Origin of the sequence: Streptomyces sp. NPDC015127 (assembly GCF_043080095.1) — a bacterium.
GTDB lineage: Bacteria > Actinomycetota > Actinomycetes > Streptomycetales > Streptomycetaceae > Streptomyces.
In genome coordinates, this window is the sequence record NZ_JBIBVE010000008.1 from 115,344 (window position 1) to 339,710 (window position 224,367).

Genomic DNA, 224,367 nt, shown 5'->3' on the forward strand with positions numbered 1-224,367 from the left:
GGGGACGGGCGGCGGGGGCGCGCCGCGCCCGCGGACCGGCGGCGTGCGGGTCGCCAAGCCCCTCGGGGACGACGACCGCGGACGGCTCCTGTCCGGCTGTCACCACGACCCGCACGGGCTCCTCGGCGCGCACGCGGTCCGCGGCGGCATCCAGATCCGTGTCCTGCGTCCGCACGCGCTCTCCGTGACCGTGCTCGCCAAGGGCCTGCGCGCCGAGCTGAACGACGACGGCGACGGCCTCTTCTCCGGCGTGCTCCCCCAGCGGACCGTCCCCGACTACCGGCTCCTCGTCACCTACGAGGGCCACGAGGACGGCTTCGAGATCGAGGACCCGTACCGCCTCCTGCCCGCCCTGGGCGACCTCGACCTGCATCTCATCGGCGAGGGCCGGCACGAGGAGCTGTGGAAGGCTCTCGGCGCGCACCCCATGACGCACCAGGGCGTGACCGGCACCCGGTTCACGGTCTGGGCGCCCGACGCCCGGGGTGTCCGCGTCGTCGGTGACTTCAACTTCTGGGACGGCACCGGCCATCCCATGCGGTCGCTCGGTGCGACGGGCGTGTGGGAGCTGTTCCTGCCGGGCGTCGCCGACGGCACGCTGTACAAGTTCGAGATCACCCGCCCGGACGGCTCCCGCACTCAGCGGGCCGATCCGATGGCCCGGCGTACCGAGGTGCCGCCCGCGAACGCCTCGATCGTGACCGAGTCCCACCATGTGTGGCAGGACGGCGCGTGGATGGCGCACCGGGCGGACCGCCCGGTCCACGAGGCGCCGTTCTCGGTGTACGAGGTGCATCTGCCCTCGTGGCGCCCGGGCCTGACGTACCGCCAGCTCGCCGAGCAGCTGCCCCGGTACGTGAAGGATCTCGGTTTCACGCATGTGGAGTTCATGCCGGTCGCCGAGCACCCCTTCGGCGGCTCCTGGGGCTACCAGGTCACCGGCTTCTACGCGCCGACGTCCCGGATGGGCACCCCCGACGACTTCCGCTTCCTGGTCGACAGCCTGCACCGGGCCGGTATCGGCGTCCTGGCGGACTGGGTGCCCGCGCACTTCCCGCGCGACGACTGGGCGCTGGCGGAGTTCGACGGGCGCCCGCTGTACGAGCACAGCGATCCGGCGCGGGCGGCGCACCCGGACTGGGGCACGCTGGAGTTCGACTACGGCCGCAAGGAGGTCCGCAACTTCCTGGTCGCGAACGCCACGTACTGGTGCGAGGAGTTCCACATCGACGGGCTGCGCGTGGACGCCGTCGCGTCGATGCTCTATCTCGACTACTCGCGCGAGGACGGCCAGTGGTCGCCGAACGAGCACGGCGGGCGGGAGAACCTGGACGCGGTCTCCTTCCTGCAGGAGATGAACGCCACCGTCTACCGGCGCAATCCGGGCGTCGTCACGATCGCCGAGGAGTCCACGGCCTGGAACGGCGTGACCCGGCCCACCCACCACGGCGGCCTCGGCTTCGGCCTGAAGTGGAACATGGGCTGGATGCACGACTCGCTCCAGTACGTGTCGAAGGAGCCGGTGCACCGCAAGTTCCACCACAACGAGATGACGTTCTCGATGGTGTACGCGTACAGCGAGAACTACGTGCTGCCCATCTCGCACGACGAGGTGGTGCACGGCAAGCGTGCGCTGGTGAGCAAGATGCCGGGCGACTGGTGGCAGCAGCGGGCCAACCACCGCGCGTACCTGGGCTTCATGTGGGCCCATCCGGGCAAGCAACTGCTCTTCATGGGGCAGGAGTTCGCCCAGGGTGCGGAGTGGTCCGAGGGCCACGGCCCCGACTGGTGGCTGCTGGACCCGTCGTACTCGGCGGAGCCCGACCACCGGGGAGTCCGGGACCTGGTGCGCGAGCTGAACGCGGTCTACGGCGACGCGCCCGAGCTGTGGCAGCTGGACACCGTGCCGGAGGGCTTCGCGTGGGTGGACGGCGGCGCCTGGGAGGACAACGTCTTCGCCTTCCTGCGCTTCGACAAGCAGGGCACGCCGCTGCTGGCGGTGTGCAACTTCTCGCCCGTGGTGCGGTACGACTACCGGCTGGGCGTCCCGGAGTCGGTCCCCGCCTGGACCGAGGTCCTCAACACCGACGAGGAGCGCTTCGGCGGCTCCGGCGTACGCAACGCGGATCCGATGAAGCCCGAGCCGGTGGAGTCGCACGGCCGGCGGACGTCGATCGCGCCGACGCTGCCGCCGCTGGCGACGATCTGGCTGCGTCCGGCCTGACGGGCGTGCCCGTGCCCCGCCGCCCGTGCGGCGGCGGGGCACCGGCCCGGTCTACGCCTCGGTGCGCACGAGGCCGAGCCGCTGGGTGGCGCGGGTGCAGGCGACATAGAGGTCGTTCACGCCGCGCGCGGAACCGGAACGGATGAGTTCGGGCTCGACCACGATCACCGTGTCGAACTCCAGCCCCTTCGCCGCCTTCGGGTCGAGGAGCACGACGGGCCGGGTCAGGTCCGGCTCCGCGCCCGGGGTCACGTCCGGCAGTGCGGCGGCGAGCGCCGTGTGCAGCGCGGCGGGTGCGATGACCGCGAGCCGCCCCTCGTGCGGCGCAGCGGCGGCCTTCGCAGCCACGGTGGCGGCCAGTTCGTCCGGGGCGACGACGGCCTCCCACGGTTCGACGCCGGTCGAGCGCACCGAGCGCGGCGGCTCGAACGCGGGGTCCTCGCTGCGCCGCACCTCGGCCGCGAGCGCCATGATCTCGGCGGGCGTGCGGTAGTTGACGCCGAGCCGGGTGTGCTCGTAACGGTCTCCGACGTAGGGTGCGAGGATCTCCTGCCACGATCCGCAGCCCGCCGCGTCCCCGGTCTGCGCCGGGTCGCCGACGAGGGTCATCGACCGGGTCGGGCAGCGGCGCATCAGCAGCCGCCACGCCATCGCGGACAGCTCCTGCGCCTCGTCGACGATGATGTGCCCGAACGCCCAGGTGCGGTCGGCGGCGGCTCGGGCCGCCGCGCTGCGGTGGTCGGCCTCCTCGTGGCGTTCGGCCATGCGCTCGGCGTCGATGATGTCGTGCGCCGCGAGCACCTCGGACTCCTCGTCCTCGAACTCGTACGTCTGCGAGCCGTGCGACAGCTCCAGCACGCCCTGCGCGTACGCGATCCGGTCCTGGCGCTCGGCCTCGGCCGCGGCCCGCTCCGCGCTGTCGTCGACACCGAGGAGTTCGGCGGCCTCGTCGAGCAGCGGCACGTCGGCGGGCGTCCAGGGGCCGCCGTCCCGCCGGACGGCGGCCGCGTCCGCGGGCTCCAGGTACGGCTCGGGCTCGGCGAGGAATCCGGCGACGAGCTGCTGGGGCGTGAGGTGGGGCCACAGCGCGTCGATGGCGGCGTGGACCTCGGCGCTGGTGGCGATCTCCTTGCCGAGCTGGGCGGTGTCGTCGGGCCCCAGCAGGTTCTCGCCGCCGTACGGGTCCGCGCCGAGCCGGTCGGCGAGCTGCTCGGTCAGGGCGTCGATGACGCGGAAGGCGAAGTGCGGGCGGGCCAGGTTGTGCGGGAGTCCGGTGTCCCGTGCCCGGTCGCGGGCCTCGTACGCCATCTCCCGGTGCAGCAGCAGCGTCCCGTACTCGGCGTGGTCGATCTCCAGGGCGGGTTCGGGCAGGGCGCCGCAGTCCTCGCCCGTGGCCCTCGGCAGGGTCTCGGGCAGTGTCTGCCGGTCGGCGACGACGCGGGCGAGGACGTCCGCCATCGTGGCCGCGCCCTTGACGGCCGCTGCCTCGGGGGTGTCGGTCCCGGTGGCGTGCACGCCGGGGAACAGCTCGCCCATCGTGGACAGCAGCACGCCGGTCTCGCCGAGGGAGGGCAGCACCTCGCCGATGTAGCCGAGGAAGGCGGGGTTGGGGCCGACGATCAGGACGGCGCGGCGGGCGAGCTGCTCGCGGTGGGCGTAGAGGAGGTACGCGGCGCGGTGCAGCGCGACCGCGGTCTTCCCCGTGCCGGGTCCGCCCTCGACGACGAGCACGCCGTGCCGCGGGGCGCGGATGATGCGGTCCTGCTCGGCCTGGATGGTCTGCACGATGTCGGCCATGCGCCCCGTGCGGGCGGCACCGAGGGCGGCGAGCAGCACCTCGTCGGCGTCGTGCGCCTCGTACCCGGTGCGGGTGGTGTCCGCGAGGTCGAGGATCTCGTCGTGGAGCGCGGTGACGGTGCGGCCGCGGGTGCTGATGTGCCGCCGTCTGCGGAGACCCATCGGTTCGTGGCCGGTGGCGAGGTAGAAGGGCCGGGCGACGGGTGCGCGCCAGTCGATGAGCAGCGGGGTGCGCCGGGGGTCGTCCTCGCGCATGCCGATGCGGCCGATGTGATGGTGGGTGCCGTCCTTGAGGTCGATGCGGCCGAAACACAGACCGTTGTCGACCGCGTTGAGCGCGGAGAGGTGCGCACCGTGTTCGGCGACGCCCACGTCGCGTTCCACGCGCGACTGGGCGAGGCCGGTGCTGGCCTGCCTCAACGTGGTCGCGATGGCTCCTTCGGCCTCCTCGCGGAGCGCGTCGAGACGCTCGTAGAGCCCGGTGACGAATTGCTGCTCGTTCTGCAATTCCTCGGTTGACAATTCAGCTCCTGACGCGATAAGGTGTCACCAATGAACTTCTCCGCGTTTATCGCTATGCCCTGAAGCAGGCGAACTCGGAAACATTCAATATACGCAGAGAAAGCCCCCGGCCGTCAATTCGGTTCGGGGTATTTTTCTGCCCATGGACACACCGGCTGACATATCGGCGGGCATCACCGCGGCGACGGCGCTGCTGCGACAACACGGCGCGGCGGACCTCGGCCACCCCGGGGGCACTCTCCTCGCCCACCTGGAGCGGGTCGAGAAGCGCCTCGCCGGCTGGGGTGCGCGCCCCGCACTGCGACTGGCGGGACTGTGCCACGCCTTCTACGGCACGGACGGCTTCGCCGAGTCGCTGCTGCCGCTGGAGCGGCGCGGGGAACTGGCCTCGGTGATCGGTACCGAGGCGGAGGAGCTCGTGCACTTCTACGCGAGCTGCGACCGCGAGGCGTCCTACGGGGCCCTGGCGCAGCCCGGCGCGCGCTTCCGCGACCGGTTCACGGGCCGCACGTCCTCACCCGCGCCCGAGCGGCTGCGGGACTTCGCCGAGCTGACGGCGGCGAACGAACTGGACCTCGCGGAGGTGAACGAGGCGATACGGGCCGAGCACGGAGGTGCGCTGCTGCGGCTGTTCACCACGTGGCTGCCGCTGCTGACCGACGCCGCCCACCGGAACGCCCGCGAGGTGCTCACGCTGCGCGGCGAGGAGCGGCAGGCGTTCCTGCACGGCCTCGAACGGGGCGACGTGGTGACCGGAGTGGTCTCGGTCATCGCGGACTTCGGCGTCACGTTCGTCGAACTCGGCGGTGTGCAGGCGATGATGAACATCCCCGAGGTGTCGTGGCGCCGCATCGACTTCCCCTCCGACGTCATCCGCGTGGGCGAGGAGCTGGCCTTCACGGTCCTGGACGTGGAGACGGAGGAGGTCGACGGCCGGGAGCGTGTCTCCCTGTCGCTGAAGGACCTGCGTCCGGACCCGCTGCGGGAGCTGGCGCGGACGCGGCTCGGGCAGGCCGTGCGGGGCACGGTGACCACGGGGGTGGCGTTCGGGGTGTTCGTGCGCGTCGCGGACGGGGTCGAGGGGCTGCTGCACGACGACGACCTCGCGGGCCGCGCACTGCGCGTGGGCGACGAGGTCGACGTCGTGATCGCGGGGGTCAACGTGGTGCAGCGCCGGGTGCGCCTCACACTCGCGCCGTAGGGGCTGTCCGGCGGATCAGGGCCGGGGCCACGGCCAAGATCCGCCGGACAGCCCCTAAGGGAGTTCGTCAGCGCGGGAGCACGTCCTGAAGTTCGTCCAGGAGCCGGCGCTTGGGGCGGGATCCGACCATCGACCGGACCGGCTCACCGCCCTGGAACACCAGCAGCGTCGGCAGCGACAGCACCCCGTAGCGGGTCACCGTCTCCGGGTTGGCGTCCGCGTCGATCTGCACGACCTTCAGCCGGTCGGCCTCCTCCCGGGACACCGCGCTCAGCACGGGCGCGAGCTGCCGGCAGGGGCCGCACCAGTCCGCGCCGAACTCCACCAGGACCGGGCGGTCGGCGCCCAGCACCTCGGCGTCGAAGTCCGCGTCCGTCACCACGGCCACGTCCTTGGCAGGAATCATCTCTCAGCCTCCGAATTCGCATCTGGGTTCCGGGCCCGCCTGCTGCTGCGCCTCGGCGCGCAGCAGCTGCGCTCCGACCTGCGCGCGCACCGACTTCAACTGGTCGATGAGCGCGTCCAGTTCGGAGAGTTTGGCCCGGTAGACGGCGAGCGACGCGGGGCAGGAGTCCCCTGCCGGATGCCCGGCGCGCAGGCATTCGACGAACGGCCGGGTCTCCTCCAGGTCGAATCCGAAGTCCTGAAGGGTCCGGATCTGCTGGAGCAGCCGCAGGTCGTCCTCGTCGTAGGTGCGGTAGCCGTTCACCGCGCGCCGCGCGGGCAGGAGCCCGCGGGACTCGTAGTAGCGCAGAGTGCGGGTGGTGGTGCCGGCCCGCTCCGCAAGCTCGCCGATTCGCATGTCCCCGACCGTAATCCTTGACGCCGACGTCAAGGCAACGGCCGGCGGCCGCGGCCGGTCAGCCGTCGCGCGGCAGCAGTGGTTTGCGCTCCAGTGGGGAGGTCAGCACGATCGACGTCGTGGTGCGGCCGAGCGCCGACACGTGTTCCAGCACGTCCTCCAGGTGGACCGTGTCGGTGACGGCGACCTTGAGGATCCAGCAGTCCTCGCCCACGACGTGGTGCGCCTCGATCACCTCGGGGCGCTCCAGCAGCGCGAGTGTCCTCGGGTGCTTGAAGGTGTGTCCGCCGTGGGGGTTCACGCGGATGAATGCCTGGATGCCGTGTCCGAGCCGGGCCGGTGAGACGTGTGCCCCGTAGCCGGTGATGACCCCGGACGCCTCCAGCCGGCGCACGCGCTCGGTGACCGCCGCCGGGCTGAGCCGGACCCGGCGCCCGAGCTCGCTGAGCTTGACGCGACCGTCCCGCTGGAGGATGTCCAGGATGTGCCGGTCGACGGCGTCCAGAGCGGCCGCCGACGTTTCCCCGGCGGCGGCCCCTTGATGCCGTGGTTCTTTCGGCGCGGCGGCCGGAACTCCCATGTCTCCCCCTTCATGACGCGGCCCGCAAAGATAACACTGGTGACCCGTAAGGAATTCGGCGGCAGGAAAAGGGGATCCGGGCGGATGAGGGACGTACTGGTCATCGGGGGAAATCGGTATTTCGGAAAGCGGCTGATATCCCGGCTGCTGAATTCTGGCGACCGGGTCACCGTGCTCAATCGCGGTTCGTCGGCCCCGCCGGACGGCGTGACCGCGCTGAGGGCCGACCGCGACGACGAGCACGCCCTGCGGGCGGCGCTGGGCTCGCGCGGCTTCGACGTGGTGGTCGACCAGGTCTGCTACACGCCGCGCCAGGCGGACATCGCCCGCCGGGTGTTCGCGGGCCGCACCGGGCGCTATGTCATGACGTCCACCGTGGAGGTGTACGAGAACGAGGACTCGGCCGCGCCGGTCGGCGAGGACGCGGTCGACCCGCTGACCGTGCCGGTCGACCTCGCCGCCCCGTGGGACGAGGCGGCCTGGCGCGAGAGGCACTACGGCGAGGGGAAGCGGCAGGCGGAGGCGGTCCTCGCCGCCGGTGCCACGTTCGACTGGGTGTCCGTGCGGACCGCCCATGTACTGGGCGGCGCCGACGACTTCACGGGGCGTCTGGAGCACTACGCGTGCCGGATGCGTGCGGGCCGTCCTGTCGCGGTGCCCGCGAGGAACCACCCGGCGACGTACATCCACGTCGAGGAGATCGCCGACTTCCTCTTCTGGACGGCCGGTCAGCAGTTCACGGGACCGGTGAACGCGAATTCCCACGGACCGCTCACCACCGCCGACATCTGCGCGGCGATCGGGCACCGGACGGGCGCCGGGGCACAGTTCGTGACGGTGGACGGGGGAGAGACGTCGCCGTTCTCGTTCGCCCGCTCCTACGGCATGGACAACGCCCGGGCCACCGCCCTCGGCTTCGCGTTCGGCCACAAGGTACCACCGTGCGTCGTGCCGGTCCCGGGAAGCGCGCCGCCGGGACTGCGCGGCCGGGCCCGGACAGCGGTGTGCGCCGGGCCCGGAGGGGTGGGGCCCGGCGCACACCGCTGGAGTCGTGAGGGTCAGACCTTCACGGGCTCGCGCTCGTCGTCCCGGGGCTGCGGAATCTCGCTCTCCTCCGCGGGGAGGTGGTCGTCCAGCAGCGTCTTCTCGTCGAACGGCAGGCGTCCCGCGAGGACCTCCCGCACCTGGCCCTTGTCGATCTCCTTGGTCCAGGTGCCGATCAGCACCGTGGCGACGGCGTTGCCCGCGAAGTTCGTCAGGGCGCGCGCCTCGCTCATGAAGCGGTCGATGCCGACGATCAGGCCCACTCCGTCGACCAGCTCCGGCCGGTGCGACTGCAGGCCGCCGGCCAGGGTCGCGAGGCCGGCGCCCGTGACACCCGCCGCACCCTTCGACGCGACGAAGAGGAACAGCAGGAGCGCGATCTGCTCACCGATCGACATCGGGCTGCCCATGGCGTCGGCGATGAAGAGCGAGGCCATGGTCATGTAGATCATGGTGCCGTCGAGGTTGAAGGAGTATCCGGTCGGGACGGTGATGCCGACGACCGGCTTGCTCACGCCCAGGTGCTCCATCTTCGCGATGAGCCGCGGCAGGGCGGACTCGGAGGAGGAGGTGGAGAGGATCAGCAGGAACTCACGGCCCAGGTACTTGAAGAGCGAGAGGATGTTGAGGCCCGCGACGATCCGCAGCAGCGCGCCGAGCACGATGACGACGAAGAGGAAGCAGGTCACGTAGAAGCCGAGCATCAGCACGGCGAGGCTCTTGAGCGCGTCGAGACCCGCCGAACCGGTCACCGCGGCGATCGCACCGAAGGCGCCGATGGGCGCGGCCCACATGACCATCGCCAGGATGCGGAAGACGAGCCGCTGGATGTGCTCGATGCCGCGCAGCACCGGCCGGCCGGCCGGGCCCATGGCCTGGAGCGCGAAGCCGGCGAGCAGGGCGACGACCAGGGTCTGGAGGACCTCACCACTGGTGAAGGCGGAGACGATCGTGGTCGGGATGATCCCGAGCAGGAACTCGGTCGTGTCCTTGGCCTCGGCAGTGACCTGCCCCTGGCCCGCTTCCTTGACCGCGTCGGTCACCGCGAGGCTCGAACCCGGCTCCAGGATGTTGCCGACGACCAGGCCGATCCCCAGGGCGACCAGCGACATCACCACGAAGTAGCCGAGAGCGATGCCGCCGACCGCGCCGACCTTGGCGGCCTTGCGCACCGAGCCGATGCCCAGCACGATCGTGCAGAAGATGATGGGCGAGATCATCATCTTGATCAGGTTCACGAACCCGGTGCCGATCGGCTTGAGCTCGACAGCGAAGTCGGGAGCGACCAGGCCGACGGCGATGCCGAGCGCGACCGCAATGATCACGGCGATGTACAGATAGTGGGTACGGTCCCGCCTGACGGCTCCTGTGGCCACGGGGTCCTCCTCGATTTCCGGTGTCTCCATGTCCCGATGGATGTCGTGAATATCCACCAGCCCTGTGACCCCGGTCACCCTTGCGTTCGTTTCGTTCACACAAAACCGGCCAGGCAGACTTAACCCATGCGCATTCCCCGTCCCCGCAGCCTCGCGGGCCAGCTCTTCGCGATGCAGGTCGTCCTGGTCGCGGCCATCGTGGCGGGCTGCGCGCTCTTCGCGTACGTCACCGACCGCTCCCAGGCCGAGGAATCGGCCCGCCTGCAGACCAGCGCCACGGCGTCGGCCGCGGCCCGCTCCCCGTCGGTCGTGGAGGCGGTCCGCTCGGACGACCCGTCGGCGCGGCTCCAGCCGTACGCGGAGGCCCTGCGCAAGGACGCGGGCATGGACTTCGTCGTGATCATGAATCCGCAGGGGCGGCGCTGGACCCATCCGGAGCCCGGCCAGATAGGGCGGACGTATCTCGGCCACATCGAGCCCGCGCTGCGCGGCAGGATCTACAGCGAGCAATACACGGGCACGCTGGGCCTGTCCGTGCGCACCGTGGCGCCGGTGCGCGACGGCGGGAAGGTCGTCGCGCTCGTCAGCGCCGGCATCACGGTCGAGGAGATCAGCGAGCAGGTGGCCAAGCAGGTCACGGCGCTGCTGGCGATGGCGGGCGGGGCCCTCGCGCTCGGCGGCCTCGGCACGTACGTGATCAACGCCAGGCTCCGCAGGCACACGCACGGAATGAACGCGGAGGAGCTGGGCCGGGTGCACGACTACCACCAGGCCGCGCTGCACGCGGTGCGCGAGGGCCTGATCATGCTCGACGGCTCCCGGCGCATCGCGCTCGTCAACGACGGGGCGCAGGAGCTGCTGGGCCTCGGTGACGACGCCGTGGGCCGCCCGGTGACGGAGCTGGGCCTGCCCGCGCCGCTCACGGGTGCGCTGCTGGCGTCCGAGCCGCGGGTCGACGAGGTCCACCTGACGGCGGACCGCGTGGTCGTGGTGAACACACAGCCGGTCGTCGGGGGCGAGAAGCGCGGCACGGTGGTGACCCTGCGCGACCACACGGAGCTCCAGGCGCTCTCCGGCGAGCTCGACTCGGAGCGCGGGTTCTCGCAGGCCCTGCGCTCGCAGGCGCACGAGGCGGCGAACCGGCTGCACACGGTGGTGTCGCTGATCGAGCTGGGCCGCGCGGACGAGGCGGTCGACTTCGCCACGGCGGAACTGGAGCTGGCGCAGGCCCTGACCGACCGCGTGGTGGGCGCGGTCGGCGAGCCGGTCCTCGCGGCGCTGCTCCTCGGCAAGGCGGCGCAGGCGAACGAGCGCGGTGTGGAGCTGGTCCTCGCGGAGGACAGCCGCATCGACGACGGCGTCCTGCCGGCGTCGCTGCCGTCGAGGGACCTGGTCACGATCCTGGGGAACCTGATCGACAACGCGGTCGACGCGGCGGCCGGCGTCACGGCCCTGGTACCGGCCGGCCCCTTGCCGCCCCTGCCGGGCGGCACCCGCCCACGGGTCACCGTGACCGCGCGGGTCGAGCGGGACGAACTGCTGCTGCGCGTCACCGACACGGGCCCCGGCGTCGACCCCGGGTCCGCCGAGGACGTCTTCCGCCGCGGCTGGTCCACGCACGGCCCGGGCCGCGGCATCGGACTGGCGCTGGTCCGGCAGGCGGTCCACCGCAGCCGTGGCACGATCACGCTCACACGCGCCGCGGAAGGCGGAGCCGAGTTCACGGTCCGGCTCCCGCTGCCCCCGGAGGTCCCCGCATGACGCCCCCCGCCGCCCGCGCCTCACAGGCGCGACCGTCCGCGCCGGGGCCCACCCGGGAGGTGAGACCGTGACCATCCGTGTCCTCGTCGTCGAGGACGACCCGGTCGCCGCCGACGCCCACGCCCTGTACGTCGGCCGCGTGCCCGGGTTCGCCGTGGTCGGGGTCGCGCATTCGCGGGCCGAGGCCGTGCGCGTGCTGGAGCGGGCCGAGGTCGACCTGCTGCTCCTCGACCTGTACCTGCCCGACGGGCACGGCCTGCATCTCGTGCGCTCCCTGCGCGCCGCCGGGCACTCCACCGACGTCATCGCCGTCACCTCGGCCCGCGACCTCGCCATCGTCCGCGAGGGCGTGTCGCTCGGGGTCGTGCAGTACGTGCTGAAGCCGTTCACGTTCGCCACGCTCCGCGACCGGCTCAGCCGCTACGCCGAGTTCCGCGCCGCCGCGGGAGAGGCCAGCGGCCAGGAGGAGGTCGACCGCGCGCTCTCCGCACTGCGCGCACCGCGTGAGGCGACGACGCTCCCCAAGGGGCTGAGCGGGCCCACCCTGGAGGCGGTCACCCGCACCCTGCGCGAGTCCGCCGAGGGACTCACCGCCGCCGAGGCCGCCGCCGCCGTCGGCATCTCGCGGATCACGGCGCGCCGTTACCTGGAGCATCTGGTCACGGGCGGACGGGCCGTCCGCAGCCCTCAGTACGGCCAGATCGGCCGCCCCGAGCTCCAGTACCGCTGGGTCAGCGCCCGGCGCTGAACACAGGCCCGGCGTCAACTCCTGTGCTGTGCACGGGGATTGCCTTTGTCAACTGACCGGCCATACCGTCACGGGCAGCAGCCCCGCAGCCCCGCGCCGCCCGCACCACCTGCCCGGCGACGCCCGGCTCCCCCGGCTCAGAGGAGGTCGTGCCCGTGCGCCCCACCGCCCCACTGATCCTCGTCACCGCCGTCACCGCCCTCGCGGCGAGCCTCACCGCGTGCGGAAGCGGCTCCGGCGGCGACCCCGACACCGTCGAGGTCGCCTACAACCGGTCCACCGACAACAAGATCCGTTTCAAGGACGCCTATCTGGAGGCGGCCAAGAAGCAGTTCGAGAAGGACCATCCGGGCAAGAAGGTCAAGCTGATCCCGATCCAGGCCCCGGACAACGACTACGCCACCAAGGCGCAGCAGATGATGCGCTCCCCCAAGACCGCGCCCGACCTGGTCTACGAGGACACCTTCCGCATCAACTCCGACATCAAGGCCGGGTACTTGAAGCCACTGGACGACTATCTGGCCGAGTGGGACCAGTGGGACCGGTTCGTGGACACCGCGAAGGCCGCGGCGAAGGCCGAGGACGGCAGGACGTACGGGGTCCCGGACGGCACCGACACCCGCGGCCTGTGGTTCAACAAGGAGATCTTCGCCAAGGCCGGACTGCCCGCCGACTGGGCCCCGAAGAACTGGGCGGAGGTCCTGGACGCGGCCCGTACGGTCAAGGAGAAGGTCCCCGGCGTCATACCGATCAACGTCTACACCGGCAAGGGCCCCGGCGAGGCGGCGGTCATGCAGGGCTTCGAGATGCTGCTCTACGGCACGGGCGAGGACCCGCTCTACGACACCTCGGCCAAGAAGTGGGTGGCCGGCGGCAAGGGGTTCCAGGACGCCCTCGGTTTCGTGGGCACCGTGTACAAGGAGAAGCTCGGCCCGGACGTGTCCGATGCCCTCGACCCGAACATCGGCACGCGCGTCGCCACCGAGTTCTTCCCCGAGGGCAGGCTGGCGATCTCCCTCGACGGTTCGTGGATGGGTCAGAACTGGGTGAACGAGGGCCCCAAGGAGTGGCCCGAGTGGAGCGGGAAACTCGCGCAGGCGCCGATGCCGACCCAGCACGGCCAGGCGCCCGGCAAGGTCTCGATGTCCGGCGGCTGGGCGTGGTCGATCCCGTCGAAGGCCCAGAACCCCGATCTGGCCTTCGAGTTCATCAGGACGCTCCAGTCGAAGGAGAACGCGACGCAGTGGTGCGTGGTCGGCGCGCAGATCGCGGTGCGCGAGGACGTCGCCGCCGATCCCCGGTATCTGCGGTCCATGCCGGGCATCGACTTCTTCACCGGCCTGGTGCGCTACACCCACTACCGGCCGGCGCTGCCCGTCTATCCGCAGGTGTCGACGGCGATCGGCGAGGCGATGGAGAGGTGACCACGGGTGACGCCTCGCCGGCCGACGCGGCGAAGGCGTACGACGAGCAGCTGAGGACCATCACCGACGGCGCGGTCGTCTCCCGGTGACCGGCCGGTGAGCGCCTCCCGGACGGGACGGTGGCGGTGGGTCCCGCTCGCCCCCGCCACCGTCCTCCTGCTGCTGTTCCTGGCCGGCCCGATCGGCTACTGCGTGTGGATCGCCTTCACGAACACGCAGCTCACCGGGCAGTCGGGCGCGGACTTCGTGGGTCTTGCGAACTTCCGGCGGGCCTTCGCCGACGACGGCTTCCGCAACGCGGTGTGGCTGACCCTCGTCTTCACGTTCGTCTCCGCGATCGCCGGCCAGAACACGCTGGGCCTGGCGCTGGCCGGTCTGATGCGTGTCGCGTCGCGCCCGGTGCGCACCCTCACCGGTGTTCTCGTGATCACGGCGTGGGTGCTGCCGGAGATCGTCGCGGCGTTCCTGCTCTACACCTTCTTCCGGCGCGAGGGCACGCTCAACGCGATCCTGGACTGGCTCCATCTGCCGTCCCAGAACTGGCTGTTCACGCTGCCGATCCTGGCCGTGTCGTTCGCCAACGTCTGGCGGGGCACCGCGTTCTCGATGCTGATCTACTCGGCGGCGCTGGCGGAGATCCCGCGCGACATCACGGAGGCGGCGGAGGTCGACGGGGCGAGCGGCCCGCGCCGCGTCTGGCACATCACCCTGCCCATGATCCGCCGCTCCATCGGCACCAACCTGATGCTCAACACCCTCTCCACGCTGTCCGTCTTCGGCCTGATCTGGGCGATGACCCGCGGCGGTCCGGGCAACCGCAGCCAGACACTGCCGGTGTTCATGTACGACCAGGCGTTCCTGAAGTCCCTGATCGGCTACGGCACGGCGGTGGCGCTGCTGCTCCTGCTCGTCGGGTCGCTGTTCTCGGTGGTGTACCTGCGTCTGATGAGGGTGGAGGTGTGATGCGGACCGTGCTGCGCCGTGCCACCCGCGCCCGGCTCGCGGCGAACGGCGCGCTGTTGGTGACCGCCGCGGCCTTCGCCGTGCCGCTGGTGTGGCTGCTGCTGGCGTCGGTGGACGCGGACGCCGACCTGCGCGTACGGGTGCCGTCGGCACCGACGGCGGAGAACTTCGACGCGGTGCTCACGGACGAGATCACGTTCACGCCGATGCTCAACAGTCTGCTGCTGTGCGGCGGGGCGACGGTGGTGTCGGTGGTGTGCGCGGCGCTCGCCGCGTATCCGCTCTCGCGCCACCGTTCGCGCCTCACCCGCCCGTATCTGCTCACGATCCTGTTCACGACGTGCCTGCCGATCACCGCGATCATGGTCCCGGTGTACGGGCTGTTCGTGCAGGTGAACCTGATCGACACGATGTACGGCACGGCACTGTTCCTCGCCGCCTCCCAACTGCCCTTCGCCATCTGGCTGATGAAGAACTTCATGGACGGCGTGCCGGTGGTGCTGGAGGAGGCGGCCTGGACGGACGGCGCATCGAGCCTGCAGACGCTGACCCGGGTGGTGCTGCCGCTGATGGGCCCCGGCCTGACGGTGGTGACGATCTACACGTTCATCATGCTGTGGGGGAACTTCTTCGTCCCCTTCATGCTGCTCCTGTCCCCCGAGCAACTGCCCGCGTCCGTCTCGATCTTCACCTTCTTCGGCAACTACGGCTCCGTCGTCTACGGTCAGCTCGCGGCGTTCTCGCTGCTGTACTCGGCGCCGGTGCTGGTGCTGTACGTGCTGATCGCGCGCAGGCTCGGCGGCGGGTTCGCTCTCGGCGGCGCGGTCAAGGGGTGACGCCCGCACGAGCGCCTATACCCTCCGGTAGCTGCGGCGTACGTGCACGGCTGTGGATCAGCTAGGAGATTCCTACGACATGTAGCTTGGGGGGAACGCACCGTAGTCGCCGGGGTGTACGAACCCGTACGTTGTGCCCGTGCAGCACACCCCCTCCCCACCCTTCAACGCCCCCGCCGCGCGCCGTCTCCGCGAGGCCCTGGGGATGGCGCCCGGTCATGTCGCCTACGGACTGCGGGCCCAGTACGGACTCCCGGTCACACCGGACACGGTCATGGCCTGGGAACGCGGACTCGCCACGCCCGGCACCCGGGAGCTGACCGCACTCGCGGGCGTCCTGTGGTGCTCCCCCGGCGAACTGCTGGCCGCCGCGACCACCCTGCGCGAGCACCGCATCGCGCGCGGCATGGCGCCCGACGACCTCGCCAGCCGGGTCGGTCTCGACGTGGCCGCGTACCGGCGGATGGAGGACTCGGGCCGCTGGCGCGGCAACGAGCGCCAGACCGCCGCGCTCGCCGACACACTGCGCCTGACCCCGCGGCAGCTGCTGACGGCGACGGGCCGCGACGAGGACCTCGCCGAGCTGCTGCGCAGCGCGGTGACCGCGCGCTGGCAGGCGTACGTCCGCCCGGTCGGCAAGATGCTCCCGCTGGACCGCGGCCACCTGGAGGCCGTGCTCCAGCAGCTGCACACCGAGTACCAGTCCCGGATGGTGGCGACCCTGAGCTGGGGTACGGCGTCGAGGGACACGGGCGAGGCCGGCCGTGACTTCCTGGACGACATCGTGGGCCGCTTCTGGGACCTGTCCGGCGGCTGACGCCCTCGCGCGCCGGCCGGTCACAGCCAGCCGCGGCGGGCGGCCAGGGCGCCGGCCTGGAACCTGCTCGTGGCACCCAGCCGTTCGAGCACCGTCTTGATCCGGCGTTCGACCGTGCGGGGGGAGACCCCGAAGTGGCGGGCGATGCGCAGATCGGTCGAGCCCGCGGCCATCAGGCACAGCAACTCGCGGTCGTTGTCGCCCAGATCGGTGTCGACCGTGCCTTCGACACCGAGCGGCATCGCCATCTCCCAGACGGTCTCGAAGAGGCTCAGGAACCCGTCGAGCAGGTCGGAACGGCCGATCACCAGCGACTCGGAGGTCCGGGTCCGCGACACCACCGGGACCAGGGCGAGGTCCTCGTCGAAGATGACCAGTTTCATCGGGGTCTTGGCGATGAAACGCCCCTCCTCGCCGTGGGCGAGGGTGTGGAGCATGCTCGTGCGGGCGGCCGGGTGGTTCAGGGCCTCGGCCGCGTAGATCGTCCGGTACGAGATGCCCTGGCTCATCCGCCGGAGCTGACGCCGGTCGTTGGTGCCGATCACCGCCGCGAAGGGCGGCGCGGCTATGCCACGCACACTGCTGCGGCAGTTCTCCTGGCCGGTCTCGAAGAGGTGCAGCATCTCCTCGTTGGACACGGCCCGGATCCGCGAGGCGCTGCCCGCGCCGCGGGCGGCGAGGTACTCCTGGGTGAGCGATTCGACGGCCCGGTGCGACTGGATCACCTGGTCCTCCAGCCGGCGCACCCACTCGGCGGCGACCGCGCTCGGCGGCAGGACGACCACCTTCAGCGGCACACCGGCGGCCGCTTCCGCGGCGCCCATGTCGACCAGCCGCTCCAGCGCCGCGCGGGTCTCGTGCTCGGTGAGGGAGGTCAGCGCGGCGAGCTCCGCGAGCTCCAGCCAGGGCGAGCGGGCGAGCTCGGCGTAGACCTTCTCCAGGACGGGGTCGTCGACCGGGAGGACACGGCCCTTGCCTCTTACCCGCTCCGCCATGACTGTCAGCTCCCCTCGGCCTGTTGCATACGGCGCAAGGGATGATCTCAGAGGCCCGGCGGGAGTGCGGTGAGGGGAAGCACAGTTTTTGCAGGAACCTTGCACCGTCGCGGGGCCGTGCCGTCCCGCCCGGTGGAGGGGCGGTACGGCACGGCCGGGGACGACGGCGTCGTCCCGCCGGATCAGCGGGGCGTCACTTGACGTTGACCGCGGCCCAGGCGGCGTTCACCGCCTGGTACTCGGCGCTGCTCGCGCCGTACAGGTCGGTCGCGGCCGACAGCGTCGCGGTGCGGGCGCCCGCGTAGTCGGTGGTGGAGGTCATGTACGCGGTCAGGGCCTTGTACCAGATGCGCTCGGCCGCGGCCCGGCCGATGCCGCTGACGGCCTTGCCGTCGTAGGTCGGGCTGTCGTAGCTCACGCCGTTGATCGTCTTGGCGCCGCTGCCCTCGGACAGCAGGTAGAAGAAGTGGTTGGCGGGACCGGACGAGTAGTGGACGTCGATCCGGTTGATGCCCTTGTACCAGTAGTCCTTGGAGTTGCCGTCCTTGCTGGGCTTGTCCATGTAGCGCAGCGGGGTACCGTTCCCGCGGATGTCGATCTTCTCGCCGATGAGGTAGTCGCCGGGGTCGGCGGAGTTCGACGCGGCGAACTCGGCGGCGGCGCCGAAGATGTCGGAGGTGGCCTCGTTGAGACCGCCCGACTCGCCGCGGTAGACGAGCTTCGCGGTGTTGGAGGTGACGCCGTGGGTCATCTCGTGGGCGGCGACGTCCAGCGAGGTGAGCGGCTTGGCGTTGTTGGCGCCGTCGCCGTAGGTCATGCAGAAGCAGGAGTCGGACCAGAAGGCGTTGACGTACGCGTTGCCGTAGTGGACGCGGGAGTACGCGGCGACCCCGTCGTTCCTGATGCCGCTGCGGCCGTGGACGGACTTGTAGTAGTCCCAGGTGACCGCTGCGCCGTAGTGCGCGTCGACCGCGGCGCTCTGCCGGCCGCCGCCCCAGACGTCGTCGGCGTCGTTGAACAGCGTGCCGGTGCCCGAGGTGCCGCCGTTCAGGTCGAAGGTGCGGTGGCCGCCGCGCAGCCCGTCCTTCAGGTCGAAGCTGCTGCCGTTGGGTGTGGTGGTCAGCGGGACCGTGCCGTTGTAGTCGCCGGTGCCGGTGCCGGTGTGGACCGTCTCGTAGGAGTACAGCTCCGCTCCGGTGGCCGCGTCCGTCACGACGTGCAGCTCGCTCGGCGTGCCGTCGTGCTGCACTCCGGTGACGACGGTCTCCCAGGCCAGTACGGGCTTGCCGGACGCCGCCCAGACGACCTTGCGGGGCGCGCCCTCGGCGGCGGCCTTGTCGGTCTCTCCGGCGGCGGCCGCCGTCAGGGCGGACTTCTGCGCGGCCGACGCGGACACCTTCGCGTCCGTGCCCGGCACGGATATGCGGGCCGCAGTCGCCTTGGTGACCGAGCGCTTGCCGTTCTTCCGCTCGTGGACGACGAGGTCGCCGCCGAGGACGGGCAGTCCGGCGTACGTGCGCTCGTAGCGCGTGTGCACCGTGCCGTCGGCGTCCTTGATGACATCGCGGACGACAAGCCTCTCCTGGTCCCCGAGTCCGAGCGTCTGCGCCTCGGCGGCGGCCCCGGCCTGGGCCGCCCGGAGAGCGGAGGCGCGGTCGGCGGGCGCCTGCGCGCTCGCCGCGGCGCCGTCCGCCCGGTCCGCCTGGGCGGTTGCCGAACCGGTCTGCATACCGACGACGACCATCGCGGCCGACGCCGCGAGAACTGCGGCTCGGGTGGTCGCCCTGCGGGTGGTGCTGCGTGTCACTCAAGTCTCCTCGGCAGGGGGGCCGCGCGGTGTCCGCGGCCCGGCGGGGGGGTGAGCGGCGGGGGTAACGCCGCCCTGATGCGGTGTCAGGAGCTCGTCGGCAGGCCGACGCCTGCACCGGCGGACAGCGTGGGGAGGAAGTGCCGGGTGGGGCGGGGGTGTTCGGCCTGCCTGGTTGAACCCGGCCGAGACTGCCAGCAATCAGTGGCTGAATGACAGAGGACAGACAAATGAAGCGCTGTCGTATACCCGACATGCCGAATCGCGTCAGCGGCAACGTCCGCTTTGCCCGCCCGAGGTGCCCGCCGAAGAGCCGTTGGAGCCCGTTCCGGGCGAATTGACGGCGACAGCGCGAAGGCGCGGTTCATCCGGAACGTGCGCGCGCCCGTTCATCCGGGACGCGCGACCCGCTCGCGCGGAACATGCGCGTGTTCCTCACGGGTGCGCGCCGAACGGCGCGCGCGCCCGCTCAACCCGTCGCGGCGGGCGCCTTGCGGTCGAAGGCGAAGAGCTGCCCCTTCGCGTCGGCGGCGCAGGCGAGTTGCCGCAGCGGCGCCCCCGCCCGCGCGGTCCCCTCCTCCACGCCGACGCACAGGTCGCTGTGGAGCGGCCGCAGCCGGTAGCCGCGTACGGGCGTGCCGACCGGCTCCAGGCGGAACGCCTCGGCCGGTCCGCGCTTGCCGCACTCCTGGTCCTCCACGGGGGCGCCGGCCTCCGGCGACTTGTCCCGCACGCCCGTGCAGCCCTCGCCGAACCTCTGATGGAACGTCACGAGCCGCCAGCCGCCCTCGACGCGCTTGAGTGAGAAGCTCGGGATCGAGTCCGGTGCGCAAGGGCGCTGGAACAGCTGGCCGTTCTGGCCGCCGTCCTCGGCGAGGCACAGACCGGAGTGCACGGCCCTGATCGTCACGGCTCCGGGCGCGGGCGCGGGGCCCGGCCCGGACGCAGCAGGGGCGGGCCGGACGTCCCCCTGCCCCTCCTCGCGCCCCTTCCCCTTTCCGTCCCCGTCGCCGGGCAGGGCGACGGCGGCGGCCACGGCAGCGGCGGCGCACAGGACTCCGGCGACGGGCAGCAGGACCCTGGCCCGGCGGCGCGGCCGGGGCGCGGAGGGGCCGCCCGCGGAAGACCCCGGCCCCGCGGGTGCGGCTCCGCCCGTGGCCAGGCGGACCGTGTCGGCCGTGTCGGCCGTGTCGGCCGTGTCGGCCGTGTCGGCCGTGGGCGGGACGTCGTCCGGTGCCTCTCCGGCCTGCCGTTCACCGCGCGCCAGCTCCTTGCGCACCCGCAGCCAGGTGTCCAGGTCACCCGGGTCGCACCCGCAGGCCCGTACGAAGGCGGCGACCAGTTCCTCGCGCGGCACCGAGCCGCGGCCGAGCATGTTGGCGACGGTGGAGCGCGGGAGCACGTCGCCGACGGCCTCGGCGCGGGAGGTCAGTTCGCGGTAGGTCAGACCCGACCAGTCCTTGAGCGCCTGCAGAGCGGCGACGAACTGCGCCGCGTCCGCTGCCCGTTCCGGATCCGGAGCACCGCTCCTGGCCCCCGTCATCCGCGCTCCTCCCGCCGGTTCACCTGCTGGGACAGGATGGGACATGTCCCGGACAAGCCACAGCCTTGCGCGGGGCGCCGCGGAACTCAAGAGTGATCTGCGCCAACCGGATTCCCGCGCTCAGGACGCGGGGCCGGCCGGGCGGCGGGGGAAAAGACGGGGGAACCACGGGGACACGGGGGAAGCACGAGCGGCCCCGGCCGTCCGGGGAAGGACGACCGGGGCCGCTCGGCAGGGCAGCGGGAGCGGAGGGTCAGAAGACGGACTCCGCCTCGAACACCCGGTCCTCCGGCACGGTCTTCAGCCGCGTGACCGCCTCGGCCAGCGGCACCATCACCACGTCCGTGCCGCGCAGGGCCGTCATCTTGCCGAAGTCGCCGCGGTGCGCCGCCTCCACCGCGTGCCAGCCGAAGCGGGTGGCGAGGACGCGGTCGTACGCGGTCGGTGTGCCGCCGCGCTGCACGTGGCCCAGGATGACCGGCTTGGCCTCCTTGCCGAGGCGCCGCTCCAGCTCCGCGGCCAGCCGGTTGCCGATGCCCTGGAAGCGCTCGTGCCCGAACTGGTCGATCTCGCCCTTGGCGTACTCCATCGATCCCTCGGCGGGGTGGGCGCCCTCGGCGACGCAGACGACCGCGAACTTCTTGCCGCGCGCGAAACGCTCCTCGACCATCTTCACCAGGTCGTCGACCTCGAAGGGCCGCTCGGGCAGGCAGATGCCGTGCGCGCCGCCCGCCATGCCCGACTCCAGGGCGATCCAGCCCGCGTGCCGGCCCATGACCTCGACGACCATCACGCGCTGGTGCGACTCGGCGGTCGTCTTGAGGCGGTCGATGGCCTCGGTGGCGACCATGACGGCGGTGTCGAAGCCGAAGGTCCGGTCGGTGGACGAGATGTCGTTGTCGATCGTCTTGGGCACGCCGACGACGGGCATCCCGGCCTCGGACAGCATGCGGGAGGCGGTCAGCGTGCCCTCGCCGCCGATGGGGATGAGCGCGTCGATGCCGTACTGCTTGGCCAACTCGGCCGCGTTCTCCGCGGCTTCGCGCAGCCGGTCGCGCTCCAGGCGGGTGGAGCCGAGGATGGTGCCGCCGCGAGCGAGGATGCCGGCCACCGCATTGAGGTCGAGGGGGCGGTAGTGGCCGTCGAGCAGACCGCGGAAGCCGTCCTCGAAACCGATGACCTCGTCGCCGTGGCCGGTCAGGGCGCGGTGGACGACCGACCGGATCACTGCGTTCAGGCCCGGACAGTCGCCGCCTGCGGTGAGAACTCCGATACGCATCGTGCCGTGTCTCCTGCCCGTCGTGGAACGTGTGAGCCCGGTCCGATTGTCCCACGGTGCCCGAACCGCCCGCGCTCCCAGTCGCCCCCCCAGCCGTTCCCCCGGACGGACCGGGCCGTCCCCCGCCGGAGGCCGGGCCGCGCAGCGGCCGACGGGCGCATTATCGACCCTCAGGGGTATTGTCAAGAGGGCAATGCCGCCCCGGGCGGCCCTTCTGCACGCCCACATCCGTTCGGCCGCCCGCCCGCGGTCCGCCCGGAACGACGTACCGGAACGACGCAATGGACGGGAGAGCACGCGTGACGCGCAGCGTGTACGTGACCGGGATCGACCGCGGAGACGGACGGCAGGTGGTCGAGCTGGGGGTCATGGAGCTCCTGACCCGCCAGGTGGACCGGGTGGGCGTCTTCCGCCCGCTCGTCCACGACGGTCCCGACCGGCTCTTCGAGCTGCTGCGGGCGCGCTACCGGCTGTCCCAGGACCCGGCGTCGGTGTACGGCATCGACTACCACGAGGCGGCGGCGCTGCAGGCCGAGAAGGGCACCGACGAGCTCGTGGCCGCCCTGGTCGAGCGCTTCCTGCGAGTGGCCAGGGACTACGAGGTGGTCCTGGTCCTCGGCACGGACTACGCGGGCACGCAGCTCCCGGACGAGCTGGCGCTCAACGCCCGGCTGGCGAACGAGTTCGGCGCCTCGGTGATCGCCGTGGTCGGCGGCAAGGGCCAGACCCAGGAGTCCGTACGGGCGGAGACCCGCAACGCCTACCGCGCGTACGAGGGCCTGGGCTGCAACGTCCTCGCGATGGTCGCCAACCGGGTGGCGCCCGGCGACCGCGCCGCGATAGCCGAGCGGCTCGCGGCCCGCCTCCCCGTCCCCTGCTACGTGCTGCCCGACGAGCCCGCGCTCGCCGCGCCCACGGTCGCCCAGATCACGCACGCCCTCGGGGGCACCGTGCTGCTCGGCGACGACTCCGGGCTCGCGCGCGACGCGCTGGACTTCGTCTTCGGCGGCGCGATGCTGCCGAACTTCCTCGGCGCCCTGACGCCGGGCTGCATGGTGGTCACGCCGGGCGACCGCGCCGACCTGGTCGTGGGCGCGCTCGCCGCGCACTCCGCGGGCACCCCGCCCATCGCCGGCGTGCTGCTGACGCTGAACGAGCGCCCCAGCGAGGAGATCCTCACCCTCGCCTCCCGCCTCGCCCCCGGCACGCCGGTGGTCTCGGTCGCGGGCAACAGCTTCCCGACGGCCGGTGAACTGTTCGCGCTGGAGGGCAAGTTGAACGCCTCCACCCCCCGCAAGGCGGAGACCGCGCTGGGTCTGTTCGAGCGCCACGTGGACGCCGCGGACCTGCTGGCCCGGCTCGCGGTCGCCCGCAGCGGGCGGGTGACGCCGATGATGTTCGAGCACGAGCTGCTGGAGCAGGCCCGCGCCGACCGCCGCCGTGTCGTGCTGCCGGAGGGCACGGAGGAGCGGGTGCTGCGCGCCGCCGACGTGCTGATCCGCCGCGACGTATGCGACCTGACGCTGCTCGGCGACACCGAGCAGATCCGCAAGAAGGCCGCCGACCTGGGCATCGACCTCTCGGCGGCCCAGCTGATCGACCCGCAGACCTCCGAGCTGCGCCAGACCTTCGCCGAGCGGTACGCGGGGCTGCGCGCGCACAAGGGCGTGACGGTGGAGCTGGCGTACGACGTGGTCGCGGACGTGAACTACTTCGGCACGCTGATGGTCGACGGGGGCCTGGCCGACGGCATGGTGTCGGGCTCGGTGCACTCCACCGCGGCGACGATCCGCCCGGGGTTCGAGATCATCAAGACAAAGCCCGAGGCGTCGATCGTGTCGTCCGTCTTCTTCATGTGCCTGGCCGACCGGGTGCTCGTGTACGGCGACTGCGCGGTCAACCCGGACCCGAACGCCGAGCAGCTCGCGGACATCGCGATCCAGTCGGCGGCGACGGCCGCCCGCTTCGGCGTGGAGCCGCGGATCGCGATGCTGTCGTACTCCACGGGCACGTCGGGCACGGGCGCGGACGTGGACAAGGTGCGCGAGGCGACCAAGCTGGTCCGGGACTCCCGGCCCGACCTGCGGATCGAGGGTCCGATCCAGTACGACGCGGCGGTCGAGCCGTCCGTCGCGGCGACGAAGCTGCCCGATTCCGAGGTGGCGGGCCGGGCGACGGTCCTGATCTTCCCGGACCTGAACACCGGCAACAACACGTACAAGGCCGTGCAGCGCTCGGCGGGCGCCGTGGCGGTCGGCCCGGTGCTGCAGGGTCTGCGCAAGCCGGTCAACGACCTCTCGCGCGGCGCACTCGTCAGCGACATCGTCAACACGGTCGCGATCACCGCGATCCAGTCCCAGGCTCAGGAGCTCCCGGCATGACGGCCACCCGTGTACTCGTCCTCAACTCCGGCTCGTCGTCGGTGAAGTACCAGTTGCTGGACATGCGCGACAGCACGCGGCTGGCCGTCGGCCTGGTCGAGCGGATCGGCGAGTCCACCTCGCGCCTGGTGCACACCCCGCTGGCCGGTGACGGCGAGAAGCGGGAGCGTACGGGCGCGATCGCGGACCACTCGGCCGCGCTGAAGGCGGTCGCCGACGAGCTGGCGCGCGACGGTCTCGGCCTGGACTCCCCCGAGCTGGCGGCGATCGGCCACCGGGTGGTGCACGGGGGCCTGAAGTTCACCGAGCCGACGGTGATCACGGACGAGGTGATGGCGGAGATCGAGCGCCTGGTCCCGGTCGCCCCGCTGCACAACCCGGCGAACATCACGGGCATCCGGACCGCCCAGGCGCTGCGGCCCGACCTGCCGCAGGTCGCGGTGTTCGACACGGCGTTCCACACGACGATGCCGGAGTCGGCCGCCCGGTACGCCATCGACGTCGAGACGGCCGACGCCCACCGCATCCGCCGCTACGGCTTCCACGGCACCTCGCACGCGTACGTGTCGCGGGCGACGGCGGCGCTGCTGGGCAAGGATCCGTCCGAGGTGAACGTCATCGTGCTGCACCTCGGCAACGGCGCGTCCGCCTCGGCGGTGGCGGGCGGCCGCTGCGTGGACACCTCGATGGGGCTGACCCCCTTGGAGGGGCTCGTGATGGGTACGCGGTCCGGGGACGTCGACCCGGCGGTGACGTTCCACCTCATGCGGGTGGCGGGAATGTCGGCGGACGAGATCGACGTCCTGCTCAACAAGAAGAGCGGTCTGGTCGGCCTGTGCGGCGACAACGACATGCGGGAGATCCGCCGCCGTGTCGACGCGGGCGACGAGCGGGCGACGCTGGCGTTCGACATTTACGTCCACCGGCTGAAGAAGTACATCGGGGCGTATTGCGCGGTGCTCGGCCGGGTGGACGCGGTCGCTTTCACGGCCGGGGTCGGTGAGAACGCGGCGCCGGTGCGGGAGGCTGCGATCGCCGGCCTGGAGCAGCTGGGCCTCGCGGTGGACGCCGGGCTGAACGCCGTGCGCTCGGACGAGGCGCGGCTGATCTCGCCGCGGGACGCACGGGTCGCGGTGGCCGTGGTCCCGACCGACGAGGAGCTGGAGATCGCCAGGCAGAGCTACGACCTTGTAGGGAAAAAGGTGAACGCCTGAGCGGACCGGCGCCCATTTGTACATTCCACCAGACGGAATATTCCGCAGAGAAACAAACCGATAGGATCCGCCTTATGCGCCGTTCCAAAATCGTCTGCACACTGGGCCCCGCCGTCGACTCCTACGAGCAGCTGAAAGCGCTCATCGAGGCCGGCATGAACGTGGCCCGTTTCAACATGAGCCACGGGTCCCACGCTGAGCACGAGGAGCGGTATCACCGCCTGCGTCAGGCGTGCGAGGACACGGGCCACGCCGTCGGCGTGCTGGCCGACCTCCAGGGCCCCAAGATCCGCCTGGAGACCTTCGCCGAGGGGCCGGTCGAACTGGTCCGCGGCGACGAGTTCACCATCACCACCGAGGACGTCCCCGGCGACAAGTCGATCTGCGGGACCACGTACAAGGGCCTCCCCGGTGACGTGTCCAAGGGCGACCAGGTCCTGATCAACGACGGCAACGTCGAGCTGCGCGTCGTCGAGGTGGACGGCCGGCGGGTCAAGACGATCGTCGTCGAGGGCGGCGTCATCTCCGACCACAAGGGCATCAACCTTCCCGGCGCGGCGGTCAACGTCCCGGCGCTGTCCGAGAAGGACGTCGAGGACCTGCGCTTCGCGCTCCGCATGGGCTGCGACCTGGTGGCGCTCTCGTTCGTCCGCGACGCGAGCGACGTCAAGGACGTCCACAAGGTGATGGACGAGGAGGGCCGCCGGGTCCCGGTCATCGCCAAGGTAGAGAAGCCGCAGGCCGTCGCCAACATGCAGGACGTCGTGATGGCGTTCGACGGCGTGATGGTCGCGCGCGGCGACCTGGCCGTCGAGTACCCCCTCGAGCGGGTCCCGATGGTGCAGAAGCGGCTCATCGAGATGTGCCGCCGCAACGCCAAGCCGGTCATCGTCGCCACCCAGATGATGGAGTCGATGATCACCAACTCCCGCCCCACGCGAGCCGAGGCGTCCGACGTCGCCAACGCGATCCTGGACGGCGCGGACGCGGTCATGCTGTCCGCGGAGTCCTCGGTCGGCGCGTACCCGATCGAGACGGTCAGGACGATGTCGAAGATCGTCGTGGCCGCGGAGGAGGAGCTGCTCTCCAAGGGTCTGCAGCCGCTGGTCCCGGGCAAGAAGCCGCGCACCCAGGGCGGTTCGGTGGCCCGTGCGGCCTGCGAGATCGCGGACTTCCTGGACGGCAAGGCGCTGGTGGCCTTCACCAAGTCCGGCGACACGGCCCGCCGCCTGTGCCGCTACCGCGCGTCCCAGCCGATCCTGGCCTTCACCACGGACGAGTCCACCCGCAACCAGCTGTCGCTGAGCTGGGGCGTGGAGTCCTTCCTGGCGCCGTTCGTGGAGACGACGGACGCGATGGTGGAACTGGTCGATGCGGCCCTGCTGAAGCTCCAGCGCTACAACGAGGGCGACACCATGATCATCACCGCGGGCTCCCCTCCGGGCGTCCCGGGCACGACGAACATGGTCCGCGTGCATCACCTGGGTGGTCAGTCGAAGTCCTGACGTCTCGCCGACACTCGGCTCGAAGGGCGGCTTCCGGTAGGGACACCGGGGGCCGCCTTTCGCATGGGCGGATCCTGTAGCACCTGGTAGCACACCATGCCGCGACCCCGTATCGTGACACCATGAGCGCGCAACCCGAGATCACCCAACGCGACCTCCGCCAGCGGTCGAAAGAGATCATGGACGCCGTCCAGCACGGTCAGTCGTTCACGGTCACCCGGGACGGCCACCGGATCGGAGAGCTTGTCCCGCTGCGCCGGCGCAGGCGGTTCGTGCCACGCGCGGAGTTCGCGGCGCTGTCGCGGTCCGCGCCCGACATCTCGCTCGACGCCTTCCGGGCCGACCAGGAGATGACCGCCGAGCAGGGAGCGGACGACCCGTATGCCCGCTGACCCCGCTGCGGGGGGACCTCGCATGCACCAACAGGGACTGCTCGACACGAACATCATGATTCTGCGGAAGTGGGTGAACCCCGAGGAGCTGCCGGCGGAGGTGGCGATCAGCGCCGTCACACTGGCCGAACTCTCCGCGGGCCCTCACGAGGTCCGCAGGAACGAAGACCAGAGCGACTACGACGAGCACGCCGAGCGCGCGAGGAGACTCGACGTACTGCAACGCGCCGAGAGCGAGTTCGATCCCATTCCCTTCGGGGTCGAGGCGGCTCGCATGTACGGCAGGGTCTGCGCGGCGGTGGTCGCAGCGGGCCGCAAACCCAGGCGCCGCGTCGCGGACCTGATGATCGCGGCGATCGCCATCGCCGAGGACCTCCCGCTGTTCACCACCGACCCGGACGACTTCAAGGGGCTGGACGGCCTCCTCACGGTGGTGCCGGTCACCCGCCCGCAGGTGCTGCACGACCGGTGATGCGCCGAGGCAAAAGAAGGCCGAGGCCATTCCCAGACGTTCTCCTCAGTCCGGCACCGGACGAACTGTGGGCCGCACCCCGAGGGGTGCGGCCCACAGTTCCTTTCGCGGCTCCCGGTGGATCGGGAAATCTCAGGACGTCCCGCCCGTGAAGTAGTTGTGCAGACCGGGAACGGTCAGCGTCCCGCCGAACTGGCCGGCCTGGGTCACCTTCACGCCGGTGAAGAAGGCGAACGGAACATTCAGCGGCGGCGGAGTCTCCGGGCTGAACGTCACCGGGATCAGCCCGAAGAGGCTGCCCTTCAACTCCTCGGTGTACATGGTGACTTCGCCGTTGCGGATCGTCGACGTCGAGCCCTCCTCGGCCTTGACGTGCGCGATCGTGCCGTTCGGGCCGACCACCAGCTGGTGCAGGTCCTTGATGTCCACGCTCGTCGCGGTGAACTTCAGCACCTTCTTGATCTTGCCGCCGTACGTCTTCACCTCGACGATGCCGTGGTAGTCCAGGCCGTTCAGGGTGAGCCGGGAGCTCTCCAGGATCCACGGGTCGTCCGGGAGGAGCGGGCGGCCCTGCTCCAGGTCCGCGGCGGCGAGGGCCTCCGGGTCCGGAGTCGGGCACGGGAAGGGCGGCTTGGCGCCGTCCGGGATGTTCTCGTCCTTCTGCGGGTCGAGCCCCTTGGCGTCCTCGTCCAGCTCCTCGACCGTCGCGCCCGCCTTGTCGGCCGCGTCCTTGATCGCTTCCTTGGACGAGTCGACCGTGTCGTCCACCACGTCGTCCACGGCGTCGGTGGGCTTCTCGGACGGCTTTGCGGACGGCTTTGCGGTGGCGTCCTCGGCCGGCTCGGTGCTCTCGCTGGGCGTCGGCGTCGGGCTGGTCTCCGGCTCCTTGTCGGAGCCGTCGAACAGGTCCTTGAGCGCATCCCCCACACCCAGCGGGTCCAGCGGGTTCCTGGTCTCGCTCGGCGTCGCTTCCGGCGACGCGGCATCCCCTGCCTCGTCGGCCGTGTCCGCGGACGGACTCTCGGACGGCTTCGGCTCCAGGACGTCCGTGACCGACGTGCCGCTCGGCGTCGGCTCCGGCTTGGCGCTGTCGGAGGGCGACGGCGTCTCGGACGGCTTCGCCGATGCGGACGGCGACGGGGACTCGGACTCCGCCGGCTCGTCCGAGCGCGTCACGCAGGGACCGGGGGCGAACGGGATGTCCTTGTCGTCGGCGAGCGCCAGCTTGGGGGTGAGGCCCATGCCCACGAAGACGGCGGTGGGCATCGCGGCCAGCGCCACGGCCTTGCTCGCGGGCAGGTGGAGCTTGGTCAGCAGCGACTTCTTCGGAGCGGCGTGCCGCGGTCCTTGCCTCTCCCGGAACTCACCGCCCTCAGCCGAGCTGAGCTGCGTGTCGTCACCCCGCACTGTTCCTCCCGCCGTCGGCGTGGGCAGTCGTTTCGGTCACGTTCGGGTCGTATCCCTCGTCGGCGCGCGGCCCCGGCACGGTCACCCCGTCCAGGCCCTTCGCGGGCTCGGGGGACGTCTGCGGCTCGGGCGCCTCGGCCACCGGCCTGCCCGGCGCCCAGGAGATCGACAGAGCACCGCCCAGCAGGGAGCACAGGAAGCCGATGAGGAAACCGCCGATGTTGGCCACGGGGATCGAGATCAGCGCGAGCACGATCGCCGCGATGCCCGCGAAGACGCGCACCGCTGCCTGGAACCACATCGTCAGGCCGAGCGTGACCAGCAGGACGCCGATAATGAGCGAACCGGCGCCGGCCGTGGTGGCCATCGCGAGGGTGATGTTGCCGAGCCGGAGGTCGGCGTACGGCAGATAGGCGATCGGTACACCGCCGAACATGGTGAACAGACCGGCCCAGAAGGGCCGCTGCCCCCGCCAGGTGCGAAAGGCCCGCCGAAAGACGCGGAGGAAGTGCTCGTCCCGCCCCTGTGCTGCTGAAGTCTCGGCGCTCATGGAAAAAGCTCCCTGATACTGGCGTTGCTGTGTGAACGGAGACGGGCGGGCGAAGCCGGAGTCGCACCCGCCCGTCCCGGAGGGCGTCAGCCCTGAGGCCCTGTCCGGCCGATCTTGCCGGGCTCGCGTGGCCTGGCACGCACATCTGCTGCGTTGTCGTCGGTCGCCAATGCTCCGCAGTGGCTCCCTCCTCCGCCTTGCATCTGCACGCACCAGACCCCGCTCACTGATCCGGCCTGATCGACCGGACAGGACCTAAAAGCACTCCTTGACGCCCTTGTGCAGCTTCAGCGACAGACCGCTGAGCTTGAAGGTGCCGGCGGTGGTCGCCCACGCCTTCTGCTCCACACCCGTCAGCTTCGCCACTTCGGCGCGCTGGGCGAAGCCGTGCGGGTTGGCCCTGGTTCCGGGCTGGATGCCCGGGTCCTTCAGCTCGCCCGCCGCGACACCGATGTCGATGTTGGTGAACTCGGCGTCCGCCTTGAGGTCCGAGACATCCAGGTAGATGTTCGTGGCCTCGACCGGGTGGTTCGGGTCCTGACCGGCGCGCAGTTCGAGGCTGACGTTGCCGACGAACGGGACGTTCGGCGTGACGACCGACTGACACATGTTGGTGATCTTGGCGGTCTTGAAGCCCGACACCGCCACCGGAGCGGCAAAGTCCTTGCCGTCCAGCGTCTTACCGGTCGCAACGCTGCCGTACTGAACGAAGTTGGTGCCGGTCAGGCTCTCCGCCTTGACCTTGAACTCCTGGCCGGAAATGCTGAAGGACGCGGCGAGCGCGCCCTGTGCCAGGCCGATGCCTATCGCGGCCGTCGCGGCCACACTCGGCACCATGACAAGGGCGAACCGCTTCCATCTGGTTCCGCCACGAGCCACAGACTCCATGACTTTCCTCCTTCTCGGACGTACATCTCCGGTCCGGGCCCGCGGGCCCGTCCTGGGATGGGAGAAGTGCTACGTCCTCGGGAAGGAGAGCGCCTGTACTTTCAGGCGCTGACTGCGTCCGAAACACCGGCGATCACCCCCGAGCGACAACCACTGGCCGCACTCTCGCGCAACCGGTCGGACAGGCCCTGCCGGTCAGCAGGAACCCCCCTGTCCGCGGCCGGCGCCACTGCCGCCGGCCGGCCCGGTGGGGACCCAACGGACCGCGGCTCGGCGGGAAGCCGGGCTGGTGCGGTATTGGACCGAGCGTCGCCGATCGTGGTCCATTCCAGGCGCGGATACAAGGGGGTTCGTTACTCACTAGTAACGGCCTGATAACCCCGCCACGACCGCGCGACACCGCCCGAGCACGCAGGGTGCCACCGGGGGTGAGAGCAGAGCGGGCGATTGCTGTCAATAAACGGACAGAACCAGCCCGTTGCTGTACTCCGAGTAACAGCCGTTCACATTACCAAGTTTTGGTAAAGCAAGGCTGCGTTTTGTCGCTGTGTCGCCAAAACGGCGGTGGTGCCGCGCCCGGCACCACCGCCGCAAAACCGCCAGACCGGCGCACTCCGGGCGCCGTTGTCAGAAAGGCTGTCAACGCGACATCAGAACAGCACCCGCGCCAGCGCCTGACGTGACGCCGTCACCCGCGGGTCGTCCGGGCCGACCACCTCGAAGAGTTCGAGCAGTCGCACCCGCGCCGTGTCGCGGTCCGCGCCGGCGGTGCGCCGCACGGCCTCCACGAGCCGGCCGAACGCGTCCTCCACGTGACCGCCCACCAGGTCGAGATCGGCCGCTGCGATCTGGGCCTGCACGTCGCCCGGATTGTCGGCTGCGTCCCGGCGGACCTGCTGCGGGTCCATGTCCCGTACACGGCCGAGCAGTTCGGCCTGGGCGAGGCCCAGCTTGGCCTCGCTGTTGGCCGGGTCGTCCGCCAGCACGTTCTTGTACGCCTGGATCGCGCCGGCGAAGTCACCGGCATCGAGCGCGTCCATGGCCGCGCTCAGCAGGGCGTCGTACGGGCCGGCCGGAACGGGGGCCTCGGCCGCCTCGCCCGTCGCGCCCGTCGCGTCCGGGTCCACGGTGATGCCGGTCAGCCCGAAGCGCTCCTCGGCCACCTGGATCAGCTGGTCCAGCGTCTGGCGGATCTGCGCCTCGGGGGCCGCGCCCTGGAAGAGGGGCAGCGCCTGGCCCGCCACCACGGCGAAGACCGCCGGGATGCCCTGGACACCGAACTGCTGCATCAGCATCTGATTGGCGTCCACGTCGATCTTGGCGAGGACGAACCGGCCGTTGTACTCCTTGGCGAGACGCTCCAGAAGCGGGCTGAGCTGCTTGCACGGCTCACACCACTCGGCCCAGAAGTCGATGACGACCGGGACCTCGGTGGAGCGCTGCAGTACGTCGCGCTCGAAGCGCGCCTCGTCGGTGTCGATCACCAGGGCGGCGGGTGACACGGCACCGCCGCCACCCTGCCGGGCGGACTCCGCGCGGGCCTGCTCCGCCTTCGCCTTGGCCTCTCCGGCCGCCTTCACCGCGGCGAGGTCGACGACGCCGCTCATGGACATGTTCCTAGGCTGCATACGTACATCCTCCCCCTTCCCCGCGCGCATGTGAAAAATCGGCCGTACGATCAGCCGGGACGGCGCCGGGTCCCCACCTCGACGCCTGTGGTTGTCGCTCCGGCCCGGCCGCTCGGGCGGGCCTTTCGCTACGGGTCGTAGCGTATCTGCATCGCACGTCACGCGTGTGAGATTTCCCCGGTGAACTGCCTCACAGGGATCTGTTTACCGGCCGGTATGGTCTCGGACATGTCCAGCACCGCCCACCCCGAATCCGCGCGTCAGGGCCGTACGGGACGGCCCCGCAGCGCCGAGACCGATGCCGCGATCCTGGCCGCCACCCGTGCCTCGCTCGTCCAGGTCGGCTGGTCGAAGCTGACGATGGGCGACGTGGCGGCCCGTGCCGGGGTCGCCAAGACCACGCTCTACCGCCGCTGGACGAACAAGAACGAGCTCGTCGTCGACGCCGTCGCCGTGCTCTTCGACGAGCTCGAACTCCCGGACCGCGGCAGCCTCGAAGCCGATGTGGAGGGCGTGGTCCTGCAGTTCGCGGACCTGCTCGCGCAGCCGGAGACCAAGACCGCGCTCATGGGCGTCGTCGCGGAGTCCACGTGCGACGACGCGCTGCGCCGCCGGATCCGCGAGGCGATCGTCGAACGGCAGAAGCGGCTGGTGGTGGAGGGCCGGGAGCGCGCCCAGGCCCGCGGCGAGCTCCCGTACGAGGCCGACCCCGAGACGGAGGCCCGCAACACGGACCTGATCTTCGACGTGGTGGCGGGCGCGGTGGTCCACCGCGCGCTGGTGAGCGCGGAGCCGGTGGACGCGGAGTGGGCGCGCCGATTCACCACACTGCTGGTATCGGGCCTCGGCGCGCTGCCGTCCTGACGGCCGGGTGAGGCGGTCCGCACGCCTGACGCCGCTCGCGGGGCGAGCGCCTTCCGCCGGGGCTCCGGCCGGGTCGGCCTGCGGCCGGGCGAGGCCTTCCGCCGCTGCCCCGGCCGGCGAGGCCGCCGGCCGCGGCCGGGCGCGTCAGAAGCCCGGCGGCTCCGTGTAGACGCCCCACTCGTCGCGCAGCACCCCACAGATCTCGCCCAGGGTCGCCTCCGCGCGGACCGCGTCCAGCATTGGGGCGATCATGTTGGAGCCGTCGCGCGCGGCGGCGAGCATCGCGTCCAGGGCCGCTCGCACCGCGGCGTCGTCCCGCCGGCCCTTGCGCTCGCCGAGCACGCGGACCTGCTCCCACTCGACCTCGTGGCTGACCCGCAGGATCTCTAGGTCGCCCGTGACCGAGCCGGTGGCCGTGTTGACGCCGACGACCTTCTTCTCGCCCTTCTCCAGCGCCTGCTGGTAGCGGAAGGCCGACTCGGCGATCTCGCCCGTGAACCAGCCGTCCTCGATACCGCGCAGGATGCCGGACGTCATCGGCCCGATGGGGTGCCGACCGTCGGGGTGGGCGCGCAGGCCGCGCTCCCTGATCTGCTCGAAGATCTTCTCGGCGTCGGCCTCGATCCGGTCGGTGAGCTGCTCGACGTACCAGGAACCGCCCAGCGGGTCCGCGACGTTGGCGACGCCGGTCTCCTCCATGAGTACCTGCTGCGTGCGCAGCGCGATCTCGGCGGCCTGCTCGGAGGGCAGCGCGAGGGTCTCGTCGAGGGCGTTGGTGTGCAGCGAGTTCGTGCCGCCGAGGACCGCCGACAGGGCCTCGACCGCGGTGCGCACCACGTTGTTGTACGGCTGCTGGGCGGTGAGCGAGACGCCCGCGGTCTGGGTGTGGAACCGCAGCCACTGCGCCTTGTCCGTCTTCGCCCCGTAGACCTCCTTCATCCAGCGGGCCCAGATCCGGCGCGCCGCGCGGAACTTGGCGATCTCCTCGAAGAAGTCGAGGTGCGCGTCGAAGAAGAAGGACAGGCCGGGCGCGAAGGTGTCGACGTCCAGGCCCCGGGACAGCCCCAGTTCGACGTAGCCGAAGCCGTCGGCGAGGGTGTACGCGAGCTCCTGCGCGGCCGTCGCACCGGCCTCGCGGATGTGGTAGCCGGAGACGGAGAGCGGCTTGTAGGCGGGGATGCCCTGCGCGCAGTGCTCCATCAGGTCGCCGATCAGACGCAGATGGGGCTCGGGCTGGAACAGCCACTCCTTCTGCGCGATGTACTCCTTGAAGATGTCCGTTTGCAGCGTGCCGTTCAGCACGGCCGGGTCCACGCCCTGGCGCTCGGCGGCGACCAGGTACATGCAGAAGACCGGGACGGCCGGGCCGGAGATCGTCATCGACGTCGTCACGTCACCGAGGGGGATGTCCTTGAACAGGACCTCCATGTCGGCGGCCGAGTCGATGGCCACACCGCAGTGGCCGACCTCGCCGAGGGAGCGCGGGTCGTCGGAGTCGCGGCCCATCAGCGTCGGCATGTCGAAGGCGACGGAGAGCCCGCCGCCGCCGGCGGCCAGGATCATCTTGTAGCGCTCGTTGGTCTGCTCGGCGTTGCCGAAGCCGGCGAACTGGCGGATGGTCCAGGTGCGGCCCCGGTAGCCGGTAGAATGCAGTCCGCGGGTGAAGGGGTACTCACCGGGCCAGCCGATGCGCTCGAATCCCTCATAGGCGTCCCCGGGCCGCGGGCCGTATACCGGCTCGACCGGGTCCCCGGAGAGCGTGGTGAAGTCGGCGTCCCGCTTGCGGGCCTTGTCGTAACGGGCCTGCCAGCGTCGGCGGCCTTCCTCGATCGCGTCAGCGTCCATACTTCGAATTTACTAGGACGTCCTAGTAAATGTCGATGGCTGACCGGCGCGAGCCTCGCTCGCGCCGGTCACACAGTGCTACGCCTCGGCCTCGACCGGGGTCACGCCGTCCGTGATCAGGGCACGCGCCTCGCGTGTGACCTTCGGCTCGACGAAGAAGGAGGCGAAGGGGATGCAGCCCGCGGCCAGCACCCACAGCAGCTTGCCGAACGGCCACTTCGCCTTGGAGCCGAGGTCGAAGGCGAAGATCACGTAGACGATGAACAGCACACCGTGGATCTGCGAGATCAGCATGGTGTCGCCGGTGTCGAACCCGTACTTCAGGACGATGGCGCCGGTGAACACGAGCAGCCACACGGCGGTGATGTAGGCCATCACCCGGTAGCGGGTCAGCACATTCGCTTTCATGGCATCGAGCGTAACGGGGCGCAAGGGGCGATCTTCGCCCGGGTTGCCCGGGGCTACTTCTCCTCGAAATCGTGCGCCGCGACCCGCAGCGGGCGCAGCATCGCGAAGATCTCGGCACACTCCTCGTCGTCGTACACACCGAGCCCGAAGTCCATCGCCATCAGCTCCCGGGTGGCGGCCTCGACGACCTCGCGGCCCTTGTCGGTGATGGAGGCGAGTGTGCCGCGGCCGTCGTTGGGGTTGGGCCGCTTGTCGACCAGACCGGACCTCACCAGGCGGTCGACGGTGTTGGTCACGGACGTCGGGTGCACCATCAGACGCTCGCCGATCTTGGACATGGGCAGCTCACCGGCCTTGGAGAAGGTCAGCAGCACCAGGGCCTCGTACCGGGCGAAGGTCAGCCCGTACGGCTTGACGACGGCGTCGACCTCGGCGAGCAGGATCTGGTGCGCGCGCATGATGGAGGTGATCGCTGCCATCGAGGGCACGGGGCCCCAGCGCTGCTGCCACAGTTCGTCGGCGCGGGCGATGGGATCGAAGGGAAGGCTGAGCGGCTTCGGCACGGCACCGACCTTACCGACAGGTCACATCGTGGTCAGCCCCGTCTCGCTCTTCGGTCCCGGCCGGCCCTGCGGCAGCCGCTCCCGCGCCCGCCACGACCTGATGGACGGGCCGGAACTCGGCGGCGAGACCGGCCAGGGCCATACCGGCGCCCCGGACCGTCATCAGCCCCGCCGTCATCAGCGTCATCGCCTGCCCGCGCAGCGCCTCGGCCCCCGTGGCAGCCCGCCGTGATCTACCCGGCGCGGGGCATCGGCGGCCTCTGGACGCGGCCGGCGGACCGTACCCCCGAGGCGCCGGCCCGCCTGCTCGGGCCGGTGCGCGCGGACGTGCTGTGCGCACTGGACGAGCCTGCCGGGACGACGACGCCGGCGCGGCTGCCCGGTCTGGCACCGTCGTCGGTGTCGGCGCACCTGTCGGTGCTGCGGGCCGCGGGCCTGCTGGCCTCCCGCCGGTACGGGCACCAGGTGCTGTACGAGCGCACGCCGCTGGGCATCGCCCTGGCGGTGTCGGCCCCCGCACCTGACTGACCGTCATGGCCGCACCGTGCTTCGGGACTCAGGTGCGGGCGGAGCGCTTCAGGCGGTGCCGGACGGCGCGCTGGGCCACGGGTCCGAGATCGTCGAGGGCCGCGACGAGGGCGGCCAGTTGACCGAGGGCGCCCAGGGCGCGTTCCGCGCCCTGGGGGTCGACCCCCTCGTAGAGCTCCAGGCCGACGAACGACGCGGCGACGGCCCGGGCCAGTCCCGTGGCATCGGTGAACTCGGCGATCGGGGTCCCGGCGAGCACTCGGGCGAGCACCTTCTCGATCTCCGTGATCCACAGCTCGAGCCCGGCCGCCGTGGCCGGCGCGAGACGGGGCTGTGTCTGGGCGCCGGCCAGCAGCTGGCCGAGAACCGCGACATGGCCGCCGGCGCGCTCCTCCTCGTGCATCCGGCGGCCGAACTCCAGCAGTCCGGCGAGCGTGGTGATGCCGGCAAGACGGTCGCGGTAGCGGGCGACGCGCTGCTCGGCGCCGTACCGGCAGGCAGCGGCGAGCAGTTCGTCGACCGAGCCGAAGTGGTAGAAGACCAGCGCCTGGTTGACCCCGGCCGCGGCGGCGACGGAGCGCGCGGAGGTCTTGGCGATGCCCTGCTCCGTGAGGGTGCGCAAGGCACCTTCCAGCAGCTTCTGCCTGGTCTCCTGGCTCACGCCCGTATCTCCTCCCGCACCGGGCGCAGCCCGGCGCGCACCCCGTGCGAGCGTACGTCCGTGTACGCGGCCGTGAACGAGCCCTCGTAGCCGAAGAGCGGCCCGAAGCGGCGGTTGGTGACCCGTACGCGGATACGGAAGCGGCCGCAGCTCTCGTCGTACGACTCGCGCACCTCCGCGTCGCCGCCGATCAGTTGCGGGACGGGGAGGTCGAAGGGGCCCTCGCGGAAGCGGTGTTCGCCGGAGCGGATGAGCAGCGACCCGTCCGGCTCGGCGGACAGGTGCAGGTCGCTGGCGAGATGCTGATGGGTGCCGAGGTAGTCGAGCACGCGGTCGCCCTCGGGGGCGAGGACCATTGTGGCGTCGAACCGGCGGGGGCCGCCTGGCAGGGCGAAGGTGCGCACGAAGGTGACGGTCTCGCGGCCGTAGGAGTCGGTGTACGGCACGTTCTCGATGGTGAAGGGGACAGCGCGGCCGGTGCGGGGAACCAGGATGTTGCGGCTGCCGCCGAGCGCGAGGAACGGCTTGACGAAGGCCCCGCCATGCCAGATCCGGTCCATGACGCCGCGCCCGGTGCAGGCCTCCCCGCTGTCGAGCCCGACGGAGAAGCGCCGCTGGAGCTGCGGGTGGAGGCGGTCGAAGGCGTCGCCCATGGCGGCGCGGAAGATCGAGGTCATGCGGGCTCCAGGGTGCCGAGCAGGGCGGGCGGGGCCGTGCGCGCCGGCGGGGTGCGCAGGCAGCGCCTGGCCGCGGGCGTCAGCGGCGAGGGCGGCAGCAGTACGGCGGCCAGGGCGACGGCCGCGGCGGCGGCGGGCGGGGCGGACACCGCGGCGGCGGCCACGGCGGCGAGCCGCGCGCCCGACTCGGCCAGCGCGTGGGCGAGCGAGCGGGCCGGGGTGACGTCCCGTTCGCACCACAGGCGGAGCCGGTCGAAGGACCAGGCCGTCGCCCATCCCATGAGGGGCCGGAACAACAGGCGGTCCGCGGTGCGGCCGAACCGCCCCCAGCGCGGGCGGTAGTCGTAGCCGGTCAGGAAACGGACGCCGTCGGCCGCCGGTACGTAGCGCCAGTAGCCGCTGCCCTCCTCCAGCAGCGACAGCGGGTGCGGCGAGGCGAACCGCAGTGCGGAGACCCGCTCCCCGGCCCGGTGCCGCTCCCCCGCGCTGATGCCCGTGCCGGCGACGGTCAGGAAGGGCAGCACGCGGGTCGCGTACCGGAAGCGCCGGGGGGCGCCGGGTTCGCCCGGCAGCTGGTGGATCTCGGTGAAGCGCAGGTCCCACCGCTGGTGCTGCGCGGGCTCCTGGGTGCGCTCCCAGAGCGTGTCCATGTCGGCGCGGACACGGGTCTCGATGTACAGGCCCACGGCTCTCCCCCGCTGGTCGTAACGGTTTGAGCGACTGCTCAACTCTTCGTTCCGACGGACCGTAGCGGCTTTTGAGCAATCGCTCAAGTGCGGGCATGCGAAACCCCCGGCCGCGGGGCGGCCGGGGGTTCGGGGAGATCGGGCTCAGGCGCTCGGGGTATTCAGGCGCTCAGGTGCCGTTCGACGGTGTCGACCTTGGAAGTGAGGCCGTCGATGACGCCCGGTCGGATGTCGGCCTTCAGGACGACCGAGACGCGCGGGGCGCGGGCCTCGACCGCGGCGACGGCGCGCTTGACCACGTCCATCACCTCGTCCCAGTCGCCCTCGATCGAGGTGAACATCGCGTCCGTACGGTTGGGCAGGCCGGACTCGCGCACGACGCGGACGGCGTCGGCGACGTACTCGCCGACGTCCTCACCGACGCCGAGGGGCGTGACGGAGAAGGCGACGATCATGCGCTGACCGTGCCTTCGCGGCGGGCGCGGGAGGCGATCACGGCAGCCTCGGCCTCCGCCTTGAGCTTGCGCTCCGCGAAGAACCCGCCGAACGGCAGGACGGAGAGCACGAAGTAGAGCGCCGCCGTCTTCAGGTCCCACTTGGTGCGGTTCCAGGCGTCGAGCCAGAACAGGACGTAGAGGATGAAGAGCACACCGTGGATCGCACCCATGACCGGGACCGCGTTGAACTCCGTCGTCCGCTTGAGTACCGAGCAGACGAGCAGCAGCAGGAACGACACGGCCTCCGGCGCGGAGACCAGGCGGAGGCGGTGGAGGGAGGAAGCGGTCTTGATGTCCACGGAAGGCACCTTCGACGTCGGAGCGGGCATGGCCGGACGGGCGATCTTGTGAATGAATGCACAAGCGCCGCCCCCATTGTGGCAGCTCTCTTTGCCAAGCCTTTGTCAGGGTCCGAATCCTCCCTGAGGACGCTGTTCGGGGCCGGAATCACCGGTTAACGTCAGCGCGTGGCAACGTTCCGACTCCAAGGCAGCAAGGTGCTCGCCGTCGACCTGACCGGTGACGCCGTCAAAGCGAAGAACGGCTCGATGGTCGCGTACGACGGCCAGATGGCGTTCAAGAAGATGTCCGGCGGCGGTGAGGGCCTCCGCGGGATGGTGACCCGCCGGCTCACCGGCGAACAGATGGAGATGATGGAGGTGAAGGGGCAGGGCACCTGCTACTTCGCCGACCGCGCGAGCGAGATCAACCTGGTGCAGCTCCACGGGGACAAGCTCTACGTCGAGTCGAGCAACCTCCTGTGCACCGACGGCGGGCTGCGCACCGGCACCACCTTCACCGGTCTGCGCGGCGCCTCCCAGGGCAACGGCCTGTTCACCACGACCGTCGAGGGCAGCGGCCAGGCGGCCGTCATGTCGGACGGTCCGGCCGTCGTCCTGCGGGTGACGCCGGCCTACCCGCTCTCCGTCGATCCGGGCGCCTACATCGCCCACCAGGGCAATCTGCGCCAGGACTTCCAGTCCGGTGTGACCTTCCGCACCCTCATGGGCGAGGGCGGCGGCGAGGCGTTCCAGATCCGCTTCGAGGGCGAGGGGCTGGTCTACGTCCAGCCCAGCGAGCGCAACACCGTGGGAGGGGACGTCTGACATGCCGTTCCGTGAGATCAACTCGAAGATGGTCGAGGCGACGATCGCCCCCGGCCAGAAGATGTTCAGCCAGCGCGGCGCGATGCTCGCCTACAAGGGTGACGTGTCGTTCACCCCGAACATCCAGGGCGGCCAGGGCGGGCTGGCGTCGATGATCGGCCGTCGCGTGGCGAACGAGGCGACGCCGCTGATGACCGTCGAAGGAAGCGGCACGGTGATGTTCGGCCACGGCGGCCATCACATCCAGGTGATCCAGCTGACCGGCGACACGCTGTACGTCGAGGCCGACCGGCTGCTCGCCTTCGACGGGACGCTCCAGCAGGGCACGATGTTCATGGGATCCCAGGGCGGGGTCATGGGCATGGTGCGCGGGCAGGTCACCGGGCAGGGCCTGTTCACCACCACTCTGAAGGGCCACGGAGCGGTCGCGGTGATGGCACACGGCGGAGTGATCGAGCTGCCGATCACCCCGGGCCGGGCCGTCCATGTCGACCCCCAGGCGTATGTCGCGCACCACGGCGACGTGCGCAACAAGCTCTCCACGGCGCTCGGCTGGCGCGACATGGTGGGGCGCGGCTCGGGCGAGGCGTTCCAGCTGGAGCTCAGCGGCAATGGTGCGGTGTACGTCCAGGCGTCGGAGGAGAAGCTGTGAGCACGCCCGTCATTCTCGACCCGACGACCCTGCCGAGCGACGACAATGTCAACGCGTACACCTTTTGCGTGGAACTCAAGGGCAGTCAGTGGTTCCTGCAGAAGGGCAAGATGATCGCCTACTACGGACGCATCGACTTCAACGGAATCGGCCACGGCCGGCTCGACCGGCTGATGCGTACGTCGTTCCACTCGCCGCTGCACGCGAGCGACTGGGTGGTGGCCGAGGGCAGCGGCAAGATGCTGCTCGCGGACCGCGCCTTCGACGTGAACTCCTACGACCTGGAGGACGGCAACCTCACCATCCGGTCGGGGAATCTGCTCGCCTTCCAGCCGACGCTGGCGCTCAAGCAGTCGATCGTGCCGGGCTTCCTGACCCTGATCGGGACGGGCAAGTTCGTGGCCGCGTCGAACGGTCCCGTGGCCTTCATGGAGCCGCCGATCCGGGTGGATCCGCAGGCCCTGGTGGGGTGGGCGGACTGCCCCTCCCCCTGCCACCACTACGACCACGCCTACATGACGGGCGTGATGGGCGGGCTGCGGGCGCTGACCGGGATCGGCGGGGCGTCCGGTGAGGAGCACCAGTTCGAGTTCGTGGGGGCGGGCACGGTGCTGCTCCAGTCCAGCGAAACGCTGATGCCGGAGCAGGCGACGGGTGTCGTGGGACCGGAACCGGGCGTTCCAGGGGGCGGCGGACCGATGGGCGGCGCCGGTCAGCACGGTTCGTCACCGCGCCTTCCCGGCCAGCTCGGGGACCTCCAGCGTCGCTTCGGCCTGTGAGCGGTAGTCTGCGGAGTGTGACGTCGAACGTCTGCGCACCCTGTGCGACCTTCGGGTCGCACGGGTGCCGGACGTCACACCCCCAACTTCGTCCGCTTTTCAACTTCTTAGGTAGAATCCATATATGGAGACCGAGACGGCCACTCGCTGGCTGACCGATGACGAGCAGTGCACCTGGCGCACCCATCTGGAGGTCAACAAACTCCTGATGCACCAGCTCGAGAAGGACCTCCAGCCGTTCGGACTGACCAACAACGACTACGAGATCCTGGTCAACCTATCCGAGTCGGCGGACCAGCGCATGCGCATGAGCGACCTCGCCGCGGCCACGCTGCAGTCCAAGAGCCGCCTCTCGCACCAGATCACCCGTATGGAGAACGCCGGACTCGTCCGGCGGGAGAACTGCGAGTCGGACCGGCGGGGCCTGTACGCGGTGCTGACCGACGAAGGCCTCGCGACGATGCAGAAGGTCGCGCCGCACCATGTCGCCTCCGTGCGCAAGCACTTCATCGATCTGCTGACGCCCGAGGCACTCGCCGACCTGCGGGAGTCCCTCACCCCGGTCGCCGAGCACCTGCGCGGACGGCGCGGCTAGGGGCTGTCCGGTGGATCAGGGCCGGACAGGACGCGGCGTCTGGTGCGGTGCATCGCAAGGCGCCGGAGTGCCCTGATAGCGGAGCTATCAGGGCACTCCGGCAACGCAGCGAGGTGCCGTGCCAGGCGTCGTGGACCCGGCCAAGATCCGCCGGACAGCCCCTGGCTCTGAGCGAGGGGACCGAGGGCCCGGGGCCGCCACCCCGGCCCGCCACCCCGGACCGCCACGCACGCCCTACGAGGACAGCCCCGGACCGCCACGCACGCCCTACGAGGACAGCCCCGGACCGCCACGCACGCCCTACGAGGGCTCCGGGGCGAGCGGCAGGCTCAGTTCGAACAGTGCTCCGCCCGCCGGGGACCGGCCCACCGTGAGCGTCCCGCCATGGCGCCGCGCCACATCACGCGCGATGGCCAGGCCAAGTCCCGCACCGCCCTCGTCCCGGCTGCGGGCGTCGTCCAGGCGTACGAACCGCTCGAAGATCCGCTCCCGCTGCTCCTCGGGCACGCCCGATCCGTCGTCGCCGACCGCGAACACGACCCGGCCGCGCTCCTGCCGTACCGACGCGGTGACCGAGGTGGCCGCGTGGCGCTGCGCGTTGTCCAGCAGATTGCCCAGCACCCGGGCCAACTGCCCGCGCGATCCGGCCACTTCCAGCCCCTCCTCGGCACGCACCTCGACCGGGACCCGGTCGGCCGGCCTCCCCCTGGGCCCTGCGGGCCCGGGAGGTGCCCCCAGCGCCACCTCCTCGCGCAGCAGCCGCGCCGCGTCCAGGCGCGTCTGCCCCGGCCGCTCCCCCGCGTCCAGGCGCGCCAGCAGCAACAGGTCCGCGGCCAGCTGCTGAAGCCGTACGGTGTCCTCCACCGCCCCTGGCACGTCCAGCAACTCCGGGTGCGCCGCGCCCACTTCGAGCTGGGTGCGCAGGGAGGCGATGGGGCTGCGCAGTTCGTGCGAGGCGTCCGCGACGAACCGGCGCTGCCGCTCGACCGACACCTCGAGCGCGGCCAGCGTCTCGTTGGTCGTACGGGCGAGCCGGGCCACCTCGTCCCCCGAGCCGGGCTCGGGGACGCGGCGGGACAGGTCCTCGGACGCGGTGATGGCCGCCATCTCGCTCCTGATGCCCTCCACGGGCCGCAGTGCGCGGCGGGTGACCAGCCAGGTCACCGAGCCGACCACCGCGAGCAGCAGCGGCAGGCCGACCAGCATCGCGTCGCGGACCGTGCCGACGGCCTCCTGCTCGGTCGCGAGCGGGGCTCCGGCGTACACGGTGTAGGTCCGCTGCTCCCGGCCGGACGTCACCTCGACGGCGGCGAACCGGTAGTCCGCGCGTTCACCGTCGACGGTGGCGGTGCCGGAGGTGAAGCGCGGTGCGTCGTTCGCGACCTCGCCGCGCGCCGGGTCGTCGTCATCGTCATCGTCGTCGTCACCGCCGGGCGACGCCGGCGCCGACGGCTGGGGTGCGACGGCCGTGCTCGACGTCCCGGCGATCGCCTCCAGGCCCTCGCTGACAGCCGCCACCCGCCCGCCCTCCTCGACGACCTGGACGGGCCGCCCGTCGTCGTCCGGCAGCTCCAGACGGTCGAGCGGCGTGTCGAGGGCGATCTCGGAGGCCACCTCCCTGGCCACGACCTCGGCCTGAAGGTCCGTCCGGTCGATGAGGTTGGACCGCAGCGCCAGCAGGACGGCCGCGCCGGCGGCGATCAGCGCGACCGCGACGACGAGGGTGGCGCCGAGCGCGGCCCGTGCCCGTACGGACCTCATGACGCCGCCACCAGGCGGTAGCCCGCTCCGCGCACGGTCTGGATACGGGTGGCGCCGAGCTTGCGGCGCAGGGAGCTGATGTACACCTCGACGATGTTGGGGTCGCCCTCGTAGGCGAAGTCCCAGACGTGTTCGAGGATGTCGGGCTTGCCGACCACCTCTCCGGCGCGGGTCGCCAGTTGCTCCAGCACTGCGAACTCCTTGGCCGTCAGGGCCACTTCGTTCTCCCCGCAGAACACGCGACGGGCGGCCGTGTCCACGCGCAGGTCGCCGACGGCCAGCACGGGCGACCCCCCGGCCCGGCCACGGCGGCGCAGCAGGGCCTTCACGCGGGCGACGAGGACGACGTACGAGAAGGGCTTGGTGAGGTAGTCGTCGGCACCGGTGTCCAGCCCCTCGGCCTCGTCGTACTCGCCGTCCTTGGCGGTGAGCATCAGGATGGGCATGTCGTGACCGGCGGCGCGGAGGGCGGCGCAGACGCGGTAGCCGTTCATGCCGGGGAGCATGATGTCGAGCACGACGAGGTCGTGCACCCCCTCGCCGGCGCGGTGCAGTCCCTCCAGACCGTCGTGGACGACGTCCACGGCGTAGCCCTCGGCCGTCAGCCCCGCGGCGAGGGACAGGGCGAGCCGCTTCTCGTCCTCCACGATCAACAACCTCATGCGCTCAGGGTCGCAAACCGTGGCTGAAGATCTCTTCAGGTGGCTTCAGGCTGGGTTCAGCATGGCCCGGCGAGATTGGTTCCTGTCGCAACCGGCGACGAGCGAACGACTCGGGAGGACCCCCTCATGAAGCGCAACCTGGTGATCGCGACCGTCGCAGCGGCGGTGCTGGTGGGCGGCGGCGCGTATACGGCGGTGGCGGTGTCGGCCGACGACGACGCGCCGCGGTCGGCGAGCGCGGCGGTGGCGAAGGACGACGACCGCGACGACAGGGACGACAGGGACGACCGCGACGACGACCGTGCCGTGCCCGCCGGGTCGCTGACGGCGTCGGAGGCCGTTGCCGCGGCCCTGCGGCAGACGCCGGGCACGGTGGACTCCGTCGACCGCGACGACGACGGCGACGGCCACTGGGAGGTGCACGTGCTCGGCAAGGACGGCCGGATGCACGAGCTGAACGTCGACGCGAAGACCGGCGCGGTGCGGGCCGACGACCGGAACGACGACGACGGTGACGACGACCGCGACCGCGCCGCGCTGCGCGCCGCGTCCGTGGACATCCGCGAGGCGGTCGAGGCCGCGCTCAAGGCCCACCCCGGCGGGACGGTGACGTCGGTGGACTTCGACGACGACGGAGGCGACCACTGGGAGGTCGAACTCCACGACGGCAAGGGCAACGGCGACGACGGGACCGACGTGAAGGTCGACGCGAAGACGTCGAAGACGTCGGTGGAGCGGGACGACGACGGCGCGGACGACTGAGCGGGGGGTTGCGCCGGGGGCTCTGCCCCCGGGCCCCCGCGCCTCAAACGCCGGCGGGGCTGATTCCGCGGAGCGAATCCAGCCCGTCCGGCGTTTGAGGACACCGCGCGGTACGGGGTCCGGGGCTTGCCCCGGTTACGGGAAGGGGCGGGGAGGGGAACAGCCCCACGCAGCGGCCCGCACGCAGCGGCCCCTGCCATGCGAAGAGGCCCCCGCCTACGACTGCGTCAGGCCCGCCACCAGTTCGTCCGCCGCCCGGTACGGGTCCAGTTCGCCCGCCACGATGCGCGCCGCCAGCGAGCCCAGCCGGCGGTCGCCATGGAGGTCGCCGATGCGCTCGCGCAGCGCCGTGACCGCGATCGTCTCGACCTCCGTCGCCGCCCGGCGTGCCCGGCGCTCCGCGAGGACGCCGTGCTCCTCCATCCAGGCCCGGTGCTTCTCCAGCGCCTCGACGACCTCGTCCACGCCCTCGCCCCGCGACGCGACCGTCTTGACGATCGGCGGCCGCCAGTCGCCGGGGCCCCGGGCCTCGCCGAGGCCCAGCATGTGGTTCAGCTCCCGGGCCGTCGCGTCCGCGCCGTCCCGGTCCGCCTTGTTGACGACGTACACGTCGCCGATCTCGAGGATTCCCGCCTTGGCCGCCTGGATGCCGTCACCCATGCCGGGCGCGAGCAGCACCACCGAGGTGTCGGCCTGGGAGGCGATCTCCACCTCCGACTGGCCGACGCCCACCGTCTCGACGAGGATCACGTCGCAGCCGGCCGCGTCCAGGACGCGGATCGCCTGCGGCGCGGCCCAGGCCAGCCCGCCCAGATGGCCGCGGGTGGCCATCGAGCGGATGTAGACGCCCGGGTCGGACGCGTGGTCCGACATCCGTACGCGGTCGCCCAGCAGCGCCCCGCCCGAGAAGGGCGAGGACGGGTCGACGGCCAGGACGCCGACCCGCTTCCCGGCCCGCCGGTAGGCGGAGACCAGCGCGGACGTGGAGGTCGACTTGCCGACGCCCGGCGAGCCCGTCAGGCCCACCACGTACGCACCGCCGGTCAGCGGGGCCAGCGTCGCCATCACCTCGCGCAGCTGCGGGGACGCCCCCTCCACGAGTGAGATCAGCCGGGCCACCGCACGCGGCCGGCCCTCCCTCGCCTGGGCGACCAACTGGGGGACGTCCACCATCACGTATCGCTCCTTGCCTGGCGGGTTACTTGGACGGTACGCGGACGATCAGCGCGTCGCCCTGACCGCCGCCGCCGCACAGCGCCGCCGCGCCGACGCCGCCGCCGCGGCGCTTGAGCTCCAGCGCCAGGTGGAGCACGACGCGTGCACCGGACATGCCGATGGGATGGCCGAGCGCGATCGCCCCACCGTTCACATTCACCTTTTCCGGCGTAACGCCGAGGTCCTTCATTGACTGGTGGGCGACCGCGGCGAAGGCCTCGTTGATCTCGATGAGGTCGAGGTCCTCGACCTCCAGGCCCTCCTTCTTCAGCGCGTGCCGGATGGCGTTGGACGGCTGCGACTGCAGGGAGTTGTCGGGGCCGGCGACATTGCCGTGGGCGCCGATCTCGGCGATCCACTCCAGGCCCAGCTCCTCGGCCTTGGTCCTGCTCATCACGACGACGGCCGCGGCGCCGTCCGAGATCTGCGAGGACGTGCCCGCGGTGATCGTGCCGTCCTTGGAGAACGCGGGGCGCAGCTTGCCCAGCGACTCGGCGGTCGTCTCCGCGCGGATGCCCTCGTCCTTGGCGAACAGGACCGGGTCGCCCTTGCGCTGCGGGATCTCGACGGGCGTGATCTCCGCCTCGAAGAGGCCGTTCTTCTGCGCGGCGGCGGCCCGCTGGTGGGAGAGCGCCGCGATCTCGTCCTGCACGTCGCGCGGGATGCCGAGGCGGGTGTTGTGCTTCTCCGTCGACTCGCCCATGGCGATGTTCTCGAAGGCGTCGGTGAGGCCGTCGTACGCCATGGCGTCGAGCATCTCGATCGCGCCGTACTTGTAGCCCTCGCGGGACTTCGGCAGCAGGTGCGGCGCGTTGGTCATGGACTCCTGGCCGCCGGCGACGATCACGTCGAACTCACCGGCGCGGATCAGCTGGTCGGCGAGCGCGATGGCGTCCAGACCGGACAGACACACTTTGTTGACGGTCAGGGCCGGGACGTTCATCGGGATGCCGGCCTTGACCGCGGCCTGGCGGGCGGGGATCTGGCCGGCGCCCGCCTGGAGCACCTGTCCCATGATCACGTACTGCACCTGGTCGCCGCCGATGCCGGCGCGTTCGAGGGCGGCCTTGATGGCGAAGCCTCCGAGGTCGGCGCCGGAGAAGGACTTGAGCGAGCCGAGCAGACGGCCCATGGGCGTACGAGCACCCGCGACGATCACGGAGGTGGTACCGGTCGTTCCAGACATGTGCACGATCCCCTTTCAGCCGCAGCTGAGGAGTGAACGAGGGTTTACTCAAATGTACTGAGCGGTACCGTCGCCGGTCACCGGTCGGCCGGTGTGATCGCGCGCACGTTGCGTAATCGGGCGCCGGGGCGCTGCACTGGAGAAATGCTGACGCGAATCGACCACATCGGGATCGCCTGTCTCGACCTCGACAGGACTGTCGAGTTCTACCGTGCGACCTACGGCTTCGAGGTCTTCCACGAGGAGGTCAACGAGGAGCAGGGCGTGCGGGAGGCCATGCTCAAGATCAACGAGACGTCCGACGGCGGCGCCTCCTATCTCCAGCTCCTGGAGCCCACCCGCGAGGACTCCGCGGTGGGCAAGTGGCTGGCCAAGAACGGCGAGGGGGTGCACCACATCGCCTTCGGGACGGCGGACGTCGACGGCGATGCGCAGGACATCCGGGACAAGGGTGTCCGTGTGCTGTACGACGAACCGCGTATCGGCTCCATGGGGTCGCGCATCACCTTCCTCCACCCGAAGGACTGCCACGGCGTTCTCACCGAACTCGTCACCTCTGCAACGGAGCACTGACCGACACGATTCCCGGCCCGGTAGAGTGGGCCGTTCCGGGCCGGGGCCGGGTCGGGGCCGTGCCGCGTCTCCGTCGTTGATCTGTCACCATTCCCCGGGGGGCCGTTCGCCGGCGAACGGTGCTCGTGTGGAGACAGTTGCGACCAGGGGACGGATGGGACCGCGCAGTGCGGGGCTACGAACGCCAGGAGAGCCACCGAGCTGACGACGACCACCTCTCGCGGTTCGAGGCCGAGATGGACCGGCTGAAGACCGAGCGGGAGAAGGCCGTCCAGCATGCCGAGGACCTCGGCTACCAGGTCGAGGTGTTGCGCGCCAAACTCCATGAGGCGCGGCGCACGCTCGCCTCCCGCCCTGCCCATGACACCGCCGACCTCGGTTACCAGGCCGAGCAGTTGCTCCGTAATGCCCAGATCCAGGCGGACCAGCTGCGCTCGGACGCCGAGCGGGAGCTGCGCGAGGCGCGCGCCCAGACCCAGCGCATCCTTCAGGAGCACGCCGAGCACCAGGCGCGCCTCCAGGCCGAGCTGCACGCCGAGGCGGTGCAGCGCAGGCAGCGTCTCGACCAGGAGCTGGCCGAGCGCCGCCGGACCGTCGAGTCGCACGTCAACGAGAACGTCGCCTGGGCCGAGCAGTTGCGCGCCCGCACCGAGTCGCAGGCGCAGCGTCTGCTGGACCAGTCCCGCGCCGAGGCCGAGCAGTCGCTTGCCGCGGCGCGCGCCGAGGCCGCGAGGATCACCGAGGAGGCCCGCCGCCGGCTCGGCAGCGAGGCCGAGGCGGCCCGCGCCGAGGCCGAGGCGATCCTGCTGCGTGCCCGCAAGGACGCCGAGCGGCTGCTGACCGCCGCATCGAACCAGGCGCAGGAGGCGACCGCCCACGCCGAGCAGCTGCGTTCGTCGACCACGGCCGAGTCCGACCAGGCCCGCCAGCAGGCCGCGGAGCTCAGCCGTGCCGCCGAGGCGCGGATGCAGGAGGCGGAGGACAGGCTCCGCGAGGCGCGGGCGGAGTCCGAGAAGCTGGTCGCCGAGGCCAAGGAGTCCGCGGCCAAGCAACTTTCGTCGGCCGAGTCGGTCAACGAGCAGCGCACGCGTACGGCCAAGGCGGAGATCGCCCGGCTGGTCGCCGAGGCGACCAAGGACTCGGAGGCGCTGAAGGCCGACGCCGAGCAGGCGCTCGCGGACGCCCGTGCCGAGGCCGAGAAGCTGGTCGCGGACGCCACCGAGAAGGCCCGTACGGCGGCCGCCGAGGACTCCGCCGCCCAGCTCGCGAAGGCCGCCCGCACCGCGGAGGAAGTGCTGACCAAGGCGTCGGAGGACGCCAAGGCGACCACCCGCGCGGCGAGCGAGGAGGCCGAGCGGATCCGGCGCGAGGCCGAGGCCGAGGCGGACCGGCTGCGCGGTGAGGCGGCCGAGCAGGCCGACCAGCTCAAGGGCGCGGCCAAGGACGACACCAAGGAGTACCGCGCCAAGACGGTCGAGCTCCAGGAGGAGGCGCGCCGGCTGCGCGGCGAGGCCGAGCAGCTGCGTGCCGAGGCGGTCGCCGAGGGCGAGCGGATCCGCGGCGAGGCGCGGCGCGAGGCCGTCCAGCAGATCGAGGAGGCGGCGAAGACAGCCGAGGAGCTGCTGACCAAGGCGCGTACGGACGCGGACGAGCTGCGGACGAAGGCGGCGGGCGACTCCGAGAAGGTGCGCACCGAGGCGATCGAGCGCGCCACCACGCTGCGCAAGCAGGCCGAGGAGACGCTGGAGCGCACCCGCGCCGAGGCCGACCGGCTGCGCGCGGAGGCCGAGGAGCAGGCGGACGGCATGCGCGCGGCGGCCGAGGCCGAGGCGGACCGGCTGCGCGAGGAGACCGAACGCGGCGTCGCGGCCCGGCAGGCGGAGGCCGCCGAGGAGCTGACGCGGCTGCACACCGAGGCCACGGCCCGGCTCGCGAGCGCCGAGGAGAACCTCACCGAGGCCCGTGCGGAGGGCGAGCGGATCCGCCGCGAGGCGGCGGAGGAGACCGAACGGCTGCGCACGGAGGCCGCGGAGCGGCTGCGTACGCTCCAGGCGCAGGCCGAGCAGGAGGCGGAGCGGCTGCGCACCGAGGCAGCCGCCGACGCGTCGGCGGCCCGTGCGGAGGCCGAGACCGTTGCCGTACGGCTCACCAGCGAGGCGGCGAGCGAGGCGGAGCGGCTGCGCACCGAGGCCCAGGACACCGCCGACCGGGTACGGGCGGAGGCCGCTGCGGCCGCCGAGCGGCTCGGCGCGGAGGCCGCCGAGGCGCTGGCCGCCGCGCAGGAGGAGGCGGCCCGTCGTCGCCGGTCGGCCGAGGAGACCCTCGAGTCGGCGCGCGCGGAGGCCGGCCAGGAGCGCGAACGGGCCCGCGAGCAGAGCGAGGAGCTGCTGGCGTCGGCCCGCAAGCGGGTCGAGGAGGCGCAGGCCGAGGCGCAGCGGCTCGTGGAGGAGGCGGACCGGCGCGCCACGGAGATGGTCTCGGCCGCCGAGCAGACCGCCCAGCAGGTGCGGGACTCCGTCAGCGGGCTGCAGGAGCAGGCCGAGGAGGAGATCGCCGGGCTGCGCAGCGCCGCCGAGCACGCGGCCGAGCGCACCCGCGCCGAGGCGCAGGAGGAGGCGGACCGGGTCCGCGCGGACGCGTACGCGGAGCGGGAGCGTGCCTCCGAGGACGCGGCCCGGCTGCGGGAGCGGGCGCGGGAGGAGACGGAGGCCGCGCAGGCGCTGGCCGAGCGGACCGTCGCCGAGGCGATCGCGGAGGCGGAGCGGCTGCGGACGGACGCCTCTGAGTACGCCCAGCGGATGCGTACGGAGGCGTCGGACTCGCTCGCCTCCGCCGAGCAGGACGCGTCGCGGACCCGCGCGGAGGCGCGCGAGGACGCGAACCGGATCCGTTCCGAGGCGGCGACGCAGGCGGACCTGCTGGTCGGCGAGGCGACGAGCGAGAGCGAGCGGCTGCGCACGGAGGCCGCCGAGGTGCTGGCCACCGCGGAGGCGGACGCGACGCGGCTGCTCAGCGAGGCCGAGCAGATCAAGGTGGACGGCGAGGCCGAGGTCGAGCAGATGCGCGCGGCGGTGCGCGCCGACCGCGAGCAGGTGCTCGACGAGGCGCGCAGGGCCGCGGACAAGCGCCGTGCCGACGCCGCGGCGCAGGCGGACCAGCTCATCTCCGAGGCGACGGGCGAGGCCGAGCGGATCGCGGCGGAGACGGCCGCGGAGGCGGAGCGGGTGCGGACCGAGGCGGCCGGCGACGCCGAACGGATGCGGGCCGAGGCCGCCGAGACGGTGGGCACCGCGCAGCAGGCCGCCGAGCGGATGCGGGCGGAGGCGGAACGGCACCGTGCCGAGACGGAGGCCGCTGCCGAGCAACTGCGCAGCGAGGCGCGTGCCGAGGCGGACCGGCTGCTGGACGAGGCGCGCACGGCGGCGGCCAAGCGCCGCGCGGACGCGGCCGAGCAGGCCGACCAGTTGATGGCCAAGGCGCAGGAGGAGGCGCTGCGCGCGGCCACCGAGGCGGAGGAGCAGGCCGACACGATGGTCGGCGCCGCCCGCAAGGAGGCCGACCGGATCGTCACCGAGGCGACCGTCGAGGGCAACGCGCGGGTGGAGAAGGCGCGTACGGACGCCGACGAACTGCTGGTCGGCGCGCGCCGGGACGCGGCGGCGATAAGGGAGCGCGGCGAGGAGCTGCGGGCACGGGTCGAGAGCGAGATCGAGGAGCTGCACGAGCGGGCCCGCCGGGAGACCTCGGAGCAGATGAAGACGGCCGGGGAGCGCGTCGACAAGCTGGTCAAGGCCGCCGAGGAGCAGCTCGCCGATGCGGAGGCCAAGGCCAAGAAGCTGGTGTCGGAGGCCGATTCGGAGGCCGGCAAGGTCAGGATCGCCGCCGTGAAGCGGGCCGAGGCGCTCCTGAAGGAGGCCGAGGCCAGGAAGGCCGAACTGGTCCGCGAGGCCGAGCGCGTGAAGGCCGAGGCCGACCGGGAGGCCGAGCGCACGATCGCCGAGGGCAAGCGGGAGCTCGACGTGCTGGTGCGCAGGCGCGAGGACATCCAGGCCGAGATCTCCCGTGTCCAGGATGTTCTTGAGGCGTTGGAGTCTTTCGAGGCGCCGACGGGGGGTAAGGCTTCGGCCAACGGCGGTTCCGGAGCGGGAGCCGTCAAGGCGGGAGCATCAGCAGGGGTTACACGTTCGAGTGGCAAGTCGTCCGACGGCTAGCCACTCAAAAGGCTGGACATTCTCCAGATCAAACCGGCATCCGCTCGATGACACGCCGCTTCGGCCCCTAGGATTCCCTCTAACACCTCACCGGTCTCATTCGACAGGAACCCCATGAGCGACACTTCCTCCCCCTTCGGCTTCGAGCTCGTGCGGCGTGGTTACGACCGCGGTCAGGTGGACGACCGCATTACCAAACTCGTCGCCGACCGTGATAGTGCTCTGGCCCGAATCACCTCTCTGGAAAAGCGCATCGAGGAGCTCCACCTCGAGACGCAGAACGCCCAGGCCCAGGTCAACGACGCCGAGCCGTCGTACGCGGGACTCGGCGCGCGTGTCGAGAAGATCCTCCGTCTCGCCGAGGAGGAGGCGAAGGACCTGCGCGAGGAGGCCCGTCGCGCGGCCGAGCAGCACCGTGAGCTCGCCGAGTCCGCCGCTCAGCAGGTGCGCAACGACGCCGAGTCGTTCGCGGCCGAGCGCAAGGCGAAGGCGGAGGACGAGGGCGTCCGTATCGTCGAGAAGGCACAGGGTGAGGCCAACTCGCTGCGTGCCGAGGCGCAGAAGGACGCGCAGTCCAAGCGTGAGGAGGCGGACGCGCTCTTCGAGGAGACCCGCGCCAAGGCCGCCCAGGCCGCCGCGGACTTCGAGACCAACCTGGCCAAGCGCCGCGAGCAGTCCGAGCGCGACCTGGCCTCCCGTCAGGCGAAGGCGGAGAAGCGCCTGGCGGAGATCGAGCACCGCGCCGAGCAGCTGCGTCTGGAGGCCGAGAAGCTGCGCACGGACGCGGAGCGCAGGGCCCGTCAGACGGTGGAGACGGCGCAGCGTCAGGCCGAGGACATCGTGGCCGACGCGAACGCCAAGGCCGACCGTATCCGCAGCGAATCGGAGCGCGAGCTGGCGGCGCTGACGAACCGCCGCGACTCGATCAACGCCCAGCTGACGAACGTCCGCGAGATGCTGGCGACGCTGACCGGTGCGGCCGTGGCCGCGGCGGGTACGCCGGCGGACGACGAGCCGATCTCCCGCGGGGTTCCGGCGCAGCAGTCCCGCTGACGCCTTCCGCAGGCCGGATCCGACGAGTGCCCGGTGCCGTTTCGGCACCGGGCACTCGCGCGTCGTGGGCCGCCTCCGCGCCGGGCACTCGCGCGTCGCCGGCCGATCCGGAATGGCCCTGTTCCGTTGGGCGAACCCGGTGGCGGACGCCATGATGCCCCCGTAGCGTGAAACGCATGATCGAGCTCGAGGGCCTCACCAAGCACTTCGGTACGAAGGTCGCCGTCGACCATCTGTCCTTCACGGTCCGCCCGGGCATGGTGACCGGCTTCCTCGGTCCCAACGGCGCGGGAAAGTCGACGACGATGCGCATGATGCTCGATCTGGACAACCCCACCAGCGGCACGGTCCGGATCGACGGCAAGCACTACCGGGATCTCGACGAACCGCTCAAGTACATCGGCGCCCTGCTGGACGCCAAGGCGATGCACGGCGGCCGCAGCGCCTACAACAACCTGCTCTGCCTGGCCCAGGCGAACCGGATCGCGGCCGCCCGCGTGACCGAGGTCCTCGACGTGGTCGGGCTGACGGCGGTGGCCCGCAAGAAGTCCAAGAGCTTCTCCCTCGGTATGGGTCAACGGCTGGGAATCGCCTCGGCGCTGCTCGGCGATCCCGAGATCCTGATGTTCGACGAGCCCGTCAATGGTCTGGACCCCGAGGGTATTCACTGGATCCGCAATCTGATGAAGACTCTTGCCGCCGAAGGCCGGACGATCTTCGTCTCCTCCCATCTGATGAGTGAAATGGCGCTCACCGCCGACCACTTGATCGTGATCGGCCAGGGCAGACTGCTCGCCGACACATCAATGGCCGATTTCATTCACGAGAACTCCCGCAGTTATGTCCGGCTGCGCACTCCGCAGCGGGAGAAGCTGCTGGACGTCCTGCACACGGCCGGTCTGATCGCCGTCGAGTCGGGCAACGGCACGCTGGAGATCGACGGGGCTTCCACGGAGCAGCTGGGTGAGCTGGCGGCGGAGCACCGGATCGTGCTGCACGAGCTCAGCGCCCAACGCGCCTCGCTCGAGGAGGCGTTCATGCAGATGACGGCCGGCGCCGTGGAGTACCACGCGCACGCCACCGACGCGGCCGCGCCCGTCCCCGCACCTGCCGCCACCGGCACCGCCGCCCCGCAGTGGGCCCCGCGCAACAAGGGAGCCTGACCGATGGCATCCGTACCCGCCGTCCTCCAGTCCGAGTGGACCAAGATCCGCACGGTCTCCTCGACGCGCTGGACCCTGATCTGCGCGCTCGCGGTCACGGTGGCCATGAGCGCCGCGCTCTGCGCCCTGATGAACTCCACCTTCGAGGACCTGCCCGCCCCCGAGCGCCTCACCTTCGACCCGACGCTGATCAGCTTCTCGGGGATGGTGCTGGGCCAGCTGGCGATGGTCGTCTTCGGTGTCCTCGTGGTCGGCACGGAGTACAGCTCCGGCATGATCCGCACGTCGCTCGCGGCCGTCCCGCAGCGCGCCACCTTCCTCTTCAGCAAGATCACGGTGGCCGGACTGCTGGCGCTGGTGGTGGGGATGGCGACGAGCTTCCTGACCTTCTTCCTCGGCCAGGCGCTGCTGGGCGAGCACCGCACGACGATCGGCGAGGAGAACGTGCTGCGCGCGGTCGTCGGCGGCGGCATCTACATGGGTCTGATGGCGATCTTCTCGATGGGTGTCGCCGCGATGCTGCGCAGCTCGATGCTGTCGCTGGGCATCCTGATGCCCTTCTTCTTCCTGGTGTCGCAGATCCTGTCCGCGGTCCCGGGCGCGAGGGACGTGGCGCGCTACTTCCCCGACCAGGCCGGGTCCAAGATCATGCAGGTCGTCCCGGGCGCGATGAACAGCGGCGACTCCCCGTACGGGCCCTGGGGCGGCCTGGGCATCATGCTGCTGTGGGTGGCGGCGGCACTGATCGGCGGCTTCGTGGTGATCAAGAAGCGGGACGCGTAGGCGTCCTCGGGCCCGGCGCACGGGGCGGGCCGCGGCGGACACGGGCGCGGGCCCACCTCGCACGGCTTGAACGGAACCGTCAAGGCCCGGATATCCTCCTAACTCTTACGGGGGCGTACGGCATGCATGGCCTGTGCCCCGACGACCCGAACGTCGATGGGGCTGGAGAATGATCGAGGCAGTCGGCCTGACGAAGCGCTACGGCGCCAAGACGGCCGTGTACAACCTTTCCTTCCAGGTGCGGCCCGGCGCCGTCACCGGGTTCCTCGGACCCAACGGCGCCGGCAAGTCCACGACGATGCGCATGATCCTCGGGCTCGACAAGCCGACCGAGGGGCAGGTCACCATCAGCGGCCGGCCGTACCGGCAGCTGCCGAACGCGCCGCGGCAGGTCGGTGCGCTGCTGGACGCCAAGGCCGTGCACGGCGGGCGCAGCGCGCGCAGCCACCTTCTGTCGCTGGCGCAGCTGTCCGGCATCCCGGCCCGCCGGGTCGACGAGGTGCTCGGGGTCGTCGGCCTCCAGGACGTCGCCAAGCGGCGTTCCAAGGGCTTCTCGCTCGGTATGGGACAGCGGCTCGGCATCGCGGCGGCGCTGCTCGGCGACCCGCAGGTGCTGCTCTTCGACGAGCCGGTCAACGGTCTCGACCCCGAGGGCATCCTGTGGGTGCGCAATCTGATGAAGCAGCTGGCCGCCGAGGGCCGTACCGTCTTCGTCTCCTCGCACCTGATGAGCGAAATGGCGCTCACGGCCGACCACTTGATCGTCATCGGCCGGGGGCAGCTGCTCGCGGACATGAGCGTCAAGGACTTCATCTCGCACAACTCGGCCGATTTCGCGCGCGTGCGCACGCCGCAGACCGACCCGCAGCAGCGCGAGAAGCTGCTCGCGGCGCTCACGGAGGCGGGCGGGCAGGTCATGTCCGAGCCGGACGGCGCCCTGCGCGTCACCGGGCTCGCGCTGCCGAGGATCAGCGACGTGGCCCACGAGGCGGACGTCCGGCTGTGGGAGCTGTCGCCGCACCAGGCGTCCCTGGAGGAGGCGTACATGCGGATGACGCAGGGCGCCGTCGACTACCGCTCCACCGACGACCAGAAGGCGGGGCTGATGCAGCAGCCGCCGATGGGCTATCTGCCGCCGCAGCCGCAGATCCCCGATGTCCCGCAGCAGGGCTGGTACGCCCCGCCGCCGCCCGGAGCCGGGCAGAACCCGTACGCGGCCGTGGCGCCGGGCGCGCCCGTCCAGCCCGCGCCGCCCGTCGCTCCCCCTGCTGCCGCCCCCGCCGACCCGACCAAGCCCGAGGACGCCCGATGACCACCCCCTACCAGCATCCGGGCGCCGCCGCGCCCACGTACGCCTCTCCCATCCCGGTCCGCGGCGCGCACCTCGGCGACGCCCTCGCCTCCGAGTGGACCAAGATCCGCTCGGTGCGCTCCACGATGTGGACGCTCGGCGTGATGATCGTGCTGATGCTCGGCATCGGTCTGGGCGTCGCCGCGATCGTGGCCGCCAGCGACGTCGACCTGCAGGGGGAATCGGCGCTCGGCTTCGGCTTCTTCGGCATTCTGCTCGGCACGATCTGCGTGATGACGCTGGGCGTGCTGACGATCGCCTCCGAGTACGGCACCGGCATGATCCGTACGACCCTGACCGCCTGCCCCAGCCGTTCGCGCGTGCTGGCCGCCAAGGCGATCGTCTTCTTCGCCCTCGTCTTCACCATCACCCTGGTCTTCGCCGCGCTGGTCGCCGCGATCCAGACGGGCATGGTGGAGGCCACCGAGCCCACCGGCGACGAGTGGCTGCGCGCGACGGTCGGCGTCGCGCTGTTCGTCGCCTCGATCGGTCTGCTGTCGCTGGCCGTCGGCACGATGATCCGGCACTCGGCCGGAGCCATCACGATCATGATCGGCGTGATGCTGCTGCCGCTCGTCGCGGCCATGTTCATGTTCTCGGAATCGCTCGCCGACGTGCAGGAGTTCCTGCTCGACTACGCGGTCCCGAGCCAGCTCATCGGCATCTACGGCGAGGCCGCGGCCGGCGGCTCCTCGGGCCCGGTCGGCTGGGAGCCGGTGTGGATCATGCTCGTCATCAGCGCCGTGGCGATGGGCGGCGCGTTCGTCGTGATCAACAGCCGCGACGTGTGAGACCTCAGTAGCGAGGCGCGTTCCGGGACCGCTGCACCCGCGTGGTGCGGCGGTCCTTCGCGTTCCAGCACGCCTTGTGCCAGTGGCGCCGGTCGTCGACCCCCCCGTGCTCGGGCCAGGCCACCACGTGCGGGAGGCCGGAGGGGATCTCCTGGTCGCAGCCCGGGCAGCGGTACGTCTTGCCGGCGGCGCGTGCGCCCGCGACGTGGCGCACCGACCAGTCCTCGCCCTGCCAGGTCTCGCTGCTCCCGAACCCGCCGTACCGGTCGCCGCTCTCCGTTGCTCGCTCGGTCGGCTTCTCGCCGCCTCGGGGGCGGTTGCGGCGCGGGGACACGTGGACACCTCACGGGAGACGGAAACAGTTCCATTCCAGCGTAAGGGCCGAGAAGCGGGGCACTCGTCCCGCCGGCTGTGAGACCGTGGCTGCCGGCGAGCGCCGGTTACCGGACAATCGCAACAACTTCCCGTCCGGCCGTGCCTTTGGCACGTGTCGGACGTTGTTGCCGGTGGGGGAGTGACGCGTCGGCCGCAAGGAGGCTAAAGGCGATGCGCGTTGGGACTTTCGTACTGGCAGCCCAGTTCCCGGGACAGGGGCAGGGGGAGGCGCTGCACCGGGCGGTGCGGACCGCCGAGGTCGCGGAGCAAACCGGGCTGGATTCCGTCTGGTTGGCGGAGCACCACTTCGTACCGTACGGGGTGTGCCCGTCGGCGGTGACTCTCGCGGCGCTGCTCCTCGGCCGCACGCGCCGGATCCGGGTCGGCACGGCCGTGAGCGTGCTGCCGACCGTCCATCCCGTGGCGCTCGGCGAGCAGGCGGCGTTGCTCCACCTCACCTCCGGCGGGCGGTTCACGCTCGGGGTGGGGCGTGGCGGTCCGTGGGTCGATCTGGAGGTGTTCGGCTCCGGAGCGGCCGCGTACGAGAGCGGGTTCCCCGAATCGCTCGATCTGCTGATGCGGTGGCTGCGCGAGCCGCGCGTCGGCGCGGACGGCGAGCGGTTCGCCTTCCGCGAGGTCGCGGTCGTGCCGCGGGCGGACGAGCTGATCGGCGGCCCGCCCGGCGGCCCCGAGGTCGTCGTCGCCTGTACGTCGCCGAAGAGCGTGCGGCTCGCCGCCGAGCGCGGGCTGCCGATGCTGCTCGGGATGCACTGCGGGGACGAGGAGAAGGCGGAGATGGTCGCCCTGTGGCGCTCGCATGCGCGGGCCTGCGGCCGTTCCCCCGACGAGATCGCGGCGGCGCCTCATGTGTCGGCGGGCGTCGTCCAGATCGCCGACCGGGCCGCCGATGCGACCGAGACCCTGGTGAAGGCGCTGCCCGGCTGGCTCAAGCAGGGCCTGGACGCGCACGTCACGGTCGACGGCCGGCACCGCACGATGCGCGACCCCCTGGCGTACACGGAACTGCTGTGCGCGCTGCACCCCGTGGGCACCCCGCGGCTGGCGGCCGACCGGCTCGCCGCCACGGCGGAGCGCACCGGCATCACGCGCTTCGCGCTGCTGGCCGAGGGCTCGGGCGATCTGGCGGCGACCGAGGAGAACGTACGGCGCCTGGGTGCGGACGTGCTGCCGCAGCTCGCCTGAGCAGACCGGCCGTACGACCCCGGCCGGTCCCGTCGTCCCGGCCGAGGTCGCACGCGTTCGCTCGAACGCGCACAGTGCCGCCGCCCCGGCACCGGTGAGTACGTCCCGGGATGCGGAGCGGCAGCGGAAGATCTCAGCAGTCGCGCAGTTCGGGCGACTGATTGAGCAGCTGGGCCCGTACGGAAGTGAAGCGGGCGAGCCGCTCGTCCACCGAGGAGTCCAGCGGGAACACCGCGACGCGGTGGCAGTTCTGGAATGCCAGACGCACACCAAAGTGCCGCTGGAGCGCACCGCGAATGGCGTCACTCGCGAGTGCGCGCAGCAGCTGACCACGTGCCTGCTCGTCCGGCGGAGGCGTCTGGTTGTCGGCGAAGTCGCCGCCGTCCACCTTCAGCTGAGCCACCAGAGAACTGATCATCTCCCATGCGTAGGGCAGGGAGGTCCGGACGCAGTCGACGAAAGCTGCTTCGTCGACCTCGCCTCGCTCGGCCTGTTCCAACAGCGCCGGTGAGACGTCGAGCGACATGGGTTCTCCTCTCGCGGCCCCGGGCTAACGGGGCCTTACGGGCAGGGAAGGAGGTAGCGGACGAAACGACGGCATACGAACGGCGTAGGACGACGCAGAGTGCACGAGCGGCAACCTCCCGCTTCCACGGTAAGTGCGGTGTCTTGAGCGCACCAGGAGATTGGGAACACAACCGGCCAAATAAGAAGGGGGCTTCCGGGGCGAATCGCGCGGGGCGGCGTCGGTCGAGTAGCGTTGCCGACCATGCGTCTCGTCATCGCCCGCTGCTCCGTGGACTACGCGGGCAGGCTCACCGCCCATCTGCCCTCCGCTCCCCGATTGATCCTGGTCAAGGCGGACGGCAGTGTGTCCATCCACGCCGACGACAGGGCGTACAAACCGCTGAACTGGATGTCACCTCCGTGCACGTTGAAGGAGGGCGACGACCAGGTGTGGACCGTGGTGAACAAAGCGGGCGAGAAACTGATCATCACGATGGAAGAAATCCTCCACGACTCGTCGCACGAGCTCGGGGTGGACCCGGGCCTCATCAAGGACGGCGTGGAAGCGCACCTGCAGGAGCTTCTGGCCGACCGGATCGAGACACTCGGCGAGGGATACAGCCTGATCCGCCGCGAATACCCCACGGCCATCGGCCCGGTGGACATCCTGTGCCGCGACGCGGACGGCGGGACGGTGGCGGTGGAGATCAAGCGCCGCGGCGAGATCGACGGCGTGGAGCAGCTGACCCGCTACCTGGAACTCCTGAACCGCGACCCGCACCTGGCGCCGGTGAAGGGCGTGTTCGCGGCGCAGGAGATCAAGCCGCAGGCAAGGGTGCTGGCGACGGACCGGGGCATCGGCTGCGTGGTGCTGGACTACGACGCACTGCGCGGCATCGAGGACGACAAGCTCCGCCTGTTCTGACGGGCCTGCGCGAGGCCCGCGTGTGCGGGCTGCGTCCGGGGGCAAGCGGTGCGCCGGGCCCGCGGGTGCGCTGCGCCCGGGGGCGCGAGCGGGCGCCTGAGGTCGGCCTGCGACCGCCGCGGCCGCGCGACCGGTCCCGTCGACCGCTCTCCGCAGCGCTCGCCCCGGACACCCGCGGTGCCGACAGAGTCGGCCTGCGGCCGAAGACCACGACGGCCACGGCCGGCCCAGGGGCCAGGGCAGCGCCCGCGGAGAGGGTCGGCGGCCCCGGCCGTCGGGCCGCGGCAAGGCCGCATCAGCGGGGTGCCGGAGCCTGCCTCGGCCGCGCCCCGGGGGCAGGCCAGGTACGCCCGTTGGTCCTCGGCGTGCCCGGCCGCGAACGGCGACCACACAACCCCGCCAGACCAGCTCGGGTGCGGCCCTGGCCCCGGGGCTGCGCCCGCACAGCGTGCGCGCCCCAGGGGCGCCGTTTACATCACCGGCGCGGACGAGCTCTCCGGTGTCGACGGGCCGCTGGCCGACGTCTCGCTGCCCTGGGGAGGCGGCGCAGGGGTGGTCGTCTCCGTGGGCGGCGGCTCCGAGGTCGGCGTTTCCGAGGGAGGCGACGGCTTCGGCGGGGTCGACGGCGGGTTCGGCGACGACCTCGTCGGGGTCGGGGTCGGCGCGGTCGTCTCCGGCGGGCTGTCCGGCTCGGACGGTGTCGACGGCGGGGCCCCGCCCGGCTGCGGCTGCGTGTCGGGGACCGTCGACGAACCCGGCACCGCCGACGAGGACGGGCTCTTCGTCGCGCCCTTGTTGTCCGGCGTGTTCGACGCGTCGTCCGCCGGCTCCTGGGGCGTGTCCCAGTCCTCCTCGAAGTCGTCCTCGTCCGTCTGCTGCCCGTTCCTGACCTTGTCCGTCGGGGCGTCCTCCTTTTCGGAGGTCGCCCCGAGCGTCACCACCGTGCCGAGGACGACCGCGAGCAGCGCGCCCGCCCCGGCGGCGACGACGTTGCGGCGGGGGCCGCCGAAGAGGGCGAGGCCGCGGCGGGCCGGCGGCGCGGTGCCGGTCGCCGGCGTGACGGGCTCGTCCGCCGGCTCCGTACGCGGCAGCTGCGGCGTCGTGGCCGTGAACCCGGACAGCGGCGGCGGCACGGGCCGCGCCGGCACCTCCGTGCGTATCGTCAGCGCCTCCGGCTTCGGCGTCAGCCCCGCCGCACGGTCCTCGACGAGCGCCAGAGCCCGCCGGCCCGCGACCGTGCCGCGCTTGTCCGCGAGCGCGCCGCGTATGCCGATGGAGGTCTCCAGCTCGGCCCTGGCCCGTTCGAGGTTGCCGGTGCACAGCGCGAGGACGCCCAACTCGTGGTGGAAGTACGCGTCTTCGGCGACCTCTCCAGCGATCCTGGCGGCCTGCGAGCCGGCCCGCAGGGCCCGCTCCCAGGCGCTCCAGTGCAGTCCGGCGGCGAACACGGGCGCGGCGCGGCGGGCGAGCAGCACGGCCGTGCCGGCGTGCTCGGCGTCCCGGCCTCCCGAGACCAGCGCGCTCAGCGAGGCGAGCACCGCGTCGGCCTCGGCGATCGCGCGCTCGGGCGTGACCGAGGGGTGGCCCGACCACCAGGCGTAGTGCTGGGCGACGGTGTTCGCGTGGCCGGCGGAGTCCTCGTCGTAGCCCTTCTCCCGCAGCTGGGCGAGCACTCCGGCCGCTAGGCGGTAGCGCGTCCCGACGGGGGACAGCAGCCCGCAGTTCGTCAGCTCGCCGAGCGCCGCGTCGGCGTGGGTGTCGTTGACGAGCGCCGGCAGATGCGCCTGGTGCGGCACCTCGCCGCCGAGGGCGACGGCGATCCGCAGGGTCTGCCGCGCGGACTCGCTGAGCCGCGAGGCGAGCAGCGGCGCGGGCGCCGCCCCCTCCCCCAGCGTCGGCAGCGGTACGTCCCGGCCCTGCGCTGCGTCGAACGCCGCGAACTCGTCCGGGTCCCCGCGCAGCTCGTCGCACTGCCTCAGCAGCGCACCGGCCTGGACGAAGCGCAGCGGCAGGCCCTCGGACTCGAACCAGAGGTCGCCGGCCCAGTTGGACTCCTCCTCGGTGAGCGGCCGCTCCACTATGCGGGTGAGCAGCTCCAGTGCCGTCGCGCGGCCGAGGCCGCCGAGGAAGACCTCTTCGAGGGGGGAGTCGGCGGAGGGCGCGGGGACGTCGGGCGTCGCGGCGAGCAGGAAGGCGCACTCGGGGGCTGCGTCGAGCAGTTCGTCGAGAGCGGCACCGCCGAACTCCAGGTCGTCCAGGACGACGACGGCCCCGATGTCGCGGACGAATCCGGCGAGGGCGTTGCGGTCGGGCCGGTGCCGCGGCGCGGAGTAGACGATGGCGAAGAGTTCGTGGAGGAGCTCTCCGCACGTGCGGTGGTGGCCGTTGAGGCGTACGACGCCGTCGGGGGCGAGGTTCGCGCAGTCCTCGGCGACGGCGTCGAGGAGGGTGCTGCGACCGGAGCCCGCGGGGCCGGTGAGCCGTACGGACCGGCCCTGGCCGAGCAGCCGGACGAGCCGCTCCCGCTCCTCGCCCCGTTCCAGCAGCGGCAGCCGCGGCGACGCAGGTCCCGGCGGTACGGGCGGCAGTGCGGAGCGCTGCAGTTCCACGCGCTCGGCGGCGGTGCGCCGGGGCGGCCGCGCGGGCTGCTCCCTCGGCGGGCAGGGTTCGATCTCGCTGCCGTCGATGGGGTTGACGGTGAGCAGGAAGTCGCCCGAGACGACCTTGACGGTGCGCACGGGCGCCGGCGCCCTCTTCGCGACCGGAGTGCCGGCGTCGCGCGGCGGCCGGGCCGTGCCGTCGCCGAAGCCGTCGTCGTCGCCGAAGCCACCCTCGCCGAAGCTGTCGTTGTCCATGGTGAAAGCCCCTCGATACGGTTCGCCTGGCCTCGCTCCGCCGGGATCGATCGATCCCGGGGCCCGAGCCGCGTGCGGATGCCCTCCCGGCCTTGTCTCGCACGCTCGCCGTCGCTTCGGTCCGGTGCCCACCTGATGGGTCCTTCACAAGGGTGGGCGATGGAACCCTAGACGCTCCGTGGGCGTCACGGAACCGGCGGGGTGCCGCCCCGCCTGGGACGTCACGGTCTCGGGAGGTTTGCGCGGCTCATGCCGTCACGCACGGCTCATGGCGCCGCGCGGAGCTCGTGCCCTCGCGCGGAGCTCGTGCCCCCGCGCCCGACTCAGACCCGAGGGAGCGATTCGGCCGCGATGCCGCCTTCGATCGCCAGGATGCGGTGCAGCCGGGTCGCGACGAGGAGTCTCTGCATCTGCGGCGGGACACCGCGCAGCACCAGGCGGCGGCCGCACCGGCCGGCCCGCCGGTGCGCGCCCATGATGACCCCGAGCCCGGTGGCGTCCCAGGAGTCGAGGTGCGTCAGGTCGAGCACCAGGTCGCCGACGCCGTCGTCGACGGCCGAGTGCAGGACCGTACGGGCGTCCGCCGCGCTCCGGACGTCGAGGCGGCCCCCGACGACCAGCTCGGCATGGTCGCCCCTGATGTGCATATGCGCTCCCCGAGAACTCTTCGTCTGCCCCGTAACCGGTACTTCTTCGTCTAGCAACAACTGACTGCCCGGCACGCGGAGGGGTTGCTGCTTGTAAGCGAACCGATACCGAATTCACCCCTGCGGGCGATACCGAACCGGTCGATATGGTCAGTGCTTGTAGAAGCCCTGCCCGCTCTTGCGGCCGATGTCACCGGCGTCAACCATCCGGCGCATCAGCTCCGGCGGCGCGAACTTCTCGTCCTGCGACTCGGTGTAGATGTTGCTGGTGGCGTGCAGCAGGATGTCGACACCCGTCAGGTCGGCGGTGGCGAGCGGCCCCATGGCGTGGCCGAAGCCGAGCTTGCAGGCGATGTCGATGTCCTCGGCGCTGGCGACGCCCGACTCGTACAGCTTCGCGGCCTCGACGACGAGCGCCGAGATGAGGCGCGTGGTGACGAAGCCGGCGACGTCGCGGTTCACGACGATGCAGGTCTTGCCGACGGACTCGGCGAACTCCCGCGCGGTGGCGAGCGTTTCGTCGCTGGTCTTGTAGCCGCGCACCAGCTCGCACAGCTGCATCATGGGCACCGGCGAGAAGAAGTGCGTGCCGACGACGCGCTCCGGACGCTCCGTCACGGCCGCGATCTTGGTGATCGGGATGGCGGACGTGTTGGAGGCGAGGACGGCGTCCTCCCGTACGAGCTTGTCGAGCGCACGGAAGATCTCGTGCTTGACCTCGAGCTTCTCGAAGACGGCCTCGACGACGATGTCCGCGTCGGCGACGGCGTCCAGGTCGGTCGTGGTGGTGATACGGGCCAAAGCGGCCTCGGCGTCGGCGGCTTCGAGCTTGCCCTTGGAGACGAACTTGTCGTACGACGCCTTGATGCCGTCCCGGCCGCGGGTCAGGGCCTCGTCGGTCACATCGCGGAGTACGACGTCCCAGCCGGCCTGGGCCGAGACCTGCGCGATTCCGGACCCCATGAGTCCGGCCCCGATGACGGCGAGCTTCCTGGCCACTGCGGCACCCCTTAACAGCTGTTTACATGTTCGCTCTCTGGCGGAGGTTAGCGCTCGTGAGGTGCCCTGTGGTCCCGAAGAGATGCGCGTCACGTCCCACATGGCGGACATCACACCGCCGGACGGCGCGTCCACCCGGATGGCTGCGGTTCGTCCCCCGCGCCGTGACGGTGGGCACAGGAGCCCGCCGCGCGGCCGAAGCGTAACTACGCTGGCCACATGGTCAATCTGACGCGTATCTACACCCGTACCGGCGACCGGGGCACCACCGCTCTGGGCGACATGAGCCGCACCGCCAAGACCGATCTGCGCATCGCCGCGTACGCCGACGCCAACGAGGCCAATGCCGTCATCGGCACGGCCGTCGCCCTGGGGCAGCTCGGCGAGGAGGTCGTGAAGGTCCTCGTCCGCGTGCAGAACGACCTGTTCGACGTGGGCGCGGATCTGTCGACCCCGGTGGTCGAGAACCCGAAGTACCCGCCGCTGCGGGTCGAGCAGTCGTACATCGACAAGCTGGAGGCGGACTGCGACCGCTTCCTGGAGGAACTGGACAAGCTCCGCAGCTTCATCCTGCCCGGCGGCACGCCGGGGGCGGCGCTGCTGCACCAGGCGTGCACGGTCGTGCGGCGGGCCGAGCGCTCGACGTGGGCGGCCCTGGAGGTGCACGGCGAGACGATGAACGCGCTCACCGCGACGTATCTGAACCGCCTGTCCGACCTCCTGTTCATTCTCGCCAGGACGGCGAACAAGGAGGTCGGCGACGTGCTGTGGGTGCCCGGGGGCGATCGCTAGTCGCTTCCGGCGCGGACCTTTTCGCGCTCCGGCCCGTCCGTGGGGGCCTTCTTCGGCCACAGGACGTACGACAGGGCGATCAGGCCGTGGATGCCGGCCGACCGCCACGCGACGGTCATCCAGCTCCGCAGCGACTCGGTCCGGCTCGCGTCGCCCACGTACCAGATCGCGATCTGCAGCAGCACGGTGGTGACGCCGGCGGCGATCAGCGTGCCGAGCCAGACGCGGCCCTCGTGCCGGGCGCGGGCCATGCCGTGGCGCGGCGGCTTCGGGGGCGGCGGGGCGCCGCCGAGGCGGTGCGCGGCGTGGCCGTCGAGCCACCTGACCGTGCGGTGGCCGTGGCCGACCGTGTAGCCGATGTAGAGCGCGGCCAGGCCGTGCTTCCAGCTCGGTTCGGCACCGTTGTCGAGGTCGACGGCCGTGGCGACGAGCAGGACCACCTCCAGCAGCGGCTCGCACAACAGTAGCGCGGCCCCGGTGCGCGGCATCATGAGCAGGTAGCGGGTGGCGAGTCCCGCGGCCAGCAGCACCCAGAAGCCGACCTCGCAGACCACGATCAGCGTGACGATCACGACGGCTCTCCTTTCGTACGGATCCAGCGTGTCGGCCGGGGGCCGCGGATTCGTCGTCGTGAGTGACGAGCTGCGACTGCATCGTTCGATGTAGTCGCGACTCCGCCCGCTCGGTGAGGCAGGGGGCGGCCGGCTGCGTGTTGGATGAGGGACGTGACCCTCCCCCGCCCGCACCGTGACGACGTCCTCATCGCGGCCGTCGGCCTGTCCGGCGGCCTCCTGATGTGGTCGCTGGAGCTGCACACCAACGGCCTGGGTGCGCCGCTGCCGGCGTGGGTGGCGCTGGTGCCGCTGGTGGCACTGGCCGGACTGGAGCTGCTGCGCCGGACCATGCCGCGCACGGCCCTGATCGCCGGGACGGCGGCGGTCGCGCTGGACCCGTTCACGCCCGGCAGCATCGTGACGCTCCTGATGTTCGCGGACCTCGTGTACGCGGCCGTGGTGTACGGGACGCCCGCCTCGGCGCGTCGTATCCCGGTCACCACCGGGATGATCACGCTCGCGGTGACGATCGGCTTCCTGGCCTGGCTCCGGGAGCCGAGCGCCCTGCTGATCGGCGTGGTCACGGGGCTCGTCTCGTTCGGCCCCGCCACGACCGGCGCGATCGTGCGCAACCACCGGGAGGCGGCGGAAGCGGCCCGGCTGCGCGCCGAGCAGACCGCGCTGCTGGCCGAGATGGACCGGACGCAGGCCGTCGTCGCGGAGCGCGCCCGGATGGCCCGGGAGCTGCACGACATGGTCGCCAACCATCTCTCGGCGATCGCCATCCACTCCACGGCCGCGCTCTCGATGGACGACGCGGCGACCACGCGGCAGGCGCTGACGGTCATCCGCGAGAACAGCGTCGAGGGGCTGGCCGAGATGCGCCGGCTCATCGGGCTGCTGCGGGACAGCAGCGGTGACGCCGAACCGGCCGTGGCCCCGACGCTGGCGGGTCTCGACGCGCTGCTGGAACAGGCCCGGACGAACGGGGCGTCGAGCGGGCTCACGTTCACGCTGCGCGACATGCGGGTGGAAGGCGGCCGGCTGCCCGCGCCGGTGGAGCTGGCCGCCTACCGGATCGTGCAGGAGTCGCTCACCAACGCGATCAAGCACGCGGAGGAGGGCGAGGTTCTCGTGGAGGTGTCGAACGACGGAGGGCGGGCGCTGACCGTGACGGTGACGAGCCCGTTCGGGCGGCGGCCGGGGCCGCGGGCGCCGGGATCCGGCGCGGGTCTCGTCGGGATGCGGGAACGGGTGGCCCTGCTGGAGGGGACGTTCGAGGCGGGACCGGCCGCGTGGCCCGGTCCCGGGACCGGGAAGATCTGGCGGGTACGGGCCGAGCTGCCCGTACCGGACGACAAGGAGCCTTCGGCATGACGTTCGCAGCGCAACCCTCGGACGCGCGGGGCGAACTCGCACCGCTGGGCGTACAGGCACCACAGGGCGAACAGGGACCGGCGGACGCACCCGGTGCAGAGGCGTCCCGGGTCGTGCGGGTCCTCGTCGCGGAGGACCAGAGCGCGGTGCGCGCCGGGCTGGTGCTGATCCTGCGCAGCGCACCGGACATCGAGGTGGCGGGCGAGGCCGCGGACGGCGAGGAGGCGGTCCGGCTGGCCCGCCAGCTGCGGCCGGACCTCGTGCTGATGGACGTGCAGATGCCGAAACTGGACGGGATCTCGGCGACCCGGCAGGTGGTCGCCGAGGGCCTGGCGGACGTGCTCGTGCTGACGACGTTCGATCTCGACGAGTACGTCTTCGGTGCGCTGCGGGCCGGGGCCGCCGGCTTCCTGCTGAAGAACACGGACGCGAGGGACCTGATCGCGGCCGTGCGCACGGTGGCGCGCGGCGAGGGCCTGATCGCTCCCGCGGTGACGCGCCGCCTGATCGCGGAGTTCGCCGCGCCGCGCTCCGTGCGCCCCGGACGGGCCGCCGACCTCTCGGTCGTCGACGCGCTGACGCGCCGCGAGCGCGAGGTGCTGTCGTGCCTCGGCGAAGGACTGTCGAACGCCGAGATCGCCGGCCGGCTGTCGATGGCGGAGGCGACGGTGAAGACGCACGTCAGCAGGCTGCTGTCCAAGCTGGAGCTGCGCAGCCGGGTCCAAGCGGCGGTGCTGGCGCAGGAATTGGGGATCTGACACCGTCCACCCGACGGCCCGTCACCCATGGTCTGGACCTATTGACGATTGGTCCAGACCTTCCTACTCTCACGGCACACACGCTGCGGTGAGCCCCGCGGCGTGCGCAGTGCACGGACCACCCCGACTTGTCCGTCCGCAACTCGAGGAGCTTCCTTGAGCACTCCCGTCAGCGGGGCGCCCCGCCCCAGAAGCAGCTACAGATCCAGAGCCATCGCGGGCCTGACCGCGCTGCTCCTCCCCCTCGCCGCCATGGTCGGCCTCGCCTCCCCCGCGGAGGCCGCAGCGTCGGCCACGGCCTCGTACACCAAGGTCTCCGACTGGGGATCCGGCTTCGAGGGCAAGTGGACGGTGAAGAACACCGGCACCACCTCCCTCAGCTCCTGGACCGTCGAGTGGGACTTCCCCGCCGGCACCTCCGTCACCTCCGCGTGGGACGCGGACGTCACCAGCTCCGGCACCCACTGGACCGCGAAGAACAAGAGCTGGAACGGCTCCCTCGCGCCCGGCGCCTCCGTCTCCTTCGGTTTCAACGGCACGGGCTCCGGCTCGCCCTCCGGCTGCAAGCTCAACGGCGCGTCGTGCGACGGCGGCTCCGTCCCCGGCGACAACCCGCCCTCCGCCCCCGGCACCCCGAGCGCGAGCAACATCACCAACACCGCGGTCACGCTCAGCTGGAGCGCGGCGACCGACGACAAGGGCGTCAAGAACTACGACGTGCTGCGCGACGGCGCCAAGGTCGCCACGGTCACCGGCACCACCTGGACCAACACCGGACTGACCGCCGGCACGGACTACTCGTACACCGTCCAGGCGCGTGACACGGCCGACCAGACCGGCCCCGTCAGCGGTGCCCGCGCGGTGCGCACCACCGGCGGCGGCACCGACCCGGGCCCCGGCCCCGGCGGCAAGGTCAAGCTGGGGTACTTCACCGAATGGGGCGTCTACGGGCGCAACTACCACGTGAAGAACCTGGTCACCTCGGGCTCGGCCTCGAAGATCACGCACATCAACTACGCCTTCGGCAACGTGACCGGCGGCAAGTGCGCCATCGGTGACGCCTACGCCGACTACGACAAGGCCTACACCGCCGACCAGAGCGTCGACGGCGTCGCCGACACGTGGGACCAGCCGCTGCGCGGCAACTTCAACCAGCTGCGCAAGCTCAAGGCGAAATACCCGCACATCAAGGTGCTGTGGTCGTTCGGCGGCTGGACCTGGTCCGGCGGCTTCGGCCAGGCCGCGGCGAACCCGGCCGCCTTCGCCCAGTCCTGCTACGACCTCGTCGAGGACCCGCGCTGGGCCGATGTCTTCGACGGCATCGACCTGGACTGGGAGTACCCGAACGCCTGCGGTCTGTCGTGCGACACCAGCGGCCCCGCGGCCTTCAAGAACATGATGCAGGCCATGCGCGCCAAGTTCGGCACGAACAACCTGGTCACGGCGGCCGTCACGGCCGACGCCTCGTCGGGCGGCAAGATCGACGCGGCCGACTACGGCGGCGCCGCCCAGTACATCGACTGGTACAACGTGATGACGTACGACTTCTTCGGCGCCTGGGCCGCCAAGGGCCCGACCGCCCCGCACTCCCCCCTCACCTCGTACCCGGGCATCCCGCAGGCGGGCTTCAACTCCGCCGAGGCGATCGCCAAGTTCAAGGCGAAGGGCGTGCCCGCGTCGAAGCTGCTGCTGGGCATCGGCTTCTACGGCCGGGGCTGGACGGGAGTGACCCAGTCGGCGCCCGGCGGCACGGCCACCGGTCCGGCGGCCGGCACGTACGAGCAGGGCATCGAGGACTACAAGGTCCTCAAGAGCACGTGCCCGGCGACCGGCACGATCGCCGGCACGGCGTACGCGCACTGCGGCAGCAACTGGTGGAGCTACGACACCCCGGCCACCGTCACGTCCAAGATGGGCTGGGCGAAGGGCCAGGGGCTCGGCGGAGCGTTCTTCTGGGAATTCAGCGGTGACACCACGAACGGCGAGCTCGTGAGCGCGATCAACAGCGGCCTGGGATAACCCCGGGCGGGCATACGGGCGGGGGCGGTGCATGCGCACCGCCCCCGCTTCACGTCCTACGGTCCTACGCGACGTTCTCCCCCGGACTTCGTCCGGGGGCGCCCCCAACCCGTGGTTCAGGCAACATTCACTCTTTGCCCGGGCGGTGCCGCCTCCAGCCAGGCGAGGAAGCCGGTGAGCGCGTCCTCGCTCATCGCCAGCTCCAGTCGGGTGCCGCGGTGCAGGCAGCCGAGCACGATCGAGTCCGACAGCAGCGCCAGCTCCTCCTCGCTGTCCGGCGTACGCCGGGCGAGCACCTCGATCGCCGAGCGCTCCAGGGTGCGCCGGGGACGGGGGGCGTACGAGAAGACCCTGAACCACTCGATCCGGTCACCGCTGTAGCGGGCGACGCCGTACACCCAGCCCTTGCTGGACGCATCGCCCTGCTCCGGGACGTTCCACCGCAGGCTGCAGTCGAAGGTGCCGCCGGAGCGCTGGATCAGGCGTCTGCGCAGACCGAAGACCAAGAGCGCGACCACTACCAGTAGGACGACCAGGCCGCTCACAAGAAGAGCGAGGAACATCTCCACCGACCTCCTCGCATCGTCCCGTAATACCGAATACCACGTGCACCTGCATCGCCTCAGCCGCGGCACGGTCTGGAGGAGCTCCAGCCCGGGCCGCGGCTGAGGGACAAATCTGACGGCGGTGCGCTAGTGCGCCGCCACCGCGCGCAGCCGGACCTCGGCACGACGCTCGGCGGCGGCGTCCGTCTCCGACTTGGCGCGCTCCAGCGCACGCTCGGCGCGCTGGACATCGATCTCGTCCGCCAGCTCGGCGATCTCCGCCAGCAGCGACAGCTTGTTGTCGGCGAAGGAGATGAATCCGCCGTGAACGGCGGCGACGACGGTGCCGCCCTCGCTCGTGCGGATGGTCACCGGGCCCGACTCCAGCACACCGAGCAGCGGCTGGTGACCGGGCATGACGCCGATGTCGCCGGACGTGGTGCGCGCGACGACCAGGGTGGCCTCGCCGGACCAGACACTGCGGTCCGCGGCGACCAGCTCGACGTGCAGCTCAGCAGCCAAGGTTGGCTCCTCGGGTCACCACCCGGCGGTACTGCCGGGTGTTGGGTCATAAGTCTAGTAGGGCTCGGGACGCCGGAGCGTCCCGGCCCGCCCCGGCTCAGGGGCCGGGCGTCCGGGGGTTGCCCCCCGGACGGTGCAGCACGGGGCGTGGCGAAGGGGACGGGACGCGCCCGCCCCCTTCGACGAGTCCGGGGACTCAGGAGACGCCGAGCTCCTTGGCGTTCTTCTTCAGGTCCTCGAGACCACCGCACATGAAGAAGGCCTGCTCGGGGAAGTGGTCGTACTCACCGTCGCAGATCGCGTTGAACGCGGCGATCGACTCGTCGAGCGGCACGTCCGAACCGTCCACGCCGGTGAACTGCTTCGCCGCGTGGGTGTTCTGGGACAGGAAGCGCTCGACACGACGGGCACGGTGGACAACGAGCTTGTCCTCCTCGCCCAGCTCGTCGATACCGAGGATCGCGATGATGTCCTGGAGGTCCTTGTACTTCTGCAGGATGCCCTTGACGCGCATGGCGGCGTCGTAGTGGTCCTGCGCGATGTAGCGCGGGTCCAGGATGCGGGACGTGGAGTCCAGCGGGTCCACCGCGGGGTAGATGCCCTTCTCGGAGATCGGACGGGAGAGAACCGTCGTCGCGTCGAGGTGGGCGAAGGTGGTCGCCGGCGCCGGGTCGGTCAGGTCGTCCGCGGGGACGTAGATCGCCTGCATCGAGGTGATCGAGTGACCGCGGGTCGAGGTGATGCGCTCCTGGAGCAGACCCATCTCGTCCGCCAGGTTCGGCTGGTAACCCACCGCGGACGGCATACGGCCGAGCAGGGTGGACACCTCGGAACCGGCCTGGGTGAACCGGAAGATGTTGTCGATGAAGAAGAGCACGTCCTGCTTCTGCACATCGCGGAAGTACTCCGCCATGGTCAGACCGGCCAGGGCGACGCGCAGACGGGTGCCCGGGGGCTCGTCCATCTGTCCGAAGACCAGAGCGGTCTTGTCCAGAACGCCGGACTCCTCCATCTCCGCGATCAGGTCGTTGCCCTCACGCGTACGCTCACCGACACCCGCGAAGACGGAAACGCCCTCGTGGAGGTTGGCGACACGCATGATCATTTCCTGGATCAGAACGGTCTTGCCGACACCGGCACCACCGAACAGACCGATCTTTCCACCCTTGACGTACGGGGTGAGAAGGTCGACGACCTTCAGGCCGGTCTCGAACATCTCGGTCTTGGACTCGAGCTGGTCGAAGGCCGGGGCCTTGCGGTGGATCGGCCAGCGCTCACCGACGTTGGCGTTCTCCTCGGGAACGTTCAGCACCTCACCGAGGGTGTTGAACACCTTGCCCTTGGTGAAGTCACCGACGGGAACGCTGATGCCGGCGCCCGTGTCGGTCACCGGGGCCTGGCGGACCAGACCGTCGGTGGGCTGCATCGAGATGGTGCGGACGATGCCCTCACCGAGGTGCTGGGCGACCTCGAGCGTCAGCGTCTTCTTCTCGCCCTCGAGGGCCGGGTCGGCAACCTCGACGTGCAGCGCGTTGTAGATCTCCGGCATCGCGTCGACGGGGAACTCCACGTCGACGACCGGGCCGATGACCCGGGCGACGCGGCCCGTGGCGGCGGCCGTCTCAACAGTGGTCGTCATTACTTGTCACTCCCCGCGGTCGCGTCGGCCAGGGCACTGGAGCCACCGACGATCTCGCTGATTTCCTGGGTGATTTCGGCCTGGCGGGCCGCGTTGGCAAGTCGGGAGAGCGTGTTGATCAGCTCGCCCGCGTTGTCGGTCGCCGACTTCATTGCCCGGCGGCGGGCCGCGTGCTCGGAGGCAGCGGCCTGCAGCAGGGCGTTGTAGATACGGCTCTCGACGTAGCGCGGCAGGAGGGCGTCGAGGACGTCCTCCGCCGACGGCTCGAAGTCGAACAGCGGAAGGATCTCGCCCTTCCCCGTCGTCTCCTCCGCGGCCTCATCGAGGCTGAGCGGCAGCATCCGGCGGTCGACGGGCGTCTGCGTCAGCATCGACACGAATTCCGTGAAGACGATGTGCAGCTCGTCGACGCCGCCCTCCGCGGTGTCCAGCTGGACAGCCTCGATGAGCGGAGCCGCGACCTTCTTGGCGTCCGCGTAGGACGGGCTGTCCGTGAAGCCGGTCCACTGGTCGGCGACCTTGCGCTCACGGAAGCCGTAGTAGGCGACACCCTTGCGGCCGACGATGTACGTGTCGACCTCCTTGCCCTCGCCGCGGAGCCGCTCGGTGAGCCGGTCCGCCGCCTTGATGGCGTTGGAGGAGTAGCCGCCGGCCAGACCGCGGTCGCTCGTGACGAGCAGAACCGCGGCACGGGCCGGGTTGTCCGCCTCCGTGGTCAGAGGGTGCTTGGTGTTCGATCCGGTCGCCACCGCCGTGACCGCGCGGGTGAGCTCGGTCGCGTACGGCGTGGAGGCCGTCACCTTGCGCTGCGCCTTGACGATGCGCGAGGCGGCGATCATCTCCATCGCCTTGGTGATCTTCTTCGTCGCGGTGACGGACCGGATGCGACGCTTGTAGACCCGGAGCTGCGCTCCCATGAGTCAGGTCCCTTCCGTCGTCACTTGGAGACGTTGACGGCGGCCGGGGCGTCCTCGCCGAGCAGCTTGCCGTCGAAGGTCTCGAACTGCTTCTTGAAGTCCGCGATGGAGTCCGCGACCTTGGTCAGGGTGTCGTCCGACATCTTCGCGCCCTCGCGGATCGACGTCATCAGACCGCCCTCCTCACGGTGGAGGTACTCCAGCAGCTCGCGCTCGAAGCGGCGGATGTCCTGCACCGGGACGTCGTCCATCCGGCCGGTGGTGCCGGCCCAGATGGAGACGACCTGGTCCTCGGTCGCCATCGGCTGGTACTGCGGCTGCTTCAGCAGCTCGACCATGCGCTTACCGCGCTCCAGCGAGGCCTTGGACGCGGCGTCCAGGTCCGAACCGAAGGCGGCGAACGCCTCCAGCTCACGGAACTGGGCGAGGTCCACGCGCAGACGGCCGGAGACCTGGCGCATCGCCTTGTGCTGGGCGGAGCCACCGACACGGGAGACCGAGATACCGACGTTCAGGGCCGGACGCTGGCCGGCGTTGAACAGGTCGGACTCCAGGAAGCACTGGCCGTCGGTGATGGAGATGACGTTGGTCGGGATGAACGCCGACACGTCGTTCGCCTTGGTCTCGACGATCGGCAGACCGGTCATCGAACCGGCGCCCATGTCGTCGGAGAGCTTGGCGCAGCGCTCCAGCAGACGCGAGTGCAGGTAGAAGACGTCACCCGGGTAGGCCTCACGGCCCGGCGGGCGGCGCAGCAGCAGGGACACGGCGCGGTAGGCGTCGGCCTGCTTCGAGAGGTCGTCGAAGATGATGAGGACGTGCTTGCCCTCGTACATCCACTGCTGACCGATGGCCGAACCGGTGTAGGGGGCGAGGTACTTGAAGCCCGCCGGGTCGGACGCCGGGGCGGCGACGATCGTCGTGTACTCGAGCGCGCCGGCCTCTTCCAGGGCGCCGCGCACGGACGCGATGGTCGAGCCCTTCTGGCCGATGGCGACGTAGATGCAGCGGACCTGCTTCTTCGGGTCGCCGGTGCGCCAGTTGTCGCGCTGGTTGATGATCGTGTCGACGGCCAGCGCGGTCTTGCCGGTCTGACGGTCGCCGATGATCAGCTGACGCTGGCCACGGCCGATCGGGGTCATCGCGTCGACGGCCTTGTAGCCCGTCTCCATCGGCTCGTGGACCGACTTGCGCTGCATGACCGTGGGGGCCTGCAGCTCGAGGGCGCGGCGGCCCGAGGTCGCGATCTCGCCGAGACCGTCGATCGGGGTGCCGAGCGGGTCGACGACGCGACCCAGGTATCCCTCGCCGACACCGACGGAGAGGACCTCACCGGTGCGGGTGACCGGCTGCCCCTCCTCGATACCGCTGAACTCACCGAGGACGATCGCACCGATCTCGCGCTCCTCGAGGTTGAGGGCGAGACCGAGGGTGCCGTCCTCGAACTTCAGCAGCTCGTTCGCCATGGCCGAGGGAAGACCCTCGACCTTCGCGATACCGTCGCCGGCCAGGCTGACCGTGCCGACCTCCTCGCGCGAGGCCGCGTCCGGCTGGTACGACTGGACAAAGTTCTCCAGCGCGTCCCGGATCTCCTCCGGCCGGATCGTGAGCTCCGCCATCTGGGTTCCCTGCTCTCCTTGTTGGGCCCGAAGTTTCTTTGGGGGTCTGGGGGCCGACCCCCAGGAATCTTCTGCAATCTCTGCACGGCCCAACCGGGCCGCTGGTCTTGCCAATTCAGTTGTGCGGCTGAGCCGTGTCAGCCGGCGATCCGACGCTTGGCCTCGTCGAGCCGCTCCGCGATCGTGCCGTTGATGACCTCGTCACCGACGCGCACCGAGATCCCGCCGAGGACCTCGGGGTCCACTTCGAGATTCAGGTGCATCTCGCGGCCGTACATCCGCGCCAGACCGGCGCCGAGGCGCTGCTTCTGCGCCTCGGTCAGCGGCACCGCGGAGGTGACGACGGCGACCATCCGGTTCCGGCGCGCCGCGGCGAGCTTGGAGAGGGACTCGAGTCCCGCTTCCAGGCTACGTCCCCGCGGGTGCGTGACGAGACGGACGACCAGACGCTCGGTGACCTGCTCGGCCTTGCCGCCGAGCAGGCTGCTCAGCAGCTCGCCCTTTGCGGCGGCGGTCGCGGACCGGTCGGTCAGCGCGGACCGCAGCTCGGTGCTGGACGAAAGGATCCGGCCGAACCGGAACAGCTCGTCCTCGACGTTGTCGAGCGCACCGGTCCGCTGCGCCGCCGTGAGGTCTGCGGTGTTCGCCAGCTCCTCCAGCGCGTCGACCAGGTCGCGCGACTGCGACCAGCGGGACCGGACCATGCCCTTGACCAGGTCGGCGGTCTCGCCGCTCACCTGGCCGCCGAGCACACGGCCCGCCAGCTCGGCCTTCGCCTCGCCGGCCTGCGCCGGGTCGGTCAGGACCCGACGCAGCGACACCTCACGGTCGAGCAGCGCGGTGACGGCAGCCAGCTCGCCGGCGAGCTTCGCCGCGTCGACCGACGTGTTGTCGGTCAGCGCGTCGAGGGACTCGTGCGCGGCGGCCAGCGCCTCGCGGCTGGCTCCGTTCATCGTGCGACCTCGGCCTTCGCCTCGAGCTCGTCGAGGAAGCGGTCGATGGTGCGGCTCTGCCGGGCGTGGTCCGCGAGGGACTCGCCGACGAGCTTGCCGGCCAGGTCGGTGGCGAGCTTGCCCACGTCCTGACGCAGCGCCGAGGCTGCTGCCTTGCGGTCGGCCTCGATCTGGGCGTGGCCGGCCGCGATGATCTCCTCACGCTGCCGCTGGCCTTCCGCCTTCATCTCAGCGATGATCGCGGTGCCCTGCTCGGTGGCTTCCTGGCGCAGCCGTGCGGCCTCGTGGCGGGCCTCGGCGAGCTGGGCCTTGTACTGCTCCAGGACGCTTTCGGCCTCGATCTTGGCCGCGTCGGCCTTCTCCATGCCGCCTTCGATGGCCTCGCGACGCTCTTCGAGAACACGGTTGATGTTCGGGAGGAGCTTCTTCGAGAGGAAGAAGAAGACGATGGCGAAGGCGATCAGGCCGACGAGCAGCTCGGGACCCGGAGGAACGAGCGGGCTCTGCTCCTCCTCGGCCGCCAGCTGAACGATGTTGGCGATCACATCAGTGCCTTTCGTCGAAATGTGTCAGTAGCTGTGAATTAGCGACCGAACACGAACGGCATAACGATGCCGATCAGGGCGAGCGCCTCACAGAAGGCGAAACCCAGGATCTGGTTGGCACGGATCAGGCCGGCGGCCTCGGGCTGACGGGCCAGGGCCTGCGTGCCGTTACCGAAGACAATGCCGACACCGATGCCGGGGCCGATCGCGGCGAGGCCGTAGCCGATGGAGCCGAGCGAACCGGTGACCTGAGCGAGGGTCTCAGTGGCAGCCATGCTGATTCTTCCTTTTCTTTACGGACCGGTGGGGGTTGGCCACCGGACGTCTGGTGTGGTGCGGGCGGGTTTGGCTCAGTGGTGCTCGGCGAGAGCGCCCTGAATGTAGGTGCAGGCCAGGAGGACGAAGACGTACGCCTGGACGGCCTGCACGAAGAGTTCGAAAGCGATCATGGCCATGGTCATCACGAACGAGACGCCGGCGGCCGGGATCAGGAAGCTGTTCAGCAGGTACCAGGAGGCGACGGTGAACATCACCAGCATCAGGTGACCGGCGAACATGTTGGCGAACAGTCGCACCGCGTGCGTGAACGGGCGGACGAGCAGGTTCGAGAAGAGCTCGATGAACGAGACGAGCCACTTGATCGGACCGAGCGAGTTGTCGTAGCCGGTGATGTTCTTCCAGCCGCCGACGAAGCCGTGACGCTTGAAGGTCAGCGACACCCAGAGCACGTAGACGATCAGCGCGAGCACGATCGGGTACGCGATGATCGACGACACCGGGAACTGCGCCAGCGGGATCACGGACCAGATGTTCATGATCCAGACGAAGAAAAAGATCGAGACCATCAGCGGGACGTACTTCTCGCCCTCGCGCTTGCCGAGCGTCTCGTAGACGATGCCGCGGCGTACGAAGTCGTAGCCCGCCTCACCGATCATCTGGAGCTTGCCCGGGACGACCTTCGCCTTCCCGAAAGCCATCGTGAAGAAGGTGACGACGACCAACGTGGTGATCAGCGCGAGCAGCATCACCTTGTTGAACTCGAAGCCGCCAACGGTGAAGATCGGCTGGAAGAGGAAGGAGTGCAGGCCCGGCGCCGGAAAGCCACAGCCGTTGTCGGCCATGATGCGGCAGCTCCAGTCAAAGGCGAGCGTGGTCTGTTCAGCACTCACCGCGGGCTCCTTCGGCGTGACGCATGGGTTCGGCAACCTCGTTGTGTCGGAGCGGCGCGCAGCCGCGAGTCGGCACCGGACTGGTGTTTCGGATGTGGGGGCGGCTCTCAGGCATCAAAGCCTCGCGTTCGAGCAGGCGTCAGCTCGGATGCCCGCGCCCGCAGTGCCGCAGTTGGCATCGGACGATAGCAGGGTCCCGAACGGGCGTTTATCCCGGCCCTACCTGTCACGTCGAGGACCCCGTCTTCTCGCCCTGACGGGAATCGGACGGCTCGGGATCGACGTAGAGGATCTTGGCCTTCATGTGTGCGCGGGCCTGAGCCGCCACCCAGACGAGCGTGGCCGCGACCAGCGTCACAGCGAAGGCCTTGGGGTGGAACAGCGTCGTGTCCTTGAAAGCGGCGACGAAGATGAACAGCACGAGCAGCTGCGTCGTGTAGAGCATCAGGCCCATCGCCTGGAAGAGCTGCGGGAACTGCTTCGCGGTCCGCTGCAGGACGAGAACGCCGATCCCCATGAAGAGGATGACCACCAGCGCGGCGACGCCCGCGCCCAGCGCACCCTTTCCACCGGCGACCACCCCACTGATCACAGCGGCGATCACGCCGGCGGCAGCGGTGGGCAGGACGGTGGGAAGGAGTGAGCGTGCGTCGTTGGACGGCATGGCGGCAGCTCCGCTTGCTGGTGGGGGCAAAGTGGTGTCGTCATGGACGAGCGTAGGCCCGGTCCCGAAATGGGCCTCGGGGGCCAACGGACCGTCGCACTACGGTCCTTCGGCGCTGTCTCCGGGTCTCGTGAACGGTATCACAAACTATTTGATGAGGTCTTTACCCAGAGGTGTGCCAACTCTCACACATGAGAGTGACGCCGCGCGTGTGTGCGGGACAAAACAGCACACTAGGTGCTAATGGACCGCCTGCACGTGGCCGCCCCCGGCTTTCACCGAAACGAGCGTCTCCCCCATCGCCCTGATCCACACGTCGGGAGACCGGACAGCGGGTGTCGGGAGACCGGATATCGACGCCTCGGGCGCCGCGCGAACCGCTCGTGCGGACCACGCTCGTGCGGACCGCTGGTGCCGAGCGCTCAGCGCGACGTGCCCGCGCTGTCGCGCTCGCGGAAGCGCGAGCGGCCGCCGATCGCCGTCGCCCCGTTCGCACCGCTCACGCCCACACCCACCGGGACCCTCGCCTCGTCCCCGTCGTACGACGGGACCGAGGCGCCGTGCGGCGTCGTGAACGCGGGCCTCTTCGCCGGCCTGCGGCGGCGGTAGCGCGGCGGGACGAACGACTCGGCCCACCGCGGCGCCCTCGGCGTGAAGCGGGGCAGGAGCAGCAGCACCAGGCCCACCGCGCTCAGGACCACGATCAGCAGCACGATCCACATCGACGCCGAGTGCACCGAGTACGCCACCGTGCCGAACGCGATCAGCGCCGACCAGAAGTACATGATCAGCACCGCGCGGCTGTGGGAGTGGCCGATCTCCAGCAGGCGGTGGTGGAGGTGTCCGCGGTCCGCCGCGAACGGCGACTGGCCGCGCCACGTCCGGCGCACGATCGCCAGCAGCAGGTCCGCGACCGGCAGCGCCGTGATCGTCAGAGGCAGCAGCAGCGGGATGAAGACCGGGAGCATCGCGTGCGTGGCCGCACGCTCGCCGCCCACGAAGATCCCCAGCCGGTCGGGGTCGACCTGGCCCGTGATGGAGATCGCGCCGGCCGCCAGCACCAGGCCGATCAGCATCGAGCCCGAGTCGCCCATGAAGATCCGCGCGGGGTGCATGTTGTGCGGCAGGAAGCCGAGGCACATGCCCATCAGGATCGCGGCGAACAGGGTCGCGGGAGCGGCGGACTCGATCCCGTAGCCGTACCAGAGACGGTAGGCGTACATGAAGAACGCGCCGGAGGTGATGCACACCATGCCGGCCGCGAGCCCGTCGAGGCCGTCCACGAAGTTGACCGCGTTGATGGTGATGACCACCAGCGCGACCGTCAGCAGATTGCCCTGCCACGCGGTCAGCGAGACGGTGCCGACGCCCGGCACCGGGATCCACAGGATGGTCAGACCCTGCACGACCATCACGCCGGCGGCGATCATCTGCCCGCCGAGCTTGATCAACGCGTCGATCTCGAACTTGTCGTCGAGGACCCCGATCAGCCAGATCAGGGCCGCGCCCGACAACAGCGCCCGGGGTTCGTTCGACAGCTCGAAGACGTCGTTGAGGTTCGCCAGATGGTCCGCGAAGAGCAGCCCCGCGCACAGGCCGCCGAACATGGCGATGCCGCCGAGCCGCGGTGTCGGTTCCCGGTGCACGTCACGCGCACGGATCTCCGGCATCGCGCCGGCGGCGATGGCGAACTTCCGCACCGGTCCGGTCAGCAGATAAGTCACTGCGACCGTGACACAGAGCGTCAGCAGGTACTCGCGCACTGATTCCCCATGTGTTGGACGACGCGCCGCTCCACACCTTAAGACATAGGACGACGGGGCACGGCCGACAGTTGCACGGCCTGCACAGCCCCTGCGCGCCGTCAGCGCGGGTACGGCGGGAAGCTCCCGGTCAGCTCCCGTACCTGATCGAGTACCCGGCCGTCCTCCTGAATCGCCTGCGCGAACAGCGACGCGATCCGCGCCATCTCGGGGCGGCCCATGCCCTGCGTGGTGACCGCTGCCGTCCCCAGCCGGATGCCGCGGCCGTCCCCGTACGGCAGGGCGCACGTGTCGAGGACCATGCCGGCGGCGGCGAGCCGGCCGCGCGCGGTGCGGCCGTCGACGCCGAGAGCGGCCGGGTCCGCGCCGACGATGTGCGTGTCCGTGCCGCCGGTCAGGACCGCGAAGCCCTCGGCGGCGAGGCCGTCGGCCAGCGCCCTGGCGTTGGCGATCACCTGATGGGTGTACGCCCGGTACGCGGGTGTCGCCGCCTCGCCGAAGGCGACCGCCTTGGCCGCGATCGTGTGCATCTGCGCGCCGCTCTGGGTGAACGGGAACACCGCCCGGTCGATGCGGTCGGCCAGCTCGGCCCCGCACAGGATCATGCCGCCGCGCGGGCCGCGCAGGACCTTGTGCGTGGTGGCGCAGACGACGTCGGCGTACGGGAGCGGGCTGGGCGCCGCGCCGCCCGCGACGAGCCCGATGGGGTGCGCCGCGTCGGCGATCAGGTAGGCGCCCGCCTCGTCGGCGATCTCACGGAAGGCCGCGTAGTCGGGGTGGCGCGGGTAGGAGATCGAGCCGCAGACGATCGCCTTGGGCCGGTGCTGGCGGGCCAGGTGGCGCACCTGGTCGTAGTCGATCAGTCCGGTCTCGGCGTCGACGCCGTACGCGACGAAGTCGAACCAGCGGCCCGAGAAGTTCGCCCGCGAGCCGTGCGTGAGGTGCCCGCCGTACGGCAGCCCCATCGCGAGGACGGTGTCGCCGGGCCTGAGCAGGGCCGCGTACGCCGCGAGGACCGCCGAAGAGCCCGAGTGCGGCTGGACGTTGGCGTGTTCGGCGCCGAACAGGGCCATGGCCCGCTCGACGGCCAGCCGTTCGGCGGCGTCGACGAACTCGCAGCCGCCGTGGTGGCGGGCCCCCGGGTAGCCCTCGGCGTACTTGTTGGCGAGGGGCGAGCCGAGGGCCGCGAGGACCGCGGGCGAGGTGAAGTTCTCCGCCGCGATGAGCTGCAGCGCGGTGGCCTGGCGCTGCGCCTCGCCGTAGAGGATGTCGGCCGCCTGCGGATCCTGGCGGCGCAGCGCCTCGAAGGACGGGCTGTCGTAGACGGCCGGTACGGAACGCACTTCAGGGGTTACGGACATGACGGCTCCGGTCATCGGCGAGGAGCTGCGGCTCCTCCAATGTAGGACCGGGGCGGGGTGCGCGCGCGGTGTACGGCCGAGCCGGTACTCCCGCGGCCGCGGCACCCGGTGCCGCGGCGCACCGGATGTCAGGCCCGCGACTCCACACCCGTCAGCGCGGTCACCACGGGGTCCAGCGCCTGGTGGATCTCGTCGCCGATCGAGCGGAAGAACGTGATCGGGGCGCCGTACGGGTCGAACACCTCGTCCGCGTCGGGGCTCGGCGCCAGCAGCCACCCGCGTAGAGCCGCGGCCGCGCGCACCAGCGCACGCGCGCGCTCGACCACGCCGTCCTCCCGCGGGTCGGGCAGCGTGGCCGGGTCGATCGCCCGGACGAGCCGGGTGAACTCCTTGAGCGTGAAGGTCCGCAGGCCCGCCGAGTGCCCCATCGAGATCACCTGGGCGCGGTGGTCGCGGGTCGCGGTGAGGACCAGGTCCGCGCGGATCACGTGCTCGTCGAGCAGTTCGCGGCCCACGAAGCCGCTGGCGTCCGCGCCGAAGTCCGCGAGGACGATCTCGGCGTTGGCCTCCATCGGGGCACCCTCGTGGCCCCAGGTGCCGGCGCTCTCCACGATGAGGCCGCCGGTGAGGGGGTCGCCGAGGCGGTCGCTCAGGGCATGGCGGGTCAGCCGCTCGGTGATGGGCGAGCGGCAGACGTTGCCGGTGCTGACGTGAAGGATGCGGAAGGTCGACGCCGTTCTGCCGGACTCCGCTATGCCACGCCCCTCAGGCGCGGTCACCGGGCCCGTCCTCGGATGTTCGCTCGTGTCACGGAGCCACCTCGAGGTCGGGTACGACCTTGCGGAGCTCGTCCGCCGAGAGCGCTCCCTCGCGCAGCAGGACCGGGACCTTGCCGGTGACGTCGACGATGGAGGACGGCACGATGCCCGGGGTCGGGCCGCCGTCCAGGTAGACGGAGACCGAGTCGCCGAGCATCTCCTGCGCGGCGTCGCAGTCCTCGGGCGAGGGGTGTCCCGTGAGGTTGGCGCTGGAGACCGCCATCGGGCCCACCTCGGTGAGCAGTTCGATGGCGACCGGGTGCAGCGGCATCCGGATCGCGACGGTGCCCCGGGTGTCGCCGAGGTCCCACTGCAGCGACGGCTGGTGCTTGGCGACGAGCGTCAGCGCGCCCGGCCAGAAGGCGTCGACGAGCTCCCACGCCTGCTCGGAGAAGTCCGTGACGAGGCCGTGCAGGGTGTTCGGGGAGCCGATGAGGACGGGCGTGGGCATGTTGCGGCCGCGCCCCTTGGCCTCCAGCAGGTCGGCAACGGCCTCGGAGGTGAAGGCGTCGGCGCCGATCCCGTACACGGTGTCGGTGGGCAGCACGACGAGCTCGCCGCGGCGCACCGCGGAGGCGGCTTCGCGCAGCCCGGTGGCGCGGTCCGTCGCGTCGTTGCAGTCGTATCGCCGAGCCATCAGCGGGCCTCCCTGTTCATGGTCACTCGGTTCTTCTCCGGGGCGCCGAAGACCCCGCCTCCGGTCGAGCGTGCTCGGTCGCACCCGCCGCGGTGGCCGCGGGTGCGGCACAGCCCTCGCGCGCTCGGGGTCGGCGCCCTCATGGCATGGCCTTGCGTGCGGTCGCGAACCGCGGCCGGTTGTTCAGGTCGGGGTGGTCGGCGGCGTCGGCCCAGCCGGATTCCTCGTTGAAGATCCACGGCACCTGGCCGCCCTGGGTGTCGGCGTGCTCCACGACGACGAGACCGCCCGGCCGCAGCAGCCGGTGCGCGGTGCGCTCGATGCCGCGGATGGTGTCCAGGCCGTCCTCGCCGGAGAACAGGGCCATCTGCGGGTCGTGGTCGCGCGCCTCGGGGGCGACGTACTCCCACTCGGTGAGCGGGATGTAGGGCGGGTTGGAGATGACCAGGTCGACCTGGCCGTCGAGCTCGGGGAGAGCGGTGAGGGCGTCGCCCTGGTGGACGGTGACCCTGGACCCCTCGGCGTTCTTGCGCGTCCACGTCAGGGCGTCGTCGGACAGCTCCACGGCGTGCACGCGCGAGCGCGGCACCTCCTGCGCCATGGCCAGGGCGATCGCGCCCGAGCCGGTGCACAGGTCGACGATGAGGGGCTCGACGACGTCCATGGCCCGTACGGCCTCTATGGCCCAGCCGACGACCGACTCGGTCTCGGGCCGGGGTACGAAGACACCGGGCCCGACCTGGAGCTCCAGGTAGCGGAAGAACGCCCGTCCGGTGATGTGCTGCAGCGGCTCGCGGGCCTCGCGGCGCGCGACGGCCTCCCAGTAACGGGCGTCGAAGTCCGCGTCCTTGACGTTGTGGAGCTCTCCGCGCTTCACACCGTGGACATAAGCGGCCAGCTCCTCCGCGTCGAAGCGCGGCGACGGCACGCCGGCATCGGCCAGCCGCTGGGTGGCCTGGGCCACCTCGGCAAGCAGCAGGTTCACGCGCCCACCCTTCCTGTGACGCTCGTGGGACTGATCGCGGCCTACTGCGCGGCCGCGAGCTTGGCCGCGGAGTCCGCGTCGACGCACGCCTGGATGACGGCGTCGAGGTCCCCGTCGAGCACCTGGTCCAAGTTGTACGCCTTGAACCCGACGCGGTGGTCCGAGATCCGGTTTTCCGGGAAGTTGTACGTCCGGATCTTCTCGGACCGGTCGACGGTTCGGACCTGGCTGCGGCGGGCGTCCGCCGCCTCCTTCTCCGCCTCCTCCTGCGCGGCCGCGAGCAGCCTGGAGCGCAGGATACGCATCGCCTGCTCCTTGTTCTGGAGCTGGCTCTTCTCGTTCTGGCAGGAGGCGACGATGCCGGTCGGCAGGTGCGTGATGCGCACGGCGGAGTCGGTCGTGTTCACGGACTGGCCGCCGGGGCCCGAGGAGCGGTAGACGTCGATCCGCAGGTCGTTCGCGTGGATCTCGACGTCGATCTCCTCGGCCTCGGGCGTGACGAGCACACCGGCCGCGGAGGTGTGGATACGGCCCTGGGACTCGGTGGCGGGCACGCGCTGCACGCGGTGCACACCGCCCTCGTACTTCAGCCGCGCCCACACGCCCTGGCCGGGCTCGGTCGCGCCCTGGCCGCCCTTGGTCTTGACGGCGACCTGGACGTCCTTGTAGCCGCCCAGCTCGGACTCGGTCGCGTCGATGATCTCGGTCTTCCAGCCGACGCGCTCCGCGTAGCGCAGGTACATGCGCAGCAGGTCGCCCGCGAACAGGGCGGACTCGTCGCCGCCCGCGCCCGCCTTGACCTCGAGGATGACGTCCTTGTCGTCGCTCGGGTCGCGCGGGACGAGCAGCAGCCGCAGCTTCTCCGTGAGCTCCTCGCGCTGCTTCTCCAGCACCTTCACCTCGGCGGCGAAGTCGGGATCGTCCTGGGCGAACTCACGAGCCGTCTCGATGTCCTCACCGGCCTGCTTCCAGGAGCGGTACGTGCCGACGATCGGCGTCAGCTCGGCGTAGCGCTTGTTCAGCTTGCGCGCGTTCGCCTGGTCCGCGTGGACCGAAGGGTCGGCGAGCTTCTTCTCGAGATCGGCGTGCTCGCCGATCAGTTCCTCGACCGCCTCGAACATCTTCGGGCTCCTGGTTCCGTACACGTGGGGTGGCTGCTGCTCAGAACGGACAAAGCGCCGGTCCCGGCCGCCCCCGAGAGGGCAGCCGGCGACCGGCGCAGTGGCTCGCTACTTCTTGGCGGAGCCGGCAGCCTTGCCGAAGCGGGCCTCGAAGCGGGCCACACGGCCACCGGTGTCGAGGATCTTCTGCTTGCCCGTGTAGAACGGGTGGCACTCGGAGCAGACCTCGGCGCGGATGTTGCCGCTCTCGATCGTGCTACGGGTGGTGAACGACGCACCGCAGGTGCAGCTGACCTGGGTCTCGACGTACTCGGGGTGGATGTCGCGCTTCAAGGTGTCTCCTAGATTCGGGAGGGCACCGGGTCGTACGTGCGGATTGCTCGTACGTGAACCGGGGCCGACGTACCAGTCTGCCAGGACCGGCCGTATCTCCCAAAACCGGGGTGTGCCCCGAAGTATTCCGGGGCGCCTTCGCGGGTACGGATGGCTCTTACGGGCACCTGCCGTGCCGGAGACGCTACCGAGCGCACCATCCGACGGCCGTTTCGCCGTGCTACCCGCCGCTCACCACGCCGGCGGCCTCGCCCTGGTCGCCGGCGGAGTCCGCGAGCGCGGCGGCCGGGATCGGCTTGTCCTGCTTGAGCGCGCGCCACACCTGCGTGGCGCCCGTCTCGACCGGGACGACGCGGTTGGGGTCGAGCGGGTCGTAGCGGACCGGCATGGTGACCATGTGGACGTCGTCGGCGCCGAGGGCGCTCAGGCCCCGGGCGAAGCCGGCCAGCTCGTTGACCGAGTCGAGTTCGGAGTCCGGCGTGATCGCCTTGCTGCCGGTGTCGGCGAGGTCCAGGAGCTTCTTCGGGTTGCTGAAGACGCCGACGTCCTTGACCTGCTCGATGAACGCCTTCATGAACGCCTGCTGGAGCTGGATGCGCCCCAGGTCGCTGCCGTCGCCGAGGCTCTTGCGGGTGCGCACCAGGCCGAGGGACTGCTCGCCGTCGAGCGTGTGGGTGCCGGGCGGGAGGCTCAGGTGGCTCTTGGGGTCGTCGATGGGCCGCGTCGTGGTGATCTCGACGCCGCCGAGCTCGTCGATCAGCTTCGTGAAGCCGGTGAAGTCGACCTCGATGTAGTGGTCCATGCGGATGCCGGACATCTTCTCGACGGTCTTGACGGCGCAGGCAGGGCCGCCGACCTCGTACGCCGTGTTGAACATCGCGCGCGCGGCGGCGGGGTGTGCGGTGCCCTTGGCGTCGGTGCACTCGGGCCGCTCGACGAGGGTGTCGCGGGGTATGGAGACCACGCTGGCCTTCTTGTGGCCCTGGTATACGTGCACGACCATCGCGGTGTCGGAGCGCGCGGCGCCCTCGTCCGTGCCGTACGCGCTGTTCGCCCCGGCGCGGGAGTCGGAGCCGAGGACCAGGATGTCCATGGAGCCGTTGTCGATGTTCTTCGGCCGGTCGGTGCCGAGGGCCTGGTTGATGTCGACGCCGTCGAGGTTTCCGTTGACCTTGATGTAGACGTAGCCGAGGCCGGAGCCGCCGACGAGGACGAGGGCCGCCGCCGACCACGCCGCGGCCGTCCACAGCCTGCTGCCCGTCGAGGGCGGCTTGCGGCGCTGCCCGCCGCCGCCTATACGGCCGCCGCCGCTGCTCGTGTCGGTCATGGTCTCCTCGGCTCTGTCGGACCGCTGCCCCTGAGGTGACAGACGGTGAAGCGCCCGAAAGGGTTGCACGGCCGTCTGAGAAGTCCCTGAGAACGACGTGTGCCCACCGCGCGGATCGCACGGTGGGCACAGGGGCCGAACGGTGCCGGGGCCCGTGACCGGGCCCCGGCTGCCGTGGCGAAGATCTCTCAGTCGTTGCCGTTGCCGACGCCGGGAGTGGTCTTCTGGATCTGGAGCAGGAACTCGCCGTTCGACTTCGTCTGCTTCATCTTGTCGAGCAGCAGCTCGATCGCCTGCTGCTGGTCCAGCGCGTGCAGCACGCGGCGCAGCTTCCAGGTGACGGAGAGCTCGTCGCTGCCGAGCAGGATTTCTTCCTTACGGGTGCTGGACGCGTCCACGTCCACCGCCGGGAAGATGCGCTTGTCGGAGAGCTTTCGGTCGAGCTTGAGCTCCATGTTGCCGGTGCCCTTGAACTCCTCGAAGATCACCTCGTCCATTCGCGAGCCGGTCTCGACAAGGGCGGTGGCCAGGATCGTAAGAGACCCGCCGTCCTCGATGTTGCGCGCGGCACCGAAGAAGCGCTTCGGCGGGTACAGCGCGGTCGAGTCGACACCACCGGACAGGATGCGCCCGGAGGCCGGGGCCGCCAGGTTGTACGCACGGCCCAGACGCGTGATCGAGTCGAGCAGGACGACCACGTCGTGGCCCAGCTCCACCAGGCGCTTGGCGCGCTCGATGGCCAGCTCGGCGACCGTGGTGTGGTCCTCGGCCGGGCGGTCGAAGGTCGAGGAGATGACCTCACCCTTGACCGACCGCTGCATGTCGGTGACCTCTTCCGGACGCTCGTCGACGAGGACGACCATCAGGTGGCACTCGGGGCTGTTGTGGGTGATCGCGTTGGCGATCGCCTGAAGGATCATGGTCTTGCCGGTCTTCGGCGGGGCCACGATCAGACCGCGCTGGCCCTTACCGATCGGCGACACGAGGTCGATGATGCGGGTGGTCAGCACGCCCGGGTCGGTCTCCAGGCGCATCCGGTCCTGCGGGTACAGCGGGGTCAGCTTGTTGAACTCGGGGCGGCCGCGGCCCGATTCGGGCGCCATGCCGTTGACCGAGTCGAGGCGGACCAGCGCGTTGAACTTCTCGCGGCGCTCGCCCTCCTTGGGCTGGCGCACGGCACCGGTGACGTGGTCGCCCTTGCGCAGGCCGTTCTTGCGGACCTGGGCGAGGGAGACGTACACGTCGTTCGGGCCGGGCAGGTAGCCGGAGGTCCGGATGAACGCGTAGTTGTCGAGGATGTCCAGGATGCCCGCGACGGGGATCAGGACGTCGTCCTCGGACACCTGCGGCTCGCCGCTCGCGAAGTCGTCACGGCCACGGCGGCCGCGACGGTCGCGGTAGCGGCCACGGCGCCCGCGCCGGCCGCCGCCGTCCTCGTCGAAGTCGTCCTGCGGGCCGCCGCCCTGCGGGCCCTGCTGGCCGCCCTGGCGCTGCTGGCGCTGGCCGCCCTGCTGGTCGTCGCCCTTGCCGCGGCGGTCGCGCTGACGCTCACCACGGTCGCGGCGCTCACCGCGCTGGCCCCGCTCCTGGCGGTCCCGGCGGCCCTCGCCGTCCTGGGTGGCGACGGCGGTCTCGGCCTTGGCGTCGGCCTGCGGCTCGGTCCTGACGTCGGTCTTGACGTCGACGGCCGTGTCGGCGCGCGCCTCGGTGCGCGTGTCGGGGCTGCCCGCCTGCGCGGTGGCACGGCGACGGCGGCGCTCACCGGCCGGCTGGTCGTCGCTGGCCGGCTGTCCCGGGATCTCGATCTGCTGCTGGGCAACGGCCTTCTCGGCCTTGTCCGCCTTCTCCTCGGCCGGGGCGGCGGACTCGTCGCCCGTACGCGCCTTGGAGGTGGTGCGGCGCTTCGGCTTCGCCGGCGCCTCGCCGGTGGCGGCCTCGGCGCTCTTGGCCGGGGAGGCCCCGGAGCCGGCCTGCGCCTCCTTGATGACCTCGATCAGCTGGCTCTTGCGCATCCGCGCGGTGCCCCTGATGCCGAGGCCGGACGCGACCTGCTGCAGCTCGGCCAGGACCATGCCCTCGAGGCCGGTGCCGGAGCGGCGGCGCCGTGCGGTGGTGCCGGAGGCAGCACCTGCGGCGGGCGCGGCGGTGTCGACGTTGTTGTCGGCAGTCACGCCCATCAGATCGGTGGTGTCGCTCACGAAGGGTCCTTCCCTGGAGCGGACGTCGGCCTTCTGGCTCGGCGACCGGTTGTGCTGTCCGGCATCGGTCCGTCGCAGCGGTCCGTGTCGGAGCGGTGGTCCCGCCGGTGCAAATCAACGGCGGAGAGATATACATGCATACGTGCAAGGCCCGGCCCGAGGTCCCCCTGCTCGGCCCACTCCTGGGAAAAGCGAGGGGTGTCGTGCCGGTTCCGGAGCGTGCTCGAAACTGCTCAGGCAGGCTGCTCAGGCAGTGTGGGAGGCTCTCGGAAGAATGGTGGTCCCGATGAGGGACACGCAGCACCGCGTCGCGATGACGACGGTTGCAGACTTGAGGTTAACACTACCGGCTCCAACAAACATTCCCCCTCTCACTCACCGGCAATCGCGTGTCACTGCGGAGCGAGCGGCAGGACGCTCGCTCCCGCGGCGTCGAAGGCGAGCCGGTTGGCCGCCCATCCCTCGCCCGCCAGCTGTGCGACCTTGTCGGCCACACCGTCCTCGGCCAGCGCGAGCACCGTGGGGCCCGCACCGGAGATGACTGCAGGGACGCCATCGGCGCGCAGTCGGTTGACCAGCTCGATGCTCTCCGGCATGGCCGGGGCGCGGTACTCCTGGTGCAGCCGGTCCTCGGTGGCGGGCAGCAGCAGCTCGGGGCGCCTGGTCAGGGCCTCGACGAGCAGCGCCGCGCGGCCGGCGTTCGTCGCGGCGTCGACGTGCGGGACGGTGCGCGGCAGCAGCCCGCGGGCCGTCTCGGTGAGCACCGGCTTCGCGGGGACGAAAACCACCGGAACGACGGAATCGGTGGGATCCATCCTGATCGCGCGCGCCGCTCCGGCCTCGGTCCAGGCCAGGGTGAAACCGCCGAGCAGACAGGCGGCCACGTTGTCCGGGTGACCCTCGATCTCGGTGGCGAGCTCCAGCAGCGCCGCGTCGTCGAGCTTCGCGTCGCCGCCTATGGTCACCGCGCGCGCGGCGACGATGCCGGCGCAGATGGCGGCCGACGAGGAGCCGAGGCCGCGGCCGTGCGGGATGCGGTTGGCGCAGACGACCTCGAGGCCGCGCGGCTGCCCGCCGAGCAGGTCGAAGGCGGTGCGCAGGGAGCGCACGAGCAGGTGGCTTTCGTCGCGGGGCAGCGTCTCGGCGCCCTCACCCGCGATGTCGATGTGCAGACCGGAATCCGCGACCCGGACGACGACGTCGTCGTACAGACCGAGCGACAGCCCGAGGGCATCGAAGCCCGGACCGAGGTTGGCGCTGGTGGCAGGGACGCGCACCCGGACGGCGGCGGCGCGGAACGCTGGACCGGCCATCGCTCGACGACTCTCCTTGGTTCTGAACTGTGAGATGTACGAGATTTGTTCGAGAAGACGAACACCCGATGGCCTCAAGGGCAACAACACCGCGGCATATGCGGCGGGGCGGGTTCGGGTACAGCCTATCGAAGGAAGGTTCACCTGCGACATAGGGCGCACAGGAGGCGCACGATGCGTGTCGCAGGCCCCCTGTGCCTCTACGGGTGCCGTTGTCCCGGTTGCCATACTTTCCCGTAGGGCAACCAGGCGGCCGCAAGAGGGCTTTGAGCCGGATCCCGGGCCTGCCGCGGGCCGGCCCTGGGTCCCGTCCGGTCCTGCCCGGCCGATTGCCGGGGCCGGACAGGACAGGACCGGGCGGACTTTCAGGCGAGGCCGAGGCGCTCGGCCGCGGCCGCCGCGTCCACCGGGACGGTGACCGGCTGGGGTGCTCCGGCGACGGCCCAGTCGGGGTCCTTCAGACCGTTTCCGGTGACCGTGCACACGATCTTCTGGCCCGGGTCGACCTTGCCCTGCTCGGCGGCCTTGAGCAGACCGGCGACGGAGGCGGCCGACGCCGGCTCGACGAAGACACCCTCCTGCGAGGCCAACAGCCGGTAGGCGCGCAGGATTTCACGGTCCGTCACCTCGTCGATGAAGCCGCCCGACTCGTCACGCGCGGCCAGCGCCTGCTTCCACGAGGCCGGGTTGCCGATCCGGATCGCGGTGGCGATCGTCGACGGGTCCTTGACGACCTCGCCGCGCACGAGGGGCGCGGAGCCGGACGCCTGGAAGCCCCACATCCGGGGGTTCCTGGAGGACATCTTGTCCGCGGCGTACTCGGTGTACCCCTTCCAGTACGCCGTGATGTTGCCGGCGTTGCCGACGGGCAGCACATGGATGTCGGGGGCGTCGCCGAGCGCGTCCACGATCTCGAAGGAGGCGGTCTTCTGGCCCTCGATGCGGTACGGGTTGACCGAATTGACCAGCGCCACCGGGTAGTTCTCGGAGAGGCCGCGGGCCAGGTTGAGGCAGTCGTCGAAGTTTCCCTCGACCTGGAGGATGCGCGAGCCGTAGACCAGCGCCTGGCCCATCTTGCCGAGCGCGATCTTGCCCTGTGGGACGAGCACCGCGCAGACCATCCCGGCGCGCACCGCGTAGGCGGCGGCCGACGCGGAGGTGTTGCCGGTGGAGGCGCAGATGACGGCCTGCGCGCCCTCCTCCTTGGCCCGGGTGATGGCCATCGTCATACCGCGGTCCTTGAAGGACCCGGTGGGGTTGGCGCCCTCGACCTTGAGGTGCACCTCGCAGCCCGTGCGCTCGGAGAGGACCTGCGCCGGGACGAGCGGCGTGCCACCCTCACGGAGCGTGACGACCGGCGTCGTGTCCGTGACCGGAAGGCGGTCCCGGTATTCCTCGATGATGCCGCGCCACTGGTGGGTGCCGTTGGTGGTCATGGGTCCCTTACTCCCCTTCAACACGCATGATGCTGGCGACACCGCGCACGGTGTCGAGCTTGCGCAGCGCCTCGACGGTCCCGGACAGGGCGGCGTCGGGCGCGCGGTGGGTGACGACGACGAGCGATGCCTCGCCGTCCTTGCCCGTCTGGCGGACGGTGTCGATGGATACGCCGTGCTCGGCGAAGACCGTCGCGACCTGGGCGAGAACGCCCGGCTTGTCGGCCACGTCGAGGCTGATGTGGTACCGCGTCACCACGTCGCCCATGGGGCTCACGGGCAGCTGGGTGTACGCGGACTCGCCGGGCCCCGTTGCCTCGGCAAGCTTGTTGCGGCAGACGGCGACGAGGTCGCCGAGGACCGCGGAAGCCGTCGGCGAGCCGCCGGCACCGGGGCCGTAGAACATCAGCCGGCCGGCGGCCTCGGCCTCGACGAAGACCGCGTTGTACGCCTCGCGGACCGACGCCAGCGGGTGGCTGAGCGGAATCATCGCCGGGTGCACCCGGGCCGTCACCGACTGCCCGTCCGCCGCCCGCTCGCAGATGGCGAGCAGCTTGATGGTGCAGCCCATGCGCCTGGCGGAGGCGAAGTCGGCGGCGGTGACCTCGGTCATGCCCTCGCGGTAGACGTCGTCGAGACGTACGCGGGTGTGGAAGGCGATCCCGGCCAGGATGGCGGCCTTGGCGGCGGCGTCGAAGCCCTCGACGTCGGCGGTCGGGTCGGCCTCGGCGTACCCGAGGGCGGTGGCCTCGTCGAGCGCCTCGGAGTAGCCGGCCCCGGACGTGTCCATCTTGTCCAGGATGAAGTTCGTCGTGCCGTTCACGATGCCGAGGACACGGTTGACCTTGTCACCGGCGAGGGACTCGCGCAGCGGCCTGATCAGCGGGATCGCGCCCGCGACGGCCGCCTCGAAGTAGAGGTCCCGGCCGTGCTGCTCGGCGGCGGCGTAGAGCGTGGCACCGTCCTCGGCGAGCAGCGCCTTGTTGGCGGAGACGACCGAGGCGCCGTGCTCGAACGCCGTGGTGATGAGGGTGCGGGCGGGCTCGATGCCTCCGATGACCTCGACGACGACGTCGATGTCGCCGCGTTTGACCAGGGCGGTGGCATCGGTGGTGATGAGCTCCTCGGCGATCCCGGCGCGCACCTTCCCGGGGCGGCGCACGGCGACCCCGGCGAGCTCAACCGGGGCGCCGATGCGCGCGGCGAGGTCGTCGGCGTGCGTCGTCATGATGCGCGCCACCTCTGAGCCGACCACTCCACAGCCCAGCAGCGCCACCTTCAGCGGACGCGTACGCATCATCCGACCTCGTTTCCTTTACTTCTACAGTTGGACCAGTCTCACCCACCGGACCGAAGTTTCTATCCCTCGTCCGGCATTCGAGACACCTATCTCAATTAACCGACATCGAGACGCAGGAGATCTTCTTCCGTCTCGCGCCGGACGATCACCCGGGCCTCGCCGTCCCTGACGGCAACGACGGGCGGGCGAAGTGCGTGGTTGTAGTTGCTGGCCATGGAGCGGCAGTACGCGCCGGTGGCCGGCACGGCGATCAGGTCGCCGGGCGCAAGGTCGGCGGGCAGGAACGCGTCCTTGACCACGATGTCGCCGCTCTCGCAGTGCTTGCCGACGACCCGGCTCAGCATCGGCGCGGCGTCCGACGTCCGGGACACGAGCGCGACGCTGTACTCGGCGTCGTACAGCGCGGTGCGGATGTTGTCCGACATGCCGCCGTCGACGCTGACGTACGTCCGCAGGCCCTCCAGCGGCTTGACGGTACCGACCTCGTACAGCGTGAAGGCCGTCGGTCCGACGATGGCGCGACCCGGCTCGACCGAGATGCGCGGCGTCCTGAGCCCTGCCGCCTCGCACTCGCGGGTGACGATCTCGCCGAGGGACTTCGCGATCTCGTGGGGCTCGCGCGGATCGTCCTCGGAGGTGTACGCGATGCCGAGCCCGCCGCCGAGGTCGATCTCGGGCAGCTCGACGCCGTGCTCGTCCCGCACCTCGGCCAGCAGCTGCACGACCCGCCTGGCCGAGACCTCGAAACCGGCCATGTCGAAGATCTGCGATCCGATGTGCGAGTGGATGCCGATGAGCTCCAGCCCGTCGAGCCTCAGCGCACGGCGCACCGCCTCCGCGGCCTGGCCGCCCGCGAGCGCGATCCCGAACTTCTGGTCCTCGTGCGCCGTCGCGATGAACTCGTGCGTGTGCGCCTCGACACCGACGGTCACCCGGATCTGGACCCGCTGCCGCGTGCCCAGGCTCTGCGCGATGTGCGCGACGCGGGCGATCTCCTGGAAGGAGTCGAGCACGATGCGCCCGACACCGGCGCGCACGGCGCGCTCGATCTCTGCCTCCGACTTGTTGTTGCCGTGGAAGGCGATGCGCTCGGCGGGCATCCCCGCGTCGAGCGCGGTCGCGAGCTCACCGCCGGAGCACACGTCGAGATTGAGCCCCTCCTCCTTCAGCCAGCGCACGACGGCACGGCTGAGGAACGCCTTCCCCGCGTAGAACACATCGGCGTCCTTGCCGAACGCCTCGGCCCAGGCACGGCACCGGGCGCGGAAGTCGGCCTCGTCGAGGAAGTAGGCGGGCGTGCCGAACTCCTCGGCGAGGCGGGTGACTTCGATCCCGCCCACGGTGACGACACCGTCCGTGGTGCGGGTGACGGTGGAGGACCAGACCTTGCCGTCGAGGGCATTGAGGTCGGTGGGCGGGGCGGTGTAGTGACCCTCGGGAAGGACGTCGGCGTGACGGGGCCCGGCGGGGTGGGCGGATCGGCTCATCTGTCTCTCACATCTCACAAGTATTCGGGTGCGCTGATGCCGAGCAGGGACAGGCCACCCGCGAGCACCGTCCCGGCGGCTTCGGCGAGGGCGAGCCGGGAGCGGTGGGCGGCCGAGGGTTTCTCGTCCCCGAGGGGCAGCACCGTGTGCTGGAAGGCGAGGAGGGCGTCGGCGGTGACCTCCAGGTGCCGTGCGAGCCGGTCGGGCGCGCGCAGGCGTGCGGCGTCGGCCACGACGGCGGGGTGGTCGGCGACGGCGGTGGTGAGGGCGGGGGCGTCGACGTACGCCCCGGGCGCGGCAGCGAACCCGAGCTGCGCGGCGCTCCTGCTGAGCGCCCTGGCGCGGGCGTGGGCGTACTGGACCTTGTGGAGCGGATTGCGCTCGTGCTGCACGAGGAGCCCCTCGGTCCGGGGCCGGTCGTGCGCGGCGGCGGCGAGGAGGGCCCAGCGGGTGGCGTCGACGCCCAGGGTGTCGGGGTGGGGGGCGGCGGGAGCGACCGTGACGGTCTCGCCGTCGAGGGGCCGGGCCCCGAGCCGCAGGAGGGTCTCGGCCCAGACGCGTGCACGCGGCTCGTCGGCGTGCGCGAAGGCGGCGGCGCCGCTGGCGGACTCGTCGGCGCAGGTCCCGCCGGTGCTCTCCGGCATTCCGTACCGCTCGCCCTGCGCGCGCACGGTCTCCAGGAGCCGCTGCTGGGCGCTGCCGGCGAGGGTGAAGTTGAGGAATCCGGGCCCGGTGATCTCGATGCTCTCGATACCGCCGGTGCGGCCCATCCGCTCCTTGAGGAGAGCGGCCACGTCACCGGCGGGCCGCCCGGCGGGCCCTGCGAGCCGGAGGGCGACGTTGGTGGCGTAGTCACCGCGCCCGCCGGGCCGGGGCCGCTCGATCCGCACGCTCTCGGGCACGGGCGCCCGCAGCACACCGTCCTCCACTGCACGGCACACGGCGTGCAGGACGGTACGGGAGAGCTCGGCGGGAGTCACGGGACAAGCGTATGGGAGGGAGGGGGTGCCTTTGCGAACCGGTTTCGCCATACGGTCAGCGGGGCGGGGACCAGGGGCGTCAGCCTCGTGTGCTTCCGGCTCGCCCGGCCTCATGCCTGCCGTCTACGGACGGCGGACCCTCCCGGCGCTCGCGGTACATCAACTGCCGCACGATCCGGACGAGCTCGGCGGGCTCGAAGGGCTTGGCGAGGAAGGCGTCCACACCGGTGGTGATCCCGGACTCGACCTCGTAGGGCGTGCAGGCGCTGATGATCGCGAGCGGCACCTGCCGCGTCCGCGGATCGGCGCGGAGGCGGGCGGCGGTGTGCAGCCCGTCGAGCCGGGGCATGACGACGTCGAGGGTGATCACGTCCGGCTGCACGCGGTGGACGACGTCGAGACACTCGGCACCATCGGCCGCGGTCACGACCTCGAAGCCCTCCAGCTCGAGGTTGACCCTGATCAGCTGCCGAATCACCCGGTTGTCATCGACAACGAGCACTCGGCCGGACGCGCCGGACACAACTCGAGAGTAGGTGGGCCGGCAGGGCTGCGTCCGGGTTTTCCCCACTTCCGACCCGTGCGGGGGACACGGGGTCACGTGGGGGCGCACGGGGGCGCGCGCCAAGACGGCGTCACGGGGTGGAAATACCTGTTCACGGCGACCCTTCGGGAGCTGGTAGGGTTCTACCCGTCGCCACGCAGCAGCGCGGCGCACGCCCCCGTAGCTCAGGGGATAGAGCAACGGCCTCCGGAGCCGTGTGCGCAGGTTCGAATCCTGCCGGGGGCACCCTGTATGAGGTGCCCAAAGACCCCGTCACCAGCGGAAACGCTGAGGCCGGGGTCTTCGCGTATGTGCAGGCGTGTGCCGCTCGGAGCGGGCGTATGCCGGGGTCCGTGGACTAGCCGTGGACAGGATCTTGGGGCATCGGCGCAGGTCAGTCCCGGGAACGGCGAAGGCCGCCGGACAGGTCCGGGGGCCTCGGCCCATACCGCCTTGAGCGCGTCACTCGTACCAGCAGATCCTCGACAGGGAAGTCCCTCAGCCAGTGGCTTTGGCGATGATGCCTTCCATTTCCTCCCGGCCGAAGGCTCGCAGGGTCGTGCTACGGACGTTGCCCAAGGCGCCGACCTGTAGGAGCACTGCGGTGGCGGTCTCGTCGTCGGGCGCCTCTACGACGGCCACGATGTCGTACGGACCGACGGTCCAGAAGAGGTTCAGGACCTTCACCCCGAGCTTCTGTGCCGCTGCGGTGAAGGCTTCGGCGCGTTGCGGGGTGTCCTTGTAGTTGCGGATCCCTTGGTCGGTCCAGTTCAGCAGCGCAACGAACGTGGGCATGATCCTTTACCCCTGTCAGTGGACACAACATATTGCGGTCAACTCTGGACGTCATGCGCGTAATGCGCATGAGGAGCGCATCTGGACGAGTGATAGGAGCCGTCACGCGCTCCCTCGAGCGGTGGGCAGCCCGTCGACACAAATGACGGTGACACGGCAGCGAACGCCGGACAGCGACGGCAGTCAACAGCGCCCCCGGGCGGTGACCCCAGCTGCTCGGCCTGGCTTCATGGCCCGCCCGACATACACCCCGGGGCCATCGGCGCGGAATACCTGAGGACAGGAACGCCGGTCATCGGCCGAGGCATGGCGATGCCCCGGACAAGTCCGGGGCATCGGAGCTACCGTCGTCTGCGGTCACTCGTACTCGCGCAACAGTTCCTCAATACGGCGGTTGGCGACCGCTTGGCGGCCGTCGAGGCACTTGGCGTATCCGCTGAGAAGAACCTCCACGCTGTTGCCCGCACGCTCGCCACCTCAGTGGCGTCCACCCCGGCGTTGAGCCATGTGGAAAGCGCGGAGTGCCGCAGGTCGTACGGGCGCCGGGCGAGCGGCGAGGCGACCGCGGCCGGCGGGAGCGCGAGCGTCCGAGCTTCCTGCCAGGCCCGGTAGTAGGTCGAGGCGCATCCGCCGCGCACAGCACGGCGTCGCGCGGCCCGGCGTCTCGAGCCGACGCTCCTGTCTTCGCCCCGCTCCGGCCCGGCCGCCGGCCGCACGCCAACGGCGAAGGGGGTTGATGGGGGTGAACCCCGATGCGGCTGGGGCGGTCGGCTCCACGGCTTTAGGCAGCCACCATGGGGCGAGCCTCCAAGATCATGGCCCCGATCGGGAATTCGCGGGCAGGCGAGGAACCAGCCCGATTCGCGGCCAGCGTAAGGGGCCATGATCTCTCGCCCCATGGCAGCTCCCGCGATGACCAATGACGACCAGTCAGCGGCAGCCGACCAGCGCCCCGACGAGCAAAAAACCAGGTCGCCAAGATCCCCGGGCAAGACCGGGGCAAGGAGACAGGCCTTGACTCGCCCATTGAGACTCCACCGCCCGACTCGTCACCTCAAGCGCTCCACGCTCATTGGACGAAATCCCCCTGCTCAGAGGTAGCCGCATATTGTCCCCCCTCACCCGAGGAGAGACGATGGTCAGGGGATCCGCGACGTGAGCTAGGAGAAGCGGATGACCTGGAACCTGCAAGGTCAGCTGTACGAGTCGTGCAGCTGCAACATGTTCTGCCCCTGCTGGTTCGGGGTGCAGGAACTGATGATCATGGACCAGGGCTGGTGCGACGGCGTGCTCGGCTTCCGCTTGCGGGAAGGCAGCTCGGACGGCGTGGCGTTGAACGGGCGCGACGTCCTGTTCGCCATCCACTTCCCTGGACCCACCCTGTTCGACGCTGACGCCACCGCCCGGCTGTGCGTCGACGAGGGGGCCGACGACGACCAGCAGCGTGAGCTGAAGGCGATCTTCCAGGGCGAGAAGGGTGGGCCGATGGAGAACATCGCCGCACTCGTCTCCACCTGGCTGCCCACTCAACGCGCCCGAATCGGTGTGACTGAGGACGGTGACTCGGTCACGATCACCGTGGAAGGAGCGGGCGACCTGCGCTCGCGGCTCCTACGCGATCCGGAGGGAACTCCCTTCACGCTGCGAGGCGGCGGTTTCGTCAGTGGGCTGGGAATGGAAGTAGCGGAGCTTGCGCCGAGCGCCACGCAATGGGCCGACCCAGAGATGCCGCAGAGCTTCGAGACGAAGTCCGGAGCCCGGGGAAGCTTCGCCTGGAGCGGGTGAGGCCAGGGCCCACCCCTGTGCCCAGGCCCGGACCATCGATGGACAGGTCCGGTCCGACACACCAGCTCTGAGCTCCTGACCTGGGATGACGCAAGAGACGCACGGGCCTCCGGAGCGCTGTGCGCAGGTTCGAATCCTGCCGGGGGCATTTCCGGAAAGAGGTCCTGACCAGCGGAAACGCCGGTCGGGACCCTTCTTGTACGTGCCAGAACGCACGCGGCCTACATGGCCGTGGCCATTGTGTCGGGAAGGGCTCCCACCTCTCCGGCAGATCAAGGTCTCACCGGCCAGCCCGGTGACGCTCCTTGACCGACCACCCGAGACCTCGGAGCGGTGGAACTGCCCAGCGATGCCACCACCCCTCAGGCCCCCACCAGCGCCGCCGTGCTGGACCGGCACAAGGTTCACGGTGGAGCCGGGGGCAGAACTCGGTGGGACAGTCGTCGGCTCTGATCACGCGGCAGAGCGAGCCGGCGGGGCGTCCACGACACGCCAATCGGGGTGGAAGACGTGCCGATTCGCTCCGGACAGCTCCCACGCCTGGCAGCCGTTGCGGTTCCCGGGCGCCGGTCACCCGACCGTGACGAACAGCCGGGGGTCGGCGCCGGTGAGGACCTGGTCGATGGGCGGTTACGGCGCGCCCTGGCGCCCACGGCGCACACACCGGGCTGAGGCCGGCGCTGCATGAGCGCGCGTCAGTACCAGATCGCGATCGGGCGCCCGTCCGCGTCGTGTTCGGGCGGGTCCGGGAGGGAACGGGCACGGCCGCGGGCGATTCGGTGAGCCGACCAGGCTGCGGCGGCCGCGTCCAGCACGTCGTCCGGCGGGGTGCGCCCCGCGTCGCCCAGGTCGTCCGGGAGGACGATTCCGGCCGTGGCGAGGAGTGAGCGCCGTGCCATCTGCCCCGCCCAGCTCTTCTTGCGGGGAAGCGGCGCTGTTCCGTCCGCCAGGGCCCGGAACGACACCTCGGGGTGCACTTCGTAAAGCCGATCGCCTCCAGGCTCCGTCAAGCAGGCGTTCGCCTCACGGAGTTTGGGCGCGAGGCCCCAGCTCTGGCGACTCAGCCCGGACCCGGTGAGGTCGCGGCACCGGCGCCGTGCTTCGTCGTACTCCTCCTCCTGCCACACCGCGCGCGGCGGCACCCGGAAGACGCTGCTTCTCAACCGTCCCAGCAAGGCCGCCGCCTCCGTGTCCGCGCGGCGCCACCCGGCTTCGAGGAGGCCCAGCGGCATGTCGACGGCAAGAACCGCCACGCCCACCAGGAGGGAGCGAAGGGTGGTGACGATCCGCGCCCCCGCGAAGCGGCCGTCGTGGAGCTCCACCGCCAACCATCCGGCCGGGCACGCGTCGACGCCGAGGACGGTCACCATGTCAGCCGGCGTCCTCGAACGGGGCCGTCGACGGAAAGCCGAACTCGCCGTAGAGGCGTACGAAATGAGCATGTGCGACGGTCCTGCGGCGCTCGAGTCCCTGGCTCGTCCTCTCGTACAGCTCGACCTGCTCCTGGCCGCCCGGCCCGACCGGCTGCACAAGACGGCCGCCCGCCCGCAGCTGTGCGGTCAGCGGCGGCGGCACCTCCGGGAAGGCGGCGGAGACCACGATCGCGTCGAACGGAGGACTGTCCGGCACACCCAGGGTGCCGTCGCCGACGACGATATCGGCGTTGCCGATGCCCTGGCCGGCGAGGTTGGCCCGGGCCTGCTCGGCCAGGTCCGCCCACCGCTCGACGCCGACGACGTGCGCCGCGAGGCGGGCCAGCAGCGCGGTCTGGAAGCCGTGACCGCTGCCGATCTCCAGCACGCGCTCATCCCCTGTGAGGCCGAGCGCGGCGACCATCATCACCACGAGGGAGGGCTGCGTCGTCACCTGGCCATGACCGATCGGAATCGGCACGTCCAGGTACGCCGACGCGCGGTGGGAGGCCGGGACGAAGGCCGCGCGCGGGGTCTCGCGGAGGGCGCGCAGCAGGCGCTCGTCCGTCACGACGGCGGCACGGGCGGCCTCGACCAGATTCTCGGGGCCGGGATCGCCACGGGGGTGGGACATTCTGACTGCCTCCCTTCCAGGCCATCGTCGGTCACGGGGCCCTCCACGTCACGCTTCGAAGATCCGGATCTTGCTGGCCAGCCCTTCCGGCTGCCCGATGTCGCCCGAGTCGGGTGCCGCCTCCCACTCGCCCGCACCGCGTACGAGCGGCCATCCGGCGAGGGCGAGGTGCAGCGCGAGTGTCGTACCGGCGTGCCTCGGCTGCGGAGACTGGGACCGTCGCACGGATGTTGCCCTGGCCGGGCACGAAACCCATAGTCAGGCCCTCGTCAGGATTGCAGGCCTGCCGGGAGCCCATGCATTTTGACGGATTCCGGCACATCCCCACCCCGATCCGCATCACAATGCGCGCATGAACGATGACTGGAGGCGACGGCTCGACCGGATGCATGAGGATCTCGAAGTGAGGGAGATCCCGTCGCCTGGGTGAAGGAGACCGATGCCGCCCAGGCTTCCCTGCGATACCTGGGGGTTGCCGTGCGTGGGGCGTTGTTCGGGGTGGCCGTGGAGCGGGAGCACGGATGGGAGATCGCCTCCGAGGTGCGGTGGGGGATGCCGCAGGAGGCGCGGGACAGTCTGAACTCGATGCTGGGGATTCGGGCCAAGGACGGGACCGACGATCCAAAGGTGAGGCGGGACCTGCTCGCCGCGGTGGCGATCCTGGAGCGGGAGGCCGTCGACGAGGTCGTGGCCGCCGGGGAGCGGTACCGGATCGTGCGGGGGGACGAGTTCGCGCGGTGCGGGGACGAGGGGCTTGAGCCGCCGCGGGCAACCGACCCGGAGCCGACCGAGCGAGCCTGGGAGAGGGCGCACGAGCCGGGGTCGCCCGACGTGGCACGACGCCCGGCGGATGCTGTACGGCTGCCGGACCGAGACCTGGCCCCTGATCCACGAGTGGAGCGACGCGGAGAGGGAGCCGTACCAGAAAGCCGCCGAGGAGTTCCGGGGCGCTGGGCGCAGCGACGAACTCCGCGTACGGGCACCGGAGTTCCGGGTGTGTCGGGTTCAACGGATGGTCAGGTACGGGGCGGATGGGCCGGAGTCGCCGCGCCCCTCGGACATCGACGACTACGGGCCCATGAAGATGCATCCGACCATGGACGAGGACGGGACCATCCACTACGAGAGCTGAGCGCCGGCGCGGTCACGACACGACTGCCGTACGATTACTGCACGTTGACCGCCTTCCAGGCCGACGCCACGGCCGCGTACTCCGCGCTGCCCTCGCCGTACAGGTCCGCTGCCGCCAGGGTGCCGGTGCCGCGGTGGCGCCGTTCAGGTCGTACGGCCGGTGACTTCTCCTCGGAGGCGGCGACGGCCGACCGCTTCGCGGTCGCGGCCGGGACCGCCGCCGTCGTGCTCGGCACGGCTGGTGTGGACGGTGCCGTCGGCGTCCTCGACGACCTCCCGGGCGACGAGCTTCTCCTTGCCGGACAGGCCGATCGCCTTGGCGGTGGTGGCGGCCTCGACCTGGGCGCCCTTGATCGCGGCGGCGCGCTCCGTGGCCGTGAGCACGAGTCGCTGACCAGGATCAGCGTCCGTTCGCCGGTGGGCAGGACGGGGCCCCAGGTCATGCCCTCGGTGTTCTCCACCGTGGACAGGCCCAGGTCGTGGAAGTCCGCGACCAGCTTCTTGCGCATCGGCACGACGCGTTGACCGGTCAGGGAGTCCATGGCCCGCACATCGGTGGCGCCGCGCGTGGTGGCGTCGTAGACGCGGATCCTGTACCCGGCGCCCGCCACCCAGGTGCGCTCCAGCACGAGGTGACGAGTGGGGTCCTCCGGGAAGGCGAGGATCGCGGGCACGCCGGTGTCCGGGGGCCACGGGCTCGTCGGGTCGGGTGCGGTGAAGATCCTCTCGACAGGGTAGGCGAACTGGCGCAGTACGCCGCCGCGCCGGTGCTGCTGGGTGACGCGGATCAGTGCCCCGCGCCAGGTCGGGCTCGGGGCCGTCCTGGGCCAGCGGGCCCTCGACCGCGCTGGTGACCATGAGGCCGCCCGCGCCGAAGGTGATCGCTTCCACCGCCTTGTTCCGCATCGGGCCCCGATCGGCCATGGTGATCTCGTAGTTGGGCGGCAGCGGCAGCCGGCCGCGGTATCCGCCGGTGCGCGTGGCGAACTGGATCGACGGCTGGATGAGCGGGGCGCTCGAGGTCGCCGGCCGGTCGCCCTCCTGCGCCCACCAGTACGCGCAGCCCAGCGGGTCGACACGCATCTCCTCCGGGTCCACCGCCTTGCCGTCGCCTGCGCTCGGCGGCGGGTAGACCGAGCCGTCCGGCTGGCGGAACGGATGCGTGCCGGTGAAGTCGACGGAGCGCACCCCGGTGCCGTCGACAGCGATCTCGGCGGTGTAGAAGCGGGCGGGCTGCAGGTACGAGCGGTCGTCGCTGATCAGGACGTACGCGCCGGTGCACGGATCCCGGTCGATGCCGGAGAGGCCGCCGACGGTGGTGTCCTGGAAGGCGAGTTTGACATCTCGGATCCCTGCAGGCAGGCGCCTTCGACCGGTGGCCATCGGGCTGGGGCAACCATGGGGGTACATTGGGGTTATAGTCGCGATGAGGCTACCGAAGGACTCGTGGCACATGCCCAAGATCAATGTCTATGTTCCCCACACGCTGGCCGAGCGGATCAAGGCCGTCGGCCTCTCGGTTTCTCCGGTCTGTCAGCGTGCGCTGGAAGAGGAGGTGCGCCGCATGGAGGCGCAGCAGAAGGCAAGCGCAGAGCTGCTCGAGGTCGCCGCGCGGCTTCGAGCCACCCGGCCGGAGGACGGGCTCTCGGGCGAGGAGGCTTCACGCGGTCATGAGGCCGGGCTGAACTGGGCGCGGACCACCGCGACTTACGAGGAGCTGTCCGAAGTGGCAGGTCTGGGTGTGCACGGCTGGTCGGTGATGCCGGTGCCCGGGGACCACACCCTGGCGCCCGCCCTTCGCGCGGCGGGTTACCCACAAGGGGCGGACGGCGCATTCGAGCTGAGCATCCAGGACCGCTGGGTGCGGGCCATGGTGTCCGCCTGCGCCGACGTGTGGCGCGAGGTCGCACCGGTCATCTGAGCCGGTGAACCGGGGCAGTCGGCAGCCCGCAGCCGGCAGCCCTTGGAGGGCCTCGAACAGATCTCGTACGAGACACCAACCGTCCCCTGGGTGCCGTGACTAGATTCCCTGGCGTCCGGGAAGACCCGCGCGCTTCACGAAGGGTGGTGTCTCGTGATCGAGGACGACGTGGGCAGGCTGATCGCGGCGGCCGGTGGGACCGAGAGGGACATGCGGAACGCCCTTCGGGATGTCGGAGCCGAGCGCGCCGTCCGCCTGCTGGCTGAGGAACTCGTCCACCGCGCCGACCTGGAGGACCTCCCGCACGCCGAGGCCGTGGTGCGCTTCGCCTGCCACCTCGGCGAGCGGACCGTGAACCATCTGGTGCATGTCTCCAAGGGGAGTGCCCGCCACATTGCCGACGCCGGGGAGTCCGACGGGACGGCACCCGATGTGACGGTCCGGTACGACACCCTGGAACTGGTGCGTGCGGTCTTCGGGCCCACGAGTGCGCGCACCAGTTCCACCCGCCGCGTCGAATGGCACACCACCGACCCCATCGGGCCTCACAGTGAGGTACCGCGCACGGCTCCGCTCGTGCAACGCCTCCTGCGTGGCACCGCGCCCGGCCTGGACGACCTCGCCGAGCTGTCGCTCCGCTTCGGCAGCGACAAATGGGGCCTGCACTTCTACACCCCCCTCTTCGAACGGCACTTCGCACCGATGCGGGATCGCCCGCTGACTCTGCTCGAACTGGGCATCGGAGGCTTCGACGACCCGGAGGCCGGCGGCGGTTCGCTGCGCCTGTGGCGGCGCTACTTCCATCGCGCCGTGATCTGCGGTGTCGACATCGCGGAGAAGACGGTGGTGGCCGGCGGCCGGATCCGCTCGTTCCGCGGCAGCCAGACCGATCCTGTCTTCCTCGACTCCGTAGTGGAGCGCGTCGGGCCGCCGGACATCGTGATCGACGACGCGAGCCACCGCTGTGCGGACGTCATCGCGTCCTTCCGCCATCTCTTCCCGATTCTGCGGCCGGGTGGTCTGTACGTGGTCGAAGATCTGCAGACCTCGTACTGGCCTCGGTACGGGGGGAGCAGCGAGGAGCTCTCGTCACCGGCCACGAGCATGGGGTTCCTCAAGACCCTCGCCGACGCGGTCAACCACGAGGAGCTCAACGGGCCGGCCCCGGACACCGCCGGGGAGTTCGGCCCGCACGTCGTGGGCGTGCACTTCTACCACAACCTGGCAGTGATCGAAAAGGGCGCCAACCAGGAGGGGACGCTGCCTCCCTGGCACCCGGCACGCGCCGACTGACTGCTCTCCCGGCCCCCGCACCGCATCTACCCGGCCGAAGCTCCGCCCGTACCACTTCCGCATCATCCGTTCCGACCGGAAGGCACTGTGATGACCGCGCGCGCCCAAGCAGAAGCCCCGCCGATACCGATGGCCGGCGATCTGGCCGCCACCTACGTGGAATTGATGAAGCGCGTTCTGATGCGCTGCGCCGACGGCGAGGTGTTCCTCGCCACGCCGCCGGACGGTGAGGCGAGCCGGGCCCCGTCCATGGAGGAGATGGAGAACGGGGTCGCCATGCACCCCGATGCGGACACCATGGTCGGACGACCGCGGCTCGACAACGTCCAGGCGTGCATCGAGACCGTGCTGCGCGACAACGTCCCGGGCGACTTCGTCGAAACCGGCGTGTGGCGCGGCGGCACCTGCATCTTCATGCGGGCCGTACTCAAGGCGTACGGCGTCACGGACCGCAAGGTGTGGCTCGCCGACTCCTTCGCCGGATTCCCCGAGCCCGACTCCCGCACCTACCCCATGGACGCCGTGTACGAGCGCTACGCGAGCTTCGCCAAGGGACTGGGCGAGTCCATCGCGGTGTCGGCGGACGACGTGCGGGCCCGCTTCCGGGGCTACGGGCTCCTCGACGACCAGGTGCGCTTCCTGGAGGGGTTCTTCGCCGACACCTTGCCGGAGGCCCCGGTCGAGAACATCGCACTACTGCGCCTCGACGGTGACTACTACCAGTCCACCTGGGAGGCGCTGGAGCATCTGTACCCCCGGCTGAGCCCGGGCGGCTACTGCGTCGTCGACGACTACTGGCTCACCACCTGCCGCAAGGCCGTCGACGACTACCGCGCGAAGCACGGCATCACGGAGCCCGTCGAGATCATCGACTGGACCGGGGTCTACTGGCGCAAGGAACGGTGAGGGCGGCCTCCATGCACACACGGTGTATCCGTATCCGCCTGCGCCCCGGCACCACCGAGCGAGCCGCCGAGTGGCTGCGCGACTTCGACAGGCGACGGGAGGAGTCGCTCGCTTCGATGCGCAACTCCGGGATGGTCTGGGAGAGCGCCTTCCTGGATCGCCGGCCGGAGGGCGACGAGGTGCTGCTGGTGCAGTGCTCCCGTGACTTCGCCGGCACCTCCCGGGCTTTCCTCGGTTCAACCCTGGAGATCGATGTTCAGGCGCGTGCCGTGATGAAGGAGATCGCCGAGGAGTTCAGCACGCCGGAGACGATGGTCCACCTCGTGGCGGAGCCGACTCAGGACGACGCTGCGTAGGCGGTGGGAGGGCGTGGAACGGGGGCCGCGTTGCTCACATCCGCTCGACGGACTCCGCGAACTTCACGAGGAGCCGGGAGAATTCACGGGCCTCCTCGGCGGGCCAGCCGGCGACGAGGTCGTCGAACACCTTCTGCTGGAACTCCACCGACCGGGCGAGCAGGCCCTCACCGGAGGGTGTCAGCCGGAGCACCTTGCGCCTGCTGTCGCGCCGGGACGGCGTGTGGGTGACGTACCCGCTCTTGACCGCGTCCGAGACCATCCGGCTGGCGGTCGAAGGGTCCAGTTTCAGCTGTTCGGCCACAGAGCCGATGGTGACCTCGGCGTCCGGCAGCTCCGACTGGGCGGTTCCGCCCACCGCTTGGACGACCAGGATGTGGATCAGCCGGTCCTGCTCCATGGAGGTCGGCCTACGGCTCAGGAGGCGAACCGTACGGAAGAGGGCGGGGCCGGAGGCGCGGGTCGGGGAACCGATGTCATCCACGCTGCTCATAGAGCGACCGTAACACACATATATGTGCAGCGCATATAATTTTCCATGGAGCCGACGGCTGCGGCGGACGAAGGCCTGCTTCGTCCGCCGCAGTCCGTTCGCGGTCACCGTCAGGTGTCGAGCAGCTCCTCGATCTGGGGCGCGTACCGGGCGCCGGCCACCTCCTGTCCGGGGAAGCACTCCCCCAGCGCGGCCAGCTCCTCGGGCCCCAGCTCCACGGCGACCGCCGACGCGTTCTCCTCAAGGTGCTCGGGGAACTTGGTGCCGGCCAGCGCCACGACATCCTCGCCCTGGGCAAGGACCCAGGCGATCGCCAGTCGGCTCATCGACACGTCCAGCCGCTCAGCGACCGCCCGGAACCGCTTCAGCAGGACCAGATTGCGCTCGATGTTGCCGGGTGCGAAACGGGGGAAGTTGTGGCGCCAGTCGCCCTCGTCGACTTCGTCCAGCGAGCTCACCGTGCCGGTGAGAAAGCCCCGGCCGAGCGCGCTGTACGCGACGAGCGGCACGTCCGTCTCCCGAAGGGCCTCAAGGATCTCCCCCTCCACATGCCGCTGCCACAGCGAGTACTCCGTGGCCACGGCGGAGACCGGATGCACGGCATGCGCGCGGCGCAGCGTGGCCGGTGACACCTCCGACAGCATCACGCCGCGCACCTTGCCGGCCTTCACGAGCTCCGCCAGGGCGCCCACCGACTCCTCCACCGGGACTTCCGGGTCCACCCAGCCCAGGCAGTACAGGTCGATACGGTCCGTTCCGAGCCTGCGCAGCGAACCGTCGACGGCGCCGCGCAGATACTCCGGGGTGCCGTCGAGCATCATGCCGCCCTCGGGATTCGGCCGGATGCCGGTCTTGACGCAGATCACGGCCTCGTCGCGGCGGCTGCCGAGCGCCCTTCCCAGCTGCCGCTCGCCTTCGCCCCCGGCGTAGAGGTCCGCGGTGTCGACGAGCGTGACTCCCAGGTCCAGGGCTCGCCGGACGGTGGCCTCGCAGGTTCTCGGGTCCTCCACGCCGTAACCGCCGGACATGCTCAGCGTGCCGAGACCGAGGGCCGACACCTCGATCCCCTGCCCCAGTGTGCGTGTCCTCATCCGTTCCTCTCCTCCTTCTCCTCACCGTTCACCATGCCGCCAGCCTTTCGACGACCAGCCGTGCCGTATCCGCGGGCGACGGCTGTGCGGCCGACTCGGCGGCCAGCGCGAGAGACGCCTTGCGGTGGAGGCTCTCCCCCTGAAGGGCGGTCACCGCGTCCCGTATCGCCGCGACCGTCCGCTGCTCCGGACCGAGCTGGATGCCCGCGCCGCAAGCGGTGATCTGTTCCGCGTTGGCGAACTGGTCCGCGAAATGGGGCATTACGAGCTGGGGAACACCGCTGACGAGCGAGGTCATCGTCGTACCGGAGCCGCCGTGGTGCACGATCACGTCGCACATCGGCAGCGTCGCCCCGAGCGGCAGCCAGCCCGCCGCCCTGAGCCGCTCCTGCAGCCGGGCGGTGCCCCGCAGAGCTGCGGCGTCCGCCTCGTCCATGCCGACGACGACCTCCACATCCAGCTCGGCCAGGGCCTCCACCACCTGCTCCAGGAGCGGTTCCATCCGGCCGTACCGGGGCAGCACGGTTCCCAGCGTCACGCAGACCAGAGGCCGTGCGGCGGGACGCAGCGCCCAGTCGGGCAGCACCGATGGGCCGTTGTAGGGGACGTACGTCATCGGGTCGCCGACGGGCACGTCCCTGTGCTGGAAGCTCGGCGGGCAGACGTCGACCAGCGCCACCGGCGGGGAGGCCTCGGGGATCGCCAGGACCCTGGTGGCGGGCCGGAACGCCGCCGTCGCGGCGGCCTGCAGATCGGGACGCGGAGCGAGTCCCCAACGGTGTTCGACCCGGGGAATGCCGAACCTGGTCGCCGCCACGGGGCCTGCCAGTTCCATCGGTTCCGAGACCACGACGTCCGGTCGCCAGCTGTCCACCAGCCGCATCAGGCCCGGCAGCGCCCGTTCCGCGAGGCGGGCGAAGCCCTGGGCGGTGTCGGCGACGGCCTGGCGCGGATCGGAGGCCTGGCGCGGCGGTCCCTGGCCGGCGCTCCTGGGCCGCATCACGTCGATCATGTCGTAGGCGTCCGCGCAGGGAGCCACCGGCAGACCGGACCGGGTCACGTCCGTCAGCAGACTCGCGGGCGTCGCCACCATCACTTCGTGGTCCGCGGCACGCAGCGCCCAGGCCAACGGCACCATCGGATAGAAGTGGCCGGCCGCCGGACACGTGGTGAACAGGACACGACGGCGCCGCTCCGCCGGTGCCGCTCCGGGCTCCACCGGCTCCGCGCCCCTCACCAGGTCACCCGCAGCCGGCGCACGATGCGGTGCATGCCGGGCAGGAACTCCAGCGCATCATCCCCGTCGAGCCGCAGACCGGGCAGCCGAGCGGTGAGGTGGTGCAGCGTCAGCCGCAGCAGGGCGCGCGCCAGATGGGCGCCCACGCATGCCCGGGGCCCGTACCCGAAGGCGAAGTGCCGTTCGGGATCGCGGGTGATGTCCAGGACGTCTGGGCTCTCGTACTGCGCCTCGTCCCGGTTGGCGGACGCGTACATCACCATGAGCCTGTCGCCCGCGGCGAGCGACCTGCCGCCCAGCTCCACAGGCCGCGTGACCTGCCGGAGCAGACCCTGCAGCGGCATGTCGTAGCGCGCCACCTCCTCCACCGCGCGGGATGCCAGATCCGGCTTCCGGCACAGGAGTTCCCACTGGTCACGGTGGGCGAGCAGGTGCCATACGGCGGTGCTCACCATGGCCGTGGTGGTGCTCTGGCCCGCACCGATCAGTCCGGTCAAGGACTCCACCACCGTCCTGCGTTCACGCGGGGTCAGCGGGCGGTCCCCCTCGGCCACGGCCTGAACGACGGCGCTGAACAGGTCGTCGCGCGGCTCGGCCCGCCGCCGCTGCGCATAGGCGTCGAGCAGCCGCTGGTAGGCCGCCACCCGCCGGGCGTTGGCCAGCTGTTCCTCGGGGCCGAGCCTGGAGGAGGCCGTCATCAGGACGGTCAGCGAGTAGCTGCCGTCCACCACAGCGTCCACGTCGTGCGAGGCCAGACCGAGCACACGGGCCTTGCCTCGGATCGGCAGGCTTCGGGCGAACCGGCTCTGCAGGTCACCGGGGCCGCCGGCCGCGAACTCGTCGACCAGCGACGAGACCTGCTCCGCAAGGTGCGGCAGCAGTGCGTTCACCCGCGCCTGGGTGAACGCCTGCTGGATCGGCCTGCGGGCCCGGGTGCGTGCCTCGTCCCCGGGGTTGGCCGCATCCGCGGGAAGCGGCGGATGGGACGCCTCGATCTCGGCCTTCGCCTCCGGGGTGAGCTCCTCCAGCGACCGCAAGGCAGTGGCCAGGGAGAAGGTCTTGGGGTCGGCCAGCACCCGCTGGATGTCCTTGAACCGCGTCACCACCCAGGCGCCGAGGGCGGGTGAACGGAAGACGGGGTCCTCCTGACGAGCCCGTGCGTAGAAGGCGTACGGGTCGTCCTGGAGCCGCAATGGGTCGTACTCCTGCCCGAGCACCGACACATGAGCCTCGGTCATGCGGTCACCTCTCTCTGCGGGAGCTGGGCGTCGGCGCTCATGCTCCGGCGGTGGCGTCACCGCTGATTCGAGAGGTGGTCGAAGGTGCCGCCCCGGCGGGCGGCACCGCGCATTCTCAAACCGTTCCTGATGCCGGGCTCCCAGGATGACGGCGTCGGTCACGATCCCTTCGGAGGGGAGAGCCATGCCCGAGTCGTCCGCCGCGGCAGCAGCCAACGCGTTGACCCCGGAGCCCATTCACCGAGTGCTGCTCGCCTACTGCGGTTCCAAGGTGCTGATGAGCGCGGTCGAAGTGGACCTGTTCAGCGTGCTCGCCCAGGAAGGTCCCGCCACCGAGGCGGAGCTGCGCCGCAGGCTGAATCTGCACCCTCGTTTCTCCCGGCACTTCCTGGACGCCCTGGTCGCCCTGGAGCTGTTGGAGGCGCCCGGCGAGCGGTACGCCAACTCGCCGCTCGCCGACCACTTCCTGGACCGCGCGAAGCCCACCTCCCTCGTCGGCTTCGCCGAGATGACCAGCGACACCTTCTATCCGGCCTGGGGACGGCTGACCAAGGCGCTGCACACCGGCCAGGCCCAGGCGCCGCTGCCACCCGACGACGAGAACCACCTGTTCCGGGTGAACGCCACGGAACATCCGGACCGGGTACGCCGCTTCATGTCCTCCATGGACTCGCACAGCACGCGCATCGGCGAGGAATTGGCCGCCCTCATCGACTGGAGCGGATACAGCCGCTTCGCAGATCTCGGGGGAGCCCGCGGCAATCTGACCGCCGTCATCGCCAAGGCGCACCCGCACCTGAGCGGCGTCTGCTTCGACCGTCCGCAGAGCCGTCCCTTCTTCGACGAGCACATCGGCCGGCTCGGCCTCGCCGACCGGGTCACCTTCCAGGCGGGGGACTTCTTCGCCGACCCGCTGCCGCAGGCCGATGTCCTCGTCTACGGCCACGTCCTGCACGACTGGGGTCCCGACAGCCGTCGCATCCTGCTCAATCGCGCCCACCAGGCTCTGTCCTCCGGGGGAACACTGGTGGTCTACGACCGGATGCTCGACGGCAGCCCCAGGGATCTGGCCAAGCTCATGTACAGCATGACCTTCATGCTCGCCTCCGGAGGCGGCTCCGAGTACAGCGTCGAGGAGTGCGGCGACTGGCTGCGGGAGGCCGGCTTCACCGAGATCAGTGCTCAGCCACTGCTGCACGACCACACGGTGGTGCTCGCCCGCAAGTGACCTCTCCCGACACCAGTCCTGCCCAGGAGGGCCATGTGCACACCGAACGGACGCCCGTCCTCATCATCGGGGGCGGCCTGACCGGCCTGTCAGCCGCCGCCTTCCTCGCCTGGCACGGCGTACCGTCCGTGCTCGTCGAACGGCACGCCGACATCTCGGCGCACCCGAAGGCGCGGGCCATCAACCCCCGCTCCACCGAGCTGTTCCGCTCCATCGGCATGGAGCAGACCGTGTACGACAACCGCTCGCCGATCGCCGGCAACACCGATCTCGTCCATGTGGAGACGCTGGCGGGCCGGGAGCGGGTGCGCATGCCGCGCTCGACCGGTGAGGAGATCAGCGCGCTCAGCCCGAGCCGTTGGGCTCTGATCGACCAGAACCGGCTGGAGTCGCTGCTGCGGGAGCGCGCACGCGACGCGGGCTGCGACATCCGGTACCACACCGAGCTGACCTCCTTCGCCGCGGACGAGAACGGGGTCACCGTCGAGACCGTGGACCGCGGTACCCAGGCACGCCGTACCGTCCGGGCCGACTACGTCATCGCGTCGGACGGCGGCCGCAGCCGGGTGCGTGAGCTGCTCGGCGTATCTCAGACCGGCCCGGGCACCCTGTCGAACCTGGTCAGCTTCTTCTTCACAGCCGACCTCACCGAGGCTCTGCGCGGGCGCAGCATCATCGCCTGCTACGTGAACAACCCGGACGTGGTCGGCACTTTCATGCCCCTGGACAACGACCGGCGCTGGGTCTTCAACGTCTCGTACGACGCCGAGGGCGGGGAGAAGCCGGAGGAGTTCACTCCGGAGCGGTGCACCGAGTTGATCCGGCTGGGTGTCGGCCTGCCCGACCTGCCGGTGAAGATCGACACCACCGATCCACTGCCCTGGGAGATCGCCGCCAGGGTCGCCGAGCGGCTCCGTGTCGGCCGGGTGCTGCTGGCCGGGGACGCGGCCCATGTCATGCCCCCTACCGGCGCGTTCGGTGCCGGCACCGGCATCCAGGACGTCCACAACCTCGCCTGGAAGCTCGCCCTGGTGCTGAACGGCACGGCGGGCCCGGAGCTGTTGGAGAGCTACCACACCGAGCGGCACCCCGTCGCCCGACTCATGATGGAGCAGTCCATGCTGCGGTTCCGGGTACGCGAAGGGGAGGACTACGCCGACGTGGCCGCGGCCATGCTGGACGAGCTGTCCATGGCCTTCGGATACCACTACCAGTGGGGAGCGTTCCTCCCGGCGCGCCCCGGCCGGCGTCCCGCCGCCACCGCCGGCGACGGGTGGCCGGTGGAGGATCCGCACCGCCCCAGTGCCGCGCCCGGCCACCGCGCCCCGCACGTCGTTCTGCTGCGCGGGGCGAAGGAGATCTCCACCCTCGACCTCTTCAGCCGGTCCTTCACCCTGCTCGCCGGCGCCGAGGCCGACCCCTGGGCCGTGGCCGCCCGCGCCGTCGCCGGTGAACTCGGCCTCGATGCCGAGGTGTTCCGCATCGCCCCCGACGGGGAGCTCCAGGATCCCGGGGGAACCTGGGAGACGACGTACGGCGTGCGCCCGTCCGGCGCTGTCCTCGTCCGTCCGGACGGCTTCGTGGCCTGGCGGTCCGAGGGCGGTGCCACCACAGCCGGTCCGGAGGCCGAACTGCGGGCTGCGCTGTGCACCATGCTCGCCCGGGACTCGGAGGCCGCGGCATGACGGGCAACGCAGCGCCCACGCTCGGTGCCGCCTACGTCCCCTTCGCCGACGACGACCCGTACCCCCTGTATGCCCGTGCCCGCCGGGAGGAGCCCGTCTTCTTCTCGCCGGCGCTGAACGCCTGGGTCGTCACCCGGTACGAGGACGTGCGCACGGTTCTCGGCAACCCGAAGGCGTACTCGCTGGCGACAGTCCCGGACTCGCTGGCCATGCTGTCCCCGGCGGCGTACGAGGAACTCGCGAAGACCTTCTCCGAGGTCCCGGTGGCCATTCGTGAGGACGCCGTCGACGAGGCCCGCAAGCGGGTGCGTACCCCCATCCTGCGGGCGTTCTCCGGCGAACGCGCCGAGCTGATGCGCGATTTCGTCCAAGCCCAGGCGGACCTGCTCGTCGACCGCTTCGAGAAACGCGGGCGGGCCGAGCTCATGGCGGAGTTCGCGCGCCAGCTGCCGGTACGGGTCAAGGCGCCGGTGCTCGGACTTGACGAGCCGGACATTGAGGCGTTCGTCACCGGCACCTCCGACTTCATGGAACTGCATTCGGTCGCGGCGCAGCTGTCCGTGGCGGAGCAGGTCGACCGGGCCCGCAAAGTCGTCTCGTACCAGCGCCTACTGGACTCCTACGCCCTGAAGCGGCGCGCCGACCCGCGCGAGGACCTGTTCAGCGAGCTGGTACAGGCCATGGCCCCCGGTGACGAGCCGCTCACCACGCCGCAGCGCAAGGCACTGGTGGACAGCATGACGGGGCTCGTCGCGGCGGGCCACTTCACCAGCACCGCTGCGCTCGGCACCGCCGTGTGGCACCTGCTGTCCCACCGGGACCAGTGGGAGCTGCTGTGCGAGAGGCCCGAGCTGGTGGACAGCGCGATCGAGGAACTGGTCCGCTACGACATGCCGTTGCGCGGGCTGATGCGGCGGGTCACCAAACCGGTGTCGCTCTCCGGTGTGGCGCTCGGCCCGGGGGACGAGCTGATGATCGTGTACCAGTCGGCGAACCGCGACGAGACCGTGTACACCCGTCCCGACGAGCTGGACATCCGGCGCGCGGGTGCCGCCGAGCACTTCGGCTACGGGCACGGCTCCCGCTCCTGCGTCGGCGCGGACCTGGGCCGCATGATGCTGCGCACCGCCCTGGTCACCCTGACCGGCCGACTGCCCGGGCTGGGCCTCGCGGCAGGGCGCGAAGTACGCTGCATGCCCGGACTGCACAAGATCGTACGGGAGTTGCACGTGGAGTGGTGAACCGCTCCGCACCGTGGGGCCCGCCGACCATGACCGGTGCGGCGGGCCCTGTGCGTCGCGTGCGTCGTGACGCCCTTCAGCAGAGCAGCGCGTCGACGGGCGCCGAGCACTCCTCGGAGAGAATGCGGCCGCACAGCCGGCGCAGCCGGGGAGTCGGCGCGGCACCCAGTTCGGCGTGGAGGATGCGCTGGTGCTGCCGATAGGCCCGCAGGGCCTCTCCGCGCCGGCCGCAGCGGTGCAGCGCGACCATCAGCTGGGCCAGGAACCGGTCGTCCAGCGGGAACTCGCACACCAGCCCCTTGAGTTCGCCGATCAGGTCCCGGTGGCTTCCCAGCAGCAGATCCAGGTGGATGCGCAGCTGGGCGGCGCGCAGCCACTTGGCGTTGAGGGCGGCGAGATGCAGATCCAGCTGCGGGCCCGTCGGCACCCCAGCGAAGGCGTGCCCCCGCCACAGGGCGAGCGCTTGACGCAGCAGATCGGCGGCGTGGTGCAGCCGGTCGGGCTCCTCTCCCCCGCGCATCAGGGTGCGGGCGCTTTCCGCCAGCCCCTCGAAGACGAAGGCATCCACGTCCTCCCGCCGCACGGTCAGCCGGTAGCCGGAGCCCCCTGTGGACAACCGGTCGGTGTCGCCGGGCAGCAGCTTGCGCAGCTCGTGCACATAGGTGCGGATCGTCGTGTCTGCGGTGGACGGAGGCCCGTCCGGCCACAGCTCGCCGGCGAGCGCCGTCAGGGGCAGGGCGTCTCCCCTGGCCATCAGCAGCAGGGCAATGAGCTGCTGAAGCCGGGGAGCGGAGACCGCGGTCTTGTCGTCGCCGTCGGTCAGCTGAAGCGGTCCGAGGACCAAGAACTGCAAAGAGGCCTCCTGGGGGCATCGGAACACGTGGCAGAACACTCGAGACATGCGGCCGTGCCGGCGACGCTGAGGAAGTCAGCCCGCGACGACTCCCGCGGCCGTCAGAACCAGGCCGAGGAGTGCGAGCGCGGTGCGCACCGCGTGCCAGTTCCGCCACGCGGTGCGCGGGTCCTCCCAGTCGTCGGGCACCGTGGTGAGCCGCTTCACCCGCCGGTTGATGGGAACGTTCCGGCTCTGGGAGACCACGGAGACTCCCAGCAGACAGACCGCGGCAGCGATCAGCACGGCCCGCCGCCCGGTGCTGTCGGAGATGCAGGCAAGCACGACCACCAGAACGGTGGTGGTGACCACCAGGGGAGGCATCACACGGTCGAAGTACCGGCCGAACAGCCGGTGCGCCTCGACGTACTCCTCCGGCGGCAGCGCGATGAAGCCGGGTACGAGACTGATCGCGACGCAGAACAGCACTCCGGCGGTGACGCCGGCGCCGAGCAACGCGGTCACGCCGATGACCAGGGACATGTCCGTCACCTTCTGTGTGGGTGCAGGCGGCAAGAGCGGGTGGCAGATGCCGCAGAGACGCGGACACGAGCCTTTCAGCCTGCCGTCCTGGCCCGCACCAGGAAGGTTCGAGAACCGGTCGACACCACCGCGGACCGTTGCCTCCAGCCGTCCTCAACCTCCGGCTGACGGGACGGGCACATCGTTTCCCGGACCACGTACACCCACCGGAAGGGCCCGAGCGTGTACCGAACTCTCATCGTGGCGCGGATGGATCCCGGCGACGCCGGTGCCGTCGCCGAGGCCTTCGCCCGATCCGACCAGACCGAACTGCCCCGGATGCTCGGCGTGCACGGCCGGGCGCTGTTCCGCTTCCACGACCTGTACTTCCATCTCGTGGAGTCCCGCACCGAGATCGCCGCGCCGCTCGACCGGGTCCGTGAACACCCGCTGTTCGCCGGGCTCAACAGCGAACTCGCCCGGTTCGTCCAGCCTTTCTCGCCCGACTGGCAGGGGCCGCGCGACGCGATGGCCGAGTGCTTCTACACCTGGGGGTCCGCGGAGGGCGAGCGGGCCACCTCGCCCGACGCGCCGGCCTCGCCCGGCGGGAGGTGACGGAGATGACCACGCGCGACATGCGTGCAGCCAAGGTCGGGACGCAGGACATCACCCCCGACCGCCGCCGGGGCGCCGACCTCCGGGTTCTGCTGAGCCCCCGCACGGTGAAGGCGACCAAGGGAATGCTGGGTGTGGTCGCGCTGCGGCCCGGTGACTTCGTCAGCGAGCACTACCACCCGTACTCGGAGGAGTTCCTGTACGTCGTGGAGGGCGAGGTCGTCGTACGGCTCGACGGCGAGCCCGTCCCGCTCGCCACCGGCGATTCCCTGCTGGTGCCGGTCGACGTCCGGCACCGTGTCGAGAACAACGGCGGCCGACCCGCCCGGGTGGTCTTCGCGCTGAGCGGTCTCGCCCCGCGCCCCGAGCTGGGGCACGTGGACACCGAGCCGCAGCCCGGTGACGTGCCGGATACCGGATCCGCTGCCGGGGGTGTGCGGTGACCCGCCGCGCCGTCGTGACGGGGATCGGTGTGGTGTCGGCCGGGGCGGTCGGGGTCAAGGCCTTCTGGTCCCTGCTCACCGACGGACGCACCGCGACCCGGCCCATCACCCTCTTCGACGCCGAGGGTTTCCGTTCCCGCATCGCGGGCGAGTGCGACTTCGACCCCGAGGCGAACGGGCTGACCACCGAGGAAGCGCTGACCATGGACCGGGCCGCGCAGTTCGCCGTGGTCTCGGCGCGGGAGGCGCTGGCCGATGCCGGGTTCGACCCGGAGCGCTCCGACCCCGCCCGCCTGGCGGTGTCCATCGGCAGCGCCGTGGGCTGCACCATGAGTCTGGAGCGCGAGTACGTGAAGGTCAGCAGCTCCGGCGATGCCTGGCTCGTGGACCACCGGCAGGCGCACCCCGAACTCCTCTCCTACCTGGTGCCCAGCAGCATCGCCCGCGACGTGGCCTGGCAGGCCGGGGCGGAAGGGCCGGTCACGCTCGTCTCCAACGGCTGCACCTCGGGCCTGGACGCGGTCCGGCACGCGGCCCGCCTCATCGAGGAGGGAACGGCCGACATCGCCCTGGCGGGCGCGTCCGACGCTCCCGTCTCGCCCATCACCGTCGCCTGCTTCGACACCATCAAGGCCACCTCGGCCAACAACGAGGATCCCGCGCACGCCAGCCGCCCCTTCGACCTGTACCGGGACGGCTTCGTCCTGGGCGAGGGCGCCGCCGTGCTGCTGCTGGAGGAACGTGAGGCCGCGCGGCGTCGCGGAGCCCGGGTCTACGCGGAGATCGCGGGGTACGGCTCGCGCGCCAACGCGTATCACATGACCGGACTCAAGCCGGACGGCCGGGAGATGGCGGAGGCCGTCCGGGTCGCCCTCGACCGGGCCCGGCTCCACCCGACGGACGTCGACTATGTCAACGCCCACGGCTCGGGCACCCGGCAGAACGACCGGCACGAGACGATGGCGTTCAAACGCAGCCTCGGCGACCACGCCCGGCGCGTGCCGGTCAGCTCCATCAAGTCCATGATCGGACACTCGTTGGGCGCCATCGGCTCCATCGAACTCGCGGCCTGTGCCCTGGCGATCCACCACGATGTGGTGCCGCCCACCGCGAACCTCCATCACCCCGACCCCGAGTGCGACCTCGACTACGTGCCGCTGACCGCCCGCGAACTGCCCGTCGACGCGGTGCTCAGCGTCGGCAGTGGATTCGGCGGCTTCCAGAGCGCCCTGGTGCTGACCGCGCCGGAGAGCGCCCGATGACGGGCCCGGGCGGCGCCGGCGCCGAGCTGGTGATCACGGGCATCGGCGTACTGGCTCCCACCGGTCTCGGCACCGAGTCCTACTGGCGGGCCGCGCTGCGCGGCGAGAGCGCCATCGGGCCGGTCCGAAGATTCGACGCGACCGGGTACCCGGTCCGGCTGGCCGGGGAGCTCCCGTCGTTCGACCCTGCCGAACGGGTGCCGGGCAGGCTGCTGCCGCAGACCGATGTGTGGACTCAGCAGGGCCTGGCGGCGTTGGAGGAGGCCCTTGCCGATGCCGAGCTGGCCACGTCCTCCGTGCCCGAGTACGAGTTCGCGCTCGCCACGGCGAGCTCGGCGGGCGGTGTGGAGTTCGGCCAGCGGGAGATCCAGAGCCTGTGGCGCAAGGGCCCCCGGCACGTGGGTGCTTACCAGTCGATCGCCTGGTTCTACGCCGCCACGACCGGACAGGTCTCCATCCGGCACGGACTGCGCGGCCACTGCGACACCTTCGTCTCCGAGGCGGCCGGCGGTCTCGACTCGTTCGCCGGTGCCCGTCGCGCCGTCGAGGACGGGGCGGTCGCCGTGGTCTGCGGGGCCACCGACTCCGCGCTGAGCCCCTACGGGCTGGTGTGCCAGTGGTCGGGCGGGCAGCTGAGCGAGCGGGCCGACGCCGCCCGTGCCTATCTGCCGTTCACGGAGGAGGCCTGCGGCCATGTTCCGGGAGAGGGCGGCGCGATGTTCGTCGCGGAGGAACGGGCCGCGGCCGAACGCCGTGGCGCCCCCCGCTGCTACGGAGTGGTCGCCGGCCATGCCTCGACCTTCTCGCCGCCGCCGGGCTCGGGCCGCCCTCCCACCCTGCGCCGGGCGGTGGAGTCGGCGCTGAGTCAGGCGTCCCTCGCCCCGGCCGACGTGGACGTGGTGTACGCGGACGCGCTCGCCGTGCCGGAGGCCGACCGGACGGAGGCGGAGACGCTGTGCGAGGTCTTCGGCCCGTACGGAGTCCCGGTCACCGCGCCCAAAGCGGGGCTCGGCCGGCTCTTCTGCGGCGGTTCCGCGCTGGACGTCGCGACCGCGCTGCTGAGCATGCGCGACGGGCTGGTCCCGCCGACCCCGCATGTGCGCCGGGCCGCCGCGGAGTACCGGCTCGACCTGGTGACCGGTGCGCCGCGGCGGATGCCCGTACGCAACGCGCTGGTCGTCGCCCGCGGGTACGGCGGCTTCAACTCGGCACTGGTGCTTCGTGCACCTGGGCCTCGTGGACCTCGTGGAGAGGAGTACGGAACATGAGCGAGCACACCGAGAACACGGTGCTCATCGACGCGCCGCTGGAACTCGTCTGGGAGATGACCAACGACATCGCCTCGTGGCCCGAGTTGTTCAGCGAGTACGCGTCGGCCGAGATCCTGGAGCGGCACGGTGACACCGTCCGCTTCCGGCTCACCACCCATCCGGACCCGGACGGCAGGGCCTGGAGCTGGGTTTCCGAGCGCACCGCCGACCGGAGGAGCAGGACCGTGCGGGCCCACCGCGTGGAGACCGGCGCCTTCTCCTACATGTGGATCTTCTGGCAGTACCGGGCGGCGGGCGAAGGCACCGAAATGCGCTGGGTGCAGGACTTCGAGATGAAACCGGACGCTCCCCTGGACGACGCAGGCATGCGGGACCGGATCAACCGCAACTCGGCCGTCCAGATGGGACGCATCAAGGACCTCGTGGAGCGGCGCGCCGTCGCCCTCACCACCGACTGACACACACCCGGAGGCACGTATGGAAGCCCGCAGCGAAGGAACTCTGCACGGCAAGCGCGCACTGGTCACCGGGGGAACCCGGGGCATCGGGCGCGCGATCTCACTGGCGCTCGCCGGAGCGGGAGCCGGGGTGACCGCCTGCTACCGGCACGACCAGGAGTCCGCAGCGGACCTCGAACGCGAACTCAAGCAGACGGCAGGCGCGGACCATGCCACGGTCCGCGCCGATCTCGGCTCGGCCGAGGAGGTGGGCAGGCTCATCGAATCCTGCCGGCAGTACCACCCCACGCTCGACGTGCTGGTCCACAACGCCGGTGCAATCAGCCATGTCCCCTTCGACCGGCTGGAAACCGCCGAGTGGCACCGTGTCCTGGACACCAATCTGACCGCCGCCTACCTCCTCGTCCAGCAGGCGTTGCCTGTGCTCGGCCCCGGGGCCTCCGTGGTCCTCGTGGGCTCGAAGGTCGCGCAGGTCGGCGTACCGTTGCGGGCGCACTACACGGCGGCCAAGGCGGGACTGACCGGCCTCGCCCGCAGTCTGTGCAAGGAACTCGGTCCGCGCGGCATACGCGTCAATGTGGTCGCTCCGGGAGTCACCGAGTCACCCGCCGCCGACCGGCTGAGTCCCGAGCAGCGGGCGCGATACGAATCCATGGCCGCCCTGCGCCGGCTCGGCACCCCCGAGGACGTCGCCGCGGCGGTGGCCTTCCTGGCGGGCGGGTCCGCAGGCTACATCACCGGCGAGACACTGCACGTGGACGGTGGGATGTGAGGCCCGCCGACTCCGGTCCCGAAGTACGGGTCCTGGTCTGGTACCGCGAACCCGAGGGCGATCCGGCGGCGCTGCACCGGGCCTTCGACCAGGTCGAGCGGGCCTTGCGGCGCACTCCGGGACTGATCCGCAGCGAACTGCTGAGGTCGGTGGTGCGGCACGGCAGTGTCGCCGTGCACAGCGAATGGACCAGCCTGGGGGCCTTTCTCGCCTGGGAGCAAGGACCCGACCACCGGCTGCACACCGCCCCGCTGCGCCCCTACCAGGACACCGGCCGGGACCAGGTCTACGACGTGTACGCGGTGGCGCCCGAGGGCGAGGCGGCCGTCACGGCGAGGACGGACGTCACCGCCGGGGCGGACGGGTCGGGGACATGAAGGCGCTGGTGCTCTGCGGAGGTTCGGGCACCCGGCTGCGGCCGATCACCCACACCTACGCCAAGCAGCTCGTGCCCGTCGCCAACCGGCCCGTGCTGTTCTACGGCCTGGAGGCCATCGCGCGGGCCGGTGTCACCGAGGTCGGGGTCGTGGTCGGGAACAACGGCGACGAGATCCGTGCGGCCGTCGGGGACGGCTCCCGGTTCGGCCTGCGCGTCACCTACATCCCTCAGCAGCGCCCCCTCGGGCTGGCCCACGCCGTGCTGATCGCACGGGACTTCCTCGGCGACGAGGACTTCGTCATGTACCTGGGGGACAACTTCGTCGTGGGCGGCATCACGGAACTCGTGGACCGGTTCGACGCCCAGCGCCCCGACGCCCAGATCCTGCTGACCCGGGTCTCCGACCCCTCTGCCTTCGGCGTCGCCGAACTGGACGGACGCGGTTCGGTGGTGGGCCTGGAGGAGAAGCCGGAGCATCCCAAGAGCGATCTCGCGCTGGTCGGGGTGTATCTCTTCGGGCCCGCCGTGCATCGCGCCGTGCGGGCCATCGGTCCCTCCCGTCGCGGCGAGCTCGAGATCACCGACGCCATCCAGTGGCTGATCGACGACGGCCGGGACGTGCGGTCCACGACCATCTCCGGCTATTGGAAGGACACCGGCAACGTCGACGACATGCTGGAGGTGAACCGTACGATCCTGGAATCCCTGGCCCCGGGTGTCGCCGGCGAGGTGGACGAGTCCAGCGAACTCGTCGGCCGGGTGAGGGTCGAATCCGGCGCGCGGGTGCTCGGCTCGCGCATCGTCGGGCCCGCCGTCATCGGCTCCGGCACCACCGTCACCGGTTCCTACGTCGGACCGTTCACCTCGGTCGCGGAGAACTGCCGGATCACCGACAGCGAGGTCGAGTTCTCCATCGTGCTGCGCGACTCCCGTTTGCAGGGAGTGCGCCGGGTGCAGGCCTCGCTCATCGGCCGGAACGTCGTGGTGACCCCCGCTCCCAGGACCCCCGATGCCCACCGCTTCGTGCTGGGCGACCACAGCGAGGTGCAGATTCCCACATGACGACGAACCGACCCACGACAAGGGCCGCACGGTTCCGGCCCGAGCGCAGGGTGCTGGTGACCGGAGGGGCCGGGTTCATCGGCTCGCACTACGTCCGCTTCCTGCTGGGCGCGGACGGGCCCGGGGGCACCGCGGTCACCGTGCTGGACAAGCTGACATACGCGGGAGTCCGCGCCAATCTGGACGCCGTACGTGACCATCCCGGCTTCGCCTTCGTCCGCGGGGACGTGTGCGACGCCCCCTTGGTCGGCGAACTCGTGGCCGCTCACGACGAGGTGGTGCACTTCGCCGCCGAGTCGCATGTCGACCGCTCGATCGACGGCGCGGGTGACTTCGTGCGCACGAATGTCCTGGGGACGCAGACGCTGCTGGATGCGGCCGTCCGGCACCGGATCGAGCTGTTCGTGCAGATCTCGACCGACGAGGTGTACGGCTCGGTGGAGACCGGCTCGTGGCGGGAGGACTCCCCGCTCGATCCGAACTCGCCGTACTCCGCGTCCAAGGCGGCCGCGGATCTCCTCGCTCTGGCCTGTCACCGTACGCACGGCCTGGACGTACGCATCACCCGGTGCTCCAACAACTACGGCCCGCACCACTTCCCGGAGAAGCTCATCCCGCTGTTCATCACGCGGCTCCTCGACGGCCTGTCCGTGCCCCTGTACGGGGACGGCGAGCACATCCGCGACTGGCTGCACGTCGACGACCATGTGCGGGGTATCGAACTCGTCCGGCGGCGCGGGCGGCCGGGCGAGATCTACCACATCGGCGGAGGTACGGAGCTGAGCAACCGGGAGCTGACGGACCGGCTGCTGAAGGCGACGGGCGCGGACTGGGACCTCGTGGAGTGGGTCGAGGACCGCAAGGGACACGACCGCCGCTACTCCCTGGACTGCTTCAAGGCGCGCACCCGACTCGGCTACCGGCCCCGCACGGACTTCGCCGGCGGTCTGGAGAAGACCGTCGCCTGGTACCGCGACAACCGGCCCTGGTGGGAGCCGCTGACCCGGTCGTCGCGGAGCGGCCCGGCGGTGCCACGGTGACGTGCCCGCGGCCGGTCACGGGTGCCGGCGGGAGGCCCTGGCTCTCACGCTGCCGGTCCTCGCGCCAGAAGGGCGACGCCCCGGGCGGCGGACACCTCCCGGGGCGAGACGGACGTGAACGCTCAGCGGACTCCCGCGCCGCGCAGCGCGTACACCATGTTCATGGTCGTCATGGAGCCGGCGCCCCGGTACGGGTGGAGCAGTTCACGGTGGCGGACGTGGGCCGCGCTGCTCTCGAAGGCCCGGAAACTCGGCTCGTCGATCCAGTCGCTGACTATGTAGTAGACGCTCCCCCGGCCCTCCTTCTCCCCCGCCGCGCCGCGCAGCAGCCACTGCGCCAGATTGCCGGGGTGCCCCGTCACCGCGTCCCCGACTTCGAGCCAGGTCTCCTCGAAGTCCCGCTCGCTGCCCGTATGGATCTCCATCCGCAGAAGCACCCGGAAGACGGCGGAGTCGGCCCCGCCGTCCCGGCCTGTCGTCGGCACGCCGGTCACGCGGCCTCCTCGCGCCGCTCGGCGACGTAGTCGAGGAACATCCGCGGGCACTTGAGCAGCGGTACTTCGGAGTCCTGGATGGTCACCCCGGTCTCCTGTTCCACCCGGGTCGCGGTCTCCAGCAGTGCCAGTGAGTCGACCCCCAGCTCGCCGAAGGTCGTGTCCTGGAGCTCCTCGGGCGAGGCGGAGTCCAATGGCTCCCCCGTCGCGGAGCTGATGATGCGGAACAGGTCGTCGAGCGTGAACTCACTCATGACGCATACCTTCCTCCCGATTGGACCCAGCATTGCCTCCGTGTGTCAGCGCTGCCTGGAGCCCGGGTCGAGTCGGGGGCGAGGGGCGTGGACGGTGGCAGGAAGGGGTGGCATCCTGACCCGGGAGCGTTAATATGTGTGCGTCACGCATATGAAGCCTGGAGGGCCGATGTCCGAAGTGAACACCGAGACCGAGCGCCCACCGGGGCAGCCCTCGGCCAGAAGCACCCGCCGTGTACTGCTACCCCTGATCGGCGTGCTGCTGGCGCAGCTGCTGGCCATGCTCGACATGAACATCACCGCGACTGCGATGCCGGTGATCATCGACGAGTTCGGCGGACTGAGCACCTTCTTCTGGGTGGCGACCGCCTACACCCTGGCCGCCACCGTCACCACACCGCTCTACGGCAAGTTCGGCGACCTCTTCGGGCGCAAGCCCGTCTTCGTCTTCGCCATGGCCGCGTTCCTCGCCGGATCGATCCTCAGCGGCACCGCCCAGTCGATGCTCCAACTGTCCCTGTTCCGGGCCGTGCAGGGTGTCGGCGCGGGCGGCTTCATCGTCTCCGCGATGGCGCTCTACACCGAACTGCTGACACCGGAGCAGCGCACGCGCTACCAGGGCTACTTCTCCACCGCCCTCACCGGCTTCGCCGCGCTCGGCCCGCTCGCAGGCGGCTGGATCACCGATCAGTGGGGCTGGCGCTGGATCTTCTTCATGAACATCCCCATCGGGGCCGTGTCCCTGCTGCTCCTCCTCACGACACTCGAACTCGACCGACGCGTCACCCGCCCGAAGATCGACTACGCGGGCGCCCTGCTGGTCGGCGGAGTGGCGACCTGCCTGGTGCTGATCTCCAGCTGGGCCGGCACCGAGTACGGCTGGGGCGATCCGCTGATCATCACGCTCATCGTCGGCACACTGGCTCTGCTGGCGCTGCTCGGCCTGGTGGAACGACGGGCCGCCGAACCGGTCGTCCCGCTCTATCTGCTGCGCAGGCCCATCCTCAACATCGCCAACTTCCAGGCTTTCGCCTCGGGCGCCGCGATGTTCGGGGCTCTGATGTTCCTGCCGATCTTCCTCCAAGTGAGCACCGGCAGCTCGGCCACCGACTCGGGCCTGCTCCTGCTGCCGCTGACCATCGGCATCGTGCTGGCCGCGCTGGGGGCCAGCCCCTTGATGGTGAAGTTCGGCAACGAGAAGTGGTTCGGCGCGGCAGGCGTGGCGGTGACCGGCGTCGGGATGGCCATGCTCGTCACCCTGACCCCTGACACCGGCAGGCTCGTCTCCCTGGCTTATACGGTGCTCATCGGCATCGGCCTCGGACTGATGACCCAGGTCTACGCGCTCGCCGTCATGAACAACTCCCCCATGAAGGATCTCGGCGCGGCCGTCTCCCTCCAGACGCTCGGCCGACAGCTCGGCGGCTCACTCGGCCTCGCCGCCTTCAACGCGATCTTCCATGCGCGACTTGTCTCGGAACTTTCCGTACTGACCCCGGCGGAGGCCAAAGCGGCGGAACAGCCGGAAAGCGTCCACAAGATGACCGGAAGTATTCGGGAAACAATCTTGGCTGCCTATGACGACGCCGTCGACCGGGTCTTTCTGGTGGCTTCCTGTGTGCTGCTCGTCGCGCTGGTTCTCGCCCTCGTCATCAAGCTTCCGCGTCGGCAGAAGGAGGCCGGCCAAGGGGGAATGTGAAAGACCGGCCAAAGGCCTGACGGCCACGCGTAGGGTAGTTCGTCAGCGGATGGGAAATGAGACTGTTTCAGGCCTGTTGCCACAGGTGAAAGCAGTTTGGGCGGGACGCATGTATACCCGTTCAACCTTCGGGTCAGTCGCTGCTCGTACCAGGAGTCGGAAATCCCACATCCGAGTTGCGTTGCGGGCTAGCGTGATAACTTGAGCAGGCAACTGGTTGGTGCGGCGGCATTCCCTGTATCTCTCCCGACGATGAGCGGGTGACTGATAATTCCCCATCGCGAAGGCAGGGTGGCGCATTTCGTGATGCCCGAAAAACGCTTTCCGCGCCGGCACGTTGCGTTCTCGACAGTGGCTGACGCTCCGGGAGGAAAGCTCATGGAATTCCGCCTGCTCGGTCCCATGGCGGTCATAGATCCCCACGTCTCCGCCCCCACCGCACCCAAGCCCCGCAAGGTACTGGCCTTGCTGCTCCTCCACGTGAACCGGCCGGTCCCCACCTCGCTGCTCATCGAGGAGCTGTGGGAGGACCGGCCTCCCGCCAGTGCGGTGCGAACCCTTCAGACGTACATCTTCCAGCTCAGGCGCCATTTCGCGGCACTCGACGACTGCGCGGGCCAAGGACCGGGACACTGCGGCCGGGAGCGCCGCTTCATCGTCACCGGAGCGTCCAGCTATCTCCTGCAGGCCGACGAGCGCGATCTCGACGTCAAGGAGTTCCAGCGGCTCTCCAGGCTCGGACACACCGCTTTGCGTGACGGCCGCCCGGACCGGGCGGCCGAACTGCTCGGTCAGGCACTGAAGCTGTGGCACGGGCCGGCGCTCGCCGATGTGAGCCCCGGCCGGCCGCTCCAGATGCACGCCGTACAGCTCGAAGAGGACCGGCACGCGGCGCTGGAGAGGCGGATAGAGGCCGATCTGCTCGCGGGCCGTCCGTACCACGAACTGGTCGGCGAACTCAGCTCCTTACTGGTCGAGGACCCCCTCAACGAGGGGGTCTGCCACCGCCTGATGTCGGTGCTGTGCCTGGCCGGGCGCCGGAGTGAGGCCATCACGGCCTACCACCGGCTGCGCTCCCGGCTGGTGGAGGAGTTCGGAATGGACCCCTGCGGAGAGTTGCGCGAGCTGTACGAGCGCGTCCTTCGCGACGATCTCTCCGCGCCCCAGGTCCGTGAATTCGTCCGTCTCTAGGGTCTTTCGTTTGGATCAGGCCGGATCAGTGAGTGGGGGTCCCCCCACGCCCGCAGGGCGTAGGGGGAGGGTCTGGTGCGTGCGATCGCAAGGCGGAGGAGGGAGACAATGGCGGAGCCATGGCGACCGACGACAACGCGGCGAGCGGGCGTGCCAGGGCCCGCGAGCCCGGCATGATCCAAACGAGAGGCCCTAGCGCGACCCCGCCCAACCCAGTGGATCCAGCAGGCACAGGAGGTGCCCATCATGGACGCGACCCGGCACAAGGAATCGATCGCCGATACCTTCGACCGCGCGGCGGCGGTCTTCGACCGCTCGCCGGTGGACTTCTTCACCCCACTCGGTGAACGGCTCGTCGCCAGGGCGGAGTTAAGGCCCGGCGACCGAATACTGGACATCGGCTGCGGCCGGGGTTCCTGTCTCTTCCCCGCCCGCGAGGCGGTCGGGCCGGACGGCTCCGTCACCGGCATCGACATCGCCCCCGCCATGGTGCGCCACACCGAGGCCGAGGCTCTCGCACAGGGCTGGAGCAATGTGACGGTACGTCACATGGATGCAGAGATGCCCGATTTCTCACCCGAGTCGTTCGACGCGGTGCTGGGCGGGTTCAGCGTGATGCATCTGCCCGGCGCCCCTGCGACGCTGGGGGCCTATCTCAGACTGCTCGCCCCGGGCGGGCGGCTGGTCTACAGCGACCTGGTGGACGAGGACGGGCTTCCGCCCTTCGTGCCGCCGGACGCCTTCGCCGTGCTGGCGCCTCACTTCCCGCCCGGTCCGGATCCCCGCGAGCGCGGCCGGGCACCCTGGTCCGAGTCCGCAGCGAGCATCACCGCCGCGCTCACCCGGCTCGGATTCGAGGAGGTGACGGTGGCCGAGGAGACCCACGAGATGGCCGTCGCCTCGGGGGCCGACTGGATCACCTGGTCGATGTCCACCGGACTGCGCGCCGCCTGGGACGAACTGGGCAGAGCCGAGGCCACCGCCGCCAGGGAGGCGATCGGCGCGATATTCGAAGGGCTGCGCGGGCCCGACGGCCGCATCGTCCTGCCCGTACCGGTGCGCTTCGTCCATGCGCGCAGGCCTCTGGTGAGCGGCGACAGCGCGGACGGCGCCACGGAGGGACGATGACCGACCCGGACCGGCCCCTCGCCCACGCACCCGACGACATCGATGTCGTCTCCCTCGCCCGCACCATGATCCGGTACGACACCTCGCACAACGGCGAGGGCGCCGACACGCTGCCGCTCGCCCGCACCCTGGACCGCGTCTGGCGGCACGCCGGTGTGGCCACGGAGATCATCCCCACCCCCAAACCCGGCAACGTCCACTTCCTCGCCCGTATCAAAGGCACGGGGAACCGGGCCCCGCTGCTTGTGCTGTCCCACTCCGACGTCGTGTCCGTCCAGCCGAAGGACTGGCGGCACCCTCCCTTCGCGGCCGAGGTCTCCGACGGCTTCCTGTGGGGGCGCGGCAGCCTGGACATGAAAGGGGCGGGCGCGGCCTTCATGAACGCCCTGCTGAGACATGTGCGGGAGGGGGCTCTGTTCGACCGCGACATCATCTTCCTCTCGGACTGCGACGAGGAGGGTGGCTGGTACGGGACCCGCTGGCTGACCGAGCACCACTGGGACCGGGTCACCGCCGGGGCCGTGCTCACAGAGGGCGGCTGGATGCTGGCCCAGTCGGACGGCAGCACCCCCATGCTGGCCTCGCTGAGCTGCGTGGACCGGGCCTTCGGCGCGGTACGGCTGACCGCCTCCGGGACCGCCACCCACTCGTCCCGGCCGCTCCCGGACTCGGCGCTGGCCCGGCTCGCCGCCGCGGTGCACGCCGTCTCACGCGCCCGTACGCCGGTCGTCCTCACACCCCTGAACCGCGACTACTTCGCGGCGCTCGCCCGGGGCACCCACGACCCCGAACTGGCCGCCGCCGTGCGCCGGCTGCTCGACGCCGAGGACGCCGCCGACGAGGCCGAGGTCGACGCGGCGGCGGAGGAGGTACTGAGCAGGTCGCCCTATCCGGGTCTGCACAACGCGATACTGCGTGCCACCATCGCCTTCGTCGCCCAGGACGGAGGACTCCGCGCCAATGTCATCCCGCGCCGGGCGACGGCGCTCCTCCAACTGCGATTCACCCCGGGCGGCCAGTCGCCCCAGGAATTGCTCGACCACATCCGCAAGGTCGTTGCGGAGTACCCGGGCATCCGCATGGACCTGGTCGGCCCGCCAGGAGAGCACCCCGCCGACACCCTCGCCCGGTGGAACCGGGACTGGAGCGCCCGCCCCAGCCCCGTCGACTCGGACGTCTTCACCGCTTGGCGCGGGGCGGTGGCCCTGACCCATCCGGGCGTTCCCGCCGTACCGGCCATGTTCGAGGCGGGCACCAGCGGCAAGCCCTGGCAGGACCGGGGCATCCCGGTCTACGGCACGTATCCCTATCTGGTGGACAACGCGACGCTGACCGCCATGCACGGCGACGACGAGCGGGTGAGCGTGGCTGCCCTCCGGCAAGGCGCGGAGCTGCTGTACCGGATGTTCGGGGCGTTCGTCGTGCACCGGTAGACCACCGCAGCGGAATCGACCGGAACGAACACACACCGCGCGGCCGCTGCCTCTGTGGCAGCGGCCGCGCGGTCGTGTGCACCGAGACGCGGGAACGCATCGGTTGTGATCCATGTCACCGCCGCCTCGGATGCCATCCTCCCCGCGCGGCCGCTCCCCCGCAGCCCGCTACCGCGAGTTACGGCCAGCTCCGTGACCCGAGTCGGCAAGCCGCGTGCACATCCTGGCGGGAAATCGACCCTCGCTCGTCACGGCCCACGCCCTCCCGCGTGACCGAAAAGAAACCTCACGCTACCTAGCGGTAACAAGTCCCTGCATGCCAAATTCCGCATGCCACCGGCCGGCGGCCCTCCCCACCCGTATGCCACACCCCCCGTTGAGATCGACCGGAAATCGCTCTCTTCCGTGGCCAGCAGCAGGAGTTCGCCGTGTCTGGATTCCGCTTGTGCAGGTTGCCTTCCCTCACCGCCCGCGGGCGGCAGTGGCTGCGGGCCGCCGTCGCCGCGCCGCTCGCCTTCTGCGGACTCGTGGCCGCCGGGGCCGGGACCGCCCAGGCCGGCCCCGGGTCCGGGCCCACTGCGATTGTGGCGCTCGGGGACAGTTACATCTCCGGCGAGGCCGGGCGGTGGCAGGGCAACAGCCTCACCGACACCGGCAGCAGGGACGGCACCGACCGCGCCTGGACCGGGACCGCGTACGACCCGGCGCGGGTGTACGGGGCGACCGCGGCGAACGGGTGCCACCGGTCGGACTCCGCGGAGGTGCGCAGCGCCACCGGGACGACGCAGGCGCTGGTCAACCTCGCCTGTTCCGGGGCGACCACGCAGAACGTCTTCCGGGCGTCCAGCGGCGGCACTTCGTTCAAGGGCGAGGCGCCGCAGGCGGACCAACTCGCCGCCGTCGCCGCCGCGTACGACGTCGAGGTGATCGCGCTGTCGATCGGCGGCAACGACCTCGGTTTCGCCGACATCATCACGACCTGCGCGAAGGACTACATCCTCTACTACTCGTACTGCCACGACGATCAACAGGACGTCGTGGACGCGAAGATCGACGCGGTGACGGCGAACGTCGGCAAGGCCGTGGACGAGATCCGCGCGGTGATGTCGAGTGCGGGATACGCGGCCTCCTCGTACCGGATCGTGCTCCAGTCGTACCCGTCGCCGATCCCCCGCGGCAGCGAGAACCGGTATACGGAGAGTGGCTGGTCCCGGGTGAACACCGGAGGGTGCCCCTTCTGGAACCTGGACGCCGACTGGGCGCGCGACTCGCTCGTGCCGCAGCTCGCCGACCGACTGAAGGGGGTGGCGGCGGCGAAGGGCGCGCAGTTCCTGGACCTGCGGGACATGCTCCAGGGACGTGAGGTCTGTGCGAAGGCGAGCCGCCTGGTGAGCACGACGCAGCCGCCGTCGGCCTCGTCCAGCGAGTGGGCGCGGTGGATCGACAGCGACGGCACGCAGGGGCCGGTGCAGGAGTCCGCGCACCCCAACTACTACGGGCAGGTGGCCCAGGGGCGCTGCCTGTCCCTGGTCTACGCGAAGCCGACGGGCGACTACAGCTGCCGCAACACGGCGGGTGCCGGGGCCTCGGGGATGTATCTGACGGCGCTGCCGGCGTCGTGACGGTCAGAATGCGCCAGCGAGCCGGGGGCAGGAACGGTGCGGGACGGCTCGCCCGTCTCCGGGGACAGGTCGATGACGTACGTACGGCGTTCGCCCGCGCCGTCGTCCGTCACCGGGCGGATCCGGTCCGGGCGCGCCCATGCCGCCTCCGCCAGGGCGTCGGCCGGGTCGTCGCCGTTGAAGTGGCCGACCTGTCGGCGGCGGGTGGCGAGGCCCGTGCCCTCGTCCACGTGGACCAGCCGGATCGGGTCGATCAGGTCAGCCCCCTCCTCCACCACCAGGTGGCGGTCGGGGCGGCCGGGGGCCGGGGCGTTGTGGACCGTCTCCGTGAAGGCGGATTGCGCGAGCAGGACCGAGACCGGCCCCCCGAGGATCACGGCGGCGCCGGCCAGGACGGCCGTGGCGACGCGCACGGCCACGTGGCGCACGCCCACCCATAGGGCCGCGGTCGGGGCGGCCAGGGTGAGCCGAAAGCGTCGCAGTGGGACGGCTCAGGCGTTGGGCCGCTTGCCGTGGTTCGCGCCCTTCTTCTTGCGGGCACGTCGCTTGTTGCCTCGCTTGGACATGGCGCATCTCCCTCTTTCGGGGCGTATCGGGCGCTCGTCAGTCTAGGTTCGGGCCCCCGCGGCCGCATCAGGGCTGCGCGGGGGGCGGCGCCAGGCGGCGTTCGAGGTCGCGCAGATCCTTGGTCACTGAAGCCCGGACCTTGCGGGACATCAAGGGGCCGGCGAACCGGAAGTAGCCGCTCGCGTCGCCCCGGACGCGGATCCGGGCGAGGGTCGCGTCGCCCTGCGGCGTGAAGGTGTAGGTGACGTGCATCGGCAGGGGCCCGGCGACCGAGGCCATGTCGAGCAGGCGCAGCGGCTCGTACGCGGCCACCCGCAGCACGTAGTCGATCCGTCTGCCGAGGAAGTACGCGGTGCGGGTGACCTCCGCGCCCACACCGAAGCCGCCGTCCGGGGTCTCGCGGGTGAGACTCGCCGTACGGATGCGCTGCGTCCACTCGTGGTCGTGGCGCCAGTCCATGGCGTACGCCGCGACCCGCTCGACCGGGAGCGGGATCAGGCGCTCGACCGTCTCGTCGTCGAGTTCGCCGCACCCGGCGGGGCGTACCGCACCCACGTCGCCGGGGACAACCACGCCTCCGGCCGCTTCGTCGAGATCGATCCGCCCCGGCGGGTGGTCTTCACCTGGGGCTGGGAAGGAGGCGCGCCCGTGCCGCCCGGCTCCAGCACGGTCGAGATCACCCTCGAACCGGACGGGCCCGACGGCGAGCGGACCCTCCTGCGGCTGGTGCACCGGGGGCTGCCGCCCGAGGCGTGCGCGCCCCACCGCGACGGCTGGCACCACTACCTCGACCGGCTGGTCGTACGCGCCGAGGGCGGCGACCCCGGGCCGGATCCCTGGTCGACCGCCGCCCCGGAGTGAGGCGGCCGGACCGTCAGCCGGGTGGGACGGGGGCGGCGTCCCGCCGGGCTGCCGCTTCCCGCGCCGGCCGCACCGGCGCCGGTGGCGACGCGTACGCCAGCCGGCGATGGGTGCGGCGGAGCATCAGGCGGGCCATGAACGGGTGGAGGCGGCGCACGACGGCCCAGTAGAGCCTGCCGCGCAGGTTGTGGATCCGGACGACGGTGGTGAGGGTGACCGTGTCGTCCTCGATCAGCACCGAGGCACGGAAATCGAGATGGCTCGCGTCCTGGCCGAGCAGCAGTTCGTCGGGGGCGCTGCCCCGGACCTCGTACGGGAGGACGCCGCGCCAGGCGGAGGGGTCCTCGGGCATCCCGGGGTCGAGCGGGAGCTGCCAGGAGTCGGTGAAGTCCGGTGCGTCGAAGGCCTGTCGGGCGAGGGCGGCCGCCGCCGGGAACGCCACCGCCTTCGGCCGGTACCAGACGGCCCGCCGCATCAGGCGCGTCCAGCGGCTCCAGCTCGCGGGCCGCAGGGGCGCCTCGGGGGTGGCGGCGCGGACGACGTTGTCGAAGAGTTCCTCGATCATCACGTCGTGCATCGGGCGGATGGCGAGCGACCAGAGCAGTGCCTGCCGGAGGTTCTGCTTCTGCTCCAGGACATGGGTGACGCGGCAGCGAGCGACGTCGAGGGGCTCCACGGTGAGGGCGTGGTGGCCGTTCTCTGGCGGCGGGAAGTCGAAGCGGATGCCGCGACCCGGTTCGTACGCGGTGACCCGGTACCGCACGAAGCCGTGGCCTCCGTCGGCGCCGACCCCGAGCGGTCGGTCGAAGCGGATCGGCGGCCAGACGGGGCTGGGGCTGAGCGGGTCGTCGGGCGACGAGAGGCGGTCGAGCAGGGCGCCGACCACGTCGGCAGGGGCCTCGACGACTCGCTCGTGGACATTGCATACCGCACGCACGGCGTACCTCCATACGGTGGCGTATGTTCAACCGTACGGTAGCGTATGGGCATGGTGCAAGCAGAGGAGAAGGGCAAGCGGCAGCAGGGGCGCAGGCGGCTCACCGCGCACGACTGGGCCGACGCCGCGCTCGCCGCGATGGCCGAGCGCGGGCTCGCCGCCGTCGCCGTCGAGCCCCTCGCCGCGCGGCTCGGCACCACCAAGGGCAGCTTCTACTGGCACTTCACCAACCGGGAGGCGCTGATCGAGGCGGCTCTCGAGCGCTGGGAGGAGATCTGCACCGAGGAGATCATCAGCGCCGTGGAGGCCGAGCCGGACCCGGAGCGGCGGCTGCGCACCCTGCTGCGGCAGGCGACGACGTCGGCAGCCGACGACCCGCTGGAGGTGTCCCTGCTCGCGACGGCCGACCACCCCCAAGTGGCCGCCGTGCTGGGCCGCGTGACGGAGCGCCGGATCGGGTACCTGGCGCGGCTCTTCGAGGATCTCGGCTTCCCGGGCCCGGAGGCGCGCACCCGCGGCCTGATGGCGTACAGCAGCTACCTCGGGCACACGCAGCTGGCCCACGCGGTGCCCCGGGCCCTGCCGCAGGGTGCACAGAGCGACGCGTACCTGGAGTCCGTCATGGACACCCTGCTGAGGCGCTGACCCGCGGCGTCAGGCCGAACTGCGCCTGCGGGACGCCGTCTTCTTCGCCGCGGGCTTGGACGCCTCCGTCTTCGACGTGCCCTTCGAGGCCGCCTTCGACGTCGACTTGGCGGCCTGCTTCGACGCCGTCTTCTTCGCGGTCTTCGCCGTGGACTTGGTCGCCGCCGTCTTCTTCGCCGCCGTCTTCTTCGCGGCCTGCGACGTCGTCTTCCTCGCGCCGGACGGCTTGGGCGCCGCGCGGCCCTTGAGCGGCGTGACGTCGGCGACCTCGCCCTCCTCGCCGCGCGCCTCCTTCGCCGCGCGCACGCTGTTCTCCAGCGCCGCCATCAGGTCGATGACCTTTCCGCCGGCGCGCTCGGCGGGCGACTCGGCCTCCGGCGCCGTGACCCCGCCCTCGACCTTCGCGGCGATCATGGCCTCGACCGCCTCCCGGTAGTCGTCGTGCAGGGACTGGATGTCGACCTCGCCCAGGGTGTCCATCAGGGCGTCGGCCAGGTCCAGTTCGGCGTCCCGTACGGTGACCTCGGTCTGGGGGGCCACTTCGTCGGTGGCGCGGATCTCGTCGGGCCACAGCAGTCCGTGCATGGCGATCGCGTTGTCGACGACCCGCAGCATGCCCAGCCGTTCGCGGCCGCGCAGCGCGAACTTGGCGATGGCGACCTTGTCGCTGCGCTTGAGCGCCTCGCGCAGCAGCGTGTACGGCTTGACGGCGGGCACTCCGTTGGCCGCCAGGTAGTAGGCCGCGTCCATCTGCAGCGGGTCGATCTCGGAGGAGGGCACGAAGGCGACGATCTCGATCGTCTTCGCCGTGGGCAGCGGCAGCGAGGCGAGGTCCTCGTCCGTGATCGGGATCATCGATCCGTCGGCGTCCTCGTACGCCTTGCCGATCTCGGCGTTCGTCACCTCCTTCTCCTCCAGCTCGCACACCTTGCGGTAACGGATCCGGCCGCCGTCGGCCTCGTGGATCTGCCGGAAGGACACCGAGTGGTTCTCGGTCGCGTTCACGAGCTTGATCGGGATACTGACCAGCCCGAAGGAGATCGCACCATTCCAAATGGATCGCACGTTTCATCCCTTCTGTCCGGGATTCATGGGATTCTCATCGTATGACGCCGATCACGGAGGTGGATGGGCGGCGGCTCGCGCTCACCAACCTGGAGAAGGTCATCCACCCCGCCACCGGGACGACCAAGGGCGAGATCATCCACTACTACGCCGTCACGGCCGAGGCGATCCTCCCCCACCTCCAGGACCGCCCCGTCTCCTTCCTGCGCTATCCGGACGGACCCGACGGGCAGGTGTTCTTCACCAAGAACCCGCCGCCGGGCACCCCCGAGTGGGTGCGCACCGCCCCCGTCCCCCGGTCGGAGGACCCCGGCGCCCGCCAGGTGGTCGTGGACGATCTGGCGTCCCTCGTGTGGGCGGGCAATCTCGTCGTCGAGTTCCACACGCCGCAGTGGCGGGCGGACCGGCCGGCCGTCGCCGACCGCATGGTGTTCGACCTCGACCCCGGCGCCCCCGCCGGCATCGCCGAGTGCTGCGAGGTGGCGCTGTGGCTGCGTGAGCGGCTCGCGCAGGACGGGCTCGACGCGTACGCCAAGACCTCGGGCTCCAAGGGGCTGCACCTGCTCGTGCCCCTGGCGCCGACGCCGTCCGAGCAGGTGTCGGCCTACGCGAAGTCCCTGGCCAAGGAGGGGGAGGCCGCCCTGCCGAAGCTGGTGCTGCACCGGATGACGCGCGCGCTGCGGCCCGGGAAGGTGTTCGTCGACCACAGTCAGAACGCCGCCGCCAAGACGACCGCCACTCCCTACACCCTGCGCGCCCGCGCCGAGCCGACGGTGTCGGCGCCGGTGACGTGGGAGGAGGTGGAGGCGCGGCGCGGCCTCGTCTTCCGCCTGGGCGACATCGCGGCGCGGCTCGACCGGTACGGGGATCTGCTCGGCCCGCTCACCGCACCGGACCACGCCGGGCAGCTGCCGTGAGCGTGCCGAGGCCGCCGCTGAAGGTCGCCGCGGCGGAGTCGGTGACCGTTCTGCCGCGCGGGGCGGGCCTGGCGTACGAGCCCAAGTTCGACGGCCACCGGATGGTGGTCTTCCGGGTGGGCGGAGAGGTGCTGTTGCAGGCCCGTTCGGGGCGGATCGTCACGGCCGCGTTCCCCGATCTCGCCGAGGCGGCCCGGCGGCTGCCGGACGGCACGGTGCTCGACGGCGAGGTGGTGGTGTGGCGGGACGGGCGCACCGACTTCGCAGCCGTACAGAAGCGGGCCGCGGCGACTTCGGGGCGGGCCCCGGGGCTCGCGCGCAGCCTGCCGGCCTCGTACGCCGCCTTCGACCTGCTGGCCGAGGGCGGCGAGGACCTGCGGCGGCTCGCGTACGCGAAGCGGCGGGAGCGGCTGGTCGCGCTGGTGGGTCCGCTCGGGCCGCCGCTGCAGCCGGTGCCGATGACGCTGGACGTGGCGGAGGCGGAGTCCTGGTTCGAGACGCTGCCCGCGATCGGTGTCGAGGGGCTGGTGGTCAAGCGGCTCGACCAGACGTACCGCAGCGGTGCGCGCGCGTGGCGCAAGCTGCGGCACACGAGCAGCCGGGACGCGGCCGTGGTGGGCTTCACGGGCGGCGCGGCGCGCCCGGCGGCGCTGGTGCTGGTGCTGCCGGACGACGACACTCCGGTGGTGTCGAGCCCGCTGTCCCCGGCGCTGCGGTCCCAGGCGGCGGTGGCGCTGGCCGGGCGGGTGGGCGCCGGGACCGGGACGGCGGTCGCGGTGGGGGTGGGCGAGGTCGGCTACCGGGCGGTGGAGCCGGGGCTGACGGCGGAGGTGGAGCAGCGCACGACGCGGCACACGGTCACGACGGTGGTGCGGCTCCGGCTTCCCGAGGAACTGGATCGAGATTAATCAAGTTTGACTAGGTGAATGGGTGGGCAGTACCGTGCGAGAAAACGCGTAGTCAAGCTTGAACAGTTGAGGAGACAGCGTGACGCGACTGCCCGACACCGGCTACACCCCGACCGACGAGGAGCTCACGAGCATCCAGGAGTGGTTCGCCGCCTACGACGAGGCGAGCGCCCGGCGCGACATCGAGCGGATGGCCGACATGGCCGTCTTCCCGCTCAACCTGGTGAGCGACGACTCCGCGGGCAACGGCGCCTCCGCCCAGTGGGACCGGCAGCAGTTCGTACGGACGATGACCCAGGTGATGGGCGACGGCAGCGACGACATCACCTTCGCGTCGGTACGGACGCCGGTCTTCCTCTCCCCCGCCATGGCCGTGGTCTTCACGGACTCGACCATGACCATGGACGGTCACACGCAGCAGCTGCGGTACGCGGACGTCCTGATCCGGCGGGACGGCCGGTGGGCGTTCCAGACCATGCTGCAGGGCGGCTGGGGCGACCAGCTGCGCTGACGCGGAACCACACTGATCCGGCCGTTGTCGGGGGCGTACCGGGCGACCGTACGGCCGTCCGGAAGATTCACGTACAGCCTGTTACGGCCCCCTGACCGGGCGGGCGTCACCCGCTGTCCCCGCAGGACACCACCGCCCCTGACCATGGGATCGGCCGGGGTGCCCGCGGGCGGCGTCCCGGCGTCCGGCAAGCGGCGCGATACCGGTCGCGTCGTCGGGGTCGTGGGGCACACTCTCCCCAGACAGGACGATGCAAGGTTCTCGGGAGGGGGGCAACGGTGTTCGCGGGGATCGACGAGGTCGACTGGGCCTCTCTGGCGCACGCCTACGGCCCGGCAGAGGATGTGCCGGAGTTACTGCGCGGACTGGCCTCCGCGGATCCCGAGGAGCGGGAGCACGCGCTCGACGCGATGTACGGGTCCGTGCACCACCAGGGAGACGTCTACGACGCGACACTCGCGTGCATCCCGTTCCTGATGGAGCTGGTGGCCGATCCCGCGGTCGAGGACCGGGGCGGCATCGTCGAGCTGCTGACCAGCATCGGCGGCATCGACCTGGACGGCGACGACGAACTGGACCCGGAGGACGAGGAGTTCGAGGGGGCGGCGAACTACGCGATGGCCGCGTCGGCCGTCACGGCGGGCGCCGACGTGTTCCTGGCGCTGGCCGGGGACCACGACCGCGGGGTGCGGCTCGCGGTGCCGCTCGCGCTGGCCACGCTGCACAGCGACCCGGTCCGGGTGCTTCAGCTGCTGCGGGACAGATTCGACGAGGAGTCGGACAACGAGGTACGGCTGGCCTGCATCGACGCGGCCGGCCGGATAGCGATGCGGCACCAGTGCCTGGTGCCCGACGTCGTCGCCTGGCTGATGACGATAGGCGGCCCGGCCTACTGCGCCGGACTGCGGCTGGGCGCGATCGCGCAGCTCGCCCGCTGCGCGCCGGCGGCGCTGCCCGCCGACGTGGTGCCGTGGGTGACCGGCCTGCTGCGCGAGCTGCGCGCGGAGCCGGTGGTGGTGGCAGCGGCGGCGGAGACGTCGGCTCCGGTGCCGGGGCAGCCGCGCGAGATACGGGCGGCCGCCGCCGCGGGCCGGGTGGCGCCGTGGACCGCGGACCTGCTGCGGACGCTCCACGCCGGTCTGGGCGACCGCGTGGACGACCGGATCGCGCTGCTGGCGGACCAGTTGTGCAGCCCGGACCGGGGCCAGCGGATCGACGCCGTACGGATGAGCGAGGCGCTGCTGCGGACTCTGCGCGGCGCCTACGACGAGCTGGTGGGCCTGATCGGCGAGCAGCTCGCCGATCCCGAGCCGCGGCTCGGGGACGCGGCGGCCTACGTGCTCAAGGACCTGTTCCAGCTGGCGGAGCCCGCGGCCGACGCGCTGCTGGAGCGGGTGGCCGCCGAACCGGACGGCTGGGTGCGGGAGTGGGACGCCGGGCCGCCGACGCTCGGCGCGGCGGTCATGGCGCTGGTGCGGGCGGGCGACGCACGCGTCGTGCCGGTCCTGGCGCGGATCCTGGAGCGCCGGGAGGCGCCGGGCGACCTGGCGCGGTCGCTGGACCGGCTCGGGACGGCCGCCGCGCCGCTCGGTCCGGCGCTGTGCGACCGGCTGGCCCGCGTCCCGCTCGACGACACGCTCCACGAACAGGCCGGGCCCCTGCTCCACGGCCTGTCCGTGCTGCGCGCGGCCGACACGCTGCCCGAGGCCGTGCCCGCCGTGCTGCGGGTGCTGCGGGACGCCCCCGCCTACCGGCGGGAGTGGGTGGTCGAGTCGGCGCTGCGGGCGCTGACCGCGTTCGGGCCCGCCGCGCGCGAGGCCGTGCCGGAGCTGCGCAGGCTCGTGGCCGGGCCGCACCGGGCCGGGGCCGGCGACGCCGGACTGCCCGCGGCGCTGACCGCGCGAGCCGCCGGTGCGCTGTGGGCGGTCGAGGGCGACGCGGACGCGGTGCTGCCGGTGCTGTGTGCGGTGCTGAACGGGCCCGACCCGGGCGCGAGGCGCACGGCCGCCGCGGTGCTCGGCACGCTGGGCCCGGCGGGCGGGCCCGCGGCCCATCTGCTCGGCGGGCTGCTGTGGTCGGCGGAGCCGTGGACCCGGGTCGAGTCGGCCGCGGCGCTGTGGCGGGTGAGCGGGGACCCGGGCCGCGCGTGGCCGGTGCTGCGCCGAGCCTGGGGCGAGCTTCCGCACGCCCGGGTGCCGGTCGCGGCGGCTCTTGCGGAGATGACGACGCGGGGCGCCGAGGGCGCCGACCGGCTGGTCGACCGCGAACTGCTGTCCGTACGGCGGCACAACGCGATCGACGCGGGCGCGGGCGGGCACGACATCTTCACGGACGAGCGGCTGCTGAGCCTGTGCCGGCAGGCGGTGACGCGCGGGCCGTGACCCTCCGCGCGCCCGGCCGCCCGCCCCCACCGTGGCCCCGGGACGCGCCCACCCGGGCACGTGCGCGATCCTGGACCACGACGGAGGGACACAGAACATGATCATTTTCGGCACCAAGGGCTACCTGTACCAACTGGCGATGCTCACGCTGGTCTGCGGCCACTGCGGGAACCCGTCGGCGCACACGCTCCGCAAGCGCGTCACGAAGTTCACGCTGTTCTTCGTGCCGCTGTTCCCCATCTCCACCAAGTACATGACGCAGTGCACGTTCTGCGGCGCGGAGCAGCGGCTCACGGCGCCGCAGGCGGAGCAGCTCCAGCTCCAGGCGTCCTCCGCCCCGTCCGGTGGACAAAAGGTATATCCGGGCGAATAGGGTTGACGGGCCGGTGATCCCCCGGTGCAGCCGCCCTGCCGGCCGGCCGCCGGGCCGCCCCCGCGAGGAGACCCGTGAGCCCGACCCCGTACCGCCTGATGAGCGCGGCGCTGCTGGCGGTTGCCGCCGCCACCGTCGTGACGGGGTGCGACGACGAGGGCGGCCTGGAGAGCGCGGGCGCCACACCGACGGCCATCGGCCCGGTCCGGCTGTGGCCCGAGCTGCCGCCCGTGACGGCCCCGCCCTTCGACTTCGGCGAGACGGACACGGCGCGCGTCCCGGGCATCAGGGTGCCCGGCGACGACGTGCGCGCGCTGAACCCGGTCACCGTCGTGGCGGCGGAGGCGGCCGCGCAGCCGGACACGTTCAGCGGACCGGACGGCCCCTCCCGGGAGACCGTCGACCGGATCGGCCGGTGCGCCCGGGAGCCGGGCACGTGCCCGGTCCTCACACCGCACTACCGGGATCTGACGGGCGACGGCCGCGAGGAACTGATCATCGGCATCCGGATGCCGGAGCAGCAGACCGCCGTGCGCTGCTACATGCCCGCCAAGGGCGGCCTGACCCGCATCATGGCCACCTCCGACCAGCTGGTGAGCGTGGAGCTGGCCGGCCGTGACGTGATCATGCGGTCGGTCTCGGCCGGCATCCCGGGCTACGAGTACCGCACCGCCTGGTCCTGGGACGGGCGGCAGCGGGCGATGCTCCCCACCCGGGACGAGATCGTGAGGGCGACGCCGTCGGGCGGCCCCGGCCCCACCGGCCGCCCGGGCGTCGCCCCGTGAGGCGCCCCCGGCTCCCGCGCTGGGCGGCGACCCTCACCTGGAAGGCCGCCGTCTTCATCACCGTCATGTGCTGTGCGCTCGCGGCGCTGCTCGGCGCGCTGGTGCACTCCTCGGTGACCCGCCGGACCGTGGACGAGGCGCGGCAGAAGGCGCTGACGCTGCTGACGGACGTGACGCGGGCGTACGAGAACGGTGAGCCGGTGCCGCCGTCCGCGGGCGTCGATCCGCCGGGGCTGCCGCCGTCGCTGCGGGAGCTCGCCGTGGACGGGCGGCGCGGCACGATGGTCGCCGACCTCGGGGGACGGCCGGTCATGTGGGCGGCCGCTCCGGCGGACGGCGGGGCCCTCGCCGTCCGGATCGACTACTCGTCCGGCGCGCGCACCATCACCAATCTGGACCGGGCGATCCTCGGCTCGTCCGTGCTGGCCATCGGGGCGACGCTGCTGATGGGCGCGTTCGCGGTCACCCGGGTGACCCGCCGGCTGCATCTGACCGCGCAGGTGGCACGGCGTATCGGCGCGGGCGATCTCGACGCACGCGTCAACGACCCGCGCACCAGGGACCCTTCCCGCCCGCAGGACGAGGTGGCGACGGTGTCCGCCGCGCTGGACACGATGGCGTCGACCCTGCAGAGCAAGCTGCAGAGCGAGCAGCGGTTCACGGCCGATGTGGCGCACGAGCTGCGCACCCCGCTGACCGGCCTGTCGGCGGCGGCCGAGCTGCTGCCGGAGGGCCGGCCGGCGGAGCTCGTGCGCGACCGGGTGCGGGCGATGCGCTCGCTGACGGAGGATCTGCTGGAGATCTCCCGGCTCGACACGGGCAGGGAGACCGTGGACCTGGACGTGCACGAACTGGCGCGGCTGGCCGAGCGGGTGGTGCGCGCGTCGGGGGCCGACACCGTCGTGCACGTGGTGCGGGACGCCGCGGTGGAGACCGACCGGCGGCGGCTGGAGCGGGTGCTGGGCAATCTGGTGGCCAACGCGCACCGGCACGGACGCCCGCCGGTGGAGCTGACCGTGGACGGGCCGGTGGTGACGGTCCGCGACCACGGTCCGGGCTATCCGGCGTACCTGGTGGAGCACGGGCCGCAGCGGTTCCGCACCGAGGACGGCGGCAAGGGCCACGGCCTCGGACTGACCATCGCCGCGGGCCAGTCGGCGGTGATCGGGGCGGAGCTGCGGTTTTCGAACGCCGAGGACGGCGGCGCGGTCGCGCGCCTGACCCTGCCCGAGTACGTACGGTTCACGGACGACGGCCCCGCGGACTCCCCCACCGAAGACGCACTATGACATAAAGGGACAAACAGTCTTGCGGCTTGCTACGTTGCGTGGCATGACCGCAACGACGGCGGAGTCCTCCCCGCCCGCGCCACGCCCCGCCAAGCGGCGGGGCGTGGAACTGTCGCTCCTCGTCTGCGCCGTCCTCGTCTCCGTCTACGGCTACGTCGCCGTCGGCCTCGCCCGCTACGGGGCCGTGCCGCCGGACACGGCGGCCTACGGTGCCGGACTCGGGCTCCTCTCCCTCCTCGCCCATCTCGCCGTACGCCTGCGCGCCCCCTATGCCGACCCCCTGCTCCTGCCGATCGCCGTCCTGCTCAACGGCATCGGGCTCGTCCTCATCTACCGGCTCGACCTGGAGACCCCCGGTGACATCGCCGCGCCCACCCAGCTCGTGTGGTCCGCGCTCGGCGTCGCGCTGTTCATCGCCTGCGTCGTCGCCCTGCACGACCACCGGGTGCTCCAGCGCTACGCGTACGTCAGCGTCGTCACCGCCCTCGCCCTGCTCTGCGCGCCGATCTTCTTCCCCGCCGTCAACGGCGCCCGCATCTGGATCCGTGTCGGCGAACTGTCCATCCAGCCGGGCGAGTTCGCAAAGGTACTGCTCGCCGTGTTCTTCGCCGCCTATCTCGCGGCCAACCGCGGAGCACTCGCCCGCACGGGACGATGGTTCTCCGGACTCCAGCTGCCCTCGGGGCGCGTGATCGGCCCGGTGCTCGCGATCTGGCTGCTGAGCGTGGGCGTTCTCGTCCTGGAACGGGACCTCGGCACCTCCCTGCTGTTCTTCGGGCTGTTCGTCGTGATGCTCTACGTGGCGACCGGCCGGATCGGCTGGATCGCGGTGGGCCTGCTGCTCGCCGCGGCGGGCGCGTACGCCGTCGGCTCGCTCGAACCGCACGTCCACGGCCGCGTCCAGGACTGGCTCGACCCGTACGCGAGCATCGAGGCCGGGCAGGGGCCCGGCCAGCTCGCCCAGTCGCTGTTCGCCTTCGCCACCGGCGGGATGCTCGGCACGGGTCTCGGGCTCGGCCACTCCGTCCTCATCGGCTTCGCCGCCAAGTCCGACTTCATCCTCGCCACCGCGGGCGAGGAGCTCGGCCTCGTCGGTCTGACCGCCCTCTTCCTGCTGTACGCGCTGCTCGTGGCCCGCGGCTACCACGCCGGGCTCGCGCTGCGCGACGCGTTCGGCGGGCTGCTCGCCGTCGGGCTGTCCTCGATCCTCGCGCTCCAGGTGTTCGTCATCGCGGGCGGCGTGACGGGCCTGATCCCGCTCACCGGCATGGCGATGCCCTTCCTGGCCCAGGGCGGCTCGTCCGTCGTCACCAACTGGGTGATCGTCGCCCTGCTCGTCCGCCTGAGCGATTCGGCGAGGGCGCCGGAACCGGAGGCGGCCGAGCCGGACGCCGTCGCCGCGCAGCCGGTGGCCGGCCGGTGACCCGGTACATGCGGCACGCCGCCGCGTTCTGTGCGCTCCTGCTGGCCGCGCTCCTCGTCAACGCCGCCCGGGTGCACGTCGTCGACGCGCCCTCCCTGGTCGACAACCCGGCCAACCGGCGTACGGCCATCGCCCGTTACGCCGAGCCGCGCGGCGACATCGTCGTCGACGGCAGGCCGGTCACCGGCTCACGGGACATGGGCGGCCGGCTGCGGTACGAGCGGACCTACGCCCACGGGCCGCTGTACGCCCCGGTCACCGGCTACGCCTCCCAGACGTACGGCACCTCGCTGCTGGAGAACATCGAGGACGGCATCCTCGCCGGCACCGACCCGTCGCTCTCCCCGCTGCCCTTCTGGAACGACCTCATCCGCGGCCGCTCGCCCGGCGGCAAGGTCGTCACCACCATCCGGGCGGCGGTGCAACGCGCCGCCTACGAGGGCCTGAACGGCCGGCGGGGCGCCGTCGCGGCGGTCGAACCGGCCACCGGCCGCATCCTGGCCCTGGTCAGCAGCCCCTCGTACGACCCCGGGGAGCTGGCGGGCTCCGGTGCGGACACGGCGGACGCGTGGGCGCGGCTGAACGGCGCCGACACCCGGCCGATGCTCAACCGGGCGATCCGCCAGACGTATCCGCCGGGGTCCGCGTTCAAGATCGTGACGGCCGCGGCGGCGCTGGAGTCGGGCGTCGTCGACGACGTGGACGCGCCGACCCGCACCCCGCACCCGTATGTCCTGCCCGGTACCGGCACCAGGCTGCCGGACGCGGCCGAGGACTGCGAGAACGCCTCGCTCGCGTACGCGATCCAATGGTCGTGCAACTCCGTGATGGCGGGCCTCGGCGCGCGAGTCGGGCTCGCCGGGATGGTCGAGGCCGCCGCCGGATTCGGCTTCAACGACGGAGGGCTGCGCATCCCGGCGGCTGTCTCGCGGTCGAACTTCGACACCGACATGTCCGTGGACCAGCTCGCGCTCTCCTCGATCGGGCAGTTCAACACGACCGCCACCCCGCTGCAGATGGCGATGGTCTCGGCCGCGGTCGCGGGCGGGGGCCCGGTCCGCTACCCGTACCTGGTGGAGCGGTTGACCCGGGCGGACGGCGACCCGGTGGCGCAGTACGGCCCCCGGGCCTACCGGCAGGCCATGAACCCGGCGACGGCGATGCAGTTGCGCCGTCTGATGGTGCAGGCCGTCGAGGAGGGCACCGGGACCAACGCGGCGATCGAGGGGGCGATCGTCGGCGGCAAGACCGGCACGGCCCAGCACGGCGTCGGCAACGCCGGTACTCCGTACGCCTGGTTCATCTCCTGGGCCCAGGCCGTGAACGCGCCGCAGCCCGCGGTCGCGGTGGCGGTGGTCGTGGAGGACGCGGCGGCGGACCGGGGGGAGATCAGCGGCGGGGGCAGCGCGGCGCCGATCGCCCGCGCGGTGATGCAGGCTGCGCTGCGAGACTGACGGCATGGACGTGGCCCGGGCGCTGGAGACGATCGGACGGCTCGACCAGGGGCTGAGCGCCTTTGTCGAGGTGTGGGGCGAACGGGCACGGGAGCTGGAACGCGCGGTGGATCCCGCACTCCCGCTCGCGGGGCTGCCGTTCGCGGTCAAGGGCAGTTCGGGACTCCGGTCGTACGCGGCCCGCCGGCTCGTCGCGGCGGGCGCGGTCCCGGTCGGGTCGACGTCGGTGCCCGGCCCCGGCACGTACTGGCAGACCTGGGGCCTCGGCGCGCACGGGCCCACCCGCAACCCCTGGCGCGCGGACCGCACCCCGGGCGGCTCGTCGGCCGGTTCGGCGGTGGCGGTCGCCGCGGGTATGGCGGCACTGGCGACCGGCAGCGACGGGGCGGGCTCGGTGCGCATCCCGGCGGCGTGGTGCGGGGTGTTCGGCCTGAAGACGACGAACGGGCTCCTGCCGTCACCCGACCGCACCGGGCTCGCGTCGGCCGGCGTGCTGACGCCGACGGCGGCGGACGCGCGGGCGTACCTGCGCTGCGTGGGCGTCGCCGGTGACGCGGACGTCGCCCCCGGCCTCCCGGTGCGCGCGGTGTGGTCGCCGGACCTCGGGTTCGCGGACGTGGACCGCGAGGTGCTGGCCGTCGCGCGGGCGGCGATGGAGCGGCTCGTGACGGCGGGAGTCGTACGGCGGCAGGCCCGGGAGGCGGTCCTGCTGGACCCGGTGGACGCGTGGACGGCGGTGCGGGCCGGGCACGCGGCGCAGGGCGCGCCGGTGCGGGAGGAGAACGACCGGCGGCTCGACGCGCTGTTCGCCGGTGCGGACGTCCTGATCACCCCGACCACACCCAACCGCCCGCACGGTCACGACGGCCCCGGCCGCGACGTCTACTCCACCGCACTGACGTGCGCGTTCAACCTGAGCGGCCATCCGGCGGCCAGCCTCCCGGCGGGCTTCACGAGCGACGGCTGCCCGGTCGGGCTCCAACTGGTGGTGGCGCGCGGGGCGGACGTCTCACTGCTCGAAATCTCGGTTGCGGCGGAAAGGCATCTGATTACTGTGCGGCCATGACCGCATACGAACTCGCCCAGGTGAACATCGCCCGACTCAAACACCCGCTGGACTCGGCGGAGTTGAAGGACTTCGTCGACAACCTGGACCCCGTGAACGCGGTGGCCGACGCGGCCGACGGGTTCGTGTGGCGCCTGAAGGACGCGACGGGCAACGCGACGGACATGCGCGTGTTCGGCGACGACATGATGATGGTGAACATGTCGGTGTGGCGGGACCCGAACGCCCTGACCGCGTTCATGTACCAGGGGATGCACCGCGAACTGCTGGCGCGCCGCTACGAGTTCTTCGAGCGCGTACAGGAGGTCATGACCACGATGTGGTGGGTCCCGGCCGGCCACCGCCCGACGGTCGGGGAGGCCGAGGAACGCCTGCGCCATGTGCGGGAGCACGGGCCGACGGAGTACGCGTTCACGCTGCGGACGCCGTTCCCGCCGCCCGCCGGTGAGAGGGCGTGATCAGGAGGTCCTGAACGGTCCAGGACGGTTCAGCGCCGTGAGATCGACGTCGAGGGGAAACGGAACTTCGAGCTTCAGCCGCTTGTGATGGATGTCGCTGAGGGAATAGAGGTGCGTTGCGGGATCCAGTTCGTAGACATAGACAACGGGTAGCCCATCGTTTTCCTCCACCCGCCAGAAGTGACGGATACCAGCCCGCGCGTACTTCACGGGCTTCGCTTCACGATCGCGCGCGATGGACTCGGCGGAGACGATCTCAACGACCAGCAGCACGTCGTCCGGCGCGTACGAGGTCTGTCCCGGGCCGGTACGGGCGCTCTGAGACACCACCATGAGATCAGGTTCAAGGCGGTCCAGCTTCGACAGTCTCGTGGTCATCTCACGGACGACATAAAGGTGCTCGGGCACGTGGGTCAGCAAGGCGTACTCCAGCAGGCGGACTGCGGCCATGTGGAAGTCGGTCTGCGGACTCATGAAGACGAGGCTCCCGTCGATCAGCTCCGTGTGCGGAGGAAGATTCGGAAGCGTGTCGAGGTCGTCCGCCGTCCAGCCGCCGGCCGGCGGACGAGGCCACTCGAAGTTCTCGCCCAGCCCGTACTCGCGTGCGGCGCTCATGGTTGCTCCCATGCGACGGAGTCTGCCTTGCTCACCCAGCGTACCCAGGGGAGATGCCATATCGACCCATCGAAAGAGTGATCGACGATCCGGCGTTGACCGGAGGCCCGGCCCTCAGCCGCCCCGCAGGGCCTCCCGCCCCTCCCGTCACGGTCGACGGTCCCGTGCAGGTCGAGGACCCGCTGGATCGCCGGCGCCACGGCCGTCCTGCCGGGCTCGCCCGCGCGGCGGACACCGGTTTACGGACCGGAGGGCCGGGCGCTGTCCGCTCGTGCCGGACACCGGTCTACGGACCGGTGAGCCGGGCGCCGTCCGCTATCGCGTCCGTCACCTCGGCCACGCGCGCCTGTTCCTCGGCGGCGAACCGTTCCCGGTCGAGCTGTTCGGCCAGTTCCTCGTCCTGGGTCATCAGAAGGTCGAGCGCGGCGTCGCCCATGTCGAAGACGCCCATGTCCAGATACGCCTTCTGGAGCCGTTCGCCCCACAGCCCGATGTCCTTGACGCACGGCACGATCCGGCTGAACAGCAGCTTGCGGAAGAGCTGGAGGAACTCGGACTGCTCCGAGCACTCCTCCGCCTCCTTGCGCGAGATGCCGAAGTTCTCCAGGACCTCGACACCGCGCAGCCGGTCGCGCATCAGGTAGCAGCCCTCGATCACGAACTCCTCGCGCTCGCGCAGTTCGGCGTCGGAGAGCTGCCGGTAGTAGTCGCGCAGCGCCATCCGCCCGAAGGCCACGTGCCGGGCCTCGTCCTGCATCACGTAGGCGAGGATCTGCTTCGGCAGCGGCTTGGTCGTGGTGTCGCGGATCATGCCGAACGCGGCGAGCGCCAGGCCCTCGATGAGGACCTGCATGCCGAGGTAGGGCATGTCCCAGCGGGAGTCGCGCAGGGTGTCGCCGAGCAGGCCCTGCAGGTTGTCGTTGATCGGGTACAGCATGCCGATCTTCTCGTGCAGGAAGCGCCCGTAGATCTCGGCGTGCCGGGCCTCGTCCATGGTCTGGGTCGCCGAGTAGAACTTGGCGTCGAGGTCGGGGACGGACTCGACGATCCGCGCGGCGCAGATCATGGCACCCTGCTCGCCGTGGAGGAACTGGCTGAACTGCCAGGACGTGTAGTGCCTGCGCAGCTCGCCCTTGTCCTTGTCGGTCATCTTCGCCCAGTGACGGGTGCCGTACAGGGTCAGCGCCTCGTCGGGCGTCCCGAGCGCGTCGTACGGGTCGACCTCCAGGTCCCAGTCGATGCGCTTGGTGCCGTCCCACTGTTTGTCCTTGCCCTTCTGGTACAGGGCGAGCAGGCTGTCGCGTCCCGCGCCATTCTTCTGGCCAGGAAAGACGGCCTCCCAGCTGAAGCGCGCCGAACCGGAGGCGGGGACCTGCCAGAGCGGGTTCCCGGGTGCGTGCGTGTAGTGCTCGTACGTCGACACTGGCGGCTCCTTCGCCTCGTATCCCCTTGCGTACTCACCGATGTGCAAAGACAGTTGGCAGGCTCACACGCTGATAGACGGGCAGTCAACAAGTCGTGCGCGAGGGATTGACGCGCTTGCTGACGGGGAGTCTCATAACGGGTGACGACCGGTAACCCACGCGCGAGGTGTCCTCAGCCATGACCACCGTGACCGACCGCGAGGTGCAGGTGCTCCACGACGCCCTCGGCCCCCTCCGGGACCGCGAGCAGGTCGCCGCCCGCCTGCTCGAGTCCTCCGCGAAGCACTCCTTCGACCCCGACAAGGAGCTCGACTGGGAGGCTCCGATCGAGGACGGCAAGTGGTTCTGGCCGCCTGAGCTGGTGTCGCTCTACGACACCCCGCTGTGGCACCGCATGTCCGAGGAGCGGCGGATGGACCTGGCCCGGCACGAGGCGGCGTCGCTCGCCTCGCTCGGGATCTGGTTCGAGATCATCCTGATGCAGCTGCTGGTCCGCCACATCTACGACAAGTCGCTCACCAGCAACCACGTCCGCTACGCGCTCACGGAGATCGCGGACGAGTGCCGGCACTCGATGATGTTCGCGAGGATGATCCAGAAGGGCGGGGCCCCGGCCTACCCGGTGCCGCGGGTCTACCACAACCTGGCCCGCGTGCTGAAGACCGTCTCGACCACGCCCGGGTCCTTCGCGGCGACACTGCTCGGCGAGGAGATCCTCGACTGGATGCAGCGCCTCACCTTCCCGGACGAGCGGGTGCAGACCCTGGTGCGCGGTGTCACCCGTATCCATGTCGTGGAGGAGGCCCGCCATGTGCGGTACGCACGCGAGGAGTTGCGCCGCCAGATGGTGACGGCGCCGCGCTGGGAGCAGGAGTTCACGCGCCTCAGCTGCGGTGAGGCCGCCCGCGTCTTCAGCGTCTGCTTCGTCAGCCCGCAGGTGTACGAGAACGTCGGCCTCGACCGGCGCGAGGCCGTCGCCCAGGTGCGGGCGAGCGGCCACCGGCGCGAGGTGATGCAGGCGGGGGCCCGGCGGCTCACCGACTTCCTGGACGACATCGGCGTGCTGCGCGGAGCGGGCCGCAGGCTGTGGAAGAGCTCCGGCCTTCTCGCGTAGCGCCCACCAAGGCTGCGGTTACGCTGCGGAGCATGACCAGTCCTGCTCCCGCGGCCCGCGCGTACCGACGGCTCAGCGTCGAGGAGCGCCGCGCGCAGCTGCTCGCGGCGGCGCTCTCACTCTTCGCGCACCGGCCGCCGGACGAGATCTCGCTCGACGACGTGGCGGAGGCCGCCGGTGTCTCCCGGCCGCTCGTCTACCGCTACTTCCCGGGCGGCAAGCAGCAACTGTACGAGGCGGCGCTGCGCTCGGCCGCCGACCGGCTGGAGGTCTGCTTCGCCGAGCCGGCCGCCGGGCCGCCGACCGCCCGCTTGGCCCGGGTCCTGGACCGCTACCTGTTCTTCGTCGACGAGCACGACACCGGATTCAGTGCCCTGCTGCGCGGCGGGAGCGTGGTCGAGACCTCGCGGACGACGTCGATCGTCGACGAGGTACGGCGGTCCGCGGCGGAACAGATCCTCCTGCATCTCGGCGCCGAAGGGGCGGGGCCGCGGCTGCGGATGATGGTGCGCACCTGGATCGCGGCCGTCGAGGCGGCGTCGCTGATCTGGATCGACGAGGGCAAGCAGCCGCCGGCCGCCGACATGCGGGACTGGCTGGTCGACCATCTGATCGCCCTGCTCGTGGCGACGGCGGCGACCGACGAGGAGACGGCGGCGGCGGTCGCGGAACTGGTGGCGCAGGAGACGCCGGCCGGCGCGGTCGGCACGCTGGCCCGCCGCCTGGCACCGGTCGTCGGCGGGGCGGCGCACCTGCTGTGAAAGCGGTGCCTGTGACACTGGTGCGGTGAAAAGCGAGAACACCCCCTTCGTCGGCGGCCCGATGGACGGACGCGTACTGCCGGTGCTGGTGGGCCCCACGGGCCATCCGCCGAAGTGGTACAGGATCCCTGTCCCTCAGGACGACGGCCGCCCGCCCGTCGTCCACGTCTACCGCCGTGTCCCGGCCGGCTACACGAAGCGGCTGGGCCTCCAGCGCGGCTGGAAGTACGCGTACGCGCCCGAGGGCGTGGAGCGGCGAGAGCTCAAGTGGCCCTGGTCCAAGCCGAAGGGCACCCCATAGGATCACTGGACCGTGTCGCCAGGGGGGATGTCGCGATGGAGCCGCTGCAGCCGGACGACCCGGGCCGGATCGGCCCGTACCGCACACTGGCGCGCGTGCGCGAATCGGCCAGTTCCGTCCGCTTTCTGGCCGTCGGTCCGGACGGGGCGGCGTCCGTGGTCGCGCTCGTACGGCCCGAGCTGGCCGCCTCGCGTGTCTTCCGGCGCCGCTTCCGGCACGAGACCCGCAGGACGGAGCAGCTCGCCGGGGGCTGGGTGCAGCCGATCGCGTCGGACGTGGACGGTCCGCTGCTGTGGACGGCGAGTGCGTACGTCCCCGCGCTGACCCTGCGGGAGGCGATCGCGCTCGCCGGCCCGCTGCCGGGGCGCGCGGTGCGGATCCTGGGCGCCGCGCTCGCGGAGACCCTGTCCCGGGTGCACGCCACCGGCACTGTCCTGCACGGCCTGTCGCCGGACACCGTGCTGCTCGCGGCGGACGGCCCACGGGTGACGGCACTCGGCGCGCTAGGCGCGGCGGTCGTCGCCGAGGCGGACGCGGACGGTCAGCTCACCGTGAAACTCGGCTATCTGACGCCGGAACAGGCCACGGGCGCGCAGCCGGGCCCCGCGTCGGACCTGTTCGTCCTCGGCCAGCTGCTGGCCTACGCGGCGACGGGGACGACCCCGCTCGCGGACGCGGACCGGATCGCCCACGGCGAACCGGAACTGGGCGGTGTGCCGGAGGACTTGCGCGCGACTGTCGCGTCCTGCCTGGCGAAGACGCCCGAGAAACGGCCCCCCGCCGGAACGGTCGCGGCCGGCCTCGCCCTGGAGGGCGCGGCCGCCCTGGCCCGCACGGGCTGGCTCCCGGAGGTGCTGCGCTCCGCACTCGCCGCGCAGGAGTCGGAGACGGCGGCGCTGGTGGACGGGAACGGGGGCCGCGCGAGCGCGGCGGTTACCGGGGAGGCGGCGGAGGGCGCGAGAGACGCAGGTGGCCCCGGCGCGGGAGACGCGGAGGCTGCGGGGGCGGCTACCCCGGGTGGCCCGGGCGCGAGTCCCGGCAGCGTCAGCAGCATGGGGCTCGTCGAGGATCGGGACACCGTGCTCGTGCGGCGTGGAGCGGCGGTCGGGCGGGACACCACGCCCCTGCTCGTGAGGGAACCTGCCGCCGCGCCCGTCGCCCTGCCCGCCGCCGCACCGGTCGCCGTACCCGTTCCGCCTGCCGTCAGCCCGGCACCCGCCCAGGACCCCCGCATCGCGTCGCGTCGCGGGCTGCTCGTCGCGGCGGCGGCCGGGGTCGCCGGGCTCGTCGTCGGTGGCGGGGCGGTCTCCGCACTCGCCGGCGACGGCGAGGAAACGACCGGCCCGGCCGCCCCCGCCCCTGCCCCACGGCCGAGCCGTATGGCGGGCCTCGCACCCGAACCGCTGTGGCGGTACGCGCACCCGGCGGCCGGGGACCAGCCGGTCGGGGCCACCGTGTGGCGCGACCGGCTGCTGCTGGTGACCGACGGCGAGCGGATGACCGGCATCGACCTGCGCACAGGCAGGCGTCGTTGGGAGCTCGCGGAGGCCGCGTCCGCCTCCCGGCCCGTGCCGGTGGACACCACGTTCTGTCTCGTCGACACCGCCGACGACCTGCTGTGGGTGTCGGCGGAGGACGGCAGGACCGGCCACCGCGTGGCCAAGGCGACCCTGGCGCAGTCGGGCGAGAGCCTCACGATCGGGAACGTCATGGGGGCCGACGGCCCCACCGTCTGGTTCACCGCCCACGTGCGCAAGACGGTCGAGAGGACCGTGGACAAGCGCAAGCGGAAGGTCGACGTACAGGAGACGTACGTCCTCGCCTACGACCTCGCCGGGCGCAAGCAGCTGTGGCGGGCCCGCGTCCCCGCCGGACAGGCGCCGTACACCCCGCGCTACCAGCTGGTCGCCGCCCGCCCCGGTGACGTGCTCGTACGGCAGGACGGCCACACCCTCACCCCCGCGCAGCGCAGGGCCGCCAGGAACGGCACCGTGCTCTTCGGTTTCGACCGGGGCACGGGCAAGCCGCTCCCGTCCGTACCGCTCAGCGCGGTGGCCCCCACCGCCGCCGTCACCGGTGACGCTGCGGGCAGGCTGTACGCCGCGTCCGGCGGCGAGCTGCACGCGTACTCCGGGCCGGACGGAAGGCGGCAGTGGCGGGTCGCCGCGGCCGACGCGCGGGGCGAGAGCGGCGTGTTCGCCTTCGGCACGGCCGCCCTCCACGGCCCGACCCTGTACGCCGCCAACCGCTACCAGCAGGTGTGCGCCGTCGACACGGCGACCGGGCGCCAGCTGTGGCGCCGCTCCACCCAGGCACCGGTGTGGCGTGACATTCCCTCGACGGCCGTGACCACCAGCGGCCGCACCGTCCTGGCGGGCGATGCCGCGCAGGTCACCGCCTTCTCGGCGCGGGACGGCCGGCGGCTGTGGAAGTTCCAGGAGGCGGGCGCCGTGGACGCCGAGGACCAGGCCCCGCCGCGCTACACGGCGATGCCGGCCGGACCGGGCCGGGTCCTCGTCCGCCGCGGATCGGTGTTCTACGCCCTGGCCGTGGACTGACGGGCACCCCCTACGCCCGTCGCCACGCCGCCCAACGCGCGCACGATGCCTCGACGGGTGACCTCGTTGCGCCGACCCGACCACTCGGCGGGCCCGCACGGTGGCGGGGTCGCATGCTCGCGCCGTGGGGCGGACCGGCCGCCCCCGAGGCGGAGGTGATGGTGTGTCAGGCAGGGTGCTGCGTACGGTCTGCACGGTGGCGCTCGTCGGCGCCACCGCTGTCGCGGGGGTACCGGCCGCCGCCGACCCCGTACCCGGTGGGGCGACCGGCGCCGTCTCCGCCACTGCGGCTCCTGGCGACGAGCCGGGCAGCGCCGTCGACCGGGTGCTCGGCGGCCTCGGGGACGGGGTCGTCGAGGCGCTCGTAAAAGGCGGCGGACGGACGGGAGTCGCCGGGGCACCCGTGGGCGCGAAGGGTGTGCTGACTCATCTTCAGCAGTTGTACCGTCAGGCCGCGGAGGCCGAGAAGACCTACCGGTCCACCGCGCGGGAGCTCAGGACGCAGCGGGCCGAGACCGCGCGGCTCGGCCGCGAACTGGCCACGGTGAGCCGGGCGCTCGCCGTGAGCCGCGGGGATGCCGGACGGATCGCGCGGCAGCAGTACCAGGGCGCCTCCGAACTCTCCGCCTACCTGCGGCTGCTGCTCGCTCCCGACGTGGAACAGGCGCTGGACCAGGGCCATCTGATCGAGCGGGCCGCCACCGGGCGGCTGGCGGCCATGGCCCGCCTGGAGGCCGGGGAGCGGCGCGCGCGTGAGCTGGCCGCGGCCTCCCGCGCGGCCCTGGACGCCGAGCTCGTGCTGGCGGCCCGGCAGCAGCACGCGCAGGCCACGGCGAGCGCACGCCTGAGGTCGGCGGCGGCGCTGCTCGCGACGCTGACCCCCGAGGACGTCGCCGCTCTCGGGACCACCGTGCCGCAGGCCCCGCCGCGCGTGCCGGGCGGCGCGACGGCAGGAACGGACAGCGACGACAAGACCGACGCCGAAACCGTGCCGCCGGCTCCGGCGCCGTGACGACCCGGACAGCGTGACCGCCCGGGTCGGGGGGCCGTCAGGCGCCGGAGACGGAGGCCAGGTACGCGCCCGCCTTCTCCGGGTCGTAGAAGAAGTTCTCGAAGTCGGCCGGGTCGTTGAACCCGTTCGCGAACCGGTTCGCGACCGGCTGGAGCTGCCCGGCCGCGCCGATCAGGTTCAGCACGTGCTCCGGCGGGACGCCCAGCATCGCGTTGGTCCACTTGGTGACGTGCTGCGCCGTCTCCCAGTACCGGTCGAACGTCGCCTGCATCCACGCCTCGTCGAACGGCCTGTCGCCGTGCTCGGTGATCGAGGCCAGATACGAGGCCGCGCACTTGGACGCCGAGTTGGAGCCCTGGCCCGTGATCGGGTCGTTGGCCACGACGACGTCGGCGACGCCGAGAACCAGGCCGCCGCCGGGGAGGCGGCCGATCGGGTTGCGCACGGTGGGCGCGTAACGTCCGGCCAGCGTGCCCGCCGCGTCGGTCAGCTCGACCTTCGTGGCCCGCGCGTACTCCCAGGGCGTGTACTTCTCCATCAGCTCCAGCGTCAGGGAGAGGTGCTCCGAGGGGTCCTTGACGCCCTGGAAGACGTCGAGCGGTCCGCCGGGGATGCCCTCCCAGAAGAGGATGTCCGCGCGGCCCGACGTCGTCAGGGTCGGCATCACGAACAGCTCGCCGACACCCGGCACCAGGTTGCAGCGCACCGCGTCGTAGTCCGGGTGCTCGGGGCGCGGGCCGAGGCCGTGGACGTAGGCGACGGCGAGCGCGCGCTGCGGCTCGCCGTACGGGGAGCGGGAGGCGTCCCGGCCGAACATGGAGACCAGTTCGCCCTTGCCGGCCGAGACCAGCACCAGGTCGTAGGTGCGGGAGAAGTAGTCCAGGTCGGACACGGCCGCGCCGTGGATGACGAGCTGCCCGCCGCGCTGGGCGAACGTCTCCATCCAGCCGGCCATCTTGACGCGCTGGTCGACGGACTGGGCGTAGCCGTCGAGCCTGCCGACCCAGTCGACCGCGCGGCTCGCGTCGGGCGCGGCGACCGAGACCCCGAGGCCCTCGATCTTCGGGGCCTGCGTCTCCCAGAAGTTGATGCCCAGGTCCCGCTCGTGCTGGAGGGCCGTGTGGAACATGCACTGCGTGGACATGACCCGGCCGGATCGGATCTCGTCCGCCGTGCGGTTGGACATCAGGGTGACCTCGTAGCCCTGCGACTGGAGGCCGAGGGCGAGCTGCAGTCCGGACTGGCCGGCGCCGACTATGAGTATCTTCCGCATGACAGGGGTGCTCCGTAGAGGTTCGGGAGGCTACTCGGGGGTGGCTTCGAGGGCGTGGGCGACGAGCGCGAGCAGCGACTCGATGACCGTGACGCGCCTACGGGCGTCCATGATCACCACCGGCACGTGGGGCGGCACGGTGAGGGCCTCCCGTACGTCCTCGGCCTCGTAGGCGGTCGTTCCCTCGAAGTGGTTGACCGCGACGATGTAGGGCAGCCCGCAGCTCTCGAAGTAGTCGAGCGCCGGGAAGCAGTCCGGCAGCCGCCGGGTGTCGGCCATGACGACGGCGCCGATCGCACCGCGCACCAGGTCGTCCCACATGAACCAGAAGCGCTTCTGGCCGGGGGTGCCGAAGACGTAGAGCACCAGGTCGTCGTCGAGGGTGATGCGGCCGAAGTCCATCGCCACGGTGGTGGTGGTCTTCTCCGGCGTGGCGGTGAGGTCGTCGGTGTCCTCGCTGGCCCGGGTCATCAGTGCCTCGGTCTGCAGCGGGGTGATCTCCGAGACCGACCCGACGAAGGTCGTCTTGCCCACGCCGAAACCGCCCGCGACCACGATCTTGGTGGCGGTGGGGGCGCGGGTGGTGTCCAGTTCCCACGCCTGCAGGGTCTCGTCGGGCCGCACGGTGTCCTGCGGGCCCGGGACCGGGTCCGCAGGGGCCGGGGCGGCGCTCGGCGCGTCCTCGTCCCGCGGGGCGGGCGGGCGGGCGACGAGCGTGTCAGAGGCGGCGGAGTCCACTCAGAACCCTTTCGAGCAGCGCGCGGTCGGGCTGGCCGGTGCCGTGCCCGGTCCCGTACACACGGATCTTTCCCTGGTCGGCCAGGTCGCTGAGAAGCACCCGGACGACGCCCAGAGGCATCTTCAGCAGCGCCGAGATCTCGGCGACGGTACGCATACGGCGGCACAGCTCGACGATCGCCCGCAGCTCGGGCATCACCCGCGTCGAGAGGTCGCCGCCGGGCAGCTCGCGCCGCTCGGGCGGGGCCTCCAGCGCGGCGACGAACGTCTCGACGAGCAGCACGTGACCGAAGCGGGTGCGGCCGCCGGTGAGCGAGTACGGGCGTACGCGGGCGGGCCTGCGTCCCTGGCCGCGTACGGGGAGTTTGGAGGACGAAGCGGCGGCTGTCATCGGGTGCTCTCCATCGATTTGCGCAGCTCGCTGCGGACTTCGGGGGTGAGTACGTGTCCGGCGCGGCCGACGAACAGGGCCATGTGGTACGCCACGATGCTCATGTCGCAGTCGGGGGCGGCGTGCACACCGAGCAGGGAGCCGTCGCTGATCGACATCACGAAGACGCTGCCCTCGTCCATGGCGACCATGGTCTGCTTGACCCCGCCGCCGTCCATCAGCGCGGCGGCGCCAATGGTGAGGCTGCCGATGCCGGAGACGATGGTGGCGAGGTCGGCGCTGGAGCCGCGGGGGCCGTCACGGCGCGGGGACTCGGTCGGGGCGGTGTTCTGGGCCGGGTCGGAGGAGAGCAGGAGCAGCCCGTCGGACGAGACGACGGCCACCGAGCGGACTCCTGGCACCTCCTCCACGAGATTGCCCAACAACCACTGCAGATTGCGGGCTTCCCTGCTCAGCCCGAATGTGCCGGTCGCAGTCAACTGCGTGCCTCCTCGACTGTGTCCCCCGTCTCTGTGTCGGTGTCCTGCTGCGGAGCGCCGCTCCGGGCGATCTCGGCCTCGGCGTCCCGGCGGCCTTCCTGCGCGGCCCGGTGGAAGCCGCCGAGCCGGCGGCGCAGTGCCTCGGCGTCCACGCTTCCGGTGCGCCCGGCAGGCGCGGTGGGCGGTGCGACGGTCTTGGGTGTGCGCTTGGGCAGGCCCTTGTCGGTGACCCGGTCCCAGGTGACGTCGTCGGAGGGCTGCTGCTGAGGCAGCCGCATGGTGAACGTCTCCTCGTCGACGCCGCCGTCGAGGGTCCGCTCGTGCGCGTCCCGCTCCTCCTCGGCGGCCCGCACGGCCCGCTCGGCGGCCTCGACGAAGGGGTCGGGCGGAAGCAGGGGGTCGTCGGCGGGGGACGCCGGGTCGGCGTCGGCCGCATCGGCAGCGAACGGGTCCGAGTCCGCCAGGCCGTCCACGGCGGGCGCAGTGTCGGCGTCAGCCGCATCGTCCACGGACGCGACCGGCTCCGCGTGCGCCGAAGTCTCGGGGTCGGCGCCCACGTCCGCGCGGGACGCCGGGTCGGCGTCGGCCGCATCGGCAGCGAACGGGTCCGAGTCCGCCAGGCCGTCCACGGAGGGCGCAGTGTCGGCGTCAGCCGCATCGGCCGCGGGCGCGGCGTGGTCGTCGGGGTCGGCCGGGCGGCCCTCGTCCGGAGCCGACGGGCGGCGGGGGCTCGCGGGGAGGGTGTTGGAGTTGGCCTCCGCCGCCGAGCCCGGCAGGGTCAGCGTCGGGGCCGCGCCGGGGACCGGTGCGTGCTGGGACGCCGTCGCCGGCGGGCCGTCCGGCAGCAGCGCCGCCGGGACGACGACCACCGCCGTGATCCCGCCCTGCTTGTGCTCGCGCAGCTGGATCCGTACACCGTGGCGCGCGGCCAGCAGCGCCGCCACCCGCAGGCCGAGGCCCTCGGTCTCGCGGCCGGCCCGGGTCTCGTACGTCTCCGGGTTCTTCAGCCGGGCGTTGACCTCTTCGATGCGTGCCTCGGTCATGCCGATGCCCGCGTCCTGCACGGAGAGCATCACCTCGCCGCTCTCCAGCAGCCAGCCCGACATCTCGACCTGGGCGTCCGGCGGGGAGAACGAGGTCGCGTTCTCCAGCAGTTCGGCGACCAGGTGGCTGAGGTCGTCGGCGGCGAAGCCGGCGACCTGGGCGTGCGGCGGCAGGGACTGGATGACGACCCGGTCGTAGCGCTCGATCTCGCTGACCGCGGCGCGCAGGACGTCGACGAGCGGGACGGGCCCGACGTGGCCCTGCCCGTGTTCGGCGCCCGCGAGGACCAGCAGGTTCTCGCTGTGCCGGCGCATGACCGTGGCCATGTGGTCGAGTTTGAAGAGGGTGGCGAGCCGCTCGGGGTCCTGCTCGCGCTCCTCCAGCTTCTCGATGACGCCCAGCTGGCGTTCGACGAGGCCGAGGGTGCGCAGCGAGAGGTTGACGAAGGTGTGGTGGACGGTGTGGCGCAGGCGCTCCAGTTCGGTGCCGAGCTCCGCGGCGCGCTCGCCGAGTTCGGTGCGGACCTCGGCCAGCTCGGCGGCGAGCGACTCGCGTGAGCCGATGAGGTCGCCGCGCTCGCCGTCGAGGCGCTGGACGCGTGCGCCGAGGTCGCGCAGCGTGCCGTGGAGGCTGTTGAGGGACCGTACGACCTGGGCGAACTCGTCGTTGCGGCCGGTGAAGCGGACCGGCTCCTCGGTCTCGGGCGACTCCGCGAGCCGTGCGGCGCCGATGCGCAGGACGGCGAGCGGGCGGGTGAGCGTGCGCGAGACGGCGGCCAGTACGCCGATGGTGACGACGAGCAGTCCGCCGAGGAGCGCGATGCGTACTTCGAGCGCGGTGACGTCGTCGTCGCGCAGGTGCTCGATGCGCACCAGCCGGTCGGCGGCGAGGGCGGTCTCGGCGCCGCGCATCTGCTCGATGCGGGCGGTGAGCGCGGCCTCCAGCTCCGACCGGTCGGTGCCGCGCTCGGAGGCGGTGAGGCGGGGCTGGTCGGTGAGGCGGGCGAGGTAGCTCTCGGCGGCCTTGACCTCGGGGCCGGTGACGGTGGCGGCCAGGTCGTCGCGGGCGTTCTTGCCGGCGGTCCGGTCGAACTCGGCGAGGGCGGCGAGTTCGCGGACGCGGGCCTGCTGGGCGGCGGCGGTGAGCTCGTTGCGGACGCGGGCGGCGGCGGCAGCGCTCTCGGTGGCGCCGGGCTCGGTCTGTACGGGCAGTCCGGTGACCGGGTCGTACGTCAGCCGGGTCTCGGGCTGCGGCACGGACAGCGCGGCGAGCAGCAGTCCGCGGGTGGCGGACGCCTGCTCCACGGCGTGGCCGAGCGCGGCGGGCGAGCGCAGCGAGATGGGGGCACCTCCTGGCCGAAGGCTCAGGGGGAGGGTGGCCTCGGCGGCGCGCGGCGGGGTCTTCTCGGCGAGTTCGTCGGCGAGGGCCTGGAGCCGGTCGACGACCGCGGTGTAGGCGCGGTGCACCTCCAGGGGGGTGCCGTTGCCGGTGAGGGCGGTGCGGCGGACGCCGGGCAGCGAGGCGAGGGCGCGGCGCAGGTCGGCGTGGTCGTCGGGCACGGCGGCGCGGATCTCGGCGATCTGGCGGTCGACGCGGGCGCTGAGGGTCGCGGAGGGCGCGGGCCGGTCCGGGCCCGTGCCGTCGCCCTCTTCGGCCCCGCCGTCCTTCGCGCCGTCGCGGCCGGCGGCGACGTAGGCGGTGACCTCGTCGCGTTCGTCGGCGAGGGAGTGGGCGAGGGTGACGGCCTGGCGGTCGAGCTCTGCGAGGGTCACCAGGCGCTGGGACTCGGTCAGTTCCGCGGAGGTCGCCAGGACGCCGGGGGCACCGGCGCCGACGACGACGAGGCCGACGACGGCCACTGCGGCGACGAGCCGGCTGCGCACGCGCGCGGGGCGTCCGGAGGGGGTCACGTCGTCCTGCTCGGGGCCGGTGGACGGCGCGGGAAACGCGGGGGTCCGGACGGTTTCGCCCTGTCCCTGCTGGGGCAGGGAGGCCACAGGGGCCGGGACCTGGAGCTCGCCTGCCGTTCCAGTGGGCCTGCCGCCCTTGCCCCGAGGCCGCTTCTTCTGCACCGGTGCTCGCAATCTTGCTTGACTCGTCCACCCATGAAGCAGAGATGACGACCGGTCACACGCGAGAGCCCCACCCCTGGTACGGCTTCCGACCATTCCAGTGCCTTTGGGAGGGAGGCGCGCATCGGCCGCTCCGCCACCCGAACGAGTGAACAACATGCCGGAGTTGGCGAACAACTTTCCCGAACACCGGAACGCCCGGCTTCCGGCGTGTGGGTTGGACCTGGGCGCCGCCCTTTGGCAGGATGCGCGCCCGCAGCTTCGCACAGCGGCCCATTTGGGTCGAAGCAACCCCTCTGACCTGCTGGTACGGGCCAATCCGTGCGGCGCCGGGGCTTCGTGCGGGAGTCGTGCAGACTGAGGGACATGCGCATCGAACTCGCCACTGCCCCGGGCACCCCGGAACGCCTCAACGAGGACTGGGCCTCGGTGGCTCTGCCCGCATCGGGACAGGGCGGAACGCTGGTGGTACTGGACGGAGTGACTCCGCCTCAGGGCGACAGCGGATGCGTGCACGGCGTTCCGTGGTTCACCGCCCGGCTCGGCGGCGCCCTTGTCGAACTGTCCGGTTCACGGCGCGATCTCCCTTTGACGGGGGTGCTGTCGGAGGCGGTCCGGCGCACCGCGGACGCCCACCGGGACACCTGTGACCTTTCTCACGTGCGCACACCCCAGGCGACGGTGGTCCTCGCCCGGTGGGGCGGAGCGGCCGGCGAGGTGGAGTACCTGGTGCTATCCGACTCGACGCTGCTGCTGGAGTCGGCCGACGGCGCGGTCCGCGCGGTGCTGGACGACCGGCTCGACCGGCTGCCCCGCGAGTCGCTGCGCACGCACGCGTCGGCCGACGCCCTGCGCAACGCCGAGGGCGGGTTCTTCACGGCGGCGGCCGACCCCGCGGTGGCGCAACGGGCGGTGACGGGCCGGGTGGCGCGCCGGGACGTACGGGCGGTGGCGGCGCTGACGGACGGCGCGTCGCGCTGGGTGGACATGTTCGCGGAGGGCGACTGGGCCGCGTGCGTGGGCGTGCTGCGCAAGGAGGGGGCCCAGGCGCTGATCGACCGGGTGCGGGCGCTGGAGACGGCGGCACGGCAGCGTACGGGCGTGATCCGCTGGAAGCTCCACGACGACGCCACGGCGGCTTTCGTCGAGCTGTGAGCCACCCCGGGGCGTTGGCCCCTCGGGGCGGCTCAGCTCTCCGCGCGCGTGTTCAGCTGGTGCAGGAGCCGGGCCAGTTCGGCGACTTCGCGCCGGTCCCAGCCGGCCAGTTTGCTCCGGTAGCGGTCGCGGCGGGCGTCGCGCACATGGCGGAACCGCGCCACGCCCTCCTGGGTGAGCCGTACGAGGGAGGCGCGACCGTCCGCGGGGTCGGGCTCGCGGGTGACCAGGCCGAGTTCCTCCAGGGCCCGCAGCTGCCGGCTCATGGTCGCCTTGCCGACGCCGAAGTACGCGGCGAGTTCGGTGGCGCGCTGCTGTCCGGTCTCCTCCAGACGTACGAGCAGCCCGTAGGCGGCGGGTTCCAGGTCGGGGTGGACCTCGCGGGCCATCTCTCCTGACGAGGCCCTGGCGCGGCGCAGGAAGACCGACAACTCGCGTTCCAGGGCGAGGAATTCGCGGTCCACACCACTTCTGTCATTGGGGTCGGCCTCACTCGCCGTACCGCTTTCGTGCACGTCAGCACCCCTCGCACGCTTTCTCGGTGATGAAAGTTTCCTCCGGCGGCTCGCGTCGCCGCAGCTCGGCAAGTATTTCGCAGGCATAGACCAACGGCGGCGACCCGGCCCCCTTCCACGGGGCGTTCTACGTGCGTAGCGTCATTCATGGCATGTCCACACCATCAAACTCCGCCACGACATGTCGACACATCGTCAGATCCCCCCACCGAGGTCTTCGGAGGCACGCTATGCCCGTGCACAGATCCGGAACGACCAGCCGCAGGCGACTCGCCGCGGCCGGCACTCTCCTCGCAGTCCTCTCCCTCCTTCTCGTCGCCCCGGGCTCCGCCACGGCCGATCCCAAGCCCGAGCGGGGCTCCGCGCACATGGGCATGGGCGTGATCGCCCATGACGGCCAGGGCGGCCTCCCCCCGGACACCCGCGCCGTCCAGACGGAAGGCGTCGACGTCTCCAGCCACCAGGGCAACGTCGACTGGGCAGCCCTGTGGAACAGCGGCGTCAAGTGGGCCTACGTGAAGGCAACGGAAGGCACGTACTACAAGAACACGTACTTCACGCAGCAGTACAACGGCTCCTACAACATCGGCATGATCCGGGGCTCGTACCACTTCGCGACCCCCAACACCGCCTCAGGAGCCGCGCAGGCGGACTACTTCGTCAACAACGGCGGCGGCTGGTCGCGCGACGGCAAGACCCTGCCGGGCGCGCTCGACATCGAGTGGAACCCGTACGGCGCCGCCTGCTACGGCAAGTCGCAGTCCGCGATGGTCACCTGGATCCGCGACTTCCTGAACCGCTACAAGTACCGGACCGGTCGGGACGCGGTCATCTACACGGCGACGAGCTGGTGGACCCAGTGCACCGGCAACTACGGCGGCTTCGCCTCCGCCAACCCGCTGTGGATCGCCCGCTACAACACCACGCCCGGGACGCTGCCGGCCGGCTGGAGCTACTACACGATGTGGCAGTACACGTCGTCCGGGCCGATCGTCGGTGACCACAACAAGTTCAACGGCGCGTACGACCGCCTCCAGGCGCTGGCCTACGGCTGAGTCCCCACCTCGCCCGTCACCGCCTTGTCCCTCACCCGCCGTTCCCCGCTGACCCGTCCCGTCGCGCCGGTCGTCACGACCAGTGCGCGGGGCGGGTCAGCCCTTGCGGCAGGCGGGTGGAGCCGTCGCCGCGGGCCGCGTTCACCTGCGGCTGCGTGAGGAAGATGCTGCCGGTCAGGTCCGCGCCCGACAGGTCCGCGTCCCGCAGGTCGGCACCGATCAGGTCGGCCTGCCGCAGATCGGCGCCGGTGAGGTCGGCGGCGATGAGATACGCGCCGCGCAGACTCACCCCGCGCAGATCCGCGCCCCGCAGCCGGGCGCCCATCAGGTCCGCGCCCCTGCGGTCCTTCTTCCTCGGCCCGACCCCCGCGCGGACCAGTTCGCTGGTGCGCAGCAGCAGGGCGTTCACCTCCTGGCGGTGGGCTGCGACGTCGAGCTTCAGCAGCGCGTCGGGGGCGAGGCGGGTCAGCCCCTCGATCGTCTCCTTCTGCCGGCGCAGTCCCGCGTGCACCTCGCGTGCGGCTGCCAGTCCCAAAGCCTCGTCCACGTACCAGAGCAGTTCGTGCAGCTGCCGTACGACGGGGAAGACCCGGAACATCTGCTGCGCGGTGTCCGGCGCCTGCCGCCAGTCCGTACCGCCGTAGGTGACCTGCGAGACCTGCTGGCCGGCGCCGAAGCAGTCGTAGACGGTGCATCCCGGGAAACCGCTCGCGCGCAGCCGGCTGTGGATGCCGCAGCCGAAGTCGGTCCGCAGATGGGCGCACGGCGTCCCGGCGTCCTTGTTCACGGCGAAGTCGGCGGAAGCGGTGAAGGGCAGCGCCACGCAGCACAGCCCGAAGCAGTTCGCGCAGTCGGCCTTCAGGGAGGTCATCCGTCCATTGTGCGGGACGGCGGGAACGGGAAAGGCCCGGCGGTGGATCACCACCGCCGGGCCCGTACGCCGCTCTGCCGCCGTCGGTCCGGGCACGGCCGCGTCGCCGTACGGCCTGGCCGCGGGGCGCCGCGGCCGTGCGGTCAGGCCGCGGCCGTCACCGCCAGCTCGGCCGGGGAGAGCGCGAGCTCCAGCACCTGCCGGACGTCCGTGACCGGACGGACCTCCAGCTTGTCGAGGATCTCGGCCGGCACGTCGTCCAGATCGGCCTCGTTCCGCTTGGGGATCACGACGGTCGTGATGCCCGCGCGGTGCGCCGCCAGCAGCTTCTGCTTCACGCCGCCGATGGGCAGCACCCGGCCGGTCAGCGACACCTCGCCGGTCATCGCCACATCCGTGCGCACCTGGCGTCCGGAGAGCAGCGACGCGAGCGCCGTGGTCATCGTGATGCCCGCGCTCGGCCCGTCCTTGGGCACCGCGCCCGCCGGGAAGTGGATGTGCACGCCCCGGTCCTTGAGGTCGGCGACCGGCAGTTCGAGCTCGGCGCCGTGCGAGCGCAGGAAGCTCAGCGCGATCTGCGCGGACTCCTTCATCACGTCACCGAGCTGACCGGTCAGCGTCAGCCCCGCCGCGCCGGTCTCCGGATCGGCGAGCGACGCCTCGACGAACAGGACGTCGCCGCCCGCGCCGGTGACGGCCAGTCCGGTGGCCACACCGGGCACCGCGGTGCGGCGCTCGGCCGGGTCCTGGGCGGACTCGGGCACGTGGTGCGGCCGTCCGACGAGCCCGCGCAGCTCATCGTCGGTGACCGTGAACGGCAGCTCCCGGTCGCCCACTTCGTGCTGGGCCGCCACCTTGCGCAGCAGCCGCGCGATGGACCGCTCCAGGTTCCGTACGCCCGCCTCGCGGGTGTACTCCCCCGCCAGCTTGCGCAGCGCCGAGTCGTCCAGCGTCACCTCGCCGGTCTCCAGACCCGCCCGCTCCAGCTGGCGCGGCACGAGGTGGTCCCGGGCGATGACGATCTTCTCGTCCTCGGTGTAGCCGTCGAGTCTGACGAGCTCCATCCGGTCGAGCAGGGCCTCGGGGATGGCCTCCAGCACGTTGGCGGTGGCGAGGAAGACGACGTCGCTGAGGTCGAGCTCGACCTCCAGGTAGTGGTCGCGGAAGGTGTGGTTCTGCGCGGGGTCGAGGACTTCGAGCAGGGCCGCGGCCGGGTCGCCGCGGAAGTCGGAGCCGACCTTGTCGATCTCGTCGAGCAGGACGACCGGGTTCATGGAACCGGCCTCCTTGATCGCGCGGACGATACGGCCGGGCAGGGCGCCGACGTAGGTGCGCCGGTGGCCGCGGATCTCCGCCTCGTCCCGTACGCCGCCGAGCGCGACGCGCACGAACGTGCGGCCCATGGCGTGCGCCACGGACTCGCCGAGCGAGGTCTTGCCGACGCCGGGCGGGCCGACGAGGGCCAGTACCGCGCCGCCCCTGCGGCCGCCCACGACGCCGAGACCGCGCTCGGCACGCCGCTTGCGGACCGCCAGGTACTCGGTGATCCGCTCCTTCACGTCCTTGAGGCCGGCGTGCTCGGCGTCCAGAATCGCCTTGGCGCCCTGGATGTCGTAGGCGTCCTCGGTGCGCTCGTTCCACGGCAGTTCGAGAACGGTGTCGAGCCAGGTGCGGATCCAGGAGCCCTCCGGCGACTGGTCGCTCGCGCGCTCCAGCTTCTCGACCTCCTTGAGGGCGGCCTCGCGCACCTTCTCGGGCAGGTCGGCGGCCTCGACGCGGGCGCGGTAGTCGTCGGACTCGTCCTCGCCCTCCCGGCCGCCCAGTTCGCGCAGCTCCTTGCGCACGGCGTCCAGCTGGCGGCGGAGCAGGAACTCGCGCTGCTGCTTGTCCACGCCTTCCTGGACGTCCTTGGCGATGGACTCGGCGACGTCCTGCTCGGCGAGGTGCTCGCGCAGCTGCTGGGTGGCGAGCTTGAGCCGGGCCACCGGGTCGGTGGTCTCCAGCAGCTCGATCTTCTGAGCGGTGGTCAGGAACGGCGAGTACCCGGAGTTGTCGGCGAGCTGCGAGATGCCCTCGATCTGCTGCACGCGGTCGACGACCTGCCAGGCCCCGCGCTTCTTCAGCCAGTCGGTGGCGAGTGCCTTGTACTCCTTGACCAGCTCTGTGACGGCACCGGGCAGCGGGTCGGGAACGGTCTCCTCGACCACGGCGCCCTCGATCCACAGGGCCGCGCCGGGACCGGTGGTGCCTGCGCCGATACGGACGCGGCCGACGCCGCGGATGAGCGCGCCGGGGTCGCCGTCGGAGAGCCGGCCGACCTGCTCGACCGTGCCGAGCACACCGGTCGCGGCGTACGTGCCGTCCACGCGGGGAACGAGCAGCACCTTCGGCTTGTTGCCGGAGGGACGGGCGGCAGCCTGGGCGGCCTCGACCGCGGCCCGTACTTCGGTGTCGGACAGGTCGAGCGGCACGACCATGCCGGGCAGTACGACCTCGTCGTCCAGCGGCAGGACGGGCAGAGTAAGCGGTGAGTGAGCCGTGACATCGGCAGCCATGATCTCCCCTTAGGCAGTCAAGTTGAGCTGTACCGACTCAATGCACATGAGCCCCCGGATGTTCCCCACGCGTTGTTCGCTCTGAGCGATCGGCCTCTCGCGCTGCGACACGGGCATGCCGGAGACGCGGCCCCTTGAATCCCTGGCGCTTGCGAAATCCCTGGCGCTTGCACCGCCCAGCATGTGTAATAGCCCCATGCTGACTTCAGTCATTACATCTGCCTGGGTCCGCGGCTGGGTCGTGTCCCGGGGCGCGGCCGACCCCGTGGTCAGGCCATGGGGGTTCACGGTCGACGTGGGCCAGGTCGGGCACGCCACCCGGCACGTCCTGACGGCCGACGACGAGGCCACCGTGCGCAAGGTCGCCGCCGAGGTCGCGGCACCGACCGTGTGGCTCAAGGTCTTCGCCGAGCCCGAGGACGTCGTCGCCTGGACCGGTCCCGACTGGCAGGTCGACGAACCCGGCTGGCTGATGCGGACCCGGCTGCGGCGCATGCCGGCCCCCGCGGTACCGGACGGCTACACGCTCAAGCGCTGGACGCGCGGCGGTGTGACCCGGCTCCTGGTGGTCGCCGGTGACGGCTCGTTCGCCGCCCGCGGCCAGATCGCGCCCACCGGTGACACCGCCGTCGCCGACCAGATCGAGACGGCCCCGGCGCACCGCCGCCGGGGCCTGGGAAGGCTCGTGATGCACACGCTCCAGAACGCCGCGCTGGAGCAGGGCGCGACGACCGGCGTGCTGGGCGGCACCCCCGACGGCCGGGCACTGTACGAATCGCTGGGCTGGCAGGTGCAGGCGCCACTGGTCAGCCTCTTCCACGCAAAGGCCACCGACTGAGTCGCCGGGGGCGCCGGCCCGGCCCGCGGCCCCGCCCGACCACGCCCCCGCGCTCCGGAACAGGTTTGTCCCGCCCCCCGCCGGCCCGACAAAATGGCGTCGATCCCTGCCCGTCACCCCGCGGCCGCCCGGAGGTCATCCCGATGCCGTTCCCCGTCAGCGACGCCCCCGTCACCCTGGACCGGCGCGAGGGGCCCTTCGGGGAGGTCGTGCTGCGCAGACGCGGAGAGGGGGACACGGCCGTGCACGAGATCATCGCCAACGGGTGCTTCCTGATGGACACCTCCGACGGGCGTTCCGAGCGGCTGCTGGTCGACGCCGCGTACGACACCCTGGAGACGGGGAACGCCGCTCCGAGCGTGCTCGTCGGCGGACTCGGGGTCGGGTTCTCCCTGGCGCACGCCGCCGCCGGAGAGCGCTGGCGACGGATCGCGGTCGTCGAGCGCGAGCAGGCGATCATCGACTGGCACCGCTCGGGGCCGCTCGCGGCGATCTCCGGCGAGGCCCTCGCCGATCCACGCTGCGTGATCCTTCACACGGACCTCGTGACACATCTGCGCACCACGGACGACCGGTACGACGCACTGTGTCTGGACATCGACAACGGGCCCGATTGGACGGTCACCGAGGACAACGGCGAGCTGTACTCCCAGGCCGGACTCGCCGCCTGCGCAAGGGCGTTGAGGCCCGGCGGCGTACTCGCCGTGTGGTCCGCGCAGCCCTCCTCCGCATTCGAGGATGCGTTGCGGAATGCCGGATTCACCGGGGTAAGAACCGAAGAGATCCGCCTTGCCCGAGGCGTACCGGACGTGGTCCACCTCGCTGTTCGCCCTGCGTAGCCGGGACCCCGTCGATGCCCTTACGCTGCTGGGACACACACGGGATCTACCTCGATCCGGATCCACGTGCAGCTAGCGGTGAAACAGGTACAGGGGCGGGGCGATGGAGCAGACACACACCACGCACAACGGGGTCGCGGCCACCCCCGGGGCCCAGCGCCGGGTGCTGGTCGTCGAGGACGACGCCACGATCGTGGACGCCATCGCCGCCCGGCTGCGGGCCGAGGGCTTCCTGGTCCAGACGGCCCTCGACGGCCCCGCGGCCGTGGACGCGGCCGAGGCGTGGCAGCCGGATCTGATGGTCCTGGACGTGATGCTGCCCGGCTTCGACGGCCTGGAGGTGTGCCGCCGGGTCCAGGCCCAGCGGCCGGTGCCGGTGCTGATGCTCACCGCCCGTGACGACGAGACCGACATGCTCGTCGGTCTGGGTGTCGGCGCGGACGACTACATGACCAAGCCGTTCTCGATGCGCGAGCTCGCCGCCCGGGTGCACGTACTGCTGCGCCGCGTGGAACGCGCCGCGCTCGCCGCCGTCACGCCCCGTAGCGGCATTCTGCGCCTCGGCGAGCTGGAGATCGACCACGCCCAGCGCCGGGTGCGCGTGCGGGCGGAGGACGTGCATCTGACACCCACGGAGTTCGACCTGCTGGTGTGCCTGGCGAACACCCCCCGCGCGGTGCTCTCCCGCGAGCAGCTGCTGGCCGAGGTGTGGGACTGGGCGGACGCCTCCGGCACCCGCACCGTCGACAGCCACATCAAGGCGCTCCGCCGGAAGATCGGGGCCGAGCGGATCCGCACGGTCCACGGCGTCGGGTACGCGCTGGAGACGCCGACGCCATGACCCCGCGGCCCTGCGGCCGAGTGCGCGGGCGGCAGGGCGCCGCCTCCCTCGCGGTCTCGATCAAGACCAAGCTCAGTACGCTCGTCGTCGTCTCGGTCTTCATCACCACCGGTCTGATGCTGATGGCCTTCCACAGCAAGACCGAGATCCGCTTCATCACCGTCTTCACGATCATCGCCACCCTGCTGATCACGCAGTTCGTGGCGCACGGCCTGACCGCGCCGCTGGACGAGATGAACACGGTCGCCAAGGGCATCTCGCACGGCGACTACACCCGCAGGGTCCGCGGCGCCGACCGCCGCGACGAGCTGGGCGACCTGGCCTCCACGATCAATCGCATGGCCGACGACCTGGAGGCCGTGGACCGGCACCGCAAGGAGCTGGTCGCCAATGTCTCGCACGAGCTGCGCACGCCGATCGCCGCGCTGCGCGCCGTGCTGGAGAACGTGGTCGACGGGGTCTCCGCCGCCGATCCGGAGACGATGCGCACGGCGCTGAAGCAGACCGAGCGCCTCGGCCGGCTCGTGGAGACGCTGCTGGACCTGTCCCGGCTCGACAACGGTGTGCTGCCGCTCAAGGCCCGCCGGTTCGAGGTGTGGCCCTATCTGTCCGGAGTGCTGAAGGAGGCGAATCTCGCGTCCTCCCAGCGCGGCCTCGCCTCCGGCTCCGGCCACCACACCCGTACCGACGTCCACCTGCACCTGGACGTGTCCCCGCCGGAGCTGACCGCGCACGCGGACGCCGAGCGGCTGCACCAGGTGGTGGCGAACCTCATCGACAACGCGGTGAAGCACTCGCCGCCGCACGGCCGCGTGACGGTACGGGCCAGGCGCGGCCAGGGCCGGGAGTCGCTGGACCTGGAAGTGGTCGACGAGGGGCCCGGCATCCCGGAGAAGGACCGCCACCGGGTCTTCGAGCGGTTCAACCGGGGCCAGGTCGCCTCGCCCCACGGCCCGGGCAGCGACGGCGGTACGGGTCTGGGCCTCGCGATCGCCCGCTGGGCGGTGGACCTGCACGGCGGCCACATCGGCGTGGCCGAATCCGCCCGCGGCTGCCGGATCCGCGTCACTCTGCCAGGCCTCCCGTCACCGAGAGGTTGACGTAGGGTTCGAACCGGAGGGGCTTGTTCTGCGTGTATGTGGGCAGGGCTCGTTCCGGACGAGGGAAAGACTGCAGGCCACAGGGCTGCAGCCGCGATGACGCCTACCCTCACATGGGGGTACCCCCATGCCCCGAAGGGGCTCTGGGGGAGGAACCTCGCTTGTTTCCCGCCATTCACAACCCCGAAACCCGCCTTTCGGTGTGACTTGCACGACGATGACCCGCCCGGCCTGCACCTCCCGGCCAGGGAGGCGTAGCCTTTATTTCCGCTGTCCATCACCTTGTGAAGCGGAAGAGGGCGGTTCTCGCCGTGTCGTCTCAGTCCCCCAGTAACTCGAGCATCTCGACCGACCAAGGCGGGCAGGGTCAGAACCCTGCCGCCGCGTTCGGTGCCAATGAGTGGCTCGTCGACGAGATCTACCAGCAGTACCTCCAGGACCCGAATTCGGTCGATCGCGCCTGGTGGGACTTCTTCGCCGACTACAAGCCGGGCGCTGCCGGCACGGCGGACAAGGACAAGCCGGCGGCCGCTGCCGCTGCCCCCACCACGACCCCGAGCGCGCCCGCGGCGCAGGAGGCGGCACCCGCACAGGCTGCCTCCGCCGCTCCGGCGAAGCCCGCGGCCCAGCCCGCCGCCCCCGCGCAGGCCGCCCCGGCTCCGGCCGCTCCGGCCAAGGCCGCGGCTCCGGCGCCGAAGGCCGCGCCGGCCCCGGCACCCACCGCGAAGCCCGCGGACAAGCCCGAGGCCGAGGCGCCCGCCGGTCCCGAGCTCCTGACGCTGCGCGGCCCGGCCGCCGCGGTCGCGAAGAACATGAACGCCTCCCTGGAGGTGCCCACGGCCACGTCCGTGCGCGCCGTCCCGGTGAAGCTGCTGTTCGACAACCGCATCGTCATCAACAACCACCTCAAGCGGGCCCGGGGCGGGAAGATCTCCTTCACCCACCTCATCGGCTACGCGATGGTGCAGGCCATCAAGGCCATGCCGTCGATGAACTGGAGCTACGCGGAGAAGGACGGCAAGCCGACCCTCGTCAAGCCGGACCACGTGAACTTCGGTCTGGCCATCGACCTGGTGAAGCCCAACGGCGACCGCCAGCTGGTCGTCGCGGGCATCAAGAAGGCCGAGACGCTGAACTTCTTCGAGTTCTGGCAGGCCTACGAGGACATCGTCCGCCGCGCCCGCAACAACAAGCTGACGATGGACGACTTCACCGGCGTCACCGTCTCGCTGACCAACCCGGGCGGCCTCGGCACCGTCCACTCCGTGCCGCGTCTGATGCCCGGACAGTCGGTCATCATGGGCGTCGGCTCCATGGACTACCCCGCCGAGTTCCAGGGCACCTCCCAGGACACCCTGAACAAGCTGGGCATCTCCAAGGTGATGACCCTCACGAGCACGTACGACCACCGCGTCATCCAGGGCGCCGCGTCGGGCGAGTTCCTGCGGGTCGTCGCCAACTTCCTCCTCGGCGAGGAGAACTTCTACGACGAGATCTTCGAGTCGCTGCGCATCCCCTACGAGCCGGTCCGCTGGCTCAAGGACATCGACGCCTCGCACGACGACGACGTCACCAAGGCCGCGCGCGTCTTCGAGCTGATCCACTCCTACCGGGTCCGCGGCCATGTCATGGCCGACACCGACCCGCTGGAGTACCGCCAGCGCAAGCACCCCGACCTGGACATCACCGAGCACGGCCTCACCCTGTGGGACCTTGAGCGGGAGTTCGCGGTCGGCGGTTTCGCCGGCAAGTCGATGATGAAGCTGCGCGACATCCTGGGCGTGCTGCGCGAGTCGTACTGCCGCACCACCGGCATCGAGTTCATGCACATCCAGGACCCGAAGCAGCGCAAGTGGCTTCAGGACCGGGTGGAGCGCCCGAGCCACAAGCCGGAGCGCGAGGAGCAGCTGCGCATCCTGCGCCGGCTGAACGCGGCGGAGGCCTTCGAGACCTTCCTGCAGACCAAGTACGTCGGCCAGAAGCGCTTCTCGCTGGAGGGCGGCGAGTCCGTCATCCCGCTGCTCGACGCGGTCATCGACTCGGCCGCCGAATCGCGCCTGGACGAGGTCGTCATCGGCATGGCCCACCGCGGCCGCCTGAACGTGCTGGCGAACATCGTCGGCAAGTCGTACGCGCAGATCTTCCGCGAGTTCGAGGGCAACCTCGACCCGAAGTCGATGCACGGCTCCGGCGACGTGAAGTACCACCTGGGCGCCGAGGGCACGTTCACCGGCCTCGACGGCGAGCAGATCAAGGTCTCGCTGGTCGCCAACCCCTCCCACCTGGAGGCCGTCGACCCGGTCCTGGAGGGTGTCTCCCGCGCCAAGCAGGACGTCATCAACAAGGGCGGCACGGACTTCACCGTCCTGCCGGTCGCCCTGCACGGTGACGCGGCCTTCGCCGGCCAGGGTGTCGTCGCCGAGACGCTGAACATGTCGCAGCTGCGCGGCTACCGCACCGGCGGCACGGTCCACATCGTCATCAACAACCAGGTCGGCTTCACCGCCGCTCCGGAGTCGTCGCGTTCGTCGATGTACGCGACCGACGTGGCCCGCATGATCGAGGCGCCGATCTTCCACGTGAACGGCGACGACCCGGAGGCCGTGGTCCGCGTCGCGCGGCTCGCCTTCGAGTTCCGCCAGGCGTTCAACAAGGACGTCGTGATCGACCTCATCTGCTACCGCCGCCGCGGTCACAACGAGGGCGACAACCCGCAGTTCACCAACCCGCAGATGTACAACCTGATCGACAAGAAGCGCTCGGTGCGCAAGCTGTACACCGAATCGCTGATCGGTCGCGGCGACATCACGCTGGAGGAGGCCGAGCAGGCGCTCCAGGACTTCCAGGGCCAGCTGGAGAAGGTGTTCGCGGAGGTCCGCGAGGCCACCAGCCACCCCGCCGAGGTTCCGGTCCCGGACGCCCAGCCGGAGTTCCCGGTCACGGTGAGCACGGCGGTCTCCCAGGAGGTCGTCAAGCGGATCGCCGAGTCCCAGGTCAACATCCCCGACCACATCACCGTGCACCCGCGGCTCATGCCGCAGATGCAGCGCCGCGCGGCGTCGGTCGAGGACGGCACGATCGACTGGGGCATGGGCGAGACGCTGGCCATCGGCTCGCTGCTGATGGAGGGCGTCCCGGTCCGGCTGTCCGGCCAGGACACCCGCCGCGGAACGTTCGGCCAGCGCCACGCGGTGCTGGTGGACCAGAAGACCGGCGAGGACTACACCCCGCTGCTCTACCTGACCGAGGACCAGGCCCGTTACAACGTCTACGACTCGCTGCTCAGCGAGTACGCGGCGATGGGCTTCGAGTACGGCTACTCGCTGGCCCGCCCGGACGCGCTGGTCATGTGGGAGGCCCAGTTCGGTGACTTCGTCAACGGCGCGCAGACCGTCGTCGACGAGTTCATCTCCTCGGCCGAGCAGAAGTGGGGCCAGCACTCCGGCGTCACGCTGCTGCTGCCGCACGGCTACGAGGGCCAGGGCCCGGACCACAGCTCCGCGCGCCCCGAGCGCTTCCTGCAGATGTGCGCGCAGGACAACATGACGGTCGCGATGCCGACCCTGCCGTCGAACTACTTCCACCTGCTGCGCTGGCAGGTCCACAACCCGCACCACAAGCCGCTGATCGTCTTCACCCCGAAGTCGATGCTGCGTCTGAAGGCGGCGGCGTCGAAGGCGGAGGAGTTCACCACCGGCGGCTTCCGTCCGGTGATCGGCGACGAGTCGGTCGACCCGGCCGCGGTCCGCAAGGTCGTCTTCTGCGCCGGCAAGGTCTACTACGACCTCGACGCCGAGCGCAGGAAGCGCGGCGTCACGGACACGGCGATCATCCGGGTGGAGCGTCTGTACCCGCTGCCGGGTGCGGAGCTCCAGGCCGAGATCGCGAAGTTCCCGAACGCCGAGAAGTACCTGTGGACGCAGGAGGAGCCGGCGAACCAGGGTGCCTGGCCGTTCATCGCGCTCAACCTGATCGACCACCTGGACCTGGCGGTCGGCGCGGACATCCCGCACGGCGAGCGCCTGCGCCGCATCTCGCGGCCGCATTCCTCGTCCCCCGCCGTGGGCTCGAAGAAGCGCCACGAGCAGGAGCAGGAGCAGCTGGTCAACGAGGTGTTCGACGCCTGACCGGCACCGCACGACGGGAACGGCCCGCCACCGAGGCATCGGTGGCGGGCCGTTCCCGTGCCCCAAGGGGGCGGTGGATCAGATGGGCTGGGGCTCGAAGTCCCAGAAGGGCCTCTCGCCGGCGCGCATGTACCGCACCTGCGGGTGGTCCTCGCCGAGCCCGCCGGCCAGACACCGTAGCGCCTGCGCGCCGATCTCCTCGGCCTCCTCCCGCCGGCCCGTCGCCCGCAGGTCCTGGGCGAGTCCGGCCCTGAGGTTGACGGTCAGGACATGGTCCTCGCCGACGCGGGCGACGGCCCGGGCCACCGCGTCGCGGCCGAGCGCCACCGCCCCCTCCAGGTCGCCTGCCGCCGCCCTGGCCGAGGCCGTGTTCATCGCGCAGCCCATGCTCCAGATGTGGCCGGGGCCGAGGGCGCGTTCCATGCCGGCCATGGACTCCTCGGCGATCACGAGCGCCGCACGGTGGTCGCCCATGGTCCGCAGGACGATGCCGCAGTTGTCCCGGGCGCCGACGGCGTACGGATGGTCGTCGCCGAGCTGGCCCGCGTACAGGCGGGCGGTGGACTCGGCGATCTGCCGGGCCTCCGCCGTCTCGCCCGCGTCCCGCAGCAGCATCGCGTAGTCGGTCGAGACCAGCAGGGTCTCCGGGTGGGCGCTGCCGCGGCGGGCGGTCATCCGCTCGCGGACCGTACGCATCAGGGAACGGGCGAAGGGCAGATTGCCGTCCCTGCGCTTGCACAGGGCCAGGTTGTGCTGGGCGAGCAGCGTCTGCGAGTGTTCGCGGTCCAGCACCTGGCTGTGCAGAGTGGTGTTCCGTTCCTGGATGACCAGCGCTTCGCGGTAGCGGCCCAGCAGCCGCAGCATCCAGGCCGTGTGCAGGCCGGACAGCAGCGTGTAGGCGTTGCGGTTGCCGAGCAGGCCCACGCGCGCCTGAAGGATCTCCTGGTGCCGGGTGAGGGATTCCTCGTAGTGCCCCTGGAGGGCGACGGCGAGGGCCAGGTTGCTGCGGAGCGCGAGCGTACGGGGCACGTTCCGGTCGCCGAGCAGCTCCACGGCCCTGGCGGTGGCCGTCTCGTACAGGTCGCGGGCCTCGTCGTACTTGGCGAGCGCCATGAGGGTGCCGCCGAGGCCGTTCATCGCGCGCAGTATCTCGATGCCCTGGGCACCGGGCTCCTCGGAGAGCCGGGTCAGGATGTCGCGGCCGACGTCCTCGGCCTCCGCGTACCGGCCGAGGCGGCGCAGCATGTTGGCGTACTGGTGGGTGGCGACGAGGACGGTGCGGTCGGTCGGGCCCGAGTCGCGGCGCCAGTGTTCGAGCGCCTTGTGCGTGATGGCCCAGCCGACGGCGTACTCGCCGCGCATGCGCAGATACTCCACGCAGTTGAGGACGAGCCGGCGTACGTCCTCGTCGGCCGACTCCAGCGCGCCCGACGACTCCAGGTGCGGGATCAGGTCGGCGTAGCGCTGCCAGTGGCGCGGCGCGGCCGGTTCCCTGGGGTCGGCGGCGACAAGGACCCGGCAGGCGGTGCCGGACGCCTCGCGGCGGTCCTTGGCCGGCAGGGTGTCGCGGACGAACCGGTGGAAGAGCCGGTGCATGCGCAGGGTGCCCACGGTGAGGATGTCGTCGTGGGGGCCGGTCTCGTACTCCAGCCACATCGAGGTGGTCTCGGAGAGGGTGCGCAGGGCGGAGTTCCAGTTGCTGGGCTCGGTGACGAGTGTGGCCAGATGCTCCGGCAGGTCGGAGGAGCGGGCCGACTGGAGCAGTTTGACCGGCACGACGTCGGCGGAGAAGTGGGCCAGCAGCTTGAGGAGTTCGTGCGTGTGCGGCGCTTCCTCGCGCAGGGTGTTCAGCGTCGTCGACCACACCGCCTGGAAGGGCTTCGGGTCGTCGCCGGACGGTACGACGCCGAGGACGTTGAGGTCGCCCTCCCGAAGGATCTCCAGGTACTGCCGTACGGGGATCAGCGGGTGCATCTCGAGCCAGGCGGTCATCTGGTCGATCAGCATGGGGACGTCGCCGACCTCCTCGGCGAGCTGGTCGGCCTCCTCCTCCGTGATCCGCGGCGCGCGCCGGCAGGCGAAGGCGACGCTCTCCTCGCGGTCGAAGAGCGGCAGCGCGACGAGTTCCGCGCCGTGGGCGGCCCAGGAGGTGCTGTGTGTGGTGATCAGGACGTGGCCGTGGCCGCGCGGCAGCAGTTCCGCGATGCTCTCCGGGTCCTCGGCGCCGTCGAACACGATCAGCCAGCGCCGCCCCGACCGGGCGAGGGCGCGCTGCGCGGCCGTGATGAGGCCGCGCAGTTCGCCGCCGTCGCTGATGCCGAGCTCCGCGGCGAGGGCGGCGAAGTCCTCCCGCGCGAGGAGCTCGGTGTGCGACCGCACCCACCAGACCGTGTCGTACTCGCCCGCGTACCGGTGCGCGTACTCGCGGACCACCTCGGTCTTGCCGATTCCGCCCGAGCCGTACAGCGCGACGACGGCCGGGGTGTCGGCCGGCGCGTCGGCGGTCTGCGCGGCCAGCATGCGGTGCAGTCCCTCCAGCGTCTGCCTGCGGCCGGTGAACCGGCGGTTGCGGCGCTCCACGTTGGACACGGGCGGCGGCTCGTCGGGGAACCGCAGGCCGCGGTCGAGGTCGACGCCCTCGTTCCGCTCGACCGCGAGCCCGCACGCGGCGAGCAGCCGCTGCTTGGCCTCCTCGCGTCCCACGCCGTGCAGGTGGACCGGGTTCAGCTCACGGGCGGCCTCGGGGAGCCGGTGCGCGGTGACGCTGACGGCGGTGATCTGGGCGCGGTGGGCCGGTACGACCTGGCGCAGAACGTCGGCCCAGGCGCGGTAGCGACCGGCGTCGAACCGCAGGTACCAGTCGTCCAGGACGAGCAGGACCCTGCCCGGTGCCGCCAGCAGTTCGGTGAGCGCGCCGCCTTCCGGGGGGCGCCGGAGCGGGTCCCAGCGGACGAGACCGGTGCGGAAGCCCGCGGTCTCCAGCTCTCCTTCGACCCATCTGGCCCAGGACTCGCTCTGTCCGGCGAAGACGACCGTGACGTGGTCGCTGTCCTCGGTCATGCGGGTGCTCCCTCGGCAGAGGCTTTCGACTTCGTGCGCAAGCTATTCGATTGTGCGTCAGATTCCGGTCAGTGAGGGCGTGTTGGCGAACAGTGACGATTGTCTGCCGCGTCACACAGGTTTCGTGCGATGTGCCGTATGAGGTGTTCGAGGTCGGCGCAGTAGACGCTGGGGTGCAGGAAGCCGGTGCCGGGGGCGTACCGGTGGGCGTAGTTGCCGCCGCCGCACACGCGCAGCAAGGGGCAGGCGCGGCACTCGGGTGCGAGGCCCCGCTCGCCGAGCTGGCGGGCGGCGACGCCGGGGTGGCGCAGCGCCTCGTCGAAGGAGTTGCGGAAGACGTCGAGTCCGGTCGCCGGGGCGCCGGCATAGGCGGTCTTGAGGGAGTCGACCTGCTCGATGGCGCCGTCCGTGTCGACGACGACGGCCGCCATCGGGGACAGTCCGACCGACTCCGCTGTGCTGGAACTGCCGAGCAGCAGCGCCAGGATCTCGGTGAAGAGCCGGATCCTCGTGCGCATCCGGTCCGCACCCCACCACAGGTCGAAGACCTCGGCCAGCCAGCGGCCGTACGGGGCGGGCCGGGGCCGGCGGCGGCCCGGCGGGGTGTGCGGGAGCCCGGCCGGGGGCGCGCCCCAGTGGGCGTGCGGCAGCAGGAAGTCCAGGCCGGGAGGGTCGAGCGCCAGCAGGGAGGCGTACACCTCGGCGGGTGCGCTGTCCAGGTCGATGGTGCTGAGGATTCCGGCGTACTGGTCGCGGCGGCGGGCGAGGAGGGCCGCGGCCCGGGCAGCGGCCGGCCAGGAGGGCCGTCCGTCGTGGCCCGCCCGCCGCCGGTTGAGGTGGGCGGTGCCGCCGTCGAGGCTGAGGCCGACCCGGATGTCCTCGGCTGCGAGCCGGTCGAGGGTGCGCTCGGTCAGAAGGGTGCCGTTGGTCTGCACGGACGCGGCGACCCGGCAGCCGTCCGGCACGGCCCGGCGTACCGCCGCGGTGTAGGCGACGACCGCGGCGGGGCCGCTCAGCAGCGGTTCGCCGCCGTGCAGTTCGACCCGGATCCGGTCCAGGCCGTGGGCGCTCACGTGCTCGGCGATGCGCTGAGCCGTGCGCGCCATGGTCTCCTCGGCCACGCGTGCCGGACGGTCGCGCCAGCTGTCGTCGGGGCCCCGGTAGATGTAGCAGTAGTCGCAGGCGAGGTTGCACCGGCTGTGGACCTTCAGCACGAACTGCCGCAGCGGGACCGGCCGCAGCTCCGTGAGGTCCAGGGAGCGGTGCGGCCAGCACGGAACGGTCGGCGCGGTCACGGCGCGTCCTCGTAGTACGCCACGACGGGTGCGCCCTCCTCCGTGCGGTCCGCGAGTCCCGCGAGGACCGCGTCGAGCACGGGGTGTCCGGTGGCGCCGCCGTTGCCGGCGAAGGCGACGAGGGCACCGAACGCGGGCAGGGGTGTGCCGCTGTCGTCCGGCGGCGACGTCATGCGTCACCCGATTCGAGCCCGCGCACGGCCCGGCGCAGCCGTTCGGCGTCCGGGGACTGCTCGTCGCCGTGCTCGGCGAGCAGGGCGAGCGCCCTGCGGTACTCGTCGAGCGCACGGCCGGGCCCCGCGGTCACCCGCAGCAGTTCGGCCCGCGCCTCGGTGAAGCGGGCGGCGGTCCGCAAGGCGCCGTCGGCGTACGCGGCCTCGGACGCCTTCAGGTAGTGGGCGGCGGCGTCGGCGAACCGTGCCGTGGCCCCGGTCGCCCGGCCGAGCTCCTCGGCGACTTCGCCGCGGGTGGCGTGGGACACGGCCCGGATGTCGGCGGAGTCCGCGCCGCGGGCGGCCGCGCCCAGTATCCAGTCGGCCTCGTGGAGATCGGTCAGGGCGGCTCCCGTCCTGAAGCGCCGCAGCAGCGCGCGCCCCAACCGGCAGCGCCGGCCGGCCAGATCCGGGTCGGTCTCGGAGGTCAGCGCGACGGCCCGGCGCAGCAGCCGTACCGCGTCGTCGCTGTCCTTCTCCGCCTGTGTCCCGCCGGCCACCGCCCGGTCCGACAGCGCGCTGCCGTGATGCTCCAGGCGACCGGCGTACTCCGGGCTGTCCCGGGGCGTCCTGCGCACCGCTTCGTCCCAGATCTCCACGACGCGGTCGAGACGCCGCCGCGCGGCCTCCTCCGGCTCCCCCGGCCGCGGTGCCTCGACCCGTGCGAGCCGTTCCAGGCAGTCGGCGACCAGTTCGTCGCGCTCGGCGCCCGACGCATGCGCCTCGGCGACGGCACGGCCCTCGGCAAGCGCGACGCGGGCGCCTTCCCGGCCCCCTTCCTCGTCGTGGCCCGCCCCGGCCAGCTCCCACGACTCGGCGAGCGCGACCCAGCCCCCGACGAGGTCCCGGGCGGAGGGCGACCAGGTCTCCTGCGCGGACCGTTCGTCCGGTGCGGTCTCGGCGCCCGGGGCGGCGGGCAGCGCCCGGGAGAGCTGGGGCAGCGCTTCCGTGAGGTCCGCGCAGGCCAGTACGGCAGTGTCCCGGGCGCGTTCCGCGCGTGGACGCGTGCCCTGCTGGGCCGCGTAGTGGGCGGCGAGCTGTGCGCGGACCCGGCCGCGGAAGTAGCGGGCGGGCACCGGGTCCGTAGTGATCAGCGAGTCCAGCACCTCGACGGTCTCGGCCGTCTTCGTCTCGTACCAGTCCGCCGAAGCGGTGGGCGGGGGCCGGTGCAGCAGGACCGCCTGCTCCTCGAAGCCGGTGATCAGCTGCTCCAGGACGGCGATGCGGACGATCGCCGCCTCGTGACCGCTCTCGCCGCCGGCGGCCGCGGCCTGGGCCAGTGCCCGCTCCGCCGCTTCCAGCAGGACGAACTGGAGCGCGCCGGGGTCGCGGCCCGCCCCCGCCTCCTCGATACGGGTCCTGAACCGGTCGGGTACGGCGTCTGAGTCCGCACCGGCCGCCCGGACCTCGTCGGCCGCCGTCAGCAGCACGTCGGCGACGGTCCGGTGCGCGGAGGGCACCTCCTCGGCGGCCGCCTCCGCCGCCGCGAGCGCGTCCTTGAGGTCCTCTCCGAGCCTGCGCACCTGCCAGCGTTCCAGCAGCGCGCCGGCCAGCTCGGCGTTGAGCAGCGCACGCGGGGCGGCGCGGCGCTCGCTCCTGACGGCCCCGGTGAGCAGTTCGACCCCCCAGTCCAGGTCACGCGCCGTGCCCTGGTCGCGGAAGCGGGCGAGCCGCGCCCTGGCCCGGTCGGCGAGGTCGCCGGGCCCGGCCTGCGGCGTGTCCTCGGCCGGCCGTGCGGGCGGGGGCAGCGAGCGGCGCAGCACCCGGGTGGAGACGACCGCGAACTCGCGCAGCAGCGGATCGCTGTCGGCCCCGGTCGGCGGCCCCGGCCGTTCCACGGTGCCCGACAGGTAGGCCGCCGCCATCGCGGGAAAGTTCCGTACTGTACGGCCGAAACGGCTTTCGAGATAGCGGGACAGGTGCTTGAACGCCAGCTCCGCCTCGCCCGGCCCCAGTTGGCCGTTGAGCTCCTCCCTGACCCCGTCGTGGAAGGTGTAGGCGGGGTCGCCGGTGCCGGTGTCGCTGCGCCGCAGCAGTCCGCCGAGGAGCACTTCGGCCAGGACGTCGGGACCGCTGCCCGGCAGCATGGCGCGCTGCACGAGCTGCATCACGGGGAGTTGGAGCGGCGCTGTGGACAGCCAGCGGGCGAGGCGGGTGGCGGCCGGCGAGGCGTGGCGGCGGAAGGCCCGCAGCCGCTCGTCGGCCGGGACGTCGCCGGTCGCCGCGGCCGGAGCGGGCGCGGGGAGCGGGTCGGGGTCGACCCAGCCGGCCGCGGCGCGCAGCGTCAGCTCCCCCGAGCCGGACAGCAGCCGGGCCCACGTCTCCAGGGCCACGCGGTGGGGCGCCAGGACCGGTACGGGAACCGCGTGCCGCGGCGGCCGGTCCCGCGACAGGAACTCCAGCCGCCCCGCCGGGCCTTCCGGTCGGCGCAACAGGCCGGGCCAAGCGGGCAGATGGGTGTTGCGCCACATGCGCTGGGGCAGCGGCTGGACGACGGCGACCGGGCCGGCGGCGGCCCAACGGTGGAGCAGCCGGTGCAGCGCGCCACTGCGCCACATGGGCCCCGCGCAGTCGCTGAGCAGGAGGGTGAGCTGCTTTCCCGTGGGGTCGGCGAACTGCGACGGGGGCCGCAGCCGCCGCTGTCCGGGCCTGAGTGTGGCCGACGCCCCCGGTCTGCCGTCGGTGTCCTCGTGCAGATAGAGCACGCGCACCTCGCGGAAGGCACCGGCCCGTTCGAAGATCTCGCGGAGTTCGTCGAGGGTCTGCTCCCAGACGATGGTCGACGACGAGACGTCCATGAGCAGTTGGGCGCGTGCCTCGCGCCGCCGCGAGGGCCGCAGCACCGGGAGGGTGAGTCCGGTCTCGGCGGCGCGGTGTGCCGTGGCCTGCTCGTCGAGGACGCGGCGTACGGGCAGGGACGGCGAGCGGAACTGCTGCAGCGGGCGTAACGCGCGCTGCAGCGCCAGGGGATGGGGCAGGGTGGGGGCGGTGGGCACGCGGACCGGCGAGCCTCCGCGCCGGTCGGCACCGCCGGCCGGGCCGTGGCCCTCGGTGTGGGGTGTGCGCAGTCCCGCGCGGCCCTCGGACGGTGCGGCGGCCGTGCTGCCGGGGCCGGACGGGGCCGGTGGCGGTTCGTGGGCGTGCGGATCGGCGGGGGTGCCGGCCGGGGGCTCCGGTGGCTCGATCCTGCCCCCGGGCCACGGTGCGGGCCCGACCCAGCGGGCGAGCCACAGCGCGTCCGCCACCTCTTCGGCCGTGGGGCCGAGGTCGGCCTCCCGCAGCCGAGCGACCAGCGCCGTGAGCACGTGGCCCGGGGCGCCGGGTGCGGTGGGGGAGGCGGACGTCATCGGCGGGTCACCGCTGCTGGGGGTGCTGTTCCAGCGGGCGCATCAGCAGTCCGGCGATGCCGTCCCTGCGGCTGCCTGCCTCCCGGGCGGCGTGCTGGGTGAGGAAGATGGCGTTGAGGAGCTGGTCGGTGGGGCGCAGTCCGTCGCCCTCGCCTTCGTTGAAGCTCTCCACGAGGTCGAGGTTGGCGTCGTGCGCCCCTTCCCCGAAGTGGGCGTGCACCAGGGCGGCGAGGCGTTCGTTGCGCGGCGGTTCCAGGTGCAGGTGGATGCAGCGCCTGAGCAGGGGCCTCGGGAAGTCGCGTTCGCCGTTGCTCGTCATCACGACGAACGGGAAGGCGTGGCAGCGGACTCTGCCGCCGGTGACCGGCACGCTCCTGCCGTCGTCGTCGAGGACGGTCACGGTCTCCTGGCCCGCGCGCTTGGCCGCCCGCTCCAGCTCGGGGATGCGGAACTCGCCCTCCTCCAGCACGTTCAGCAGGTCGTTGGGCAGGTCGATGTCGCTCTTGTCCAGCTCGTCGATGAGCAGGACCCGTGGGCGCTCCGCGGGAAGCAGGGCGGTGCCGAGCGGTCCGAGCTTGATGTACTCGCCGATGTCGTTCTCGCCGGCACCCCGTTCGCGGGAGAGCTGGGCGTCCTGGAGCCTGCCGATCGCGTCGTACTCGTACAGCCCCTGCTTGAGTTCCGTGCGGCTGACGACGGACCACTGCAGGACGCGGCCGAGGCCCAGCTCCTGGGCGACGGCGTGCGGGAGCGTGCTCTTGCCGGAGCCCGGTTCGCCGGTCACCAGCAGCGGCCGGCGAAGGTACAGGGCGGCGTTGATGAGCTGGATCGCCTCGTCGTCCTGGACGGGGAGCAGCGGGCGTCCGCCGAGGCGTCTGCGGGTCGAGGAGTCCGGCTCGGGCACGGGGAGGGGCAGCGGGTCGCCGGTGAAGGTCCGCCAGGGCGGCGGTGGCGGGAGGTCCCCGATCCTGGCCGGGGCGGGCTCGCCCTCGCCCCGGTACACCAGCCAGTCACTCATCACTCGCTCCTCGTCGGCGCTCGGTGGCTTCCCGCGTGACGGCCGACAGGGGCTTGGACGCCCACAACGGGCCCCTGGGAATGTACCCCCGCAGGGCGCTGCCAAGGCCGAATTCCGGCCAACGTCGTCATGGCGAATTCACCGGTCCCATCGGCCTCTGGGGAACCGGGCGGCGCGGGTCGTCGTACATCACCGCGACCGCTTCGGCCCAGTGCCCCTTCGTCCGTCGCTTGTGGATGTCCTCCCTGATACGGCGCAGCCGGTCGGGAAGTTCAGGCGCCGAGCCGGTCAGGGCGAGCAGTTCGGCCGCGCCCCGGTGCAGTTCCTCGCAGCCGTCGCCGCACGCTCCCCTGTCGTGGCCGTCGATGCGCCACAGGGCGATGCCGTGGCCCGCGTCGAGGGCGAGGCCGATGGCCCTGCGTCCGACGCCTCGGCTCGCCTGATGGCACAGCACCGGGACTCCGGACGGCTGCATCTCGGTGAAGTGCCTGCTGCCGGGCGGCTGCTGGACGGGGCGGAGCCGACTCGCGGCGAGGGCACCGGATTCGGCGACCGCGTTCCAGCGCTCCTTCCACCGGGGGTCCGGTTCGCCCCGGCGCTCGGCATTGCGCAGGACGAGCCGCCGCCGCGCACCGAGCGGCAGGTGGGCGTCGTCGCCGAGCGGTGCCTCGTCGGCCAGCTGCCACCGGTGCACCGGGGTGTCGAAGTACCCGGCGGGCAGGACGACTTCGCAGGGGGCGGGCACGCCGCCGCCGGCCGCGTCCGCGACCTGGAAGGCCTCGGCGAGGTGCTCGCGCAGGTGGTGGCGGAGGAGCGCGGACGGCACGCCGTTGGGGTCCTGCTCGGCGGCGAAGATCTCGTGGTCTTGGCTGCCGTCGTCGATCCTGATCTGCCAGTGGACCGTGCCGTAGGGCAGTTCGTCGAGCTCGACGACGACGATGTACGCCCGCTCGTCGGGCCCGGGGTACGGGATGACGACGCGGTCACCGCTCTCCTCCCGCGGCAGCCGCGCCTGCTCGACCAGCCGGCGCAGGTGCGGGGGAAGCTGCCGCAGTCTGCCGTCCACCCACGCGTCGAGCCCGCCCGCGTCGCCCCCTCGGGCGCGCGTCCATTCGCCGACGAGTCGCAGGTAGTGCAGGAAGACGTACGCGTCGAGCGGGGTGCCGTTCCCGTCGTAGAGCAGCCCGTGCCCGTCCCGCCAGGTGACCGGCGCCGGTCCCGTCCTGGCCAGCCGCTGGTTGCGGACATGGCCCGCGAGCCGCTCCACGACGCCTGGGTGGGGCGGGGCCAGGGCCGCGAGATGGCTCAGGGCGGCGACGCGGTCGTGCGACGACCAGCGTTCGGGGCCGGCGCCGGAGTCCCGGCCGAGCCGGGCCTGGTGCTCGGTCCAATTGTCCGTGGTGCCGTGCCGCCCGTGGTGCCAGCGGTCGTGGGAGGCCATGACCTCCCGGTACAGGGCGCCGAACCGGCGCAGGGCCACGGCGGACACGGCGCGCCCGCCGTGTCCGCCGACGCGGCCGGACTTCACCACTTCGAGGACCGCGCCGGTGACGGGATCGAGCACGGGTCCGCCCGAGACCCCCGGCGGGAACTCGGCCTGGGGCGCGAAACGGACGGCGAGGTCGCCGTCGTCGACGTTCGCGGTGACGGTCCCGCGCCAGAGGCCGTACGGCGACCCGGTGTGCACGGCGTCCTGCGGTGTCGGCCGGAAACCGAAGACCTGCCGTTCGCCGCCGGCCGACACGGCCCGGTCGCCGATCCACACGCACTCGTGCGCGACGCCGTCGTCGAGGAGCCGTACCAGCGCGAGGTCGAGCTGGGCCGGGATGTCCTCCCAGGGGTCCGTGACCAGCCACTGCTCCAGGCGGGCCGCGGTGGGCGCGATCCCGTACTGCAGCTCGTCGCCGGCCACCCGGAAGGGCAGGTCCCGGTCCTCGCGGAGGTAGGGCACGAGAACGTGGGCGGCGGTCAGGACCCAGCCGGGCGCGACGAAGAACCCGCTGCCCCACATCTCGGTCGCGCGCGGGTCCTCGGGCAGGAAGTGGACGGTGGCCGCACGGGTGAGGGCGTGCAGATCGGGGAGGCCGTCAGACATCCGTGCCGGCCGGCCGCGCCGGGTCCCGTCCGTCGAGCTGCCAGGTCAGGGTGACCTGGACGGACGCCTTGGCCTCGCCGTCGGCGAGGACGGCGATCGCCTTTCCGGGCTTGGCGCTCAGCTCCACGCCGAAGGTGACGGACGCCTCGTGCGGCTTGGCGGCCGCGGCGGCGTCGAGGACCGTGCCGCCGACGCGCGCGATCAGCTCGTTGAGCTGCTCCAGCTTGGCGGCGGCGCCGTCGGCGACGCCGACGTCGCGGTCCGAGGCGCCGTAGCCCTCGGCGGCGCTGACACGCGCGTAGACGATCTTTCCGTCGCCGAGATCGATCCGGCGGACACGACCATTCACGGCTCCCCCGATCCGCGCGTCAACGCGCTTGTCACAGCACTGACTTGACCGGTTCCAAGATTACTGGGCGGCCGGGTGGCGGGCGAGGGTGCGGACGGGCGATATCCGGCCGCGTCAGCGACGCCATACCCTGGAGGCAACACCCGTCCCCACCAGGAGCATGTCTTGTATTTCACCGACCGCGGCATCGAGGAACTGGAGAAGCGGCGCGGCGAGGAAGAGGTCACGTTCGAGTGGCTGGCCGAGCAGCTGCGCACGTTCGTGGACCTGAACCCGGACTTCGAGGTCCCGGTCGAACGCCTCGCGACGTGGCTGGCCCGCCTGGACGACGAGGACGACGACGAGTGACCGCCGGGGGCGCCGTGGGCCGCTGACGCCAGGGCCGTAGCGCCCCCTGACCTCCCCATGGGTGACACGGGCGCCCTTGACAACAGCAAACCGCGATATATCGTGTCTCACAGGAGACGCGATATATTGCGTCGCGGCCGGCCCCGGGAGGTCACCACCATGGCAGAGACGACATGGGACGTCGCCGAGCCGAAGAAACTCACCTTCGACGAACCGGTCACGACCCTCAACGTGCGCATCGTCAACGGAACCGTCAACGTCGTCGGGACCGACGAAGGTTCCACCCGGCTGGAGGTCTCCGAGATCGAGGGCCCCCCGCTCGTCGTCACCAGGAACGGATCCACGCTGACCGTCGCCTATCCGGACCTGCCCTGGAAGGGCTTCCTCAAGTGGTTCGACAGCAAGGGCCGGCACCGCAGCGCGGTCGTCTCCCTCGCCGTTCCCGCGGAGGCGACCGTCGAGGTCGGCGTCGTCGGGGCGAACGCGGTCGTCTCCGGAATCCGGGGCCCCGCGGTCGTCCGGGGCGTCACCGGCGACACCACCCTCGTCGGGCTCTCCGGCGCCGTCCGCGCCGACACCGTCTCCGGCAACCTCGAGGCCCAGTCGCTCAGCGGGGACCTGCGCTACCACTCCGTCTCCGGCGACCTCACCGTGATCGCCGGCTCCGGCCGCTCCGTGCGGGCCGACTCCGTCAGCGGCGACATGGTCGTCGACATCCACGCGGACGGCCGTCCGACGGACATCGCGCTGACCACCGTCTCGGGCGAGGTCGCCATCCGGCTGCCCCACCCCGCGGACGCCCGGGTCGAGGCGAACACCGCGAGCGGCGCCGTCTCCAACGCCTTCGAGGACCTGCGCGTCGAAGGCCAGTGGGGCGCGAAGCAGATCACCGGCACCCTCGGCGCGGGCACCGGCAGACTCAAGGCCACCACCGTCTCCGGCTCGATCGCGCTGCTGCGCAGGCCACCGGCCGAGGAGGACGAGGCGTACGCCGACGCCCCGACCGGGAAGGTTCTCTGACATGCCCCCCGTATTCGCCCACGGCCGCCTGCGGCTCTACCTGCTGAAGCTGCTGGACGAGGCTCCGCGCCACGGCTACGAGGTGATCCGCCTCCTGGAGGAGCGTTTCCACGGCCTGTACGCGCCGAGCGCCGGCACCGTCTACCCGCGGCTGGCCAAACTGGAGGCGGAGGGCCTGGTCACCCACGCCACCGAGGGCGGCCGCAAGGTGTACTCGATCACCGACGCGGGCCGGGCCGAGCTCGCCGGGCGCAGCGGGGAACTGGCCGATCTGGAGCTGGAGATCCGCGAGTCCGTCTCCGAACTGGCCGCGGAGATCCGCGACGACGTGCGCGGCGCGGCGGGCAGGCTGCGCAGCGAGATGCGGGCCGCGGCCACCGAGACCCGCACGTCCGGCGCACGGCGCGCGCAGGGCACCAAGGGCCCCGGTGACGTCGGCGACCTCACCGACAAGGAGTCCTGGCGGGCGGCGAAGGAGGAGCTGCGCCGCGCCAAGCAGGAGTGGAAGGAGCAGGCGCAGCGCGCCAAGGACGAGTCGCGCCGGGCGCGCGAGGACGCCAAGCAGGCGCACCGCCAGGCGCAGGAGGCGACCGAGACCGCCCGCGCCGAGATGCAGCGCATCGCCCAGCAGGTGCAGGAACAGGTCCAGGACCATTTCGCGCGGGGCGACTGGCCGACCGGCGTGCGCGAGGGCCTGTCGGAGCTGGCCGGTCAGCTCGGCGGCCTGGCGCGGGGCACGGCCTGGCCGCCGTACGTGAAACCGGATGCGGCCGGTACCGACCCCGGCTGGGCGAAGGACACCGTGGACGCCCAGGACTCGACCGACCCGGCACGTGATCTCGAACGGCTCCTCGACCGCTTCCGGGACGACGTACGGGACGCGGCACGCGACCACGGCGTGACGCGGGAGCAGCTGGGCGAGGCCCGCCGGCATCTGTCGACGGCGGCCGCGCACATCGTCGCCCTGCTGCGCGGCCCGAAGGAATAGGGGGCGTCCGGTGGATCAGGGCCGGACAGGACGCGGTGTCTGGCGCATGGGGTCTCCCCAGGCCCGCAGGGCCGAGGGGGTGGAGTCTCTCCCCAGGCCCGCAGGGGCCGAGGGGAAGCATCGCAAGGCGCCGGAGTGACCTCATAGCGGAGCCATGAGGTCATTTCGGCAACGCGGCGACGTGCCGTCGCCTGGGGGTGCCCCCAGGCGAAGCGCTGGGGGAGCGTCGTGGCCCCGACCAAGACCCCCCGGACACCCCCTGACGCGGCGATCAGGGGCCGGATGGCTGTCCGGCCCCGCGTGCCGTCAGGGGCAGGGGTGCTGCTCCGGTCCCCAGGTCCGGCGCACGTCACCGCGCCCGACCGTCCCGCACAGCAGCACCGTCTGCGCCCCCTTCGCGCCGCCGCGCTCGACCGCTATCAGCTTCTTCTCGCTCACCCGGCCGCCGCCCGCCGCCCCGTGCGCGTCGATCCGCCCGGTGGCACCGTCGAAGCCCCCGCCGCCGAGCCCCTGGTAGAGGACCGCCTGGAGCAGCCTGCGGTCGAGGCGCTCGTCGTGACCGCCGGTGCCCCGCCACGCCTGGTCGACGCCCTCCGCGAGGTAGCGCATCGCGTCCCAGGCGAGCGCCACATGGGCGTCCTGCCGCATCGCGCCCGTACGGGTGCCGTGGTCCTTGGCGTACGTGCGGTCGTACGCCGTGAGGAAGGCCGCCGCCTCCCCGCTGACCTCGGCGAGTGCCGGGGCGCGGCCGTGCGAGACGTAGTACAGGGTCAGTCCGGCGAAGACCTCCCAGGGCCGCCGCTCCTCCGTCAGGGCGTTGGTGACGTCGTCGCCGCCGAGCACACTCACCTTCGGGCAGTCGCGCGCGTCACGGCTCAACTCACCGAGGAACAGCTGGAAATGGCTGCCCCGGCCGGCCCACACCACGGCCGTACGCGGCTCCTCGGCCACCGCACGGCACACCTCGCGCGCCAGGTCCTCCACCGCCGCGACCGGGGTCCCCGCCGTGGACCCGGGCAGCGGCGTGGGTTCGGGCGCGTCCGTCGGCGTGTAGAGGAGCGACTCGGACCGCTCCTCGCCGTACGCCGCCCGGAACGCCGACGCGAGGCTCGCGCTGTACGCGTCCGCGGGGTCGGCGACCAGCCGCACCCGCACCGCGGGCTTCCCGTCCACCATGGGGGCGTGCTCGGCGAACGCCGCCATCACCTGCCCGGCGCGGGTGTCGGTCGGCGCGGTCTGGTAGTAGTGCCCGCCCTGGCGCAGCAGTTCGTCGGCGGTGCCCGAGGTGCCGACCATCGGCAGGCCCGCGTCGTCGAAGATGCGCATCGCCTCGTACGTACGGCGGCGGCTCTGGCCGAAGCCGACGACACCGACGATCGAGCGGTCCCTGTCGGCGAGTTCGACGATCCGGTGGGCCACGGCCGGGGCGTCCTTGAAGCGGTCGCCGGCGTTGGCGGCGAGGACGCGCAGCGGGACGCGCTCCCCGGAGCGCAGCGCCTGGCCGTTCGCGTACGCCTGGGCGAGCGCCAGACCGCGCAGTTCGGCGAGGGTGCCGCCGCGGACGGGGTCCTCGGCGTCCTTGCCGCCGCTGAGCGGGCCGAAGTAGACGACGGTGCGGGCGTCCGGCCGCGGGTCGTCGCCGTCCCGCCCGGCGAGCTCCGCCTCGACCTCCTTGTTCTGCCGCTCGATGCGCTGCAGGACGTCCCGTACGGCCCGCTCGCTGTCACCGGTGCCGAACGACGCGGCGCCTTCCGCGACGCCGACGCACTGCCCGTCCGTGCCGAGGAACGTGGAGCCGAAGCACGGGTCGGGGCCGACACTGGTGAACGGGACCCCGGCGACGAGACCCGCGACGGCCGCGAGGGCGAGCACGCCCCCGGTGGCGGCCACGGCAACGTCCGTACCGGGCCCCCAGCGCGTCGCGGGCGGGGCGAGGGTCGGCCAGCGGCCCAGCCAGTAGGTGGCGGCCTGGTCGTCCTCGGGCTCTTCGGAGACCGGCACCACCATCCCGGAGGGCCGCCCCGGCGGGGTGCCGCGCTGGGCGATGTTGGCCAGGTCGGCGCCGGCGGCGGACAGCCCCGGGACCTCGATGTCGGGGATACGGCTGGCGAGCGTGCGCACGCCGGCGGCCACCGCGACCACCGAGGTGCAGCGCAGGTCCTCCATGGCGGCGCGCAGTTCCCGCAGGAAGCGCTGGACGCGCGACTCGGCCGGACCCGCCTCCTCCACCAGCAGCACGAAGCGGCTGACGCGCCGGCGGCGCCACGGGTTGAACAGCCGCTTGCGGGCGGCGGACTCCAGGTCGGCGAGCAGGGCGTGCACCAGGATCCGGTCGAGCTGCTCGGGGTCGCCGTCCGGGCCGCCGCCGACCAGGTCCAGGGCCGAGCGGAAGAAGTCGGTCGGCGGCGTGCCCTGCTGTTGGCGCACCCACTCCGCATACCAGCGGCGGCCTCCGGACCCGCTCCTTCCGAGCATCCGGCGGCCCGCCCGCCTGCCGTACAGGGCGCGCGGCAGCCGCTGGAAGAGCGGTCCCGCGACGAAGTTCCACAGCAGTTCGAGCAGGGTGCCGCCGTTGGCCTGGTCGCGGCCGCCCAGCCACCACAGGCCCCGGGCGAGCGCGGAGACCTGGCGGTGCTCGGCGTAGCAGTGGTCGCGCAGCTCGCCGGGCCGACGCTCCATCAGGCCCTCGACGGCGGGCGCGGTGACGACAGCCCGCAGCAGCCGGTAGGACGGCAGGCGCAGCCGTCCCGTGCCCGGCGGCATGGTCGCGTCCAACTGGTAGGCGATCTGCTCGAAGAGGTCGAGCGGCGGCGCGGCCGGGTCCGCGGTGGCCCCGTCCAGGCAGGCGTGCGGGGCGAGCCTGCCCTCGCGCCCGCGCAGCCGGGACCGTAAGCCGGCGACGATCCGTCGTCCGGCACGGCCGTCTCCCGGCTCGCTCAGCAGCACGACCGGGACGCGGCTGCGGCTGCGGCGCGGCTGCACCACCAGTTTGTCGAAGGCGTCCACGAATTTCTCGACGCCCGGATAGGCCGGAACACGGCTCTGCTGGTCCCCCGTCGACATGTTCTCCTCCCCCTGCACGTGCGGTCACGTGAGTGTCAAGGCTCGTGCCCCACACCTCCGGTGCGCAATCGTCACCCGGCGCACCCGATCGGCGCGGGGGTTCATCGCGGGGCGCGTGGAGTGACCGAGACGGTGACGTGTGCGCCGGGCCGTGCGTGCACGCGTGCGGTCGCCGCGCGCTCCGCGGGCAGCTCGGGTGCGTCGGTCCTGGCGGGTCCGGTGAGCTCGATGCGCCAGCCGCCGGGCCGGGGCGGCACGGAGATCTCGGTGACACCGCCCTTCGCCCGGTACGCCAGCCGGTAGGCCGCGGTGGCCGGCTCGTACGTCTCGGCGGTGATCCGGCCGGCGACGGCGGGGGCGTAGGGGGCCGCTGTCTGCTCCTTGTTGGTGCGGAAGCGTCCATCACCGTCCACGGCGCAGTACCCGCCGCCGTAGCACCAGACGTAGCCCGCCCAGCCGGAGCCGTAGCGGTTCAGGGACTCGAGTGCGTCGCGGTAGAAACGGCCCATGTTCGGCAGGGCGTTGTTGAGCGGGCCCCACTCCCCCACCACGACGGGGACGCGGTACTGCCGCGGGTAGACGGTCACGGCCGACTCGTACGCCTCGATCCAGCCGGCCGACGGGTCGTAGTCGGCGCCCGCCTCCATCGCGGTGTTGTAGAAGTGGGGGGCGTAGACGGCCCTGGGGTCGTCGATCCGGCCCAGGCCGGTGGGGACGCCCTCGCCCACGATGGGGGTCGGTTCGAAGAAGATCCAGGTGTCGTCGTCGACGGAACGGACGGCGTCCGCGAGGCGGTTGTACATCGGGGTGAGCTGCTCGCGCTCGATGCGCCGGGCAGCCGCCGGCAGGTCCTCGCCCGGCGCGATCTCCCCCATCGGTTCGTTGATCAGGTCGTAGCCGAGGACGGCCGGATGGTCCGCGAGGCGCCCGGCGAGCACCCGCCACATGTCGGCCTGCGCGCGCCGCAGGTCGGGGTCCTCGTAGAGGTGGGTGAATGCGCGCTGGACGGCGGGCTCGAAGTATTCGGCGAACCAGTCGTCGGGGTGCGGGGTGAACGGCAGCCCGTCGGTGCGCGTCGCCCACTGGGGGACACCGCGGTGCCCGAAGGCGGGCCCGAAGACGTCCTGGTGGGCGTCGATCAGGACCTGGACGCGGTGCCGGTGCGCCCAGCCGAGGATGCGCTCGATCTTGAGGAGGTACGCCTCGCTGTAGCGCCCCCGCTCGGGCTCCAGGTCGTCCCAGAAGACCAGCAGCCGCGCGAAGTTGAAGCCCTGGGCGCGCAGGTCGCGGAAGTGGCGTTCGGTGATCGCGGACAGGGCGGCCTCGCCGCGATGGGTCTTGTCCTCGACGTTCCAGCCGCGCAGGGTCACGGCGCGGCCCCGGTCGTCCGTGAGCCGGGGTATGTCCGGGGGTGCGGCCGGGTCGCCGGCGCTCCGCGCCTGGGCGGTTCCCGTGGACAGTACGGCGGCGCAGACGAGGGCGGCGAGCAGACGGCGGTACATGGGACCTCCGGCACGGTCGGTCGGCAGTGCCGGAGATCCCATCAGCAGAACTGACGGACCATCAAGAGGTCGTCACGGATTGGTCAGGACGATCTTCCCGAACAGGTCGCCGGAGGCCAGCTTCTCGAAGCCCTCGCGGGCCCGGTCGAGCGGCAGCACCTGGTCGATCACCGGACGCACGCCGGTCGCCGCGCAGAACGACAGCAGGTCCTCCAGCTCGTCCTTGGAGCCCATCGTCGAGCCGACGATCTTCAGCTCCAGGAAGAAGATCCGGGTCAGCTCGGCGTGCGAGGGCCGGTCGCCGCTCGTCGCGCCGGAGATCACCAGCGTGCCGCCGGGCCGCAGCGACTTGACCGAGTGGGACCAGGTGGCCGCGCCGACCGTCTCGATGACGGCATCCACACGGCGGGGCAGCCGCGCGCCCGGCTCGTACGCCTCCTCCGCGCCGAGTTCGACCGCCCGCTTGCGCTTGGCCTCGTCCCGGCTGGTGGCGTACACCCGCAGTCCGGCCGCCTTGCCGAGCACGATCGCCGCGGTGGCGACGCCACCACCCGCACCCTGCACGAGGACGGAGTCCCCCGGCCGGACGCCCGCGTTGGTGAACAGCATCCGGTACGCGGTCAGCCAGGCGGTCGGCAGGCAGGCGGCCTGCTCGAAGGTGAGCTCCTTCGGCTTCGGCAGCACGTTCCACGAGGGGACGGTGACCTGCTCGGCGAACGTGCCCTGGTAGCGCTCGGTGAGGATGGAGCGGGGCTCGTCGGGGCCAACGCCGTGGCCGCTCTGTCCGATGACGGAGTGGAGGACGACCTCGTTGCCGTCCTCGTCGACGCCGGCGGCGTCGCAGCCGAGGATCATCGGCAGCTTGTCCTCGCCGAGGCCCACTCCGCGCAGCGACCACAGGTCGTGGTGGTTGAGGGAGGCGGCCTTGACGTTCACGGTCGTCCAGCCGGGACGGGCCTCGGGAGCGGGACGCTCACCGAGTTCGAGTCCGTTCAGCGGCTGGTCGCGGTCGATGCGGGCGGCGTAGGCGGCGAACATGACCTTGAGACTATGACCGGGCCGGTGCGTGGCGGAACCATGCACCGGTGTGACGCGCCCCCCTTTTTGGAGGCTCGATTTGCCTCCGGGGCGCTTTGAGCGTGTGTCGACGGTCGATCGTGCTCAGTCGATCGTTCCCCGGGACCTCCGCGCGTTCTCCGCGCGGCCGGAGCGGCAGCCCCCGCGCCACCCGTTCGGCCCAGCGCGCGCCGCCGGAAAACGCGACGGGCCGCGGCCCGCCCCCGCACGGGGTGGCCGCGGCCCGTCGTGACGCGTCAGCGCCGGGCGACACCTTCCGCCCGCGCGGCGGCCGCGACCGCCGCGGTGACGGCGGGGGCGACCCGCTCGTCGAACGGGGACGGGATCACGTAGTCGGCCGACAGCGCGTCACCGACGACGTCCGCCAGCGCGTTCGCCGCGGCGATCTTCATGCCCTCGGTGATGCGGGAGGCCCGCACCTGGAGCGCGCCCGCGAAGATGCCCGGGAAGGCGAGGACGTTGTTGATCTGGTTCGGGTAGTCCGAACGGCCGGTGGCCACGACCGCCGCGTACTTGTGCGCGACGTCGGGGTGGACCTCCGGGTTGGGGTTGGCCATGGCGAACACGAACGCGCCCGGGGCCATCGACGCGACCGCTTCCTCGGGCACCGTGCCGCCCGAGACGCCGATGAAGACGTCGGCACCGGCGAGCGCGGTCTCCAGGGAGCCCGACAGGCCCGCGCGGTTGGTGAGCTCGGCCAGCTCGCGCTTGACCGGGGTCAGGTCGTCGCGGTCACGGCTGACGATGCCCTTGCGGTCGGCGACGGCCACGTCGCCGAGCCCGGCCTCCAGCAGGAACTTCGCGATGGCCACACCGGCCGCGCCCGCGCCGGAGATGACGGCACGCAGGTCACCGAGGCCGCGTCCGGTCAGCTTGGCCGCGTTGCGCAGGGCCGCGAGGGTGACCACCGCGGTGCCGTGCTGATCGTCGTGGAAGACGGGGATGTCGAGGCGTTCCTGGAGCTTGCGCTCGATCTCGAAGCACCTCGGCGCCGAGATGTCCTCGAGGTTCACTCCCCCGAAGGACGGCGCGAGGCGCACGACGGTCTCGACGATCTCGTCCGTGTCGGTGGTGGCGAGGGCGATCGGAACCGCGTCCACGCCGCCGAACTGCTTGAAGAGGATCGCTTTGCCCTCCATGACCGGGAGGGACGCCTCCGGGCCGATGTCGCCGAGGCCGAGCACTGCGGTCCCGTCCGTCACGACGGCGACGACCTGGGACTTCCAGGTGTAGTCGTGGACGAGCTCGGGCTGCTCGGCGATAGCGGTACACACCTTGGCGACACCAGGTGTGTACGCGAGGGACAGGTCGTCCTTGTTCCGCACCGGCACGGTGGCCTGGACGGCCATCTTGCCGCCGCGGTGCAGCGCGAACGCCGGATCGAAGGGCTCGTCGGCACTCTCCGTATTGGCGCTGTCGCTGCGAGGATTGACGATCTCCGCTGCCATTCGTAGACCCCTTAAGTCTTCATCAGTTGAGGGTGGCCGCTCCTGGTTGAGGAGGGGTGGGCGGGCACCGCGTCCGTCCCCCTGCGCCAAGCGGTTGGCCCGCCCCGGCAGGGGTGGTGACGTACGCGCGGGCGCGCCGCACAACGCGCCCTGAGCCCCGGATGAGGGGTGTAAGGATCCTTCATACCGGACAGACCGCACCGCGGACGAGTCGGTATCGGAGCGGTGACGTGACTCATATCTCCAAAACGGACAACTCCGCCGACTGTCATGCACCCGTCCAAATAACGAGACGACGGGAGATCTTCCGGCCGGAAGGCGGCTTCTCGATGAAAGATCCGGCCTTGATGGGCCGGGCCGCTGAGGTTCGGGGGTATCCCGTTATCCGATTTTGACATGCGCGTCCCCCTGAATGGGGCAGTCCGAATGGCAAGATGCCGAAAACACACGAGCTGGCGACACTCGAAGATGAGTGCACAGCTGCACGTAACGCCCCTCTACACATGCCGGAGGACCCCGATCATGACCGCACGCTTCACCCGTCGTACGACTGCCGCCAGGTCCCGGATCGCCGCGGCCGGTGCGATCGCGGTCGCCGGCGCACTGGTGCTCACCGCCTGCGGTGACCAGACGAACTCCGGATCCGACACCGCGCAGACCGAGGGCACCAAGTCCACGAGCGCCCCGCTGTTCGACAAGCTGCCGAAGAAGATCCAGGACGCGGGCGTGATCAAGGTCGGCACGGACGCCGCGTACGCCCCGATGGAGTACGAGGAGGGCGGCAAGATCGTCGGTATCGACCCCGACATCGCCGCGGCCCTCGGCAAGGAGCTCGGCGTCAAGTTCGAGTTCACGAGCGGTACCTTCGACGGTCTGATCTCGTCCCTCAACACCGGCCGCCAGGACATCGTCATGTCCGCCATGAGCGACACCAAGGCCCGCCAGCAGGGCCTGGACGACAAGGGCAAGAAGACCGGCGAGGGCGTCGACTTCGTCGACTACTTCAACTCCGGCGTCTCCCTCCTGGTCAAGAAGGGCAACCCGCAGAACATCAAGTCCCTCGACGACCTGTGCGGCAAGAAGGTGGCCGTCCAGCGCGGCACGACGTACCACGACACCTTCAAACAGCAGGCCACCAAGTGCGAGAAGGCCGGCAAGGGCAAGCTCACGATCGAGGCGTTCGACACCGACGCCGAGGCCCAGACCCGTGTGAAGTCCGGCGGCGCCGTCGCCGACCTCAACGACTACCCCGTCTCCGCGCACATCGCGAAGACCGCGGGCGGCGGCAACGACTTCGAGGTCGCGGGCGGCCAGACCGAGGCCGGTCCGTTCGGCATCGCCGTCGACAAGGACAACACCCAGCTGCGCGACGCGATCAAGGACGCCCTGAACGCGATCATCAAGAACGGCGAGTACGCGAAGGTCCTGGAGAAGTGGGACGTCAAGAACAGCGCCGTGACCGAGGCGACCATCAACGCCGGGAAGTAAGCGGCGTCCTCGCCTCAAGCGTTCACTGAAGGGCAGTCACTGTGACTGACAAGTTCGACAAGACACCCGCCGACGGGCCACCCGCGACGACGGCGGTCGACAAGGGGTCCTCCACGCCCCCTGAGCAGATCAAGGCCATTCCGGTCAGGCACTGGGGCCGCTGGGTCAGCGGCGTCGTCGTCGTGGCCCTGCTGGGCACGCTGGCCTACTCGTTCTCCCAGGGCGATGTCACCTGGGGGACGGTCGGCGACCTCATCTTCGACGACCGGATCGTCACCGGCATGGGCCGCACGCTGCTGATCAGCGTGCTGTCGATGCTGATCGGTCTGATCCTGGGCGTCGTCTTCGCGGTCATGCGGCTGTCGAAGAACCCGGTGACCGGTGCGGTGGCCTGGCTGTACATCTGGTTCTTCCGCGGCACGCCCGTGTATGTGCAGCTCCTGCTGTGGTTCAACCTCGCGCTGATCTTCCCCGTCCTGAACCTCGGGTTCTACAAGGACGAGATGGTCGACGTGATGACCCCGTTCATGGTCGCGCTGCTCGGCCTGGGTCTGAACGAGGGCGCGTACATGGCCGAGATCGTCCGGGCCGGCATCCAGTCCGTCGACGAGGGCCAGACCGAGGCCTCGCACGCGCTGGGCATGTCCAGCGGCAAGACCATGCGGAGAATCGTTCTCCCGCAGGCGATGCGGGTGATCGTGCCGCCGACCGGCAACGAGTTCATCAACCTGCTGAAGACCTCGTCGCTGGTGTCCGCCGTGCAGTACACCGAGCTGCTGCGCGCCGCTCAGAACATCGGCTCCACGTCGTTCGCCATCATGGAGACGCTCCTGGTGGCCTCGGTCTGGTACCTGGCGCTGACCAGCGTGTTCAGCATCGGCCAGTACTACGTCGAGCGGTACTACGCCCGCGGTTCGCTGAGGCAGCTGCCGCCCACTCCGTGGCAGCGGGTCAAGAGGAACCTGTTGCCCTTCACCGGTAACAGGGGAGGTGTCCAGGCATGACCGCGATGGTGAAGGCCGAAGGCGTCCACAAGTCCTACGGCGCCGCGCACATCCTGCGCGGCATCGACCTCGAGGTCGCCCCGCGCGAGGTGTTCTGTCTGGTCGGCCCGTCCGGCTCCGGCAAGTCCACCTTCCTGCGGTGCATCAACCACCTGGAGAAGATCAACGCCGGCCGGCTGTCGGTCGACGGCCAGCTGGTCGGCTACCGGCAGAAGGGCGACAAGCTCTACGAGCTGAAGGACAGCGAGGTCGCGGCCCAGCGCCGGGACATCGGCATGGTCTTCCAGCGCTTCAACCTGTTCCCGCACATGACCGCGCTCGCCAACGTCATGGAGGCGCCGATCCAGGTCAAGGGCGAGACCAGGGCCGTCGCCCGGGAGCGGGCCGAGCGGCTGCTGGACCGGGTCGGACTGGCGGACAAGGCCGGGAACTACCCCTCGCAGCTCTCCGGCGGTCAGCAGCAGCGCGTCGCCATCGCCCGTGCGCTGGCGATGGAGCCGAAGCTGATGCTCTTCGACGAGCCGACCTCGGCCCTCGACCCGGAGCTGGTGGGTGACGTCCTCGACGTCATGCGCGGCCTCGCCGAGGACGGCATGACGATGATCGTCGTGACGCACGAGATGGGCTTCGCGCGTGAGGTCGGCGACTCGCTGGTCTTCATGGACGGCGGCGTGGTGGTCGAGTCCGGGCACCCGCGCGACGTCCTGGGCAACCCGCAGCACGAGCGCACGAAGTCCTTCCTGTCGAAGGTGCTGTAGAGCGCGGAAAGGGGCGGTACGGACACGAGGTCCGTACCGCCCCTTCGCTGTGTGCCGGTGCGCCTACTTCAGCGCGAGCACCAGCGCGTCGCACGGGGACGCCCACACCGCCCGCGCCTCACCGAAGCCCGCATCCCGCAGGGCGCGCGCGTGCCAGTCGGCGGACGGGGTGTCGCCGTCGGCGTGCTCGCCGTAGATGCGGAAGCGCTCCGCGGTCGGCTCGGCGAGGACCGGGTCCTTGGCGGCCAGTGCCCACCAGTCGGCCCAGTCCAGCGCCCCGGCGGCACGGGCGCGGTCCATGCCGGCGTGGCGGTGGGCGCGCTCGGCCGCGTTGATGCGGGGCGTCGACTGGTCCTTCATGTGGTCGGCGTTCATGAACACGCCGCCGTCCCGCACCAGCCCCCCGATCTGCCCGTAGAGCGCGGCGAGCGGCTCGCTGTGCAGCCAGTGCAGGGCGGTCGCCGTCAGGACGGCGTCGTACGAGGTGTGGGGCAGGGCGGCCGTCCAGTCGGGGTCCTTGAGGTCGGCGGTGACGAACGCGACGCGCTCGTCCCCGGCGAAGTAGCCCCGGGCGATGGTCAGCAGCGCGGGGTCGAGGTCGACGCCCGTGCTCGTCGCCTTCGGGAACCGCCGCAGCAGCCGGTCCGTGATACTTCCCGTACCGCAGGCGAGATCCAGCACCCTCGCCTCGGGGCCCACCGTGGCCTCGACCATGTCCAGCATCACCCGGAACCGCTCCTCGCGGTCGGGCATGTACCACTCCTGCTGCCGGTCCCAGCTCTCCTGCCAGGCCCGCCAGTCGGCCGCCGTACCCGTCCCCGCACCCGTACTCGTCTCCACCACCGGAACCCTCTCGTTCGTAATACCCTCGAAGCATCAGCAGCTGTTACGCCGACACTAGACCGTCGCGGTAAGGACTACAAGTGGAACTGGCCTATTACTCGGACTATGCCGTACGCCTGGTCAACACCGAGGAGCCGGGCCGCAGCAAGGACTCGCTCACCTCTGTCGAGGCCGTCCGGGAACTGTTCGGCGCCTCGACACAGGCCGCGCGCCGCGCCACGGACTCGGACGTCACCCGCTTCCGTTCCGTGCGCGCCCGCCTGCGCGCCGTCTTCGCCGCGGCGGACGCGGGCGAGGAGACCCAGGCGGTCGACCTGCTCAACTCGCTGCTGCTGGAGTTCCCGGTCAGCCCGCAGATCTCCGGGCACGACCACCGCGACGAGGACGGCCGGCCCAAGTGGCACATGCACCTCGCCGACCACCCGTCGAACGCCACTGCGGGATACGCGGCCATCGCGGCGATGGGCCTCGCCTTCCACCTGACCGAGTACGGCGTCGACCGCCTCGGCCTGTGCCAGGCGGCCCCCTGCCGCAACGCCTACCTCGACACCTCGACCAACCGCTCGCGCCGCTACTGCTCCGACCGCTGCGCCACCCGCGCCAACGTGGCCGCCTACCGGGCCCGCAAGCGCCTGGAGACCGAGCGGTCGGCGAACACGGGCCGCAGCGCGGAGACCGCCCAGGACGCCACGTAGAGCGGGGTGCGCCGGCGCCCGGGCAGCATCGGCCGGTACCGGACGCGCACCCGCGCCAGCACCAGCTCGTCCGGCACGGTGCCGAACGCGCGGCTGTCCACGACCTCGTCGTCCGGATTGTCCCCGAGGACCCACCAGCCGCCGTCGCGCCGCTCGATCAGCCGCTTCACGATGAGCAGGTCCTGCTGGAGCGGGTGGCGCAGCACGGCCACGTGTCCCGGACGCACCTCGGCGCCGTTGTGCACGAGCAGCTGGTCGCCGTGCCACAGCGTCGGATACATCGACCGGCCGGTCACCTCGGCGATGCCGAACGGCGCCCTCGGCTGCTGCCCCTGCTCACTCATCGGCCACCTCCGGCTCCACCGTATGTTCGCCCACCGGTCCCATGGTGACCCCGGACTTTTGTCCTAAGCCCCTGGGGGCACTCGCGAAAACACCTCGGTCACGGAGTAATCTCCCACCTGAGAAGACGATCACGAGGAAGGACAGCTCCATGCTCTCCCGCCTGTTTGCCCCCAAGGTGAAGGTCAGCGCCCACTGCGACCTGCCCTGCGGTGTCTACGACCCGGCCCAGGCCCGCATCGAGGCGGAGTCGGTCAAGGCCGTCCAGGAGAAGTACCAGGCCAACGAGGACCCGCACTTCCGCGCCCGCGCCACGGTCATCAAGGAGCAGCGCGCGGAGCTCGCCAAGCACCACGTCTCGGTGCTGTGGAGCGACTACTTCAAGCCCCCGCACTTCGAGAAGTACCCGGAGCTGCACCAGCTGGTGAACGACGCCCTGAAGGCCCTTTCGGCCGCGAAGGCGTCCACGGACCCGGCGACGGGCCAGAAGGCCCTGGACTACATCGCCCAGATCGACAAGATCTTCTGGGAGACCAAGAAGGCCTGACCCGGGCCGAGCACAGCAGGGAGCGGCCCGGCCGGGTGAACCGGCCGGGCCGCTCCCTGCTGTGCCTCTCGCGTCAGACGCGGTCCGCGACGATGAGCAGGTAGTGGAAGCTGCCCTCCTTGTACGCCGTCAGGAACGGCTCCTCGATCCCGGTCGCCAGCGCCGACTTGGCGCGCAGCTCCCAGTACGGGATCGTCTGCGCGGTCAGGTCCACGACGTCGATCGGCGTCAGGTTGTTGGCCGCGAGCGCCTTGAAGTACTCGCTGCGCGGATGGATGTTGCAGGTGTAGTGCTCGTCGATGCGGCTGACCGCCTTGGAGCGCAGCCCGGTGAGGTCGTTGGAGCAGCCGGTGATGCAGACGTAGCGGCCGCCGAACTCCAGCAGCCGGGAGAACTCGGCGTACAGCTCGTACAGGTCCACGTACATCGTGGTCTCGTTCGTCCAGATCGCCTTGCGCGAGCCGGTCTCGAAGCCGGTGTCCAGCATGTTCTTGAAGTGGAACCTCACCCGGTCGTCGACGCCGCGAAGCTTCGCCTGCTCGTTGGCGAAGCCGACCTGGTACTCGGAGATGGACACGCCGTCGATCCGGCAGCCGAACCGCTGCTCGGCCATGATGCTGGTGCCGCCGCGACCCGAGCCGGCGTCCATCAGGGTGTCGCCGGGCTTGATGTCGCCGAGGTGGTCGAGCAGCACGTCGGCCTGGGCGGTCTCCAGGCGGTGCAGCTCCTGGGTGATCCGCTCCTCGCGGGTCTTCTCCGGTCCGGCGAGGACGGAGGGGTCGTAGTCGCCGATGCCGTAGTGGTGGTGGTAGAGGCCGTCGACCTCGCCGAGGCGGAGGTTGACCGGGTCCTGCTGGTTGGTGTTCCAGTACTCGGCAACGGACTTCTGGTAGGCGGTCCGCAGAACGGGGTCCTTGGCCGGGCTCGTCGTCGTGGTGATGGTCATGGTGACTGCTCCTCAATCGGGTGAAGACGAAGGGGTGAAGGCCGGGCACCGCCGCCCGGCACGCCCTGGCGGAGGGGGGATGCGCCGGGCTCGGCCGGCCGGAGCGGTGCTCAGCTCTCGGCGGCGACGCGGTAGCGGGCGCTGCCCGCGTGCCACTCGCGGTTGCCGCCCACCCAGAACCACGTGCCGGTCAGGAAGCGGCGCAGCTCGGGAGAGCCGGTGGCGGCGAGGGCGGCGGCCTCCGCCTCGTAGGTGTGCATCAGCTCGTCGTGGATCAGGACACTGCGCTCGACCGCCTCCTGCATCGAGCACTGCTCCTCGGCGGCGATGAGCATGGGCAGGCTGAAGTCCGTGGGATCTTCCTTGCCCATCGAGTACAGGTCGTTCATGAGCACGGTCGCGGTGCCGGCCAGGTTGAACGCGCGGCGCACCCGCGGGTCGGCGAACTCGGCCTGCGGGACCTCGTAGCCGGCGATGGCGTCGACCAGCACCATGCAGGGGACGAAGCTGTTCTCGTGCCGGTGCATCAGGTACTCCCACACCGGCGGCCGCTGTCCCTTCGTGTGCCAGACCGCCTCCTGGTTGTACGCGACGAACATGATGGCCAGTTCGTGGCGGAGCCGGCGCACCTGGGACGTCGTCGCGTACCCGGCGAGGTTGTCCAGCGCGGAGCGGAGCGCCATCGCGACCGGGTCCTTCCGCACCACCTCCTCCAGCTGCGGTGCGTAGCGCAGCGGGAGCTGGGCCTGGTCGATCACCGAGTGGCAGATCGCCAGGCGCTGTCCGAGCAGGTCGTGGCGCGCCTCCTCCACCTCGCCGTCGACGCAGTGGTCGTCGACGGCCCATTCGGACAGTCCGCACTTGGCCGCCGCCAGCAGCCGGTCGGGGTCGTCCGTCTCGGGGTGGGCGAGCATCATGAGGCGCCCGAAGTCGGCCGAGCGGACCTTGTCGAGCTGACCGGGATAGATCCCGACCTCCTCGGCCCACGCGACCAGCCGCTCGTTCACCGCCTCGCCGAGAGCGGGGTCGTCACGGACGGCGGGCGGGCAGTGGAGCACGATGGTGCCGTCGCGCGCGGTGTCCTGCCGCGGGGCGCCTCTCGCCGGGGCCGATGACCCCGGCTCCGGCTCCCGGACCGTGAGCCGCGCCGCCGACGTGCCCAGGCCGGTGGGACCGGCCGGGAGAGGCAGCGCGGGACGCGGCGGCCGTACGGCAACGGGCGGAGCCGGGGGCGGGACGAGGGCACGGGCCGCCGAGGTGCCGAGACCGGTGGGGCCGCCGGGGGCGGGCGGCGCAGCGGGGTGCGCGGGCGCTGTCAGCTCCCGTCGTGCGGGCCGCGCCGGATCGGCCAGCAGCGCCCCCACCAGGCCGGCGATGTCGTGGCCGGCTGCGGGTGCGAGCACCCGGGACATCAGTGACATGGCCTCAGCCCTCCTTCGCAGCCGGGTGCGGGTGCTCAGGCACGCGGACGGACCTCGACGTTCTCGAGGATGCCGATGGCGTCGGGGACGAGGATCGCGGCCGAGTAGTAGGTGCTGACGAGGTAGGACATGATCGCCTTCTCGTCGATGCCCATGAACCGGACGTTGAGCCCCGGCTCGTACTCGTCCGGGATGCCGGTCTGGTAGAGGCCGATGACGCCCTCGTTGTCCTCGCCGGTGCGCATGGCGATGATCGACGACGTGTGCTGCTCGGTGACCGGGATCTTGCCGCAGGGCAGGAGCGGGATGCCGCGCCACGCGGGCAGCTGGTGACCGCCGACGTCCACGCTGCCGAAGTACAGGCCGCGCTTGTTGCACTCCTTGCCGAACGCGGCGATCGCGCGCGGGTGGGCGAACAGGAACTGGGTGCCGCGCCGCATGCTGATCAGGTCGTCGAGGTCGTCGGGGGTCGGCGGGCCCGACGGACTCTGGATGCGCTGGTTGTACTCCGCGTTGTGCAGCAGCCCGAACTCGCGGTTGTTGACCAGCTCGTGCTCCTGCGCCTCGCGCAGCGCGTGGATGGTGAGCCGCAGCTGCTGCTCGGTCTGGTTCATGGGCTGGTTGTAGAGATCGGCGACCCTGGTGTGCACCTTCAGCACCGTCTGGGCCACGCTCAACTCGTATTCACGCGGCGAGAGTTCGTAGTCGACGAAGGTGGTGGGCAGGTCCGGCTCGCCGTCGTGGCCGGAGAGGAAGTCGATCGCGACCTCGCCGTACTTGTTCGTCCGCTTGTGACCGTCGGAACTGAGCGACTGCACGTGGGCGCGCAGCGCCTCGTGCTGGTCGGCGACCGACTTGTAGGCGGCCTGCGACAGCGCGAGCACCGTGGTCGTGGTCACCGCGCGGACGGTGAACTCCCACTTGCCGTTGCCGCCCGCCAGCATCTGACCGCCGAACGAGTCGCCGTCGGCGAGCATGCCGAGCCGGGCCTCCTGGTCGTCGTACTTGCCGCTGCCGACCTTCTCGACCTTGCCGTGCGCGATCAGGAAGACCTGGTCGGCCTTCTTGCCCGCCTGCACGATGACCTGGCCGGGCTCGTATTCCTTCTGGACGAACTTGTCGGCGAGGGCGCCGAGCGCGGTGGTGTCGTCGAACTTGTTCAGCAACGGCAGTTCGGCCAGCTCCGCGGGGACGACCCGCACCTTGGAGCCGTTCTTGATGAAGGTCAGCCGGCCGTCCCCGACGGCGTACGACAGGCGGCGGTTGACCCGGTAGGAGCCGCCGGGCACATGGACCCACGGCAGCTTGCGCAGCAGCCAGCGCGAGCTGATCTCCTGCATCTGGGGTTCGGACTTGGTGGTCGTCGCCAGGTTCCGCGCGGCCGCGGTGCTGAGGCTGAGCTGCTCCCGCGCGGCGTCCTGTCCCTGACCGTCGCGGCTCGTGGTGGTGGGTGTCGTGTCGACCGACATCGATGGGCACTTCCATTCGTACGGTGGCGATCCACGCCGAAGAAGGCCGGGCACACGGGCGCCCGACCAGGCGTGATCACTGTTCGCACACAGTCGTAACGCATCGTGATCTTGGATGGCGTCAGGGCTTCCGACGTGCCGCAGTGTGCGGCCGATCACGCTCCCCCGCTCTGCGCCCCCTCGCGCCCCCACGCGTCCCGCTCGCAAGGCCCGGCCCCGTACGGTGCATGATCGTTCTTGCGGGCATCATGCACGAGGGCGTGCCGGTTCCCGCCGTTGTCCGCGCGGGTTGGCGCGCCGGAAACCACCAGACGCGTTTCAGCGAGCAGCGCGCGGCCTCCTGGCCGGCTCAGGCCGCGGGTACGGGAGTCCGGTCCGGCGCGGTCCCGTGCAGCAGAGGGCTCCTGTGGTGCAGCAGCCACTGGCGGTACGCCGCCGCCCGCAGGGCCGCCTCGCGGTAGGACGCAGCCAGGTCCGCGTACACCGCCTCGTGCAGTTCGTGCGCGCCCGGCCGGGAGAACAGCAGCAGCCGCACGGCGAGCGGGTCACCGCGCAGCGGGCGGATCGCCATGTCCTCGCGCGGTCCCGACGTCGGCTGGCAGGGGGCGACCACCTCGCCGACCGCGATCAGGGACGCGGCCGTGTGGTAGTCCCCGTGCAGGACACGCGGGTTGAGCCCGGCGGCGCCCAGCACCCGGCGCAGTCCGTCCCACTCGCCGTCCACCGTCGGGTCGACCATCCAGTTGTCCTGCGCGAGGTCGGCCAGTTCCACGACGGAGGCCGCCGCGGCGGGATGGTCACGGGCCATGGAGACGAACTGCGGTTCGCGGTCGACCAGTACGCGTGCGACGAGCCCGTCGGGCACCTGCAGCGGACAGCCCTCCACCTCGTGCACGAAGGCCACGTCCAGCAGGCCGGACGCCACCATGCGCAGCAGCGCGTTGGCCGAGACGTCCATGTGGAGCGAGAGGTCGGTGCCCGGCAGCCGGCCGCGGAGCCGCCGCAGCCAGCCGGCCAGCGCCCGGCTGGCGGTGGAGCCGATACGCAGCAGCGGACCGCCCTCCCGTGCGGCCGCGGCCTTCGCCTCGGCGACGAGCGCGGTCATCTCCGAGACGAGCGGGCGGGCCCGGCTGAGCACGGAACGGCCCAGCGGGGTCGGGCGGCAGCCGGTCCGTTCGCGCGAGAACAGCGGCCCGCCGAGGAAGCTCTCGATACGGCGCAGCTGCGTGGTCAGCGACGGCTGGCTCACGCCGAGCCGCCGGGCGGCTTTGTGCAGGCTGCCGGTGTCGGCGATGGCGCACAGCGCACGCAGGTGCCTCACCTCGAGCTCCATGCCTTCGAGCCTAGGACGGCCCCAACTGCCGCACCAGACACCGTTGTCGGGGCACGACGGGCGGATCGGGACATGGTGCGGCCGGTGCGGGTGATGCGTTCGCGTTATCGCCCCCTGGCATCATCCCCGCGGGGTGTCCTCTCCCCGACACTCGGCCTACCGCATTCCGTTCGACGGACGAGCAGGAGCCCCCCATGCGTCACCCCAGAACGTTACTCTCGGCCGCCCTCGGCCTCGGTCTCACCGCCGCGCTGGGCGCCGTCCCCGCGACCGCTGCCGCCTCCTCCCCGGCCAACTCCCCTGCGGCCACGGCAGCCACCTCCTCGTACACCACCCCCTCGTACGCCGCCTACGAAGGCTCGGGCGAGGACGCGAAGGCCACCCGGGCCTTCTTCGACGCGGTGGTGAAGTCGGTCGCGAAGAAGCGTGCCGCGAACCCCGGCGCGCAGGCCGTCACGGTCGTGTACAACGCGAGCAACGCGCCCAGCTTCCGCAGCCAGATAGCCGGCAGCACGCGCATATGGAACAGCTCGGTCGGCAACGTCCAGCTGGTCGAGGGGTCCGGCGCGGACTTCTCGTACTACGAGGGCAACGACCCGCGCGGCTCGTACGCGAGCACCGACGGCCACGGCCGCGGCTACATCTTCCTCGACTACCGCCAGAACCAGATCTACAACTCCACCCGCGTCACCGCCCACGAGACCGGGCACGTGCTCGGCCTGCCGGACCACTACTCCGGCCCGTGCAGCGAGCTGATGTCGGGCGGCGGACCCGGCCCGTCCTGCCAGAACGCGTACCCGAACGCGCAGGAGCGCTCCCGGGTGAACCAGCTGTGGGCGAACGGCCTCGCCGCCGCCCTCGCCCGCGTCTCCTGACACACGCCTCCTCCGAGCGGCCCGCGGACGCCCCCATGGTCCGCGGTGAACGGCGCCCCGCAGCGTGGCTGCGGGGCGCCCTCGCGTGCGGCGGCCCCGGACCTCGCCATCCGGTCGCCCGCTGCCGGTCAGGCCTGGGCCGTCGCGCGGTCGCCGAGCTCGGTGCCGGGCGGCAACTGGCCCCTGATGCGCCCGAGTGCGTCCTCGAAATCGCCGTCCGCGACGCCGGCCTCGTACGCGGTGCCGCCGCAGTGCAGCGTCACCGTGAGCTCCGCGCGCACCGCCCCGGCACCGTCCTGCGCGGGCTCACCCAGTGTCAGAAGACAACTGAGCGTCGCCTGCTGCACCCCGCCGTCCGCATGGACGGGCAGCGGCATGTCCCACTCCAGTACGCAGGAGGAGAGGACGCCACCGCCGCTCTCCGCCCGCAGGGCGGCGAAGGTCGCGCCCTCGTACTCAACACCTCTGATGCGCGTGCGCACTTGGCCGTCGGCCGCGGTTATGGTGACCGCTTCCGCGCCGGCCCGGTCGCGGTACCAGCCCGCCCAGACCTCAGTCGACTCCGATGACATGCGCGGACTGTAGCGGTAGGCCCGCCTCCGGCGCGCACGAGGTGCCCCTTCGCGTGCACGAGGTGCCTCTTCGCGCGCGGGCGGCGGCCCGGGCCGCCGCCCGGCTCAGGTCTCGCCGACCTCTTCGCCGGATGTGTCGCCGTCCTTCTCGACATTCAGGGGACAGTCGGGGTTACGGCACGGCCCCGGCTCCCAGACGGGCACGAAGGCCCCGAGCGTCTTGTGCCGTTTGACGACCGTGCCGACAGGCCGACCGCAGGCGGGGCAGACGGGCTCCTCCTCCTGCGGACGGCTCGGGACGCGGCGCGAACCCTGTCCTTCACTGTCCATATGGCCAGAATATGCCGCTACGGGCGCCTCGGACAGCGGGACGGACGCGTCGGCTCGTCCTGACGTCCGTACGGGTGGGCCGTCCGCACGGGTGGGCGCTCCCGACGCACGTACGGGGGTTCTCCCGGGCGCGCCCGGGGACTCTCAGCGCGTACGCCGCGTGACGAACTCCGCCAGCGCCAGCAGGTCACCCGCCGCCGCCAGGTCCGGCACGGCGCGGGACAGCTCGCCCACCGCCCGTGACATCCGGTCGGCCGCCTGCATCTGCGCCCAGTCACGGCCCCCGGCACGCTCCACGGCGTCGGCGGCGCGCGCCACCGCCGCGGCGTTCATCGGCCCCCGGTACAGCGCGGCCAGCTCGGCGCCGGCCGCGGTGCCGGACGAGAGAGCGGCCACCACCGGCAGGGACTTCTTGTGCGCCGTCAGATCCGCTCCGGCCGGCTTGCCCGTACGCTCCGGATCGCCCCAGATCCCGATCAGGTCGTCGATGAGCTGGAAGGCGAGACCGGCCTCGCGCCCGAACCCGTCCATGGCGGCGACCTCCTCCTCCCCCGCGCCCGCGTACAGCGCGCCCACCGCGCACGCACAGCCCAGCAGCGCTCCCGTCTTGGCCGTCGCCATGCCGAGGCACTCCTCCAGCGTGACCTCCTCCGGGGCGCGCTCCTCGAAGGAGCAGTCGGCCTGCTGGCCCGCGCACAGCTCGATGACACAGGCCGCGAGCCGTGCCGAGGCGGCGACCGCGCAGGGGTCCCGGTCCTCGGCCAGCAGCCGCAGCGCGAGGGCGAGCATGGCGTCGCCGGCGACGATGGCGTCCGCCGTGCCGAACACCGTCCACGCGGTGGGGCGATGCCTGCGGGTGACGTCCTCGTCGATGACGTCGTCGTGCAGCAGCGTGAAGTTGTGTGCCAGCTCCACGGCCGCCGCGGCGCGCACGGCCCGGTGGGGGTCTCCGCCGAGCGCCCGGCAGGCGGCGAGCACGAGCGCGGGCCTGATGGCCTTGCCGCCCGCGCCCGCGGCCGGGCTGCCGTCGGCCTGCTCCCAGCCGAAGTGGTACCTCGCCACCCGGCGCATGGCGCCCGGAAGGGTGTCGACGGCGGAACGCAGCTCCGGCTGGACGGCACCGCGGGTGCGCTCCAGCAGGGCGACGGCCTCGCGGCCCTCGACGGTGTCCGGCATGGTCAACGGGCGGTCCTTTCCTCGGTGCTGTCGGCTGTCCGGGCCGGGGGCGCGGTCGGGACGCGCCCCCGGTGCGGCACGTGGTCAGCGCCAGCGGCTCACCTCCACGTTCTCCAGGACGCCGAGGGCGTCGGGGACGAGGACGGCGGCCGAGTAGTAGGCCGTCACCAGGTACGAGATGATCGCCTGCTCGTCGATGCCCATGAAACGCACGGACAGACTGGGCTCGATCTCGTCCGGGATGCCGGTCTGGTGCAGTCCGATGACGCCCTGGTCGGCCTCGCCCGTACGCATGCAGATGATGGACGTCGTGCGGGCGTCCGAGATCGGAATCTTGTTGCACGGGAAGATCGGCACGCCGCGCCAGGCCGGCACCTGGTGGCCGCCGATCTCGACACTGCCGGGGACCAGTCCCCGCTTGTTGCACTCGCGCCCGAAGGCGGCGATGGCGCGCGGGTGGGCGAGGAAGAGCTTCGAACCGCGCCGCCGCGACAGCAACTCGTCCATGTCGTCCGGGCTCGGCACGCCGTCGTGCGGCTGCAGCCGCTGGCCGTAGTCGCAGTTGTTGAGGAGGCCGAACTCACGGTTGTTGACCAGCTCGTGCTCCTGGCGCTCGCGCAGCGCCTCCACCGTCAGCCTGAGCTGCTGCTCGGTCTGGTTCATCGGCTGGTTGTAGAGGTCGGCGACCCGGCTGTGCACCTTCAGCACGGTCTGCGCGACGCTCAGTTCGTACTCACGGGGGGCCGCGTCGTAGTCGACGTAGGTGTGCGGGACGACGGCCTCGCCGACATGGCCCGCGGACAGGTCGATCGCCGCCTCGCCGTACTTGTTGGTCCGCTGCCGGGGCAGTGCGGCAAGGCTCGCCAGGTGCGTGCGCAGCGACTCCGCGCGGTCCGCGAGGTTGAGCACGTCGTCCCTTGTCAGCACGAGCACCGTGCAGTTCGTGGCCGCGCGTGCGGTGTAGCGCCAGACGGCCTCGCGGTCGGTGAGCGACTGGTCGCCGAAGTAGGCCCCGTCCGCGAGGACCTCGACCACGGCCTCGTCCCCGTAGGGCCCTTCGCCGATCTGCTCGACCCGGCCGTGTGCCAGCAGGTAGATCCGGTCCGCCGCCTCCCCGCCGGTGGCCAGCACCTCTCCGGGCGCGAACTCCCGCTGCTCGCACCGCTGCGCCAGCTCCGTGAGCGCCGCCTCGTCGCCGAAGTCGCGCAGCGCCGGCAGCTCGCCCAGCTCGGCGGGGATGACCGCGACCCGGTCGCCCGTCTGCACGAAGGTCACCCTTCCGTCGCCGACCGAGTAGCTCAGGCGGCGGTTCACGCGGTACGTACCGCCCTGCACCTGCACCCAGGGCAGCATGCGCAGCAGCCACCGGGAGGTGATCTCCTGCATCTGCGGGGCGGACTTGGTGGTGGTCGCGAGATTCCGCGCGGCGGCGGTGCCGAGACTCTGCTGAGGCCCCTGCTCGCGCACATCCTCGCCAACGGAACCTACCGAACCGACCGTCATGTGACTCCCTCTCGATCATGGATCTGACCTTCGGGAGAAAGGCTTCCACTACATTGCGTCATCGCACCATTACACAAATGAGTGGGACTGGATCGCCCCGCCCGGGGCAGTGGCCGGATCGGCTCGCACACCTGGCGACAATGAAGGGGTGAACCGGGAAACGTCCGACCTCGCCGCCGCGCTGCGGCCCCGGCTGCCCTCACCGCTGCAGCCCGTGGAGGACGAGCGTTTCGAGCGGCACGGCGTGCGGCTGCTGCTCAAGCGTGACGACCTGATCCACCCCGACCTGCCCGGCAACAAGTGGCGCAAGCTCGCCCCGAATCTCCGCGCCGCGGCCGGCCGGCCGGTGCTCACCTTCGGCGGCGCCTACTCCAACCATCTGCGCGCGACTGCCGCGGCGGGGCGGCTGCTCGGCTTCCCCACGATCGGTGTCGTACGGGGTGACGAACTGGCCAGGCGGCCGCTGAATCCCTCGCTGAGCCGCTGTGCGGCCGACGGCATGCGGCTGCTGTTCGCCGACCGTGCCGCGTACCGCGCCAAGGGCGACCCCGACATGCTCGCACGGTTCCTGCGCGACGCCGGCGCCGCGGCCGACGACGTGTACGTGGTCCCCGAGGGCGGCAGCAACGCCCTTGCCGCGCAGGGCTGCACGGAGCTCGGCCGCGAACTGCGCGATCATGACGAGCACATCGATGTCGTGGCCGTCGCCTGCGGCACGGGCGGCACGCTCGCCGGTCTGGCCGCCGGCCTCGGCGAGGGGCAGCGCGCCATCGGCTTCCCCGTCCTGCGCGGCGGCTTCCTGGGCGAGGCGATACGCACCCTTCAGCACGAGGCGTTCGGCGGCCCGGCCGGTGGCTGGTCGCTCGACGACCGCTTCCACTTCGGCGGTTACGCCCGTACGAGCCCCGGGCTCGACGCGTTCGCCCGGGACTTCGAGGAGCGGCACGGGCTTTCCGTGGAGCGTCTCTATGTCGCCAAGGCTCTTTACGGACTGGGCGTGCTCGCCGCCGAGGGCGCCTTCCCCGCCGGCAGTACGGTCGTGGCCGTGGTCACCGGCCGGGACCACGGGTCGGCTCAGGCCTCCTCGCGATAGGCCGCCGCCTCCTCCAGGTCCAGCCGGCGCAGCAGGGTGCGCATCATCTCGTCGTCGATCCGGCGCCGGTTGCGCAGCTCGACGAAGACGTCACGTTCCGCGGCGATCATCTCCCGTGCCAGGCGCCGGTAGGTGTCGTCGGCGGACTCCCCGGTGATCTCGTTGACGGTGCCGAGCCGCTCCCACACGGCGTTGCGCCGCCGCTCCAGCACGGTGCGCAGCCGGTCGGCCAGCGGCTGCGGCAGGGCGTTGCGCTCGTCCGCCAGCAGCTCCTCCAGCCGCCGCTCGGCCGCCGCGGACGCCTCGCTCTGCGCCTGGGCCTCGGCCAGAGTCTCGGCGTACACGTCCCGTCCGGGCAGTTCCACGGCGCGGATCAGCGCCGGGAGGGTCAGCCCCTGCACCACCAGGGTGCCGATCACCGTGGTGAAGGTGAGGAACAGGACGAGGTTGCGGGCGGGGAAGGGCTCGTCGTCCGCGATCGTCAGCGGGATGGAGAACGCGATCGCGAGCGACACCACCCCGCGCATGCCGGCCCAGCCCACGACCAGCGGCGCCGTCCAGGTGGTGTCCGGCTCCCGCTCCCTGATCCGCTTCGACAGCATGCGGGGCAGGAAGGTCGCCGGATAGACCCAGACGAACCGCACGACCACGACGGTGACGAAGACCCCGGCGGCGTACCAGAGCGCCTCCCCGACGCCGTACTCCCCGAGCTCCTCCACCACGATCGCCAGCTGGAGCCCGATCAGCGCGAAGACGACGGACTCCAGCACGAAGGAGACCATCTTCCACACCGCCTCCTCCTGGAGCCGGGTCGCGAAATCGACCTGCGAGGAGTGGTGGCCCAGGTAGAGGGCGACGACGACCACCGCGAGCACGCCGGAGGCGTGGACCTGCTCGGCGGCGGCGTACGCGATGAAGGGGATGAGCAGCGACAGTGTGTTCTGCAGGAGCGGTTCCCGCAGACGCGTGCGCAGCCAGTGGATGGGGATCATCAGGACCAGTCCCACGCCGATGCCGCCGAGCGAGGCGAGCGCGAACTCCCCGAGGCCCCCGGCCCAGCTGGCGCCCGCGCCGATCGCGGCGGCGAGCGCCACCTTGTACGCGGTGATCGCGGTGGCATCGTTCACCAAGGATTCACCCTGGAGGATCGTGGTGATGCGGTGGGGCAGCCCGAGCCTGCGGGCGATGGCCGTCGCGGCGACGGCGTCCGGCGGTGCGACGACCGCGCCGAGCACCAGCGCGGCGGTCAGCGGCAGGTCGGGCACGAACAGGTACGCGAGGTAGCCGACGGCCAAAGTCGCGAAGAGGACGTAGCCGACGGAGAGCAGTGCGACCGGGCGGATGTTGGCGCGCAGGTCGAGGTAGGAGCTGTCCAGGGCGGCGGTGTGCAGCAGCGGGGGCAGCAGCAGCGGCAGCACGATGTGCGGGTCGAGGTGGTAGTCGGGCACGCCCGGCACGTACGAGGCGATCAGCCCCACCGCCACCAGCAGCAGCGGGGCCGGGACCGGGGTCCGGCGGGCGGCGCCCGCGACCGCGGCGCTCGCGGCGATGAGTCCCACCAGTGGCAATGCTTCCATCACACCGACCTTGTGTCGTCGCCTGCGTCGTAACCTGGCCATCATGAGCGAGTGCGCACATGTAGCAGAACTGCCACGGCCCGAGCCGGTGCCGTTGAGCGAGACCTGCCCGGAGTGTCTGGCGGTGGGCAGCCACCCCGTCCAGCTGCGACTGTGTCTGGTCTGCGGCCACGTGGGATGCTGCGACTCGTCGCCGATGCAGCACGCGAGCGCGCACTTCCGCGAGACGGCGCATGCGGTGATGCGCAGCTTCGAGCCGGGGCAGAAGTGGCGGTGGTGCTTCGTCGACGGTTCGATCGTCTGACGCGTGGGTACGTCAACCATCCCCTGGTTCCGCGCAATTGGGTCGCGCAGACCTCTAGCCACTGTCCGTACTCATATGCTTACCATGAGTGACAGTTATCAGCTCGGGGGTCCCCGGCGACACGGCACCATGGATCGCGATAGCGTCGCCAGGCCAGTACCGGCTACGTAATCGACTACGTACCGCATGGCCGCGGGTCCTTTGGCCCGTGGCCCAGAAAGAGCTTGTGCCACCTTGGAGGTGAGGGTGTCCCAGATCGCAGGCGAGCCCGGGACTCAGGACTTCGTGGAAGTCCGGCTGCCGGCTGCGGGTGCCTACCTGTCCGTGTTGCGTACGGCCACGGCCGGTCTCGCAGCGCGCTTGGACTTCACCCTCGACGAGATCGAGGATCTGCGGATCGCGGTCGACGAGGCGTGCGCGATCCTGCTCCAGCAGGCCGTTCCCGGGTCCGTCCTGAGCTGCGTGTTCCGGCTCGTCGACGACTCGCTGGAGGTCACGGTCTCGGCACCCACGACCGACGGCCGCGCCCCGGAGCGCGACACGTTCGCCTGGACGGTGCTCTCGGCACTGGCCGGCAAGGTCGACTCCTCGGTCGCCGATGACCGTACTGTCTCCATCAGCCTGTACAAACAGCGCGGCGCGGGACCCGGGCCGGCGTGAGCAACGGAAACGGGGTTGGTCCGATGCGGGAGGACGAGGAGCGTGCCCCCCGGGTGCTGAGCGCGTCGGCCGGCATCCCGGAGCAGCACGCACGGCCGCACCCGGTGGTGGACGAGCCCGACGGCCGGACGGCCTCGGCGGAGCAGGCGCGGGCAGATCAGGCGGACCGTATGAGCGAGCACGAGCACGGGCACGAGCGGCATCATCACGACCCCCACGACCGCAGCGGGGCACGGGCGATGTTCATAGAGCTGCGCAAGCTGCCCGAGGGGGCGCCCGAGCGGGCGGAGCTGCGCAACCAGCTCGTGCGGATGCACCTGCCGCTCGTCGAGCATCTCGCGCGGCGCTTCCGCAACCGCGGCGAGCCGCTGGACGACCTCACGCAGGTCGCCACGATCGGGCTGATCAAGTCGGTGGACCGGTTCGACCCGGAGCGCGGTGTCGAGTTCTCGACCTACGCGACGCCGACGGTGGTGGGCGAGATCAAGCGCCACTTCCGCGACAAGGGCTGGGCGGTCCGGGTGCCGCGCCGGCTGCAGGAGCTGCGGCTCGCCCTGACCACGGCGACCGCGGAGCTCTCCCAGCAGCACGGCCGCTCCCCCACGGTCCACGAGCTGGCCGAGCGCCTCGGCATCTCGGAGGAAGAGGTCCTGGAGGGCCTGGAGTCGGCGAACGCGTACTCCACGCTGTCCCTGGACGTGCCCGACACGGACGACGAGTCTCCGGCGGTGGCGGACACGCTGGGCGCGGAGGACGAGGCGCTGGAGGGCGTCGAGTACCGCGAGTCGCTCAAACCGCTGCTGGAGGACCTGCCGCCGCGGGAGAAGCGCATCCTGCTGCTCCGCTTCTTCGGCAACATGACGCAGTCGCAGATCGCGCAGGAGGTGGGCATCTCGCAGATGCACGTCTCGCGGCTGCTGGCGCGGACGCTGGCACAGCTGCGGGAGAAGCTGCTCGTCGAGGAGTAGCGGAGCAGCGGACCGGGCCGCGCCCACGGACGCGGCCCCCCAGCGGTGCGCGGCGGTGTGCGGCGGGCGTCAGTCGCGGGCCACGCCGATGCCCAGGGCCCGGGCCGTGGTCGGGTTGACCAGCAGCACCAGGCCCGTCACGGCCACCGCCGCCAGCACGATGCCGAGCGGGATCAGCGCCCCGGAGGCGCGCAGCAGGGTCCAGGCCGGGATCAGGGCGATCAGCTGCGTGATGAGGGCCGGCCCGCGGCTCCAGGAGCGGCGGCGCAGCAGCCCGCGGGCGGCCAGCAACGGGATCACGGCGAGTGCGATGAGCGTCACACCGCCCGTCTCCGCCTGGGAAGGGCTGTCGGGCCGGCCGAGCAGGCCCATCACAAGCATGTAGGTGCCCCCGCCGGCGAGCGCCAGCCCCTCGGCGGCGCACACGGCGGCGGCGGCCGTCAGACGGGCGGGGCGGGGGGCGGTGGGGTCGCTGCTCACCCCTGCAGGGTAGCCGTCACCGGAAGCCCGGGACTGGGCCAGGTACCCCGCGGTAGGTACGCTGCTTCGCATGCGCGCACTTCTCGTGGTCAATCCGGCAGCAACCACCACCAGTGCCCGCACACGCGACGTGCTGATCCACGCGCTCGCCAGCGAGATGAAGCTCGAGGCGGTGTCCACCGAGTACCGGGGGCATGCCCGTGACCTCGGGCGCCGGGCCGCGGAGTCGGACGACATAGATCTCGTCGTGGCACTCGGCGGCGACGGCACGGTCAACGAGGTCGTCAACGGACTGCTCCACCACGGCCCCGATCCCGACCGGCTGCCCCGCCTGGCCGTCGTCCCCGGGGGCTCCACGAACGTCTTCGCCCGCGCCCTCGGGCTGCCGAACGACGCGGTCGAGGCGACGGGCGCCATCCTGGACGCGCTGCGCGACCGGACCGAGCGGACGGTCGGTCTGGGGCTGGCCGCCGGCACCCCGGGCACGGAGGACGAGGGTGTGCCGCGGCGCTGGTTCACCTTCTGCGCCGGCTTCGGGTTCGACGCCGGGGTCGTCGGCCGGGTCGAACAGCAGCGGGAACGCGGCAGACGCTCCACGCACGCGCTCTACATCCGGCAGGTACTCCGCCAGTTCCTCGACGAGCCCAACCGCCGGCGCGGCACGATCACTCTGGAGCAGCCTGGCACGGATCCGGTGACGGACCTCGTGCTGTCCATAGTCTGCAACACGTCCCCCTGGACCTACCTGGGCAATCGCCCCGTGTACGCGTCCCCGCGGGCCTCCTTCGACACCGCTCTCGACGTGCTCGCACTCTCCCGGCTGTCGACGCCGGCCGTGGCCCGTTACGCGACCCAGCTGCTGACCTCGACCCCTGATCGCGGTCCGCACGGCAAGCACGCCGTCACGCTCCATGATCAGACCGACTTCACCTTGCATTCAAAGGTCCCGCTGCCCTTCCAGATGGACGGCGACCACCTGGGGCTCCGCACGAGCGTGACGTTCACAGGCGTACGCCGTGCACTGCGTGTGATTGTGTGAGCGGAACGCGCGAAAGTCCTTTATCTCGAACGTATGGGCTGCCATCCACCCCATAGAAGTACGGCTGTGACCTAGTCGACACCGAGGAATCAAAAAAAACTTTCCGGAAGGGGTTGTATCCGCCGCCGAGGTTTGCGAATCTCTACATGGCGATCGGGACGGCCCGCAACATCGGCCCCACAGACCGCCGGAACCCCTCCACGAATCCAGGACCCAACGCCGGGCAACTGGCGATCGGCCCTTCCCTTGCGGGGGGATTCGTGAAAGCGTTCACATTCACAAGCAACCCGCATGTCTTACCAAGGAGAGGTAGCAGCCATGGACTGGCGTCACAACGCCGTTTGCCGCGAGGAAGACCCCGAGCTCTTCTTCCCCATCGGCAACACCGGTCCTGCGCTGCTGCAGATCGAGGAAGCCAAGGCCGTCTGCCGCCGCTGCCCCGTCATGGAGCAGTGTCTGCAGTGGGCGCTCGAGTCCGGCCAGGACTCCGGCGTCTGGGGTGGCCTCAGCGAGGACGAGCGTCGCGCCATGAAGCGCCGTGCCGCTCGCAACCGGGCGCGTAACGCCAGCGCCTGACGCCCCCTGCTACGAGCCTGAGCCGGCGGCGCGTGCAGCGAGCACGCACTCACCGCCTTCGAGCCGCAGCGCGCAGTACCCCCGATGCGCATCGCGAATGCGAGCAACGAGCTTCGAGCCCCGGACCGTGTCACACGGTCCGGGGCTCTTCGCTGTGCCGGGCTCTTCGCTGTGCCGGGCTCTTCGCTGTTCTGGGGGCTGCCCCTGTGCTCGGGGCGGCTCTAGCGCTTGTCGGACACGGGGATGTCGAGGACGACGCGGGTGCCGCGGGACGGCTCGGGGACCGGCAGCATGTCGAAGCTGCCGCCCAGCTCGCCCTCGACCAGGGTCCGGACGATCTGCAGCCCCAGGTTGCCCGCGCTCTTCGGGTCGAAGCCCTCGGGCAGGCCCCGGCCGTCGTCCTGGACGGTGATCAGCAGGCGGGCGTTCTCCGCGAGGGTGCCGCCGCGGACCGCGGACACCTCGACCGAGCCGTGCTCGCCCGGTGCGAAGGCGTGCTCCAGGGCGTTCTGCAGCACCTCGGTGAGCACCATGGACAGCGGGGTCGCGGTCTCGGCGTCGAGGATGCCGAAGCGGCCCGTGCGCCGGCAGTCGACCTTGCCCGGGGAGATCTCGGCGACCATCGCGATCACCCGGTCGGCGATCTCGTCGAACTCGACACGCTCGTCCAGATTCTGGGACAGCGTCTCATGCACGATGGCGATCGAACCGACGCGCCGGACCGCCTCGTTGAGTGCCTCCCGGCCCCGCACGGAGTCCATGCGCCGGGCCTGGAGGCGCAACAGGGCCGCCACGGTCTGGAGGTTGTTCTTCACCCGGTGGTGGATCTCCCGGATGGTCGCGTCCTTGGTGATCAACTCCCGCTCGCGGCGCCGCAGTTCCGTGACGTCGCGCAGCAGGACCAGGGAACCTATGCGTACGCCCTTGGGCTTGAGCGGGATGGCGCGCAGCTGGATGACGCCGCCGTTGCCCTCGACCTCGAACTCGCGGGGCGCGTATCCGCTGGCCAGCTTGACCAGCGCCTCGTCGACCGGGCCGCGGGAGGGGGCCAGTTCGGCGGTGACCTGGCCGAGGTGCTGCCCGACGAGGTCGGAGGCGAGGCCGAGCCGGTGGTAGGCGGACAGGCCGTTGGGGCTCGCGTACTGCACGATGCCGTCGGCGTCGAGCCGGATCAGGCCGTCGCCCACCCGCGGCGACGCGTCCATCTCGACCTGCTCGCCGGGGTAAGGGAAGGATCCGGCCGCGATCATCTGCGCGAGGTCGGAGGCGGACTGGAGGTAGGTGAGCTCCAGCCGCGAGGGCGTGCGCACGGTGAGCAGATTGGTGTTGCGGGCGATGACGCCGAGGACGCGGCCCTCACGGCGCACGGGGATGGACTCGACCCGCACGGGCACCTCCTCGCGCCACTCCGGGTCGCCCTCACGCACGATGCGGCCCTCGTCCAGCGCGGCGTCGAGCAGGGGCCGGCGGCCGCGGGGCACGAGGTGGCCGACCATGTCGTCCTGGTAGGAGGTGGGGCCGGTGTTGGGCCGCATCTGGGCGACGGACACATAGCGGGTGCCGTCACGGGTGGGGACCCACAGGACGAGGTCGGCGAAGGACAGGTCGGAGAGCAGCTGCCACTCCGAGACCAGCAGATGGAGCCACTCGAGGTCGGACTCACTCAGAGCGGTGTGCTGGTGGACGAGATCGTTCATGGAGGGCACGTCTGCGAGGGTACCCGCGGGCCGCGGCGCCGTGACGGGACCCTCAACCCGTCCGGCACCGCAGCCCGGAGTTGCCCGGCCGGCAGGTGTGCGGTCCCGCGCGGCCGTGTGGAGGTCTCGGCGCAGTCAGGGCAGAGAGTGCCGGACCTCGTTTCCACCCTCCTGTGCGGGGAGGGCGGAGGCTTTCTGTCGTTCATTGTGGACTAGACCACTAGGGCTGTCCATGCATCAGCCGAGTTTAGTTCCCGCGCCATACTTATGCACCGGTCAAAAGGGACGGGCTCCGGTTCAGCGCGTTTCCGTGACCTTGGCCAGCGCCCGGGGCGCGTCCGGGTCCTGGCCGCGGGCGATCGTCACCTCGTACGCCATCAGCTGGAGCGGCAGGATCTCCAGGATCGGCTGGAGCTCCTCGGGGACGCCCTCGGTCGGCAGCACGAACCCCGCGGACGCCGCCTCCACCTGGGGTGCCGGGCCCACCACGAACAGGTCGGCGCCGCGGCCGCGCAGCCGGTCGAGCACCGGCTGGAGGGCCTCGCCGCCCTTGCCGCTGGTGACCACGGCGATGACCGGGGAGATGTTGTCGACCATCGCCAGCGGCCCGTGCAGCAGATCGGCTCCGGAGTACGCCAGCGCCGGGATGTAGCTCGTCTCCATGAGCTTGAGCGCCGCCTCCTTCGCCGTGGGGTAGCCGTAGCCCCGGGACGTGATGACCATGCGCTCGGCGAAGCGGTAGCGGGCCGCCAGGGCGCGGATCTCGTCCTGGCGGCCGAGGATGTGCCGGGCGAGCTCCGGCAGCGCCTTGGCGGCCGACGTGTCGCCCCCGCGCAGGCCCTCCACGAACAGGTAGAGGGCCAGCAGCGACGCGGTGTACGTCTTGGTGGCCGGCAGCGCCTTCTCCGGGCCCGCCATGATGTCGATGTGGTACTCGGAGACCGCCGCGAGCGGCGAGTCCGGATTGTTGGTGACCGCGAGCGTGATCGCGCCCGCCTCGCGGGCCGCCTTGGTCGACGCCACCAGGTCCGGCGAGCCGCCCGACTGACTGACGGTGACGACCAGCACGTCGGTGAGGTCGGGCCGGGCGCCGTAGGCGGTCGTGGTGGACATGGAGGTCAGTCCGCACGGCAGCCCGAGCCGGATCTCCAGCAGGTACTTGGCGTACAGCGCCGCGTTGTCCGACGTCCCGCGGGCGGTCAGCAGTACGAAGCGCGGCCGGCGGGCCGCGACCTCGGCCGCCACCTCGCGGATCCGCGGCGCGCCCTCGTCGAGGATGCGCCGCAGGACCGCGGGCTGCTGTGCCATCTCGCCGGACATGATCCGGCCGGGGTGCTCGTGCTCGCTGTGCTCGGCCGACGTCGTGGCGGACATGCCGGGTGCCTCCATCAGAGCGGGCGGTTCAGTTGACGGGTCGGGCGCCCGGGGCTCCCGGCGCTCGCCCGGCACAGCACGGTCCGCTGCGGTCAGACCCCGGCGCCCTTGCCGGCGACGACCTCAGCGGCGGCGCGTCCGCAGACGCGGGCGGCGCCGCGGGTCGCGATGTGCAGGGCCCCCCTCGGCGGGGCCGCGTCGACGCCCATCTCGACCACGACCGTGTCGGGGCGGGCCTCGATCAGGGCGTCCAGAGCGGCTGCCATCCAGGGGTGGCGGTGGACGTCGCGCACCACAGCGACGATCCTACGGTCCGCCGCAGCGGCCAGCACGTCTGCCACCAGAGCGGACGTTCCGGTCCGGCTCGTGTACGTGCCGGTGGTGGTGCCGGGCAGCAGGGCGGCCAGTTCGGCCGCGACGCCCCAGGGCGTCTCGTCCCCGACGGCGATGTTGGCGACCGGAGTGAGGGCGGCGACGTAGGCCGCGGCGGTGACCGGTCCGTACGGCCGCTCCCCCGCGGTGACCCGCACCGCGCGCCGCGCGGCGACGAGGCCGATCTCCGTGCCGGAGCCGGGCGCGGTCCCCTCCTGTGAAGCCGCGCCCGGCTCTGCTGCAGCCCCCCTGGCCCGGCGCGTCCAGTCGGCGAGGGCGCGCACACGCGCCGCCGCGTCGGCCAGCCGCTCCTCGGGCAGGTCGCCGTCCCGTACCGCTGTGACCAGCGCGTCGCGCAGTCGCAGTACGGTCTCCTCGTCGGCCAGGCCGCCGCCGACGCAGATCGCGTCGGCACCCGCGGCGATCGCGCGGACCGAGCCGCGCTCGATGCCGTACGTGGACGAGATGGCCTGCATCTCCATGCCGTCCGTGACGATCAGGCCCTGGTAGCCCAGCTCTTCGCGCAGCAGACCGGTGAGGATCTGCGGGCTCAGGGTCGCGGGACGGTTGGGATCGAGCGCGGGCAGCAGGATATGCGCGCTCATCACCGCTTTGGAACCCGCCGCGATCGCCGCGCGGAAAGGCACCAGCTCACGGGCGTGCAGTGTGGCGAGGTCCACATCGATCCGGGGCAGCGCGTGGTGCGAATCGACATTGGTGTCGCCGTGCCCGGGGAAGTGTTTCGTGCAGGCGGCGACTCCGGCGGACTGGAGTCCTTCGACGTACGCCACGGTGTGCCGGGCGGCGAGTTCGGTCCCGGCACCGAAGGACCGCACGCCGATGACCGGGTTGTCAGGGTTCGAGTTGATATCAGCGGAGGGCGCCCAGTTGAGGTCGACGCCGCACTCGGCCAGCCGCCGGCCCAGCTCGCGGGCCACGGCGCGGGTGAGGTCCACGTCGTCCACCGAGCCGAGCGCGTAGTTGCCGGGGAAGGAGGAACCGGTGCGGACCTCCAGCCGGGTGACGTCACCGCCTTCCTCGTCGATGGCGACGAGGACGTCCTCGCGCTCGGCCCGCAACCGGGCGGTGAGCGCCGCCAGCTGACCGGGCGTGGCGATGTTGCGGCCGAACAGTCCGACGGCGGACAGTCCTTCGCCGATCCGGCGCAGCAGCCAGTCCGGCGCGGTGGTGCCGGTGAAGCCGGGCTGGAGGACGGTGAGGGCGTCGCGGGTGAGGGTGTCGGATGATCCCCGTACGAGAGTCGTCATGAGGCGGCGTTATCCCTTCACTGCGCCCGAGGTGAGTCCCGCCGCCATCTTCTTCTGGATGACCATGAAGAAGGCCACGACGGGAATGGCGATGAGCGTCGAGGCGGCCATCAGCGCGCCGTAGTCCACACCGCGCGAGGTGGTGAAGTTCGCCAGCCACACGTTGAGGGTGTACTTGTCGTTGTCCTGCAGCACGATGTACGCGAGCAGGTACTCGTTCCAGGCGTTGATCAGCGAGTAGATGGACGCGGCCGCCAGGCCCGGCGCCAGCAGCGGGAAGACGACCCGCCAGAAGGCGCCCATCTGGCTGCAGCCGTCCACCATCGCGGACTCCTCCAGCTCCTTCGGGATGTTGATCACGAAGCCGCGGATCATCCAGGTCGCGAACGGCAGCGTGGAGACGAGGTAGATGACGATGACGCCCCAGTACTCGTTCAGCGCGCCCAGGTCGTTGAGCTGCAGGTAGATCGGGATGAGCATGGCGGTCGGCGGCAGCAGCTGGACCAGGATCAGCACGATCATGAAGAGCTTGCGGCCGGCGAACCGGAAGCGGCCGATGGCGTACGCCGCGATGGTCGCCATCACCATCGCCCCGACGACCGCGGTGACGCAGATGATCAGGCTGGACTGGACGGCGGTGCCGAAGTTGGCCTGGTCCATCGCGCGGCCGAAGTTGTCGAACGTGATCGACGACGGCCACAGGGTCTGGTCGTAGCTGCGGATCTCGGCGTTCGGGCGCAGGGCGCTGATGACCAGCCAGTACACCGGGAAGATCATGACCACGAAGGTCAGCAGCCCGACGGCGTTGTAGGCGTGCCTGCTCTTCTTCCTGCGGTCGGGGCGGATTGCCTTCGGGGCGGAGCTGAGGGCGCTCACTCGACCTCTCCGATCTTGAGCAGCTGGCGCAGGTAGTAGACGGCCACGCCGGACAGCAGGAGCACCGTGATCAGGGAGATGGCGGCGCCCTGGCTGAAGGAGTTGGACTCGAAGGCCTTGTTGAAGGCGTAGAGGCCGAGCACCTCGTACTCGGGCTCGGGCTTGGTTCCGCGCATCAGCCAGACCTGGCCGAGGACATTGAAGTCCCAGATGACGGACAGCGTGGCCACCATCTGGAACACCGGCTTGATGACCGGGAAGACCACGTAGCGGAAGTTGCCGAACGCGCCGACGCCGTCGATCGCGGCCGCCTCCTCCAGCTCCCTGGGGACCTGGGTGAGCGCGGCGTACAGCGTGATGGCGACGAAGGGGATCGCGCCCCAGACGACGACGGCGCCGATGACGAGGAAGCCCTGCTTGTGGTCGATGAACCAGTTGTGGCCCTGGAAGTCCAGGCCCAGGTACTTCGACAGGACCATATTGGCGACGCCGTAGTCCGAGTCGGCGAACCAGCGGAAGATCGAGGCCGCGACCATCAGCGGGATGGACCATGCGGCGATCAGCGCGGCGGTGAGCAGCAGCCTGACCCAGGTGGACATGCGCTGCATCATCAGGGCGACGGCGAGCCCCGCCGCGAGCGTGGTGACCACACAGGCAACCATGAACACGACGGTGAGGACGACCGAGTCCCAGAAGGCGCCGTCCCGGAAGATGTTGCTGAACTGCTCGAAGCCGACCCAGGGGGCCGGTTCACCCGTCCAGAGCTCCTTGCGGCCGACGTCCTGGAAGGACATGATCGCCGTCTTGACCAGCGGCCACACGAAGACCGCGGCGATCGCGACGATGGTCGGACCGATGAGCAGATACGGCAGCAGCGCACCGGCCTTGCGGGACCTGGGCGCCTGACCCTGCGGCTGCTGGGTGCCGATCCCCTCCGGGTGCCGCGGTACGGGCACCACCGGGTCGGCTGCTTTGATGTCGGCGGCACTCATGGGTGCTGGGC

The 224,367-nt window shown here is 71.4% G+C and carries 206 protein-coding genes, 1 tRNA gene and 8 pseudogenes; 99 read left to right on the forward strand and 116 right to left on the reverse strand.

Going from position 1 to position 224,367, the window contains the following annotated elements; genetic code table 11:
• Positions 1–43: 43 nt before the first annotated feature.
• Positions 44–2,224: a 1,4-alpha-glucan branching enzyme gene (gene glgB / locus ACF08N_RS17375; RefSeq protein ID WP_392325696.1), complete on the forward strand. Its 2,181-nt coding sequence runs from the start codon at positions 44–46 to the stop codon at positions 2,222–2,224.
• Between the two features lie 51 nt (positions 2,225–2,275).
• On the opposite strand, the gene ACF08N_RS17380 is transcribed toward glgB, so the two are convergent.
• On the reverse strand, positions 2,276–4,543 hold the full coding sequence (locus tag ACF08N_RS17380; protein WP_392325480.1) for a HelD family protein: 2,268 nt from the start codon (positions 4,541–4,543) through the stop codon (positions 2,276–2,278).
• 142 nt (positions 4,544–4,685) lie between these two features.
• On the opposite strand from ACF08N_RS17380, the gene ACF08N_RS17385 reads away from it, so the two are divergent.
• A complete protein-coding gene (locus tag ACF08N_RS17385; protein WP_392325481.1) occupies positions 4,686–5,744 on the forward strand; it encodes a DUF6817 domain-containing protein in 1,059 nt (352 codons plus the stop codon).
• A 67-nt stretch (positions 5,745–5,811) separates the two neighbouring features.
• On the opposite strand, the gene trxA is transcribed toward ACF08N_RS17385, so the two are convergent.
• Genes trxA through ACF08N_RS17400 form a run of 3 tightly spaced genes read right to left on the reverse strand, consistent with a single transcriptional unit; the run spans position 5,812 to position 7,126 of the window.
• Positions 5,812–6,150, reverse strand: coding sequence for a thioredoxin (trxA, locus tag ACF08N_RS17390; RefSeq protein ID WP_392325482.1), 339 nt, complete (start codon positions 6,148–6,150; stop codon positions 5,812–5,814).
• Between the two features lie 3 nt (positions 6,151–6,153).
• The gene (locus ACF08N_RS17395; protein WP_392325483.1) at positions 6,154–6,546 is read right to left on the reverse strand and encodes a MerR family transcriptional regulator; all 393 of its coding nucleotides are present in this window, start codon (positions 6,544–6,546) and stop codon (positions 6,154–6,156) included.
• A gap of 58 nt (positions 6,547–6,604) precedes the next feature.
• Positions 6,605–7,126, reverse strand: coding sequence for an Lrp/AsnC family transcriptional regulator (locus ACF08N_RS17400; RefSeq protein WP_392325484.1), 522 nt, complete (start codon positions 7,124–7,126; stop codon positions 6,605–6,607).
• 84 nt (positions 7,127–7,210) lie between these two features.
• Here ACF08N_RS17400 and ACF08N_RS17405 point away from each other — a divergent pair.
• Positions 7,211–8,053, forward strand: a pseudogene (locus tag ACF08N_RS17405) (NAD-dependent epimerase/dehydratase family protein); the annotation flags it as partial.
• A gap of 131 nt (positions 8,054–8,184) precedes the next feature.
• Here the strand turns inward: ACF08N_RS17405 and ACF08N_RS17410 are convergent.
• Positions 8,185–9,576 carry a cation:dicarboxylate symporter family transporter gene (locus ACF08N_RS17410; RefSeq protein WP_392325485.1) on the reverse strand — a complete coding sequence of 464 codons (1,392 nt, stop codon included), beginning with the start codon at positions 9,574–9,576 and terminating at the stop codon, positions 8,185–8,187.
• A 96-nt stretch (positions 9,577–9,672) separates the two neighbouring features.
• Between ACF08N_RS17410 and ACF08N_RS17415 the strand changes: the two genes are divergently transcribed.
• The 6 genes and pseudogenes from ACF08N_RS17415 to ACF08N_RS17440 all read left to right on the forward strand — a co-directional run bounded on the left by ACF08N_RS17415 (position 9,673) and on the right by ACF08N_RS17440 (position 16,095).
• Positions 9,673–11,307 (forward strand): ATP-binding protein, encoded by a 1,635-nt coding sequence (locus ACF08N_RS17415; RefSeq protein ID WP_392325486.1) that lies wholly within the window; start codon positions 9,673–9,675, stop codon positions 11,305–11,307.
• 67 nt (positions 11,308–11,374) lie between these two features.
• Positions 11,375–12,055, forward strand: coding sequence for a response regulator (locus ACF08N_RS17420; RefSeq protein WP_392325487.1), 681 nt, complete (start codon positions 11,375–11,377; stop codon positions 12,053–12,055).
• 155 nt (positions 12,056–12,210) lie between these two features.
• Positions 12,211–13,568, forward strand: a pseudogene (locus tag ACF08N_RS17425) (ABC transporter substrate-binding protein).
• 7 nt (positions 13,569–13,575) lie between these two features.
• Positions 13,576–14,442 carry a carbohydrate ABC transporter permease gene (locus ACF08N_RS17430; protein ID WP_392325488.1) on the forward strand — a complete coding sequence of 289 codons (867 nt, stop codon included), beginning with the start codon at positions 13,576–13,578 and terminating at the stop codon, positions 14,440–14,442.
• Entirely contained in the window at positions 14,442–15,278 is an 837-nt protein-coding gene (locus ACF08N_RS17435; RefSeq protein ID WP_392325489.1) for a carbohydrate ABC transporter permease, read from the forward strand. The genes ACF08N_RS17430 and ACF08N_RS17435 overlap by 1 nt, the downstream gene beginning before the upstream one ends.
• A gap of 205 nt (positions 15,279–15,483) precedes the next feature.
• On the forward strand, positions 15,484–16,095 hold the full coding sequence (locus ACF08N_RS17440) for a helix-turn-helix domain-containing protein (RefSeq protein ID WP_392325697.1): 612 nt from the start codon (positions 15,484–15,486) through the stop codon (positions 16,093–16,095).
• A gap of 20 nt (positions 16,096–16,115) precedes the next feature.
• Here the strand turns inward: ACF08N_RS17440 and ACF08N_RS17445 are convergent, their stop codons facing one another.
• From ACF08N_RS17445 to ACF08N_RS17460, 4 genes are all read right to left on the reverse strand, one after another.
• Complete coding sequence (locus ACF08N_RS17445; RefSeq protein ID WP_392325490.1) at positions 16,116–17,090, reverse strand: LuxR C-terminal-related transcriptional regulator; 975 nt, start codon at positions 17,088–17,090, stop codon at positions 16,116–16,118.
• 193 nt (positions 17,091–17,283) lie between these two features.
• A complete protein-coding gene (locus ACF08N_RS17450) occupies positions 17,284–18,834 on the reverse strand; it encodes a M4 family metallopeptidase (protein ID WP_392325698.1) in 1,551 nt (516 codons plus the stop codon).
• Between the two features lie 532 nt (positions 18,835–19,366).
• Entirely contained in the window at positions 19,367–20,440 is a 1,074-nt protein-coding gene (locus tag ACF08N_RS17455) for an RICIN domain-containing protein (RefSeq protein WP_392325491.1), read from the reverse strand.
• 253 nt (positions 20,441–20,693) lie between these two features.
• Positions 20,694–21,719, reverse strand: coding sequence for an ATP-dependent 6-phosphofructokinase (locus tag ACF08N_RS17460; RefSeq protein WP_392325492.1), 1,026 nt, complete (start codon positions 21,717–21,719; stop codon positions 20,694–20,696).
• Between the two features lie 299 nt (positions 21,720–22,018).
• On the opposite strand from ACF08N_RS17460, the gene pta reads away from it, so the two are divergent.
• The 5 genes from pta (at position 22,019) to ACF08N_RS17485 (ending at position 27,683) form a co-directional block, all read left to right on the forward strand.
• Positions 22,019–24,100, forward strand: a complete 2,082-nt coding sequence (pta, locus tag ACF08N_RS17465) for a phosphate acetyltransferase (RefSeq protein WP_392325493.1) — start codon at positions 22,019–22,021, stop codon at positions 24,098–24,100.
• Positions 24,097–25,314 (forward strand): acetate kinase, encoded by a 1,218-nt coding sequence (locus tag ACF08N_RS17470; RefSeq protein WP_392325494.1) that lies wholly within the window; start codon positions 24,097–24,099, stop codon positions 25,312–25,314. Before pta ends, ACF08N_RS17470 begins: the two co-directional genes overlap by 4 nt.
• Positions 25,315–25,388: 74 nt before the next feature.
• Positions 25,389–26,819: a pyruvate kinase gene (gene pyk / locus ACF08N_RS17475; protein ID WP_392325495.1), complete on the forward strand. Its 1,431-nt coding sequence runs from the start codon at positions 25,389–25,391 to the stop codon at positions 26,817–26,819.
• 122 nt (positions 26,820–26,941) lie between these two features.
• The gene (locus ACF08N_RS17480; RefSeq protein WP_392325496.1) at positions 26,942–27,211 is read left to right on the forward strand and encodes a type II toxin-antitoxin system prevent-host-death family antitoxin; all 270 of its coding nucleotides are present in this window, start codon (positions 26,942–26,944) and stop codon (positions 27,209–27,211) included.
• Positions 27,212–27,233: 22 nt separating this feature from the next.
• Positions 27,234–27,683 (forward strand): type II toxin-antitoxin system VapC family toxin, encoded by a 450-nt coding sequence (locus ACF08N_RS17485; protein ID WP_392325497.1) that lies wholly within the window; start codon positions 27,234–27,236, stop codon positions 27,681–27,683.
• A gap of 132 nt (positions 27,684–27,815) precedes the next feature.
• On the opposite strand, the gene ACF08N_RS17490 is transcribed toward ACF08N_RS17485, so the two are convergent.
• The 4 genes from ACF08N_RS17490 to ACF08N_RS17505 form a co-directional block, all read right to left on the reverse strand.
• Complete coding sequence (locus ACF08N_RS17490) at positions 27,816–29,090, reverse strand: hypothetical protein (protein ID WP_392325498.1); 1,275 nt, start codon at positions 29,088–29,090, stop codon at positions 27,816–27,818.
• A complete protein-coding gene (locus ACF08N_RS17495) occupies positions 29,080–29,640 on the reverse strand; it encodes a DUF6114 domain-containing protein (RefSeq protein ID WP_392325499.1) in 561 nt (186 codons plus the stop codon). Before ACF08N_RS17495 ends, ACF08N_RS17490 begins: the two co-directional genes overlap by 11 nt.
• 255 nt (positions 29,641–29,895) lie before the next feature.
• Complete coding sequence (locus tag ACF08N_RS17500) at positions 29,896–30,528, reverse strand: DUF6230 family protein (protein WP_392325500.1); 633 nt, start codon at positions 30,526–30,528, stop codon at positions 29,896–29,898.
• Between the two features lie 650 nt (positions 30,529–31,178).
• Positions 31,179–32,156 carry a tetratricopeptide repeat protein gene (locus tag ACF08N_RS17505; RefSeq protein ID WP_392325501.1) on the reverse strand — a complete coding sequence of 326 codons (978 nt, stop codon included), beginning with the start codon at positions 32,154–32,156 and terminating at the stop codon, positions 31,179–31,181.
• Between the two features lie 216 nt (positions 32,157–32,372).
• Here ACF08N_RS17505 and ACF08N_RS17510 point away from each other — a divergent pair, with 216 nt between their 5' ends.
• Positions 32,373–33,020 (forward strand): TetR/AcrR family transcriptional regulator, encoded by a 648-nt coding sequence (locus ACF08N_RS17510; protein WP_392325502.1) that lies wholly within the window; start codon positions 32,373–32,375, stop codon positions 33,018–33,020.
• 144 nt (positions 33,021–33,164) lie between these two features.
• Here ACF08N_RS17510 and ACF08N_RS17515 read toward each other — a convergent pair whose 3' ends face one another.
• The 4 genes and pseudogenes from ACF08N_RS17515 to ACF08N_RS17530 form a co-directional block, all read right to left on the reverse strand.
• A complete protein-coding gene (locus tag ACF08N_RS17515; protein ID WP_392325503.1) occupies positions 33,165–34,865 on the reverse strand; it encodes a methylmalonyl-CoA mutase in 1,701 nt (566 codons plus the stop codon).
• Between the two features lie 78 nt (positions 34,866–34,943).
• Complete coding sequence (locus ACF08N_RS17520) at positions 34,944–35,273, reverse strand: DUF3817 domain-containing protein (RefSeq protein WP_392325504.1); 330 nt, start codon at positions 35,271–35,273, stop codon at positions 34,944–34,946.
• A 53-nt stretch (positions 35,274–35,326) separates the two neighbouring features.
• Positions 35,327–35,836 (reverse strand): MarR family winged helix-turn-helix transcriptional regulator, encoded by a 510-nt coding sequence (locus ACF08N_RS17525; RefSeq protein WP_177147632.1) that lies wholly within the window; start codon positions 35,834–35,836, stop codon positions 35,327–35,329.
• Positions 35,837–35,846: 10 nt separating this feature from the next.
• A pseudogene (locus ACF08N_RS17530) lies at positions 35,847–36,044 on the reverse strand (MFS transporter); the annotation flags it as partial.
• Positions 36,045–36,049: 5 nt separating this feature from the next.
• Between ACF08N_RS17530 and ACF08N_RS17535 the strand changes: the two are divergent.
• A pseudogene (locus ACF08N_RS17535) lies at positions 36,050–36,364 on the forward strand (ArsR/SmtB family transcription factor); the annotation flags it as partial.
• Between the two features lie 28 nt (positions 36,365–36,392).
• Here the strand turns inward: ACF08N_RS17535 and ACF08N_RS17540 are convergent.
• The 5 genes from ACF08N_RS17540 to ACF08N_RS17560 all read right to left on the reverse strand — a co-directional run bounded on the left by ACF08N_RS17540 (position 36,393) and on the right by ACF08N_RS17560 (position 39,184).
• The gene (locus ACF08N_RS17540; RefSeq protein WP_392325505.1) at positions 36,393–37,025 is read right to left on the reverse strand and encodes a TetR/AcrR family transcriptional regulator; all 633 of its coding nucleotides are present in this window, start codon (positions 37,023–37,025) and stop codon (positions 36,393–36,395) included.
• On the reverse strand, positions 37,022–37,702 hold the full coding sequence (locus ACF08N_RS17545) for a DUF4166 domain-containing protein (RefSeq protein WP_392325506.1): 681 nt from the start codon (positions 37,700–37,702) through the stop codon (positions 37,022–37,024). Before ACF08N_RS17545 ends, ACF08N_RS17540 begins: the two co-directional genes overlap by 4 nt.
• Positions 37,699–38,388 carry a hypothetical protein gene (locus ACF08N_RS17550; protein ID WP_392325507.1) on the reverse strand — a complete coding sequence of 230 codons (690 nt, stop codon included), beginning with the start codon at positions 38,386–38,388 and terminating at the stop codon, positions 37,699–37,701. The genes ACF08N_RS17545 and ACF08N_RS17550 overlap by 4 nt, the downstream gene beginning before the upstream one ends.
• A 161-nt stretch (positions 38,389–38,549) precedes the next feature.
• Positions 38,550–38,843, reverse strand: coding sequence for an MTH1187 family thiamine-binding protein (locus ACF08N_RS17555; protein ID WP_392325508.1), 294 nt, complete (start codon positions 38,841–38,843; stop codon positions 38,550–38,552).
• Positions 38,840–39,184 (reverse strand): DUF3817 domain-containing protein, encoded by a 345-nt coding sequence (locus tag ACF08N_RS17560; protein ID WP_392325509.1) that lies wholly within the window; start codon positions 39,182–39,184, stop codon positions 38,840–38,842. Before ACF08N_RS17560 ends, ACF08N_RS17555 begins: the two co-directional genes overlap by 4 nt.
• A 168-nt stretch (positions 39,185–39,352) precedes the next feature.
• Here ACF08N_RS17560 and ACF08N_RS17565 point away from each other — a divergent pair, with 168 nt between their 5' ends.
• The 4 genes from ACF08N_RS17565 (at position 39,353) to ACF08N_RS17580 (ending at position 42,017) form a co-directional block, all read left to right on the forward strand.
• Complete coding sequence (locus ACF08N_RS17565; protein ID WP_392325510.1) at positions 39,353–39,991, forward strand: AIM24 family protein; 639 nt, start codon at positions 39,353–39,355, stop codon at positions 39,989–39,991.
• Between the two features lies 1 nt (position 39,992).
• Positions 39,993–40,643: an AIM24 family protein gene (locus ACF08N_RS17570; protein WP_392325511.1), complete on the forward strand. Its 651-nt coding sequence runs from the start codon at positions 39,993–39,995 to the stop codon at positions 40,641–40,643.
• Complete coding sequence (locus tag ACF08N_RS17575; RefSeq protein WP_392325512.1) at positions 40,640–41,422, forward strand: AIM24 family protein; 783 nt, start codon at positions 40,640–40,642, stop codon at positions 41,420–41,422. The genes ACF08N_RS17570 and ACF08N_RS17575 overlap by 4 nt, the downstream gene beginning before the upstream one ends.
• Before the next feature lie 124 nt (positions 41,423–41,546).
• On the forward strand, positions 41,547–42,017 hold the full coding sequence (locus tag ACF08N_RS17580; RefSeq protein ID WP_392325513.1) for a MarR family winged helix-turn-helix transcriptional regulator: 471 nt from the start codon (positions 41,547–41,549) through the stop codon (positions 42,015–42,017).
• 300 nt (positions 42,018–42,317) lie between these two features.
• On the opposite strand, the gene ACF08N_RS17585 is transcribed toward ACF08N_RS17580, so the two are convergent.
• Together ACF08N_RS17585 and ACF08N_RS17590 are read right to left on the reverse strand one after the other, a co-directional pair.
• Positions 42,318–43,778 (reverse strand): ATP-binding protein, encoded by a 1,461-nt coding sequence (locus tag ACF08N_RS17585; RefSeq protein WP_392325514.1) that lies wholly within the window; start codon positions 43,776–43,778, stop codon positions 42,318–42,320.
• Complete coding sequence (locus ACF08N_RS17590) at positions 43,775–44,440, reverse strand: response regulator transcription factor (RefSeq protein ID WP_392325515.1); 666 nt, start codon at positions 44,438–44,440, stop codon at positions 43,775–43,777. Before ACF08N_RS17590 ends, ACF08N_RS17585 begins: the two co-directional genes overlap by 4 nt.
• A 126-nt stretch (positions 44,441–44,566) precedes the next feature.
• On the opposite strand from ACF08N_RS17590, the gene ACF08N_RS17595 reads away from it, so the two are divergent.
• Positions 44,567–45,202 (forward strand): PepSY domain-containing protein, encoded by a 636-nt coding sequence (locus ACF08N_RS17595; RefSeq protein ID WP_392325516.1) that lies wholly within the window; start codon positions 44,567–44,569, stop codon positions 45,200–45,202.
• A 216-nt stretch (positions 45,203–45,418) separates the two neighbouring features.
• Here ACF08N_RS17595 and meaB read toward each other — a convergent pair whose 3' ends face one another.
• Together meaB and ACF08N_RS17605 are read right to left on the reverse strand one after the other, a co-directional pair.
• A complete protein-coding gene (meaB, locus tag ACF08N_RS17600; RefSeq protein WP_392325517.1) occupies positions 45,419–46,375 on the reverse strand; it encodes a methylmalonyl Co-A mutase-associated GTPase MeaB in 957 nt (318 codons plus the stop codon).
• Between the two features lie 25 nt (positions 46,376–46,400).
• The gene (locus tag ACF08N_RS17605; RefSeq protein WP_392325518.1) at positions 46,401–47,603 is read right to left on the reverse strand and encodes an acetyl-CoA C-acetyltransferase; all 1,203 of its coding nucleotides are present in this window, start codon (positions 47,601–47,603) and stop codon (positions 46,401–46,403) included.
• Positions 47,604–47,747: 144 nt separating this feature from the next.
• Between ACF08N_RS17605 and mce the strand changes: the two genes are divergently transcribed.
• The 7 genes from mce (at position 47,748) to ACF08N_RS17640 (ending at position 57,528) form a co-directional block, all read left to right on the forward strand.
• Positions 47,748–48,176: a methylmalonyl-CoA epimerase gene (gene mce / locus ACF08N_RS17610; protein WP_392325519.1), complete on the forward strand. Its 429-nt coding sequence runs from the start codon at positions 47,748–47,750 to the stop codon at positions 48,174–48,176.
• Positions 48,177–48,343: 167 nt separating this feature from the next.
• Positions 48,344–52,387 (forward strand): polarized growth protein Scy, encoded by a 4,044-nt coding sequence (scy, locus tag ACF08N_RS17615; protein ID WP_392325520.1) that lies wholly within the window; start codon positions 48,344–48,346, stop codon positions 52,385–52,387.
• Positions 52,388–52,501: 114 nt separating this feature from the next.
• The gene (locus ACF08N_RS17620; RefSeq protein WP_392325521.1) at positions 52,502–53,440 is read left to right on the forward strand and encodes a cellulose-binding protein; all 939 of its coding nucleotides are present in this window, start codon (positions 52,502–52,504) and stop codon (positions 53,438–53,440) included.
• A 176-nt stretch (positions 53,441–53,616) separates the two neighbouring features.
• Positions 53,617–54,603 (forward strand): ABC transporter ATP-binding protein, encoded by a 987-nt coding sequence (locus ACF08N_RS17625; RefSeq protein WP_392325522.1) that lies wholly within the window; start codon positions 53,617–53,619, stop codon positions 54,601–54,603.
• 3 nt (positions 54,604–54,606) lie between these two features.
• Positions 54,607–55,386: an ABC transporter permease gene (locus ACF08N_RS17630; RefSeq protein WP_392325523.1), complete on the forward strand. Its 780-nt coding sequence runs from the start codon at positions 54,607–54,609 to the stop codon at positions 55,384–55,386.
• 169 nt (positions 55,387–55,555) lie between these two features.
• The gene (locus ACF08N_RS17635; protein WP_392325524.1) at positions 55,556–56,698 is read left to right on the forward strand and encodes an ABC transporter ATP-binding protein; all 1,143 of its coding nucleotides are present in this window, start codon (positions 55,556–55,558) and stop codon (positions 56,696–56,698) included.
• Entirely contained in the window at positions 56,695–57,528 is an 834-nt protein-coding gene (locus ACF08N_RS17640; RefSeq protein ID WP_392325525.1) for an ABC transporter permease, read from the forward strand. Before ACF08N_RS17635 ends, ACF08N_RS17640 begins: the two co-directional genes overlap by 4 nt.
• 4 nt (positions 57,529–57,532) lie before the next feature.
• Here ACF08N_RS17640 and ACF08N_RS17645 read toward each other — a convergent pair whose 3' ends face one another.
• Positions 57,533–57,862: an ATP/GTP-binding protein gene (locus tag ACF08N_RS17645; protein ID WP_392325526.1), complete on the reverse strand. Its 330-nt coding sequence runs from the start codon at positions 57,860–57,862 to the stop codon at positions 57,533–57,535.
• 212 nt (positions 57,863–58,074) lie between these two features.
• Between ACF08N_RS17645 and ACF08N_RS17650 the strand changes: the two genes are divergently transcribed.
• Positions 58,075–59,106 carry an LLM class flavin-dependent oxidoreductase gene (locus tag ACF08N_RS17650; RefSeq protein WP_392325527.1) on the forward strand — a complete coding sequence of 344 codons (1,032 nt, stop codon included), beginning with the start codon at positions 58,075–58,077 and terminating at the stop codon, positions 59,104–59,106.
• Between the two features lie 133 nt (positions 59,107–59,239).
• On the opposite strand, the gene ACF08N_RS17655 is transcribed toward ACF08N_RS17650, so the two are convergent.
• On the reverse strand, positions 59,240–59,632 hold the full coding sequence (locus ACF08N_RS17655; RefSeq protein WP_307713396.1) for an SCO5389 family protein: 393 nt from the start codon (positions 59,630–59,632) through the stop codon (positions 59,240–59,242).
• A gap of 243 nt (positions 59,633–59,875) precedes the next feature.
• Here ACF08N_RS17655 and nucS point away from each other — a divergent pair, with 243 nt between their 5' ends.
• Positions 59,876–60,538, forward strand: coding sequence for an endonuclease NucS (gene nucS / locus ACF08N_RS17660; RefSeq protein ID WP_392325528.1), 663 nt, complete (start codon positions 59,876–59,878; stop codon positions 60,536–60,538).
• A 470-nt stretch (positions 60,539–61,008) separates the two neighbouring features.
• Here nucS and ACF08N_RS17665 read toward each other — a convergent pair whose 3' ends face one another.
• The 3 genes from ACF08N_RS17665 to ACF08N_RS17675 form a co-directional block, all read right to left on the reverse strand.
• Positions 61,009–63,393, reverse strand: a complete 2,385-nt coding sequence (locus ACF08N_RS17665) for an ATP-binding protein (protein WP_392325529.1) — start codon at positions 63,391–63,393, stop codon at positions 61,009–61,011.
• A gap of 323 nt (positions 63,394–63,716) precedes the next feature.
• Complete coding sequence (locus ACF08N_RS17670) at positions 63,717–64,040, reverse strand: STAS domain-containing protein (RefSeq protein WP_147988162.1); 324 nt, start codon at positions 64,038–64,040, stop codon at positions 63,717–63,719.
• A gap of 150 nt (positions 64,041–64,190) precedes the next feature.
• Positions 64,191–65,039, reverse strand: coding sequence for a 3-hydroxyacyl-CoA dehydrogenase family protein (locus ACF08N_RS17675; RefSeq protein WP_392325530.1), 849 nt, complete (start codon positions 65,037–65,039; stop codon positions 64,191–64,193).
• 219 nt (positions 65,040–65,258) lie between these two features.
• Here ACF08N_RS17675 and ACF08N_RS17680 point away from each other — a divergent pair, with 219 nt between their 5' ends.
• Complete coding sequence (locus ACF08N_RS17680; RefSeq protein ID WP_392325531.1) at positions 65,259–65,831, forward strand: cob(I)yrinic acid a,c-diamide adenosyltransferase; 573 nt, start codon at positions 65,259–65,261, stop codon at positions 65,829–65,831.
• Here the strand turns inward: ACF08N_RS17680 and ACF08N_RS17685 are convergent.
• The gene (locus ACF08N_RS17685) at positions 65,828–66,403 is read right to left on the reverse strand and encodes a hypothetical protein (protein WP_392325532.1); all 576 of its coding nucleotides are present in this window, start codon (positions 66,401–66,403) and stop codon (positions 65,828–65,830) included. The two genes, ACF08N_RS17680 and ACF08N_RS17685, sit on opposite strands and share 4 nt — an antisense overlap.
• 144 nt (positions 66,404–66,547) lie before the next feature.
• Between ACF08N_RS17685 and ACF08N_RS17690 the strand changes: the two genes are divergently transcribed.
• The 3 genes from ACF08N_RS17690 to ACF08N_RS17700 all read left to right on the forward strand — a co-directional run bounded on the left by ACF08N_RS17690 (position 66,548) and on the right by ACF08N_RS17700 (position 70,539).
• Positions 66,548–67,762 carry a sensor histidine kinase gene (locus ACF08N_RS17690; protein WP_392325533.1) on the forward strand — a complete coding sequence of 405 codons (1,215 nt, stop codon included), beginning with the start codon at positions 66,548–66,550 and terminating at the stop codon, positions 67,760–67,762.
• A 113-nt stretch (positions 67,763–67,875) separates the two neighbouring features.
• The gene (locus ACF08N_RS17695) at positions 67,876–68,520 is read left to right on the forward strand and encodes a response regulator (RefSeq protein ID WP_392325699.1); all 645 of its coding nucleotides are present in this window, start codon (positions 67,876–67,878) and stop codon (positions 68,518–68,520) included.
• Between the two features lie 252 nt (positions 68,521–68,772).
• Entirely contained in the window at positions 68,773–70,539 is a 1,767-nt protein-coding gene (locus ACF08N_RS17700; RefSeq protein ID WP_392325700.1) for a glycosyl hydrolase family 18 protein, read from the forward strand.
• Positions 70,540–70,655: 116 nt separating this feature from the next.
• Here the strand turns inward: ACF08N_RS17700 and ACF08N_RS17705 are convergent, their stop codons facing one another.
• The 25 genes from ACF08N_RS17705 to ACF08N_RS17825 all read right to left on the reverse strand — a co-directional run bounded on the left by ACF08N_RS17705 (position 70,656) and on the right by ACF08N_RS17825 (position 96,742).
• A complete protein-coding gene (locus ACF08N_RS17705; RefSeq protein ID WP_392325534.1) occupies positions 70,656–71,102 on the reverse strand; it encodes a DUF2550 domain-containing protein in 447 nt (148 codons plus the stop codon).
• Between the two features lie 129 nt (positions 71,103–71,231).
• Positions 71,232–71,606 (reverse strand): F0F1 ATP synthase subunit epsilon, encoded by a 375-nt coding sequence (locus ACF08N_RS17710; RefSeq protein ID WP_392325535.1) that lies wholly within the window; start codon positions 71,604–71,606, stop codon positions 71,232–71,234.
• A gap of 196 nt (positions 71,607–71,802) precedes the next feature.
• Entirely contained in the window at positions 71,803–73,245 is a 1,443-nt protein-coding gene (gene atpD, locus ACF08N_RS17715) for a F0F1 ATP synthase subunit beta (RefSeq protein ID WP_392325536.1), read from the reverse strand.
• Entirely contained in the window at positions 73,245–74,162 is a 918-nt protein-coding gene (locus tag ACF08N_RS17720) for a F0F1 ATP synthase subunit gamma (RefSeq protein ID WP_392325537.1), read from the reverse strand. The genes atpD and ACF08N_RS17720 overlap by 1 nt, the downstream gene beginning before the upstream one ends.
• Positions 74,163–74,182: 20 nt before the next feature.
• The gene (gene atpA, locus ACF08N_RS17725; RefSeq protein ID WP_392325538.1) at positions 74,183–75,781 is read right to left on the reverse strand and encodes a F0F1 ATP synthase subunit alpha; all 1,599 of its coding nucleotides are present in this window, start codon (positions 75,779–75,781) and stop codon (positions 74,183–74,185) included.
• Positions 75,782–75,918: 137 nt separating this feature from the next.
• Complete coding sequence (locus ACF08N_RS17730) at positions 75,919–76,734, reverse strand: F0F1 ATP synthase subunit delta (RefSeq protein WP_392325539.1); 816 nt, start codon at positions 76,732–76,734, stop codon at positions 75,919–75,921.
• On the reverse strand, positions 76,731–77,279 hold the full coding sequence (locus tag ACF08N_RS17735) for a F0F1 ATP synthase subunit B (protein ID WP_392325540.1): 549 nt from the start codon (positions 77,277–77,279) through the stop codon (positions 76,731–76,733). The genes ACF08N_RS17730 and ACF08N_RS17735 overlap by 4 nt, the downstream gene beginning before the upstream one ends.
• A gap of 38 nt (positions 77,280–77,317) precedes the next feature.
• Positions 77,318–77,554, reverse strand: a complete 237-nt coding sequence (gene atpE / locus ACF08N_RS17740) for an ATP synthase F0 subunit C (RefSeq protein ID WP_307708312.1) — start codon at positions 77,552–77,554, stop codon at positions 77,318–77,320.
• A 75-nt stretch (positions 77,555–77,629) separates the two neighbouring features.
• Positions 77,630–78,400, reverse strand: a complete 771-nt coding sequence (gene atpB, locus ACF08N_RS17745) for a F0F1 ATP synthase subunit A (RefSeq protein WP_392325701.1) — start codon at positions 78,398–78,400, stop codon at positions 77,630–77,632.
• A 274-nt stretch (positions 78,401–78,674) separates the two neighbouring features.
• Positions 78,675–79,112, reverse strand: a complete 438-nt coding sequence (locus ACF08N_RS17750) for a hypothetical protein (protein ID WP_392325541.1) — start codon at positions 79,110–79,112, stop codon at positions 78,675–78,677.
• Positions 79,113–79,534: 422 nt separating this feature from the next.
• Entirely contained in the window at positions 79,535–80,875 is a 1,341-nt protein-coding gene (locus ACF08N_RS17755; protein ID WP_392325542.1) for an MraY family glycosyltransferase, read from the reverse strand.
• A gap of 101 nt (positions 80,876–80,976) precedes the next feature.
• Positions 80,977–82,236 carry a serine hydroxymethyltransferase gene (gene glyA / locus ACF08N_RS17760; RefSeq protein ID WP_392325543.1) on the reverse strand — a complete coding sequence of 420 codons (1,260 nt, stop codon included), beginning with the start codon at positions 82,234–82,236 and terminating at the stop codon, positions 80,977–80,979.
• A 128-nt stretch (positions 82,237–82,364) separates the two neighbouring features.
• Entirely contained in the window at positions 82,365–83,015 is a 651-nt protein-coding gene (locus tag ACF08N_RS17765; protein WP_392325544.1) for a protein-tyrosine-phosphatase, read from the reverse strand.
• A 28-nt stretch (positions 83,016–83,043) separates the two neighbouring features.
• A complete protein-coding gene (locus tag ACF08N_RS17770; protein WP_392325545.1) occupies positions 83,044–83,691 on the reverse strand; it encodes an L-threonylcarbamoyladenylate synthase in 648 nt (215 codons plus the stop codon).
• A gap of 139 nt (positions 83,692–83,830) precedes the next feature.
• Entirely contained in the window at positions 83,831–84,676 is an 846-nt protein-coding gene (prmC, locus tag ACF08N_RS17775; protein ID WP_392325546.1) for a peptide chain release factor N(5)-glutamine methyltransferase, read from the reverse strand.
• Positions 84,677–84,717: 41 nt separating this feature from the next.
• Positions 84,718–85,797 carry a peptide chain release factor 1 gene (gene prfA / locus ACF08N_RS17780; protein ID WP_392325547.1) on the reverse strand — a complete coding sequence of 360 codons (1,080 nt, stop codon included), beginning with the start codon at positions 85,795–85,797 and terminating at the stop codon, positions 84,718–84,720.
• Positions 85,798–85,905: 108 nt separating this feature from the next.
• Positions 85,906–86,130, reverse strand: coding sequence for a 50S ribosomal protein L31 (rpmE, locus tag ACF08N_RS17785; protein ID WP_264247201.1), 225 nt, complete (start codon positions 86,128–86,130; stop codon positions 85,906–85,908).
• Between the two features lie 220 nt (positions 86,131–86,350).
• On the reverse strand, positions 86,351–87,457 hold the full coding sequence (locus ACF08N_RS17790) for an LCP family protein (protein WP_392325548.1): 1,107 nt from the start codon (positions 87,455–87,457) through the stop codon (positions 86,351–86,353).
• Positions 87,458–87,645: 188 nt separating this feature from the next.
• Positions 87,646–89,655, reverse strand: coding sequence for a transcription termination factor Rho (gene rho, locus ACF08N_RS17795; RefSeq protein ID WP_392325549.1), 2,010 nt, complete (start codon positions 89,653–89,655; stop codon positions 87,646–87,648).
• A 392-nt stretch (positions 89,656–90,047) separates the two neighbouring features.
• Positions 90,048–90,968: a homoserine kinase gene (thrB, locus tag ACF08N_RS17800; protein ID WP_392325550.1), complete on the reverse strand. Its 921-nt coding sequence runs from the start codon at positions 90,966–90,968 to the stop codon at positions 90,048–90,050.
• A gap of 365 nt (positions 90,969–91,333) precedes the next feature.
• Positions 91,334–92,404 carry a threonine synthase gene (gene thrC, locus ACF08N_RS17805; protein WP_392325551.1) on the reverse strand — a complete coding sequence of 357 codons (1,071 nt, stop codon included), beginning with the start codon at positions 92,402–92,404 and terminating at the stop codon, positions 91,334–91,336.
• Positions 92,405–92,411: 7 nt separating this feature from the next.
• Entirely contained in the window at positions 92,412–93,701 is a 1,290-nt protein-coding gene (locus ACF08N_RS17810) for a homoserine dehydrogenase (protein WP_392325702.1), read from the reverse strand.
• Between the two features lie 98 nt (positions 93,702–93,799).
• Positions 93,800–95,191 (reverse strand): diaminopimelate decarboxylase, encoded by a 1,392-nt coding sequence (gene lysA / locus ACF08N_RS17815; protein WP_392325552.1) that lies wholly within the window; start codon positions 95,189–95,191, stop codon positions 93,800–93,802.
• A 14-nt stretch (positions 95,192–95,205) separates the two neighbouring features.
• Positions 95,206–96,171: an ArgS-related anticodon-binding protein NrtL gene (gene nrtL, locus ACF08N_RS17820; protein WP_392325553.1), complete on the reverse strand. Its 966-nt coding sequence runs from the start codon at positions 96,169–96,171 to the stop codon at positions 95,206–95,208.
• Between the two features lie 79 nt (positions 96,172–96,250).
• Positions 96,251–96,742: a response regulator gene (locus tag ACF08N_RS17825; RefSeq protein ID WP_392325554.1), complete on the reverse strand. Its 492-nt coding sequence runs from the start codon at positions 96,740–96,742 to the stop codon at positions 96,251–96,253.
• A gap of 147 nt (positions 96,743–96,889) precedes the next feature.
• Here ACF08N_RS17825 and ACF08N_RS17830 point away from each other — a divergent pair.
• Positions 96,890–96,961 (forward strand) — tRNA-Arg (locus ACF08N_RS17830).
• A gap of 252 nt (positions 96,962–97,213) precedes the next feature.
• On the opposite strand, the gene ACF08N_RS17835 is transcribed toward ACF08N_RS17830, so the two are convergent.
• Complete coding sequence (locus tag ACF08N_RS17835) at positions 97,214–97,510, reverse strand: GYD domain-containing protein (protein WP_392325555.1); 297 nt, start codon at positions 97,508–97,510, stop codon at positions 97,214–97,216.
• Between the two features lie 357 nt (positions 97,511–97,867).
• Positions 97,868–98,133, reverse strand: a pseudogene (locus tag ACF08N_RS17840) (site-specific integrase); the annotation flags it as partial.
• Positions 98,134–98,683: 550 nt separating this feature from the next.
• Here ACF08N_RS17840 and ACF08N_RS17845 point away from each other — a divergent pair.
• Positions 98,684–99,295 (forward strand): DUF1326 domain-containing protein, encoded by a 612-nt coding sequence (locus tag ACF08N_RS17845; protein WP_392325556.1) that lies wholly within the window; start codon positions 98,684–98,686, stop codon positions 99,293–99,295.
• A 695-nt stretch (positions 99,296–99,990) separates the two neighbouring features.
• Here the strand turns inward: ACF08N_RS17845 and ACF08N_RS17850 are convergent.
• The 3 genes from ACF08N_RS17850 to ACF08N_RS17860 are packed head-to-tail and all read right to left on the reverse strand — an operon-like array spanning position 99,991 to position 101,566.
• Entirely contained in the window at positions 99,991–100,665 is a 675-nt protein-coding gene (locus ACF08N_RS17850) for a DUF429 domain-containing protein (RefSeq protein WP_392325557.1), read from the reverse strand.
• A gap of 1 nt (position 100,666) precedes the next feature.
• Complete coding sequence (locus tag ACF08N_RS17855) at positions 100,667–101,341, reverse strand: protein-L-isoaspartate(D-aspartate) O-methyltransferase (protein ID WP_392325558.1); 675 nt, start codon at positions 101,339–101,341, stop codon at positions 100,667–100,669.
• A gap of 48 nt (positions 101,342–101,389) precedes the next feature.
• Positions 101,390–101,566, reverse strand: a complete 177-nt coding sequence (locus ACF08N_RS17860) for a hypothetical protein (RefSeq protein WP_392325559.1) — start codon at positions 101,564–101,566, stop codon at positions 101,390–101,392.
• Between the two features lie 201 nt (positions 101,567–101,767).
• Between ACF08N_RS17860 and ACF08N_RS17865 the strand changes: the two are divergent.
• A pseudogene (locus ACF08N_RS17865) lies at positions 101,768–102,098 on the forward strand (DUF5954 family protein); the annotation flags it as partial.
• Positions 102,096–102,473, forward strand: coding sequence for a DUF5954 family protein (locus ACF08N_RS17870; protein ID WP_392325560.1), 378 nt, complete (start codon positions 102,096–102,098; stop codon positions 102,471–102,473). The pseudogene ACF08N_RS17865 and the gene ACF08N_RS17870, both read left to right, overlap by 3 nt.
• Before the next feature lie 143 nt (positions 102,474–102,616).
• On the opposite strand, the gene ACF08N_RS17875 is transcribed toward ACF08N_RS17870, so the two are convergent.
• The 3 genes and pseudogenes from ACF08N_RS17875 to ACF08N_RS17885 all read right to left on the reverse strand — a co-directional run.
• Complete coding sequence (locus ACF08N_RS17875; RefSeq protein ID WP_392325708.1) at positions 102,617–102,856, reverse strand: hypothetical protein; 240 nt, start codon at positions 102,854–102,856, stop codon at positions 102,617–102,619.
• A gap of 62 nt (positions 102,857–102,918) precedes the next feature.
• Positions 102,919–103,389, reverse strand: a pseudogene (locus ACF08N_RS17880) (esterase-like activity of phytase family protein); the annotation flags it as partial.
• Positions 103,340–103,927 (reverse strand): annotated as a pseudogene (locus tag ACF08N_RS17885) (esterase-like activity of phytase family protein); the annotation flags it as partial. The pseudogenes ACF08N_RS17880 and ACF08N_RS17885, both read right to left, overlap by 50 nt.
• On the opposite strand from ACF08N_RS17885, the gene ACF08N_RS17890 reads away from it, so the two are divergent.
• The 4 genes from ACF08N_RS17890 (at position 103,926) to ACF08N_RS17905 (ending at position 106,948) form a co-directional block, all read left to right on the forward strand.
• Positions 103,926–104,393, forward strand: a complete 468-nt coding sequence (locus ACF08N_RS17890) for a hypothetical protein (protein WP_392325561.1) — start codon at positions 103,926–103,928, stop codon at positions 104,391–104,393. The pseudogene ACF08N_RS17885 and the gene ACF08N_RS17890 sit on opposite strands and share 2 nt — an antisense overlap.
• A gap of 153 nt (positions 104,394–104,546) precedes the next feature.
• A complete protein-coding gene (locus ACF08N_RS17895) occupies positions 104,547–105,686 on the forward strand; it encodes a hypothetical protein (protein ID WP_392325562.1) in 1,140 nt (379 codons plus the stop codon).
• A 129-nt stretch (positions 105,687–105,815) separates the two neighbouring features.
• Positions 105,816–106,592: a TylF/MycF/NovP-related O-methyltransferase gene (locus ACF08N_RS17900; protein WP_392325563.1), complete on the forward strand. Its 777-nt coding sequence runs from the start codon at positions 105,816–105,818 to the stop codon at positions 106,590–106,592.
• 11 nt (positions 106,593–106,603) lie between these two features.
• A complete protein-coding gene (locus ACF08N_RS17905) occupies positions 106,604–106,948 on the forward strand; it encodes a DUF6176 family protein (protein WP_392325564.1) in 345 nt (114 codons plus the stop codon).
• A gap of 34 nt (positions 106,949–106,982) precedes the next feature.
• Here ACF08N_RS17905 and ACF08N_RS17910 read toward each other — a convergent pair whose 3' ends face one another.
• From ACF08N_RS17910 to ACF08N_RS17925, 4 genes are all read right to left on the reverse strand, one after another.
• On the reverse strand, positions 106,983–107,441 hold the full coding sequence (locus ACF08N_RS17910) for a MarR family winged helix-turn-helix transcriptional regulator (protein WP_392325565.1): 459 nt from the start codon (positions 107,439–107,441) through the stop codon (positions 106,983–106,985).
• Positions 107,442–107,551: 110 nt separating this feature from the next.
• Positions 107,552–108,532, reverse strand: a complete 981-nt coding sequence (locus tag ACF08N_RS17915; RefSeq protein ID WP_392325566.1) for an aldo/keto reductase — start codon at positions 108,530–108,532, stop codon at positions 107,552–107,554.
• 28 nt (positions 108,533–108,560) lie between these two features.
• Entirely contained in the window at positions 108,561–109,769 is a 1,209-nt protein-coding gene (locus tag ACF08N_RS17920; RefSeq protein ID WP_392325567.1) for a nucleotide disphospho-sugar-binding domain-containing protein, read from the reverse strand.
• Positions 109,766–111,007 carry a cytochrome P450 gene (locus tag ACF08N_RS17925; protein ID WP_392325568.1) on the reverse strand — a complete coding sequence of 414 codons (1,242 nt, stop codon included), beginning with the start codon at positions 111,005–111,007 and terminating at the stop codon, positions 109,766–109,768. The genes ACF08N_RS17920 and ACF08N_RS17925 overlap by 4 nt, the downstream gene beginning before the upstream one ends.
• Before the next feature lie 184 nt (positions 111,008–111,191).
• Between ACF08N_RS17925 and ACF08N_RS17930 the strand changes: the two genes are divergently transcribed.
• Genes ACF08N_RS17930 through ACF08N_RS17940 form a run of 3 tightly spaced genes read left to right on the forward strand, consistent with a single transcriptional unit; the run spans position 111,192 to position 115,161 of the window.
• Positions 111,192–112,235, forward strand: a complete 1,044-nt coding sequence (locus ACF08N_RS17930) for a methyltransferase (protein ID WP_392325569.1) — start codon at positions 111,192–111,194, stop codon at positions 112,233–112,235.
• Positions 112,232–113,920, forward strand: a complete 1,689-nt coding sequence (locus ACF08N_RS17935) for an FAD-dependent monooxygenase (RefSeq protein ID WP_392325570.1) — start codon at positions 112,232–112,234, stop codon at positions 113,918–113,920. The genes ACF08N_RS17930 and ACF08N_RS17935 overlap by 4 nt, the downstream gene beginning before the upstream one ends.
• Entirely contained in the window at positions 113,917–115,161 is a 1,245-nt protein-coding gene (locus ACF08N_RS17940; RefSeq protein WP_392325571.1) for a cytochrome P450, read from the forward strand. Before ACF08N_RS17935 ends, ACF08N_RS17940 begins: the two co-directional genes overlap by 4 nt.
• Before the next feature lie 76 nt (positions 115,162–115,237).
• Here ACF08N_RS17940 and ACF08N_RS17945 read toward each other — a convergent pair whose 3' ends face one another.
• Together ACF08N_RS17945 and ACF08N_RS17950 are read right to left on the reverse strand one after the other, a co-directional pair.
• A complete protein-coding gene (locus tag ACF08N_RS17945; RefSeq protein ID WP_392325572.1) occupies positions 115,238–116,014 on the reverse strand; it encodes a BTAD domain-containing putative transcriptional regulator in 777 nt (258 codons plus the stop codon).
• Positions 116,015–116,089: 75 nt separating this feature from the next.
• Positions 116,090–116,536: an anthrone oxygenase family protein gene (locus ACF08N_RS17950; protein WP_392325573.1), complete on the reverse strand. Its 447-nt coding sequence runs from the start codon at positions 116,534–116,536 to the stop codon at positions 116,090–116,092.
• A gap of 222 nt (positions 116,537–116,758) precedes the next feature.
• On the opposite strand from ACF08N_RS17950, the gene ACF08N_RS17955 reads away from it, so the two are divergent.
• The 9 genes from ACF08N_RS17955 to rfbB are packed head-to-tail and all read left to right on the forward strand — an operon-like array spanning position 116,759 to position 123,817.
• The gene (locus ACF08N_RS17955; protein WP_392325574.1) at positions 116,759–117,130 is read left to right on the forward strand and encodes a TcmI family type II polyketide cyclase; all 372 of its coding nucleotides are present in this window, start codon (positions 116,759–116,761) and stop codon (positions 117,128–117,130) included.
• Between the two features lie 5 nt (positions 117,131–117,135).
• Positions 117,136–117,573, forward strand: coding sequence for a cupin domain-containing protein (locus ACF08N_RS17960; protein ID WP_392325575.1), 438 nt, complete (start codon positions 117,136–117,138; stop codon positions 117,571–117,573).
• Entirely contained in the window at positions 117,570–118,835 is a 1,266-nt protein-coding gene (locus tag ACF08N_RS17965) for a beta-ketoacyl-[acyl-carrier-protein] synthase family protein (RefSeq protein WP_392325576.1), read from the forward strand. Before ACF08N_RS17960 ends, ACF08N_RS17965 begins: the two co-directional genes overlap by 4 nt.
• Positions 118,832–120,103, forward strand: coding sequence for a beta-ketoacyl synthase N-terminal-like domain-containing protein (locus ACF08N_RS17970; RefSeq protein ID WP_392325577.1), 1,272 nt, complete (start codon positions 118,832–118,834; stop codon positions 120,101–120,103). Before ACF08N_RS17965 ends, ACF08N_RS17970 begins: the two co-directional genes overlap by 4 nt.
• Positions 120,100–120,564: an SRPBCC family protein gene (locus ACF08N_RS17975; protein ID WP_392325578.1), complete on the forward strand. Its 465-nt coding sequence runs from the start codon at positions 120,100–120,102 to the stop codon at positions 120,562–120,564. The genes ACF08N_RS17970 and ACF08N_RS17975 overlap by 4 nt, the downstream gene beginning before the upstream one ends.
• A gap of 19 nt (positions 120,565–120,583) precedes the next feature.
• The gene (locus ACF08N_RS17980; RefSeq protein ID WP_392325579.1) at positions 120,584–121,336 is read left to right on the forward strand and encodes an SDR family NAD(P)-dependent oxidoreductase; all 753 of its coding nucleotides are present in this window, start codon (positions 120,584–120,586) and stop codon (positions 121,334–121,336) included.
• A complete protein-coding gene (locus ACF08N_RS17985; RefSeq protein ID WP_392325580.1) occupies positions 121,333–121,713 on the forward strand; it encodes an antibiotic biosynthesis monooxygenase family protein in 381 nt (126 codons plus the stop codon). Before ACF08N_RS17980 ends, ACF08N_RS17985 begins: the two co-directional genes overlap by 4 nt.
• Complete coding sequence (locus tag ACF08N_RS17990; RefSeq protein WP_392325581.1) at positions 121,710–122,777, forward strand: glucose-1-phosphate thymidylyltransferase; 1,068 nt, start codon at positions 121,710–121,712, stop codon at positions 122,775–122,777. Before ACF08N_RS17985 ends, ACF08N_RS17990 begins: the two co-directional genes overlap by 4 nt.
• Positions 122,774–123,817, forward strand: coding sequence for a dTDP-glucose 4,6-dehydratase (rfbB, locus tag ACF08N_RS17995; RefSeq protein ID WP_392325582.1), 1,044 nt, complete (start codon positions 122,774–122,776; stop codon positions 123,815–123,817). Before ACF08N_RS17990 ends, rfbB begins: the two co-directional genes overlap by 4 nt.
• A gap of 122 nt (positions 123,818–123,939) precedes the next feature.
• Here the strand turns inward: rfbB and ACF08N_RS18000 are convergent, their stop codons facing one another.
• Together ACF08N_RS18000 and ACF08N_RS18005 are read right to left on the reverse strand one after the other, a co-directional pair.
• Positions 123,940–124,311 (reverse strand): antibiotic biosynthesis monooxygenase family protein, encoded by a 372-nt coding sequence (locus tag ACF08N_RS18000; RefSeq protein ID WP_392325583.1) that lies wholly within the window; start codon positions 124,309–124,311, stop codon positions 123,940–123,942.
• Complete coding sequence (locus ACF08N_RS18005) at positions 124,308–124,565, reverse strand: acyl carrier protein (RefSeq protein ID WP_392325584.1); 258 nt, start codon at positions 124,563–124,565, stop codon at positions 124,308–124,310. Before ACF08N_RS18005 ends, ACF08N_RS18000 begins: the two co-directional genes overlap by 4 nt.
• A gap of 169 nt (positions 124,566–124,734) precedes the next feature.
• Between ACF08N_RS18005 and ACF08N_RS18010 the strand changes: the two genes are divergently transcribed.
• From ACF08N_RS18010 to ACF08N_RS18030, 5 genes are all read left to right on the forward strand, one after another.
• Complete coding sequence (locus ACF08N_RS18010) at positions 124,735–126,264, forward strand: MDR family MFS transporter (protein ID WP_392325585.1); 1,530 nt, start codon at positions 124,735–124,737, stop codon at positions 126,262–126,264.
• 378 nt (positions 126,265–126,642) lie between these two features.
• Complete coding sequence (locus ACF08N_RS18015) at positions 126,643–127,455, forward strand: BTAD domain-containing putative transcriptional regulator (protein WP_392325586.1); 813 nt, start codon at positions 126,643–126,645, stop codon at positions 127,453–127,455.
• A gap of 246 nt (positions 127,456–127,701) precedes the next feature.
• Positions 127,702–128,583: a class I SAM-dependent methyltransferase gene (locus tag ACF08N_RS18020; RefSeq protein ID WP_392325587.1), complete on the forward strand. Its 882-nt coding sequence runs from the start codon at positions 127,702–127,704 to the stop codon at positions 128,581–128,583.
• Positions 128,580–130,016 carry a M20/M25/M40 family metallo-hydrolase gene (locus ACF08N_RS18025; RefSeq protein ID WP_392325588.1) on the forward strand — a complete coding sequence of 479 codons (1,437 nt, stop codon included), beginning with the start codon at positions 128,580–128,582 and terminating at the stop codon, positions 130,014–130,016. The genes ACF08N_RS18020 and ACF08N_RS18025 overlap by 4 nt, the downstream gene beginning before the upstream one ends.
• A gap of 428 nt (positions 130,017–130,444) precedes the next feature.
• On the forward strand, positions 130,445–131,638 hold the full coding sequence (locus ACF08N_RS18030) for a GDSL-type esterase/lipase family protein (protein ID WP_392325589.1): 1,194 nt from the start codon (positions 130,445–130,447) through the stop codon (positions 131,636–131,638).
• Here the strand turns inward: ACF08N_RS18030 and ACF08N_RS18035 are convergent.
• From ACF08N_RS18035 to ACF08N_RS18045, 3 genes are all read right to left on the reverse strand, one after another.
• Complete coding sequence (locus ACF08N_RS18035) at positions 131,569–132,066, reverse strand: hypothetical protein (RefSeq protein ID WP_392325590.1); 498 nt, start codon at positions 132,064–132,066, stop codon at positions 131,569–131,571. The genes ACF08N_RS18030 and ACF08N_RS18035 overlap by 70 nt on opposite strands.
• 63 nt (positions 132,067–132,129) lie before the next feature.
• Positions 132,130–132,204 (reverse strand): 50S ribosomal protein bL37, encoded by a 75-nt coding sequence (locus tag ACF08N_RS18040; RefSeq protein ID WP_373297613.1) that lies wholly within the window; start codon positions 132,202–132,204, stop codon positions 132,130–132,132.
• Between the two features lie 67 nt (positions 132,205–132,271).
• Positions 132,272–132,664, reverse strand: a complete 393-nt coding sequence (locus ACF08N_RS18045; RefSeq protein WP_392325591.1) for an SRPBCC family protein — start codon at positions 132,662–132,664, stop codon at positions 132,272–132,274.
• Here ACF08N_RS18045 and ACF08N_RS18050 point away from each other — a divergent pair.
• The gene (locus ACF08N_RS18050) at positions 132,650–133,066 is read left to right on the forward strand and encodes an SRPBCC domain-containing protein (RefSeq protein ID WP_392325592.1); all 417 of its coding nucleotides are present in this window, start codon (positions 132,650–132,652) and stop codon (positions 133,064–133,066) included. The genes ACF08N_RS18045 and ACF08N_RS18050 overlap by 15 nt on opposite strands.
• 13 nt (positions 133,067–133,079) lie before the next feature.
• On the opposite strand, the gene ACF08N_RS18055 is transcribed toward ACF08N_RS18050, so the two are convergent.
• Complete coding sequence (locus ACF08N_RS18055; RefSeq protein ID WP_392325593.1) at positions 133,080–134,003, reverse strand: DUF2867 domain-containing protein; 924 nt, start codon at positions 134,001–134,003, stop codon at positions 133,080–133,082.
• Positions 134,004–134,054: 51 nt separating this feature from the next.
• Here ACF08N_RS18055 and ACF08N_RS18060 point away from each other — a divergent pair, with 51 nt between their 5' ends.
• Positions 134,055–134,648 (forward strand): TetR/AcrR family transcriptional regulator, encoded by a 594-nt coding sequence (locus ACF08N_RS18060; protein WP_392325594.1) that lies wholly within the window; start codon positions 134,055–134,057, stop codon positions 134,646–134,648.
• 9 nt (positions 134,649–134,657) lie between these two features.
• Here ACF08N_RS18060 and ACF08N_RS18065 read toward each other — a convergent pair whose 3' ends face one another.
• Positions 134,658–135,713 carry a Ku protein gene (locus ACF08N_RS18065; protein ID WP_392325595.1) on the reverse strand — a complete coding sequence of 352 codons (1,056 nt, stop codon included), beginning with the start codon at positions 135,711–135,713 and terminating at the stop codon, positions 134,658–134,660.
• 41 nt (positions 135,714–135,754) lie between these two features.
• Between ACF08N_RS18065 and ligD the strand changes: the two genes are divergently transcribed.
• From ligD to ACF08N_RS18120, 11 genes are all read left to right on the forward strand, one after another.
• The gene (ligD, locus tag ACF08N_RS18070; protein WP_392325596.1) at positions 135,755–136,630 is read left to right on the forward strand and encodes a non-homologous end-joining DNA ligase; all 876 of its coding nucleotides are present in this window, start codon (positions 135,755–135,757) and stop codon (positions 136,628–136,630) included.
• Entirely contained in the window at positions 136,627–137,538 is a 912-nt protein-coding gene (locus ACF08N_RS18075) for an RNA ligase family protein (protein WP_392325597.1), read from the forward strand. Before ligD ends, ACF08N_RS18075 begins: the two co-directional genes overlap by 4 nt.
• 79 nt (positions 137,539–137,617) lie before the next feature.
• The gene (locus tag ACF08N_RS18080; protein ID WP_392325598.1) at positions 137,618–138,049 is read left to right on the forward strand and encodes a nuclear transport factor 2 family protein; all 432 of its coding nucleotides are present in this window, start codon (positions 137,618–137,620) and stop codon (positions 138,047–138,049) included.
• Positions 138,050–138,327: 278 nt separating this feature from the next.
• A complete protein-coding gene (locus ACF08N_RS18085; protein ID WP_392325599.1) occupies positions 138,328–140,430 on the forward strand; it encodes a PBS lyase in 2,103 nt (700 codons plus the stop codon).
• Positions 140,431–140,527: 97 nt separating this feature from the next.
• Positions 140,528–140,803 carry a zinc-ribbon domain-containing protein gene (locus ACF08N_RS18090; protein WP_392325600.1) on the forward strand — a complete coding sequence of 92 codons (276 nt, stop codon included), beginning with the start codon at positions 140,528–140,530 and terminating at the stop codon, positions 140,801–140,803.
• Positions 140,804–140,877: 74 nt separating this feature from the next.
• Positions 140,878–141,588: a hypothetical protein gene (locus ACF08N_RS18095; RefSeq protein WP_392325601.1), complete on the forward strand. Its 711-nt coding sequence runs from the start codon at positions 140,878–140,880 to the stop codon at positions 141,586–141,588.
• Positions 141,585–142,877 (forward strand): ATP-binding protein, encoded by a 1,293-nt coding sequence (locus ACF08N_RS18100; RefSeq protein ID WP_392325602.1) that lies wholly within the window; start codon positions 141,585–141,587, stop codon positions 142,875–142,877. The genes ACF08N_RS18095 and ACF08N_RS18100 overlap by 4 nt, the downstream gene beginning before the upstream one ends.
• A gap of 43 nt (positions 142,878–142,920) precedes the next feature.
• Positions 142,921–144,300, forward strand: coding sequence for an FtsW/RodA/SpoVE family cell cycle protein (locus tag ACF08N_RS18105; RefSeq protein ID WP_392325603.1), 1,380 nt, complete (start codon positions 142,921–142,923; stop codon positions 144,298–144,300).
• Positions 144,297–145,754, forward strand: coding sequence for a penicillin-binding transpeptidase domain-containing protein (locus tag ACF08N_RS18110; RefSeq protein WP_392325604.1), 1,458 nt, complete (start codon positions 144,297–144,299; stop codon positions 145,752–145,754). Before ACF08N_RS18105 ends, ACF08N_RS18110 begins: the two co-directional genes overlap by 4 nt.
• A 4-nt stretch (positions 145,755–145,758) precedes the next feature.
• Positions 145,759–146,820, forward strand: a complete 1,062-nt coding sequence (locus ACF08N_RS18115; RefSeq protein ID WP_392325605.1) for an amidase family protein — start codon at positions 145,759–145,761, stop codon at positions 146,818–146,820.
• Entirely contained in the window at positions 146,817–147,278 is a 462-nt protein-coding gene (locus ACF08N_RS18120; RefSeq protein WP_392325606.1) for a DUF3291 domain-containing protein, read from the forward strand. Before ACF08N_RS18115 ends, ACF08N_RS18120 begins: the two co-directional genes overlap by 4 nt.
• Here the strand turns inward: ACF08N_RS18120 and ACF08N_RS18125 are convergent, their stop codons facing one another.
• Together ACF08N_RS18125 and ACF08N_RS18130 are read right to left on the reverse strand one after the other, a co-directional pair.
• Positions 147,279–147,893: a Uma2 family endonuclease gene (locus ACF08N_RS18125; protein WP_392325607.1), complete on the reverse strand. Its 615-nt coding sequence runs from the start codon at positions 147,891–147,893 to the stop codon at positions 147,279–147,281.
• Positions 147,894–148,179: 286 nt separating this feature from the next.
• Complete coding sequence (locus ACF08N_RS18130; protein ID WP_392325608.1) at positions 148,180–149,316, reverse strand: ferritin-like domain-containing protein; 1,137 nt, start codon at positions 149,314–149,316, stop codon at positions 148,180–148,182.
• A gap of 179 nt (positions 149,317–149,495) precedes the next feature.
• Here ACF08N_RS18130 and ACF08N_RS18135 point away from each other — a divergent pair, with 179 nt between their 5' ends.
• From ACF08N_RS18135 to ACF08N_RS18155, 5 genes are all read left to right on the forward strand, one after another.
• Positions 149,496–150,431, forward strand: a complete 936-nt coding sequence (locus ACF08N_RS18135; RefSeq protein ID WP_392325609.1) for a diiron oxygenase — start codon at positions 149,496–149,498, stop codon at positions 150,429–150,431.
• Between the two features lie 32 nt (positions 150,432–150,463).
• Entirely contained in the window at positions 150,464–151,192 is a 729-nt protein-coding gene (locus ACF08N_RS18140) for a TetR/AcrR family transcriptional regulator (RefSeq protein ID WP_392325610.1), read from the forward strand.
• A gap of 25 nt (positions 151,193–151,217) precedes the next feature.
• Positions 151,218–151,493 carry a hypothetical protein gene (locus ACF08N_RS18145; RefSeq protein WP_392325611.1) on the forward strand — a complete coding sequence of 92 codons (276 nt, stop codon included), beginning with the start codon at positions 151,218–151,220 and terminating at the stop codon, positions 151,491–151,493.
• A 35-nt stretch (positions 151,494–151,528) separates the two neighbouring features.
• Positions 151,529–154,051, forward strand: coding sequence for a PQQ-binding-like beta-propeller repeat protein (locus ACF08N_RS18150; protein WP_392325612.1), 2,523 nt, complete (start codon positions 151,529–151,531; stop codon positions 154,049–154,051).
• Between the two features lie 163 nt (positions 154,052–154,214).
• A complete protein-coding gene (locus ACF08N_RS18155; protein WP_392325613.1) occupies positions 154,215–155,063 on the forward strand; it encodes a hypothetical protein in 849 nt (282 codons plus the stop codon).
• Positions 155,064–155,100: 37 nt separating this feature from the next.
• Here the strand turns inward: ACF08N_RS18155 and ACF08N_RS18160 are convergent, their stop codons facing one another.
• The 5 genes from ACF08N_RS18160 to ACF08N_RS18180 are packed head-to-tail and all read right to left on the reverse strand — an operon-like array spanning position 155,101 to position 161,060.
• Entirely contained in the window at positions 155,101–156,336 is a 1,236-nt protein-coding gene (locus tag ACF08N_RS18160; protein WP_392325614.1) for a styrene monooxygenase/indole monooxygenase family protein, read from the reverse strand.
• A gap of 30 nt (positions 156,337–156,366) precedes the next feature.
• Entirely contained in the window at positions 156,367–157,074 is a 708-nt protein-coding gene (locus ACF08N_RS18165; RefSeq protein ID WP_392325615.1) for an ATP/GTP-binding protein, read from the reverse strand.
• A complete protein-coding gene (locus tag ACF08N_RS18170; protein ID WP_177147545.1) occupies positions 157,055–157,465 on the reverse strand; it encodes a DUF742 domain-containing protein in 411 nt (136 codons plus the stop codon). The genes ACF08N_RS18165 and ACF08N_RS18170 overlap by 20 nt, the downstream gene beginning before the upstream one ends.
• Complete coding sequence (locus ACF08N_RS18175; RefSeq protein ID WP_392325616.1) at positions 157,462–157,944, reverse strand: roadblock/LC7 domain-containing protein; 483 nt, start codon at positions 157,942–157,944, stop codon at positions 157,462–157,464. The genes ACF08N_RS18170 and ACF08N_RS18175 overlap by 4 nt, the downstream gene beginning before the upstream one ends.
• Positions 157,941–161,060 carry a nitrate- and nitrite sensing domain-containing protein gene (locus ACF08N_RS18180; protein ID WP_392325617.1) on the reverse strand — a complete coding sequence of 1,040 codons (3,120 nt, stop codon included), beginning with the start codon at positions 161,058–161,060 and terminating at the stop codon, positions 157,941–157,943. Before ACF08N_RS18180 ends, ACF08N_RS18175 begins: the two co-directional genes overlap by 4 nt.
• 366 nt (positions 161,061–161,426) lie before the next feature.
• On the opposite strand from ACF08N_RS18180, the gene ACF08N_RS18185 reads away from it, so the two are divergent.
• Positions 161,427–162,215: a hypothetical protein gene (locus tag ACF08N_RS18185; protein WP_392325618.1), complete on the forward strand. Its 789-nt coding sequence runs from the start codon at positions 161,427–161,429 to the stop codon at positions 162,213–162,215.
• 32 nt (positions 162,216–162,247) lie between these two features.
• Here the strand turns inward: ACF08N_RS18185 and ACF08N_RS18190 are convergent, their stop codons facing one another.
• Entirely contained in the window at positions 162,248–162,730 is a 483-nt protein-coding gene (locus tag ACF08N_RS18190) for a MarR family winged helix-turn-helix transcriptional regulator (protein ID WP_392325619.1), read from the reverse strand.
• 230 nt (positions 162,731–162,960) lie between these two features.
• Here ACF08N_RS18190 and ACF08N_RS18195 point away from each other — a divergent pair, with 230 nt between their 5' ends.
• A complete protein-coding gene (locus ACF08N_RS18195) occupies positions 162,961–163,785 on the forward strand; it encodes a lysozyme (protein WP_392325620.1) in 825 nt (274 codons plus the stop codon).
• 73 nt (positions 163,786–163,858) lie between these two features.
• Here the strand turns inward: ACF08N_RS18195 and ACF08N_RS18200 are convergent, their stop codons facing one another.
• Positions 163,859–164,656: a pentapeptide repeat-containing protein gene (locus ACF08N_RS18200; RefSeq protein WP_392325621.1), complete on the reverse strand. Its 798-nt coding sequence runs from the start codon at positions 164,654–164,656 to the stop codon at positions 163,859–163,861.
• Positions 164,657–164,799: 143 nt separating this feature from the next.
• Entirely contained in the window at positions 164,800–167,211 is a 2,412-nt protein-coding gene (gene lon / locus ACF08N_RS18205) for an endopeptidase La (RefSeq protein ID WP_392325622.1), read from the reverse strand.
• A 196-nt stretch (positions 167,212–167,407) separates the two neighbouring features.
• Here lon and ACF08N_RS18210 point away from each other — a divergent pair, with 196 nt between their 5' ends.
• The 5 genes from ACF08N_RS18210 to ACF08N_RS18230 all read left to right on the forward strand — a co-directional run bounded on the left by ACF08N_RS18210 (position 167,408) and on the right by ACF08N_RS18230 (position 174,956).
• Complete coding sequence (locus tag ACF08N_RS18210) at positions 167,408–168,049, forward strand: GNAT family N-acetyltransferase (RefSeq protein WP_392325623.1); 642 nt, start codon at positions 167,408–167,410, stop codon at positions 168,047–168,049.
• 143 nt (positions 168,050–168,192) lie between these two features.
• Positions 168,193–168,888, forward strand: a complete 696-nt coding sequence (locus ACF08N_RS18215) for a spermidine synthase (protein WP_392325624.1) — start codon at positions 168,193–168,195, stop codon at positions 168,886–168,888.
• Positions 168,889–168,991: 103 nt separating this feature from the next.
• On the forward strand, positions 168,992–169,729 hold the full coding sequence (locus ACF08N_RS18220) for a response regulator transcription factor (RefSeq protein WP_177147533.1): 738 nt from the start codon (positions 168,992–168,994) through the stop codon (positions 169,727–169,729).
• Entirely contained in the window at positions 169,726–170,829 is a 1,104-nt protein-coding gene (locus ACF08N_RS18225) for an ATP-binding protein (RefSeq protein WP_392325625.1), read from the forward strand. Before ACF08N_RS18220 ends, ACF08N_RS18225 begins: the two co-directional genes overlap by 4 nt.
• A 311-nt stretch (positions 170,830–171,140) precedes the next feature.
• Complete coding sequence (locus ACF08N_RS18230) at positions 171,141–174,956, forward strand: multifunctional oxoglutarate decarboxylase/oxoglutarate dehydrogenase thiamine pyrophosphate-binding subunit/dihydrolipoyllysine-residue succinyltransferase subunit (RefSeq protein WP_392325626.1); 3,816 nt, start codon at positions 171,141–171,143, stop codon at positions 174,954–174,956.
• 78 nt (positions 174,957–175,034) lie between these two features.
• Here ACF08N_RS18230 and fxsT read toward each other — a convergent pair whose 3' ends face one another.
• From fxsT to ACF08N_RS18265, 7 genes are all read right to left on the reverse strand, one after another.
• Complete coding sequence (gene fxsT, locus ACF08N_RS18235) at positions 175,035–178,016, reverse strand: FxSxx-COOH system tetratricopeptide repeat protein (RefSeq protein WP_392325627.1); 2,982 nt, start codon at positions 178,014–178,016, stop codon at positions 175,035–175,037.
• Between the two features lie 68 nt (positions 178,017–178,084).
• Entirely contained in the window at positions 178,085–179,311 is a 1,227-nt protein-coding gene (locus ACF08N_RS18240; protein ID WP_392325628.1) for an FxsB family cyclophane-forming radical SAM/SPASM peptide maturase, read from the reverse strand.
• Positions 179,308–179,484, reverse strand: a complete 177-nt coding sequence (locus ACF08N_RS18245; protein WP_392325629.1) for a YxD-tail cyclophane-containing RiPP peptide — start codon at positions 179,482–179,484, stop codon at positions 179,308–179,310. Before ACF08N_RS18245 ends, ACF08N_RS18240 begins: the two co-directional genes overlap by 4 nt.
• A complete protein-coding gene (locus ACF08N_RS18250) occupies positions 179,481–182,870 on the reverse strand; it encodes an SAV_2336 N-terminal domain-related protein (protein WP_392325630.1) in 3,390 nt (1,129 codons plus the stop codon). Before ACF08N_RS18250 ends, ACF08N_RS18245 begins: the two co-directional genes overlap by 4 nt.
• Positions 182,871–182,877: 7 nt before the next feature.
• Positions 182,878–183,888 (reverse strand): AAA family ATPase, encoded by a 1,011-nt coding sequence (locus tag ACF08N_RS18255; protein WP_392325631.1) that lies wholly within the window; start codon positions 183,886–183,888, stop codon positions 182,878–182,880.
• A 127-nt stretch (positions 183,889–184,015) separates the two neighbouring features.
• On the reverse strand, positions 184,016–185,983 hold the full coding sequence (locus ACF08N_RS18260) for a trypsin-like peptidase domain-containing protein (RefSeq protein WP_392325632.1): 1,968 nt from the start codon (positions 185,981–185,983) through the stop codon (positions 184,016–184,018).
• Positions 185,976–186,332, reverse strand: a complete 357-nt coding sequence (locus ACF08N_RS18265; protein WP_392325633.1) for a CU044_2847 family protein — start codon at positions 186,330–186,332, stop codon at positions 185,976–185,978. The genes ACF08N_RS18260 and ACF08N_RS18265 overlap by 8 nt, the downstream gene beginning before the upstream one ends.
• A 165-nt stretch (positions 186,333–186,497) precedes the next feature.
• Between ACF08N_RS18265 and ACF08N_RS18270 the strand changes: the two genes are divergently transcribed.
• From ACF08N_RS18270 to ACF08N_RS18280, 3 genes are all read left to right on the forward strand, one after another.
• A complete protein-coding gene (locus ACF08N_RS18270) occupies positions 186,498–186,680 on the forward strand; it encodes a DUF6104 family protein (RefSeq protein ID WP_019075209.1) in 183 nt (60 codons plus the stop codon).
• Positions 186,681–186,839: 159 nt separating this feature from the next.
• Positions 186,840–187,700 (forward strand): DUF4097 domain-containing protein, encoded by an 861-nt coding sequence (locus ACF08N_RS18275; RefSeq protein WP_392325634.1) that lies wholly within the window; start codon positions 186,840–186,842, stop codon positions 187,698–187,700.
• Between the two features lies 1 nt (position 187,701).
• Complete coding sequence (locus tag ACF08N_RS18280; protein WP_392325635.1) at positions 187,702–188,688, forward strand: helix-turn-helix transcriptional regulator; 987 nt, start codon at positions 187,702–187,704, stop codon at positions 188,686–188,688.
• Between the two features lie 306 nt (positions 188,689–188,994).
• Here ACF08N_RS18280 and ACF08N_RS18285 read toward each other — a convergent pair whose 3' ends face one another.
• The 4 genes from ACF08N_RS18285 to ACF08N_RS18300 all read right to left on the reverse strand — a co-directional run bounded on the left by ACF08N_RS18285 (position 188,995) and on the right by ACF08N_RS18300 (position 195,778).
• A complete protein-coding gene (locus ACF08N_RS18285; RefSeq protein ID WP_392325636.1) occupies positions 188,995–191,751 on the reverse strand; it encodes an ABC transporter substrate-binding protein in 2,757 nt (918 codons plus the stop codon).
• Positions 191,752–191,852: 101 nt separating this feature from the next.
• Positions 191,853–193,253 carry a cellulase family glycosylhydrolase gene (locus tag ACF08N_RS18290; RefSeq protein ID WP_392325637.1) on the reverse strand — a complete coding sequence of 467 codons (1,401 nt, stop codon included), beginning with the start codon at positions 193,251–193,253 and terminating at the stop codon, positions 191,853–191,855.
• Positions 193,254–193,325: 72 nt separating this feature from the next.
• A complete protein-coding gene (locus tag ACF08N_RS18295; protein ID WP_392325638.1) occupies positions 193,326–194,291 on the reverse strand; it encodes a zinc-binding dehydrogenase in 966 nt (321 codons plus the stop codon).
• A gap of 275 nt (positions 194,292–194,566) precedes the next feature.
• Entirely contained in the window at positions 194,567–195,778 is a 1,212-nt protein-coding gene (locus ACF08N_RS18300) for an NADP-dependent malic enzyme (RefSeq protein ID WP_392325639.1), read from the reverse strand.
• 522 nt (positions 195,779–196,300) lie between these two features.
• On the opposite strand from ACF08N_RS18300, the gene ACF08N_RS18305 reads away from it, so the two are divergent.
• The 3 genes from ACF08N_RS18305 to ACF08N_RS18315 are packed head-to-tail and all read left to right on the forward strand — an operon-like array spanning position 196,301 to position 199,028.
• Positions 196,301–197,266 (forward strand): ABC transporter substrate-binding protein, encoded by a 966-nt coding sequence (locus ACF08N_RS18305; RefSeq protein WP_392325640.1) that lies wholly within the window; start codon positions 196,301–196,303, stop codon positions 197,264–197,266.
• A 41-nt stretch (positions 197,267–197,307) separates the two neighbouring features.
• Positions 197,308–198,270 carry an amino acid ABC transporter permease gene (locus tag ACF08N_RS18310; RefSeq protein ID WP_392325641.1) on the forward strand — a complete coding sequence of 321 codons (963 nt, stop codon included), beginning with the start codon at positions 197,308–197,310 and terminating at the stop codon, positions 198,268–198,270.
• 5 nt (positions 198,271–198,275) lie between these two features.
• Positions 198,276–199,028, forward strand: coding sequence for an amino acid ABC transporter ATP-binding protein (locus tag ACF08N_RS18315; RefSeq protein WP_392325703.1), 753 nt, complete (start codon positions 198,276–198,278; stop codon positions 199,026–199,028).
• A gap of 63 nt (positions 199,029–199,091) precedes the next feature.
• Here ACF08N_RS18315 and ACF08N_RS18320 read toward each other — a convergent pair whose 3' ends face one another.
• Positions 199,092–199,871, reverse strand: coding sequence for a class I SAM-dependent methyltransferase (locus tag ACF08N_RS18320; RefSeq protein WP_392325642.1), 780 nt, complete (start codon positions 199,869–199,871; stop codon positions 199,092–199,094).
• A gap of 80 nt (positions 199,872–199,951) precedes the next feature.
• On the opposite strand from ACF08N_RS18320, the gene ACF08N_RS18325 reads away from it, so the two are divergent.
• Positions 199,952–200,566: a CGNR zinc finger domain-containing protein gene (locus ACF08N_RS18325; RefSeq protein WP_392325643.1), complete on the forward strand. Its 615-nt coding sequence runs from the start codon at positions 199,952–199,954 to the stop codon at positions 200,564–200,566.
• Here ACF08N_RS18325 and sodX read toward each other — a convergent pair.
• A complete protein-coding gene (gene sodX / locus ACF08N_RS18330; protein WP_392325644.1) occupies positions 200,485–200,910 on the reverse strand; it encodes a nickel-type superoxide dismutase maturation protease in 426 nt (141 codons plus the stop codon). The genes ACF08N_RS18325 and sodX overlap by 82 nt on opposite strands.
• Before the next feature lie 149 nt (positions 200,911–201,059).
• Here sodX and sodN point away from each other — a divergent pair, with 149 nt between their 5' ends.
• On the forward strand, positions 201,060–201,455 hold the full coding sequence (gene sodN / locus ACF08N_RS18335; RefSeq protein WP_089511141.1) for a superoxide dismutase, Ni: 396 nt from the start codon (positions 201,060–201,062) through the stop codon (positions 201,453–201,455).
• Between the two features lie 73 nt (positions 201,456–201,528).
• Here the strand turns inward: sodN and ACF08N_RS18340 are convergent, their stop codons facing one another.
• The 4 genes from ACF08N_RS18340 to ACF08N_RS18355 all read right to left on the reverse strand — a co-directional run bounded on the left by ACF08N_RS18340 (position 201,529) and on the right by ACF08N_RS18355 (position 206,624).
• Entirely contained in the window at positions 201,529–202,401 is an 873-nt protein-coding gene (locus tag ACF08N_RS18340; RefSeq protein ID WP_392325645.1) for a geranyl diphosphate 2-C-methyltransferase, read from the reverse strand.
• A gap of 110 nt (positions 202,402–202,511) precedes the next feature.
• Positions 202,512–203,822 (reverse strand): family 2 encapsulin nanocompartment cargo protein terpene cyclase, encoded by a 1,311-nt coding sequence (locus tag ACF08N_RS18345; RefSeq protein WP_392325646.1) that lies wholly within the window; start codon positions 203,820–203,822, stop codon positions 202,512–202,514.
• Between the two features lie 35 nt (positions 203,823–203,857).
• On the reverse strand, positions 203,858–205,291 hold the full coding sequence (locus ACF08N_RS18350; RefSeq protein WP_392325647.1) for a family 2B encapsulin nanocompartment shell protein: 1,434 nt from the start codon (positions 205,289–205,291) through the stop codon (positions 203,858–203,860).
• A 349-nt stretch (positions 205,292–205,640) separates the two neighbouring features.
• Positions 205,641–206,624, reverse strand: coding sequence for a LysR family transcriptional regulator (locus ACF08N_RS18355; protein WP_392325648.1), 984 nt, complete (start codon positions 206,622–206,624; stop codon positions 205,641–205,643).
• A gap of 194 nt (positions 206,625–206,818) precedes the next feature.
• On the opposite strand from ACF08N_RS18355, the gene snpA reads away from it, so the two are divergent.
• Complete coding sequence (gene snpA, locus ACF08N_RS18360) at positions 206,819–207,499, forward strand: snapalysin (protein WP_392325649.1); 681 nt, start codon at positions 206,819–206,821, stop codon at positions 207,497–207,499.
• Positions 207,500–207,627: 128 nt separating this feature from the next.
• On the opposite strand, the gene ACF08N_RS18365 is transcribed toward snpA, so the two are convergent.
• The 4 genes from ACF08N_RS18365 to ACF08N_RS18380 form a co-directional block, all read right to left on the reverse strand.
• Complete coding sequence (locus ACF08N_RS18365; RefSeq protein ID WP_392325650.1) at positions 207,628–208,071, reverse strand: DUF6304 family protein; 444 nt, start codon at positions 208,069–208,071, stop codon at positions 207,628–207,630.
• A 105-nt stretch (positions 208,072–208,176) separates the two neighbouring features.
• Complete coding sequence (locus ACF08N_RS18370) at positions 208,177–208,401, reverse strand: hypothetical protein (RefSeq protein ID WP_392325651.1); 225 nt, start codon at positions 208,399–208,401, stop codon at positions 208,177–208,179.
• Between the two features lie 144 nt (positions 208,402–208,545).
• The gene (locus ACF08N_RS18375; protein WP_392325704.1) at positions 208,546–209,577 is read right to left on the reverse strand and encodes a family 2 encapsulin nanocompartment cargo protein polyprenyl transferase; all 1,032 of its coding nucleotides are present in this window, start codon (positions 209,575–209,577) and stop codon (positions 208,546–208,548) included.
• A gap of 84 nt (positions 209,578–209,661) precedes the next feature.
• Positions 209,662–211,080 (reverse strand): family 2B encapsulin nanocompartment shell protein, encoded by a 1,419-nt coding sequence (locus ACF08N_RS18380; RefSeq protein ID WP_392325652.1) that lies wholly within the window; start codon positions 211,078–211,080, stop codon positions 209,662–209,664.
• 148 nt (positions 211,081–211,228) lie between these two features.
• Here ACF08N_RS18380 and ACF08N_RS18385 point away from each other — a divergent pair, with 148 nt between their 5' ends.
• Positions 211,229–212,173, forward strand: a complete 945-nt coding sequence (locus ACF08N_RS18385; RefSeq protein WP_392325653.1) for a 1-aminocyclopropane-1-carboxylate deaminase/D-cysteine desulfhydrase — start codon at positions 211,229–211,231, stop codon at positions 212,171–212,173.
• On the opposite strand, the gene ACF08N_RS18390 is transcribed toward ACF08N_RS18385, so the two are convergent.
• Complete coding sequence (locus ACF08N_RS18390; protein WP_392325654.1) at positions 212,155–213,750, reverse strand: Na+/H+ antiporter; 1,596 nt, start codon at positions 213,748–213,750, stop codon at positions 212,155–212,157. The genes ACF08N_RS18385 and ACF08N_RS18390 overlap by 19 nt on opposite strands.
• Positions 213,751–213,793: 43 nt before the next feature.
• Here ACF08N_RS18390 and ACF08N_RS18395 point away from each other — a divergent pair, with 43 nt between their 5' ends.
• From ACF08N_RS18395 to ACF08N_RS18405, 3 genes are all read left to right on the forward strand, one after another.
• On the forward strand, positions 213,794–214,054 hold the full coding sequence (locus tag ACF08N_RS18395; RefSeq protein WP_392325655.1) for a UBP-type zinc finger domain-containing protein: 261 nt from the start codon (positions 213,794–213,796) through the stop codon (positions 214,052–214,054).
• 246 nt (positions 214,055–214,300) lie between these two features.
• Positions 214,301–214,714, forward strand: a complete 414-nt coding sequence (locus ACF08N_RS18400; RefSeq protein ID WP_018845530.1) for an anti-sigma regulatory factor — start codon at positions 214,301–214,303, stop codon at positions 214,712–214,714.
• Positions 214,715–214,737: 23 nt separating this feature from the next.
• Entirely contained in the window at positions 214,738–215,682 is a 945-nt protein-coding gene (locus tag ACF08N_RS18405) for an RNA polymerase sigma factor SigF (RefSeq protein ID WP_392325656.1), read from the forward strand.
• Between the two features lie 69 nt (positions 215,683–215,751).
• On the opposite strand, the gene ACF08N_RS18410 is transcribed toward ACF08N_RS18405, so the two are convergent.
• Positions 215,752–216,162, reverse strand: coding sequence for a hypothetical protein (locus tag ACF08N_RS18410; RefSeq protein WP_392325657.1), 411 nt, complete (start codon positions 216,160–216,162; stop codon positions 215,752–215,754).
• Between the two features lie 70 nt (positions 216,163–216,232).
• Between ACF08N_RS18410 and ACF08N_RS18415 the strand changes: the two genes are divergently transcribed.
• Positions 216,233–217,201 (forward strand): diacylglycerol/lipid kinase family protein, encoded by a 969-nt coding sequence (locus ACF08N_RS18415; RefSeq protein WP_392325658.1) that lies wholly within the window; start codon positions 216,233–216,235, stop codon positions 217,199–217,201.
• A gap of 318 nt (positions 217,202–217,519) precedes the next feature.
• A complete protein-coding gene (locus ACF08N_RS18420; RefSeq protein WP_003953983.1) occupies positions 217,520–217,777 on the forward strand; it encodes a WhiB family transcriptional regulator in 258 nt (85 codons plus the stop codon).
• Between the two features lie 221 nt (positions 217,778–217,998).
• Here ACF08N_RS18420 and ACF08N_RS18425 read toward each other — a convergent pair whose 3' ends face one another.
• From ACF08N_RS18425 to ACF08N_RS18445, 5 genes are all read right to left on the reverse strand, one after another.
• A complete protein-coding gene (locus ACF08N_RS18425; protein ID WP_392325705.1) occupies positions 217,999–219,474 on the reverse strand; it encodes a sensor histidine kinase in 1,476 nt (491 codons plus the stop codon).
• Between the two features lie 297 nt (positions 219,475–219,771).
• Positions 219,772–220,848 carry an SIS domain-containing protein gene (locus ACF08N_RS18430; RefSeq protein ID WP_392325659.1) on the reverse strand — a complete coding sequence of 359 codons (1,077 nt, stop codon included), beginning with the start codon at positions 220,846–220,848 and terminating at the stop codon, positions 219,772–219,774.
• A 92-nt stretch (positions 220,849–220,940) separates the two neighbouring features.
• Positions 220,941–222,488: a glycoside hydrolase family 3 protein gene (locus ACF08N_RS18435; protein ID WP_392325660.1), complete on the reverse strand. Its 1,548-nt coding sequence runs from the start codon at positions 222,486–222,488 to the stop codon at positions 220,941–220,943.
• Positions 222,489–222,497: 9 nt separating this feature from the next.
• On the reverse strand, positions 222,498–223,364 hold the full coding sequence (locus ACF08N_RS18440; RefSeq protein WP_392325661.1) for a carbohydrate ABC transporter permease: 867 nt from the start codon (positions 223,362–223,364) through the stop codon (positions 222,498–222,500).
• A complete protein-coding gene (locus ACF08N_RS18445; RefSeq protein ID WP_392325662.1) occupies positions 223,361–224,356 on the reverse strand; it encodes a carbohydrate ABC transporter permease in 996 nt (331 codons plus the stop codon). Before ACF08N_RS18445 ends, ACF08N_RS18440 begins: the two co-directional genes overlap by 4 nt.
• Positions 224,357–224,367 lie beyond the last annotated feature (11 nt).

What these genes read in the sequence shown, in the direction of transcription:
- ACF08N_RS17385 (WP_392325481.1), top strand. Translation starts at nt 4,686, where the DNA reads ATGGACACACCGGCTGACATATCGGCGGGCATCACCGCGGCGACGGCG.
- trxA (WP_392325482.1), bottom strand. Translation starts at nt 6,150, where the DNA reads ATGATTCCTGCCAAGGACGTGGCCGTGGTGACGGACGCGGACTTCGAC.
- ACF08N_RS17395 (WP_392325483.1), bottom strand. Translation starts at nt 6,546, where the DNA reads ATGCGAATCGGCGAGCTTGCGGAGCGGGCCGGCACCACCACCCGCACT.
- ACF08N_RS17400 (WP_392325484.1), bottom strand. Translation starts at nt 7,126, where the DNA reads ATGGGAGTTCCGGCCGCCGCGCCGAAAGAACCACGGCATCAAGGGGCC.
- ACF08N_RS17410 (WP_392325485.1), bottom strand. Translation starts at nt 9,576, where the DNA reads ATGGAGACACCGGAAATCGAGGAGGACCCCGTGGCCACAGGAGCCGTC.
- ACF08N_RS17415 (WP_392325486.1), top strand. Translation starts at nt 9,673, where the DNA reads ATGCGCATTCCCCGTCCCCGCAGCCTCGCGGGCCAGCTCTTCGCGATG.
- ACF08N_RS17435 (WP_392325489.1), top strand. Translation starts at nt 14,442, where the DNA reads ATGCGGACCGTGCTGCGCCGTGCCACCCGCGCCCGGCTCGCGGCGAAC.
- ACF08N_RS17440 (WP_392325697.1), top strand. Translation starts at nt 15,484, where the DNA reads ATGGCGCCCGGTCATGTCGCCTACGGACTGCGGGCCCAGTACGGACTC.
- ACF08N_RS17445 (WP_392325490.1), bottom strand. Translation starts at nt 17,090, where the DNA reads ATGGCGGAGCGGGTAAGAGGCAAGGGCCGTGTCCTCCCGGTCGACGAC.
- ACF08N_RS17450 (WP_392325698.1), bottom strand. Translation starts at nt 18,834, where the DNA reads ATGGTCGTCGTCGGTATGCAGACCGGTTCGGCAACCGCCCAGGCGGAC.
- ACF08N_RS17455 (WP_392325491.1), bottom strand. Translation starts at nt 20,440, where the DNA reads ATGACGGGGGCCAGGAGCGGTGCTCCGGATCCGGAACGGGCAGCGGAC.
- ACF08N_RS17460 (WP_392325492.1), bottom strand. Translation starts at nt 21,719, where the DNA reads ATGCGTATCGGAGTTCTCACCGCAGGCGGCGACTGTCCGGGCCTGAAC.
- ACF08N_RS17470 (WP_392325494.1), top strand. Translation starts at nt 24,097, where the DNA reads ATGACGGCCACCCGTGTACTCGTCCTCAACTCCGGCTCGTCGTCGGTG.
- pyk (WP_392325495.1), top strand. Translation starts at nt 25,389, where the DNA reads ATGCGCCGTTCCAAAATCGTCTGCACACTGGGCCCCGCCGTCGACTCC.
- ACF08N_RS17480 (WP_392325496.1), top strand. Translation starts at nt 26,942, where the DNA reads ATGAGCGCGCAACCCGAGATCACCCAACGCGACCTCCGCCAGCGGTCG.
- ACF08N_RS17485 (WP_392325497.1), top strand. Translation starts at nt 27,234, where the DNA reads ATGCACCAACAGGGACTGCTCGACACGAACATCATGATTCTGCGGAAG.
- ACF08N_RS17495 (WP_392325499.1), bottom strand. Translation starts at nt 29,640, where the DNA reads ATGAGCGCCGAGACTTCAGCAGCACAGGGGCGGGACGAGCACTTCCTC.
- ACF08N_RS17500 (WP_392325500.1), bottom strand. Translation starts at nt 30,528, where the DNA reads ATGGAGTCTGTGGCTCGTGGCGGAACCAGATGGAAGCGGTTCGCCCTT.
- ACF08N_RS17505 (WP_392325501.1), bottom strand. Translation starts at nt 32,156, where the DNA reads ATGCAGCCTAGGAACATGTCCATGAGCGGCGTCGTCGACCTCGCCGCG.
- ACF08N_RS17510 (WP_392325502.1), top strand. Translation starts at nt 32,373, where the DNA reads ATGGTCTCGGACATGTCCAGCACCGCCCACCCCGAATCCGCGCGTCAG.
- ACF08N_RS17515 (WP_392325503.1), bottom strand. Translation starts at nt 34,865, where the DNA reads ATGGACGCTGACGCGATCGAGGAAGGCCGCCGACGCTGGCAGGCCCGT.
- ACF08N_RS17520 (WP_392325504.1), bottom strand. Translation starts at nt 35,273, where the DNA reads ATGAAAGCGAATGTGCTGACCCGCTACCGGGTGATGGCCTACATCACC.
- ACF08N_RS17545 (WP_392325506.1), bottom strand. Translation starts at nt 37,702, where the DNA reads ATGACCTCGATCTTCCGCGCCGCCATGGGCGACGCCTTCGACCGCCTC.
- ACF08N_RS17555 (WP_392325508.1), bottom strand. Translation starts at nt 38,843, where the DNA reads ATGATCGTCGCCTTCTCCGTCACGCCCCTCGGCGTCGGTGAGGACGTC.
- ACF08N_RS17570 (WP_392325511.1), top strand. Translation starts at nt 39,993, where the DNA reads ATGCCGTTCCGTGAGATCAACTCGAAGATGGTCGAGGCGACGATCGCC.
- ACF08N_RS17580 (WP_392325513.1), top strand. Translation starts at nt 41,547, where the DNA reads ATGGAGACCGAGACGGCCACTCGCTGGCTGACCGATGACGAGCAGTGC.
- ACF08N_RS17585 (WP_392325514.1), bottom strand. Translation starts at nt 43,778, where the DNA reads ATGAGGTCCGTACGGGCACGGGCCGCGCTCGGCGCCACCCTCGTCGTC.
- ACF08N_RS17590 (WP_392325515.1), bottom strand. Translation starts at nt 44,440, where the DNA reads ATGAGGTTGTTGATCGTGGAGGACGAGAAGCGGCTCGCCCTGTCCCTC.
- ACF08N_RS17595 (WP_392325516.1), top strand. Translation starts at nt 44,567, where the DNA reads ATGAAGCGCAACCTGGTGATCGCGACCGTCGCAGCGGCGGTGCTGGTG.
- meaB (WP_392325517.1), bottom strand. Translation starts at nt 46,375, where the DNA reads ATGGTGGACGTCCCCCAGTTGGTCGCCCAGGCGAGGGAGGGCCGGCCG.
- ACF08N_RS17605 (WP_392325518.1), bottom strand. Translation starts at nt 47,603, where the DNA reads ATGTCTGGAACGACCGGTACCACCTCCGTGATCGTCGCGGGTGCTCGT.
- mce (WP_392325519.1), top strand. Translation starts at nt 47,748, where the DNA reads ATGCTGACGCGAATCGACCACATCGGGATCGCCTGTCTCGACCTCGAC.
- ACF08N_RS17620 (WP_392325521.1), top strand. Translation starts at nt 52,502, where the DNA reads ATGAGCGACACTTCCTCCCCCTTCGGCTTCGAGCTCGTGCGGCGTGGT.
- ACF08N_RS17625 (WP_392325522.1), top strand. Translation starts at nt 53,617, where the DNA reads ATGATCGAGCTCGAGGGCCTCACCAAGCACTTCGGTACGAAGGTCGCC.
- ACF08N_RS17630 (WP_392325523.1), top strand. Translation starts at nt 54,607, where the DNA reads ATGGCATCCGTACCCGCCGTCCTCCAGTCCGAGTGGACCAAGATCCGC.
- ACF08N_RS17635 (WP_392325524.1), top strand. Translation starts at nt 55,556, where the DNA reads ATGATCGAGGCAGTCGGCCTGACGAAGCGCTACGGCGCCAAGACGGCC.
- ACF08N_RS17640 (WP_392325525.1), top strand. Translation starts at nt 56,695, where the DNA reads ATGACCACCCCCTACCAGCATCCGGGCGCCGCCGCGCCCACGTACGCC.
- ACF08N_RS17650 (WP_392325527.1), top strand. Translation starts at nt 58,075, where the DNA reads ATGCGCGTTGGGACTTTCGTACTGGCAGCCCAGTTCCCGGGACAGGGG.
- ACF08N_RS17655 (WP_307713396.1), bottom strand. Translation starts at nt 59,632, where the DNA reads ATGTCGCTCGACGTCTCACCGGCGCTGTTGGAACAGGCCGAGCGAGGC.
- nucS (WP_392325528.1), top strand. Translation starts at nt 59,876, where the DNA reads ATGCGTCTCGTCATCGCCCGCTGCTCCGTGGACTACGCGGGCAGGCTC.
- ACF08N_RS17665 (WP_392325529.1), bottom strand. Translation starts at nt 63,393, where the DNA reads ATGGACAACGACAGCTTCGGCGAGGGTGGCTTCGGCGACGACGACGGC.
- ACF08N_RS17670 (WP_147988162.1), bottom strand. Translation starts at nt 64,040, where the DNA reads ATGCACATCAGGGGCGACCATGCCGAGCTGGTCGTCGGGGGCCGCCTC.
- ACF08N_RS17680 (WP_392325531.1), top strand. Translation starts at nt 65,259, where the DNA reads ATGGTCAATCTGACGCGTATCTACACCCGTACCGGCGACCGGGGCACC.
- ACF08N_RS17690 (WP_392325533.1), top strand. Translation starts at nt 66,548, where the DNA reads ATGAGGGACGTGACCCTCCCCCGCCCGCACCGTGACGACGTCCTCATC.
- ACF08N_RS17700 (WP_392325700.1), top strand. Translation starts at nt 68,773, where the DNA reads ATGGTCGGCCTCGCCTCCCCCGCGGAGGCCGCAGCGTCGGCCACGGCC.
- ACF08N_RS17705 (WP_392325534.1), bottom strand. Translation starts at nt 71,102, where the DNA reads ATGTTCCTCGCTCTTCTTGTGAGCGGCCTGGTCGTCCTACTGGTAGTG.
- atpD (WP_392325536.1), bottom strand. Translation starts at nt 73,245, where the DNA reads ATGACGACCACTGTTGAGACGGCCGCCGCCACGGGCCGCGTCGCCCGG.
- ACF08N_RS17720 (WP_392325537.1), bottom strand. Translation starts at nt 74,162, where the DNA reads ATGGGAGCGCAGCTCCGGGTCTACAAGCGTCGCATCCGGTCCGTCACC.
- atpA (WP_392325538.1), bottom strand. Translation starts at nt 75,781, where the DNA reads ATGGCGGAGCTCACGATCCGGCCGGAGGAGATCCGGGACGCGCTGGAG.
- ACF08N_RS17730 (WP_392325539.1), bottom strand. Translation starts at nt 76,734, where the DNA reads ATGAACGGAGCCAGCCGCGAGGCGCTGGCCGCCGCGCACGAGTCCCTC.
- atpE (WP_307708312.1), bottom strand. Translation starts at nt 77,554, where the DNA reads ATGGCTGCCACTGAGACCCTCGCTCAGGTCACCGGTTCGCTCGGCTCC.
- atpB (WP_392325701.1), bottom strand. Translation starts at nt 78,400, where the DNA reads ATGGCCGACAACGGCTGTGGCTTTCCGGCGCCGGGCCTGCACTCCTTC.
- ACF08N_RS17750 (WP_392325541.1), bottom strand. Translation starts at nt 79,112, where the DNA reads ATGCCGTCCAACGACGCACGCTCACTCCTTCCCACCGTCCTGCCCACC.
- glyA (WP_392325543.1), bottom strand. Translation starts at nt 82,236, where the DNA reads ATGTCCGTAACCCCTGAAGTGCGTTCCGTACCGGCCGTCTACGACAGC.
- ACF08N_RS17770 (WP_392325545.1), bottom strand. Translation starts at nt 83,691, where the DNA reads ATGGCTCGGCGATACGACTGCAACGACGCGACGGACCGCGCCACCGGG.
- prfA (WP_392325547.1), bottom strand. Translation starts at nt 85,797, where the DNA reads ATGTTCGAGGCGGTCGAGGAACTGATCGGCGAGCACGCCGATCTCGAG.
- ACF08N_RS17790 (WP_392325548.1), bottom strand. Translation starts at nt 87,457, where the DNA reads ATGACCGACACGAGCAGCGGCGGCGGCCGTATAGGCGGCGGCGGGCAG.
- thrB (WP_392325550.1), bottom strand. Translation starts at nt 90,968, where the DNA reads ATGGCCGGTCCAGCGTTCCGCGCCGCCGCCGTCCGGGTGCGCGTCCCT.
- thrC (WP_392325551.1), bottom strand. Translation starts at nt 92,404, where the DNA reads ATGACCACCAACGGCACCCACCAGTGGCGCGGCATCATCGAGGAATAC.
- ACF08N_RS17810 (WP_392325702.1), bottom strand. Translation starts at nt 93,701, where the DNA reads ATGCGTACGCGTCCGCTGAAGGTGGCGCTGCTGGGCTGTGGAGTGGTC.
- lysA (WP_392325552.1), bottom strand. Translation starts at nt 95,191, where the DNA reads ATGAGCCGATCCGCCCACCCCGCCGGGCCCCGTCACGCCGACGTCCTT.
- ACF08N_RS17835 (WP_392325555.1), bottom strand. Translation starts at nt 97,510, where the DNA reads ATGCCCACGTTCGTTGCGCTGCTGAACTGGACCGACCAAGGGATCCGC.
- ACF08N_RS17845 (WP_392325556.1), top strand. Translation starts at nt 98,684, where the DNA reads ATGACCTGGAACCTGCAAGGTCAGCTGTACGAGTCGTGCAGCTGCAAC.
- ACF08N_RS17850 (WP_392325557.1), bottom strand. Translation starts at nt 100,665, where the DNA reads ATGGTGACCGTCCTCGGCGTCGACGCGTGCCCGGCCGGATGGTTGGCG.
- ACF08N_RS17855 (WP_392325558.1), bottom strand. Translation starts at nt 101,341, where the DNA reads ATGTCCCACCCCCGTGGCGATCCCGGCCCCGAGAATCTGGTCGAGGCC.
- ACF08N_RS17890 (WP_392325561.1), top strand. Translation starts at nt 103,926, where the DNA reads ATGCCCAAGATCAATGTCTATGTTCCCCACACGCTGGCCGAGCGGATC.
- ACF08N_RS17900 (WP_392325563.1), top strand. Translation starts at nt 105,816, where the DNA reads ATGGCCGGCGATCTGGCCGCCACCTACGTGGAATTGATGAAGCGCGTT.
- ACF08N_RS17905 (WP_392325564.1), top strand. Translation starts at nt 106,604, where the DNA reads ATGCACACACGGTGTATCCGTATCCGCCTGCGCCCCGGCACCACCGAG.
- ACF08N_RS17910 (WP_392325565.1), bottom strand. Translation starts at nt 107,441, where the DNA reads ATGAGCAGCGTGGATGACATCGGTTCCCCGACCCGCGCCTCCGGCCCC.
- ACF08N_RS17915 (WP_392325566.1), bottom strand. Translation starts at nt 108,532, where the DNA reads ATGAGGACACGCACACTGGGGCAGGGGATCGAGGTGTCGGCCCTCGGT.
- ACF08N_RS17925 (WP_392325568.1), bottom strand. Translation starts at nt 111,007, where the DNA reads ATGACCGAGGCTCATGTGTCGGTGCTCGGGCAGGAGTACGACCCATTG.
- ACF08N_RS17930 (WP_392325569.1), top strand. Translation starts at nt 111,192, where the DNA reads ATGCCCGAGTCGTCCGCCGCGGCAGCAGCCAACGCGTTGACCCCGGAG.
- ACF08N_RS17940 (WP_392325571.1), top strand. Translation starts at nt 113,917, where the DNA reads ATGACGGGCAACGCAGCGCCCACGCTCGGTGCCGCCTACGTCCCCTTC.
- ACF08N_RS17950 (WP_392325573.1), bottom strand. Translation starts at nt 116,536, where the DNA reads ATGTCCCTGGTCATCGGCGTGACCGCGTTGCTCGGCGCCGGCGTCACC.
- ACF08N_RS17960 (WP_392325575.1), top strand. Translation starts at nt 117,136, where the DNA reads ATGACCACGCGCGACATGCGTGCAGCCAAGGTCGGGACGCAGGACATC.
- ACF08N_RS17970 (WP_392325577.1), top strand. Translation starts at nt 118,832, where the DNA reads ATGACGGGCCCGGGCGGCGCCGGCGCCGAGCTGGTGATCACGGGCATC.
- ACF08N_RS17975 (WP_392325578.1), top strand. Translation starts at nt 120,100, where the DNA reads ATGAGCGAGCACACCGAGAACACGGTGCTCATCGACGCGCCGCTGGAA.
- ACF08N_RS17980 (WP_392325579.1), top strand. Translation starts at nt 120,584, where the DNA reads ATGGAAGCCCGCAGCGAAGGAACTCTGCACGGCAAGCGCGCACTGGTC.
- ACF08N_RS17990 (WP_392325581.1), top strand. Translation starts at nt 121,710, where the DNA reads ATGAAGGCGCTGGTGCTCTGCGGAGGTTCGGGCACCCGGCTGCGGCCG.
- rfbB (WP_392325582.1), top strand. Translation starts at nt 122,774, where the DNA reads ATGACGACGAACCGACCCACGACAAGGGCCGCACGGTTCCGGCCCGAG.
- ACF08N_RS18005 (WP_392325584.1), bottom strand. Translation starts at nt 124,565, where the DNA reads ATGAGTGAGTTCACGCTCGACGACCTGTTCCGCATCATCAGCTCCGCG.
- ACF08N_RS18010 (WP_392325585.1), top strand. Translation starts at nt 124,735, where the DNA reads ATGTCCGAAGTGAACACCGAGACCGAGCGCCCACCGGGGCAGCCCTCG.
- ACF08N_RS18015 (WP_392325586.1), top strand. Translation starts at nt 126,643, where the DNA reads ATGGAATTCCGCCTGCTCGGTCCCATGGCGGTCATAGATCCCCACGTC.
- ACF08N_RS18020 (WP_392325587.1), top strand. Translation starts at nt 127,702, where the DNA reads ATGGACGCGACCCGGCACAAGGAATCGATCGCCGATACCTTCGACCGC.
- ACF08N_RS18025 (WP_392325588.1), top strand. Translation starts at nt 128,580, where the DNA reads ATGACCGACCCGGACCGGCCCCTCGCCCACGCACCCGACGACATCGAT.
- ACF08N_RS18045 (WP_392325591.1), bottom strand. Translation starts at nt 132,664, where the DNA reads ATGGACTGGCGCCACGACCACGAGTGGACGCAGCGCATCCGTACGGCG.
- ACF08N_RS18060 (WP_392325594.1), top strand. Translation starts at nt 134,055, where the DNA reads ATGGTGCAAGCAGAGGAGAAGGGCAAGCGGCAGCAGGGGCGCAGGCGG.
- ligD (WP_392325596.1), top strand. Translation starts at nt 135,755, where the DNA reads ATGACGCCGATCACGGAGGTGGATGGGCGGCGGCTCGCGCTCACCAAC.
- ACF08N_RS18090 (WP_392325600.1), top strand. Translation starts at nt 140,528, where the DNA reads ATGATCATTTTCGGCACCAAGGGCTACCTGTACCAACTGGCGATGCTC.
- ACF08N_RS18105 (WP_392325603.1), top strand. Translation starts at nt 142,921, where the DNA reads ATGACCGCAACGACGGCGGAGTCCTCCCCGCCCGCGCCACGCCCCGCC.
- ACF08N_RS18115 (WP_392325605.1), top strand. Translation starts at nt 145,759, where the DNA reads ATGGACGTGGCCCGGGCGCTGGAGACGATCGGACGGCTCGACCAGGGG.
- ACF08N_RS18120 (WP_392325606.1), top strand. Translation starts at nt 146,817, where the DNA reads ATGACCGCATACGAACTCGCCCAGGTGAACATCGCCCGACTCAAACAC.
- ACF08N_RS18125 (WP_392325607.1), bottom strand. Translation starts at nt 147,893, where the DNA reads ATGAGCGCCGCACGCGAGTACGGGCTGGGCGAGAACTTCGAGTGGCCT.
- ACF08N_RS18135 (WP_392325609.1), top strand. Translation starts at nt 149,496, where the DNA reads ATGACCACCGTGACCGACCGCGAGGTGCAGGTGCTCCACGACGCCCTC.
- ACF08N_RS18140 (WP_392325610.1), top strand. Translation starts at nt 150,464, where the DNA reads ATGACCAGTCCTGCTCCCGCGGCCCGCGCGTACCGACGGCTCAGCGTC.
- ACF08N_RS18150 (WP_392325612.1), top strand. Translation starts at nt 151,529, where the DNA reads ATGGAGCCGCTGCAGCCGGACGACCCGGGCCGGATCGGCCCGTACCGC.
- ACF08N_RS18160 (WP_392325614.1), bottom strand. Translation starts at nt 156,336, where the DNA reads ATGCGGAAGATACTCATAGTCGGCGCCGGCCAGTCCGGACTGCAGCTC.
- ACF08N_RS18170 (WP_177147545.1), bottom strand. Translation starts at nt 157,465, where the DNA reads ATGACAGCCGCCGCTTCGTCCTCCAAACTCCCCGTACGCGGCCAGGGA.
- ACF08N_RS18185 (WP_392325618.1), top strand. Translation starts at nt 161,427, where the DNA reads ATGCGCATCGAACTCGCCACTGCCCCGGGCACCCCGGAACGCCTCAAC.
- ACF08N_RS18195 (WP_392325620.1), top strand. Translation starts at nt 162,961, where the DNA reads ATGCCCGTGCACAGATCCGGAACGACCAGCCGCAGGCGACTCGCCGCG.
- ACF08N_RS18200 (WP_392325621.1), bottom strand. Translation starts at nt 164,656, where the DNA reads ATGACCTCCCTGAAGGCCGACTGCGCGAACTGCTTCGGGCTGTGCTGC.
- lon (WP_392325622.1), bottom strand. Translation starts at nt 167,211, where the DNA reads ATGGCTGCCGATGTCACGGCTCACTCACCGCTTACTCTGCCCGTCCTG.
- ACF08N_RS18210 (WP_392325623.1), top strand. Translation starts at nt 167,408, where the DNA reads ATGCTGACTTCAGTCATTACATCTGCCTGGGTCCGCGGCTGGGTCGTG.
- ACF08N_RS18215 (WP_392325624.1), top strand. Translation starts at nt 168,193, where the DNA reads ATGCCGTTCCCCGTCAGCGACGCCCCCGTCACCCTGGACCGGCGCGAG.
- ACF08N_RS18220 (WP_177147533.1), top strand. Translation starts at nt 168,992, where the DNA reads ATGGAGCAGACACACACCACGCACAACGGGGTCGCGGCCACCCCCGGG.
- ACF08N_RS18225 (WP_392325625.1), top strand. Translation starts at nt 169,726, where the DNA reads ATGACCCCGCGGCCCTGCGGCCGAGTGCGCGGGCGGCAGGGCGCCGCC.
- fxsT (WP_392325627.1), bottom strand. Translation starts at nt 178,016, where the DNA reads ATGACCGAGGACAGCGACCACGTCACGGTCGTCTTCGCCGGACAGAGC.
- ACF08N_RS18245 (WP_392325629.1), bottom strand. Translation starts at nt 179,484, where the DNA reads ATGACGTCGCCGCCGGACGACAGCGGCACACCCCTGCCCGCGTTCGGT.
- ACF08N_RS18250 (WP_392325630.1), bottom strand. Translation starts at nt 182,870, where the DNA reads ATGACGTCCGCCTCCCCCACCGCACCCGGCGCCCCGGGCCACGTGCTC.
- ACF08N_RS18255 (WP_392325631.1), bottom strand. Translation starts at nt 183,888, where the DNA reads ATGAGTGACTGGCTGGTGTACCGGGGCGAGGGCGAGCCCGCCCCGGCC.
- ACF08N_RS18260 (WP_392325632.1), bottom strand. Translation starts at nt 185,983, where the DNA reads ATGTCTGACGGCCTCCCCGATCTGCACGCCCTCACCCGTGCGGCCACC.
- ACF08N_RS18275 (WP_392325634.1), top strand. Translation starts at nt 186,840, where the DNA reads ATGGCAGAGACGACATGGGACGTCGCCGAGCCGAAGAAACTCACCTTC.
- ACF08N_RS18280 (WP_392325635.1), top strand. Translation starts at nt 187,702, where the DNA reads ATGCCCCCCGTATTCGCCCACGGCCGCCTGCGGCTCTACCTGCTGAAG.
- ACF08N_RS18285 (WP_392325636.1), bottom strand. Translation starts at nt 191,751, where the DNA reads ATGTCGACGGGGGACCAGCAGAGCCGTGTTCCGGCCTATCCGGGCGTC.
- ACF08N_RS18290 (WP_392325637.1), bottom strand. Translation starts at nt 193,253, where the DNA reads ATGTACCGCCGTCTGCTCGCCGCCCTCGTCTGCGCCGCCGTACTGTCC.
- ACF08N_RS18295 (WP_392325638.1), bottom strand. Translation starts at nt 194,291, where the DNA reads ATGTTCGCCGCCTACGCCGCCCGCATCGACCGCGACCAGCCGCTGAAC.
- ACF08N_RS18300 (WP_392325639.1), bottom strand. Translation starts at nt 195,778, where the DNA reads ATGGCAGCGGAGATCGTCAATCCTCGCAGCGACAGCGCCAATACGGAG.
- ACF08N_RS18305 (WP_392325640.1), top strand. Translation starts at nt 196,301, where the DNA reads ATGACCGCACGCTTCACCCGTCGTACGACTGCCGCCAGGTCCCGGATC.
- ACF08N_RS18315 (WP_392325703.1), top strand. Translation starts at nt 198,276, where the DNA reads ATGGTGAAGGCCGAAGGCGTCCACAAGTCCTACGGCGCCGCGCACATC.
- sodX (WP_392325644.1), bottom strand. Translation starts at nt 200,910, where the DNA reads ATGAGTGAGCAGGGGCAGCAGCCGAGGGCGCCGTTCGGCATCGCCGAG.
- sodN (WP_089511141.1), top strand. Translation starts at nt 201,060, where the DNA reads ATGCTCTCCCGCCTGTTTGCCCCCAAGGTGAAGGTCAGCGCCCACTGC.
- ACF08N_RS18340 (WP_392325645.1), bottom strand. Translation starts at nt 202,401, where the DNA reads ATGACCATCACCACGACGACGAGCCCGGCCAAGGACCCCGTTCTGCGG.
- ACF08N_RS18345 (WP_392325646.1), bottom strand. Translation starts at nt 203,822, where the DNA reads ATGTCACTGATGTCCCGGGTGCTCGCACCCGCAGCCGGCCACGACATC.
- ACF08N_RS18350 (WP_392325647.1), bottom strand. Translation starts at nt 205,291, where the DNA reads ATGTCGGTCGACACGACACCCACCACCACGAGCCGCGACGGTCAGGGA.
- ACF08N_RS18355 (WP_392325648.1), bottom strand. Translation starts at nt 206,624, where the DNA reads ATGGAGCTCGAGGTGAGGCACCTGCGTGCGCTGTGCGCCATCGCCGAC.
- snpA (WP_392325649.1), top strand. Translation starts at nt 206,819, where the DNA reads ATGCGTCACCCCAGAACGTTACTCTCGGCCGCCCTCGGCCTCGGTCTC.
- ACF08N_RS18365 (WP_392325650.1), bottom strand. Translation starts at nt 208,071, where the DNA reads ATGTCATCGGAGTCGACTGAGGTCTGGGCGGGCTGGTACCGCGACCGG.
- ACF08N_RS18370 (WP_392325651.1), bottom strand. Translation starts at nt 208,401, where the DNA reads ATGGACAGTGAAGGACAGGGTTCGCGCCGCGTCCCGAGCCGTCCGCAG.
- ACF08N_RS18375 (WP_392325704.1), bottom strand. Translation starts at nt 209,577, where the DNA reads ATGCCGGACACCGTCGAGGGCCGCGAGGCCGTCGCCCTGCTGGAGCGC.
- ACF08N_RS18380 (WP_392325652.1), bottom strand. Translation starts at nt 211,080, where the DNA reads ATGACGGTCGGTTCGGTAGGTTCCGTTGGCGAGGATGTGCGCGAGCAG.
- ACF08N_RS18390 (WP_392325654.1), bottom strand. Translation starts at nt 213,750, where the DNA reads ATGGAAGCATTGCCACTGGTGGGACTCATCGCCGCGAGCGCCGCGGTC.
- ACF08N_RS18395 (WP_392325655.1), top strand. Translation starts at nt 213,794, where the DNA reads ATGAGCGAGTGCGCACATGTAGCAGAACTGCCACGGCCCGAGCCGGTG.
- ACF08N_RS18405 (WP_392325656.1), top strand. Translation starts at nt 214,738, where the DNA reads ATGCGGGAGGACGAGGAGCGTGCCCCCCGGGTGCTGAGCGCGTCGGCC.
- ACF08N_RS18415 (WP_392325658.1), top strand. Translation starts at nt 216,233, where the DNA reads ATGCGCGCACTTCTCGTGGTCAATCCGGCAGCAACCACCACCAGTGCC.
- ACF08N_RS18420 (WP_003953983.1), top strand. Translation starts at nt 217,520, where the DNA reads ATGGACTGGCGTCACAACGCCGTTTGCCGCGAGGAAGACCCCGAGCTC.
- ACF08N_RS18425 (WP_392325705.1), bottom strand. Translation starts at nt 219,474, where the DNA reads ATGAACGATCTCGTCCACCAGCACACCGCTCTGAGTGAGTCCGACCTC.
- ACF08N_RS18430 (WP_392325659.1), bottom strand. Translation starts at nt 220,848, where the DNA reads ATGTCCGCCACGACGTCGGCCGAGCACAGCGAGCACGAGCACCCCGGC.
- ACF08N_RS18435 (WP_392325660.1), bottom strand. Translation starts at nt 222,488, where the DNA reads ATGACGACTCTCGTACGGGGATCATCCGACACCCTCACCCGCGACGCC.
- ACF08N_RS18445 (WP_392325662.1), bottom strand. Translation starts at nt 224,356, where the DNA reads ATGAGTGCCGCCGACATCAAAGCAGCCGACCCGGTGGTGCCCGTACCG.